This is a genomic window from Streptomyces sp. Wb2n-11, from assembly GCF_001049855.1.
Lineage (GTDB): Bacteria > Actinomycetota > Actinomycetes > Streptomycetales > Streptomycetaceae > Streptomyces > Streptomyces altiplanensis.
Map to the genome: position 1 here is coordinate 1,554,509 of NZ_CVPB01000001.1, position 228,133 is coordinate 1,782,641.

The window sequence follows — 228,133 nt, forward strand, 5'->3', positions numbered from 1 at the left end:
CCACCACCAGTTCCGCGTCGAGACTGATGTTGACCTTGGCCACAGCGCCCCCCTTTGCCGGATCTTCCGTCGGGCCGGAACTCTAGCCGCTCAAGGCCGGCGCGTACCCGCGCCTCCGGGAAGGCCGCCGACCCTCACGGCGCCGGCCCATGGCCGAGCGGGTCGTGAGGGAGGCGGACCACCCGGTACAGTCACCACGCTGCGCGGACCCGCGCCGGACCGGGCCCGCAGTTCCCGCCCCTCGTCTGCGCCGGCCAGGTGACACCATGACCAGCACACAGGACCCGCCGGAAACGACCCCCGGCACCGCCCTCCCGCAGGCCGCCCCCTCCTTCGAGGACCGCGCCGCGCGGATACGGCGACGTCTGGAGCGACTGATCGGCATCGCCGCCACCGAGGGCAACGGGCTGGTCCCGCTCCGTAACGGGGACGAGATCTTCGCGGCGATGCTGGCCGGGATCCGCTCCGCGGAGCACACCGTGGACATGATGACGTTCGTGTACTGGAAGGGCGACATAGCCCGTGAATTCGCCCAGGCACTGGCCGAGCGCGCCCGCCGGGGGATACGGGTGCGGCTGCTGCTGGACGGCTTCGGCAGCCGGCTGATCGAGAAGGACCAGCTGGAGGAGATGGAGCGGGCCGGGGTCCAGGTCGCGTGGTTCCGCAGACCCCTTTACCTCTCGCCGTTCAAGCAGAACCACCGCTGCCACCGCAAGGTCCTCGTCGTCGACGAGGAGACGGCCTTCACCGGGGGTGTGGGCATCGCCCAGGAATGGTGCGGCGACGCCCGCAACGAGAACGAGTGGCGCGACACCCACGTGCAGGTCCGGGGCCCGGCGGTGGACGGAATCGCCGCGGCCTTCGCCCAGAACTGGGCCGAATGTCACGACAACCTCTTCGACGACCGCGACCGGTTCGTCGAGCACCGCCCGCAGGGCGACGCGGTCGTTCAGGTGGTACGCGGATCGGCCAGTTTCGGCTGGCAGGACATGCAGACCCTGATCCGGGTCGGGCTGGAGTCCGCCGAGGAACGGTTCCGTCTGGCCACCGCCTACTTCTCCCCCGACGCGTACTTCATCGAGCTGCTCTGCGCCACCGCGCGGCGCGGGGTCGAGGTGGAGATCCTGCTGCCGGGCCCGTACACCGACAAGCGCGTCTGCCAGCTGGCCGGCCAGCACTACTACGAGGACCTCACCGCCTGCGGTGTGAAGATCTTCCAGTACCAGCCGACGATGATGCACACCAAGGCCATCACCGTCGATCACGTGCTCTCCCTGATCGGGTCCACCAACTTCAACCGGCGCTCTCTCGACCACGACGAGGAGGTCATGCTCGCCGTCCTGGACGAGGAGTTCACCGCCACCCTGGACCGCCACTTCGACGAGGACCTCGCTGTGAGCGAGCGCATCAGCGCGGCCCGGTGGAAGAAGCGTTCACTGGCTCAGCGCGTGCGGGAGACGGCCGTCATACCGATCCGCCGGTACCTGTGACCTCGCTCGTACTTCCCGCTCGTGCGGGCCGGTTCCGGCCCGCGTACGCGGGTACGGACCGCGAGGCCGGCGCCGTCGGCCCTTCTGCTCCTGGCTCTGCTCCTGACTCTGCTCCTGGTCCTGCCCGGGTGCGCCGGACAGCGATGCCGAGCAGTACCGGGAGGGCTACCGCTACGGCCGGGGAGCGCCCGCCGCCCATGTCGGGGCCTCCGTAGCCGGCGAGTCCACCGCCGGAGCGGAGGCCGAATGCGGTGAGCACGCGGAAACCGACGGGGTGGAGCCCTTCCCGCCCTCCCGGACGTGGATGGGGCGGGCTGTGTGGACGCGGCCGTGGGACGGCCGGCCGCGCCACCGGACGGTCAGCGGCGCTGACCGCGTCCCACCGGCGCCCCGGTCACCGGTCCTCGACCGCGGCGAGCGCCAGAGCGGTCGTCTGCTCGGGCGTGCCGTCGATGGAAACGGCCGCGCCGGGCTCGTCGGCCTCCAGCGGCTCCAGGGCGTCGATCTGGGACTGCAGGAGGCTCGTCGGCATGAAGTGGCCCTTGCGCTCCGCGAGCCGGCCGGCGATGAGCTCCGCCGAACCGTCGAGGTGGAGGAAGAAGACTTCGGGCGACACGGCGGCGAGCCGGTCGCGATAACGCCGCCTGAGGGCTGAGCAGGTGACCACGCCTCCCCGTCCGGCATGCTCGGCGAGCCATGCGGCGATCGCGTCGAGCCACGGGCGGCGGTCCTCGTCGTCCAAGGGGGCGCCGGCCCGCATCTTGGCCACGTTCCGCGGCGAATGGAAGTCGTCGGCTTCGGCATAGGGCACGGCGAGGCGCTGGGCGATCGCCCGGCCGACCGTTGTCTTTCCCGACCCCGAGACACCCATGACGACGATCAGGGGAGCAGCGTTGTGAGACATCGGTTCAGGCTAGTACAGCTCCGACGGCTCTTCCGGAGCGTTACCGCACCCGGTGGCCGCACCCGCCGGGCCCGGCGGGATCGCAGCACGGGTCCGCGCGGGACGGGACTACCCTGAGGACAGGGGTCCTTCGCCGCTGGAGGCGTCGATGCGCGACCACAGTCCCGAGCCGGACGAGCTGCGCCACGAGGACGGTGCGGGCCCTCCCCCGCCCCAGGGGCGGCACAGCGCCGGGGAGACGGTGGCCGCACGCCGTGCGTACAGGCTGAGGCACCTGCTCGCGAAGATCCACACGCCGCTGTTCCTGGTTCTCGCCGTGCTGTTCGGGGTGTGGGCCTCGCGCTCGCACGGGGGCAGTGCTCCGAATCCGTGGGCGCTGGGGGCCATCGCGGTACTCTTCGCCGTCCTGGCCCTGCTGGCGCTCGCGGACAGCTCCATGCTGCGGGAGCACCGTCGCCACCAGAGGACGCGCCGCTGACCGCGCGGCGGGCGGGCCGGGGGCGGGTTCCGGCCGTGCAGCGGCGCTCGCCCGGGCCCCGCGCCCGCGCTCCGGATCATCCGGCCCCCGGATCGAGGGCCACGACGACCTTGATGTCGTCGGGCTGGGCCGTGAAGGCCTCGTCCGCACGGTCCAGCGGAACCCTGCGGGTGATGAGCCTCTCCAGCCACGGGAGGTCCGCTCCGGCCAGCGCGTCCGCGGCCTGCCGGTAGTGGCGCAGGTTGGCGTTGACCGAGCCCACCACCACGTCGTTCTCCAGCACGATCTCCCGGTTGATGGTGCCGCCCTCCACGCTCAGACTGCGGCCGGTGGGCGACACACCGGTCAGGCAGACGATGCCGTAGGGCGCGGTGCCGGACATCGCTTCGAACACCACCTCGGCCGCTCCGGTGGCCTCGATGATGACGTCCGGGCGGAGGGCGGGGATCACCTTCTCGGCGCTCTCCGCGTGGTACGTCGCGCCCAGGGCTTCCACCAGCGCCGGCTTGGGCCCTTCGGTGACGCGGTCCAGCACGTGTACGTCCAGGCCGCGCCGTACGCCCAGCAGGGCGGCCAGTGCCCCGATCGGGCCGGCCCCCGTCACCAGCACGCGCTGCGGCTCGAACCAGGACCTGCCGCCGACCCGTTCCACCTGCTCCCACGCCTTGGCCACCACGGTCGTCGGCTCCAGCAGCGTCCCCACCCGTTCGAGGCGTGCGTCGAGTTTGACCGCGTACTCCGCCTCCACGCACCACACCTGCGAGCCGTAACCGTCGATCTGCTTGATGCCGCGCTCGGTGTACCGGCCGTTGCGGCACATGTCGAACTCACCGCGCGCGCAGGCGCCGCACGGCTCCGGATCGGGCCGGCGGACCACCCCGACGACCAGGTCGCCGGCCGAGAACCCGCTGCCCGGCGGTGCCTGGCGGACCCGTCCGAGCGACTCGTGCCCCAGCACCAGCCAGTCACGGCCCGGGGGCGCCCAGCCGTAACCGCCCTCGACGATCTCCTTGTCCGTCCCGCAGACCCCCACCGCGAGACCGTCGACCAGCAGCTGCCCCTCCTGGGGCACCGGCGCGGGCAGGTCGCGGACTTCCAGCGAATCCTTCGCATGCGGGCGGACGGTCAGTGCGCGCATCGGCTTCCCTTTTCCGTCGGTAGGAGCGGAGGATCACCAAAAACGGGTATCCCCCAGCAGCCGCCGGAAACTCCGGACGCGCCGGAGACCGGAGCGGAGGGCCGCCGTCGGGGTGCGCCGGCCCCGGCCCGGAGGCCGACGCCAAGGGCCGGGCTCAGGAACCGGTCCCGCGGCCGCCCTGGAGGCGCTCCAGGTCGGACGGGCGCACCTGGACGGCGAACAGCGCGATGACCGCGGCCACCACGGTGAACACCGCGGCGACGACGAAGGCGGCGGAGACCCCCGAGGTGAGCACCTCGTCGCCCCACGGCGGCGGGAGCTGCCCGGTCCGCCGGAATTCCGCGCGTTCGGCGGGGCCCGTCCGGGCGAGGAACCGCGGTATCTGGCGTTCGGCCTCGTTGCCACTGGCCGTACCGAACACCGTGACGAGGATGGACAGGCCCAGGGAGCCGCCCACCTGCTGTGTGACGTTGAGCAGGCCCGAGGCCGCGCCCGACTCGTGCGCGGGCACACCGGAGACCGCCATCAGCGTCAGCGAGACGAAGTTCATGCCCATGCCGAGGCTGAAGACGAGCATCGGTCCGAGGACGCTGCCCAGGTACGTCGAGTGGACGTCCGTCAGGGTCAGCCAGGCCAGCCCCGCCGCGGCCAGGATCGAGCCGGTCACCATGAAGGGCTTCGGGCCGTACCTGGGCAGGAGCTGGGAGGCCAGGCCCGCGCCCACCGCGATGACCACGCTGACCGGCAGGAAGGCCACACCGGCCCGGAGCGGGCCGAAGCCCAGCACGTTCTGGACGAACAGCGTGAGGAAGAAGAACATGCTGAACATCGCGGCGGCGAGGGTGAGCATGATGCCGTACGTGCCCGCCCGGTTGCGGTCGGCGAACATGCGCAGCGGCGTGATCGGCTGCTTCGAGCGCCGCTCCACCAGGACGAAAATCGCGAGGAGCACCACCGCGACGGCGAACGACGCCAGCGTGAGACCGTCGCTCCAGCCCTCCTGGGCCGCCCGGATGAAGCCGTAGACCAGACACACCATGCCGAGGGTGGAGGTCAGCGCCCCGGTGACGTCGAAGTGGCCGGGGCGGGGCGGGGACTCCCTGATGACGCGGGGCGTGGCGAGGGCGATGAGCAGCCCGATCGGTACGTTGACGAACAGCACCCAGCGCCAGTCGAGCCATTCGACGAGCATGCCGCCGGCCAGCAGGCCGATCGCGCCACCGCCGGCGGAGACCGCGGCGAAGACGCCGAACGCCCGGTTGCGGGCCGGTCCTTCGGTGAAGGTGGTGGCGATCAGCGCCAGCGACGTCGGCGAGGCGATGGCACCGCCGACGCCCTGGAGGGCGCGGGCGGCGAGGAGTTGACCGGAGTTCTGGGCGAGACCGCCGAGCAGGGAGGCGAGTACGAACAGCAGGACGCCGAAGACGAAGACCTTCCGGCGTCCGAGGATGTCACCGGCGCGGCCGCCGAGGAGCAGCAGCCCGCCGAAGGTCAGCGTGTACGCGTTGACCACCCACGAAAGGCTCGTGGTGGAGAATTCGAGATCACTCTGGATGTGCGGAAGAGCGATGTTCACGATGGTGATGTCGAGCACCACCATCAACTGGCACGAGGCGATGACCAGTAGGGCGAGGCCGTTCCTGTCGCCCTGGCCCGGAGTGGACGCCGCTTGTGCCGAGGGCGGTTTCGGCTGTGAGGTCGTCATGATGCGTGGCCCTCACGGGAGGGGGCGGTGGGCCGGCTTTGCCCACCGTTCGACCGTAAGCCCGGAGCCTGCGGGTCACCAGTCGATCAGCCCCCCTGCCGTCAGGGACACGTGAGGCGGCCGGTCAGCGCCTCGCGCGCGGCCGGCCACTCGTCGCACAGCATCGAGTAGACGACGGTGTCGCGCACGGTTCCGTCAGGCCTCGTCCGATGGCCGCGCAGTACACCCTCGCGCCGCGCGCCGAGGCGCTCGATGGCCCGCTGCGAGCGCTCGTTGCGGTGGTCGGTGTGCCAGGTGACGCGCCGCGCGCCGAGGTCGTCGAAGGCCCGGCCCAGCAGGAGCAGTTTGGCCTCGGTGTTGATGCCGGTGCGCTGGAAGCGGCTGCCGAGCCAGGTCGAGCCGATCGCGATGCCGCGGTGGGCGGGCTCTATCTCGTAGTACGAGGTGGAGCCCGCCACTTCGCCGGTCGCGACGTCGATCTGCGCGAGCGCGACGCTGTCGCCCTGCTCCTGCTTGTCCAGCAGCCCTTCGACGATCCTGTGCATCCCCGCGGCGTCGGCGGGCTGCTTCTTGGACAACCAGGTCCAGACGGCGGGGTCCTTGAGCGCCTCGAAGAGTCCCTCGGCGTGGCCGGTGGACAGCGGCTCAAGACGTACGTAACGACCCGTCAGGGCGGGGCGTTCGAACCAGGCACTGCTCATGGGTGTCCTCGTTTCCGTCCATGGACACGGCCGCGTGCGGAGGATGCGTACGGCCTCCTGTGCGCACAGCCTCCCATCCCGGGCGGGGCGGGGCGGGGTTCACCGTGTTCCGGCGACGGACGGGAAGGCCGGGGAACCGGAGCCGTACGGGGAGCTGCCGCCGTCAGGGCAGTACGGCCACCCCGTCCAGTTCGACCAGGCACTGCTCGTCCCAGAGGCGGACCGCGCCGATCACCGCCATGGCGGGGTAGTCACGGCCGGCCAGCCGGCTCCAGATGCGGCCCAGTTCGCGGGCGTGGGCGCGGTAGTCGGCGACATCGGTGGCGTAGACGGTGACGCGGGCCAGGTCGGCGGGGGTGCCCCCGGCGGCGCGCAGGGCGGCGAGGAGGTTGCCGAGGGCCTTCTCGAACTGGGCGGGGAGCGTGCCGCCGACGGGCTTGCCGTCCGTGCCGAGGGCCGTCTGGCCTGCCAGGAAGACCAGCCGGGAGCCGGTGGTGGTGACGGCGTGCGAGAAACCGGTGGGCGGGGGGAGTTCGGCCGGGTTGACGCGGCGCAGGTGGTGCGGGGGGTCCGAGGAGGGCGGGGTCATCGGTACAGCTCCTTCGCGATGATCGTGCGCTGGACCTCGGTCGCGCCTTCGTAGATACGGGGGGCGCGGACCTCGCGGTAGAGGTGTTCGAGGAGGTGGCCGCGCTGGAGGGCGCGGGCGCCGTGCAGCTGGACGGCCGCGTCGACGACGTACTGGGCGGTCTCGGTGGCGAACAGCTTGGCCATGGCGGCGCGGCGCGGGACGCCGGGTGCGCCCGCGTCGTAGGCCGAGGCGGCGGCGTACACGAGCAGGCGCGCGGCCTCCGTGCGGGTCGCCATCTCGGCGACCCGGTGGGCGACCGACTGGAGGTCCTTGAGGGGGCCGCCGAAGGCGGTACGGCTCGCGGTGTGCGCGAGAGCGGCGTCGAGGGCGGCCTGGGCCATGCCGACGGCGAAGGCGCCGACGCTGGGGCGGAAGAGGTTGAGGGTGTCCATGGCGACGCGGAAGCCCCGGTCCACCTCGCCGATCACATCGGCGCGGGTGACGGGGACACCGTCGAAGGCCAGGGCGCCGATGGGGTGCGGCGAGAGCATGTCCAGCGGGGTGCCGGTCAGTCCGGGCCGGTCGGCGGGGACCAGGAAGGCGGTGACGCCGCGGGCGCCCGCGTCCTCGGTGGTCAGGGCGAACACGGTGTAGAAGTCGGCCTCCGGCGCGTTGGAGATCCAGCACTTCTCACCGGACAGGCGCCATCCGTCCCCCTCCGGTACGGTCGTGAGCGAGAGCGCCGCGGCGTCCGATCCCGCGCCCGGCTCACTGAGCGCGAAGGCGGCGACCGCCCGCCCCGCGGTCACCTCGGGCAGCCAGCGCGCCCGTTGCCCGTCCGTGCCGGACCTGGCCACCGGGCTCGCTCCGAGCCCTTGCAGGGCGAGGGCGGTCTCGGCCTCGGTGCAGGCACGGGCGAGGGATTCGCGCATCAGACAGAGGTCGAGCGCGCCGGAGCCGAACAGGCGCCGCAGCAGGCCGTGTTCCCCGAGGGCGGCGATCAAAGGGCGGTTCACCCTGCCCGGTTCGCCTTTCTCCGCGAGAGGACGCAGATGGTCGGCGGCCAGCGTGCGCAGTCGCTCGCACCACTCCTGCTGCTGAGGTTCCAGCGCGAATCCCGGCATGTCCCCGCACCTCACTTTTATCGCGGACCGTTGACTGTCGTCACCCGAACGATACGCTCAGGAGGCGACAAGGGGGCGATCCCGTCATGGAGCTGAAGACCTCAGCGCACGTCGATACCTTTCCCCGCGACCGGCTGCCGCCGGCCCATCAGTGGCCGCGGCTGCTCCTCGACCGTCCTGAGCTGCGCTATCCCGACCGCCTCAACTGCGGGGCGGAGCTCTTGGACCGTACGGTCGAGCGCTTCGGCCCGGACCGGCCCGCCTTCCGCACCGGCACGGGCGAGGTCTGGACGTACGGCGAACTGCTCGGCCGCGTCGACCGGATCGCGCACGTCCTCACCACCGACCTGGGCGTCGTGCCCGGCAACCGTGTCCTGCTGCGCGGACCCACCACACCGTGGCTGGCGGCCTGCTGGCTCGCGGTGATGAAGGCGGGCGCGGTGGCGGTGACGGTGCTGGCGCAGCAGCGGGCGGCCGAGCTGGCGACCATGTGCGAGATCGCGCGGGTCAGCCACGCCCTGTGCGACGTACGGGCCGTCGACGACCTCGTGAAGGCCGAGGCGCCGGGGATGCGCGTCGTGGCGTACGGCGGCGACGCGCCCGACGACCTGCTGCGGGCGGCGGAGGGCAAGCCGCCCCGGTACGACGCCGTCCGGACGTCGGCCGACGATGTCGCGCTGATCGCCTTCACCTCGGGGACCACCGGTCGGCCCAAGGGCTGCATGCACTTCCACCGCGATGTGCTGGCCGTCGCCGACACCTTCTCCCGCCATGTGCTGAAGCCCGGGCCCGACGACGTCTTCACGGGCAGTCCGCCGCTCGGTTTCACGTTCGGGCTCGGCGGTCTGGTGATCTTCCCTATGCGGGCGGGCGCCTCGGCGCTGCTGCTCGAACAGGCGGGGCCCAGGCAGCTGCTGCCCGCCCTCGCCGAGCACCGGGTGTCGGTGCTGTTCACCGCGCCGACGGCGTACCGGGCGATGCTGGACGACGTGGGCGCGCACGACCTGCGCGCCCTGCGCCGCTGCGTCTCGGCCGGCGAGAACCTGCCCGCCGCCACCTGGCAGGCCTGGTACGAGCGCACCGGGCTGCGCATCATCAACGGCATCGGCGCGACCGAGCTGCTGCACATCTTCATCTCGGCGGCGGACGAGGCGGTCAGGCCGGGCACGACGGGCGTGCCCGTGCCGGGCTGGGAGGCGCGGGTGGTCGACGGGTCGGGCCGTCCCGTGCCCGACGGCGAACCGGGGCTGCTGGCGGTGCGCGGGCCCGTGGGCTGCCGCTACCTCGCGGACGACCGGCAGACGCAGTACGCGCGAGACGGCTGGAACCTCACCGGCGACACCTACGTCCGCGACGGCGACGGTTACTTCCGCTACGTCGCCCGCGCCGACGACATGATCATCTCGGCCGGGTACAACATCGCGGGACCGGAGGTCGAGGACGCGCTGCTGCGCCATCCCGATGTGGTGGAGGCGGCGGTGGTGGGACGGGCCGACGAACTGCGCGGCCAGGTGGTGGTGGCGTATGCCGTGCTGCGTGACGAGGCGGCGCGCGGGGAGGCGACGGCGGCGCTGCTGCGCGACTTCGTCAAGGCCGAGCTGGCGCCGTACAAGTGTCCGCGCGACATCGTCTTCCTGGACGCCCTCCCCCGCACGCCGACCGGCAAGCTCCAGCGCTTCCGGCTGCGGGCGGCCGCAGGGTGACGGCCGTAGAGTGATCACGTGGCCGAGCAGCACACCCCCCGTTCCCTGATCGTCTCCCTCTACGGCGCGTACGGACGCACTCCCGGCGTGGGCGCGGAGTCCGTGCCGGGGGATCCCATGCCGGTGGCCGAGCTGATCCGGCTGCTGGCCGCCGTCGGGGTCGACGCGCCGTCGGTGCGCTCGTCGGTCTCCCGGCTCAAGCGCCGCGGGCTGCTCGTGGCCGCCCGTACGCCGGAGGGCGCCGCCGGTTACGCGCTGTCCGGCGACGCCCACCAGCTCCTCGTCGACGGCGACCGCCGCATCTACGACCGTCCCGCGCCACGGCTGTCCGACGGCTGGGTGCTCGCCGTCTTCTCGGTCCCCGAGGCCGAGCGCGCCAAGCGGCACGTGCTGCGCTCCCGCCTCGCCCGCCTGGGCTTCGGGGCGGCGGCGCCGGGCGTGTGGATCGCGCCGGCGGGGCTGTACGAGGAGACCCGGCACACGCTGGAGCGCCTCCAGCTCGCCCCGTACGTCGATCTGTTCCGCGGGGAGCACCTCGGCTTCACCGCGACGGAGGAGGCGGTGGCGCGCTGGTGGGACCTGGCGGCGATCGCCAAGCAGCACGAGCAGTTCCTGGATCTGCACGAGCCGGTGCTGCGGTCGTGGGCGGCCCGGGGCGACGCGGCGCCGGATCCGCGGGAGGCCTACCGGGACTATCTCCTGGCCCTCGACTCCTGGCGCCGCCTTCCGTACGCCGACCCCGGCCTTCCGGCCGAGCTGCTGCCGGCGGACTGGCCGGGGGTGCGCTCGGCGGAGGTCTTCGCGGGGCTGCACGCGCGGCTGCGCGACGCGGGGGCGGAGTTCGTACGCGGCGGCGGCGCCTGACCGGGAGGCGGGGGACGAAAAGCGGGTGACGGACCCCGGTGCCGCCCGGCAGCATGGGGCATGACCTGGACCTTCAGCGAAGACCTCGACGAGTACCTGGCCGCCGCGGGCGCCGCCGTCGCCGCCCGGCCCGCGGAGAACACACTGCTGCTCACGGTCGCCGGGACGCTGAGGCGGCGCGGCAGCGACGCGTACGGCGAAGGCACCCCCCGGTACGGCTGGTGGCGCGGCGCGGACGGCCGGGTGGACGGTGCGCTGCTGTGGACGCCGCCGCACGCGATGCTGGTGGGGACCGTGCCGGCGGAGGCGGTGGCGCCGCTGGCCGGGGCGTGCGTGACGTTCGGCGGCCCGGCGGTCAGCGCGGAGCGGGGCACGGCCGAGGCACTGGCGGCCGAATGGCGCCGTACCGGCGTGGAGGTCACCACCCTGGTGGAGCAGCGGCTGTACCGGCTCGGGGAGCTGACCCCGCCGGACCCCGCGCCGCCGGGCCGCGCGCGGGTGGCGACCGCGGCCGACCGGAAGCTCCTGGTGGAGTGGGCCGATGCCTTCCACGAGGACATCGGCGCCGGCCGTACCGGCTCGGGGGCCGGGCGGGCGGTCGACGACCGCATCGCCTACGGCGGCCTGACCCTGTGGGAGCGCGACGGCGTCCCGGTGTCGATGGCGGGCGTCTCCCGTCCCGCCGCGGGCGCGGTGCGTGTCGCGCCGGTCTACACGCCGCCGGAGCGGCGCGGGCGCGGGTACGCGGCGGCGGTCACGGCCGCGGTGAGCGGGGCGGCGCGGGACGCGGGGGCGGACGAGGTGCTGCTCTTCACGGACCTCGCGAATCCGACGAGCAACGGGGTGTACCGGCGCATCGGCTACCGCGCGGTGGCGGACCGGGTGGAGATCGCGACGGCGGGGTAGGGCGCGGGCACACCGCCACCGGTACCGCGGCGATCGGGGCGGACGGGGCCGCCCGGGGGACACGCGCTCGTGGCGGAGCCGGGGCGGACGATCACCAGGACGGCGACGACCGCCCGGGGGACGTCGCAGATGCCGGTGAGCACGGTCGGACGGGCCGCCGTGGAACCGCTCGCGCTCGCCACCGCCGTCGCCCCGACCACGGGCCGGCCGCTGCTCGCGTTCGCCTCGCACGCCGCGGTGGCGGCTTCGGCCCGCGCCTGCCGCCACTGCGCCCGCCTGCCCACCGCGTGGCCCGCCGCCTCCCCGCCGCACGGCTGACGCCGTCATCCGGAGCGGGCAGGGATCCGGGGTCGTCCCGCGGCGGGTTTCCGGCCCATCCGGTTCAGATCCCGTTCAGCCTCGGCTTCGGCGCGTCCGTGCGCCCGGTCGGCGGGGTCCGGCTGCCCGCCCGGTACGGCAGGGGCCACGGCGCGCCCGGACCCGTGTAGCCCTGCTCGGCCGCCGCGTGGAGCGTCCAGTGCGGGTCGTAGAGGTGCGGGCGCGCCAGCGCGCACAGGTCCGCACGGCCCGCCAGCAGCAGTGAGTTGACGTCGTCCCAGGACGAGATCGCGCCGACCGCGACGACCGGCACGCCCAGGGTGTTGCGGATGAGGTCGGCGTACGGCGTCTGGTACGAACGGCCGTACTCGGGGGCTTCGTCGGACACGACCTGCCCGGTCGAGACGTCGATCGCGTCGGCGCCGTGCGCGGCGAAGGCACGGGCGATCTCCACCGCGTCCTCGCCCGTGGTGCCGCCGTCCGCCCAGTCGGTGGCGGAGATGCGGACCGTCATCGGCCGGTCGTCCGGCCAGACGGCCCGCACGGCGTCGAAGACCTCCAGGGGGAAGCGGAGGCGGCCGGCGGGGGAACCGCCGTACGCGTCGGTCCGCCGGTTGGTGAGAGGGGAGAGGAAACCGGAGAGCAAGTAGCCGTGTGCGCAGTGGAGTTCGAGCAGGTCGAAGCCGGCTTCGGCCGCCCGCAGCGCCGCCGACACGAACTGTTCGCGTATGACGGCGAGTCCGTCCGCGTCGAGTTCGCGCGGGACCTGGTTGACGCCCGCGCGGTACGGCAGCGGGGAGGCGGCGGACACGGGCCAGTTGCCGTCCTCCAGCGGCTGGTCGATGCCCTCCCACATCAGCCGCGTCGAGCCCTTGCGCCCCGAGTGGCCGAGCTGGACGCCGACGGCCGTGCCCGGTGACTGCCGGTGCACGAAGTCGGTGATCCGGCGCCAGGCGGCGGCCTGGCCGGGGGTGTAGAGGCCGGTGCAGCCCGGGGTGATGCGGCCCCCGGGGCTGACACACACCATCTCGGTCATCACCAGCCCCGCGCCCCCGAGCGCCCGCGCGCCCAGGTGGACGAGGTGGAAGTCGCCGGGGACGCCGTCGAGGGCCGAGTACATGTCCATGGGCGATACGACGACCCGGTTGCGCAGGGTCAGGCCGCGCAGCCGGAAGGGGGTGAACATCGGGGGTGTGCCGGGCGGGCAGCCGAAGCCGTCCTCGACGGTCTCCGTGAAGGCGGGGTCGCGCAGCCGCAGGTTGTCGTGGGTGACGCGGCGGCTGCGGGTGAGCAGGCCGAAGGCGAACTGCCGCGGCGGCTGGTCGAGATACGTGCCGAGTTCCTCGAACCAGCGCAGGCTGGCGGCGGCCGCGCGCTGCGTGGAGGCGACGACGGGGCGGCGCTCGCTCTCGTACGCCGCCAGGGCGGACGGCAGGTCGGGCTGCTCCTCGACGCACGCGGCCAGCGCCAGGGCGTCCTCGACGGCGAGCTTGGTGCCCGAGCCGATGGAGAAGTGGGCGGTGTGGGCGGCGTCGCCGAGCAGGACCGTGTTGCCGTGGCTCCAGCGGTCGTTGACGACGGTGCGGAAGGCGGCCCAGGAGGAGGAGTTGGAGCGCAGGGGGCGGCCGCCGAGCGCGCCGGCGAAGAACGCGGCGCAGCGCTCCGTGGATTCGGCCTCGCCGCAGCGGTCGAGACCGGCGGCCCGCCAGACCTCCTCGCGCATCTCGACGATGACGGTCGACGCGTTCTTCGTGTAGGGGTAACCGTGGAGCTGCATGACGCCGTGTTCGGTCTCGGCTGTCTCGAAGCGGAAGGCGTCGAAGGCGAAGTCGGCGGCGAGCCAGATGTAGCGGCAGCGGTGGGTGGTGACGCGGGGCGCGAAGACATCGGCGTACGCCGCACGGGTGAGGCTGTGCACACCGTCCGCGGCGACCACCAGGTCGTACGCCGCGGAGAGTTCGGCGGCGGGCGGCGCCTCCTCGCGGACGCGCAGGCCGACGCCGAGCGAGCGGCAGCGCTCGTGCAGGATCTCCAGGAGCCGGCGGCGGCCGAGGGCGGCGAAACCGTGGCCGCCGGAGGTCAGGGTCCGGCCGCGGTGGACGATGTCGATGCCGTCCCACCGTACGAACTCCTCCTGGAGCGCGCGGTGGACCACGGGGTCGGCGTGCTGGATGCCGCCGAGCGTCTCGTCGGAGAGGACGACGCCGAAGCCGAAGGTGTCGTCGGGGGCGCCGCGCTCCCAGACGGTGACCTCGCGCGCGGGGCCGAGCCGCTTGAGGAGGGCGGCGGCGTAGAGCCCGCCGGGACCGCCGCCCACCACGGCCACGCGCAGCGGCCGGCGCATCGTCAGCGCCCCCGCCACTTCGGGGGGCGCTTCTCGGTGAAGGCCGCGTGGAACTCGGCGTAGTCGTCGCCGTTCATCAGCAGTGCCTGGGTGGCCGCGTCCATCTCGACGGCGGCGGCGAGCGGCATGTCCAGCTCGGCGGTGAGCAGCGCCTTGGTCTGCGCGTACGCGAGGGCCGGGCCGTCGGCGAGGCGGCGGGCCAGCTCGGCGGCGCGGGTGTCCGCCTGCCCCTCGCCCGCCATCTCGCTGATCAGGCCGATCCGCTCCGCCTCGGGGGCGCGCACCGGCTCGCCGAGCATCAGCAGCCTGGTGGCGTGCCCGAGCCCGACGACCCGCGGCAGCAGGTACGCCGCGCCCATGTCACCGCCCGAGAGGCCGACCCGGGTGAAGAGGAAGGCGAACCGGGCGGAGGGGTCGGCGATCCGGAAGTCCGCGGCGAGGGCGAGGACGGCGCCTGCGCCCGCCGCCACCCCGTGCACGGCGGCGATCACCGGGAAGGGGCACTCGCGCAGCGCCCGTACGACCTGTCCGGTCATCCGGTTGAAGTCGAGGAGCTGCGCCGTGTCCATGGAGAGCGTGGCACCGATGATCTCGTCGACGTCGCCGCCCGAGCAGAAGCCGCGGCCCTCACCGCCGAGGACCAGGGCGCGCACGGCGCGCTCGCGGGACAGCTCGGCGAGGAGGTCGCGCAGATCGGCGTACGCGCCGAAGGTGAGCGCGTTGAGTTTCTCGGGCCGGGCGAGAGTGACGGTGGCCACGCCGTCCTCGACGGTCAGCCGCAGATGCTGCCACTGCTTGGTACGGGGAGCTGAGCTGGGAAAGGGGCTCACGGGGCGGGGCTCCTTCGGCCGGCGGCCTGCTGTCTGTGCCGTGCGCTCGCGCCTGTGCTGCTGTACCTGCCACTCGAAGGTATCACTTGTCCATGACCATCGTCACGAGAACGCAACATCCCTTGCGGGACCTCCGCCCCGGTCGGCCGGGGCGGAGGTCCCGCGCCCGGTGGTCGGGCAGCACTACGCACCACGTCATCGGAGTCCGTATGGTTTTCGGAGTCCGTATGGTTTAACGAACGACTGCTTGCACCCCGGAAGGGGCATTACGCCGTGCTGGAAACCGCACGACCCGCCACCTGGCGCGTCACACTGCCGCACACCACTGCCGCAGTGCCGATCGCGCGCGCCCTGATCCGTACCGCTCTCTCGGACACCTCGGCGCCAGAAGCCTCCGCGGACACCACCGACACGGCAGAGCTGCTCACCGCCGAACTCGTCGCCAACGCCGTGGAGCACACGAGCGGGGAGCAGCCCATAGAGCTGGTGGTGGAGCTGTCGCCGGCCGGCTGCCAGGTCGAGGTGCACGACCGCGACCCGGGGCCGCCGGGCCATCTGGAATCGGCGGCGGACATACGGCCGCCCGACCCCTGGCAGGAGCACGGCCGCGGGCTGCTGCTCATCCGCATGCTCAGCTCGGCCTGCGGACACCGCCGCACCGAGTACGGCAAGGCCGTCTGGTTCACACTTCCCGCGCTGCCTGCTCCCGCGTACTGACGAGACGGGAGTGACGGCGTCCGTAGAGGGCGTACACCAGCGCGCCGGCCGCCAGGAACACCGCGAACCGGACCCATGTCGTCCAGCCGGTCCCGTACATCAGGTAGAGGCAGAAGGCCACGCCCAGCACCGGGCTCACCGGGTAGAGGGGGACCCGGAAGGAGCGCCGCAGGTCCGGGTTGCGGCGGCGCAGCGCGACGACGGCGACGTTCACCACGGCCATGACCGCCAGGGTGCCGATGGTCGTCAGGTTGATCACGACGTCGAGCGGCACGACGGCGGCCGGTACCGCGAAGACCGCGGCGACGATCCAGGTGTTGGCGACGGGCGTCGAGGTCTTCGGCGAGACGTGCTCGAAGACGCGCGGGACGAGGCCGTCGCGGGACATCGACATCAGGACGCGGGTCTGCCCGTACATCACGGCGAGGACGACGGACGCGATGGCGACGACCGCGCCGAAGGCGATGACGCCGCCGCCGAGCGTCGAGTCCGTGACCCGGTTGACGATGAGCGAGAGCGCGGCGGGCTGCGACGCGACGTCGGCGGCGGACATCGCGCCGATGGCGGCGATCGCGACCAGGCAGTACAGCAGCGTGACGATGCCGAGGCACACCATGATCGCCAGCGGGACGTTCCTGCGCGGGTCCTTGACCTCTTCGCCGGCCGTGGTGATCGCGTCGAAGCCGATGTACGAGAAGAAGGCGAGCGAGGCTCCCGAGGTGATGCCCGCCAGGCCGTGCGGGGCGAACGGCGAGAGGTTGTCCGAGGTGAAGGCCGTGAACGCGATGGCGCAGAAGAGGATCAGTACGGCGATCTTCACGACGGCCATGACGGCGGTGGCGCGGGCGCTCTCCCGGACCCCGCGCACCAGCAGCAGCGCGGCGAGCAGTATCACGACGACGGCGGGGATGTTCACGACGCCGCCGTCGCCGGGCGGGCTGGAGAGCGCGGCGGGCAGCCGCCATCCGACGAGGCTGTGGAGGAGCTCGTTGAGGTACTGACCCCAGCCGACGGCGACGGCGGAGACGGACACGCCGTATTCGAGCAGCAGGCACCAGCCGGTGAGAAAGGCGACGCGCTCGCCGAGGGCGGCGTAGGCGAAGGAGTAGGAGCTGCCGGAGACCGGGATCGCGCCGCCGAGCTCGGCGAACGAGAAGGCGGTGAAGACGCAGGTGATCGCGGCGAGGACGAAGGAGACGACGACGACGGGGCCCGCTTCGGCGACGCTGTCGGAGAGGCCGACGAAGATGCCGGTGCCGACGATGGCGCCGACGCCGAAGCACACGAGCTGGAAGAGCCCCATGGTGCGCTTGAGACCGTGACCCTCGAGGTCCGCGCCCGATTCGGCGACGAGCTGGTCGGGGGACTTGATGCGCTGCATGAGGTGGTTCTCTTCTCTTGCGCTCACAACGAAATGGGGTCCGAGCGTGCGAGCTCGGACCCCACCAACCGGCGACATACTAGCCGCCACCGCACATGTCCACCCAAACGGTTGTATAGCTATTCCGCACCGGACATGGTGGCGACGAGCACGGCCTTGATCGTGTGCATACGGTTCTCGGCCTCGTCGAAGACGACCGAGTGCGCCGACTCGAAGACCTCGTCGGTGACCTCCAGCTCGGTCAGGCCGTACTGCTCGTGGATGTCGCGGCCGACCTTGGTGCCGAGGTTGTGGAAGGCCGGCAGGCAGTGCAGGAACTTCACGTCCGGGTTGCCGGTGGCGCGCAGTACGTCCGTGGTCACGGCGTACGGGGAGAGGGCCTCGATCCGCTCGCCCCAGACCTCCTTGGGCTCCCCCATCGACACCCAGACGTCGGTGGCGACGAAGTCGGCGCCCAGAACCCCCTCGGCGACGTCCTCGGTGAGGGTGACGCGGGCGCCGCTCAGCTCGGCGGCCTTGCGGGCCTGCGCGACGATGCCGTCGGCCGGCCAGTAGGCCCTGGGCGCGACGATGCGCACGTCCATGCCGAGCAGGGCGCCGGTGGCCAGGTAGGAGTTGCCCATGTTGAAGCGGGCGTCCCCCAGGTAGGCGAAGGCGATCCGCTCCAGGGGCTTGGCACAGTGCTCGGTCATGGTGAGTACGTCGGCGAGCATCTGGGTGGGGTGCCAGTCGTCGGTGAGCCCGTTGAAGACGGGGACGCCGGCGTACGCCGCCAGCTCCTCGACGGCGGCCTGGCTGTCCCCGCGGTACTCGATGCCGTCGAACATCCGGCCCAGCACGCGCGCCGTGTCCTTGACCGACTCCTTGTGCCCGATCTGGGAGCTGGAGGGGTCGAGGTACGTCGTCGACGCGCCCTGGTCGGCGGCGGCCACCTCGAAAGCGCAGCGGGTGCGGGTGGAGGTCTTCTCGAAGATCAGCGCGATGTTCCTGCCGCGCAGCCGCGGCACCTCGGTGCCCGCCTTCTTGGCCGCCTTGAGCTCGGCGGCGAGGTCGATCAGGCCGCGGAACTCCTCCGCGGTGAAGTCCAGCTCCTTGAGGAGGTGGCGGCCTGCGAGGTCTGTCGCCATGGTGGCTGCTCCTGAGTCGGTCGCCCATGCGGGGATTGGAAGCGTATGCGAATGAGCGCATCACTATACAGCGTCGCGTTCGACCGGGCAGCTCATGCACCGGGGACCGCCCCGCCCCCTGCCCAGCTCGTTCCCCTTGATCTCGATGACCTCGATGCCCTGCTTGCGCAGATGGGTGTTGGTGGTGACGTTGCGCTCGTACGCCACGACCACGCCCGGCTCGACCGCCAGCACGTTGCAGCCGTCGTCCCACTGCTCGCGCTCCGCCGCGTGGACGTCCTGGGTGGCGGTCAGCACCCGGACGGAGTCCAGGCCGAGGGCGGCCGCTATGGCGCGGTGCATGTGCTCGGGCGGATGGTCGGTGACCTTCAGCTCGCGCTCGCCGTCCCCCGGTTCGATGGTGTACGAGCGGAGCATGCCGAGCCCGGCGTACTGGGTGAAGGTGTCGCCGTCGACCATCGTCATCACCGTGTCGAGATGCATGAACGCCCGGCTCTTGGGCATGTCGAGCGCCACGATGGTGGTGGCGGAGCCCGCCTCGAAGAGCCCGCGGGCGAGCATCTCCACAGCCTGCGGGGTGGTGCGCTCGCTCATTCCGATCAGGACGGCGCCGTTGCCGAGGACCAGGACGTCGCCGCCCTCGATGGTGGAGGGGTAGTCGTGCTGCCCCTCCGACCAGTGGTGGAAGTCCCCCGCCTCCGGACTCCTGAAGAGCGGGTGGTGCTTGTAGATCGCCTCGAAGTGGACGGTCTCGCGCTGCCGGGCCGGCCAGCGCATGGCGTTGATGGAGACGCCGTCGTATATCCAGGCGGAGGTGTCCCGGGTGAAGAGATGGTTCGGCAGCGGCTGGATCAGGAAGTCGTCCAGGTCCATGACGTGGAAGCGGACCGAGGTCGGCTCGGGGTGGCGCGCCAGGAACTCCCGCTTCGTCATGCCGCCGACGAGCGCCTCGACCAGATCGGTCACGGGCAGGTCGTCGAACGCCTCGCGCAGGTGGCCGGTGGCGAGCGGACCGTACTCCTTCTCGTCGAAGACCCGGTCCAGGACGAGGTTCCTGGCCGCCGGGATCTCCAGCGACTCGCGCAGCAGATCACCGAAGAGGTGCACCACGACGCCCCGGTCGCGCAGGACGTCGGCGAATCCGTCGTGCTCCTGGCGCGCGCGGCGCACCCACAGCACGTCGTCGAAGAGCAGCGCGTCCTTGTTGCTGGGGGTGAGACGCTTCAGCTCCAGATCCGGTCGGTGGAGAATGACGCGGCGCAGCCGCCCGGCCTCGGAATCGACGTGGAATCCCATCCCCCCATCCTGGCCGAGCGCGGCCGGACGCGCGGCCCTACGGAGAAGTGCGGCCGGAGAAGTGCGGCCGTCCGGAGCGCCGTCACGGTGACGCCGCGCGGCCGCCGGAGGAGGGGACACCGGGTGCCTCGCGGGGACACGCCCGGGCGGCCGGGGCCGGCCGCCCCCTGCGCGACGGGGACCCGCATCGCGCAGGGGGCGCACTTCAGGTCACAGCCGCGGGTCGACCGGCTCCGACTCCAGTGCCAGGACCGCGAACACGGCCTCGTGCACCCGCCACACCGGCTCCCCCTCGGCCAGCCGGTCCAGGGCCTCCAGGCCCAGTGCGTACTCGCGCAGAGCGAGCGAGCGCTTGTGGCCCAGGAACCGGTTGCGCAGCTTGGCGAGCTGTTCCGGGCGGGTGTACTCGGGACCGTAGACGATCCGCAGGTACTCGCGGCCGCGCACCTTGATGCCCGGCTGCACGAGCCTGTTCTTCCCGTCCCGTGCGAGTGCCTCGACCGGCTTGACGACCATGCCCTCGCCGCCCCGGCCGGTCATCTCCAGCCACCAGTCGGTGCCCGACCGGACGGACTCCGGGTCGCCGGTGTCGACGATCAGCCTGCGGGTGGTCTGGAGCAGTGCGGTCGGGTCGTGCTCGACCAGCCGGTCCAGCCAGGCCAGCTGCTGGTCGTGCGGTACGCCCGCGAGCGAGCGGCCCTGGACGGCGAGCAGCTGGAACGGTGCGAGCCGCACGCCCTCCAGCCCTTCGGTGGGCCAGCAGTAGCGCCGGTACGCGTCGGTGAACGCGGCCGCGTCGGCGGCCCGTTCGCGCTGCGTCGCCAGCAGGCCGTTGACGTCGACCCCGCGGGCGGCCGCCCCTTCGAGCGCCGCCAGGGCGCCGGGGAAGACGGCGCGCGACGCGGCGCCCACGGCGGCGTACTGGTGGCGCAGCAGTCCTGACGCCTTGAGCGACCAGGGCATCAGCTCGGCGTCGAGCAGCAGCCAGTCGGTCCGGAGCTCGTCCCAGAGACCGGCCTCGGTGACGGCGGTGCGCAGCCGGTGGAGGATCAGCTCGGTGATGGTCTGCTCGTCGAAAAAGGGGCGGCCGGTGCGGGTGTGGACGACGCCGGTCGGGCCGTCCACACCGAACCGCTCGCGCGCCGTGCCCGCGTCCCGGCAGACCAGCACCACCGCCCGGGAGCCCATGTGCTTCTCCTCGCACACGACCCGCGCGACACCGTCCGCCCTGTAGCCGGCGAAGGCCTCGGCGGGGTGCTCCAGGTAGCCGTCCACCGCCGACGTGCCGGTCGGGGACATCGTCGGCGGCAGGTAGGCGAGCAGACGCGGGTCTACGGCGAAGCGGCTCATGACTTCGAGCGCGGCGGCCGCGTTCTCCTCGCGTACGGCGACGCGGCCCATGTGCCGCGTCTCGACGACCCGGCGGCCGTGCACGTCGGCGAGGTCCAGCGGACGGCCGCCCTCTGCCCCGTTCGATGCGGCTCCGCCGGGCGCCTCGGCGGTGAGCGGCTTGGCCGGCTCGTACCAGACCCGCTCGGCCGGTACGTCGACGATTTCGCGCTCCGGCCAGCGCAGCGCGGTCATCCTGCCGCCGAAGACCGCGCCGGTGTCCAGGCAGATGGTGTTGTTGATCCAGGAGGTGTCGGGCACGGGTGTGTGGCCGTAGACGACGGCGGCGCGGCCGCGGTAGTCCTCGGCCCACGGGTAGCGCACGGGCAGGCCGAACTCGTCGGTCTCGCCGGTCGTGTCGCCGTACAGCGCGTGCGAGCGGACCCGGCCGGAGGTGCGGCCGTGGTACTTCTCGGGCAGCCCGGCGTGGCACACGACGAGGTTGCCTCTGTCGAGGACGTAATGGCTGACGAGCCCGTCGATGAACTCCCGCACCTGCTCCTTGAAGCCCTCGTCCTCCTTCTCCAGCTGCTCGATGGTCTCGGCGAGTCCGTGCGTGTGCTGGACGTTCCTGCCCTTGAGGTAACGGCCGAGCTTGTTCTCGTGGTTCCCGGGCACGCACAGCGCGTCGCCGGAGGCGACCATGCCCATCACCCGGCGCAGCACGCCCGGGCTGTCGGGACCGCGGTCGACGAGGTCGCCGACGAAGACGGCCGTACGCCCTTCGGGGTGCGACCCGTCGACGTAACCGAGCTTGCTCAGCAGGGTTTCCAGCTCGGAGCGGCAGCCGTGGATGTCACCGATGATGTCGAAGGGGCCGGTGAGGTGGGTGAGGTCGTTGTAGCGGCGCTCCAGCACGACTTCGGCGGCGTCGACCTCCTCCACGCTGCGCAGGACGTGCACCTTGCGGAAGCCCTCGCGCTCCAGGCTCCGCAGCGAACGGCGCAGCTCGCGCCGGTGCCGCTGGATGACGTGGCGGGGCATGCCGGCCCGGTCGGGGCGTACGGCGTTGCGCCCGGCGCACACCTCCTCCGGCAGGTCGAGGACGATCGCGATCGGCAGTACGTCGTACTTCCTGGCCAGCTGGACGAGCTGCCTGCGGCTCTCCGGCTGCACGTTGGTCGCGTCGACGACGGTCAGCCGGCCGGCCTCGAGCCGCTTGCCCGCGATGTAGTGCAGGACGTCGAACGCGTCACGGCTCGCGCTCTGGTCGTTCTCGTCGTCGGCGACCAAGCCGCGGCAGAAGTCGGAGGAGATGACCTCGGTGGGCTTGAAGTGCCGGTGCGCGAACGTGGACTTGCCGGATCCGGTGGCGCCGACCAGGACCACGAGGGACAGGTCGGTGACGGGCAGCGTGCGGGTGGTGGTGCTCATGCGGCTTCCGCCTCCTTCTTGTCCTGTCCGGTCATGGTGAACACGGCCATCTGGGTGGGCGGTCCGACCTCGGGGTCCTCGGCCCCGACGGGGACGAACCCGACCCCGTACCCGTGCCGCTGGGCCACCTGCTCCGCCCAGGCGCGGAACTCCTCGCGCGTCCACTCGAAGCGGTGGTCGCCGTGGCGCGCGTGTCCGGCGGGCAGGGACTCCCAGCGCACGTTGTACTCGACGTTCGGCGTGGTCACGAGCACGGTCCGCGGACGCGCCGAGCCGAACACGGCGTACTCCAGGGCCGGCAGCCGCTCCAGGTCGAGGTGCTCGACGACCTCGCTGAGTACGGCGGCGTCGTACCCCTTGAGCCGCTTGTCGGTGTACGTGAGGGAGCCCTGCATCAGCTTCACGCGCCCGGCCTGCCGCTCACTCATGCGGTCCAGCCTCAGCCGGCGCGAGGCGACGGTCAGCGCGCGCACGGACACGTCCACCCCCACGATCTCGGTGAACTTCCCGTCCTCGAGCAGCGCCTGCACCAACTGGCCCTGCCCGCAGCCGAGGTCGAGCACCCGGCTCGCCCCGGCCGCGTCCAGCGCCCGGAGGATCGCGTCGCGCCGCTGCACGGCGAGCGGCACCGGCCTGTCCTCCGTGTCGGTCGTCTCGTCGACGGCGTTGTCGATCTCCTCGACCTCCAGGTCGTCGGCCTCGGCGAGACGCACGAGTTCGAGACGCTCCATGGCCTGACGGGTCAGCCCCCACCGGCGCGACAGGTACCGGCTGGTGATCAGCTTCTGTTCGGGGTGCTCGGCCAGCCAGCCCTCACCCGCCCGCAGCAGCTTGTCCACCTCGTCGGGCGCGACCCAGTAGTGCTTGGCGTCGTCCAGCACCGGCAGCAGGACGTACAGCTGGCGCAGGGCGTCGGCGAGCCGCAGCTCCCCTTCCAGCACGAGCTGTACGTACCGCGAGTCGCCCCACTGCGGGAACTGCTCGTCCAGCGCCACCGGCTCGGCCCGCACCGTCGTCCAGCCCAGCGGGGCGAACAGCTTCGTCACCAGCTCGGCGCCGCCCCGCGCGGGCAGCGCGGGCACCTCGATGCGCAGCGGCAGTGGGGCCGCCGCACGCTCGGGCCGGGCGTTGCACACGCCGTGCAGGGCGGTCTTGAAAACCGTGCTCAGCGCGACGGCCAGCAGCGACGACGCCGCGTACGGCCGGTCGTTGACGTACTGCGCGAGCGCGGAGTCGGGCGAGCCTCCGCGCCCCTTGCCCTTGCCGCGCCGCACCAGCGCCACCGGATCCACCTCCAGCAGGAGCGCGGCCGTGCACCGCTCGGCGGACGCCTCGGGATAGAGGACGTGCGCCGTGCCGTGGGAAGTGGAGAACGTCTGCGCCTTGTCGGGGTGCTTGTGCAGCAGAAAACCGAGGTCGGTCGCGGGACGCTCCTGGTTGCCGGTTGTGCTGATCGTCAGGAACACACATCCGAGTATCGTCGGCCGGGTCCGCCCCGACCACGGGTTTAAGCGTCCGGCCCGACCGCCCCGGCCAGCTCGGCGATCTCCGCGGGCCCGACCCGGCAACAGCCGCCGACCAGCCGGGCCCCGGACGCCCGCCACTCGCGCACCCGCGCCGGGTCGTACGTGCCCCCGCCGCGCCAGCGCCTGCCCCGCGCGTCCCACTGCTCGCCGCTGTTCGGGTAGACGACGACCGGCTTTCCGGTCACCGAGGCCGCGAGCTCCACGGCCGCGTCCGCGTCGCGCGGCTCGCAGCAGTTGACGCCCACGGCGATCACCTGGTCGTTGCCCGCCGCGAGGGAGAAGGCCGCGTCCAGCGGCTGGCCGGCCCGGGTCTGCCCGCCCGCGATGCTGTACGACAGCCAGACCGGCGCCCCGGACCCCTCGACGGCCCGCAGCAGCGCCTCGGCCTCGTCGGTGTCGGGCACCGTCTCCAGCGCCAGCACATCGGGGGCCGCCGCGAGGAGTGCTTCGACCCGTGGCCGGTGGAAGCGCTCCAGCTCCCGCACCGAGAGCCCGTACCGCCCCCGGTACTCGCTGCCGTCGGCGAGCATCGCCCCGTACGGGCCGACCGAGGCCGCCACCCAGACCTCCCGGTCCGCGGACTCCCCCGCCGCCCGCGCCAGTTCGACGCTGCGCGCCAGCAGCTCCGCGGCCCCGGCCGGACCGACGCCCCGCCGGGCGAAGCCCTCGAACGTCGCCTGGTAGCTGGCGGTGATCAGCACCTGTGCGCCCGCCCGCACATACGCCGCGTGCGCCGCCGTGATCTGCTGCGGCCCGTCGGCGAGCAGCCGCGCCGACCACAGCGCGTCGGACAGGTCGCAGCCCTGTGCCTCCAGCTGGTTGGACAGACCGCCGTCGAGGACGACGGCCCGCCGGCCGGCGGCCTCGAGCGCGGCGGCAAGCGGACGGACGGGTTTCACGGTGGGCTCCTGGATCGGTCGGCCGTACGGATCAGTTCAGCTGGGACAGCACCTGCGAGGAGGTCAGCTCCAGGTGTTCGAGGTCGTCCAGGTCCAGCATCTGGAGGTAGACCCGGGACGTTCCGATCGCGGCGTACTGCCCGATCTTGTCGACCACCTCGGCGGGTGAGCCCGCCAGCCCGTTCGCCTTGAGCTCGTCCACGTCCCGCCCGATGGCCGCCGCCCGGCGCGCCACCTCCGCGTCGTTCTTGCCGACGCACGCCACCAGCGCGTTGGAGTACACCAGGTCGTCCGCCCTGCGACCGGCCTTCTCGGCGGCCGCCCTGACCCGTCCGAACTGCCGCTCGCTGTCCTCCAGCGAGGCGAACGGGATGTTGAACTCGTCGGCGTACTGCGCGGCCAGCCGCGGCGTGCGGACCGCGCCGTGCCCGCCGACCAGCACCGGCACCTTCGCCTGCGCGGGCTTGGGCAGCGCGGGCGAGTCCGTCAGCTGGTAGTACGTCCCGTCGTAGCTGAACGTCTTGCCGGCCTCCGTCGCCCACAGCCCGGTGACGATGGCCAGCTGCTCCTCCAGGCGGCCGAACTTCTCCTTCGGGAACGGGATGCCGTACGCCCGGTGCTCCTCCTCGAACCACCCCGCTCCCAGCCCGAGTTCGACCCGTCCGCCCGACATCTGGTCGACCTGCGCGACCTGGATGGCCAGCACGCCCGGCAGCCGGAACGTACCCGCGGTCATCAGCGTGCCGAGCCGGATCCGCTTGGTCTCGCGGGCGAGCCCGGCCAGCGTGATCCAGGCGTCGGTCGGCCCGGGGAGGCCGTCGCCCGGCCCCATGCGCAAGTAGTGGTCTGAGCGGTAGAAGGCGTCGAAGCCGAGGTCCTCGGTGGCCTTGGCGACGGTGAGCAGGGTGTCGTAGCTCGCCCCTTGCTGGGGCTCGGTGAAGATTCGAAGATCCATGCCTCCATCCTGCACCGTCGGACTGCCGCCAACCCCACCTGCCGCACCCGGCCCGCACCTGCACCTGCACCTGCACCTGTGCCTGCACCACCGGGCGAGCTCCCGCCGGCCGGGCGGGGCCGGCCCGTCAGAACGGCTCCGCCGCCGAGCCGCGGGCCGCGCTGCGGAGCCTGTCCTCCTCCCGCACCGCGAGCCGGCGCAATATCCCGCGCACCCGGTCGCTCGACTCGTCGGCGGCGTCGATGGCTTCGATGCACTGCCAGTAGAGGGCCTCCTCGTCCGTGGCGCACGCGACCCCGACGAGCGCGATCCCCACCTCCCCGAGCAGCCCGCCGAGCCGGACCAACGCCGTCCGCGCGTCACCCACTTCGGAGAGCTGTGCGGCCCGCGGCCGCGCGTCCGGTGGCAGTCTGACGGCGTCGTCCGCCACTCCCGCGTACAGCGCGGGGAGGTCGAGGACTCCGCAGCCCCGCCCGCCCGTCTCGCCCAGCCCCCGCGCCTCGCCCCTCAGCTCCGCCGGGCCGGTCAGCGCCAGCCGGCCGCCGATCGCCTGCGTCAGCGCCTGTGCCTGCCAGGCCTCCGCCAGGATCTCCGGTGCCGACCGGCTCTGCGCGAGTGCGTACCGGCTCTGCCCGATGAGCCTCACCGCGTCCATGCGTCCGCCCCCCGTCCCTGCCATGGCCCGCATCTTTCGCGCACCACTTCCCTGTCCACTACCCAGAGTGAAGGCGTGGGGCCCGGAAAGCCAGAGCTGTGCCGAAATCTGTGGACACAAATGCGATTTTGGATAGGTGCGTCACTCCGGAGAGTGACAATCCGTGGTTTCCGGCGCCGGAAAGCGCAGTTCGTTCCGGTCGATCTTCGCCGCCAGCGCCGCCAGCACATCGATCCCGAGCACCTCACTGAACTGCAGCAGGTACGCGAGGACATCGGCGACCTCGTCCGTCACCCGGTGCGCGGACCGCGGATCCTCCATCACCCGCGCCGACTCCTCGGGCGTCAGCCACTGGAAGATTTCCAGCAGTTCGGACGCCTCCACGCTCAGCGCCACCGCCAGGTTCTTCGGCGTGTGGTACGGCCCCCACCCCCGAGCCGCCGCGAATTGGGCCAGCCGCCGCTGCAGTCCCGCTACATCGAGTTCAGTCACGGCCCCAGGTCTACCACCGTCACTCCGTCCACTTCACGCGCGCACGAGGCGTCCGTGACCGTCCCCATCAGCCTGAGGTGTCCCCCGGCGCAGACCGAGGCCGCCAGCGCCACCAGTTCCCTCATCTGCCGCCCGTCCATCGACCGGTCGAAGCCGTCCGCGAGAACCGTCAGCGCCTGCATCGCCGCGGGCACCTCGGCGACGGTGTCCACGGCCAGCACCCCCGGCCCGGTCAGCAGCACGAGCGCGAGCGCCAGGTACCTCAGCTCACCGTCCCCGAGCCGCCCCACGGGCGTGGCCCACGGACCGCCCCGGTCCACCAGCGCCCGCACCTTCCCGTCCGCGAGCTCCTCCACGACCAGCGCCTCCACCGGCCCCGGGCACCCCGACCGCACCGTCGCGGCCAGCCGCGCGTGACGCTTCGCGCACTGGCGGTGCGTGCGCCACAGCACCTCCGCGAGGTTGTCGCAGCCGCGGCGCAGCCGGGCGTCGCCCAGCGCCACCGGCTCCCGCATGCGCGCGGGCTGCGGGTCGCACGCGAACACCGACCGCAGCGCCAGAACCACCTGCTCCGCGGCGGCCAGCACCCGCAACTGCCCCGCCGTCTTGCCGGCCACCCGCAGCGGCAGCAGCGCCGTACCCAGCCGGTCGCCGGGCAGCGGCGCCCGGGTCACCGGCGCCGTGCCCGCCGTGTACCAGGCCGCCTGCACCGTGCTGCGCCCCGGATCGCGCAGCGCGGTGGTCAGCAGCGTCTGCCCGTCGCAGGTCAGCCGCTCGCCGACGACGCGCAGTTCGGGTTCGGCCTGTACGGCGAGATCGAGGCGTACGGGGCCCGCGGGCCCCTCCACGGTGCAGCCGATCCTGAAACCCCGCCGCCCCTGGGCGTCGGGCCCCGTCCGCTCCGGCACGCATCCCGCCGGATCCCGGAACACCTCGCCCAGCGCGGCGCCCCCGCCGAGGCGGGCCAGCGCGTCGTACACCTCCAGGACGCTCGACTTGCCGCTGCCGCTGACGCCCGCGAACAGGGTCACCGGGCCGAGCGGGAAGGTCGCGCCGCGGTGCGACCTGAAGGCCGAGAGCCGCAGTTCGGTGACCGTGGGGACGCCACGGTCGTCGGCCGGGGGTCCGGGGCGCTGCCCCGGGGAGAGCACAGTCATGGCCGCGACGGTACGCAGTCCCTTACCTGACGAACCGTTACCTCTGACGGACGTTCCTACGTTTGAGGGACTGCGGCCACCTCGGCCCCCTCGACCTCCATGCCGGCCGGTGACAGCAGGAAGACGTTCCGGTCGACCCGGTGCATGCCGCTGCCGAGCCCGAAGACCACACCGCTGCTGAAATCGAGAATGCGCTTGGCCACATCGGCGTCCGCCGCGGTCAGGTCCAGGAGCACCGGTACCTGCGCGATCAGGTACTCCGCGACCTCACGGGCGTCGGAGAACACCTGCACGCGCAGCACGATCATCCGCCGGTGCTCGGCGGCCTCCTGCTCCTGCGGCATCGTGCGGTGATCGACCCTGGAGGGCCACTCGTTCCTGCTGCGCAGCGGCACGACCTGAGCGAGCCCGGCCCACTGTTCATCGGTGACGTCGTACCTGCTCACCGGACCACTCCGCTCACGTGCTGTGTCTGCATCCGGCCATCTTCCCGCGACTCACCCGTTCGGCCCAACAACGACACGGCGCGGATGGCGGGACTCACACCGGCGTGACGGTCTCCCGTACGGAGGACAGCGCGTGGGCGGTGGCCGGAGCGGGCGGGCCGGGACGGTTCACTCCTGCCGGTCCCCCGCCTTCCTGGACGCGCGCAGGAGCAGCATCGATGCGACGGCCAGCACCACCAGGACGATACCGGCAGCCACGTCGAAGACCTGTGCGCCGTCGAAGACCACGGTGTTCTGCAGGCTCAGCAGCCAAGGCGACGCGATGAGCCAGGCCCCCGCCACCAGGACGACCAGATCGGACCACATTCCGAAGTGCCACTTGAACCGCATCAGGGCGACGAAGAACACGATCAGCCCCACGGCCAGCTCGCTGCGGTGGATGTCCTTGGCCGAGTCGGGATAGCCCACGACCCAGGGGGCGACGAACAGGGCGATGCTGGCCAGCACCATCAGCAGCCCGAGGAGCTGTTCACGCTGGTCCCGCCGGAGAGAGCTCTTGGTGCCGGACGGCACGGACGCGCGTGAAGGCGACGAAGGGTTCCCGACATTCATGGTCCACTCCTCATATCGGCCGGGCCGGCCGTCCGTGCCGCCCCGGCCGGCGGGACGGCACCGGGCGGGGCCTGCGGTCTCGTTCTCTCCTCGTCCATGCCGCCGTGGCGGACGCCGCGCCGTGGAGCGGCGCCGTCATCGCGACGGGGTCCGGTACGGCGGGCGGGGGACGGTAGCTGCGGATCCCGCCCGCACCGCTGCCACTACGGCGTCGTGCAGGTTCCGGCTGTCGGTCTCCGAAGGGCAGGGGGTGGGGCTGCCCGACATGGTGAACCAGTCGGACGCTCCGCTGTACTGGACAGCGACACGCGCTTCCCCGCCCGCCCACGTGGTGTGCACGGTGAGGTCACCCGTCAGGACGCCCGCCTCGTCGGTGAGCACCCCGCCGCGGCCCGACAGCACCCCGAGCGTTGTCCATGAAGCCCAGTCCATATCCTCCAGCTTCACACCGGCGACCCGTATCCGCGACTGACGGCGGTGGTACGCGTCCTGTGCGGCGTACCGCCGCCGGCTCCGCGTCCCCGGTCAGCCCGCTGTGATGCCGCGGTCCGTGCGGTGGCCGTTCCCCGGGCCCGCTTCCTCCAGGTCGCGGAGCCGTGCTTCCACGCGGCCGTCCACGACGCGCGTGTCGAAAGCGGGCTGGGGGGCGGTCGCCGGGCCGCCCACGTTCCAGCCGTCGGACAGCCGGAAGGTACTGCCGTGCCAGGGGCACCGGACGCATCCGTCGATGATCTCCCCTTCCGACAGGGGCCCGGCCATGTGGCTGCACTGGTCGGCCAGGACGTGTACGGCCCCGTCCGCCTCGCGGACGACCATGACCGGCACCTCGTCCATGTGGCGCCGCACCGGTCGGCCCACCGGGAGGCCGGCCACGTCGCCCAGACCGTGCCAGCCGGGTTTCACCAGGTAAGGGATCTGTTCGGCGTGGTTGGCACCGGAGGCCTGGCGGTAGGCCAGGTGACCGCCCAGCGCGCCGCCGACACCGATGAGGGTCAGCCCGGCGAACCCCAGGGCTTTCCCGCGTCCGTGACGGCCGCGGGAACGCGCGGCGAAGGAGCCGGCGTAGAGCGTGGCCGCGCTGATGTTGGCCATGGCGTGGACCAGGCCCACGCGCATCTGCGGACGGCGCAGTTCCGCCCAGTCGGTCCAGCCCGCCACCGCCGCGGGCAGCGCGGCCATCAGACCCACTCCCACCAGGGCGCGCGCGGCCCGGTGCTGCCCGGGCAACAGGTCCAGGACCGCTGCGGACATCCAGGTGCCGATGGGCACCTGCACCATCAGAGGGTGCACCGGGTGCCCCAGCCAGCGCCCGTGCAGGGCGTCCCGGCCGCGCCCGAGCGGCACCGCGCGCACAGCCCGCCGCACAGCGTCGATCAGTCCGTCGGCCTCGGGCCGGCGCTCCAGACGGTCCACGGCGGAAAGAATCCGGCCGGGGCCTTTCCTCGACGTATCCATGGAACCCATGTAACCCACGCGGAGCCGCTGGAAACGGACCGAGCGGGCGAGTGGGTTACGAGGATCCACGGGACACCTGGGGCGACGGGCGGGCGAACGCCCTCGGACGGCTCGCGCCGGGTGGCGGATCCCGGGGCCCCGGAAGGGGGGAGGAACCCGCGCCGGCGTCGAGCCGCCTGAGGACGGTGGACCGGCGAGGAGCGATTCAGCCGTCGCTGCCCATGGCCCTGCGGACGGCGTCCTTGGTGCGGTCCATCAGCGCGGCCACCGGACCGAGCGCCATGTTGGCCGCGCCGGACTCCACTCCGGGGTGGGGCCGGGTAGGGGCCATGGCTTCGGCGGCCTTGACGCCCTTGGCCATGGAGGCGAGCCTGGCCGCGTCGGTGCTGCGCCGGATGTGGGTGAACTCGTAGCGTTCCTCGGCGCGCGCGTGCTCCTGGACGTCGGCCCGCAGGGCGATCAGCCGGGGCAGGAACTTCGGGTCGTCGGTGTCCATGTCGTCGAGCGCCGCGAGGGTCTCCTTGGCCTCCCGCTCCTCCCTCAGCCGGTCCTCGACGACCTGCTCACCGCCCGGGAGATTGCGGCGGGCGAAGGGATGGACCACTTCCTCCTCGGCAGTCTCGTGCACGGCGAGGAGACGTACCAGACGGCGGAAGGCGTCCTTGCGTGCGTCACCCGTCGCCTGCTCGACTTCGTCGAAGAGATTGCGGATGTCTCCGTGCTGGCGCATGAGCAGCGCCACCACATCGGTGTCGGCCGCGTGATCGTCGCCGGCCTGCGGAGTGTGCGTCTCAGTCATGCCGAACCTTCCGTCAGCTGTTCTCTCGCATGGCGGGATCGGGGTGCTCGCCCTCGGTCTCCAGCCGGTACTCGCGGCCGAACATGGCGTCGTGCTGGGTGATCACCTGCTCGCTCGGGGGCTCTTCGCCGCCGTGGATCTGCTCCTGCATCTGCTCGAAGCGCTCGTGCGCGTCGCGGACGTAGCCGGCGCCCAGTGTCGTCAGGTCCATCTGGGTGCCGAGCAGCTCGCGCAGGTACGCCTTGTTCGGCTCGAAGGTCAGGACGTTGGGCAGCTGCGGCGCGAGGATCTCCGCGGGATCACGGCCGTCGTGGCGCCGCATGAGGTCGCAGGCGATGTGCAGGTGCTCGAGCTCCATGTTCAGGTGCAGCTCCCAGATCGCCTTCACCCTGGGGTCGCTCTCCTGCTCCATGAAGGAGTAGTAGAGGTAGCACTCGTTGTACTCGTGGTTGACGAGCTGCTCCCACCACGTCTCGCCCGGGTCGACGAGCGACTCGTAGTGGGTGACGTGCTCCTCCTCGATCAGCCCGATCTCCTGGTAGAGCTGACGGGCGATCGGCTCCATGTAGGTGGGGCCGGTGTTCATGTAGAAGTTCATCGTCTGCTGCTCCGCCGACAGGACCGTCAGCGCGTGCAGCTTGGACAGGGGGTCGGTCCGGGTCCGGTCGTACGGGTCGCGGACGTTGTCCACCGGGTTCCGGTGGTGGTACTTGGTCGGGCGGCCCGGAATGACCTCCGTGAGGCCGTCGACGATCGACTCCGCCTTGCGGTGCTCGATCATCTCGTACAGGTTCGCGTACCGGTACAGATGGTCGAAGTCCTCCAGCACGCCGAACTGATAGGCCTGCTTGAGGTACGGGTCCGGCTCCATCCGCGCGATCCACGCGGTGAGGTCGACCGCGACCTGCTCATAGGCGATCGTCGTCTCCAGCACCGAAGACACGCCGGGCAGAAGCCAGTTCACGGCTTTCTGCTGCTGCGCCTCGATGTAGCGGGTCCTCGCCAGCTGCCTCTTGATCTCCGGATCGACGGTGTGACGAGCGAGCTGGTGGCTGAACAGGATCGCCTCCACCTCGATCCCGTTCATCGTGATGATCCGGCACCGGGTGTACGGATCACAGTGATCGGGGTCGATCGGCTCGACATTCAGTTCCCGCCAGTTCCTGAGCTGACGGTCCAGCGGGATACCGCGTTGCTCCAAAGGATTGAACGTCATGTGCGCCTCCTTGACGGACCGGTTTCGAACTGCCGGAGTACCCCGAAGAACCTTGTCCACACGGAGTACGACAGAACGCTGGCCATGCTCCGGGCGCCATGGGGCGCACCTGCGGAACCGCGCGCCGGAGCCGGCGCACTCTCACTCGTCCGGGCCAGTCACGACGCGTGAACCCCTGCCCTCGGCGGGGGTTCGTCCCGGGTGCAATTTTCGAACCGTTCAAGGGCGTTGAGCTATTAGATGTCTATTGTGAAACCTGGTTCGGCAGCGCGCCGATGCGATGCGCAGTGCATAAAGTTTGGGATAGCGACGAGGGGGTACTTCGCCGCGCGACCTGCCCACGCATGAGCCCATAAGGATTCGTATGGCCACATCGACCGAGCCGGTCGCCCCTGTCCCCGTAGCAGGCCGCGGCGTGGGTCGCGTGGTGGTGAACTGGATGACCACCACGGATCACAAGAAGATCGGGCATCTTTATCTGATCACATCGTTCATGTTCTTTCTCTTCGGCGGGTTGCTCGCCCTGGCGATGCGGGCGGAGCTGGCCCGGCCGGGCATCCAGATGCTCTCGAACGAGCAGTACAACCAGGCATTCACCATGCACGGCACGGTGATGCTGCTGCTGTTCGCCACCCCGACCTTCGCCGGATTCGCCAACGCCATCATGCCGCTGCAGATCGGCTCGCCCGACGTGGCGTTCCCGCGGCTGAACATGCTGTCGTACTGGCTCTTCCTCTTCGGCGGGCTCATCGTGGTCACAGGCCTTCTGACCACGAACGGCACGGCCGACTTCGGCTGGACCGCCTACACCCCGCTCAGCCGCGCGGAACGCTCGCCCTCCATCGGCTCCGACATGTGGATCATGGGGCTGGCGCTCTCCGGATTCGGCACGATCCTCGGCGCGGTCAACTTCATCACCACGATCATCTGCATGCGCGCCCCGGGCATGACGATGTTCCGCATGCCGCTGTTCACGTGGAACGTGCTGCTCACCTCCGTCCTGGTCCTGCTCGCCTTCCCGGTCCTCGCGGCCGCGCTGCTGGTCCTGGAGTCGGACCGCCGCTTCGGCTCCCTCGTCTTCGCCCCCGAGAACGGCGGATCACTGCTGTGGCAGCATCTGTTCTGGTTCTTCGGGCATCCGGAGGTCTACGTCCTGGCGTTGCCGTTCTTCGGCGTGGTGACCGAAATCTTTCCGGTCTTCTCACGCAAACCGATCTTCGGCTATGTGGGGCTGGTCGGCGCCACCATCGCCATCACCGGGCTTTCGCTGACCGTATGGGCGCACCACATGTTCGCCACCGGCGCGGTCCTGCTGCCGTTCTTCTCCTTCATGACGTTCCTCATCGCCGTTCCGACCGGTGTCAAGTTCTTCAACTGGATCGGCACGATGTGGAAAGGGTCCATCTCCTTCGAGACCCCCATGCTGTGGGCCGTCGGCTTCCTCGTGACGTTCCTGTTCGGCGGGCTGACCGGCATCATCCTCGCCTCGCCGCCGATGGACTTCCACGTCACCGACTCGTACTTCGTCGTCGCCCATTTCCACTACGTGCTGTTCGGCACGATCGTTTTCGCGATGTTCGCCGGGTTCCATTTCTGGTGGCCGAAAATGACCGGCACCATGCTCGACGAGCGCCTGGGGAAGATCCATTTCTGGACGCTCTTCGTCGGATTCCACATGACGTTCCTCGTGCAGCACTGGCTGGGCGCGGAGGGCATGCCCCGCCGTTACGCCGACTACCTTGCCGCCGACGGGTTCACCGGGCTCAACACCCTGTCGTCGATCGGCGCTTTCCTTCTGGGCCTGTCGACGTTGCCGTTCCTCTACAACGTCTGGAAGACCGCGAAGTACGGAAAGCGGATCGAAGTCGACGACCCCTGGGGGTACGGGCGTTCCCTGGAATGGGCGACCTCCTGCCCGCCGCCCCGCCACAACTTCCTCACCCTGCCGAAGATCCGCTCCGAATCCCCCGCCTTCGATCTGCACCACCCCGCTGTGGCCGCCATTGACCGGGTGGAGAACGAGGGGCTCCGCGACGTGGCCGAACCCGGCGAAGGCACGGCCTCCCCGCTGTCCGACCGCAAGAACGGGAAGTGACGCCGGGAAAGTGACGCCCGCCAAAAAAGCGACGTCCGGGGGAGCCGCGTCTGCCCGGGAGCGTCAGACGGGGAGGAGGACTCCCCCGCCGGAAGGCTCCTCACCCAGCTGCTCGTGGGCGTCCGCACGAGCGGCGCCCACGTCCCGCGTGCCGGTGGAGACGCACAGCGTGTGGGTGACGTCCTCCATCCACCGGCGCACCTCGGGACTGCCGGCACCGGCGTGCAACGCCGCAAGCGCCTCGTACTGCTCGACCGGATCACGCCGAACCGGAGGGTGAGCCATCAGCACGACAGGTCTCCTCACACTCCCCCACACGCCGTCATTCGGTTGATCGAGCGCTTTCCCAGTGACTCGTCTCGCGTTCGTCGTCCGCTGCCCGTGCCGGTTTCGCACGAGCAGCGGACGGTGTACGGAGCGAAACCCCCGGCGCCTCATGCCCCTGCCCCCGACGCAGCCGCGCGGCAAGCCCGCCGGGAGGGACACGCCCTCCGGCCGGACTTCCTGGCGCCCAGGACGGCGTCCTCGTCCGGGAAGCGTCCAACCGCAGGTCATGTGTCCTTCTTGATCGGATCCGGGATCGTCACGCACTCCACCTGGTGCGCCATCGGAACTGTTCGCCGGTCCCGCGGGGTGGTCGTCGGCCGCGGCGAGCAGACGGTCAGCCGCAGCCCTCGCCGCCGGGGCGGCAGCCGCACACGTCCATCTCGACACCGGCAGCCGGAGCGGCGGCAGAAGCGGTGGGCGCGCAGCAGCCCTTGCCCTGCCAGGCGTCGTGTCCTTCCTTGACGGCGATGGCCGCGATGACGAGGGCGGCGATCGGGTCGGCCCAGGACCAGCCGAGGGTGGCGTTCAGGACCAGGCCGACGAGGAGCACGGCGGAGAGGTAGGTGCACAGCAGGGTCTGCTTGGAGTCGGCGACCGCGCTGGCGGAGCCGAGTTCACGTCCGGCCTTGCGCTGGGCGGCGGAGAGGAACGGCATGATCGCGAGGGAGAGCGCGGCGAGGACGATGCCGGGGATGGAGCGTTCGGCCTCGTTGGTGCCGGTCAGCGCGCGGACGGCGTCGACGGTGACGTAGGCGGCGAGGACGAAGAAGGAAACGGCGATGATCCGCAGGGTGCGCTGTTCGCGTGCTTCCCGGACGGCGTGGTCGCGGGCGGAGAACTGCCAGGCGACCGCGGCGGCCGAAGACACCTCGATGACCGAGTCGAGTCCGAAGCCGATCAGCGCGGTGGAGGAGGCGAGAGTCCCGGCGGTGATCGCGACGATCGCCTCGATGACGTTGTAGGTGATGGTCGCGGCGACCAGCAGGCGTATGCGTGCGGCGAGGGCTTCGCGGCGGGCCGGGGACGGGCCGAGGGCCAGGGATATCTCTGCGGTCATGGTCAGCAGCACCCCTTGTCGGCGGCGTCCGGGCACGTGCGGTCGGCCTCGACGGCCACCACGGCGGTCCGCAGGTCGTCGAGGGCGTGGCCGAGGCGTTCGTCGGCGAGTTCGTAGCGGGTGCGCCGGCCTTCCGGGAGGGCGACGACGAGGCCGCAGTCGCGCAGGCAGGCCAGCTGGTTGGACAGCCGGGTGCGCGAGATGCCGAGGTCGTCGGCCAGGTCGGAGGGGTGGGCGGGGGCCTCGCGCAGGGCGAGCAGGATGCGGCAGCGGATCGGGTCGGCCAACGCGCGGCCGAACCGGGTCAGGGCGTCGAGGTCGGTGGCGAGGGTCAGCATGACCGCAACAGTACATACATTCCTGAATTCAGGAAACAGTGAACTATCGTTGCGCGCTCGCGCCACGAAGGCACGCCCGCGCCCGTACACGCCGGTTCGCCACCGAGACGGCCACCGCCCGCCGGGAGTCGGGCCGGCGGACCGATGACGCGCAGCGCCTCCCGCACGCACCCCCGATCACGGAGCCGGGCGGCTTGGCCGCGGACCGCCGCCTGTCGGCGACGGCCTCGCGCTCCGGCCGGGGCGGCGTGCGCGGCTGGAACCCTGACGTTCCGATCCCTGCCCGTCGCCGCCTCACGGCCTTCCGTCGACACTCATCCGTGGATACCCCCCCAGGTATATCTGTTACGGTGGAAACAGATACCCCGGGGGGTAAATATGTGACGGGAGAGTGCCGTGTTCTTTGTCGACGTCCTCCAGACCGAGGGTCTGGGCAACCGCAGTTATCTGGCGGGGGGTGCCCGAGCGGCCGTGGTGGTGGATCCGCCGCGGGACATCGACCGGGTGATCGCGGCTGCCACCCGCCGGGAGGTGCGGATCGTGGCGGTCGCGGAGACGCACGTGCACAACGACTACGTGACCGGAGGTCCGGAACTGGCCCGGCTGACCGGTGCCCGCTATCTGGTGCCCGCCGGGGCGTCGGTGGCGTACGCGCGGATCGCGGTGGCCGACGGTGATGTCGAGGAGATCGAGGAGGGTGTGCTGCTGCGGGCCGTGGCCACCCCCGGGCACACGCCGCACCACACCTCCTACGTACTGGAGGAAGCAGGACGCGCGGTCGCCGCGTTCACCGGCGGATCGCTGCTGATCGGCAGCGTGGGCCGTCCGGACCTTGTGGAGCCACGGCTGACCGAGGGACTGGCGCGGGCGCAGCACGCTTCCGCGCACCGCCTCGCGGCAGAGCTGGACGACGAGGTCGCTGTGATGCCCACGCACGGGTTCGGCAGTTTCTGCTCCTCCGCGCAGGCCGGCGGCGAGCACAGCACGATCGGCGCGGAGAAGACGTCCAACCCGGTGCTGGCCCAGGACGTGGAGACGTTCGTCAAGGAGCTGCTGGCCGGGCTGGACGACGTCCCGGCCTACTACGCACACATGGGGCCGGCCAACGCCGCGGGCCCCGCGCCGGTGGACCTGACCGCGCCGGAACGAGCCGACGCCGGGGAGATCGCCCGCCGCCTGGCGGCCGGTGAGTGGGTGGTGGACCTGCGCAGCCGCGTGGCGTTCGCCGAGGGGCATGTGGCGGGCTCGTTCAACTTCGAGGCCGAAGGACAGCTTGCGACCTATCTGGCGTGGCTGATCCCGTGGGGCAGGCCGGTGACGCTGCTGGCCCGGAGCGCCGAGGAGGTCGCCCGCGCGCAGCGCGAGCTGGCCCGGGTGGGGATCGACCGCCCGGCCGCCGCGGCCGTCGGCTCTCCGACCGACTGGACCAGCGCCGAGGCGCCGCTCGCCTCGTTCCCGCGGGCGGCGTTCGCCGACCTGGCCGCCGCCCGCGAGCGGGGCGAGGACGTGGTGGTGCTGGACGTGCGCCGCGCCGGTGAGCGGGCCGGCGGCTGGATCGGGGGCAGCGTGCACGTTCCGGTCCACGAGGTGCACCAGCGCCTTCACGAAGTTCCCGCGGGGACGGTGTGGGTGCACTGCGCCGGCGGGATGCGTGCGGCGATCGCCGCTTCCGTCCTGGACGCCGCCGGACGCGATGTGGTGGCCGTCGACGACGGTTACCCGGCCGCCGCGGCCGCCGGCCTCCCGGTTGTCACGCGCGCCCAGCACTGACCGCACCACCCTGCTCCACCGGGCCACCGGGCCACCGGGCCACCGGCCGAGCAGGGGCTTCGTGAGGAAACACCATGTCCTTGTCACCACACGGCCCCGCCCGTGTCACACCTGCGCAGGCGCACCGCGCCTTCGGGGACGGTACGGCGGTACTGCTCGACGTCCGGGGGGTCGATGAGCTCGAAGCCGGCCACGCGCCCGGTGCGCTGCCGGTGCCGTCGGCACGGCTGACCGGCGGTGCGGAGGTGCCCGGCAGCGGGAGCGGGAGCACCGTGGTGCTGCTGTGCCGTTCCGGGCGCCGCTCCCAGCACACCGCGCGGCTGCCGGCCGAACGCGGGGCGGAGGCGGTCGACGTCACCGGCGGAATGGGCGCCTGGGCCGCCGAGGTCCTGCCCGTCCAGGACGTGCACGGGGCTGCGGACACCGTCATATGACCGCACTCGTTCTCGCCCTGCTCGCCGGAGCGCTGGTCGGTCTCGCCCTGGGCTCGCTCGGTGCGGGCGGCAGCATCCTGACCGTACCCGCCCTGATCTACCTGCTCGGCTTCAGTCCGGCCGAGGCCACCACCGCCGGCCTCGTCATCGTGATCGTCACCTCGTTCACCGCGCTGATGGGCCACGCCCGGGCGGGAGCGGTGCACTGGCGGGCCGGACTGCTGTTCGCCGCGGCCGGCCTGCCGCCCGCCGCGGCGGCGGGCCTGCTGTCCGCGCACCTCCCCGCCGCCGTACTGACGTCGGCCTTCGCCCTTCTCTCCGCGCTGGCCGGACTGCGCATGCTGCGCCGCCGGACACCACAGGAGAACGGAACGGTGTCGGCGCCCCGCGCGGCAGGGGCAGGGGCCGCCCTGGGCGCGGTGACCGGTTTCCTCGGGGTCGGTGGCGGCTTCCTCGCCGTCCCCGCGCTGGTGTCCGTGCTGGCGGTGCCGATGAGCGTGGCCGTCGGCACCAGCCTGCTGGTCATCATCGCCAACGCCCTGGTCGCTCTCGCGGCCCGTGCGGCCACCGAGGTCAGCCTGGACTGGGCCCTGATCATGCCGTTCATCGCGACGGCGGTCCTGGGCGCCTGGGACGGCAAGCGGCTGGCCACGAAGATCCGACCCGCCGTCCTGCAGCGGGCCTTCGGCGGTCTGCTGCTTGCCGTGGCCGCGGTGATGGCGACCGGCGCCCTGCGGTGATACAGCCGTGGGGCCTGCCGCGGACGCCCGTTGTCGGGGCGTCCGCGGCAGGCCCCACGGGATGCGCAGCTCTCAAGCCAGCGAAAGGAACAGCTTCTCCAGCCGGGCCCGCATCTGCGCGGAGTCCTGCATCTGCGGGTCCTCACTGGTCATGCACTGCTGCAGACCCGTGGCGATGATCGAGAACCCGGCCCGGTCCAGCGCCTTGGAGACCGCCGACAACTGCGTGACGACGTCCTCGCAGTCCCGGCCCTCCTCGATCATCCTGATCACTCCCGCGAGTTGCCCCTGCGCCCGCCGCAGCCGGTTCAACGCCGACTTCAGCTCCTCGGCACTCATGTCGAGCTGCACACCATCCTCCTCACATACCCCCACCCGTATCTTACCGTGGGGGACCGTCCAGAAAGGCACCAGCTCCATGGCCACCGCCACCGCACTGACCCCCGCCCAGGCCGTCGCCCGCCTCGGCGACTTCACCGTGATCGACGTGCGCACCCCCGGCGAGTACGCCGCCGGGCACCTGCCCGGCGCTCACAACATCCCGCTGGACCGCCTGGGAGAAGCTGCGGACGCCCTCCAGCAGGCCGCCCGGCGCACGCCGCTCCTCCTCGTCTGCGCCTCCGGAGCCCGATCCGCCAGGGGCTGCGAGCAACTGGCCGCCCAGGGCACCGACGCCGCCACACTGGACGGCGGCACCAGCGGCTGGGCCGCCGCGGGCCACGGCATCGAGCGCCCGGCGGGCGCACGCGCCACCTGGCCCATGGACCGCCAGGTCCGCCTCGCCGCCGGCACCCTGGTCCTCGCCGGCTTCCTGGCCGGTCTCGCCTGGGCTCCCGCCCATTGGCTGTCCGGGGCCATCGGCGCCGGACTCGTCTTCTCCGGCGTGACCAACACCTGCGGCATGGCCGCCGCCCTGGCCAGACTGCCCCACAACCGGCCCCCCAGGAACACTGTCTCCTTCGAGGAGACCCTGCTGCTCCTGACCGGCTGAGAGCCCCGCCCCGGTACGCTCGGGCAGCCGCCCGGCCGCGCCTTGCAGGATTCGTTCCGAGGTACGGGTGGGGGAACGTTCCGGAACAGGTGGTCCGCGCAAGTCCGCACGGCCGTGCGGGACGGGGCGGTAGGGCCGGGCGGTAGGGCCGGGCGGTGGGGCTCGACGTCGCCGGGCAGGGTGTCCGGGCGCAGGCCGGCCTCGGTGCCGGCCCTGCCCCGGCGGGGCAGGGCCGGGGAGTGGTCAGGCACCGTCCGGCAATGACGGAGGAATAGCGGTCGACACACCCGAGGACCTCGCCGGGGCGGGCGTGCTCCTTCGCTCCCGCCTGATCCGACATCACTCGAACTGGCGGGAAGCGCGCGCCGAGCAGCCGGGGGCTGACCGGTGTACCCGCGCCCGGGGGCAGCGGCTGGACGCAAGCATTTCGACGGGACGGCAACCGTTCCCGACTCTGCGGCAACTGTTGAGCAGCCCGTTCCTCACGGGCGCCCCCACATACCTACAGATCGGGAAAACACTCATGCGTGAGCGGCACGGTCACGGCAAGGCGCGGCACCGCAGAAGGAAGACGGCCCTGCTGGCAGGGGTCCCGCTGGCGCTGGCCGCCGCAGGGGCCATGGCCTACGGCACGGCTTTCGGGGTGTTCGGAGAGGAGGCGCAGCCGAAGGCCGCGGCGGCCGCCGCGCCGGACTGGGCCGACGACACCGCTGACGGTTTCGCGTCGGTCCACGCGCTCGGGCAGCAGGGGACGTACGGCGGCAGGGGTGGGAAGACGGTCACCGTGCGGACCCTCGCCGATCTGGAGAAGTACGCGACCGCCCGGGAGCCGTACGTCGTCGTGGTGGCCGCCACGATCTCGATGAACCCCAAGGGCAAGGAGATCAAGGTCGCCTCCGACAAGACGATCGTCGGCGCGGGCACCTCGGGGCAGATCGTGGGCGGTGGCTTCTTCCTCGGCCAGGGCGTACACAACGTGATCATCCGGAACCTCACGATCCGGGATTCGTACCAGGGGATCCGGAACGACAAGGAGCACGACTGGGACGCCATCCAGATGGACGGCGCACACCACGTCTGGATCGACCACAACAACTTGCGGCACATGGCCGACGGTCTGATCGACAGCCGCAAGGACACCACCTACGTGACGGTGTCCTGGAACAGGCTCAGCGACAACAACAAGACGTTCGGCATCGGCTGGACCGAGAACACGACCGCCGACCTGACGATCCACCACAACTGGTTCCGGGAGACCGAGCAGCGCAACCCCTCGACCGACAACGTCGCGCACGCCCACCTCTACAACAACTACCTCCAGGACGACCCCGGCACCGGCATCACGTCGTCCTACGGCAACTACGCGCGCGGCAGGACGAAGATGGTCCTGGAGAACAGCTACTTCCAGGGCGTGACCAACCCCGTCATCAAGGACGGCACGGCCGGCCTGGTCCAGCGCGGCAACGTCTTCACCCGCACCAGCGGCCGCAACGAGAGCGGCGGCACCGCGTTCGACCCGAAGGCGTACTACAACTACCGTCTCGACAGGGCGGCCGACGTCCCCGCGCTCCTCAAGTCCGGTGCCGGGCCCCGGAGTTCGATCGGTACGCCGGTGAGCGCCGGTGCGGCGGCCGCCGCCGCGCAGAGCATCCTGACCGTGGCCAGGGACGGCAGCGGCCGGTACAAGAGCGTGCAGAAGGCCGTCGACGCCGTCCCGGCGGGCAACACCTCGCGCGTCGTGATCCGGATCGCGCCCGGCACGTACCGCGAGACGGTGAAGGTCCCGGCGAACAAGCCGCACATCACCTTCGAGGGCACCGGCCGCAGCCGCAAGGACACCGTCATCGTCGAGGGCCACGCCTCGGGGATGGCCAGGCCGGACGGCTCGGGCACCTACGGCACCGGCGGCAGCGCGACCGTCGCCGTGGAGGCCGACGACTTCCGGGCCCGCAACCTCACCGTCTCCAACGACTTCGACGAGGCGAAGCACCAGCATCTGAACGGCCAGCAGGCGGTGGCGCTGCGCACCGCCGCCGACCGCATCCGCCTGGACGCCCTCATCATCAGCGGCGACCAGGACACCCTGCTCCTCGACACGGCGGGCAAGGACCGCACGGGCCGGGTGTACCTGACCAACTCCTACGTCATCGGCAACACCGACTTCGTCTTCGGCCGCGCCACCGCGGTCATCGACAAGTCCGTCCTCACCCTGAAGAAGCGCTGGAACGGCACCTCGGCCGGGTACGTCACCGCGCCCAGCACCCCCTCCGGCCGCAAGGGCTTCCTCATCACCCGCACCACCATCGACGGCGACGTGGCCGCCCGGAGCTTCTTCCTCGGCCGCCCCTGGCACGCCGGCGGTGACGCGAGCCTCGACCCGCAGACCACCATCCGCGACAGCATCCTCGGCGCGGCCGTCAAGGCCGCTCCCTGGACGGACATGGGCGGCTTCTCCTGGAAGAACGACCGTTTCGCCGAGTACGGCAACGAGGGCCCGGGCGCAGGCGCCGCCGGCGGTGACCGCCCGCACCTGACGGACGCCCAGGCCGCCGCCCAGGAGACGGCGGACTGGTTCGGCGGCTGGAAGCCCACCGGCGCATGATCCCCGGCCCCGGGAGGTAAGCCGGGGCGCCCGCCGGGCCGCCTGAGCGGCCTGCTCCTGGAAGACATCGCCCACCCCGCCCGTGGGCCGTGTACGGACAACGGCAGTCGCCCGGCCTGCGTCACGCCCTCGAAGAGGGTGGGGAAGGGCCGCACTTCTCCCTCCACCCCGAGCCGGGCGGAACTCCAACCGGGACCAACCGACACCGAGCCTCCGACCTGCCCGAGCAGCATCCCCGCAGGCCAGATCAGCAACCGGACCCCGTTCGGGACGAAGAGGCCGTGGGTTCACATCCCGCCACCCCGGCAGCCGGAGAAACAGGTCAGCGATCAGCCGCTGAAGGCAGTCGGCCCCTGTCTTCGCATGCGTGTCCAAGATGCCGTCCATGGCCACCGTGCCGACCCGATCGCACATCGATTCAGCCGATCGTCCATGACGGCTGCGGGGCGCCCCTGTCCGCCCGCGCCGGGGCCTCCGCGCGCCGACGGGGACCGGGAGTGCCGTCGGGCAACAGGCGATGCAGACCAAGCGGTTGCTCACTGCTACTCTTCCGGATCTCGTCCGGACATTCATATGTCGCACACACGGCACGCACAGGCGCCCGGTTCCGGGGGCCCGAGGTCACTGCGAGGAGACATCGCCCGTGGGCACAGTCGTCGACGACGCCGCCTCCGTGGAGTTCCATGCCTTCTTCGAGCGGCACTACACCGAACTGGCCCGGTTCGCACATCTGTTGACCGGCGAGGCGGATGCCGCCGACGACCTGGCCGCGGATGCGTTGCTCGCACTGTGGCACCGCTGGGACCGGGTGCGGGCGAGCGAGCACCCGGTGGCGTACGCCCGGGGCGTGGTCGCCAATCTGGCCCGGACGCGGATACGCAGCGCGGTGCGCGAGCGGCGGCGCATCGCGCTGTTCTGGGCGCAGCGGGAGGAGAAGGCCGAGAATCCGGACGTGGCCGGGGTGGTCGACGTACAGGGGGCGCTGCGCAGGCTGCCGTTCCGGAAGCGGGCGTGTGTCGTGCTGCGCCATGCGTTCGACCTGTCCGAGAAGGACACCGCGCTGGCCCTGGGCGTGTCGGTCGGTACGGTGAAGAGCCAGACGTCGAAGGGGATGGCCGAGCTGCAGCGGCTGCTCGGCGCGCAGGGCGCTCCGCGTAAGGTGCACGCGGCGATGGCGCGTACCGGGACTACCGGAGGAAGGGACCGATGACCATGCGGCGGGACGTGCACGACGAGCTGCGCGCCCGGCTGCACGAGGCGGCCGGGGCGCACCGGCCCGACCGCGCGCGGATCCTGGCACGGCTCGAACGCGGCATGGCGCAGGAGGACCTGCCCCGCTCCCGTGCGGCCCGTCCTCCCCGGTTCGGCTGGGTGCGCGCGGTGGGTGTCACCGCGGCGGTCTCGGGGATCCTCGCCGCCGGCGGCTACGGCGTGGCCTCCGTGGTGGACGACGGGCCTCCGCAACAGACGGTCGCGGTCCCGCCGACCCCCACCCCCACCTCCACGCCCGCCCCGTCGACGGACGCGACGCGCCGGGTGCCCTCGCCGGTGGACCCGACGCCCGTGGATCCGGCACCCGCGGACCCCACGCCGAACACCTCCCGCGAGCCCCGCCGGCCGAGCGCCTCCCCGTCGCGTACGCCCGATGCCGGCGCGCCCGCCGCCGGTGAGCAGGACGGGCCGCTGTGGTCGGACGGCTCCGTGGACCCGCACAGCAACGACTTCTGGGCGCAGAGCAACGTCACCCTCAAGACGCGCGAGGAACTGACTGCGCTGACCGTCGAGTTGTGGATCGCCCGGACCGGCGGGGTCACCTCCGCCGGTGCCTGGCGGTCGCTGCCCGAGGCCGACTTCACACTGACGATCGCCGAGAAGGACGGCTTCCTCGTCCACACCTGGGTGCTCAGGCAGGGCCGTACGGTCCCGGCCGGCCAGTGGGTGTTCGCCGGGCAGTACAACCACGCCCGCGGCGGCCGGGACGCCCGGGAGGACCGCTACGCGGCCACCGCCCGGACCGGGAGCGAACAGCTCGCCGTGTCGGGCGGCTTCGCCCGGCACGACGACTGATTCCAGAAACGCGGCAACCTTTTCCCCGCCCGCGGCGACCGGAAGGCGCAAGATCTTCCCTCACGCAAGGAATGGGCATGACTGCACGAGCTGAACAGCGCGTCCGCCACCGTCGCCGGGTCACCACGCGCCGGGCGGTGATCAGCGGAGCCGCCGCCCTCGGGCTGACCGGTGCGGCGATCGTCACCACGACCATGCTGTCCCCCGCCGGGGCCGCCGCGTCCTGGCCCTCGGACACCGGCAGCAAGCCGGTGCCGAAGACCATCCCGGTCTCCGGTGAGTACGACGGCGGGATGAAGAAGTTCTACGGCACCGGCGCCCTGGGCGGCAGCGGCCAGGACGAGGGCCAGTCCCCCCTCTTCGAACTGGCCGACGGCGCCGTCCTGAAGAACGTCATCATCGGCACGCCCGCCGCCGACGGCGTCCACTGCAAGGGCAGCTGCACGCTGCAGAACGTGTGGTGGCTGGACGTCGGCGAGGACGCCGCCACCTTCAAGGGCAAGTCGGCTTCCGCGACGTACAAGGTCATCGGCGGCGGGGCGAAGAAGGCCGACGACAAGGTCCTCCAGTTCAACGGGGCCGGCAAGCTCACCGTGACCGGCTTCCAGGTCGAGGGCTTCGGCAAGCTCGTCCGCTCGTGCGGCAACTGCAAGACGCAGCACAAGCGCGCGATCGTGCTGAGCGACATCGACGTGACCGCGCCGGGCAAGTCGATCGTCGGCGTCAACCAGAACTACGGCGACACCGCGGCGCTCTCGAAGGTCCGGATCCACGGTGACGCGAAGAAGAAGATCAAGACCTGCGTGCGCTTCAAGGGCAACAACACCGGCAAGGAGCCGACCCAGCTGGGCAGCGGCCCCGACGGCACCACGTGCCGCTTCTCGGCGTCGGACATCACGTACAACTGAGCCGTACGCATGAGCCGTACCACTGCTGACTGACGTACGTCGGCGCCGTCACCACCCCGCGGCGGCGCCGACGCCCGGACCGTCACCCGTCACCCGTCACCCGGACTCGCGCCCGGTCACCGCGCCGCGCGGGGCGGCGCGGAGAGCCACCGCACTCACCGGACGGACAGGGGCGGCCATGAGCCACCCGGCCGCCGCCGACGGCGGCCACTCCACCGGCGGTACGGAACCCGGTACGGAACACCACGCCTACGCCCACCACACCGCTCCACCGTGCTCCCCCGCCCCGGCACCGCGCCACAACGGCCGGACGTCGGCGGGGACGATGCTCGCCGGGATGCTGCTGCTGGTGGAAGGCGTGCCCGGGATGCCGCAGGGCATCGCGAACATCGCCGAGGACGACGGGTACCCGGGAGTCCGCCCCTCCCGATCAGGGGAGAGCGGGCTCCGACAACGCGCTCGTCCGGGGAAATCCGCTCACTCCTCCCCGCGTCACTTCTCAGGCCGACATGTGGGAGGACGTTCCTTCGGACCGGCCGGGGTCGGCCGCCTCACACCTCGGTGATCCGGGCCGGCTCGGTTCGGCGGAGTTCATACGCTTCGGCGAGGAGAAGGTAGCTGCTGGCGGTCCAGGTGTAGGCGCGGTCGCGCAGGCCGCTGCCGGTGAGGGCGTCGAAGTTCTCCGCGAAGCCGGAGGTCTCGCACAGCGCGCGGAAGCGGGCGCTGGTGTCGTCGGCGAGGCGGAGGTGTCCTGCGCGGCGCAGTCCGTCCTCGATGAGCACGGTGGAGGGGCCCAGATCGGTCCGCGCTCCTGGTCACGAAGCCCTTCGGCCGGACGGTCGCGGACCACAGTACGTAGGCGGGACGGCGAGGCCACCGTCTCCGTCGACCACCTGGGCGGCGGGCTGGCGAGCCTGGCCGTCAACGGCGAGAAGGCGGACACGCCAGCCGTGGGAGGCACGGGGAAGGGTGCGAACACGGTCAAGCTGTTCCTGTCCGGTGGCATCAACAAGATCACCCTGACCGGTACCTCGGGCACGCCGGTACCTCGGGCACGCCGGTCCTCGACCGTCTGCGGGTCGCGAAGTCGCAGGGCACGCTGAGACCCAGCGTCCACCAGGCCGAGAACGGTTCCGTGACCGACGCGGCCAAGGTGACCGGTACGCACACCTTCGCCGCCGGCGGCAAGGCCGTCACCGACATCGGCAGCGGGAAGGCCAACGCCCTCATCCTCGACGTGACGGCCGCCAGGGCCGGCCGCCACGCGTTGACCATCCGCTATTCCAACGCCGAGCAGGCACCCGCCACTTACTACAATCCCGACCCGGTCGCCCGGCACGCGGACCTGTCCGCCAACGGTGGGGGGAGCCGCCGTGTGCTGTTCCCGACCACCTTCCACTTCAACGACTTCTGGGAAGTGAGCGTCCCGGTCACGCTCGGGCAGGGCACGAACCGGCTGTCGTTCACCGCCGAGGAACTGCCCGACTTCGACGGGACACCCACAACCCGTACGACCAGCGGTCACCGTACGCACCGGTGATCGACCAGGTCGCCGTCACGCCGCTGTCCGCCCCGCAGTTCCACCCCGGAGCCGCTGAGGCGGGGCTGCCGACGTCCCACGGCGCCTCGTCTCGGCACCGGCCGTGTTGACACCGCAGGAGTGGGGCCAAGAAGACTGCCGAACTGTGCGCCATCGAAGGTGACCCGCCGGGTGGCCGACCCGGCCGTCATGTCGGCGGTGCGGGACGTGATGCCGGTGTTGTACTGATGCACCAAGCGCCCGGCATGAGCCGGGCCGTTTGATGCGCGATGGGCCGACAGGCGCATCCGTTCAGGGGCTCTGTGGTGCAATGACGTCTGCCCGGCACCGGCCCCTTGCGTACCCCGGGCCGGGGCCCTGAACACCAGCGAGCAGCGAGGAGTCACCGTGACCGTATGCGGTCCTGACGGGGACGGTGGGCCCACCGGTCGTATTCCCGAGAACGAGGGTGGCCGGAGCAGATCGATGACCTTGGCGGGGACACTGGCGGCGGCTGAGACCGCGGCGCCCGTGGAGTCGCTCGACGTCGTTGCGCGCATGCTCCAGGAGCAGCTCGGAGCCGCGTCCGTGTCGTTCCTCATCGCCGACTTCACCGGCGGCTCGGTCGTGCGGCTGGGGGCGGCGGGCAGCGTCGACACCGATGAACCCGCCCGGCGCATCAGGCTGCGGGGCACTCTGTACGACGACGTGATCCGCACCCAGCGGCCGGGCGTCGAGGATGAGGGCGAGGGCGCGCTGGTGAGGATCGTCGCCCCGGTGACCAACCGCGGGGACGCCATCGGGATCCTCGAGCTGTTCCTGCCGGCAGCGCCGGACGCGGAGGCGATGCGGGAGATCGGCGAGACCGCGCACGCCCTGGCGTACATCGTCATCGCGAACCGGTCCTTCACCGACGTGTACCAGTGGGGCCGCCGGACCAACCCGCTGAGCCTGGCCGCGGAGATCCAGCACCGGTTGCTCCCGGCGTCGCTGGCATGCGAGGCCGCCCAGTTCGCGGTGGCCGGGGCGCTGGAGCCGGCCGACCACGTCGGGGGTGACACCTTCGACTACGTCATCGACCGGAACACGGTCCAGCTCTCCGTCGCCGACGCCATGGGGCACGACGTCGACGCCGCCCTGCTGGCCACCCTCCTGGTGGGCGCCCTGCGCCGGGCACGGCGGGCCGGTGTCGACCTTGCCGAACAGGCCCGTCAGGCCGACCAGGCCATGCGCGAGCACGGCCGCCACGGCTACGTCACCGGCCAGCTCCTGCGCATCAGCCTGATCGACGGCAGGACGGAGTTCATCAACGCCGGGCACCCCTGGCCGCTGCGGATGCGGAACGGACAGGTGCGGGAGATCACTCCGAAGGTCGACATGCCGTTCGGCTTCCACACCCCTCACACCTACCGGGTCCAGTCGCTGGACCTGCGGCCGGGCGACCGGCTGGTGATGCTGACCGACGGCATGCTGGAGCGCAACGCCAACAGCCTCGATCTGTCCGACCTCATCGTGCGCACCCGAGCGCTGCATCCCCGCGAGGCCGCCCGCACCCTCATCACAGCGATCATCGACGCCAACGACGGCCACCTGCAGGACGACGCGACCGTCATGTGCCTGGACTGGCACGGCACCGGCCACTCCCGGCGGGACGCCGACACCGGAGCCGACCTCGCCGACGCCTCCGCCCCGTCGCAGACGGGGCAAACCACCCCCGGGCAATGACTCGAGGACCACTCCGGTAGCCCGCTTCAGCGGCGCTTGGGCGGGCAAGCGGAGTGCTTTGCGCCGGATGACCACGTCACCGAGGCAGGCGTCTGCGGCGACGGCCCAGGCGCAAGCCGAGGAGGACAAAGTCGGCGACCAGAACCACCACACCGATGACCAGCAGGTAGAACAGGCCCTTCGCCACCAATCCGATGACGCCGAGCACGATGGCCACAATGACCAGCAGGAGGAAGAGAGCCATCCGTGTCACCTCATGGTGGGGGGGGAATTGGTGGGGCATCAGCGGCGGGCGAGGCGACGTTCGCCGCCCGCACCCGTTCGGTAAGCGAGTTCGTAGTGCGCGAAGACCGTCTCCTCGTCCTCCGCAAGCAGTTCGCCGTCCGTGCCGATCGAGGGCGCTTCCTTGACCTGCTTCTTGCCGTAGGCGACCTTCAGATAGCCGGGACCTACCGTCGCGCCGCTCAGGGGGACGAACACCAGCCGGTGGCGGGTCGGCAGGCCGACCGTGACCGTCGCGAACGCGGGCTGGTCCGTGGCCGTGTCAACGTAGACCGCCTCCAGGACGCCGATCTTGTGCCGTTCGTGATCGATCACATTGTGACCGCGCCACTCCCTTACGTCTTCCGCCTCGAACATGGGGCCCCCTCTGTCACAAGTCTGCTGGAGACTGCTGTCTCGCCTTCCTCCCGCTCCTCCCTCCTTACCTGCCTACGGGACGTCACACCCCGGAGAGCAGCCAACTTGCAGGCGGAGGGACGGACGGCTTCCGTGCGTGGTGCGGTGCCTCGGCGGCCGCCCGACCCGTCGTGAATTGGCGCAACGGCTACGTGTGTGACGAGCGGTGCGCGCAGGAGCGCTGTCGCGATCAGTACGCGGCCAGCGAGATGGCGATGTAGTGCGCGGTGAAGGCTGCCACGGTCAGGGCGTGGAACACCTCGTGGAAGCCGAACCAGCGGGGCGAGGGGTCAGGACGCTGGAGAGCGTAGACGATCGCGCCCGCGCTGTAGAGGAGACCGCCGGCCACGATCAGGACGAGTACGGCAGCTCCGCCGGTGTGCAGGAAGTCGGGCAGGTAGTACACCGGTGCCCACCCCAGGGCCAGGTAGCACGGGGTGTACAGCCAGCGCGGAGCTCCGACCCACAGGACCCGGAACACGATGCCGGCCAACGCGCCCGCCCACACGATCCACAACAGCAGGGACCGCTGATCCGGCGGGAGGAGAAGCACGGCCAGGGGGGTGCAGGTGCCGGCGATGATCAGGAAGATGTTGGCATGGTCGAGGCGTCGCAGAAGAGCCTCGCCGAGCGGCCCCCAGGTGCCGCGGTGGTAGATGGCGCTCGTGACGAAGAGCAGCCAGGCGGTGACCGAGTACACGGCGCAGGCCAAGGCCGCCCGCGGGGTGCGGGCCAGGCAGATGAGCACGATGCCTGCGATCAGTGCGGCGGGGACCATTCCGGCGTGGAGCCAGCCACGCAACCTCGGCTTGATCGGTTCGGCCAGGTCGGCCGCCCGCTCCACCAGGGCGGCAACCGAGTGAGCCTTCCCCCCTGCGTCGCCACTCCGTGATCCGCAGGACGGGCCGTCTTCACGGCGTTCTCCACGCGCTGAGGCGACGTGACTGCATTCGACTTCAGCGGCGCGGCGGGACACAGCTTCCCGTCCTCCCTGGGACTCCTGGGCATCACTGGCAACCATGCGGTCATGCTAGGAGACCCACCCGGACAGCATGATCGGAGGTCGGTCCCGCCCCCACACCCGCGTCGCCGGGCTTGGGCCGATTCACCACCGTATGAGCTCCAAACCCGGTGACGCTACCGCCGATTGGGCCTGCCGAAGCCGAGTAGATCGGCTGGTCATGGGAACGATCAGGGCTCCCGAACGGGCATCTCCGCTCGCCTACGCGCAAGGATCGCCGATGCTTCCTGAGGTCCGCCCCCACGTATCCGCCCCCCTCGCACACCAGCTGGAACACCAGCTGGGCCTGGCTTCGCATCTCGAAGCCGGCCATCTCGATGTGGAGCGCCTCGCCGGCATCGCAGTCGTCGCAGCTGCCCACTCCGACGGCTATGCGGCCACCGGCCATCTCCTCGGCCTGCTGGCCGCGCTGCCTGCCCCCACCAAGGCAGGAGAGCGCTTCTGGTCGGAGCTGTGGAGGTCTTCGGGCACCGCGTACCTGCTGCCCGTCAACATCAAGGCCCTGGTGCTGCGCTCCCTGGCGGGAGAAGGAACTCCCCTGGCCCGGCAGATCCTCTCGGCCGTGGATGAGATGACCCCGCCCCAGCGCGTCGCGGCCGGGGAGGTGATCGGTCAAGCCCTCGCCGAGTCCGACCATTTTCCCGACCTCAAGACACAGGTCATCGGAGAACTGTGGCTCCGAGACCTCGAACTCACCGCCTGGCGCGTCCTGCACGCGGACCACAGGTCGGACGATGCCGCTGGACGGACGGCCTTCTCCGACGCCTGGACGAGCGTCTGAACGTCGGCTCCTCCGAGCTGCGCTCTGCGTTCCGGGCGGCGATGCGCAGCTGGTAGGCAGGCGCAGCGGCGGTGTCCGCCCTCGGAACGGAGCGGTGTGTTCGGGCCGGCTTCTCCGATGGCACGGAGGAAGCCCTGGGTGGTGCCGAGGATTTCGACGGTCTGGCCCACGCGTAGGCGGGGTAATCGTCGCCATCGAGCCGGCCGAACGAATCGTCTACCGTCGTTGCACTGTCCGTGAAACGCATGGAGGGGCCCTGGTGCCATATGGCACCAGGGCCCCGAAGGAACTGCTACACCATCTGCCGGCCCCGTTACTGCGCCGGCCTTCTGTGTCCGCAGACCCGACCGGGATGCTGTCGGGGGTGCGGGGACCGCGGTTGCTTGACCGGAGACCACCTCACTGTCGATGTCCTGCGGTACCCGGGCTCAAGCCTTCCGCCCGGGCGATCCTGATGGCGCTTCGGCTCCTCCGCCTTTCCCTCTGAACCAATCACTTACCAAACGGGTACTGCGCACTGCTTGTACTGCTGATACTGCGAACTGCTGGTGGCCTCGCGCAGCGCCACTCTTCGGCAGCCAGCCCCGTCGCCCGTCCTGCATCTGCTCCGGCTCAGAACCCCACTGCCGAACCACCCGGCACGCGCGCCCGCAGCCGACGCCTTCACCGAGGTACTGCTCACTGACTTCACTGCTGGGTACTACGAACCGCACTTGCGGGTACTGCCACTGTGTCAACTGCGGTACTGCTCACGGCGGCCCCTGATCACTGCGGGCCACCCGGTCCGGTGGTCAGTCCCGTCACCGTCCTGCAAAAACCCTGGCTTCGAAACTCCACCACCGCACCGCCCTGCGAACTGCAACTGCGGTACTGCTGCCCGGCAGTTCGTCTCTGCCAGGCCCTGCTGTCTCTCTCGGCTACGAGAGAAACCATAACCAGGCCACCGCTCAATGTCTACTCCGGCGGACATAGATTTCCGCGCGCCCGAAGACGAGGTAACCCGCCTCAACCGATCTATGGACAGTCGGAACGAAATCCAGGTCCGGCGCTAGTGACCCGCAGGCCGCGCAGCCCGCCGGGCTTCCCCTGACGCCGCCGGCTGCGCCGCGGCCACCGTCGGCGGGTACCGGCCACCACTGGGCACCTCATGTTTCCCGCCGTACCACCCCGACAGGCCGGCCGGTGACGGGCGTAGCACGAGGGCCTGCGCCGGCCTCGACGATCCCGGCCCGACGACCGAGCAGCGGTTCGTGGAAGTCGTACAGACCGGTGCCAGTGCCGCGATCCGCAGACTGGCGCTCCTGCGGCCGCGTCAACGCCTCGACGAGGACCTGCTTTCGTCGGCCCGCGGCGACTCTCCGCACCCTCGCCCGGCTGCCCGTGCTCACCCGACCGGTAGCGTCGCCTCGGACGGGCCGCCCACCGAACCGGCGCGGGCCCCGACTCGAGCAGGCCGTGGGCGGGCACCGTGACGCGGGCGCACAGCAGCGTGCCGCCACGCGCCGACTGTGGTCATCAGTTTCTCCGGCAAGCGCTGCGGCACTGCCGGGTTGGCGGATGGAGGGGCGGGGCACGGAGGTCGGGCAGGCAAAGGCCGGGCACGGGCAATCCAGAGACCAGGGTGACCCTGATGAACACAATGTCCGTCAACGCCACAACCGTCCGTTCCACGCCAACCATTACCGACACACGCGATACGGCGGGGCCTCCGCACTCTGGAACTGACTGCACACCCCGACCCCATCGAGGTGACCGTCCATGACCTCAGTCGGCGTGCGCCGCGCATGCGCACCCCTGACCTGAACGGCGGCACCGGGGCCTTCGGCCGGCCCATGGTCAACCGCCTCGCCCGCGCCGTCGCGGTCTGCCCCCGGACCTCCGGCGGCAGGACCGTGAGCGCCCGTCCTGTCCTGTAGCGCCGCCGCTCAAACAGCTGGATGGCCGGTAAATATAATCTGCCTCATGTCGAAACCTGACCAGCTGCTCGTTGACGTCGCCGCCCTGGTGGAATCCGGGCAGAGCAACCAGATGTCCCTGACCGTGGTCACCGGTGGTGCTGTCATCACCGGTCGGCTGGCTCCCGAAGCAGTGTGGAGGCAGAGGGTCTCGGAGGTACTGACGGATTCGGACCGCTTGGGAGAGTTCTCCGCGGTCTTCGACGCCCCCGCGAAGAAGGACGGGCCGCCTACGCATCTGCACTTCCATGTCGCCCGGATCCTGCAGGGCACGGTGGGGATCCCGGAGACGGGCGGGATGTACCGTGCTGCGATCGAGGACGTCAGCGCCTGGACCATGGGCGACTTCAGCTATTCCGACCGCTGAGCAATCACCGCGATGGGAACCCATTGCGAACAGTGTGGGACCGACCGGCGCGCGCCGGTCGGTCCCACACTGCTGTTCAGGTGCCGGCTCGGGCCTGTTTCCTCGGTCAGACGGATACGGGGGTGCCGAGCATCGCGGAAGCTCACTGGAGCGAACCGAGGACACGTACAGGCGCGGCCGCGGGAAGGGCGCGGCAGGTGAAGCCGGGCTGAGTCATGGCCCGGAGGACTTCGGCGGCGCTGAAGTCACGGCGGTCCTGGCGGGTGATGACCTGACCGGCTTGCTTGATGGGGTAGTGGCGGCGGCCGATGATCACGGACTCGCCGGTGCCCCGTTCGGGCCTGATGCCCTTCATCGGTTCCAGCACGCCGCTCGTGGTGAGTTCGAAGGGGAAGCGGGCGATGACGCAGCGCACGTGGCCTCACAGGGAGAAGGAGAGAACGGTCCGGTCAGGGTGAGGCGGCTCGGCGGGAGAGGGTGAGGACGCCCAGTGCGCTGCCTTGCCCGTCGACCACCGGCAGGACACCGAGTCGGCGGGAACGCATCGCGTGCTCGGCTTCGGCCATCGTGGTCACGGGTGAGGTGAAAGGTCCGTGATCACCGAGGATGTCGCGCAGACGGACGGTGTCCGTCAAAGCGGAGCAAGCTCAGTGCCTGCCGTGACCCTGCCGCGGCGACAAGAACACGGAGCTGCCCCCGCAGAATGAATCCCAGGGGGCGGGACTGGCACCGGGAGAAGGAATCGAACCTGCGCCTGACGGGCCGGCTCGTCATCTGACCAGCGGAAACCAAGTGATCGCCGCCGGAAGGGCAAGCTCTGCGCCAGGAAACTCAGCTGGGGTGGCCCAAAGGGCAGAAACCCGGCGCCCGATGGCCGGGAAACGCCCGCGGGTATGACCTTGGTTGACGAGCCCGGCCGCTGTTCCTGCACCAGCCCACAACCGCTGGTGCAGGAGTTCTGCACCTGCGCTGATGAGGCAATTCGGGTAGCGCTAACCCACCTGACACCCACTCAGAACGAGTGTCACGAGCGTCATTTCAGCGTCAAGATATCGCCCGTAACGCCCGCATCGCACATAATGCGCACGCACAAAACCACAGGTCAGGAGCCCTTTGCGGCCGGTTCAAGGATCGCCACGCACTCCACGTGGTGGGTCATCGAAAAGGTATCGGCCAGGCCGGACCTTGAAGAACGGCAGGTCAGGCGCATCTTCTCGGTTCACCAGCCCGCTTGCTGACGTCCAGAGCGTCAGACGAGCGTCACAAAGGACCGTTACACGCTCTGACGCGACGCACTCGCGCGTAGCCCCTCGTGGGAAGTGATCAGCGGCGCTCCACGCGACGGCCGTCGGCCTGTTCAGGGTGGGGCCCTCTTGTCGAGCAGTGGGACGCAGTGACGGCTGGGCACCGTGTGCCGGATGACCGAGGAGAGCCAAGTGGACTCGGAAGCGGCGCGGTGTACCAGCTCAGTCGTGGTGCCCGTTCGGGGTGCATGACGGGAGCATTCCCCTGCATTAAGTCGGCCAACGCTCCCCCCGGCTCGTCCGACTCCGTGGCCGGAAAGGGAACCGCCCTCGCCGCCCTGGCGGAGACTGTCGGGCGACGGTCAACAGGGTGACGGGGAGAGGAGAGCGTGCCGATGGAGGCGTTCACGTACAAGCCCGCCGCCGATCGGCTCTTCGGGGTGGTCCACATCGCGCTCGACCACGAGGGCGGGACGCTGACGGTGCGCGGCGACGGGCTGCCGCGCACCGAGATCCGGCGGAGTGCCGGTACCCCGCCGGAGAGCCATGTGCCGATCGGTACGCGCGAACAGGGGCAGCTCACCCTGAGCGTGGACGGCGCGGACGAGGCCCTGCGCCCTGCGAAGGGCTTCCTGACCCGGCGTTCGTACCGGGTGGAGGTCGAATCCGCGGCGCGGGGACACGGGTATCTGCTGGTGCCGGATTCCCTGGGCACCAGCCGTCTGCTGCGCGACGGCCGTCTCCTCGGCGTCTTCACGTCGACCGGGGACGGGACGGTCAGCGCCGAGTGGGAGGAGCCGAAGAGCGGCGAGCGCATCGAGCCCCACGACGCCGCCGTCGGGTACGCGCTCGCCGCCGCCTTCGGGACGGGGGCCGAGCCGATGTGGAAGCTGACGCTGAACGCCCTGCTGGAGATGTGGCCGTGAGCAGGGTCCGCCCTCATTCCTCAGCCTGCGGCAGCGGGTGGGAGCAGGTCGAGCGGGCGACGAAAGCGATGCCGTCGTAGTCCTTCGCCGGTACGAGCGGCGCGGTGTGGAAGCGGTAGGAGAACCGCGGCACGTTGGCTCCGAAGCTGCGCTGTGCCTGCGGCGCGTGCAGCCAGGGGGCGGTGCAGCGCACATCGATGTAGTAGTCGCCCTTCAGGGCGTCGGCGAGCCGTGCCTCGACGGACCGGATTCCGGTGCCGATGCGGTGCCGTACGGGAGGGGCCTGGAGGTCGTCGCCCCTGCGGGCGAGGAAGGAGCCCTTGCCGAAGAGCAGGGCCAGGGCGTAGTAGCGGTCACCGTAACGCTCACGGAGTCTGCTGCCGAGCGCGGTGACCCGGTCCCCGTACGTGCCCTTCGCGAGGTGGCCGTTGTGCGCCCAGACCATGACCCGGGCCGTCAGGTCGTCGTCCACGATGCGGGCCACGGCGTCGGCCATGGCACGGTCGCGGACGGCGAAGGCGCTCTCCTCACCCGCGGACTGGTCGAGCGAGCGGGTCACGAGGTCGGCGGCGCGGACCAGGATCCGGGCGTGCTCGACGACGTCGTCGTCGGCGTCGTCGTGGTCGGCGAGGTGGCGGGCGACCTCCTCGGCGCGGTGCCGGAGCGCCTGTCCGGGGTCGGGGCGCGAGCCGGGGCGGGCGTGCACCAGGACCTCCAGGGCGCGGGCGTCCTCCTCCCGTTCGGGCGCGCACGCGCGCAGGAAGGCCGTGACGGCCTCGACCGAGTCGGCGCCGCGCTGCGGGTCGATGCCGGCGAAGCGGACGTGGCGTTTTTCGGGGAGGTCGCGGTTGTGCGCGCGGAGCCACTCGACGAGGTCGACCATCTCCTGGGTCCGCCAGGTCCAGAAGCCGAGCCGGGCGACGAGCCGGGCGGGGTCGCCGACGCCGTGCCGGACGTATGCGTCCACGGCCCGGGCGGCGGATTCGCTGGCCTCCATGGCGAGGGTGGTGAACCCCTTCTCGCGTACCAGGAACTCCACGATCCGGTGCTTCAGCCGGAAGAACTCGGCGGTGCCGTGGGTGGATTCACCGAGACCGACGATACGGGCGCCGCCCAGCCTCGCCCCCAGCGGTTCCAGGTCGCCGGTGGGCGCACCCGGGGTCAGCGTGTCCAGGGGGCGGGCGTGCTCGGTCAGCCAGCGGGCGATGTCGTCGGGCACCGGGGTGCCTCTCCTCCCTGCGTGCGGCGGGGCGCGGCCCCTGCGGTCCGCCCGTGTCGCCACACCCGGTCGTGTGTCAGTTCTCCGCCTCGCGGCACGCCGTCAGGATGTCCCGGAGGTCTCGTACGGCGTCCTCTCGGCCATGGTCGGAATACACGCCCGCGACGTTGACGACAACTTCGTCCACCCCCGCACGGCCGTATTCGGCCAGTCCGGCTGCGATCTCCTGAGCTGCGCCGTGCAGGAAGACGCCGGCGTCGACGAGGGCGCGGGCGCCGAGGTTCGGGCGACTGTGGTGCACGCGCAGCCCGGCGCGCCGGAGCATGTCGCAGTAGTGGGGTCCGGCGAGGTGGGCGCGGGCCGCCGTGTAGGCGAGCCGGTACGGGTTGCGGTGCGGGCGGTCGACGGCGGCGTGCACGACGGTGACCACCCGGGGCACGGGGCGGCCCGCCTCGGCGGCGCCCTTGGCCATGGCGGGCAGCAGGGTGTCCCGGACGTAGCCGTGCGGGGTCATCCAGCTGATCGCGGCGTCCGCGGCCTGACCGGCGGCGCGCGCGAGCGCCGGGCGCAGCACGCCGAGCCCGGTCTCGACGCCGGGGTGCGGCAGCGCGGGCAACCGGACGGCGCCGTCGTCGTCCTCGGGTCCGAGGAGTCGGCGCACCTCCCGGAGGTAGGCGACACAGGTCTCCGTCACGATCCGTACCTCCCCTTCACGGAACTCGGCGCCGCAGATGTGCTTCCTGGATTCCCTGAACCCCCAACTATCCCTACGTCCTGTCGCCGCAGTGGAAAGAGAGGTGCAGGGCGAAAGCCACCCCCGGGCTGAGGGCAGACACACAAGCCGAATGGCCTTGACCGCCCCCATACACACCTGGCACCCCATCAGAACGAGCGTCAGACGAGCGTCGAGGCTGCCTCGGGCCGGCTCTGTGAAGACCAGAGGAGCAGCACTCACCACTCCCAAGCCACTGGCTGAAAGTGCAGGTCAAAGCGCTCGCCCGGCAAACGGCGCACTCCACGTCGTGCGCTCTGGAAAACAGGTCGAGTACACCCGCCTCCGCCTGAGCAATCCGGGAAAACTGCAGGTCAGAGCCTCTTTGCAGCGAGCTCAAGAATCGCCACGCATTCCACGTGCGAGGTCATCGGAAAGGTGTCGGCTTAGACGCAGACGTCAAAACAGCAGGTCAGCGATCCAGCGCACCTTCGGTGCGCGCCGGGGGCGTGGTAAATCCCGTGGCGCGCGCCGGAGGTGCTTCTGTCTGCCCTGACGCGGGCTGGTCTCGGTTCGGGATCGTGGTGGGGTTCGTTCCGGCCGAAACCGATGCCTCTGTGATGCCCCTGAGCTCGCAGGTCAGCGTGGTGCTGGGGGCCGTCCACGGGAACCGTGGAGTGTTGCTGCGAAGCACGTGCGTCAGAATTCCTGATTCACCCTGGCCCTCCCGGAACGGCATACGACGGGTCCGTCAGCCAGGGAGGGAGCAAGTGCCGTGGACGTGCTGCACGAACGCTGCGCCGGCCTCGACATCAGCAAGAAAGACGCCAAGGCTTGTGTCCGTACCCCGAGTACGAAGCGGCGGGGGTCTTTCACAACGGAGACCACGACGTGGGGATCGACGACCAACGCGGTCCTGGATCTGCGGGACCATCTGCTCGCCGCACGGGTGACGCTGGTGGTGATCGAGGCGACGTCGGACTACTGGAAGCCCTTCTACTACGTGCTGGCCGAGGGCTTGAACGTGATCCTGGTCAACGCCCGGCAGGTCAAGAACCTGCCCGGCCGCAAGACGGACGTCTCGGACGCGGCCTGGCTGGCCCAACTCGGCGCCCACGGCCTGGTCCGGCCCTCCTTCGTGCCGCCCGAACCGGTCCGTGAACTACGGGACCTCACTCGCGCCCGGACCACCGCCACCCGCGAACGGAGCCGTGTGGTCCAGCGGCTGGAGAAGCTGCTGGAAGACACCGGCATCAAACTCTCCGCGGTCGCCGCCGACATCATGGGCGTCTCCGGCCGGGCCATGCTCGAAGCCCTCATCCGCGGCGAAGCCGACCCGCACGTCCTCGCGGACCTGGCCAAACGCAAGCTCCGCAACAAGATCCCCGAACTCACCGAGGCCCTGACCGGACGCTTCCGCGAGCACCACGCGTTCCTGGCCCGCCTCCACCTGGACCAGTACGACCAGCTCACCGTCATGATCGACCAGCTCACCGGGCGCATCGAGGAGGCGATGGCACCCTTTCGTGGCGCCCTCGACCTGCTCGACACCGTCCCTGGCATCAATCAGCACGTCGCCGAGGTGATCATCGCGGAGACCGGCGGGGACATGACCCGGTTCGCGACGGCCAAGCACCTCGCTTCCTGGGCCGGAGTCTGCCCCGGCCACCACGAGTCCGCCGGCCGCACCAAGAACACCAAGGTCCGGCCCGGCAACCCCTACCTCAAAGGCGCCCTCGGCCTCGCCGCGTTCGGCGCGGTCAAGAACCAAGGACACCTACCTCGCCGCCCGCTACAAACGGCTCACCGCCCGCCGCGGCCCCCTGCGGGCCCTCGTCGCCGTCGAACACTCGATCATCACCGCGATCTGGCACATGCTCACCGACAACGTCGCCTATCAAGAGCTCGGCGGCGACTACTTCACCCGCCGCGACCCCGAACGCGCCACCCGCCGGGCCATCACCCAGCTCAACCAGCTCGGCTACACCGTCACTCTCAACCCAAGGGAGACCGCAGCCTGACCGGCAGACCCGGACACCCGCCAGCCCTCAACGGCCAGCGGGCACCCAGTCCTGCCCACACCCACCCTGACCTGCTGCTATTTACGCGTCAGAGCTGGTTCCGTTTAGTCGAGGACCGCCATCGGGCAGACGGAGCGTCAAATGAGCGTCACGGCCCTACTCGGGTCGGCAGCGGAACTCTGGCGCGTCATGCCTCCCCATAATGCGCAGCGCCTCCACCCGTACGAAGCCTCACGCCGGTGGAGCCGCGTCCATGCGCCCAGTGCGTACGAGAGGACCGCCGTCAAAGGGGCAGTGTGATCGGAATTTGCTGACGAGGCTTGCCGGGCCCCGCCGTCGGAGAAGGAAACGGGAAACAGCTTCGATCGCCTTGTCCGTCCGGGAGTTTGTACCGCACTCTTTCCGTGCAGTACCGCCTCAGCCTGGACGACCGGGTCTGGGAGGTTCCCGTGCCACATCCGTCCACCCCGTTCGGCGAGGAACTGAGGAGGCGGCGTCTGGAAGACGGACTGAGCCTTACGGACTTGTCCGGTCTCGTGCACTACAGCAAGGCGCAGCTCAGCAAGGTCGAGCGGGGCATCAAGGCACCCAGCCGTGATCTCGCGCGGCTGTGCGACGCCGCACTCGGTGCCGACGGGGCACTGATCGCCCTGAGCACCCCTACCGCTGTCGATTCACCTGCCGTATCGGCGCCAGGCCGGGTCGAGGAGGAGAACTGGATGATGCACTTGTCACCGGACGGCCCGAGCTCCTTCGGACCCGTGGGCCGGCGTGACGTGATGAATGCCGGTGTCGCCTCGCTGATGACCTGGAGGTCGGACGGATCGAGTCCGGTTCCCCCGGCCGCCGGCGCCGACATGCTGGAAGCCTCACGCTCACTGTTCACGCACTACCGCAGACTCGGTCAGGCCGTGGAACCCGGCCTGCTCTTGCCCGTTCTGATCACGCAGACACACACGCTGCGGGAGTTGTCGGCGCAGAGCGACAGCGGCACCAGGCGTCGCCTGCTGGCGCTCGGTTCCCGGTACGCCGAGTACGTGGGCTGGCTGGTGCAGGAGACTGGGGACGAGCGTGCGGCGCTGTGGTGGACGCAGCGTGCGGTCGATCTGGCCGCCGCCGGCGGTGATCAGGCACTGGCCGGTTATGCACTGGTCCGCAGGGCGTTGGTCACGCTGTACCGCGAGGACGCCGAGCAGACGATCGCGCTGGCCCGCCGGGCGCAGAGCGGCGTGCTGCCGTCACGGATCCGCGGTCTCGCCGCACAGCGCGAAGCGCAGGGTCATGCCCTCGCCGGTGATGTCGGCGCCTGTCTCCGTGCCCTGGACCGGGCTCGGACTCTGCTCGCCCGCCGGAACGACGGTGCCGACGGTCCGGTGATCGGCTCTATGCATCTTCCAGATTCGGTCGGCATGGTCACCGGCTGGTGCCTCGTCGATCTCGGGCGACCGCGCGAGGCGGGCGAGGAACTGGATCGGCAGCTCACTCAGGTCGGCCCCGACGCGGTGCGTACGCAGGTGCGGTACGGCGTACGCCGCGCGCTCGCTTATGCCTCCGCCGGCGAGATCGACCACGCCTGCGCGCTGACGGAGCCACTGCTCGACGGCGTGACGGCGGTCCGCTCGGCGACCGTCACGACCGATCTCCGACGGCTCGTCCGGGTGTTGGGCCGCTACCCGGACCACCCACCGGTACGCCGACTGGCACCGCGGCTCGGCACCTTGTCACGCCCGACCACCCCTCTTGAGGAGTCACCGTCATGAGCGACATCTTCATCAACTACCGCACCGGGGACGGGGAGAAGACCGCGGCCCTGCTCCGCCAAGGGCTGTCGCACCGCTTCGGCCCGGGACACGCGTTTCACGCGTCACAGTCCATCGTCCCCGGTGAAAGCTGGCCCGAACGGCTACTGGCCGCGGTACGGCACAGCTCCGTACTCCTGGCCGTCATCGGACCGGACTGGACGAACTTCCGTACCCGGCTGGAGGATCCCGAGGACTGGGTGCGCAAGGAGATCGAGGAGGCTTTCGAGTGTGAGGTCCCAGTGGTCCCAGTTCTGGACGGACGCAAAACCAGCCGGCTGAGCAAGGCCGATCTTCCGCCCGCGTTGCGACGGCTCGCCGATCTCCAGTCCATCGCGTTCGACTCCGGTGACACCGACGTGTGTGTCGCGCGCATCGGTGATCTGATGGCCGACATGATTCCCGGCCTCGACGACCGGTCCGGGACCGAGGCGGGGACGCCCGCGCCGGGCAGCGTGACCAATTCCATCAGGGCTGTGAATGGTACAGCCGTACAGAGCCGTGACTTCACCGGTGACGTCGGCACGGTCGTCAAGGGCGCCCACGGTCCTGTCCACACCGGGAACGGCAACATCTACTCGCATTCGCGTCATGTCTCGGGCGACCGTCACTTCTCGGGTGACGGGATGACGTACTTCGAGGGTGACCACCACGGCACCATCCAGCACCGGTTCGGTGAACGGGACGGTCACGAGGACAAGGACCGGTGAACCAGCACACCGGCACCTGGGTCCGGGACTCAGGCGTCACGGTCACGGGGCCTGGCGACGTCTACATCGGCACGCAGCTACAGGACTCGGACAAGCCGGCTTTCCGCCGAGTCGCCGACGACCAACTCCGCCGACTGCGCTACGTACTGGTCGCTCCGCCGTGCATGGGCGAGGCTCGTGCCGTACTCGCCGACTCCGGCACCGTCATCCTGGACGGTGTCCCGGGCAGCGGCCGGTCGGCTGTGGCCCGCGTACTGCTGCACGAACACCACCGGGACAGTGGTGTCTTCCACGAACTCCTGCCTGGTGAGGAGGACGAGCTCTCCCTCCAGGACCCCGCTCGGATCGGGACTGGTGATCAATTGTTGCTGGACCTGTCCGCTGCGGACGACCGCCGCTGGGCCGCAGCCCAGGCCGACCTCCCGGCGCTGCGCAAGGCCGTGCACGAGCAGCGGGCCCATCTAGTCGTGGTCATGCCGCACCGCGGCGTTCTCGACCCAGACCTGCAGTATTGCCGCGTGGTGCTCGAACGGCCACCCGGTATCGGCGTTCTCCGGCGGCATCTGCGCCTGCACGGTGTGCCGCCTGAGCAATATCTCCGGCCGGACGGCACCGTCACCGGGTTCCTGACGGCGAACAGGCCGATGCGGGAGATCGCGGAATTCGCCGACCTGGTGCGCCGGGCGCGCGAGGCCGGTCAGCCCGGGGACGGATTCGGCCAATGGTGCGAAGCGGCCGGGCGGGCGCGGAACGACGGCCGGCGGGAAGCCGCCGCGCTCGTCACCAAGCTGCGGGCGGCGCAGCAACGAGCCCTGCTGATCGCCGTGTCCATGCTGCATGGGGCACATGCCGATGTCGTTCACCGCGCAACCGAGCAACTGCTGAGCACCCTCGGGCCTCCATCGGAAGGCGACTCGCCGCTGCAGCACCGAGATCTCGCCGAGCGACTTCTCGAAATATCGGCCACTGCCGCCCCCAACGGACAGGTCCGATTCGAGAAGCTGGACTTCGACTCCGCCGTTCGTGCCCATTTCTGGGACCACATGCCCGATCTCCGCCCCCACCTCGGCACCTGGGTAGCGAGTGTGGTGGAGCTGAACGACCCGCACGTCGTCACCCTCGTACGCGACGTCCTGGTGGAACGAGTGGCCGGTGAATACCTGCGGACCGGACGTGCGGACGGACTGGGGGCCCTCGTCGAACGCTGGAGCACCGATGCGACGAGCCGACCTTGTCTGGAAGCGGCCGTTCATGCGCTCACCCGCGGGCTGGCGGACCCGGTACACGCCAGGGACTTCCGGGAGCAGATCTACCAGTGGTGCGCCAACCGGCGCCTCAAGGGCGAGCTCGCGCAGGTGCTGGTCCGCGTCTGTGCCGACGTCCTCGCGACCAGTCATCCCGATCAAGCCCTGGTCAGGCTCCACCACCTGGCTCGGCGTGAGCGCGGCACGACGCGTGCCCGGCAGGCGCTGTGCGATCTGGTGGCGCGCAGCCGCAGGCTGCACCGCGTGCTGCTTGACCGTCTCGCCCGTTCCGACTTCTCACCCGCCAATCTCGGGATCTTCCTCCAGGCCAGCGACCCCGAACTGTTGACGCTCCGCCTCCGGACTTCGCACGCGCTGGTCGACGAGCAGGGCGCGCAGCGCTCCCTGACAACCTGCTGGCACGCCGTACTGACCGAGCTGCCGCCTCCGCAGTGGCAGGCCGAAGCACGACGCTGGCTCCACTGGGCGGCCGCCGGCACCGGGCCGCACGGCGGGCTCCTGCTCGACCTCCTCGTCAGCGCGGCACAGCGCTGCACGGAGAAGCGGGGCAAGGTCTTCGCTCTGCTGTACGCGTGCGCCCGCGACGCCGAGCGCATCGGTCCGGGGGATGCGGCGCGGGCCGCGGAGACCACCGGTCTGCTGCTCCACAAGATCAGCGCGGCTCAAGGCATCGCTCCGGCCACACCGCCGACGACCTCACCCAGGGGGACTCGACCATGAGCACCGCACGGAAAACCACAACCGTCTTCCTCACCGTTCTGAGCGGTCTCCTGCTGAGCATCGTCGGTCTGACGCAGCGGTGGCCCGCATGGATTTGGCCACTGCTGGCAGTGCTGCTGCTCGTCGTCCCCGCGGCCGCCTTCCGGGTCGCCGCGATGCGCCGTGGCACGGTACCGGTGGCTTTCGAGGAGCAACTCACGGCCGCCCCCGTGGAACGCACGGAACACCGCGTCAGCCAGGTAGTGCTGCCCAGCAAGTGGGCCGACTACGACTTTGTCTTCTCCGCGACAGTGCGCTGGTACCTCGTCGACGCTCCCGCGAGTGCCCCCGTGCTCAACCCGGCGGGCCTCGCCGTCGACGCGATCCTGAAGCGGGCTCGCGCCATCACCGAGCAACGAGAACCGGTCCGGGCCTCACTCGTCGAGCAGGAACTGTCCGGCGCCCTCAGCCGGATGGTTCCCGAGTCCACCGGGCACCTCCAGGCGATGGCGGAGAGTATCCAGCTCGTCCTGGTGCAGCAGGACCAGGAACGCCTCGACAAGCTCGCCGACGTACGCAAGGACGAGGCGGTCTGGGTGCACCAGCGCAAGTACGAGCAGAGCAGGCGCCGGTACTTGGGCGAAGACGTCCTCAAGGACACCGGCAGCGCAGTGGTCTGGTGGCTCGCCAGGAACGACGAGCACGTGGAACGTACGGTGAAAGACCTAACCCTGCTCGCTCAGCTGACCTCGGCGGCCAATGACGCCGACATTCCCGAACGGCTTCAGGATCTGATCTCTCAGCAGGCCGGCGAGCCGACGACGTCGGACGTTCCCGAGACGAAGCCACCCTCAGCGCCGCAGGGACGGGAGACAGCCACGATGCGTCTCTCCGACTTCCTCGACAGTATCGGTTTCACCGACGGAGATGTACGCCGCCCGATGCTCGCGGCACAGATCGCCGGCCTCATCAAGGAGCAAAACCGCCACGAGACCGCCGAGGAGATCCAGCACCACTTCGATCCGCCGGCGTCCCTCGCTCCGGACGACGACGAGGCACGTGCCTCCGGCTCCCCCCTCGCCTAGGAGAAGACGCATGGACAGCGAACTGGCCGTACTCGTGGCGTCGGGCGCCACCACACTGGTCTCTCTCATGGTCACCGACTCCTGGACACACGCCCGGGAACTCGTCGGGCGGTACCTGGCCCGCACAGGCGCGGGCCCCGACACGTTCGACGACCTGCAGGACACTAGGACCCGGCTCCTCGCCGTCGACGCCACGGAACGTGAACGGACCGCCCGCGAGGTCAGCCGACGATACGGTGACCGTCTGCGCCGACTCGCGGAAGCCGACGACGGCAGCGGTGAGGCCCTGCGTGCTCTGCTGACCTCGTTACTACAACTCTCGGCGTCCGCGGCAGACAGCCGGCGCACGGTGGACAACCGCATCAGCGGGGGAGTCCAGCACGGCCCCGTCGTCCAGTCGGGCACCGTTACTGGGCTGACCTTCCACGTGGATCACGTCGATCGTACGGATCGCCAGTAGCGCCGGCGCAGCGAGGGCACCGCGCGTTCCTGGACTCGGTCAGCCTGTTCCTGCCCAGCTCGGATGATACTGGTGCCGTGGCAACGCGAGTTGGCCGCCCCGAGGCAGCCGTGTAGAGCTACGCGACGCCCGATGGTCACGGCACCCCGGAACCCATCCGGCGAGGTCGTCGTCATCGTCGGCATTGCGTCGAGCGACGGGGCGGGAACCGGCAGGAGGTGTGCGTCGCCCCAAGTATCCCTCGTCGCCCCGTTGGCCCAGGAGGCGTCGATCGCGACGGAGCCGGGTAAGTGACGCCGTGGCAGAGGACCCAGTGCGGGGCGTCGAAGCCCTTGGCACAGCCCGTTACTCCCGAACCAGCCAATGCGGCCATATGGGGGGTGGCGTTCGACAGCTCGTGGGCAGGGCATGCGCGTGTCCTGCCCTGCGTCGTCGAACGTCAGGAAACGGGGAACCAGGCCGCCAGGCGCTTGGCAATGACCGGTACATCGATGTTGTCCTGCGCGACGTCCTCGACGAACGGGCCGGCAATGGAGACGTGTGGCGGGACGGTACTCGCGCTGACGCCGTTGAACCGCAGGAAGACACGCATGGCGAGCCAGGCGGTGCGCTTGTTGCCGTCGATCAGCGCATGGTTGCGGGCAACGGAGTGCAGCAGCGCCGCAGCCTTCTCGTGCAACGTGGGATACAACTCGGCACCGAACACGTTCGTCCTGGGCCTCTCGATCGCTGACACCAGAAGACCCATGTCACGCACGCTGTGCTCGGTACCGTTGACCGTGCGAACGATGGCCAGGATCTCGTCGATCTGGAGGTAGCGCACGTTCGTCACTTCAGGTAGTCCAGAATCTCCGCATCGCTGTCCATCAGCTCGGCCAGAGCGTCATCGACCTTCAGCTCGGCCCGGTTCTGCGCGTCACGGATGGCCTCAATGGCAAGTTCCTGCTTGCTGCGGCCCTCCCGACGAGCCCGCTCGGTGAGCTTCGCGTCAAGGTCATCGGGGAGCCGGAGTGTCATCGCCATACAGCCATGATACCTGACCGGTATCATGGCTGGCGTTCGAGCCGCGTCCCCCTGAAAACGTGAGGCCCAAGGCACCTGATGAGGAGGTGCAGCAGAGACTTCCGCTGCGCGCGTCATCCGAGCGTCAAGGATCCCCGAACGACGCTCTCAAAGCGTCGCCGATGCAAGCACCTCGCTCACGAATCAGCAGGTCAGCGAGTTACAGAGATCGATCCGCCCGCTCGAACCGCTACCCGGAGGGAAACAGGTCGAGCGACCCCACCCGAACAACAAAAGCGCAGGTCAGGACCCCTTGCCAGCAGGCTCGAGAATCGCCACGCATTCCACGTGCGCGGTCATCGAAAAGACGTCACGTGTAGCGGGAGCCGGCATAGTCACAGGCCAGCGTAGGTATGCGGTCGCTCCGAGCACACTTTCGGGCACCTGGAGCGTCGAATGGGCGTCGCCCCGTTCGCAGCGGGCAGGGCGGGGTGTCCACGTCGACGCCCGCGCTCCACGGCACCGCCCGGCGTCCTGACCTTGGGCGGGACCGGGCGTCCGGTCCGCCCAAGGTCAGGACGTCGGCGTCAGGCGATGGTGCCGCCGCCGTCGACGTAGACCGTCGAGCCCGTGGTGTACGGATTGTCGGCGAGGAAGAGGACGGCGGCCGCGGCGTCGGCCGGGGTACCGACGCGGCCGACGGGGAGGCGGCCGGCCGCCGCCTCGTACATGGCGTCGCGCGCCTCGGCGGTGAGGCCGTCCCACAGAGGGGTGCGCAGCAGTCCAGGTGACACGGCGTTGACGCGGAGCGGGGCGTACTCCAGGGCCAGGCCGCGGACGAGGGCCTCCATGGCGGCGTTGACCGCGCTCTGCAGGGCGGAGGCCTTGCCGGGGCGCTGCGAGAAGTAGCCCGCGACCAGGGTCAAAGAGCCCTCGGGGTCGATCGTGACCGAGCGCGCGATGCGGTAGGCGCCCCAGAACTTGCTGTCCATGGCCGCGTACGCGTCGGCCAGCGGGAGCGCGTCGACGCGTCCCATGGGGGTTTCGGCGGCGGACACGACGACGTGGTCGAAGGCGCCGGCGGCCTCGGCGAACTCCTCGACCTCGGTGTCGGAACGGATGTCGAGGGCCTGAGCGGTGGACTTTCCCGCGAGTGGGGCGAGTTCGGCGAGGGCGGCCTGGAGCTTGTGGGGCGAGCGGGAGGCGATGACGGTCTCGGCGCCGCGCTCGGCGAACGCGCGGGCGGTGGCGAGGCCGACGCCGGAGGTGCCGCCGACGATCAGGGCGCGCCGGCCCTCGTAGCTGGTCATGGTTTCGTCTCCTGGTGGGGTGCAGGTCGGGTGGGGTCGAGTGGGTGGGGGACGTCAGGCGTGCTCTGAGCGGGCCCTGGCGTAGGAGGCGCGGTCCAGTTCGGTGACCTGGACGGAGACGTCGCAGCTGGTCTCGCTCATGGTTTGGGCGAAAGCCCGGGTGAGGACGGCGAGCGCTGCTTCGGCGAGGGCGGCCTTGGTCTCGGGGGACTTGCCGGCGAAGGTCCGTACGTCGAGGTTGGCGAAGGACTGCTCGCGGCTGCCGTCACCGACGGCGTAGGTGTCCAGGCGGACGGCCCGGCTCTTGAAGTCCTGGGGGCGGAAGCCCCCGGCGGTGGTGAGGGCGGTGTGGACTTCGGCGAGGACGGCGGTGGGGTCGAAGGAGTCGCGGACGTTGCCCGAGTACTCCAGGACGAGGTGCGGCACGGCGGGCCTTTCGGGTCGGGTGGCGGGGTCAGCGGCCGGCGGTGCCGGGGACAGCGGCCGGCGGTGGCGGAGTTCAGCGACCGGCGGTGGCCGCGGTCCGGGCGGCGGGCGCGGGGGCCTGGGCCCTGCGGATCCCGGTGGCGCTCAGCACGGCGGCGACGGCCAGCGCGACGACGGCGGAGAGGAGGGCGGCTCGCAGCCCGGTCAGGAAATGCCCGGAGGTGGCCTGGCCCACGAGGAGGCCCATGACGGCGACGCCGATGAGGCCGCCCAGCTGGCGGGAGGCATTGAGCACGCCGGAGGCGATGCCGGCGTTGGCCTGGTCCGCCGCGCCGAGCATCGCGTTGGTCATGGCGGGGACGACGAGGCCGATGCCGAATCCCGCGACGAGGAACTGGACGATCACTGCCGGGTACGAGCCGGATCCGACGGCCGGGACGACCGTCAGGTAGCCGACGGCGGCGAGGAGGTTGCCGGTGAGCAGCACGCCGCGTGCGCCGTACCGCTTGACCAGCGGGCCGCAGGCCAGGTTGGCCGCCATGATGGCGCCGGTCATGGGCAGGAACGCGAGTCCGGCGGTAAGGGGCGAGTAGTCCCACACCTGCTGAAAGAAGAGGCTGAAGACGAAGATGAGGCCGTAGAAGGCGAAGTTCAGCAGGACCCCGATGAGCGAGGTGGCGCTGAACGCCCGACGGCCGAAGAGGTGCAGGGGCAGCATCGGGTCGGCGCTGCGGCGTTCGACGGTAAGGAAGCCGGTCAGGGCGGCGGCGAACACGGCCAGGCAGGAGATGACGAGGGCAGAGCCCCAGCCCCGGGCGTTGGCCTCGACGATGGCGGCGGTCAGCGCGCCGAGGCCGGCGATGGCGAGCAGCTGGCCGGGCAGGTCGAGCGAGCGGCGGCGCGAGCGGTCGCGGGGCGGGGTGGCCTGGGCGTAGCGCTGGGTGAGCAGGATGCCGACGGCGGCGATGGGGATGTTGACGTAGAAGATCGAGCGCCAGCCGAGGGAGTCGACCAGGACTCCACCGACGACGGGTCCGAGGGCGAGTGCGAGGCCGCCGGCGGCGGCCCAGAGGCTGACGGCGCGGGTGCGCCGGGCGGGGTCGGGGTAGTTGGTGTTCACCAGGGAGAGCGAGGACGGCACGATCAGGGCGGCGCCGACTCCCTGGAGAATGCGGGCCGCGATCAGGGTGACGAGCGTGGGGGCGGCTCCGCAGGCCAGGGAGCTCACGGCGAAGAGCGCGAAACCCGCGACGAAGATGCGCCGGGGGTCGAAGCGGTCGCCGAGGGCGCCTGCGGTGAGGAGGAAGGCGGCGAAGGTGAGGGTGTAGCCGTTGATGACCCATTCCAGGCCGGAGAGGCTGCCGCCGAAGTCGGCGGTGAGGGCCTGGGTGGCGACGTTGACGACGCTGACGTCGAGGATGACGACCACGAAGCCCAGGCAGGCGGCGAAGAGGGTGGGGCCGGGCCGGGTTGCGGCGGGGATTTCATGGCGAGTCACGTGCTCGTCCTTCCGTGGGGGGCCAAGAGGAGGGATGGGGCGAGAAGGACGGGGCGCGCTGCGGACCCGCCGGACGGGCGGCGCGGGAACGGGCGACCCCGTAGAATGTTCGTTACGAGACGAACACTCGGGGAGTGTACGCACATCGTCGAACACTCTGCAATCGGTGACCGGCGCAATCCGGCCACCCCGACGGACGGAGAACCCGCCATGGCGGCAGCGGACGCACCCCCCGGGGCGGGGCCGGGCCACCGGCTCCCGCCGGTCCACACCGATCCGGCCGATGTGCCGCTGGGGGCGGCCCTGCTCGCGCTCGCCGACCCGGTCCGGCGAACGCTCGTACGGGAACTCGCTGGAGCCGGCGACTGGGAGCGTTCCTGCGGGAGCTTCGATGTGCCGGTGACCAAGGCCACCCTGAGCAGGCACTTCGCGGTGCTGCGAGACGCCGGGCTCTTGGAGCAGCGCGATGCCGGGCCCAGACGCCTCAATCGGCTGCGGCGGCCGGAGTTCGACGCGCGCTTCCCCGGCCTGCTGGAACTGGCTCTGCGGGCGGACTGACGCCGAGCGGGGCGCCCGGCCGCAGCAGGAGCGCGTGCAGGTCCCGGGCCACCGCCCGCGCCGTCGCGGAGCCCGTGGCCGGGGTCCCGTGGGCCAGGGCGAGGGAGAGTGCCCCGGCGAAGGTCGCGGCGTGCAGGACCAGTCCGTAGTTGGCGCCGGTCCGGTTGACGACCGTACGGAACCCGGTGACGCGGCCCGCGTGCACGCCGAAGGCCGGATCGGCGACACCGATGTTGGTGATGCAGATCCCGGGGGCCTCGGCGGCGTCCGCGGTCCGGGCTACGGCCCGGCGGATCTCGGCGTGCCCGCGCCGCGGCGGCCGCCACCGCGCGTCCGCGTCCCGCAGCTCCGCACCGTACCGCCGGGCGGTCTCGGCGGTGCCGTCGGCGTGCGGCGCCACCGGGACGCCGACCACGCTGATGAAGCAACCGACGTCCGGCAGCGGGCCCGGGTAGCGGCCCCTTAGGGAGATCGCGGTCAGCAGCCGGATGTCCGCGCGGCCCGCGATCCGGGTCCAGGACTCGGCGAAGGCGGCACCCAGGAACTGATTGACCGTCACCCCCTCGGCCCGGCACCAGGTCCTCAGCTCTGCGGTCTGCCGTGCGGACAGCTCCAACGCGGTGAAGTCGGCCGCGCGGTCGGCCCATGGGGCGGCCGCGTCGAACGGTACGGGCGCCGGGTCGGCCGCCTTCGGTGGGGCTGCGGGGGCGGGCGCGAACGGCGGCCGGTACTCCAGCCCGTCCACGTCGGGCGGAAGGCGGTGCACGTCCTCGAAGGGCCCGGCACCGGCGGGTGCCGGACACGGGTCCGAAGCACGGCCCCGGTCGGGGTCGGAATCGGGGTGGCCGGAGTCGGAGCCGGGGTGGTCGGGCAGGTGGTCGAGCAGCGCCCGCAGGACCGCTCCCGTCGAATGCCCGTCCGAGATGGCGTGGTTGCGGGTGAAGAACAGGTGGGTCTCCCCCGCCGCCCGGACGGCGCGCATCCGCCACAACGGCCCCCCGGTGGGCAGGATCTCGTTCAGCTCCGCCCGCAGGACGTCGTCGGGGGTCCGGGCCCCGGGGAGCGGCCCGCAGCGCAGCCGGCCCGCCTGCCCGCCAGGTGCCTCCCGGAACCACAGCCCGTCGGGCCGCTCCTCGATCCGCAGCCGGAGCAGGGGTACGTCCTGTTCCCAGCGGAGCACCGCCCGCTCCAGGGCGGCGTCCGGCACTGCCCCCCGCAGGGACAGTCGGGTGGTGACCTGCGTGGTGCCGGCCATCAGGGCGTGGCTGTACGCGAACGCCGCCTCGACGTCGCTGAGCCGGCGCGGCGCACCCGCCGTGCTCACCGCCCCCACCCCTCCTGCCCGCCGCGGCCGGCGGCGGGCCCGGCCCAGGCCAGCGGGTGCTCGAACCGGACCCCGTGGCTGGCCACGTCGATGGTGACCCGGTCGCCGTCGGCGGTGCGGAAACCGCCGTGGAAGCTGCTGCGGTCGGCGCCGATGTACACGTAGTGCACCCGGCCCGGCCGGTGCAGGGAGCGGTGGGCGAACAGGCCGTCCATCATGGCCGCCACGTCGTAGTGGATGGCGTCGCTGCCGGTGGTGAAGGATCCCTTCCACGCCGGGCTGCCGGCGCGCTCGATCACGACCTCGCCGGTCACCGTGCGCGGCGGGGGGCCCAGGTGGAGCCAGGGGGCGATGCCCGCGTCGCAGAGCTTGGCGTACGAGAGGTGACCTGCGTGTTGCTTGAAGCGGCCGATGTCGGTGAGGTCGTTGCCGAAGGTGTGGCCCGCGTAGCGCGGTACGCCCTGCGCGTCGCCCACGTACACGAGGACGACCTCGGCCTCCTCGCACACGGCGACGGCGTCGGGGGGGACCGAGAGCGGCTCCCCCGGCATCCGAAGGATGTCGCCGAGGCCCTTGACGAACCAGTTGGGCTGGCTCTGCGTGTCGGCGTCGATTTTGACGTTGTGGGTCATCATGAAGCCGCTGACCAGGGCGTCACCGATGTGGGCGGGCAGCAGGGGCGGACGGGTACGCAGCAGGTGGCGGGCCTCCGCGGCCACTTCGACGGCGGGCCGGTCGGCCAGGAGGGCGGTGAGCGCGGCGACCCGCTCCTCCTCGCCGGCGGCACCGGCGAGCAGTGCGGCGAGGTCGTCCTCCTCGCGCAGGCGGTGCAGGCGCAGCGGAGCGTCGGCGTCTGGGATGCCCAGCCCTATGTGGCGGGCCTGGTCATGGATGCATTCGAAGAGCACCGTCACGGTGCGAACTCCTTGGGGTGTCGGGGCGGTGAGAGGCAGGGTCGCGGGGGTACGGGAGACGTGGCCGGAGGGTCAGTCCATGAGGATCTCGACGAGGACCGGTCCCCGGTGGGCCTTCAGGTGCCGGACCGCCTCACCGACGGTGGGGGCGATGTCGCCGATCTTCTCGACGCGGGGCAGCGCGTGGATCCCGTACGACCGGGCCATGGTCACGAAGTCGACGGGGTTGTCGTAGAAGCTGGTGGCGATGTGCGCGCGGTCGATGTCGCGGTCGCGGTTGCCTGCGATGCGCTCGGCGTGCTGCGTGGAATTGAGGTAGAGGCGGTTGTTCATGACGACGACGAGCAACGGCGCCTGCTGCGCGGCCAGCGTCCACAGGGCGCTGGGCGTGTAGAGGAAGTCGCCGTCCGACTGGAGGTCGATGCACAGGGTGTCGGTGTCGCGGTGGGCGAGCGCGGCGCCGACGGAGGCGCCCAGGCCGTAGCCGAGGCCGCCGCCGCCGTTGAGGCCGAGGTAGCTACCGGGGCGCTCCAGGGGCCACAGCTTCTTGACCCAGCCGTCGATGGTCAGGCTGCCGGTGTTGGTGAGGACCCACTCCTCGTCCCGGACCGCCCGGTGGATCTCGTCGACAGCGCCGGCCACGTGGATGTGCTCGCGCTGCTTGGACTCCTCGGCCTGGCGCCTCCAGTCGGCGCGGGCCCGTGTGTGGGCGTCGGCGAGGGCCGCGGCGCGCCGGTCGCGGCGCTCGGTGAAGTCGGGGGCGGCGAAGGGGCCCGCCGGGTCCTCGGCTACGGCGCGCAGGGCGTCGAGGGAGGCCCTGGTGTCGGCGGCGACGGAGCGGGTGACCGGCACGAACTGCTGGTAGTCGGCGGCCCACTTGCTGGTGAGCAGGTCGTTGAAGCCGATGGTAACGACGTCGGCGCCGTTGGCGGGCAGTCCCTGGTCGGTCAGGAGGAGGAAGGAGCCGAGCGCTCCGACGAGGTCCTGCACTTCCAGGGCGATGACGAGGTCGGCGTCGGCGACCACGTCGGTGCCGGTGTTACTGATGTTGAGGGGGTGAGTGGAGGGGAAGTTGAGGCGGTTGCCGCGGTCGACGACGGCCAGGCCGAGCGCTTCGGCGAGCGCCACGAGGGGGGCCACGGTCCCGGGGTCGCGGCCGGAGAAGTCCACGACGAGGACCGGCGTGCGGGCCGCGAGCAGCCGCCCGGCGAGGTCTTCCGCCGTCTCCTGGTCGAGCGGGGGAAGCCGGGTCGGCTCGGTCGCGGTCGCGGGGTAGAGGCGTACACCTTCCTCCAGAGGCTGCTCCTGCGTGTCGAAGTCGAGGGCGACGAACACCGGGGCGTGCATGGGGGTGTTCATCAGTTTGAAGGCGCGGGTGAGGGACTCGACCGTGGCGCGCTGGCCGATGGGCTGGTCGCACCACTTCACGTAGTCCTTGACGACGGACTCGATGTTCTGGGAGGTGTGGATCCAGTCGATCCACGGCCGCCGCTTGCCCGCGTCGACGGGGCCGTTACCGCCCAGGACGAACAGCGGGACCCGGTCGCACCAGGCGTTGAAGACGGCCATCGAGGCGTGCAGCAGGCCGACGTTGGCGTGGACGAGGACGCCCATGTGGCGGCCGCTGGCCTTGTGGTAACCGTGGGCGATGGCCACCGCTATCTCCTCGTGGCAGGCCATCACGATCTGCGGGGCGATGGCCGCGTTGTCGGCGTGGACCAGCGAGTCGTGGACCCCGCGGAAGGAGGCGCCGGGGTTGAAGACGACCGTGTCGACGTCCTGCTGGTGCAGGAATTCCACGACCAGGTCGGAGAAGTAGGTGGGAGCGGGCGTCGTCATGTGTGGTCCTCGCTGCGTGGTGTACGGGTGGCGGCCGGGTCCACCGGGCGCCAGGCCGGGTCCCCCTCGGTGCGGCGTGTCTCGGCCCAGGGGGCGGCGCGGTGGTTGAGTTCGAGCCCGAAGCCGTGGCCGGGGACGCCCGGGACGGTGTTGGTGTCCCGGTCCACGGTCGGCCGCGGTGAGACGATCATGTCGGGGAAGAAGCGGTCGGACTGGCCGCCCTCGACGGTCAGGGCGTCGGGGTTACGGAAGGCCAGGGCCCGCCCCGCGGTGATGAGCGGGCCCACTTCGGCGACCTGCACGCCTATCTGGAAGCCGAGGCCGTGCTCGCGGGCGAACCCGGCGAGCCGGGCGGCGGCGACTGGGCCGCCGTTCTTGGCGACGCGGATGTTGAAGGCGTCGCAGGCGTCGTGGGCGACGGCCGCGCGGGCGTCGTCCGGGGTGCAGACCGATTCATCCAGCATGATCGGCAGCCCACCTTCCGCCCGGAGGCGGGCCAACTGCTCCCAGGCCCCCTTGGCGAGGGGCTCCTCGATGAGCGTGGCTCCTGCCTCCCGGAGCGCCCGGGCGTGGCCGACGGCTTCATCGGGGGTCCAGCTCATGTTGGCGTCCACCATGACCGAGACCCGTTCGCAGAGGCGTGCCCGGATCGCCGCGACCGTACGGACGTCGCGTGCGATGTCGTTCGAGGCCTTGATCTTGACGAAGTGGAACGGGCCGCGGGTGTCGAGGAACTCCTCCACGCCGAGGCTGAGGTCGAGCACCTGGGAGACCGGCAGGGCCGAGGCCGCCCCGGCGGCCGTGGCGTCCGGCCCGCCGGGGCCGGCGACCAGCCCCGTGCCCGGCAGGCCCAGCTGCTTGCCGAGGAGGTCGAGCAGCGCGGTCTCCACGAGACAGTGCAGGTTGTTGCCGCCCGGCAGGGCGTAGAGGGCCGCCGCGCCCTCGCGCAACAGCCGGGCCAGGAGCCCGGCCGGGTCGTCGCCGCGCACGCTCGCGGCGACGGCCTCCAAGGGAAGTGCGCGCAGGGCGTCGGCGACGAGGTCGCTGGTCTCCCCCGTGACGTACCACCGGGGAGCACACTCGCCGATGCCGGACAGACCGTCGACCTCCAGGCGCAGGACGAGGCTGTCGGAGGCGGAGCGTTTGCGGGCGGGATGGTCGAAGCCGACCGCCATGGGCAGCTCGACCCGGTACAGCTCGGCCGTGGCCGGTTCAGACATTGCGGTCCAGCCCTTGGAGCAGGGTGAAGGCGGACGCCCAGTCGACCAGGCGGGCCCGCACGTCCGTGTAGAAGAGGTAGTGCTTGTCGGTGGCGAACCGGATGAGGGCGCCGTCGCTGTCGGTCATCCGCAGGAAGGTCCGCTGCGCGTCGTCCAGGTCGACGATCGGGTCGGTGATTCCGGAGACGAACGCCGCGGGAACTGAGGGCGGAGTGTGCCGCGGCTGCATGTACATGCGTTCCAGCTCCAGCAGGACCGCGCGGGAGCGCCGGGTCAACTGGCGCACGGCCAGGTCGTCGTTGTCGATGAAGTGCCGGTGGCGCGCCTCGTCGGTGAAGTCCCGAGCCATCAGTCCCGCGTCCCAGGGCTCCTCGCTGGTGTCGGCGGCGAGCGCCCGCCGCTGCTCCTCGTCGAGGGTGGCGTGGAGCTTGCCGAGCCAGGCCGAGCAGAAGACGGTCGCGTCGTAGCGGGTGGTGAAGCCGGGATCGTGGAGCAGCGCGGCCATGAAGGATCCGCCCAGGCAGTGCCCGAACAGCGACAGCGGCGCCTCGTCGCCGATCATGCCGCGGACGTGCTCGACGGCCGTGGCGTAGTCGTCGAGGACGGTCCGGACGGAGGGCAGTTCGTGCCGGGGGCCGCCGCTGATGCCGCTGCCGCGCCGGTCCAGGACGAAGAAGGCGATGTCGTTGTCGGCGAACTGCGGCCCCACCTCCCACAGCCAGCCCGCGTGCGACTGCAGGCCGTGGAAGTAGAAGACCGCGCCCTTTACCTCGCCTCTGGGACGCCAGAGGTGCAGGGCGAGTTCGGTTCCCTCGACCGGCAGGCCGATGATCTCCCGGCGGATGTTCTGCGGAGGCCTCTTGGTCTCGATCATCTCTTCGCGCTCCCCTTCAGCGTCCGGTGACGGCGTCGACGAAGTCGACGTCCCGCTGGAACGGCTTGTACTTGTACTGAGTGGCGTTGCCGGCCTGTCTGCGGCTCTCGATGTACGTGGTGATGGCGTCGGGCGGCACGGGAATGACCTCGGTGGGCCCGAGTCGGCCGCTGTCGCGTTTGGACGCGTACTCGATGTTGATCTCGTGCAGGGCGCGATCCACGTCGGCCGAGAGCCTCCGGCCCAGCTCCTCGGAGGGCTCGGACACCTCGGCGACCACCACGTAACCGGGCAGCTCGCCCCAGCGCGGGCCGCACATGTAGAGGCCGGTGCGCAGCCCGGAGGCGGCGAGGCCGCGGGTGATGGCCTCGGTGACCTGGGACTCGGTGATCTTCTCCCCGGTGAAGGAGTGGAAGATGCCGTCGCGGTGGACGAAGTGGATCCAGGGGGTGCCGTCGGCGACCCGGTCCACGTGGTAGACGTCCCCGGTCCACAACCGATACAGGCCGTTGCCCTGGGTCATGATGAGGTGGTAGTCGCGGCCCTGTTCGACCTGGTGGACCAGCAGGGTGTCGATCGGGCTGCCGGCGTCGACGAGTTCGCCAAGCGGCACTTCGGCGGGGACGAACTCGAAGAACGCCTGGCCGACGGCGAGCGGCTGGCTGTGCAGGGAGTCGTCGACCGGGATGGTGGTGACGCCCTCGGTGCCGCAGCTCATGAAGGGGAGCTTGGCCACTCCCGGGAACACCGCGTCGAGCTTGGCCCCGTACAGCCCGGCCGAGGCCGACAGCCAGCAGGTGTAGAGGGTCAACGAGGGCCACAGGTCCTTGAGGGTGAAGTCCGGTGTGCACAGGACCTCTTCGAGGTGCGCCGCGGCCCGCTCGTCCGGTGCGCCGTACGGCCGTCCCTCCAGGGTGCCCGCGCGCAGGTCCCGCACCAGGGCCGGGCCGTGGACCTCCACCAGCTCTCGCAGGGAGATCAGTGTGCTGGGGTTGATGGAGGAGATGTAGTGCAGGTCCTTGCCGACGAGATGGCGCAGCCGGTGGTACATGCGGCCCTCGTGGCCGGTGGGCACGTCCGGACCGAACCATGGGGACTCGAACCACGGCGGGTTCCAGTCGCGGCTGTTGATCTGCGGGTGCCGGTTGCTGACGGCCTGGTGCCCGATGCCGTGCACGAAGTCGAAGACGTCCTCGCGGACCGTCTGCGTGTCGAGGGTGGCGTACGGGTGGGCGAGCAGCTCGGGATGGTGCTCCAGGTAGGTCCCCCACATCGCCTTCATGGCCGGGATGCGGTAGGTGAGCAGCCAGTGCAGGGTGTACGGGACCCGCTTGGGGGTGCCGGTGGTGCCGCTCGTCTTGAGCCAGCGCATCACGGGGCTGCAGGTCAGGATGCCGCCCTTGGTGCGGGTCTCGCGCTCGATCTCGGGGACGAAGTCCTCGTAGCGCATGACTGGCAGGACCGAGCGGAACCGGTCGTGGTCGGCCGCGACGACGTCGTAGCCGTGTTCGCGCCAGTGCACGGAGCCAGCGCTCATGTCAATGACATCGGCGAGCACGCGCCGCTGGGCGGTACGCGAGTCCTTCAGGTCGGCCAGCAGGTCCTGACGGGCCTGTCGGCACTCCTCGACGAAGGGCTTGCGCCGTTCCTGCCAGTGCTCCTGCCAATGCGGTATGTCCACAACTGCTCCCAGAAGGTGTGGGATCCGGGCGGAGCCCGGAGAGGTCTCGAACGTCATGTGACGGAGTGGATGGGAGAGCGGCCGCGCGTGGTCAGCGGTCGATGTAGGCCATCATCCGCTCGTTGTAGCGGGGCCCGGCGACCTGGTCGGGGCGGACGGCCGCGTCGATGGCGGCGAGCGTCGCGGCGTCGAGGCGGACGGCGGCCGCGGCCGTGTTCTCCTCCAGGTAGGTCCGTCGTTTGGTGCCGGGGATCGGCACGATGTCCTGGCCCTGGTGCAGCACCCAGGCGACGGCGAGCTGTGCGGGGGTGAGGCCCCGGGCCTCCGACAGTTCGCGGACGGTGGCGGCGACGGCGGTGTTCTGGTCGTAGTTGGCGCCCTGCAGGCGCGGGTCGTGGTGACGGAAGTCGTCCTCGGGGTAGTCCTCGGCGCGCAGCACCCCGCCGGTGAGGAAGCCGCGGCCCAGCGGGCAGAAACCGACGAGTCCGATGCCGAGTTCGCGCAGTACGGGAAGGACGTCGGCCTCGAGGTTGCGCTCCCAGACGGAGAACTCGCTCTGGACGACGGACAGCGGGTGGACGGCGTGGGCTCGCCGGACGGTCGCGGCACCGGCCTCGCACAGACCGAGGTAACGCACCTTGCCCTGCTCGACCAGGCCCGCCATGGCGCCGACGGTCTCCTCGATGGGGACCCGGGGGTCGACGCGGTGCTGGTAGAGGACATCGATGTGATCCGTGCCCAAGCGCTGCAGCGAGGCCTCGACGACCTCGACGACGTGCTCGGGGCGGCTGTCGGCCTCGGTGGTGGTGCCATCCTTGAGCTTCATGGGGAAGCCGAACTTGGTGGCGATGACGGCCTGTTCGCGCCGGCCCTTCAGGGCCTTGCCGAGGAGTTCCTCGTTGTCGTACGGGCCGTAGGCCTCGGCCGTGTCGAAGAGTGTGTAACCGAGTTCCAGGGCGCGGTGAATCGTGGCGGTCGACTCCTGGTCGTCGGTGGCGCCGTACCACTGGCTCATTCCCATGCAGCCGAGGCCGAGTTCGGAGACCTCCAGGCCCTGGCTGCCCAGCTTCCGGAATCCAAGCATGCGTCACTCCTGTCGCGCGGTTTCGGGATGGGGCGGAGGGCCGGTCCGGGGCGGGGGACACCGGACCGGCGGCTCACGAGAAGGACTCAAACACAAATATGTACTGGAGTTCAACCGTCCACCGCAGGCCAGATTTAAACTTGACCATTACGTGGGAAAACATCGGTCATCTTCGGACGGAAGCGCCCAAGACGGCACCAGACGGCAAGACATGAGGCGCAGCACGGTAGATCAAACAGGCTTAACACGATCTTCATGCAGATCGGAGAGCAAGTTTGACCTTGCGTGTATTTTTGGACTGCTCACCAATCAGGAAGGCGTGCAGTGGACACAGTTGACGCGATGGCGATCGTCGGTATCGGATGCCGGTTCCCCGGGGCAGCGGGCACCGCCGCGTTCTGGAAGCTGCTCGAAACGGGCGGCGAGGCGGTCACCTCCGTACCCCGCGACAGGTTCGACGCCGAGGCCCTCTACTCCGGCCCGACCCCGGCGCCGGGCCGAATCCGATCGCTGCGCGGCGGCTTCCTCGACGACGTCCACGCCTTCGACGCCGCCTTCTTCAGGATATCGCCGCGTGAGGCCCGCACCATGGACCCGCAGCAACGGCTGCTCCTCCACGTCGTGTGGGAGGCCTTGGAGGACGCGCACATCCCACCCTCCTCCCTGGCGGGCAGCACGGCCGGGGTCTTCGTCGGTCAGGCGACGGCGGAGTACGGCGAGGTGTTGGGCACGGCCGGCTCCGGCGACATCCGGGCCCTGGCCGGTAGCGGCCTGCGGGCCGTCACCTCGGGCCGGGTCAGCCACGCGCTGGACCTGCGCGGGCCGAGCCTCACCCTGGACACGGCCTGCTCCTCCTCGCTCGTCGCGGTGCACGCCGCCCGCCAAAGCCTGCTCACCGGCGAATGCGACCTGGCGGTGGCCGCCGGGGTCAACGTCATCCTCTCCCCACGCGACGCCATTGCCTACTCCCAGGGCGAAATGCTCTCGCCGGACGGCCGCTGCAAGTTCGCCGACGCCTCCGCGGACGGCTTCGTGCGCAGCGAGGGCGTAGGGGTGGTCCTGCTCAAGCGTCTGCCCGACGCCATCGTGGACGGCGACCCCGTCCACGCCCTCCTGCTGGGGAGCGCGGTCACCAACGACGGCCGGGGCAGCGGTCTCCTCCTCCAACCCGCCGTCTCCGGGCAGGTGGAGATGCTCACCTCGGCCTGGCGCAGCGCCGGGATCTCACCGGACCAGCTGGACTACATCGAGGCACACGGCACGGGCACCACGGTCGGTGACACCGTCGAACTGCGCGCCCTCGCCGAGGCGCTGGCGGGCCGGGACACGGCACGGCCGCTTCTGACGGGCTCGGTGAAGAGCAACATCGGGCACGCCGAGGCGGCAGCCGGCATCGCCGGACTCATCAAGACCGTGCTGATCGCCCGGCACCGCACGGTGCCCGCGTCGCTGCACGTGACGACCCCGCATCCGCTCATCGCCGACGCGGAGTTCCCGGTGGAACTGGTCCAGGACGCCAGGACGCTGGAGCCCCACGGCGAACGGGCCGTGCTGGGTGTCAGCTCCTTCGGGCTCTCCGGGACCAACGCCCACGTCGTGATCGGCGAGTACACGGGCGCCACTGCGCCCGAGCAGCCCGCCGGGGCGGAGTCCGGCGGGGCGGCGGCTCCCGGCGAAGCCGAACTGCTGGTGCTCAGCGCGCGTTCGTCCGCTTCGCTGCGGAAGCTCGCCGAGCGGTACGCCGCACACCTGGAGCCCGGCGGGGCGGGCCGGTCCCACTCCCTGCGCGAGCTGTGCCGGTCGGCCGCGACGGGCCGCGACGCCCACCCCTTCCGCCTGTGGGCGGTCGGCACCAGCCACGACGAACTGGCCCGCACCCTGCGCGAACTGGTGGCGGGCGAGCCCTCCGCCCAGGGAGGCGTGCACGAGGCCGGGTTCGGCGGCCCCCGCCGGGTGGCCTTCGTCTTCCCCGGCCAGGGATCACAGTGGCGCGGCATGGGCAGCGGACTGCTGGCCTCCTCACCCGCCTTCCGTACGGCCCTCGAGGAGTGCGACGCGGCCGTACGGGAGGAGCTCGACTGGTCGGTGACGGAGCTGCTGCGCGGCGGCGAGGAGATACCCGACTCGGTGGACGTGGTACAGCCCGCACTGTGGGCCGTAGAGGTGGCGCTCGCCGCACACTGGCGGTCCATGGGCGTGGACCCGGACCTGTGCTTGGGCCACAGCATGGGCGAGGCGGCCGCGGCCTGCGTGAGCGGGGCGCTGTCCGTACGGGACGCCGCCCGGGTCATCTGCCGCCGCAGCACCCTGATGCAGCGGCTGGCCGGGCGGGGCGCCATGCTCGCCACCGAGCTCGCGCCCGAGCGGGCCCGCGAACTGGTCACGGAGCACGGCGAGGACCGGGTGTGCGTCGCGGTGGAGAACTCCTCCCGAGCCACTGTCCTGGCCGGAGACGCCGACGCCCTCGCCGGGATCGCGGCGGAGCTTGAGCGACTCGGCGTCTTCAACCGCCCGGTCAAGGTGAACGTCGCGTCCCACTCCCCCGTGATGGACGAACTGCGCGCGGAGCTGCCGGCCCGGCTGCGCGGGCTCCGGCCGCGGACGCCGCAGATCGAGCTGTTCTCGACGGTGCGGTGCGAGACCGTGCGCGACGCCGCACTGGACGGCGCCTACTGGATGGACAACCTCCGCCTGCCGGTGCGGTTCGCGGAGTCCGTGCGCCAGATCGTCAAGGACGGCGAGACTGTGTTCGTCGAGGTCGCCCCGCACCCACTGCTGGCCCAGGCCCTGACGGACTGCCAGGAGGAGGCGGGCGTACCGGCGGCTGTCGTGAGCACCCTCGTCCGGCAGCAGGACGAGTCCCTGTCGATGCTGCGCGCGCTCGGCCGGGCCTTCGCTCTGGGGGCCGGGGTCGACTGGCGGCGTGTGTACGGGAACCGGTCGGCGGGCGGCGGGACGTGGGCCCCACTGCCCTCGTACGCCTGGCAGGCCGAGGATCTCCGCCTGCCGTCCCCACCCCCGGCGGCGGCCGTGACCCTCCCGGTTGTGTCCGGATCTGCGTTGGCCTCCGCGCCGGCGTTGACCGCCGGCGGGCACGAACGGCGTGTGCGGCTGTCCCGGCTCGGACCGGAGGGGTTCGGCGGAGGCGTGAAGGCGGCGGGGACGGCCCTGGTGCCTCCGGTGCTGTACCTGAGGGTGGTCGCGGAGGCCGTACGCGACCTCGAGGGCGACGGGCCGGTGACGCTGGAGGACGTCCAGCTGGAGGGCGCCCTCCCGCTGGCTGCGCCGGGCTCGCCCGAGGAGCGGCGGACCGTGCTGCGCGTCGCGCTGGAGCCGGCGGGCGAGGAGGACGCGTACCGGTTCACGGTCGACGCGATCGTGGACCCCGACGCCGCCGGTGCGGCCGTACGGTGCGTTTCGGGCACCATACGGCCCGGCGGTCGGCAGGACCCCGTGGACCTCGACGGCGTGCTGACGCGGTGTGAGGAGTACGTACCGGCCGCCGAGTTCTACCGGCGGGCCGAGAGCCGCGGCTACACCGTGGCACCGGCGCTGCGCCAGGTGCGGCAGCTGTGGCGCCGCGAGGGCGAAGCCGTGGCACGCCTGCACACGGACGGGGGCGGCGCGGCCCCGGTGGAGGCGGGGCTGCTGGCCATGCTGGCGTCCTGGCCCCAGTACGGAACGCCGGAGGAGCGCAGCCGCTCCTTCCTCCCGCTCTCCTTCGAGCGGGTGTACCTCGGGGAGGACCTGGACGGAGAGTTCTGGAGCACGGCGCGCTTCTCGCCGACGACGGACCCCGTCGGCGGCGGGGTGGCCCGCTGCGACGTGGTGCTCAGTGCCGAGGACGGATGTGTCCTCGCGGCGTTCGCGGGCATCGCACTGATGCCCCGGGGGGACGGACCGGCCGTGCCCGGGGCCGATGCCGCGGCCCCGGCGGCGGGCGTGACCTCCACCGTCCCGGCCCCGACGACCGCTCCCGCCTCACCGCCCGCTCCCACCGGCCAGGGCGTGCGCACCCGCATCGCGGCGGTGCTGGGGACCAGCGCCGAACGGCTCGACTACCGGCGGCCGTTGGCCGATCTTGGTCTGGACTCACTCATGGCCATGCAACTGCGCCGTATCCTCCGGACCGAGTTCGGAGCCGAGTTCACGCCGGGCCGACTGCTCGGCGGCGAGACCGCCGCGGGGATCGAGGCGGTTCTCGCCGACCCCGTTGAACTCTAATGCATCAATGAACTATGGTACAGAAATGAGCGGGTGCGGCATACAGCCCACCTGTCCGGGGGAGCTCGCCACCCGTCAACGGGATCACGCGACGAGCCCTTCAGGGCGCAGGAGGAGACAGCCTATGACCGTCGAGCACACGCGCGAGGTGCCACCGGCCGGCAGGCGCGAACGCAGCAGGCGGCGCATGCACGACAACTTGTACGCGGCCGCTCTGGAGCTGTTCGCGGAACAGGGTTACGAAGGCACCACGATCGACCACATCACCGAGCGGGCCGATGTGGCCCGGGGCACCTTCTTCAACCACTTCCAGAAGAAGGAGGATCTGGTCACCACGTGGGCCGAGCACCGACGCAAGAGCCTTGAGAGCGCGATGGAGAACGCCCTGGCGCTGGAGGACGACGTGACGGTGCAGCTGGAGCGGTGCATGACCACTCTTGCCGACTTCAACGAGGCCGAGCAGGACCTGACCCGGGTGATGCTCACTGCGTGGGTCAAGTCGGGCCAGCCGCTGCTGGAGCAGCCGCACTACGCCGGGTCCGTGTTCACTCAGGTGATCGCGGCCGGGCAGGCCCGCGGCGAAGTGGCCGCCGACGTCGACCCGTTGCTCGCCGGCAACCTGTTCCGGGACGCCTACCTGGGCCTCCTCTACCGATGGACCCAGGAGCCGGAGTCCCGGGCGCCGCTCCACGTCGAGCTGCGAGCCCTGCTGAGGATCGTGCTCACCGGCATCCTGTCGTACGCCCAGCGCGGCTGGACCCCTCGGGAAACCCCCGGCACCACCCCGGCCTAGACCGCTCCCACCGGCCGCAGCACGAGGGCCGCTTCTGGCTCCCGGTCACCCGGGAGCCAGAAGCGGCCCTCACGCACACCGGGGTGAGTCGCTGCCCGGCCTGCCGCTTCCGGCGGGCAGCTCCGCCAGCCGGCACGACCCGCCCTCCGGCCGAAGTCCTGAAGAACAGCAGAAACCGTAGGTCAGGCGTCCTTCTTGACCGGCTCCAAAATGGCCACGCACTCCACGTGGTGCGCTCTGGGAAACAGGTCGAGTACACCCGCCTCCGCCTGAGCAATCCGGGAAAACTGCAGGTCAGCGATCCAGCGCACCTTCGGTGCGCGCCGGGGGCGTGGTAAATCCCGTGGCGCGCGCCGGAGGTGCTTCTGTCTGCCCTGACGCGGGCTGGTCTCGGTTCGGGATCGTGGTGGGGTTCGTTCCGGCCGAAACCGATGCCTCTGTGATGCCCCTGAGCTCGCAGGTCAGCGTGGTGCTGGGGGCCGTCCACGGGAACCGTGGAGTGTTGCTGCGAAGCACGTGCGTCAGAATTCCTGATTCACCCTGGCCCTCCCGGAACGGCATACGACGGGTCCGTCAGCCAGGGAGGGAGCAAGTGCCGTGGACGTGCTGCACGAACGCTGCGCCGGCCTCGACATCAGCAAGAAAGACGCCAAGGCTTGTGTCCGTACCCCGAGTACGAAGCGGCGGGGGTCTTTCACAACGGAGACCACGACGTGGGGATCGACGACCAACGCGGTCCTGGATCTGCGGGACCATCTGCTCGCCGCACGGGTGACGCTGGTGGTGATCGAGGCGACGTCGGACTACTGGAAGCCCTTCTACTACGTGCTGGCCGAGGGCTTGAACGTGATCCTGGTCAACGCCCGGCAGGTCAAGAACCTGCCCGGCCGCAAGACGGACGTCTCGGACGCGGCCTGGCTGGCCCAACTCGGCGCCCACGGCCTGGTCCGGCCCTCCTTCGTGCCGCCCGAACCGGTCCGTGAACTACGGGACCTCACTCGCGCCCGGACCACCGCCACCCGCGAACGGAGCCGTGTGGTCCAGCGGCTGGAGAAGCTGCTGGAAGACACCGGCATCAAACTCTCCGCGGTCGCCGCCGACATCATGGGCGTCTCCGGCCGGGCCATGCTCGAAGCCCTCATCCGCGGCGAAGCCGACCCGCACGTCCTCGCGGACCTGGCCAAACGCAAGCTCCGCAACAAGATCCCCGAACTCACCGAGGCCCTGACCGGACGCTTCCGCGAGCACCACGCGTTCCTGGCCCGCCTCCACCTGGACCAGTACGACCAGCTCACCGTCATGATCGACCAGCTCACCGGGCGCATCGAGGAGGCGATGGCACCCTTTCGTGGCGCCCTCGACCTGCTCGACACCGTCCCTGGCATCAATCAGCACGTCGCCGAGGTGATCATCGCGGAGACCGGCGGGGACATGACCCGGTTCGCGACGGCCAAGCACCTCGCTTCCTGGGCCGGAGTCTGCCCCGGCCACCACGAGTCCGCCGGCCGCACCAAGAACACCAAGGTCCGGCCCGGCAACCCCTACCTCAAAGGCGCCCTCGGCCTCGCCGCGTTCGGCGCGGTCAAGAACCAAGGACACCTACCTCGCCGCCCGCTACAAACGGCTCACCGCCCGCCGCGGCCCCCTGCGGGCCCTCGTCGCCGTCGAACACTCGATCATCACCGCGATCTGGCACATGCTCACCGACAACGTCGCCTATCAAGAGCTCGGCGGCGACTACTTCACCCGCCGCGACCCCGAACGCGCCACCCGCCGGGCCATCACCCAGCTCAACCAGCTCGGCTACACCGTCACTCTCAACCCAAGGGAGACCGCAGCCTGACCGGCAGACCCGGACACCCGCCAGCCCTCAACGGCCAGCGGGCACCCAGTCCTGCCCACACCCACCCTGACCTGCTGCTATTTACGCGTCAGAGTCCCTTTGCAGCGAGCTCAAGAATCGCCACGCATTCCACGTGCGAGGTCATCGGGAACAGGTCGAACGCGCGCAGCGTGCGCGGCTTGTAGCCCGCCTCGCGGAAGTACGCCAGGTCCCGGGCCAGCGCCGCCGGGTCGCAGGCCACGTACGCGATGCGGCGGGCGCCCAGGGTGGCCAGGTGCTTGACCGTCTGCTTGCCGGCTCCCGCGCGGGGCGGGTCCAGGACGATCAGGTCGACGTTCGTGATTCCGGTGCGCGGCAGGACCTGTTCGACCTTGCCCTGCTCGATGCGGACCCGCTCGAAGCCCTGGAGGTTGTGGCGGGCGTCCTCCACCGCGCGCTTGCTCGTCTCGATGCCGAGCACCGCGCCCTGGTCGCCCACCCGGTCGGCGATCGCGCCCGCGAAGAGGCCGACCCCGCAGTAGAGGTCGAGGGCCGAGTCGCCCTTGCGGGGCAGCAGGCCCTGCATGACGGCGCGCATCAGGGTGTCCGCGGCCTGCGGGTGGACCTGCCAGAAGCCGCCCATGCCGACGCGGTACGTACGGCCGTCCGCCCGCTCGCGCACGAAGGCGCGGCCGTGCACCCGGTGCACTCCGCCGTCCTTCTCCTCCACGCGCAGGACCGAGACCGGCTTGTCCAGCTCGACGAGGGGGAGGCGGCCTTCCGGTCGCGGGGTGAGGACCACCTGGCGGTCGTTCGAGCCGGTGGCGGCGATCGCCTCGACCGACGCCATCTGGGGCCAGTCCTGCTTCTCGATGCCCAGCTCGCTGACGCCCGGTGCGGCGATCATGCAGTGGTCGATGGGCTGGACCTCGTGCGAGCGGTGCTTGCGCAGTCCGGCGCGGCCCTCGGCGTCGACGGCGTACTGCACGCGCGTGCGCCACGCGGGCACCTCGCCCTGGGGCAGCTTGTCGCCCTCCGCCGGCATGACGGTGCCGTCCCAGCCCGCCTCCTCCGGGGTGAGGCCCGCGAGCCGCATGAGCTGCTCGGCGACGACCTCGCCCTTGAGCCGCCGCTGCGCGCCCGGCTTGGCGTGCTGCCAGTCGCAGCCGCCGCACTTGCCGGGTCCGGCGTACGGGCAGGGGGCCTCGATGCGGTCCTTCGACGCCTCTATGACCTCGACCGCGTCGGCGCGCAGGTAGCGGGAGGTCTCCCCGCCGTCCGTCACGCGGGCGCGGACCTTCTCGCCGGGCAGCGCGTGCCGTACGAACAGCACCCGGCCCTCGTCGGTGCGGGCGATGCAGTGGCCGCCGTGGGCCACGGGGCCGACCTCGACCTCGTACTCGGTTCCGACCAGGGACTGGTCGGCCGTTTCCTTGGATTCTGACTGCATGACGGGGTGACTCCAGAGATCAAAGGGGTACGGCCGGACAACAGCCCACCAGTCTACGCGGGAGTCGTCCGGCCGTTCACCACAGCGAAGCCAGGAAGCGAAGTCAGGAAGCGGAGCCAGGAGCGGCGTCAACGCTTGCCGCTGGGCTCCTTCGGGCGGCGGTCGTCCACCGGGCCTCGCCGCACCGCGCCCGGCGGGTTCCACTCCTGGCGCTTCTTCGCCCGTTCCTTCGCGAGCTCGGAGGACCGCAGCTGGTACGGCACCGAGGTCACCATCACACCCGGCGTGAACAGCAGCCGGCCCTTGAGCCGCAGCGCGCTCTGGTTGTGCAGCAGGTGCTCGTACCAGTGCCCGACCACGTACTCCGGGATGTAGACGCTGATCGCGTCCCTCGGGCTCTCGCGCCGCAGGCTCTTCACGTACTCGATGATCGGCCGTGTGATCTCGCGGTAGGGCGAGTCGAGGATCTTCAGCGGCACGTTGATGCCGCGTCGCTCCCACTCCTCCTTCAGCGCCTTCGTCTCGGCCGGGTCGACGCTGATGCTCAGCGCCTCCAGCTTGTCCGAGCGCGTCAGCTTGGCGAAGGCCAGGGCCCGCAGCGTCGGCTTGTGGACCTTGGAGACCAGGACGATGGAGTGGACGCGGGACGGGCGGACGCTGTCGTCGGAGGGCCCCTCGTCGGCGGCGATCTCCTCGGCGACGCGGTCGTAGTGCTTACGGATCGCGGTCATCGTCCCGTAGAAGATCACCATGCCGAGCAGCGCGACCCACGCGCCGTGCGTGAATTTGGTGGCCAGCACGACCACGAGCACCAGGCCCGTGAAGAACGCTCCGAAGGCGTTGATCGCGCGGGAGCGGACCATGCGGCGGCGCGCGGCCGGGTTCTTCTCCGTGCTCAGGTGGCGGTTCCAGTGCCGCACCATGCCGATCTGGCTCAGCGTGAAGGAGACGAAGACGCCGACGATGTAGAGCTGGATGAGCCGGGTCGAGTCGGCCTCGTAGATCCAGACGAGCAGGATGGCCGCGCCCGCGAGCAGCACGATGCCGTTGGAGAAGGCGAGGCGGTCGCCGCGGGTGTGCAGCTGGCGCGGCAGGTAGCGGTCCTGCGCGAGGATCGAGCCGAGCAGCGGGAAGCCGTTGTACGCCGTGTTCGCGGCCAGGAAGAGGACGAGCGCGGTGGCCGCCGCGAGCAGTACGAAGAAGAACGTGCCGTCGCCGAAGACGGCGGCCGCGACCTGGGAGATCACCGGGTCCTGGACATAGTCCGGGCCGACGGCGACGCCGTCGTGGATGAGGTCCTTCGCCGGGAACTCCGCCATCTTCACGTCGGAGGCCATGGCGAGGCCGATGATCCCGCAGAACATGGTGACGGCCAGCGCGCCCATCAGGGCGAGCGTCGAGGCGGCGTTCTTGCTCTTGGGCTTGCGGAACGCGGGCACGCCGTTGCTGATCGCCTCGACGCCGGTGAGCGCCGCGCAGCCGGAGGAGAAGGCGCGCAGCAGCAGGAAGACGAGCGCGAAGCCGGCCAGGCCCTCGTGTTCGGGCTTGATCTCGAAGTCGGAGGTCGGGGCGTGCATGGTGTCGCCCATGACGACGGAGCGGTAGGTGCCCCAGGCAATCATGATGAAGACGCCCGCCACGAAGACGTACGTGGGGATGGCGAAGAGCTTGCCCGACTCCTTCACACCACGCAGGTTCATGAGCGTCAGCAGCACGATGATGCCGATGGCGCACGCCACCTTGTGCTCGACGACGAAGTGGATCGCGGAGCCGAGGTTCTCCACCCCGGACGAGATCGACACGGCGACGGTGAGGACGTAGTCGACGAGCAGGGCACTGGCGACGGTCAGTCCCGACTTGGGGCCGAGGTTGGTGTTGGCGACCTCGTAGTCGCCACCGCCACTCGGGTAGGCACGCACGTTCTGGCGGTACGAGGCCACCACCGTGAACATCAGCACCACGACCGCGACAGCGATCCACGGACTGAAGTGGTACGCCGACACGCCCGCGATGGAGAGTACGAGGAGCACTTCTCCCGGTGCGTACGCCACGGACGAGAGCGGGTCGGAGGCGAAGACGGGAAGTGCGATGCGTTTGGGGAGGAGCGTTTCCCCCAGCCTGTCGCTACGCAGCGCCCGGCCGATCAGGATCCGTTTGGGCACGTCGGTCAGTTTGGACACGCAGAGGATCGTAAGCGTTCGAAAAGGACACCGCCCAACCACCACCCCCACTTTTACGGAACCTGAACGGGCGGCTCATGCCGGACGTGATCGATGGCACGTTCGGGGTTGACGCTACGGTGGACGAAGACAGGGGCGAGGCAGTACCGGGCACTTTGCCCCGTGCCACCCCCGGTGAGCCGAGAAGGAAGATATGAGCAGGGTGTCTGTGCAGGTCAGCGGGGCGACCAGGAGTGCGGGGTAACGGGACGGTGCACGTCGTCATCATGGGCTGCGGGCGAGTGGGAGCCGCTCTCGCGCAGACCCTGGAGCAACAGGGGCACACGGTCGCGGTGATCGACCGGGACCCCACGGCCTTCCGCCGCCTGGGGTCCGGTTTCGGGGGCCGCAGGGTCACCGGGGTCGGCTTCGACCAGGACACCCTCCGCGAGGCGGGCATCGAGGAAGCCGGCGCCTTCGCCGCGGTGAGCAGCGGTGACAACTCCAACATCATCGCGGCCCGGGTGGCCCGCGAGATGTTCGCGATCGAAAACGTCGCGGCCCGTATCTACGACCCGCGCCGCGCCGAGGTCTACCAACGCCTGGGCATCCCCACCGTCGCCACGGTCCGCTGGACCGCCGACCAGATGATGCGGCGGCTGCTGCCCTCCGGGGCGGAGCCGCTGTGGCGCGACCCGAGCGGCGGTGTGCAGCTCGCCGAGGTGCACACCTCCCCCGCCTGGATCGGGCACAAGATCAGCCGGCTCCAGGAGGAGACGGGCGTGCGCGTCGCGTTCCTCACCCGGCTGGGCGAGGCCGTGCTGCCGACGTCCCAGACCGTGCTCCAGGAGGGCGACCTCGTCCACGTGATGATGCGTACGGAAGAGATCGCGAAGGTCGAGGCGGCCTGCTCGCAGGGTCCCGAGGAGGGCGGTCACGCATGAGGGTCGCTATTGCCGGTGCCGGCGCGGTGGGCCGTTCCATCGCGGGCGAGCTGCTGGAGAACGGTCACGAGATCCTCCTCATCGACAAGGCGCCGACCGCCATCTCGGTGGAGCGGGTGCCGCTCGCCGAGTGGCTGCTGGCCGACGCCTGCGAGATCACCTCGCTCGACGAGGCGGCGCTCCAGCGCTGCAACGTGGTGATCGCGGCGACCGGTGACGACAAGGTCAACCTGGTCGTCTCGCTGCTCGCGAAGACCGAGTACGGGGTGCCGCGCGTCGTCGCCCGCGTCAACAACCCCAAGAACGAGTGGCTGTTCACCGAGGCCTGGGGCGTCGACGTCGCGGTCTCCACGCCGCGCCTGATGTCGGCGCTGGTCGAGGAGGCGGTGAGCGTCGGCGATCTCGTGCGGCTGCTGCGCTTCAGCCACGGCGACGCCAACCTCGTCGAGCTGACGCTGCCGCCCGAGTCGGCGCTGGCCGGCACGCAGGTCGGGGACGTGGACTGGCCCGAGGACACCTCGCTGGTCACCATCATCCGCGGTACGCGCGTGCTCACGCCGAGCCAGGAGGAGACCCTGGAGGCGGGCGACGAGCTGCTGTTCGTGGCCGCTCAGGCGCGCGAGGAGCAGCTGGAGGACCTGCTGTCGGTCCGCAAGGCGGACCCGACGGGCTGACGGCCGTCCGTCCGCGAGTGGGGCCCGCGACCGTGACGGTCGCGGGCCCCACTCGCGTACGGACCAGGAGGATCAGGTCTCGTGCCGCGCCGCGGCGGCCGCGGCCGCCTTGCGCTCCTTCTCGGCCTTCTCCTGCGCCTCCATCTCGGCGAACACGTCGATGGGCGGCGGCGCCTTCGCCAGGAAGACCCAGGTCAGGTAGACCGCGAGCAGGAACGGCGGGATCTTCAGCGCGACCAGGACCCAGCCGAGCTGGGTGGTGTCCGCCCACCAGTACAGCGGGAAGAGGATCGCGCACTTGCCGAGCAGGATCAGGCCCCAGGCCCAGCTCGCCTTGGCGTACGCCTTCTTGCGCCCGGGGTTGCGCGTCCGCCAGGAGAGGTTCTCCTTGAAGATCGGGCCGAGGATCAGGCCGATCAGCGGGACGCCCGCGAGCGTGGTCACGATGTACGCGAGGGCGAGGCCCAGGGTGTAGATCATGCCCGGCAGGTAGAAGTCCTTGGCGTTGCCGGTCATCATCGCGAAGACGACGCCGAAGGCGACTCCGAAGACCCCGCTGAAGGCGTGCTTGACGGTGTCCCGGCGGATCAGCCGTACGGCGACGAGCAGCAAGGACACCGTGAGGGCGGCGATGGCCGAGACGTGCAGGTCCTTGTTGATCGTGAAGATGGTCACGAACAGCAGGCCGGGGAGCACGGTCTCCACCATGCCCCTGAGGCCGCCGAAGGCCTCGAAGAGGGCGGCCTCCGTGACGGCCTTCGCGTCCTGGGCGTCCTGAGCGGCTGCTGCGCTGTCGTGATCCGTCGCGGTCGGCTTGTCGAGAGACGTCACCGGCTACTCCTGTCCGAGCGGTCGGAGTTCGTATTTGGGATTGAAGAGCACCCGGCGGCCGTGACTCATGGAGATCCGGCCCGAGGCGATGAGCCTGCGGCCCGGTTCTATGCCCACGATGGAACGGCGGCCCAGCCACACCACGTCCAGCGGCGCGGTGCCGTCGAACAGCTCCGCCTCCAGGGCGGGTACACCCGCGCGAGGGCGCAGGGTGACCGTGCGCAGGGTACCGGTCACCTTCACCACCTGGCGGTCGTCGCAGTCGCAGATGCGCGAGCATCCCGCGGCCTCGGCGTCCTCCTGCAGCTCCGCGGAGTGCAGGTCCTCCTGCGAGGTGGACAGCCGGTCGAGCATCCGGCGGAACCTGCTGGCCGGCTTCTCCGAACGTGGTACGGCACTCATACACGAAGCGTACCGGGGAGCGGGCCCGCCCGGATCACACCGGACCGGCCCCGCCTCACCCCTCGAAGCGGTATCCCATGCCGGGTTCGGTGACGAAGTGCCTGGGGTGCGAGGGGTCCGCCTCCAGTTTGCGACGCAGCTGCGCCATGTAGACCCGCAGGTAATTGGTCTCGGTGCCGTACGAAGGGCCCCAGACCTCCTGGAGGAGCTGCTTCTGGCCGACCAGGCGGCCCGTGTTCCGTACGAGCACCTCCAGGAGGTGCCATTCGGTGGGCGTCAGCCGTACGTCCCTGCCGTCGCGGTGCACCTTCTTCGCGGCCAGGTCGACGGTGAAGTCGCCGCCCGCGTCGACGAGCGCGTCGTCATCGGTGGCACCGGCCGGCTCGGCCCTGCGGACCGCGGCGCGGAGCCTGGCGAGCAGCTCGTCCATGCCGAAGGGCTTGGTGACGTAGTCGTCGGCCCCGGCGTCCAGCGCCTCCACCTTCTCGTCGGAGGTGTGCCGGGCGGAGAGCACCAGGATCGGTACGCGCGTCCAGCCGCGCAGCCCCCTGATCACCTCCACGCCGTCCATGTCGGGCAGGCCGAGGTCCAGGACGACCACGTCGGGGTGGCGGGCGGCCGCGAGCCGGAGCGCGGTCGCTCCGTCGGGGGCCGCGTCGACTTCGTACGTGCGCGCCTTCAGGTTGATCACGAGGGCGCGCACGATCTGCGGCTCGTCGTCGACCACGAGCACCCGGGTCATGGAATGCCTGCCTTTCTGCGGGACATGCGGAACAGCGTGGGCGCCCGGGTCATGAGGCGGCCCGGGCGGGGAGGCCGGGGCGTGCCGGGGGATGTCCCGGGGCCGCCTTGAGGGTGAGGACCATCGTCATGCCGCCTCCGGGCGTGTCCTCGGCGGTCAGCGTGCCGCCCATGGACTCGACGAAGCCGCGGGCGACGGCGAGACCGAGGCCGACTCCGGCTCCGCGCGGGGCGTCGCCGTAGCGCTGGAACGGCTCGAAGATCCGCTCCTTGCCGTCGTCCGGCACGCCGGGTCCGCGGTCCGCGACGCGCAGCTCGACCCGGTCGCCGAGCGCGCTCGCGGCGACGGAGACGGGGGTGCCGCCGGGGCTGTACTTGACGGCGTTCTCGACGATGTTGGCGACGGCGCGTTCGAGGAGCCCCCGGTCTACGGCCACCATCGGCAGGGACTCCGGGATGTCGAGGCCGACACTCTCGGCCGGTACGCCGACGAGGGCCATCGGAACGACCTCGTCGAGGTCGGTCTCGCGGAGGAGCGGGGTGACGGTGCCGGTCTGGAGCCTGGACATGTCGAGGAGGTTGCCGACGAGGTGGTCGAGACGGTCCGCGCCCTCCTCGATGCTCGCGAGCAGTTCCGCCTCGTCGGCCTGCGACCAGGCCACGTCGTCGGAGCGCAGGGACGACACGGCGGCCTTGATGGCGGCCAGCGGTGTGCGCAGGTCGTGGCTGACTGCGGCGAGCAGGGCGGTGCGGATGCGGTTGCCCTCGGCGAGCTTGCGCGCCCCCTCGGCCTCCCCGACCAGGCGCTGCCGGTCGAGTACGACGGCGGCCTGGGCGGCGAAGGCGCCGAGCACCCGGCGGTCCTCGGCGGGCAGCACGCGACCGGAGAGCGCGAGCGCCATGTGGTCGCCGATGGGCATGTCCACGTCGGCGTCCTCGGGGCGGCCGAGCGGCCTGGGCCCGACGCCGGCGGCGCAGGTCCAGGGGTCGACGTCGCTCGCGCGTTCCAGCAGCGCCACGGACTCCATGGCGAAGGTCTCCCGTACCCGCTCCAGGAGGGCGTCCAGGGTCGTCTCGCCGCGCAGGACGCTGCCCGCGAGGAAGGAGAGGATCTCGGACTCGGCGCGCAGCCGGGCGGCCTGGTGGGTGCGGCGGGCGGCCAGGTCGACCACGGAGGCGACCGCGACGGCCACCGCGAAGAAGATCACTATGGCGACGATGTTCTTCGGGTTGCTGATCGTCAGGGTGTGGGTGGGCGGCGTGAAGTAGTAGTTCAGCAGGAGCGAGCCGACGGCGGCCGACGCGAGCGCGGGCAGCAGTCCGCCGAGCAGGGCGGCGACGACGGTGAGGAAGAGGAAGAGCAGGACGTCGTTGGCGAGCCCGGGGCCGTTCTCCATGCTGGTGAGCAGCAGCGAGAGCAGGACGGGCGCGGCGACGCCGACCAGTCGGCCGGAGACGATCCGGGCCCGGCCGAGGCGGGCGCCGCGGGCGACGGGCAGGCCCCGGCCCTTGGCGACGTGGTCGTGGGTGACGATGTGGACGTCCAGGTCGGGTCCGGACTCGCGGGCCACGGTGGCGCCGACGCCGGGGCCGAAGACGTACTGCCAGGTCTTGCGGCGGCTGGAGCCGAGCACGATCTGGGTGGCGTTGACGCCGCGGGCGAACTCCAGCAGCGAGGAAGGGACGTCGTCGCCTATGACGTGGTGGAAGGTGCCGCCGAGGTCCTCGACGAGGGTGCGCTGTACGGCGAGTTCCTTGGGCGAGGCCGAGGTCAGCCCGTCGCTGCGGGCGACGTAGACGGCGAGGATCTCGCCGCCGGAGCCCTTGGCCGCCATGCGCGAGGCGCGGCGGATGAGCGTACGGCCCTCGGGTCCGCCGGTGAGGCCCACGACGATGCGCTCGCGCGCCTGCCAGGTGGAGCGGATGTTGTGCTCGCCGCGGTACTGCTGGAGGTACTCGTCGACGCGGTCGGCGACCCACAGGAGCGCCAGTTCGCGCAGCGCGGTGAGGTTGCCGGGGCGGAAGTAGTGGGACAGGGCGGCGTCGAGCTTGTCCGGCTTGTATATGTTGCCGTGGGCCATGCGGCGACGCAGCGCCTGGGGCGACATGTCGACCAGCTCGATCTGGTCGGCGCGGCGGACGACCTCGTCGGGTACGGTCTCCCGCTGCCGTACGCCGGTTATCGACTCGACGACGTCGCCGAGGGACTCCAGGTGCTGGATGTTGACCGTGGAGATGACGTCGACGCCCGCCTGGAGCAGTTCCTCGACGTCCTGCCAGCGCTTGGCGTTGCGCGATCCGGGGACGTTGGTGTGGGCGAGTTCGTCGACGAGGGCGACGGCGGGACGGTGTTCGAGGACCGCGTCGACGTCCATCTCGGCGAAGACCGTGGAGCGGTACTCGATCGTGCGGCGCGGGATGTGCTCCAGGCCGTGCAGCATCACTTCGGTGCGCGGCCGGTCGTGGTGCTCGACGAAGGCGACGACGCAGTCGGTGCCGCGCTCGACCCGGCGGTGGGCCTCGGAGAGCATGGCGTACGTCTTGCCGACACCCGGCGCCGCGCCGAGGTATATCCGAAGCTTGCCGCGTCCCATGGCCTCATTGTCTTCCAGCGAGGTGCCGCGGCCCGATGGGCCGGCTCTGATGAAGCTACATCCCCGGAACGCGGCAAAACGGGCGGGGGGCGGGGATCAGGTACGTATTGACACGACTCTGACGCCCACCGGCGGCCCTCTCGGACTCAGACGTGCTCGACGAGGTGGCCGTCGCCGAGTTCGAGTACCCGGTCGGCGAGCCCCAGGAGCTGGGCGTCGTGCGTGGCGACCAGCGCGGTGACGCCCTCGCTCCGTACGACCGCCCTCAGCAGCTCCATCACGGCGAGGCCGGTGTCCGCGTCGAGCTGGCCGGTGGGCTCGTCCGCGATCAGCAGCGCCGGCTTGTTGGCGAGCGCGCGGGCGACGGCGACACGCTGCTGCTGACCGCCGGAGAGCTCGCCGGGGCGCTGCGCCGCGTGGTCGGCCAGGCCGACGAGGGCGAGCAGCAGCTCGACGCGCTCCTCGCGCACCTTGGGGTCGGTCCTGCGCAGCCGCATGGGTACGCCGACGTTCTCGGCGGCGGTGAGGATGGGGATCAGGCCGAAGGACTGGAAGATGAAGCCGATGCGGTCGCGGCGCAGTGCGAGCAGGCCGTCCTCGCCGAGGCCCGCCAGCTCCGTGCCGTCGACGACGATGCGGCCCCGGTCGGCGGCGTCGAGGCCGCCGACCAGGTTGAGCAGGGTCGTCTTGCCGGAACCCGACCGGCCCTTGAGCGCGACGAGCTCGCCGCGCGGCACGCGGAAGGAGACACCGCGCAGCGCGTGGACGGCCGCCGCCCCCGTGCCGTAGGAGCGGTGCAGGTCCGTCACCTCGACCATGGGCCCCGCGGCCGGGTCCGCGGCCACGACCGTGCCGGCGCTGCCCCTGGTGCTCTCGCTCATACGTGCTCCCCCGTGCGGTGGTCCGGCCGGGCGCCAGTATGGGCACGCCGGGTCCGGACCCGCAACGGTCAGCGCCCGGCCACGAGTTCCCTGAGCGCGATGTTGAGCCCGAGGACGTTCACCCGGGGCTCCCCCACGAAGCCGGGGGTCCGTCCTTCGGTGTGGTCCTCGACCAGCCTCTCCACCCGCCGGGGCTCCGGGCCGTTCCTCTCGGCGACGCGGGGCACCTGGAGGGCGGCGTACCGGGGAGAGATGTGCGGGTCCAGTCCCGAGCCGGACGAGGTGACGGCATCGGCCGGCACGTCCGCGGGCCCGACCCGGTGACCGGCCGTGGAGTTGTCCCTGATGACGGCGGCCCTGGCTTCCTTCACCCAGGCGATCAGCTCCTCGTTGTCTCCGGAGCGGTTGGTCGCGCCGGAGAGGAGGAGCTTGTACTGCGTGTTGACGGTATTGGTGCCCAGTCCGTTGGACGGGCGTGGCTGGAACCACTTCAGGTCGGGGGCAGGTGTCTCCTGGCCGGGCCCGAGGGGCGGGTCATAGCGCTGGCCGATGAGTTCGGAGCCGACGACCCTGCCTCCGGACCTGACTTCGGAGCCGTTGGCCCGGTGCGGGAAGAGGGCCTGCGCGGCGCCGGTGACGGCGAGCGGGTGGAGGGCGGTGAGGACGAGCAGGACCCGGAACGCGGCGCCGAGCGGCCGTGCGGAGTTTCCCGGTGAGTTGTTCATGACGTCACCCGATGCCGGGGATGGAGGAGACGGCCACGACCAGCCCGACGATGTCCTCGGCGGTCACAGCTTCGTCACCCCCTTGGCGACGCGTGCCACCAGCGCGAAGACCACGAGCGTGGTGACGACGAAGGCCAGGTCGGCCATCGGGTGCTCCTGGATGAGGTACGGATTCTCTGACCCCCCCCCGGGGAAATCCCCTCCCCCGCCGGACCGGGCCGTCCGTTGACACCTCCCACACGGTCGGGGGCACCGCGTTGACGAGATCCATACGGAACGCAGAGGCCGGTGGGCCGCACCCCCGGTTCGGGAGTACGGCCCACCGGCCTCTCTGCTGTGGTTCGGCTTCGCCGGACCAGGACGGTCAGCGCACCTCGGTGATCTCGGGACCGCGCTGCAGCTGCCCCATCCCGCCGGAGAAGCGCGAGCCCTCCTGCTCATCCTGCTGGACGCCCTCGGGCACCATCTGCGCGTCGTTCGGCAGCTTGAGGACGATCGGGTCACGCGGCGCCATCGGCCCCTCGCCCCGTACGACCACGGTGTCCTTGAAGACGTGCTCCAGCACGCCCGCGGCCTCCGGGTGCACCGCGCCCTGGCCGGAGATCACTCCGCGCAGGAACCAGCGCGGCCCGTCGACGCCGACGAAGCGCACCATCTGCACGCCACCCGTGCCGTCCGGCAGCTGTACGGGCACCTGGGCCCGCAGCTCCCAGCCCAGCGGGCCCTCGACCTCGTCGATGACGCCGCCCTGCTGGGTGATGCCCGACGCGATCTCCTCGCGGACCTCGCCCCAGATGCCTTCCTTCTTGGGTGCCGCGAAGGCCTGGAGCTGGACGGCGCTGTCGCGCAGCACGACCGTCGCCGCGACGATCGCGTCGCCCGCGACCTCGACCCGCAGTTCCATGCCCTCGACTCCGGGCACGAACATTCCGCCCAGGTCGACCCGGCCCTCGCCGGGCTCCATGACCTCGGACACGTCCCACGGACCGTCCGGGCGGGGAGCCGGCGGCAGGTTCACCCTGCGGGCCGACCCGTCGCCGTCGGCGGCCTCGTCAGGCTCGACGTCGTCGACGACCTGCTCGGCCTCGCCCGCCATGTCCTGGGCGGATTCGCTCTTCTTGCGACGTCCGAACACGTCACTGTCCTTCCCGGTCGGATACGACCGATGCGTATCGATTCCCACCCGTCCGGCCGTCCACGGCGGCATGACCGCCGGTGGAACCGAAGCCCCCCTCGGCCCGCGCCGATCCGGGAAGCTCCGCGACCTCGTGGAAGCGCACCTTCTCGACCTGCTGGACGACCAGTTGGGCAATCCGGTCGAAGCGCTCGAACCGCACACTTTCGCGCGGGTCGAGATTGACCACGATTACCTTGATTTCCCCACGGTACCCGGCATCCACCGTCCCCGGGGCATTCACGAGGGCGACTCCGCAGCGGGCGGCGAGACCGGACCGCGGGTGCACGAAGGCCGCGTACCCGTCAGGCAGCGCGACAGACACCCCGGTGGGGAGCACCGCGCGTTCGCCGGGAGCGAGTTCGGCGGCTTCCGTGGTGACCAGGTCGGCTCCCGCGTCGCCCGGATGTCCGTACGAGGGCAGCGGTACGTCGGGGTCGACCCGGCGGATCAGCACGTCGACAGGGTCACGGGTCACGGGTTCACCTCGAAGGCGCGGGCGCGCCGGGCCTGGTCGGGGTCGGCCATCGCCGCCCGGATCTCCTCCGGGCGGCCGTTCTCGATGAAGTGGTCGACCTTGACTTCGATGAAGAGGGCGTCGGCGCGGACGGCCACGGGCCCGTCGGGGCCGCCGATCCGTCCGGTCGCCGTGGAGTAGATCTTGCGACCGTGCACCGCGGTCACCTCGGCGTCGAGGTGCAGCACGGTGCCGACCGGCACGGGGCGTACGAAATCGGTCTCCAGCCGGCCGGTCACCGCGATCACCCGCAGCAGCCAGTTCAGCGAGCCGAGCGTCTCGTCGAGCGCCGTGGCCAGTACGCCGCCGTGCGCGAGCCCGGGAGCACCCTGGTGGGCGGCCTTGACCGTGAACTCGGCCGAGACCTGTACGCCTTCACCGGCGCGAGCCTGGAGGTGCAGCCCGTGGGGCTGGCCCCCGCCGCAGCCGAAGCAGTGCTCGTAGTGCGCGCCGAGGAGCTCTCCGGGCGGCGGTGCGTCGGGGTGCCTGACCGGGGCTATGGCGTCGGCCGGGGGGATCAGGGCCGCGGGCCCGGGGGCCGTCTCCCGGGGGTTCTCAGTACTCACAGGCGCAGACCTTACCCGCGCGGGTACGCGCAGGTCGCGCCGTGTCAAGCTTGGTTTCATGCAGCCTTCAGCCCCGCAGTACGCAGAACGTCTGACCGCACCCCGTTCCTGGTGGGTCATCGCCGGGCTCCTTGGCATCGCGGGCGGTCTGATGCTGCTGCCCCTGGGCGTGCTGCCGATGCTCGGCGGGCTGATCGGCGCCGGCGCGCTCGCCGCCGCGGGTGTGAGTGCGTACGGTTCCCAGCAGATCCGGGTCGTCGGGGACGCCCTGATCGCGGGCAACGCCCGCATCCCGGTCTCCGCGCTCGGCGAGGCCGAGGTGCTGGGCCCCGAGGAGGCCCGCGCCTGGCGGTCCCACAAGGCCGATACGCGCGCCCACATGCTGCTGCGCAGCTACATCCCGGGAGCGCTGCGCGTGGAGGTCACCGACCCGGCCGATCCGACGCCGTACCTGTACCTCTCGACCCGTGACCCCGAGGGCCTGGCCGCGGCTCTCACGGCCGTACGGGCGGGTTGAGCGGGGCGGCTAGCCTTCCAGCTCCCTGCGGCCCCGACCGGGCTCGACCGGGGGCTGCTCCAGGGGCGGCAGCTCGGGCAGCGAGTCCCAGGGGATCTGAGTGCGGCGCAGGTCCGCGCGGACCCGTTCGGCGAGCTTTCTGGTGTCGCGTCGGTTCATCACGGCGCCGACGGCGGCGCCGACCATGAACGGCATGAGGTTCGGCAGGTTGCGGACCATGCGCTTCATGATCTGCTGCCGCAGCTGGCGCTTCATCTGGCTGCCGAGCGCGGTGTTGTACGTGGCCGGTCTGGTCACGTCGATGCCCCGCTCCTGGGACCATGCGTTGAGGTAGGCGGTGGAGCGCTGGGCGAGATTTCCGGGCGGCCGCATGCCGTAGACCTCGTGCAGCTCCGCGATGAGCTTCAGCTCTATCGCGGCGACGCCGGTGATCTCGGTGGCCAGTTCGGCCGGCATGGCGAGGGGTACGGGCAGCATGGCCGCCGCACCGATGCCCGCCCCCACGGTGGAGGTGCCGTTGGCCGCACCCGCCACCAGTTTGTCGGCGATCTGTTCCGGACCGAGGCCCGGGAACTGCTTGCGCAGGGTCGGCAGGTCACGTACGGGAACGCGCGGCGCGCTCTCGATGATCCGGTCGGCGAGGAAGCCGATGCCGGCCTTCGCGCTCTCGCCGCCCCTCCGTACGCCCTGCCTGACAGCCGCCAGGCGCCGGGCCCCGGCCGGGGACCCCTTCGCCACTTCGAGCGAGGCCGTCAGGCCCCGCTCGTCGTCGCGTGCGCCGACGGCCGCGCTCACGTCTTGCTGCGCCTCCGGGGAATCCTTCCTCCGGAAACGCTTCTTCCTGGACGGTGTCGCGCCTGCCACGGCCGGCCCGACCTAGTCGCAGTCGCGGCAGATCGGCTGACCGTTCTTCTCCCTGGCCAGCTGGGAACGGTGGTGCACGAGGAAGCAGCTCATGCAGGTGAACTCATCGGCCTGCTTGGGCAGGACACGCACGGCGAGTTCTTCGTTGGAAAGGTCGGCGCCGGGCAGTTCAAGCCCTTCCGCCGCCTCGAATTCGTCCACGTCAACGGCCGATGCCGTCTTGTCGCTCCGACGCGCCTTGAGCTCTTCAAGACTGTCGGAATCGACGTCGTCATCGGTCTTGCGTGGGGTGTCGTAATCCGTTGCCACTGTCGCTCTCCCCCTCTGGGTAGTTGCGGTGTCTCAGCGCACGTAACGCGTGAGAGGCCGGACTTGTGCCCGACCTGAGGCGGAGATTTTGCCTCACATCAAGGTCTGTTACTCAATCGACACCCAACCGGTCCCCTGTGGGGTGGTCGGTTTGGATGGCGATCGGGACCGTACACGGTCCGAATGTCGCACTTCACGGGCGCCACCCCGTGTACTTCCCGTGATGCCACCCCCAGGAAACCCGGACTTTTCCCTGCTTTCCGGGGGAATTGGCGATCACGGAGTGTAGATGGCCGGAAATTCGAGCCTGTGATCGATCACACACAGGGCCCTCCGGGCCAGGTCTTGAAAATTCCGCTTAAAGCGAACGGATTGACGCCTGCGCGAAACGCCTCAGATCGGGAGGGTGACGCGCATCACCAGGCCGCCGCCCTCGCGGGGCTCCGCGATGATACGGCCTCCGTGGGCCCTCGCGACGCTCCGCGCGATGGACAGGCCCAGACCCACGCCCTTGTCGCTGCCGGTGCGCTCCGTGCGCAGGCGCCTGAACGGCTCGAAGAGGTTGTCGATCTCGTACGCGGGAACCATTGGTCCCGTGTTCGAGACCACCAGGAGCGCCTGGCCGGGCCGGCTCTCGGTGACGACCTCGACCCAGCCGTCCTCGGGGACGTTGTAGCGCACGGCGTTCTGCACCAGGTTGAGGGCGATCCGCTCCAGCAGTACGCCGTTGCCCTGCACGACGGCGGGCGCCCGCTCGCCGCGGATCTCCACGCCCTTGGCCACCGCCTCGCCGTGCACCTGGTCGATGGCGCGCGAGGCGACCTCGGCCAGGTCCACCGGCTTGCGCTCGATGATCTGGTTCTCGCTGCGGGCGAGCAGCAGCAGTCCCTCCACGAGCTGCTCGCTGCGCTCGTTGGTGGCCAGGAGCGTCTTGCCGAGCTGCTGGAGCTCGGGGGGCGCCCCGGGATCGGACAGGTGGACCTCCAGCAGCGTCCTGTTGATCGCGAGCGGCGTGCGCAGCTCGTGCGACGCGTTGCCCACGAACCGCTGCTGGGCGGTGAACGCCCGCTCCAGGCGGTCGAGCATCTCGTCGAAGGTGTCGGCGAGCTCCTTCAGCTCGTCGTCGGGGCCGTCCAGCTCGATCCGCCGGGTCAGGTCCGTACCGGCCACCCTGCGGGCCGTACGCGTGATCCTGCCGAGCGGGGACAGGACGCGTCCCGCCATCGCGTAACCGAAGGCGAAGGCGATGATGCTGAGCCCGAGCAGGGCGAGCAGCGAGCGGCTGAGCAGCTCGTCGAGCGCCTGCTGGCGCTGGTCGTTGACGCAGGCGTTCATGGCCGCGTTGAACTGCTCGGGCGAGGCGTTGTCGGGCAGGCCCAGGCCGCACACCGCGCTCTCGACCTTGCCGCTCACGATCTTGAAGGGGAGCTCACTGCCCACCGCGAGGGCCTGGGCCGCCAGCAGGTAGATGATCGAGAGCAGCAGGATGCCGGCGATCAGGAACATGCCGCCGTACAGCAGGGTGAGCCTTATCCGGATGGTGGGACGCAGCCAGGGGAAGGAGGGCTCGTGCCCCCTCGGGTCCCAGGTCGGTTTCGGCGGCGCCGCGGGCGGCGCCGGGGTCGATGCCATCACGTGTCAGATCCGGTAGCCGGAACCGGGCACCGTCACGATGACCGGCGGCTCGCCCAGCTTGCGGCGCAGCGTCATCACCGTGACGCGCACGACGTTGGTGAACGGGTCGGTGTTCTCGTCCCAGGCCTTCTCCAGCAGCTGCTCGGCCGACACGACGGCCCCCTCGCTGCGCATCAGCACCTCCAGCACCGCGAACTCCTTCGGCGCCAGCTGGATCTCCTGGCCGTCGCGGAAGACCTCGCGGCGGTTCGGGTCGAGCTTGATGCCGGAGCGCTCCAGGACGGGCGGCAGCGCGACCGTCGTACGGCGCCCGAGGGCCCGCACCCGCGCGGTCAGCTCGCTGAAGGCGAAGGGCTTGGGGAGGTAGTCGTCCGCGCCGATCTCCAGGCCCTCGACGCGGTCGCTGACGTCACCGGAAGCGGTGAGCATCAGCACCCGGGTGGGCATGCCGAGCTCGACGATCCTCCGGCAGACGTCGTCACCGTGGACCAGCGGGAGGTCACGGTCGAGCACGACGACGTCGTAGTCGTTGACCCCGATACGTTCCAGGGCGGCGGCGCCGTCGTACACGACGTCGACGGCCATGGCCTCCCGGCGCAGTCCGGTGGCCACCGCATCGGCGAGCAGCTGCTCGTCCTCGACGACGAGTACGCGCACGTCGCATTCCTTCCGCTGACTGCCCATGCGGGCAGGGGTGTGTCCCATTGGCTGTGTGCTGCCATCCTGCCCCTTTCGGCCATAAACCGGCGGTAAGGCGGTACGCCGGGGAAGGGCCCCGGGGGTCCGCACGAGCGAACCCGGCCGGGGATTTCCATGATTCCTGGGCCAGTTGAGGTTTTCCCTGGGCGGCCTGCGGGGAGGACGACTGCACACCCGCGATCACGCCCTGTATGTGGCACGCCACAACCTGCTCTGTCCTCCTGACGGAGAGTGATCAACCCACCCTCGGCACACCCCCGTGCCACCGACCCATGACGAGGGGGCGCACCCATGGACGCTTTCACCGCAGGCCTGCTGCAGCGCATAAAGGCCACGGAATCAGACCTCACGATGGCTCGCGAGACGGGCGACGACTTCCTGGCGGAGGTGGAGCAGGCGGAGCTCGAGGACCTGCACCGCCTCGCCGCGGAGCACGGCGTGCAGGTGGGCGCCGTGAGCGCCTGACCCGTCGGCCGACCGTACGGAGCACGCGAGGGGCCCCGGCGCCGGGAAAAGGCGCCGGGGCCCTTCCGTGTCCCGCCGGGGCTCCGCCGCCCCCTAGTCGTGCCAGGCGCCGAAGTCCTCCAGCAGAGCCTGGAGCGGCTCGAAGACGCCCGGCGAGGCCGCGATCGTCAGCTTCCCGGACGGGCGCTCACCGGGTCGCCCACCCGTCAGCGCGCCCGCCTCCCGGGCGATCAGGTCCCCCGCCGCCAGGTCCCACGGGCTGAGGCCGCGCTCGTAGTAGCCGTCCAGGCGTCCCGCCGCCACATCGCTCAGGTCGATCGCCGCCGATCCGCCGCGACGGATGTCCCGCAGTCTCGGGATCAGCTGCTGGGCGATGTCCGCCTGGTGGCTGCGGACCGTGGCGACGTAGTTGAAGCCCGTCGAGACCAGGGCCTGGTCGAGCGGCGGCGCGGGCCGCACGCGCAGCGCGGTGCCGTTGGCGTACGCGCCGCCGCCGAGCACCGCGTGGTACGTCTCGCGGCGCATCGGCGCCTCCACGACGCCCACCAGCGTCTCGCTGTCGCGTTCGGCTGCGATGGACACCGCCCAAGTAGGCAGCCCGTAGAGGTAGTTGACCGTGCCGTCGAGCGGGTCGATCACCCAGCGCACCCCGCTCGTGCCCTCGCTGCTCGCTCCCTCCTCGCCCAGGATCCCGTCGTCGGGGCGGTGTTCGGCGAGGAAGCCGGTGATCAGCTTCTCGGCGGCGATGTCCATCTCCGTGACGACGTCGATGGGGCTGGACTTGGTGGCGGCGACGCCCAGGTCCGCGGGCCGGCCGTCCCGCAGCAGTTCACCGGCGCGCCGGGCGGCCTCCAGGGCGAGTTCGAGCAGCTCGGACGTGAGGGGATCGGTCACGGCTCTCCTTTGTGCGCAGGGGTTCGGCAGGGGTTACGCGTACGGACTGTCGGCGCCCGCGGCTGCGGGCCTGGGGGACCTGGCCGGGCAGCAGCCGACCGGGCAGAGGTCGTGGCTCGGGCCCAGGGCTCCCAGCGCGCACCGCTCCACCGCGAGCCCCCGCTCGGCGGCCGCCCGCTCCAGCACCAGCTCGCGCACCGCGGCGGCGAAGCGCGGATCGGCGCCGACGGTCGCGGACCGCCGGACGGGCAGGCCGAGTTCGGCGGCCTTGGCGGTGGCCTCGGTGTCGAGGTCGTACAGGACCTCCATGTGGTCCGAGACGAAGCCGATCGGAACCATCACGACCGCGGGCACGCCCGCGCCGTGCCGCTCCTCCAGGTGGTCGCAGATGTCCGGCTCCAGCCACGGGATGTGCGGCGCCCCGCTGCGCGACTGGTAGACGAGCTGCCAGGGGTGCGCGACGCCGGTCTCCTCGCGCACCGCCTCGGCGATCACCCGGGCGACGTCCAGGTGCTCGGCGACGTACGCGCCGCCGTCGCCGTGCCCCTCCACCGGGCCCGACGTGTCCGCCGCGGCGGTCGGGATGGAGTGCGTCGTGAAGGCGAGGTGGGCCCCCGCCCGTACGTCGTCGTCCAGTTCCGCCAGGGATTCGAGGACCCCGTCGACCATGGGACGTACGAAACCCGGGTGGTTGAAGTAGTGGCGCAGTTTGTCGACGCGCGGCGGCTCGATCCCCTCGGCCTCCAGGGTGGCGAGCGCCTCGGCGAGGTTCTCGCGGTACTGGCGGCAGCCGGAGTACGAGGCGTACGCGCTCGTGGCGAGCACGGCGATGCGGCGGCGCCCGTCCGCGGCCATCTCGCGCAGGGTGTCGACGAGGTACGGCGCCCAGTTGCGGTTGCCCCAGTAGACCGGCAGGCCGTCCGGGCCGCCCACGCCCTGCTCGGCGAAGTCCTTGCGCAGGGCGTCGAGGAGGGAGCGGTTCTGCTCGTTGATCGGGCTGACGCCGCCGAACAGGAAGTAGTGCTGCCCCACCTCCTTGAGCCTCTCCTTGGGGATGCCCCGGCCGCGGGTGACGTTCTCCAGGAAGGGGACCACGTCGTCCGGGCCTTCGGGGCCGCCGAAGGAGAGGAGCAGCAGGGCGTCGTAAGGGGCGGGATCGCGCTGATCGGGCATGGGTCCGATCCTGCCACTCGTACGCGGCGACGGTGAAACCGCCGTGCGGCGCACCGTCCGGCGGACGTAAGCTGTGAATCCCATTTGTATGCCTTACCGGAGCATCCCTTGCCCAGTCCGTACCGCGCGATTTTCGCCGCCCCAGGCACCAAGGCGTTCTCCGCCGCCGGCTTCTTCGGCCGGATGCCGCTGTCCATGATGGGCATCGGCATCGTCACCATGATTTCCCAGCTCACCGGGGCGTACGGGCTCGCGGGCGCCCTCACCGCCACCCTCGCGACGGCAGCCGCCGTCCTGGGCCCGCAGATCTCCCGCCTCGTCGACCGGTACGGGCAGCGCCGCGTTCTGCGTCCTGCCACCCTGGTCGCGGTCGCGGCGGTCGCCGGGCTGCTGATCTGCGCCCAGCAGGGCGCCCCCGACTGGGCGCTGTTCGTGTTCGCGGCCGGCGCCGGCTGCGTGCCGAGCGTCGGCTCGATGGTCAGGGCGCGCTGGGCGGAGATCTACCGCGGCTCCCCGCGCGAACTCCACACGGCGTACTCCTGGGAGTCGATCGCCGACGAGGTCTGCTTCATCTTCGGCCCGATCATCTCCATCGGGCTCTCGACCGCGTGGTTCCCCGAGGCGGGCCCGCTGCTCGCCGCCGTCTTCCTGGTCGTCGGCGTCTTCTGGCTGACCGCCCAGCGCGCCACCGAGCCCGTCCCGCACCCGCGCGACGAGCACACCGGCGGCTCCGCGCTGCGCTCCCCCGGGCTCCAGGTCCTGGTGGCCACCTTCGTGGCGACCGGCGCGATCTTCGGGTCGGTCGACGTGGTGACGGTGGCGTTCGCGGAGGAGCAGGGGCACAAGGCCGCGGCCAGCCTCGTCCTCGCCGTGTACGCGCTCGGCTCCTGCCTCGCGGGAGCGGTCTTCGGGCTGCTGCACCTCAAGGGCGAGGCGTCCACCAGGTGGCTGGTGGGGGTCTGCGCGATGGCCGTGAGTATGATCCCCCTCCTACTGTCCGGGAACCTGCCGTTCCTGGCCGTGGCGCTCTTTGTTGCGGGCCTTGCCATCGCGCCGACGATGGTGACCACCATGGCCCTCATCGAGCAGCACGTACCGCGCGCCAAACTGACCGAGGGCATGACCTGGACGGGAACCGGGCTCGCCGTCGGCATCGCTTTCGGTTCCTCGGCCGCAGGCTGGGTGGTCGACGCGGCGGGGGCGGAGTCGGGGTACGCGGTGCCCGTCACGGCGGGAGCGCTCGCGGCCGTGGTGGCGTTCCTGGGGTTCCGCCGGCTCCGCAGGCCGGCACAGACGCGGGGAGGGTACGGGGCAGATGGCCACCACATCCAGGACGGCGAGCACGTGGCGTAACTGGGCCGGGAACGTCACCGTCCGTCCGGTACGGGAAGTGACCCCCGCCTCGGCCGGGGAACTCGCCGAAGCCGTGCGCAGAGCCGCCGAGGACGGCCTGAAGGTGAAGCCGGTCGGTACGGGCCACTCCTTCACGGCGGCCGCCGCGACCGACGGTGTGCTGATCCGTCCCGACCTGCTGACCGGCATCCGCGACATCGACCGCGCGGCCGGGACCGTGACCGTGGAGGCCGGCACCCCGCTCAAGCGCCTGAACGTGGCCCTGGCCAGGGAGGGTCTGTCGCTCACGAACATGGGCGACATCATGGAGCAGACGGTGGCCGGCGCGACCAGCACCGGCACGCACGGCACCGGCCGCGACTCGGCCTCGACGTCCGCGCAGATCCGCGCCCTGGAACTCGTCACGGCCGACGGCTCGCTACTGACGTGCTCCGCGGAGGAGAACGCCGACGTCTTCGCGGCCGCCAGGCTCGGGCTCGGCGCGCTGGGCGTCGTCACCGCGATCGCCTTCGCCGTGGAGCCCCTCTTCCTGCTGAGGGCCCGCGAGGAACCGATGACCTTCGACCGGGTCACCGCCGACTTCGAAGCGCTGCACGCGGAGAACGAGCACTTCGAGTTCTACTGGTTCCCGCACACCGGCAACTGCAACACCAAGCGCAACAACCGCAGCGCGGGCCCCGCGGCCCCGCCCGGCAGGATCAGCGGCTGGGTCGAGGACGAGCTCCTGTCCAACGGCGCCTTCCAGGTGGCCTGTTCGGTCGGCCGGGCCGTTCCCGTGGCCATACCCGCGATCGCCAGGCTCTCCAGCCGCGCGCTCTCCGCCCGCACGTACACGGACATCCCGTACAAGGTCTTCACCAGCCCGCGCCGCGTGCGCTTCATGGAGATGGAGTACGCCGTCCCGCGCGAGTCCGCGGTGGAGGCGCTGCGCGAGGTGAAGGCGCTGGTCGAGCGCTCGCCGCTGCGCGTGAGCTTCCCGGTGGAGGTACGGACGGCCCCGGCGGACGACATCACGCTGTCCACGGCGTCCGGCAGGGACACGGCGTACATCGCGGTGCACCTGTACCGGGGCACCCCGTACCAGGCCTACTTCACCGCGGTCGAGCGGATCATGACCGCGCACGGCGGCCGGCCGCACTGGGGCAAGGTGCACACGCGCGACGCCGCGTACCTGGCCGAGGCCTACCCGCGCTTCGCCGAGTTCACGGCGGTGCGCGACCGGCTGGACCCGCAGCGGCTCTTCACCAACGACTACCTGCGGCGGATCCTGGGCGACTAGGGCGGCCGGTCCCACGGGCCGTTCCCCTCCCGGCCCTACAGGGCGGGGGTACCGGCCTGCGCGCCGCTGTCCACCGCGCCGCCGCCGTCACTGTCGCCGCCCGCCGCCGGGTCCTCGTCGGCCCCGTCACTCGCGCCGCCGCCCTCGTCGCCGCCCCCACCACCGGTGGTTCCGGACGGCGTCGGGGTCGGAGTGGGCGTCGGGGTCGCTTCACCCGTCCCGCCCGTCGAACCGCCGTCCGTCGTCGTGGGTGGCGTCCTGCCGGGGTCGGTCGAGGCGCCGCCGCCGTCCGCGCCGGCACCGGTGCCGGTGCCGGTGCCGGTGCCGGGGTCGCCGCCGGAGTCCCGGCCGGGGCTCCGGCCGTCGCCGGTCCCGGTGCCGGGCGTCGCGGAGCCGCTGCCCGGGGTCTCCTCGGGGGCCTGCGACGACGGGGTCTCCTTCTGGCGCTGGTGCTGCTCGCCGCCGCCGCGGAAGACGGTGCCGACGGTACTGCCCCTGCCGCCGCCGAGGCCGTCGCCCGTGATCAGCTCGTACGCCGTGATGCCGCCCATCGCCACGACGAAGACGACGACGGCCGCCACGACGGAACGCTTCCAGCCACGCACCCGCGTGCCGTGCGTGGTGGCCTCGCTGAACTCCTCGTCCGGGAGACCGGCGTTCGAGAGGTCCGTCGGCACCGTGACGGTGCGCAGCACCCGCGTCCGCGTCGCGTCCCCGCCCTCCTGCCCGTACCCGCGCGGGTCATGCACCGGTACCTGACGGGCCTTCGGCTTCGCATGGACCGTGACCTCGCGGATCTGCTCCCCGGTGCGCCGGAAGAGGTGCTGGAAGACCGTGCCGCCGCTGGTCGCGACGACACTGACCACTCCCGCGCCGATGACCGTCCCGTACACACCGAGCTGGGAGGCCAGGACCGCCGCCACGACGGCGGCCACCGCGCTTCCCGCCACCTGAGCGACACTCAGGTCCAGTCGTGGATTTTTCGGTTCATCCATTCCGCTTTCCGGCCTACCGCCCATGCCCAGCCTCTGCTTACCCATCTCACCCATCTGGTCTACCTTGCAACATGAAGGGACATTTGGGCGAAGTGGATAGTTCCGTTTCAAGCGATTCTGTGAAACAGGCCACTACAGAGGCCCTGTGGCGACGGACCGGCGCCCTCAACTCCCGCACGCGTGGAGAACTTCGGTGGCGCGCCGGTCCACCCTCATGGTCCGAATGGAGTACTGTGGCGAGCCCTGGGTCCGGCCTCCATCACGGGCACCGAATGCTCACAGTGACGAATCGGTCACTATGAGTGGCGAAATGGTAACCGTGCCATAACGGCGATCCGGGGCTGATGCCCGACACGCCGGGCAACTGGGCAAGGTTGTGGCAGGCTGCACCCGGGCAGGCCACACTCGACTAGCGGAAGCAGCGACGCACGTGACGTCGGCAGGCACCACCCGGGAGGTTCCCATGCCCGAACTGCGTGTCGTGGCCGTCTCGAATGACGGCACACGACTGGTGCTGAAGGCTGCTGACAGCACGGAGTACACACTTCCGATCGACGAGCGGCTGCGTGCCGCGGTGCGCAACGACCGCGCCCGCCTCGGCCAGATCGAGATCGAGGTGGAGAGCCATCTCCGCCCTCGCGACATCCAGGCCCGGATACGTGCCGGTGCCTCCGCCGAGGAGGTCGCTCAGCACGCGGGCATCCCGGTGGACCGGGTCCGTCGTTTCGAAGGCCCCGTGCTGGCCGAACGCGCCTTCATGGCCGAGCGCGCCCGGAAGACCCCGGTGCGCCGTCCCGGTGAGAACACCGGGACCGGACCCCAGCTCGGCGAGGCGGTGCAGGAGCGGCTGCCGCTGCGCGGCGCCGACAAGGAAACCGTTCTGTGGGACTCCTGGCGGCGCGACGACGGCACGTGGGAAGTGCTCCTGGTCTACCGCGTCGCGGGCGAGCCCCACTCCGCGAGCTGGACGTACGACCCGCCCCGGCGACTCGTACAGGCCGTGGACGACGAGGCGCGCGCGCTGATCGGCGAGACGGACGACACCACCATGGTGGCCGCGCCGGAGCCGAGCTTCCCCTTCGTACCGCGGATCGCGCGACTGCCCCGGGACCGGCCGCTGGACCGTGCGCTCGACCGGCAGCTGGAGCGTCCCGCCGCGCCGTTGCCCGCATCCGACCCGCAGCAGGAGGGCGCCGGTGGTGAGCGGGATTCGCTGACCAGCCTGCTGGAGGCGGTGCCGAGCTTCCGCGGCGACATGGTGGTGCCCGAGCGACCCGCGCCGTCCGCGGAGCCGACGACCGAGCCCGACGCCGCGCAGGAGCCGGAGGCCGAGGAGACCGCCGCGTCCGCCGCCTCCGGAGCCGGGGCGGCGTACGCCGATGTCCTCATGCCGCGCGCCGTCGCCGGCCACCGGGACCGGCTCACCGGCACGACGGACCGTCAGGCCGAGGCCGACGGGGTCCGGCCCGGACGGCGCGCGGCCGTACCGAGCTGGGACGAGATCGTCTTCGGCACGCGGCGCAAGAAGCAGGAATAGACGCTGGACGCCTTGGGGCGAGGGGCCCGTACGGATCGCGTACGGGCCCCTCGGCCTGCGCGGTTACCGGGGGTCGGGTCCGGTGGCCACGGGGCGGGACGCGTCGGCGCACCACTCGGACCACGACCCCACATACAGCGCCGCCGGAATGCCCGCGACATCCAGGGCCAGCACCTGCTGGGCCGCGGAGACGCCCGAGCCGCAGTAGACGCCGACCGCCCGCGCTTCGCCGGCGCCCAGCGACGTGAAGCGGGCGGCCAGTTCGGGGGCGGGGAGAAGACGGCCGTCGGGTCCGACGTTCTCCATGGTCGGGGCGGAGACCGCGCCCGGGATGTGGCCGGCGACCGGGTCGATCGGCTCCACCTCGCCCCGGTAGCGCTCGGCCGCCCGCGCGTCGAGCAGCAGGCCCGTGCGGGCGAGTTCGGCGGCGGCGTCGGCGTCGAGGAGCGCCACGGCGCCGGGGGCCGGCCGGAAGTCACCGGCGGCCGGGGCCGGGGCCTCCGATTCGACCGGGCCCGTCCACGCCGCGAGACCGCCGTCCAGCACCCTGACGTCCTGGTGGCCCGCCCAGCGCAGCATCCACCAGGCGCGTGCCGCGGCCCAGCCCTGCCCGCCGTCGTACACCACGACCGGGGTGTCGTGACGGACGCCCGCGCGGCGCATGACCGCGCCGAAGTCCTCGACGTCCGGGAGCGGGTGGCGGCCGCCGGAACCGGGCGGGCCGGCGAGTTCCGCCTCGAGGTCGACGAAGACGGCTCCGGGGATGTGTCCCGCCTCGTACGCGGCGCGGCCGTGCGGCCCGCCCATCTGGTAACGGACGTCCAGGAGGACCGGCAGCCGCTCTCCCGTCGGCTGGCTCGCGAGTTCGGCTGCGGTGATGATGGCATTCATAGGTGCCATCCTCGCGCAGCCTCCGGTACGGCCGACACCGTACGACGGCGGCACCAAACCGGACGAAAGGCGCCGAATCAGGCATTCTCTTGCGGGAAGCCGCAGAAAGCGGCGCGGCCGGGACGCTTCGTACGCCAGGTGGTGCAAGCATCTGCACGGGCGCTTCCCTTCACCGCTTCACCGCTTCACAACGGGGCGCCCGTTCCCGCACGACCACCACGATGGTCCGAGGAGAGAGTGACGATGACGGAGGCAGCGACCCGGCGGCACACGCCCGGTGAGCCCTGCTGGGTGAGCCTGATGGTGCACGGCCTGGCCACCACCCGGGAATTCTACGGAACGCTGTTCGGCTGGGAGTTCCGGCCCGGACCGCGGCAGCTCGGCCCGTACGTACGGGCCGAGATCGACGGCAAGGAGATCGCGGGCGTCGGGCAGCTGCCGCCCGACCGGCATCTGCCCATCGCCTGGACGCCGTACCTCGCCACCAAAGACGCCGGTGTCACGGCCGAGTCCGTCAGGAGCCACGGCGGCACGGTCGGGGTCGGTCCGATCGACGCGGGCGACGCAGGCCGGATGGCGATCTGCTCCGACCCCGTCGGCGCGGTCTTCGGCCTCTGGCAGGCCGCGGCCCATCCGGGGACGGCCCTCGCCGGTACCCACGGCACTCCGGTCTGGAACGAGCTGGTGACGCGCGAGACGTCGGTGGTCGGCAAGTTCTACGCGGCGGTCTTCGGCCACGAGGTGGGGACGGACGCCTGTGCCGACCTCGACCTGCTGACGCTGCGCCTCGACGGCCGTCCGGTGGCGTCCGTGCGCGGCGTGGGCGCCGCCCTTCCCCGTGACAGGGGGCCGCACTGGATGACGTACTTCGAGGTCGAGGACACCGACGGGTCGGCCCGTCTGCTGGATGAGCTCGGCGGGCATGTGCTGCAACCGCCCCGGGACGACGCGCGAGGGAGGTCGGCGGTCGTCTCGGACCCGGAGGGCGCGGTGTTCACGATCGTGACGACGGCCGGCTGACGGAGTCGGCGAGGGACGGGTCGACGGGCAGCACGTCGGGCGACAGGGCCGCGGCGTGCGCGGCCGCGGCCGTCATCCGGCGCCTGTGGTGGCGGCGGCACAGCACCTCGTAACCGACCTCGTCCGGCGACTGGTTGACGTCGCCGACGACGACCTGGGCGCCCTCGACGACCATCTCGCCGCCGATCGTACGGGCGTTGTGCGTGGCCCTCGCGCCGCACCAGCACAGCGCCTCGACCTGGAGCACCTCCACCCGGTCGGCGAGTTCGACCAGGCGCTGCGAGCCGGGGAAGAGCTTGGAGCGGAAGTCGGTGGTGATCCCGAAGGCGAAGACGTCGAGCTCCAGGTCGTCGACGACGCGGGCCAGTTGGTCGATCTGCTCGCCTGCGAGGAACTGGGCCTCGTCCACGATCACGTAGTCGGCGCGGTTGCCCTGGGAGAGGTGGGCGACGAGGTACGCGTAGAAGTCGAAGCCCTCGGCGGCCTCGACGGCGTCGGTGACCAGGCCGAGGCGGGAGGAGAGCTTGCCCTCGCCCGCCCGGTCGTCACGCGTGAAGATCATGCCCTGGAGGCCGCGCGCGGACCGGTTGTGCTCGATCTGAAGAGCCAGGGTGCTCTTTCCGCAGTCCATCGTTCCGGAGAAGAACACCAGCTCGGGCATGAGGGGTTGAGGGCCTTTCAGGTCAGTGCGTGGGAGTGCGGGGGTTACGAGCGGACTTCGAGGAGCGGGACGAACTGCTCGGCGGGCGTCATGGAGCCGTGCATGCCCACCATCGCGGACTCGTGCGGCTCCCGGCGCGACGCGGTGACCACGACGTCGTCGTGGGCCGCGGCGACGACGTCGCCGATGCGTCCGTACACCCGCTCGTCGACCGCCGGGCCGAACCATCCGGCCGCGATCGCCTCGTCCCTGCTCGCCACCCAGAACTGTTCGCCGAGCACCTCGCGCCAGACGGTCAGCACATCGTTCTCGGCGCCCGGGACGGCGTACACATGACGGGCCCGGCCCTCGCCGCCCAGCAGGGCGACGCCGGCGCCCAGCTCCCAGTCCTCGTCGAAGTCGATGCGCGACTCCTCGTCGAAGGGGATGTCGATCATGCCGTGGTCGGCGGTGATGTACAGCGCCGCGCGGGGCGGCAGCTGTTCGGCGAGGCGCTGGGCGAGCCGGTCGACGTACATCAGCTGACCGCGCCAGGCGTCGGAGTCCATGCCGAAGCGGTGGCCCTTGCCGTCGACCTCGCTGTAGTACGTGTAGACCAGCGAACGGTCGCCCGCCGCCAGCTGCTCGGCGGCGAGATCCATGCGGTCCTCGCCGGTGAGCTTGCCGCGGAACGTGCCGCCGCTCAGCGCGATCTTGGTGAGCGGGGTGTGCTGGAAGTCCGGGGACGACACCTGCGCGGTGTGCACGCCCGCGGCGTCGGCGAGCTGGAAGACCGTGGGGTACGGCTGCCAGACGTGCGGGTCGGTCCACGGCTTCCAGCGCAGCTGGTTCATCAGCGCGCCGGTGTCGGGGTCGCGGACGGTGTAGCCGGGCAGGCCGTGCGCGCCGGGCGGCAGGCCGGTGCCGACGGAGGCGAGCGAGGTCGCGGTGGTGGCGGGGAAGCCGGCCGTGAGCGGGCGCCCGGTGCCGCCGCGCGAACTGCCGAGGAGGGAGTGGAGGTACGGGGCCTCGTCCGGGTGGGCCTTGATCTGCTCCCAGCCGAGACCGTCGACCAGGAACACGCAGTTCCGGTCGGCGGGCGTGAGTTCGGGGATCGTGGCGGTCGCCCCGGGTACGTCCATGCCCGCCGCGAGGGTCGGCAGGAGGTCGGCGAGCGAGCCGCTGCCGTACTCGGGGGCGGGCGCGGTGCCCAGGGCGAGCGGAACCGGGTCGGACCAGACGGGCTGCGCCATCAGCGGTCGGCCGCGGCGGTCGCTTCGGAGAGCGCCTGGGCGAACGCGAGCGTCTGGCGGACGGCGTCCGGTCCGTCGCCCGCCTCGCTGACGCGCAGGCTGAGGTCGTCGGCGGTGGTGCTGCCGGTGTAGCCGTGGTCCGCGTCACAGTTGGGGTCGCCGCAGGCGGCGGGCTCCAGGTCGATGCGGGAGACCGCGCCCCAGCCGATGGTCAGGACGACCTCGCGGGGCAGGGTGCCCGGAACGTACTTCTCCGGGTTGGCGACGACGCGGCTGACCACGACCGACGAGATCCGGTCGAGCTTGACCGACTCGGTGGAGGTGGTGGCGTACGGCGCCGGGGAGGTGGCGTCGGCGGCCTGCTCGTCGGTGTGGCTGACGATGAAGCGGTTGCCGGTCAGGACGAGCACCGTGACGTGGCGGCGGACCTCGTTGGAGTCGAAGGTCGTCTCCTGGTGCACCAGGTATGAGGAGACCGGCTCGCCGCCGACAGCGGCCTCCACCGCTTCGGCCACGAGGGCCGGGTAGTAGCCGCTGCGCTCGATGGCCGCGCGCAGCCCCTTGGTCGTCGTACCGGTCTTCGCCATGCCCTCCATCCTACGGGGCTCCGGGGGGCGCGATGCCGGGCCTGTGGACGGCGTCAGTAGCTCGGGAGGCGGCGGGGGCCGAGGTCGTCGCGGACGGGCGGGGACGCGAGGCGCACGGACGCGCCGAGCACGGACAGGCCGTGCGGGGCGACGACCACGGGTTCCAGGGAGACCCCGACCACCTCGGGGTGGTCGTCGACCAGGCGCGAGACGCGCAGCAGCAGCTCTTCGAGCGCGGCGGTGTCGACGGGGTCCGAGCCGCGCCAGCCGAAGAGGAGCGGGGCGGTGCGGATCGACCTGATGAGTTCGGCGGCGTCCCGGTCGGTGGCCGGAACCAGCCGGTGTCCGATGTCACCGAGCAGCTCGGAGGCGGCTCCGGCCAGCCCGAAGGAGAGCACGGCGCCGGCCGCGGCGTCGATGGAGGCCCGTACGACGGTGTCCACGCCGCGGGGGGCCATGGCCTGGACGACGGGCTGGAGCTCCTCGGGCTTGCCGAGCGCGTCGGTCAGCTCGCTGTAGGCCCGGCGCAGTTCCTGCTCGTCACCGAGGTCGAGGCGTACGCCGCCGAGGTCGGGGCGGTGGCGCAGGTGCGGGGCGGTGGTCTTGAGGGCGACGGGGTAGCCGAGCCGCCGGGCCGCCGCGACGGCGGCGTCGGGCCTCGGCGCGGGCAGGGCCGGCCGTACGTCGATGCCGTACCGCGCGAGGAGCTCCCGGGCCGCGTCGTCCCTGAGGGACATCCCTCCGGAGGCTGCGCCGCCCTCGCTCAGCAGCTCGGCGATCCGGCCGGCGGCTCCGGCCTCGTCGATGTCGTCGTACTCGGGCACCCGCCCGGGTTCGGCGGCCTGCCGCCGCCACTGCGCGTACTTGACGGCCTCCGCGAGTGCGCGCACGGCGCGTTCGGCGGCGGGGTAGGCGGGAATCCGCCGCCCGTCGCCCGCGCGGCCCGCCCCGAAGCGGCCTTCGGGCGTGGCCCCGGGCGCAGGCAGAGCCGGCCCGTCCGGCGTTCGGCGGCCGGGGTCCGGGGCGGCGCCCCGGTCCGGGGCGGGGCGGGCCGGGGAGGAGTTCCGCGCGGCGGCCCCCGCCCCCGGGCCGCCCGCAGGCATCGGTTCCGGCGCCGGACGGGCCGTGCTCGTCGCCGCGGCGAGCGCGTCCGCCAGGGCGCCCATCTCCACGTGCACGACCGCCACCGGCTTCGCCTCCCCCGTCGCCGCCGCCTCCCGCAGCGCCGTCGCCAGGACCTCCCCGTCGCCGGATTCCGTCGCACCGTTCTCACCGACCCACGGGATCGCCGTGACCACGACCGCGTCGCACATCCCGTCCGCCAGCGCCCGGGCCAGCGCCGCGCGGAAGTCCGCCGGGGTCGCGGCCGTCGTCAGGTCGAGCGGCCGCAGCGGCCGCAGCCCTTCGGCGAGGCAGGCGTCGTACGTCAGGAGGCCCAGGGACTCGGAATTGCCGAGGATGGCGACGCGCGGCCCGGCCGGCAGCGGCTGCCCGGCGAGCAGCAGCCCCGCGTCGACGAGTTCGGTGACGGTGTCGACGCGGACGACCCCCGCCTGCCGCAGCAGCGCGGAGACCGTCGCGTCGGGGATGCGCGTGGCGGGCACCGCGTGCCCCGGCGGCGTACTGCCGCTGTGGCGCGCGCCCTTGACCACGACGACCGGCTTCGCCGCCGCCGTGCGCCGGGCGAGGCGCGTGAACTTGCGCGGGTTGCCGATGGACTCCAGGTAGAGGAGGACGACGTCGGTGTCGGGGTCCTCGTAGCCGTACTGGAGGAAGTCGTTGCCGGACACGTCCGCCCGGTTGCCTGCGGAGATGAACGAGGACAGGCCGGCGCCCCGCCGGTAGAGCCCCGACAGCAGCGCGATGCCGATCGCTCCGGACTGTGTGAACAGGCCGATGCGGCCGCGCGCGGGCGGCTCCGGCGCGAGGGAGGCGTTGAGGCGCACCGCCTCGGAGGTGTTGATGATCCCGAAGGCGTTGGGCCCGATGATGCGCATGCCGTACGAACGGGCCTGGCGCACCAGTTCGCGCTGGCGCGCCCGGCCCGCGGCCCCGCTCTCGGCGTATCCGGCGGAGAGGACGACCAACCCCTGCACGCCGCTCTCGCCGCAGTCCGCGACCACCTCCGGCACCCGTTCGGCCGGTACGGCGACGACGGCGAGGTCGACGGCCTCCCCGATCCCGGCGACGGAGCGGTGCGCGGGGACGCCGTCCAGCTCGGTGAGGTCGTCGGGGAAGGCCCGGTTCACGGCGTACGTACGGCCCGTGTATCCGGCGGCGAGCAGGTTGCGCAAGGCCGTGCGCCCCACCCCGCCCGGCGCGCGCCCGGCCCCGACGACCGCGACGGAGCCGGGGGCGAGGAGGCGCTGCACGGAGCGGGACTCCGCGCGGTGCTCGCGGGCGCGCTGGACGGCGACGGAGCGGTCGGTCGGCTCCAGGCCGAATTCGAGGTGGACGACGCCGTCCTCGAAGCTGCGCTCCTGGGTGTAGCCGGCGTCCGTGAAGACCTTGATCATCTTGGAGTTGGCGGGGAGCACCTCCGCCACGAAGCGCCGGATTCCGCGCTCGCGCGCGACCGCGCCGATGTGTTCGAGGAGGGCGGAGGCGACCCCGCGCCCCTGGTGGGCGTCCTGGACCAGGAAGGCGACTTCGGCCAGGTCGGCGTCGGGACCGGACGAGGGGCGCCCCTGCGCGTTGATGCGGTCGTACCGGACCGTGGCGATGAACTCGCCGCCCACCGTCGCCGCGAGGCCTACCCTGTCCACGTAGTCGTGGTGGGTGAAGCGGTGGACGTCCTTGTCCGAGAGGCGCGGGTACGGCGCGAAGAAGCGGTAGTACTTCGACTCGTCCGACACCTGCTCGTAGAAGCTGACCAGGCGCTGCGCGTCGTCGGGGGTGATGGGGCGGATCCGTGCCGTACCCCCGTCGCGCAGCACCACGTCGGCTTCCCAGTGGGCCGGGTACGCGTGGTGCCCGTTGCGATCCGGCGGGTTCCGCTCCATCGGAGGCTGCATGACGAAAGCCTACGGGTCGCGGGCCCGCTCGGGGCGAGGCAGGCTGGGGCCGCCGCGCGCGGCCGGCGCAGGGCGGCGGGCACGGCTTTCTCGCACGACATGAGAGACTGGTCTAGACAACCGTTAGAACATGAAGGGCAACACCATGGTTGAGCGCCGTGTCACCGTCGGCTGGGCCGAAGGCCTGCACGCCCGGCCCGCCTCCATCTTCGTTCGCGCAGCGACCGCCTCGGGCGTCCCCGTGACGATCGCCAAGGCCGACGGCAAGCCGGTCAACGCGGCCTCCATGCTCGCGGTGCTCGGCCTGGGCGCGCAGGGCGGCGAAGAGATCGTGCTCGCTTCCGAGGCCGACGGCTCCGACGCCGCCCTCGACCGCCTGGCGAAGCTGGTCTCCGAGGGCCTGGACGAGCTTCCCGAGACCGTCTGACCACTCGGACGGATTCATTCTCACGAAGGAGCCGCGACGCCCCGAATTCGGGGCGTCGCGGCTCCTTCGCTTTTATGCGGAGACATACGTCAGGAATTCCGGGCAGCAGGAAAAGCCCCCGCCGATTCACTTTCTTTGTATACGGCACATCTGTTAATTGCGTCCGCCCCCGGTGTTTACGGCATGTTGCGAAGTCCTCACGCTCTCCTGCCGCGGCCCGGGGCGCCGCAACCGGTGCGCGGCCACCGCCCGTTCGGCGTGCAGGGCCGTAAGCGCCCGGGCCCGCCGCGCGTCGCCGCGTGCCACGGCGTCGACGATCGCACCGCGTTCGGCCCAGGACTCGACGGGGCGGGCGGGCTGCTCGACGACGTACATCCAGGTGATCTTGTGCCCGAGCTGGGTGAGCAGGGTCGTGAGGCCGGGGCTGCCGGACGCCTGGGCGAGCGTCTCGTGGAACCAGCCGCCCAGGGAGCTCAGGTCCTCGCCCTCGCCCCGGCGGGCCCGCTCCTGGCCGAGCCTGACCAGGCCGCGCAACACCTTGAGGTGCGCCTCGGTGCGCCTCTGGGCTGCGCGGGCCGCCCCCAGCGGCTCCAGCAGCATCCTGACCTCCAGGAGGTCCGCGGCCTCCTGCTCGGTGGGTTCGGCCACGCAGGCGCCCGCGTGCCGGCGGGTGGTGACGAACCCCTCGGACTCCAGCGTGCGCAGGGCCTCCCGCACCGGGACGCGTGAGACGCCGTAACGGCGCGCCAGCAGCTCTTCGGTGAGCCGGCTGCCCCGCTCGAAGACGCCGGAGACGATGTCGTCACGGATCGCCGTGCATACCGATTGCGCGGGAACGCGCATGAGCGGACCTCCGCCTCGTCTCCCGCGAAACGCGGTCGATTGACACCTGTTCGGCGACTCTATTGCAGCGGTGCGCAATTTCCGACGGGCGGCGGGAATTCATGGATATCTTTTGGCCAACGCCGAAGGCCCCGGCGGGAAGCCGGGGCCTTCCGGAAAACCGGGGTGCGTCAGACGTTCACGCCGTGCGCGCGCAGGTACGCGACCGGGTCCATGTCGGAGCCGTACTCGGGAGACGTACGGGCCTCGAAGTGCAGGTGCGGGCCCGTCGAGTTGCCGGTCGAACCCGAGAGGCCTATCTGCTGGCCCGGGGCGACGGCCTGGCCGACGGAGACGCCGATGGACGACAGGTGGCCGTACTGCGTGTAGGTGCCGTCGTTCATCCTGACGACGACGTTGTTGCCGTACGCCCCGCCCCAGCCGGCCTCGACGACGGTGCCCGCACCGACGGCCACGACGGAACTGCCGGACGCGGCGCGGAAGTCGATGCCGGAGTGGCTGCCGGAGGACCAGAGCGAGCCGCCGCTCCGGTAGCCGGTGGTCACGACGGAACCGGCGACCGGAAGGGTGTAGGCCGTGAGGCGCTCACGCTCCGCCGCACGGGCGGCGCGCTCCTCGGCCTCGCGTTCCTCGCGCTCCTTCTCGGCCCTGGCTTCCGCCTTGCGCCTGGCCTCCGCCTTGCGCTCCGCCTCCGCCTTGCGCTCCGCCTCGGCCCTGCGCTCGGCCTCCGCCTTGTCGGCGGCGTGCTGCTGCGCCTCGGCCTGGGCGGCGACCTGGGCGGCGAGGGAGTCGCCGATGACGAGGGCCTGGGTCAGGCCGGTCGTCCCGGCGGAGTGGGCCGCGTCGGCGCCGGCGCCGGCGGCGAGGGCCGGAGAGGCCAGGCTCCCGATGGCACCGGTCGTCGCGAGGGTGGCCACGCCCGCGAGGTTCGCGCTCCTGCGCGTCAGACGGCCCGGACGGCCCGGACGACGGTGCTTCCCGGTGGCACGGGTGAACGCCATGAAGTGGCTGGTCCTTTCCTTCCTTCTCGCCTACCGGGTTAGCTGACGGGTTCGGAGCAGGAAGGTCTCCTACGGACCCCTCTCCGTACGCACGGAAGGACGTCCGATTCACCCCAGGGACGGTTTGGGTCCCCGGCTCCCCAGGCTCGCGCCTGACGGGGACTCGGCGATGACTGTCCGGTGCCGCGGATGCGGCTCACTGCTGACGGACAGCCGGACCGACGCTAAACGGGAGATCTTTCAATCACCAAAAAGACATCGCACTTTGTAACGCACCCCACAGACCAGAAAGGCAACCTCCACAACAAAACGGACATACCCAAAGGACCCCGGCAGCTTGTCGGCCACCGGGGTCCCTCTACCTCCCGTTTTGAGGGAGTTGCGCCATCGGCTCGGACGGGCGGACCGTCAGCCGGCGACCACCGTCACGTCACCGATGCCGAGCGCCCTGACGGGCTCCTCGATCCGCGACGCGTCCCCGACGAGGACCGTGACCAGGCGGTCCTCGGGGAAGGCGCTGACGACCGCCGCGGTGGCCTCCACCGTGCCCGTCTCGGCGAGGCGGGCGTACAGCTGGGCCTGGAAGTCGTCCGGCAGGTGCTGCTCGACCTGGTCGGCGAGCGTGCCGGCGACGGCGGCCGCCGTCTCGTACTTGAGCGGTGCGACACCCACCAGGTTCTGCACGGCGACGTCGCGCTCGGTGTCGGTGAGGCCCTCGGCCGCGAGGGTGCGCAGCACCTTCCACAGGTCTTCGAGCGCCGGACCCGTGGACTCCGTGTCCACCGAACCACTGATCGCCAGCATCGACGCGCCCGACCCGTCCGGCGCGGAGCGCAGCACCTGGCCGAAGGCGCGCACGCCGTACGTGTAGCCCTTCTCCTCGCGCAGGACGCGGTCCAGGCGGGAGGTGAGCGTGCCGCCCAGGCAGTACGTGCCGAGGACCTGGGCCGGCCAGACGCGGTCGTGCCGGTCGGGGCCGATCCGGCCGATGAGCAGCTGCGTCTGGACCGCGCCGGGGCGGTCCACGATGACCACACGGCCCGTGTCGTCTGCCGTCACCGGCGGTACGGGGCGGGGCTCGGCGGTGTCGCCCTTCCACGCCCCCAGGGTGTCGGCCAGTACGGCGTCCAGGTCGGTGCCGTCGAGGTCGCCGACGATCACGGCGGTGGCGGTCGCGGGACGCACGTGCGCCGCGTAGAAGCCCTTCACCGCTGTGGCGTCGATGCGCTTCACCGTCTCCTCGGTGCCCTGGCGCGGCCGCGACATGCGCGAGGTGGCCGGGAACAGCTCCTTGGAGAGCTGCTTGGCGGCGCGGCGGGACGGGTTGGCCGTCTCGTGCGGGATCTCGTCGAGCCGGTTGGCCACCAGCCGCTCGATCTCGCCGTCCGCGAAGGCGGGCGCGCGCAGCGCGTCGGCGAGCAGGCCGAGCGCCTTGGGCAGCCGGGAGACCGGGACCTCCAGGGAGACCCGGACGCCCGGATGGTCGGCGTACGCGTCGAGCGTGGCGCCGCAGCGCTCCAGCTCGGCGGCGAACTCCTCGGCGGAGTGCTTGTCGGTGCCCTCGGAGAGGGCCCGCGACATGATCGTGGCCACGCCGTCGAGGCCCTCGGGCTCGGCCTCCAGGGGGGCCGCGAGGAAGACCTCGACCGCCATGACCTGCTGGCCGGGGCGGTGGCAGCGCAGGACGGTCAGGCCATTGGGCAGGGAGCCCCGCTCGGGGGCGGGGAACGCCCACGGCGTGGGGGTGCCCGCCTGCGGCCGGGGGTGGAATTCCATGCTCACGGCTGCGGTGTCGGTCACTTGTCCGCCCCTTCCTGCGTACCGGCCGCACCGGCGGCGTCTGCGGTGTCGTCGGCTGCGTCCGCCGCGTGTGTCGGCTCGTACACCAGGACCGCTCTGTTGTCCGGGCGCAGGCGGGCCCTGGCCGCCGCCCGGACCTCCTCCGCCGTGATCTCCAGGACGCGCTGGACGGCGGTCAGCGCGAGCTGGGGGTCGCCGAACAGGACGGCGTACCGGCAGAGTTCGTCGGCGCGGCCCGCGACCGTGCCGAGCCGGTCGAGCCACTCGCGCTCCAGCTGGGCCTGCGCGCGCTCCATCTCCTCGGGCGTGGGGCCCTCGGCGGCGAAGCGGGCCAGTTCCTCGTCGACGGCGCGCTCGATGTCGGGCACCTCGACGCCGGCCGACGTCTTGACGTCCAGCCAGCCGAGCGAGGGGGCGCCGGCGAGGCGCAGCAGCCCGAAACCGGCGGCGACGGCCGTCCGGTCGCGGCGGACCAGGCGGTTGTGCAGCCGGGAGGACTCGCCGCCGCCGAGGACGGTCAGGGCCAGGTCGGCGGCGTCGGCCTCGCGGGTGCCGTCGTGCGGCAGCCGGTAGGCCGCCATCAGCGCGCGGGCCGGGACCTCTTCGTGGATCTCCTCGCGGAGCTCCTCGCCGATGATGTCGGGCAGCGTCCCGTCGCGCGGCGGCTGCTTGCCGGCGTGGGACGGGATGGAGCCGAAGTACTTCTCGATCCAGGCGAGCGTCTGCTCCGGGTCGATGTCGCCGACGACCGAGAGCACCGCGTTGTTGGGCGCGTAGTACGTACGGAAGAAGGCGCGCGCGTCCTCGAGGGTCGCGGCGTCCAGGTCGGCCATCGACCCGATCGGCGTGTGGTGGTACGGGTGGCCCTCCGGGTAGGAGAGGGCGGTCAGCTTCTCGAACGCGGTGCCGTACGGAACGTTGTCGTACCGCTGGCGGCGCTCGTTCTTGACGACGTCGCGCTGGTTCTCCATGGACTCCTCGTCGAGCGCGGAGAGCAGCGAGCCCATCCGGTCGGCTTCCAGCCACAGAGCCAGCTCCACCTGGTGGGCGGGCATCGTCTCGAAGTAGTTGGTGCGCTCGAAGCTGGTCGTGCCGTTGAGCGAACCGCCCGCACCCTGCACCAGCTCGAAGTGGCCGTTGCCCTTGACCTGTGCCGAGCCCTGGAACATCAGGTGCTCGAAAAGGTGAGCAAGACCGGTACGGCCCTTGACCTCGTGGCGCGAGCCCACGTCGTACCAGAGGCAGACCGCGGCGACCGGGGTCAGGTGGTCCTCGGAGAGCACCACGCGCAGGCCATTGGCCAGCCGGTGCTCGGTCGCTGTCAGGCCGCCGGAACCGGCCTGCGCTGTGGCCGTGTGACCCATGGGCATGTACGTCCCTTCGATCGCGATATGGAGAAGTCCTGCCACTGTATGCAAGCGCACTGACGCCTGGCGAAGTTCCCGGCCGGTGTACGCCCTCAGGGAACGTCCGGGCAGGCGCTACGGACGGGTCGGGGTCGGCGTTGTCAGTGGACCGGTCCACAATGGTCGGCATCAGACCCAAGAAACCACCCCGACAGAACCGCGAAGGAGCCGCAGCCGCGATGGCCCGCCGCAGCACGAAGACCCCGCCGCCGGACGATGTGTTCGAGGAGAAGATCCTCGATGTCGACGTCGTCGACGAAATGCAGGGCTCCTTCCTCGAGTACGCGTACTCGGTGATCTACTCGCGAGCGCTGCCCGACGCCCGCGACGGCATGAAGCCGGTGCACCGACGCATCGTCTACCAGATGAACGAGATGGGGCTGCGGCCCGACCGCGGCTACGTGAAGTGCGCCCGCGTCGTCGGCGAGGTGATGGGAAAGCTGCACCCGCACGGCGACGCCTCGATCTACGACGCGCTCGTACGGATGGCCCAGCCCTTCTCCATGCGCCTGCCCCTGGTCGACGGGCACGGCAACTTCGGCTCCCTCGGCAACGACGACCCGCCGGCCGCCATGCGGTACACGGAATGCCGGATGGCCGACGCCACGTCGCTGATGACGGAGTCCATCGACGAGGACACGGTCGACTTCAACCCGAACTACGACGGGCAGGAGCGGGAGCCGGTCGCGCTTCCCGCGGCGTACCCGAACCTGCTGGTCAACGGCGCCTCCGGGATCGCCGTCGGCATGGCGACGAACATGCCCCCGCACAACCTGGGCGAGGTCGTCGCCGCCGCCCGGCACCTGATCAGGCACCCCGGCGCGGATCTTGAGACGCTGATGCGTTTCGTGCCCGGGCCCGACCTGCCGACCGGCGGCCGCATCGTCGGTCTCGGCGGCATCAAGGACGCGTACGAGAAGGGGCGCGGCACCTTCAAGATCCGCGCGACGGCCACCGTGGAGAACGTGACGGCGCGCCGCAAGGGCCTGGTCGTCACCGAACTGCCGTTCACGGTCGGTCCGGAGAAGGTGATCGCCAAGATCAAGGACCTGGTCTCGTCGAAGAAGCTCCAGGGCATCGCGGACGTCAAGGACCTCACGGACCGCATGCACGGTCTGCGTCTGGTCATCGAGATCAAGAACGGTTTCGTCCCCGAGGCCGTCCTGGAGCAGCTCTACAAGCTGACGCCGATGGAGGAGACCTTCGGCATCAACAACGTGGCGCTGGTGGACGGCCAGCCGCTGACGCTGGGGCTCAAGGAGCTGCTGGAGGTCTATCTCGACCACCGCTTCGAGGTCGTGCGCCGCCGCAGCGAGTTCCGCCGCACCAAGCGGCGCGACCGGCTGCACCTGGTCGAGGGCCTGCTCGTCGCGCTGCTCGACATCGACGAGGTCATCCGCCTCATCCGCTCCAGCGACAACTCGGGACAGGCGAAGGAGCGGCTGATCGAGCACTTCTCGCTGAGCGAGATCCAGACGCAGTACATCCTGGACACGCCGCTGCGCCGGCTCACCAAGTTCGACCGGATCGAGCTGGAGAGCGAGCGCGACCGGCTGACCGGCGAGATCGACGAGCTGACCGGGATCCTGGAGTCGGACGCCGAGCTGCGCAAGCTGGTCTCGGCGGAACTGGCGGCGGTGGCGAAGAAGTTCGGCACCGACCGGCGCACCGTGCTGCTGGAGTCCGGGAGTTCGCCGGTCGCCGCGGTGCCGCTGGAGGTCGCGGACGACCCCTGCCGCGTCCTCCTGTCGTCGACCGGGCTGCTGGCCCGTACGGCCAGTGGCGAGCCTCTCGCCCTGGACGACGCCCGGCGCGCCAAGCACGACGTGATCGTCTCCGCGGTGCCCGCGACGGCGCGCGGTGACGTGGGCGCGGTGACCTCGGCCGGGCGGCTGCTGCGGCTGTCGGTGATCGACCTGCCCCAGCTGCCGGACACGGCGTCCGCGCCGAACCTCTCGGGCGGGGCGCCGGTCGCGGAGTTCCTGTCCCTGGAGCCGGACGAGTCACTGATCTGCCTCACCACGCTCGACGAGTCCTCGCCGGGGCTCGCGCTCGGCACCGAGCAGGGCGTGGTGAAGCGGGTCGTCCCGGACTATCCCGCGAACAAGGACGAGCTGGAGGTCATCACTCTCAAGCAGGGTGACCGGATCGTCGGCGGGGCCGAGCTGCGCACCGGCGAGGAGGACCTGGTCTTCATCACGGACGACGCCCAGCTGCTGCGCTATCCGGCGGGGCAGGTGCGGCCGCAGGGCCGTGCGGCGGGCGGTATGGCGGGCATCAAGCTCGCGGACGGCGCCAAGGTGATCTCCTTCACCGCGGTCGACCCGGCGTCGGACGCCGTGGTCTTCACGGTGGCCGGCACGGCCGGCACGCTGCTCGGCGACTCCGAGACGTCGGCGAAGCTGACGCCGTTCGACCAGTACCCGCGCAAGGGCCGGGCCACGGGCGGCGTGCGCTGCCAGCGGTTCCTCAAGGGCGAGGACACGCTGGTCCTGGCCTGGGCGGGCGCGGCTCCGGCGCGCGCCGCCGCGAAGAACGGCACACCGGTGGAACTGCCCGAGCAGGACCCGCGCCGCGACGGCTCGGGTACGCCGCTGACGACGGCGGTGGCGGCCCTGGCAGGCCCGGTCTAGCCCCTGGGCCCCCGGCCCCCCGGCTTCCCCCGGTCAGCCCTCGCCCTGTACGTACCGCAGGACGCCCCACATGCTGTGCTCGTCGGCAGCGGCGGGGGCGTCCCGCGGGCCGTCCACCCGGCAGGACGCCAGTTCCTTGCCCAGCGCCCCGGCGTCCGTCCCGGATCCGATGAGCACGAGCTGGGTGAGTCTCGGCTCCTCGCCTCCCCAGGGCTCGGGGTAGAAGCGCAGGAAGCGGCCGACGGCGTGCACCGCGTACCGGTTGCGGGCGTCGGCCGCACCGAAGTCGACGTACCCCTTGATCCGGTAGAGCCCCTCCGGCCTGGTGTCGAGGAACTCCATGAGCCGGCGCGGGTCCATGGGCACTTCGGAGGTGAAGGAGACGCTCTCGTACGCGGCGTGCAGGTGATCGTCGTGGCCGTCCTCGGGGTCCTCGCTCCGCAGGTCGTCGAACGACAGCTGCCGCGCCTTCTCCTCGCCGTCCGGCCGTACCGCCGGGTCGAAGAGCAGCTGCGGATCGATCCGCCCGTACGACGCGCGGACCACGGCGGCACAGCCGCTGAGGGCCCCGACGGTGCCGAGGACGCCCGCGAGCCGCTCCTCTCCCACCCGGTCCGTCTTGTTCAGGACGACGAGGTCGGCGAGGGCAAGATGGCGGTCGATCTCGGGATGCCGCTCCCGGGTCGCGTCGAACTCGGCGGCGTCGACGACCTCGGCGAGCCCCCCGTACACGATCCGCTCGTTCTCGCTGGCCAGGATCATCCGGACGAGTTCCTGCGGCTCGGCGAGACCGCTCGCCTCGATGACGATCACATCGAGACGGGCGGCGGGGCGGGTCAGCCTCTCCAGGTACGCGTCGAGCTCACTGGCGTCGACGGCGCAGCACAGGCAGCCGTTGCCGAGCGAGACGGTGGAGTCCCCGAGCTGCCCGGCGACCGCCATGGCGTCGATCTCGATGGCCCCGAAGTCATTGACGATCGCACCGATCCTGGTGCCCCTGCTCCGCCTCAGCAGATGGTTGAGCAAGGTGGTCTTGCCGGATCCCAGGAAGCCCGTGAGGACGATGACCGGGATCTGCTTCTTGCTCACCAGGAGGCCTTTCTCGTAGCGCGGGGACCGGCCGCCCCAGGATATTGGCGCTCCGGCCGGCCCTGCGAGCCGCCCGGGGGCGGGCGCGCGGCCACGGGATTTCGGAAAGGCGAGCCCGGCGCTCTACCGTTCGTAGACATGAGCGCCGCACCGACCGCCCCCGCCGGACGTTTCCGTCTGGGCTGGCCCCAGCGCGTCTTCTCGCAGGTCCTCCTGATGCAGCTGGCCATCGCCGGCGGCGTCGCCGTGCTCGCCACCGGCCTCTTCCTCGCCCCGCTCAGCGATCAGCTCGACCACGAGGCGATGCGGCGCGCGCTCGCGATCGCGCAGACCACCGCGGCCCGGCCGCAGCTGGCCGACACGCTCGTCGGCTCCCGTCCCACCGCCGGAGGCCCCGTACAGGCCGGGGCCGACCGCATCAGGCGCTCCACCGGCGCCGAGTACGTCGTGGTCATGGACGAGCGCGGCGTCCGCTGGTCCCACCCCGACACCGGCCAGATCGGCAAGGTCGTCTCCACCGACCCCAGCGAAGCGCTCGCAGGCCACGAGGTCATGGAGATCGACGAGGGTACGCTCGGCCGCTCCGCCCGCGGCAAGGTCCCGCTGCGCGACGCCGGCGGTGAGATCGTCGGCGCGGTGTCGGTCGGCATCGAGTACGACAGCGTCCGCGCCCGGCTGCTGGGGGCGATCCCCGGGCTGCTGGCGTACGCGGGCGGGGCCCTGGCCGTCGGCGCGGTGGCGGCGTACCTCATCTCCCGCAGGCTCCAGCGGCAGACCCATGACCTCGCCTTCTCCGACATCTCCGCGCTGCTGGCCGAGCGTGAGGCGATGCTGCACGGCATTCGCGAAGGTGTCGTCGCCCTCGACGCCGAGGGCAGGATCCGGCTGATGAACGACGAGGCCCAGCGGCTGCTCGGGCTCGGCCCCGAGGTCACCGGGCGGCCGCTCGACGAGGCCCTGGGCGGGGGGCGTACCGCGGATGTGCTGGCGGGGCGGGTGACCGGCGAGGACCTGCTGACCGTGCGCGGTCAGCGCGTGCTGGTCACCAACCGGATGCCGACGGACGACGGGGGCGCCGTGGCGACCCTGCGCGACCGTACGGAGCTGGAGCGGCTCGGCCGCGAGCTGGATTCGACCCGCGGCCTGATCGACGCCCTGCGCGCCCAGGACCACGAGCACGCCAACCGGATGCATACGCTCCTGGGGCTGCTCGAGCTGGGCATGCACGAGGAGGCGGTGGAGTTCGTGACGGAGGTCGCGGCGGTGCACCGCGCCACCGCCGAACAGATCACCGAGAAGATCCACGATCCGCTGCTGGCGGCGCTGCTGGTCGGCAAGGCCACGGTCGCCGCGGAGCGCGGGGTCGCGCTCCGGCTCTCGGACGCGACGCTGCTGCCCGACCGTCTGGTGGACCCGCGCGGTCTGGTCACGGTGGTCGGCAACCTGGTGGACAACGCGCTGGACGCCTCGGCCGGTTCCCCGGACGCCCGCGTCGAGGTCGAGCTGAGGGTGCGGGGGCGTACGGCCGTACTGCGGGTGGCCGACAGCGGGCCGGGGGTCCCGGCCGGGCAGCGGGAGCTGGTCTTCACGGAGGGGTGGTCGACCAAGGAGCTGCCCGCACACGGCAAGCGCGGCCTCGGCCTCGCGATGGTGCGCCGGCTGGCGGAGCGGCAGGGCGGCAGCGCCCGGGCCGGCGAGGGGGCGGAGGGCGGCGCCGAATTCACCGTCGTACTGCCGGAAGCACTGACGGACGCCGGGCTGGCGGACGCCGGACCGGCCGGTGCTGGGCCGACCGGCGCGGAACCGGACAGCGCGGGGGTGGGCGCGACGGGGCTGACCGGCAGCGGGCCGGACACAGCTACGCCGGACACGGCAGGAGAGACGCGATGATCGACGTTCTGGTGGTGGACGACGACGTCCGGGTCGCGGAGATCAACGCCGCCTACGTGGCCAAGGTGGCGGGCTTCCGCGTCGTCGGCCGGGCGCACTCCGCCGCCGACGCACTGGCACAGCTGCGCGCGCACCACGTCGACCTGGTGCTCCTGGACCACTACCTGCCGGACGGTAACGGGCTCGCGCTCGTACGGGAGCTGCGCGGGCTCGGCCTCCAGACCGACGTGATCATGGTGACGGCGGCGCGCGACATCGGGACCGTACAGGCGGCGATGCGTCAGGGCGCCCTCCAGTACCTGGTGAAACCCTTCAACTTCGCCGGGCTGCGCACCAAGCTGGAGGCGTACGCCGGGCTGCGCCGGACCCTCGACGGGGGCGGCGAGGCGGAACAGGCCGAGGTCGACCGTATCTTCGGGGCACTGTCCGTGACCGGCTCCCCCGACCTTCCCAAGGGTCACTCGCCGACCACCGCGGAGCTGGTCCGCCAGGTGCTGCTGGCCGCCGGGGGCCCGCTGTCCGCCCAGGAGATCGCGGAGCGGGCGGGCATGAGCCGGCAGACCGCGCAGCGCTATCTGAAACTGCTGGAGCGGTCGGGGCGGGTGCGCCTCAGCCTCAAGTACGGCGAGACGGGCCGCCCGGAGCACCGGTACGCGTGGACGGCCGGCAGCCGCTGAGCAGGGGCGGGCCCCGCCGTCCTGCCGCCCACCGCCACCCTGCCGTCCGCCGTCCGCCTCCCGCTTCCCGTCGCCCGGTCAGGCCGCGCCCGCCCCCGTCAGTGAGCGCACCTCTGCCTCCGCGTGCCTGGCCTCGTCCGGTGGACCGGGCGACAGCGCCGTACCGGCCCAGCCCGCGAGGAAGCCCAGCGGGATCGAGACCAGGCCCGGATTCTGCAACGGGAAGATCTGGAAGTCGACGCCCGGGAAGAGCGCTTCGGGGCTGCCGGAGACGACCGGCGAGAGCAGCACGAGCAGCACGGCCGGGACCAGACCGCCGTACACCGACCAGACCGCGCCGCGGGTGGTGAACTTCCGCCAGAACAGCGAGTAGAGCAGCACCGGCAGATTGGCGGACGCGGCGACCGCGAAGGCCAGGCCGACGAGGAAGGCGACGTTCAGGTCGCGGGCGAGCAGGCCGAGGCCGATGGCCACGGCCCCGACACCGGCCGCCGCGACACGGGCCACCGCGACCTCGCCGTGCTGCCTGGCGTGGCGGCGCCTGAGCGAGGCGTACAGATCGTGGGCGACGGAGGCGGAGGACGCCAGCGTGATGCCGGCCACGACCGCGAGGATGGTGGCGAAGGCGACGGCCGCGACGACGGCGAAGAGAACCGTCCCTCCGGTGGAGCCGGCGCCGCCGCCCAGGTCGAGCGCCAGCAGGGGGACCGCCGTGTTCCCGGCGGCGTTCGACGCCCGGACCTCGTCGGATCCGACCACCGCCGCCGCGCCGAAGCCGAGCACGATCGTCATCAGGTAGAAGCTCCCGATGAGGCCGACGGACCAGACGACGGAGCGGCGGGCTGCGCGCGCGGTCGGCACGGTGTAGAAGCGGGAGAGGATGTGCGGCAGCCCGGCCGTACCGAGGACGAGCGCGAGGCCGAGACTGATGAAGTCGAAGCGGGCCGTCCAGTCGCCGCCGTACCGCAGACCGGGTGCCAGGAAGTCCGTGCCGTGGCCGCTGCGCTCAGCGGCGGAGAGCAGCAGCTGGTTGAAGTCGCCGTGGAAGCGCACCAGGACGAGCACGGTGAGCGCGACCGTACCCGCCATCAGCAGCACTGCCTTGACGATCTGGATCCAGGTGGTGGCCCGCATCCCTCCCAGCGACACGTAGATCACCATCAGCGCGCCCACGCCGATGACCGTCCAGGAACGCGCGGCCTCGCTGTCCCCGCCCAGCAGCAGCGCGACCAGGCTGCCCGCTCCCACCATCTGCGCCACCAGATAGAGAACGGACACGGTGACCGAGGAAGTTCCCGCCGCGATACGGACGGGGCGCTCGCTCATCCGCGCGGCGATGACATCGGCGAGGGTGAACCGGCCGCAGTTGCGGACGAGTTCGGCGACGAGCAGCAGGACGACGAGCCACGCGACGAGGAAGCCCACGGAGTAGAGCATGCCGTCGTAACCGTAGAGGGCGATCAGACCCGAGATGCCCAGGAAGGAGGCGGCGGACATGTAGTCGCCCGCGATGGCGAAACCATTCTCCATGGGGGAGAACAGCCGTCCCCCCGCGTAGAACTCCTCAGCGGAGCCGTGCCGGTTGCGGCCCGCCCAGGTCGTGATCGCCAGCGTCACCGCGACGAACGCGCAGAACAGCAGCAGCGCGAGCGTCTGGTGCTGCGTGGTCATGGCCGGGCCTGTCGTCGCTGAGCCCGTCACCGCCGTGTTCGTCATCGCTGTGCTCGTCACTGCTGTGCTCGTCACTGCTGTGCTCGTCACCGGTCGGCCCCCCGCGTCAGTTCCTGGGTGTCCCAGCGGAGGTCGAGCGCCGCTCGGTCCCGGCGCAGCCGCGCGTGACGTGCGTACGCCCAGGTCAGCAGGAAGGTGGTGAAGAACTGTCCGAGCCCGGCGACCATCGCGACGTTCACCGCGCCCACGACGGGGCGGGCCATCAGGTCGTGCGCGGTGGTCGCCGCGACGACGTAGGCGAGGTACCAGGTGAAGAACGCGAGGGACGCGGGAACGACGAACCGCCGGTAGCGGCTGCGTACTTCCTGGAAGGCGGCGCTGCGCTGCACCTCCAGGTAGATCTCGGCCGCGCTGTGGCCGGGCCCCGGGCCGCCGGGCGCGGGCGGCGCGACCGGCGCGGGGGCTCCCGTGCCGTCCAGCTCGCCCCACCCGGAGGCAAGCGCGTCGTACCAGGGATCGTCGAACCGCACCGCAGCGGTCTCGCGCCCTTCGTGCTTCTCCACCGAACAGTTCTCCTTGTCCGCGCACGGATTGTCCGCGTGCCAAGGATGGACAGAGTGGGAAGATCCAGGACTCTTCAATCCTTTCTCTTCACCCCTTCAGGTGACGGATGCCCCGGGCGGCTGTGCGAGTCCGTGCCGGTGGGCGTACCGCGCCGCCTGTGCCCGGTCGCGCCCTTCCCCCTTGGTGAAGAGGTTGTCGATGCGGGTCTTCACGGTGGCCGTGCCGATGTGCGGCACGCGGGCGGTCCCGGAGTCGGGGAGTCCCTCGGCGACGAGCGCCGGCACCTCGGCCTCGCGCCGGGTGAGACCGCCCGGCAGCTCGGCGGACACAGTGGGGGCGGTGATCTGCGCCAGGAGGCGCAGCTGGACGGCGGGCGCGAACCCCGCCCGCCCCGACATCACATCCGCGACGGCGCGTACGGTCTCCTCGCCACCGGCGTCCTTGGTGAGACAGCCGCGCGCCCCCGCGCGCAACCTCGCGAAGAGCGACTCGTCGTCCGCGTACGTCGTGAGCACCACGACCTGGGTGGCCGGATACGGGGCCCGGATACGGCGGGTCGCCTCCACCCGTCGCAGCGCGGCATCCGCATCGTCGGCAGGCCGCAGCCGGGGCCCGCGAGCTCGCCGGTCCGGCTGCGCCGGTGGTGGCCGGGGCGTCCGGGTCCCGTACCCCCGGAGTCACTTCGCCGCTCCCGTACGTGAACAGGATGCGGACCGCCGCCCCGGCGCGCTTGCGCACGTTCGTCAGCGCTTCCTGCGCCACCCGCCGGACCGTCCACGGGGCCTCGGCGGACAGCGCCCGGCGCTCCCCGGACGCGTCGACCGTCGCGTTCTCCTCGGGGCCGCCGAATCCCGCAGGAAGGCTTCCACCGGTACCACCTCCCCCACGCGGCACGGAGGGGCCGGTGGGCCTCCGCCAGCCCCTGCGGGCCTGCCGCGCACCGCCACGACCCGCTCCAGGATCCACGCGCGGTCCGCGCCCTGCTCGATCCGGATCCGGGCGGCCTCCAGGTGCACCATCGGTGCGGAGAGGCTGGGTGCCAGGACGTCATGGAGCTCCCGGGCGGTACGGGCCCGCTCGGCCGGGGCCCGTGGACCGGACCTCCGCCGCACGGGCGGCCCGCTCCTGCGCGAGCAGCCGGAAGCGGGCGCCGGGCCTGCCGCGCCGAGGCGCAGGGAGTACCCGACGAGCGCGATCCCCGGCCCGGCAGGGCGGGCTCCACGGTCCGGCCGCCGGGACGACGGCCGCGACGCCCCGGAAGACTCCCGGGCCGTACGCCGTACGCCGCCCAGAGGATCCAGGTGGTCGTCGCGACCCGGACCAGGACGTCGATGACCACGCGCACCCGTGGCGCACCCAGCCGTGACGGGGCCTCCGGGGACGGCCACGCGGTCCAGCCGCCACTCGTCCGCGACGCCGTGGAGCGGCCCTGCGGACCGGAGGCCCGCAGGGGATCGGAGCGAGCGTGGGTGGAGCTGTGCGCTCCACCCACGGGTGGTCTTCGTCCGGCGCCGGCTCAGGCGTCGATGCGCGAGCGGTCCAGGGTCGCCGCCGAGCTGGTGATGAACTCCTTGCGGGGCGCGACCTCGTTGCCCATCAGCAGGTCGAAGACCTGCTCGGAGGACTCCAGGTCACCGATGTTGATCCGGCGCAGCGTGCGGTGGCGCGGGTCCATCGTGGTCTCCGCCAGCTGGTCGGCGTCCATCTCGCCCAGGCCCTTGTAGCGCTGGATGGAGTCCTTGAAGCGCACGTTCTTGCGCTGGAACTCCAGCAGCTTCTGCCGCAGCTCGCTGTCCGAGTACGTGTAGATGTACTTGTCCTGGCCCTTCTTCGGCTGGACGAGCTCGATCCGGTGCAGCGGCGGCACGGCGGCGAAGACGCGCCCCGCCTCCACCATCGGCCGCATGTAGCGCTGGAAGAGCGTCAGCAGCAGGCAGCGGATGTGCGCGCCGTCGACATCGGCGTCCACGAGCAGCACGATCTTGCCGTAGCGCGCGGCGTCCAGGTCGAAGGTCCGCCCGGAGCCCGCTCCTATGACCTGGATGATGGCGCCGCACTCGGCGTTCTTGAGCATGTCCGAGACGGAGGACTTCTGGACGTTGAGGATCTTGCCCCGGATGGGCAGCAGCGCCTGGAACTCGGAGTTCCGGGCGAGCTTGGCCGTGCCGAGTGCGGAGTCCCCCTCGACGATGAAGAGCTCACTGCGCTCCACGTCGTCGCTGCGGCAGTCGGCGAGCTTGGCCGGCAGAGAGGAGGACTCCAGCGCGGTCTTGCGGCGCTGCGCCTCCTTGTGCTGGCGGGCCGCGATACGCGTCCGCGCGGCGGCGACGACCTTCTCCATGACCGAGCGCGCCTGCTGCTTGGCGTCCCGCTTGGTGGAGGTCAGGAACGTCTTGAGTTCCTTGGCGACGACATTGCCGACGATCCGCGCGGCCGCCGAGGTGCCGAGGATCTCCTTCGTCTGGCCCTCGAACTGCGGCTCCGCCAGCCGCACCGTGACGACCGCGGTGAGGCCCTCCATGACGTCGTCCTTGACGACGTCGTCCTCGGCGACGCGCAGCAGCTTGGCCGAGCGCAGCGCCTCGTTGACGGTCTTGGTGAGGGACCGCTCGAAGCCGGAGATGTGGGTGCCGCCCTTGGGGGTGGCGATGATGTTGACGAAGGACCTGACGGTGGTGTCGTACCCCGTGCCCCAGCGCAGCGCGATGTCCACGCCGAGCTCGCGGGTGACCTCGGTGGCCGTCATGTGCCCGCGGTCGTCGAGGACCGGCACGGTCTCCTTGAAGGTGCCCTGCCCGGACAGCCGCAGAACGTCGCAGATGGCCTTGTCCTGCGCGAGGTACTCGCAGAACTCGCTGATGCCGCCGTCGAAGCGGAAGATCTCCTCGGTCTTGCCCTCGCCCTCCAGGGCGCGCTCGTCGCGTACGACGATGGTCAGGCCGGGGACGAGGAAGGCCGTCTGGCGGGCGCGCTGGTACAGCGTCTCCAGGCCGAGCTTGGCGTCCTTGAGGAAGATCTGATGGTCGGCCCAGTAGCGTACGCGCGTGCCGGTGCGCGTCTTGGGGACCCGCTTGACCTTGCGCAGGCCGTTCGCCGGGTCGAAGGGGGAGTCGGGGCCCGGCCCGGTGAACATGCCGGGGACGCCTCGCCGGAAGCTGATGGCGTGCGTCGCGCTGTTGCGGTCGACCTCGACGTCCAGGCGGGCGGAGAGGGCGTTGACGACGGAGGCGCCGACGCCGTGCAGACCGCCGGAGGCCGCGTACGAGCCGCCGCCGAACTTGCCGCCGGCGTGCAGCTTGGTCATCACGACCTCGACGCCGGACAGACCCGTCTTGGGCTCCACGTCGACCGGGATGCCGCGGCCGTTGTCCTGGACCTCCACCGAGCCGTCCTCGTGCAGGACGACCTCGATGTGGTCGCAGTAACCGCCGAGGGCTTCGTCGACGGAGTTGTCGATGATCTCCCAGAGGCAGTGCATGAGGCCGCGGCTGTCGGTGGACCCGATGTACATGCCAGGGCGCTTACGGACGGCCTCGAGCCCCTCGAGTACGAGCAGGTGCCGCGCGGTGTAGTTGGAGCCGTCACGGTCTGCACCGGTCAGAAGCGCAGTGGACGGCACGGACGTCTCGGCGGTCACGCGGTTCGCTCCTCGCTGAATTTCAAATGTGTCCCGATGGGGTACGGGCCCGGCGTGGGTCGCCGGTCAGAGGGTACCGAGGCCTGGTAGAGCCCATGTAACGCCACCCTCAGGAAAACTCATGCTAGTCCAGAGTCGTATGCACGTTCGATCCCTCGAAGGGGTGACGTGGACATCACGTTCCCTTCTAGGCATGAACCATTTAGGCTCCGGGCACGTCCTCATGAACAACCGGCAAGCCAGCCGGGAGGGCAGACCACCAACTAACCGACGCGAAACCGTAGAGCGACGCAATACGGCTCCTTCGCCGCTAACCGGCAGCAGACAGCCACCTTCGGAAGAATTTTCAAGGAAAAGCCACGAGCGGGAACGTTTTCGGCCTGGTTGGATGTTGACCCTGGTACGACAGCTCGTCGAGCTAGAGAAGAGGCGACGTGACTACTGTTCTGACCCCCGCGACCCCCCTGACGGCCGCTGACCGATGCGACCGATGCGGCGCCCAGGCCTACCTGCGCGTTGTCCTGGCCAGCGGCGGCGAACTGCTCTTCTGCGCCCACCACGGTCGCAAGTTCGAGCCGGAACTCAAGAAGATCGCCGCGGAAATACAGGACGAGACAGACCGGCTGACCCCCATGCCGCCGTCCCCGGAAGACGAGGAACGCTGACACCTCGCCATTACGACGAGCCAAGGGCCGGTTACAGACCGGTCGACGGGCGGTCCCCCCGGAAACCCCGGGGAAGGCCGCCCGTTCTCGTACGCTGTAAGCGTAATCAGCCTCTGGTGGTCCATGTTCCGGGGGCCGCCGAGAGGCGTGAGTACACCCCGGGGCTCTGGGCCTGACCGCAGCCGCTCCCCCAGGAGACGAGCCCGATCAGCCGGCCGTCGGCCACCAGCGGCCCGCCGCTGTCCCCCTGGCACGCGTCGTGGCCCCCCTCCGGGTCCCCGGCGCACAGCATCGTGTCCGCGCTGTACGTCCCGTAGGTGCTTTTCGGGTAGGCGCTCTCACAGGTGCTGTCGGGCAGCACCTCCACCGGCGCGGCATGCAGCTCGGACGCGTAGGTTCCCGTGCCGGTCGTGTCCCCCCAGCCGTAGACGACCGCGCTCGTGCCCGGCGTGTACGCCGCGTCTCCCGGCCCCGCGACCTTGATGGCGTGATGCGCGGGAAGCGAGACCGACAGCGTGAGCATCGCGAAGTCTCCCGTGTTCGTCCCGGCGTCGTACTCCGGGTCGATCCGCGCGTCACTCACCGCGATCTCCTGGCCACCCGAACCCGCCAGTTCACTGCGGCCCGCTACGACCTTCAGGTCACGCACCTGGCCGAGCGGTACGCCGAGGACCTCCTTGCTCACGCAGTGCGCCGCCGTCATCACTCTGTCCGGCGCCACCAGCACCCCCCCGCAGAATTGTCCCGCCCGCGTACCTCCGAACCGGTCACGGCTGGCCAGTGCCACCACCCAGGGCGTCTTGGAGACCTGCACCGGTCGGCCCCCGATCACCACGCCGTCGGCGGCGGCGGTACCGCCCGAGACGTGCGGCGTTATGAGGGCCGTGGCTGCCAGGGCCACCGCCCCTGTCAGAGATCCGGTAGAAGAGCGACGCATTCGGCCTCCTGGTTCGGCGCTGCAATGACATCCCCAGCGTCGGCCGGACGGCGGTGCGCCGCACCCGTGAAAGCCGAGGGCCCGGAGTTTCGTACGCGAGACTCCGGGCCCTCGGTCCGGGCGGTGAACGACCAGGTACGGCCTAGTCGAGGTAGTCGCGCAGGACCTGCGAGCGCGACGGGTGGCGCAGCTTCGACATGGTCTTGGACTCGATCTGGCGGATCCGCTCACGCGTCACGCCGTAGACCTTGCCGATCTCGTCCAGCGTCTTGGGCTGGCCGTCGGTGAGACCGAAGCGCATGGACACGACGCCCGCCTCGCGCTCCGAGAGGGTGTCCAGGACCGAGTGCAGCTGCTCCTGCAGGAGCGTGAAGGAGACCGCGTCGGCCGGGACGACCGCCTCGGAGTCCTCGATGAGGTCACCGAACTCGCTGTCGCCGTCCTCGCCGAGCGGGGTGTGCAGCGAGATGGGCTCGCGGCCGTACTTCTGGACCTCGATGACCTTCTCGGGGGTCATGTCGAGTTCCTTGGCCAGCTCCTCCGGGGTGGGCTCGCGGCCCAGGTCCTGGAGCATCTGGCGCTGCACGCGGGCGAGCTTGTTGATGACCTCGACCATGTGCACCGGGATGCGGATGGTGCGGGCCTGGTCGGCCATCGCGCGGGTGATCGCCTGCCGGATCCACCAGGTGGCGTACGTCGAGAACTTGTAGCCCTTGGTGTAGTCGAACTTCTCCACCGCGCGGATCAGACCCAGGTTGCCCTCCTGGATCAGGTCCAGGAAGAGCATGCCTCGGCCTGTGTAGCGCTTGGCCAGCGAGACCACGAGGCGGAGGTTGGCCTCCAGCAGGTGGTTCTTGGCGCGGCGGCCGTCCTCGGCGATGATCTCCAGCTCGCGCTTGAGCTTCGGCGCGAGCTTGTCGCTGTTGGCCAGCTTGTCCTCGGCGAACAGGCCCGCCTCGATGCGCTTGGCGAGCTCCACCTCCTGCTCGGCGTTGAGGAGGGGGACTTTGCCGATCTGCTTGAGGTAGTCCTTGACGGGGTCGGCGGTGGCGCCGGCGACAGCGACCTGCTGCGCGGGCGCGTCGTCCTCGTCCTCGTCGGAGAGAACGAAGCCCTTCTCCCCGCCCTCTTCTTCTTCGTCGGCGCCCGCCTTGACCGGGATCTCCTCGGTGGAGTCCTCAGCGTCGGCGGCCTCGTCGGCGCCCTTCTTGGCGGAAGCCTTCTTGGTTGCCGTCTTCTTGGCCGCGGTCTTCTTCGCAGCGGTCCTCTTGGCCACGGCCTTCTTGGCGGCGGCCTTCTCCTCCGGCCCGGGCGTGGCGGCGGCCTCGGGTGCGACGACCTCGTCGGCCACCGCGTCCACGGTCCCGGACGCCGGAGCGGCGGTGGCGGCGACCGTCTTCGCGGGGGCCGCCTCGGCCGCGACGGATTTGGTGGCGGTGCGCTTGACCGGGCTCTTGGCCGCGACGCTCTTGCGGGGGCGCTTGGGCGGCTCCGCGGCAGTGACCATCAGCGTCACACCCTCTTCCTCGAGGATCTGGTTGAGGCTGCGCAGAACGTTCTTCCACTGGGCCGAGGGAATCCGGTCGGCCAAGAATGCCTGGCGCACGTCGTCGCCCGCGATCTGCCCATCAGCCTTTCCCCGCTCGATAAGCGCCATCACAGACTCGGACTCGGCGATCTCCGGCGGGAGCGTACGGGATGTGCTGGCCGACACGAACAACCTCTCGGAACGATGGAAACGGCTTCCGGCCTCGCCCTGAGTACGGGCCACGACCGACGACATCGGCTGGGGATGTACCGACGGCGCAGGTTGAACCTCGGACTGGTTACAGCGCCAGGTTCAGCGGCTGTATTCCCTCTTCGGCTGTCACCTCTTAGGTCATCGCACAGTTCCGAGGAGTGTTACGCCCAATCTGCGTGGCCCGAGTCACATGCCGTACGGAGCGCGGGAGAGCAGAAGGAACACCGGCTCACAAGCGTGTCGCCGGACCCGTGGGATCCGGCGACACGAGGTTCGTCAGCGCAGTCGGGCCGCAAGGCACACACCCCGGCCGTGGTCCGTGATCAGTGCTCGCGCGGCGCCGGCACCACACGCTCCACTTCCGGGTGTGCGGTGAGCAGTTGACGCATGGCGGTCTCGGCGGCCATGGCGTCGCCCGCGGCGAGCGCGTCCACGATGCGGGAGTGGTGGACGAGAGCGGCCTCGGTCGGGCGGTCACAGCCGATGAGGGACCCGCCGGACACCTGAAGGGCGGCGGAGACGATGCCGGAAAGGTGTTCGAGCATGCGGTTGCCCGCGAGCTGGATGATGAGCGAGTGGAATTCGGCGTCGGCCCGGGAGAACGTCAGGGAGTCACCCTGCGCAAGGGCGTGTCCCATGATCTCGACCATGTCGCCGAGGCGCTGCTGGAGGTCCTCGCGCCCATGGCCGACCGCGAGGCGGGCCGCGAGCGGCTCGATCATCCACCGCAGTTCGCCGAGTTCACGACGTTGATCGTCGCGCTGCGGGCCGAAGGCCCGCCACTCGATGATGTCGGGGTCCAGCAGGTTCCAGTCACTGACGGGACGGACCCGGGTGCCGACGTTGGGGCGGGCGCTGACCAGGCCTTTCGCTTCAAGTACGCGCAGGGATTCGCGCACGACGGTGCGGGAGACCTCGAAGCGCTGGCCGATCTCCTCGGGGACGAGCGGGCGGTCGGCGCCCAGGTCGCCGGAGACGATCATCTGGCCGAGCTGCTGGACGAGTTGGCCGTGGAGCCCGCGGCCCCGGCTGCCCGCAGAACGGCGGCCCACCCGGCCCAGGTCCGGGTCGCCCCCGTCCCAGGAGGGCATGCCGACGCGGTCGGCGCCCGGCGCCTCCGCGTAGGGATAGCGGTCGAGTTCACCCGGCCCGGCGAGGCCTGAATCGGCGGAGCGGGCGGCGGTCATCATGGTGTGCGCAAGGGTACTCACGGATCCTTTGTCGGCGTGACTTCCGTGCCCCTTGAGGTCTTTGGTGAAAAGCACACGAAAGGGTGATCGTCGCCCGCCCTGCAATTGACGACTTATCGGAAATACCCGGGCGTTCTCAGGGGAGTTATCAGTCGTTGACGGCCTTCACCGCACGAGCCGATCACCAATGAGTACTGCGGCGAAGGCCGACGAACAGATACGCGCAGAGAAGGGCACACAACGACAACCCCAGTGCGGCACCGACGGGTTGGGCCGCGACCCTCACCACGGCCACCAGCCACCGGTCGGCCTCGTACGGCCACTGCAGCCACGCCACCTCGCGCAGCCTGCCCGGGAGTCCGGCCACCGAACGCACGGACGGGCTCAGGATCACCCGCTGTGCGACCGGCGCCACGAGGACCGGTACGGCGAGTACCGCGGCCACTCCGGGGGCCGTCGCGCGAAAGACGCCGGCGCCCAATAGCCCGGCCCAGGCGCAGCCGACGGTCAGGCCGGACCAACTTGCCGCCATGGACAACCATTTCTCCGGTACGCGCAGCAAGTCCTCGCCGTACACCAGCCGCAGCGCCTCGGCGTCGGCCACCACGACGAGCGCTCCCAGGAGCAGCGCGGTGGCGGCGGAGACGATCAGCTTGGCCAGGAGCAGCCCGAGACGGCGTGGGACCGTACCGCGGGCGGCGGCGAGGGCGGGGTACCGGAACTCCTCGCCGAAGGCGATCGCACCGAGCAGCCCGGCGCCGAGCGCCGCGGGCGGCAGGGGCAGGATGTCCGGCCAGGCGGCGAGAAGGCCGGGCAGGGGGGCGCTGCCCCGGCGCGCGAGCAGCACGGAGATCACCACGGACGCGACGAGGACGGTGGCCGTGGTCAGAAGGGCGGTCCTCGTGCCGAGGAGGCGGTGCAGTTCGTAGCGCAGGGGGTGGAGCGGGCTGCGCGCCGGGCGCAGAGGCAGCGGTCGCGAGGACGGTTCCGGCGCCTCGACGGGCCCCTGCGCCTCGCTTTCACCACGTCCGGAGGCGACCGGGGAAGGAGACGCGGCCGGCTGCTCCGGAGCAGGGGCCGGGCCGGTGTCGCCGATCTCGTCGGCGAGCCGGTGGACCGGGATGCCGTGCCGGAAGGCGGTCTCGCCGATCTGCGCGCAGTCGCTGCCGTAGACGGAGAGGTGACTGCCCCCCTCGGTGACGACCTCGACGGAACGCCGGGCCGCGCGGGCTTCGCGGGCGACAAGGACGCCCAGGCGGGCGGCGTGCGGGGTCCTGACGGCGACGCGGGGGCGGAGCCTGGTCCTGGCGAACTCGGCCGCCTCCTGGTCCGCGACGAGACGGCCGTCGTCGATGGTGACGACCCGGTCGGCGGTACGGGCGGCCTCCTTGGCGTCGCGCGTGGTGTACAGCACGGTGCCGCCCCGGGCCGCATGGCCGCGCAGCAGTCCGTACACCCAGCTGTTCTCGCGCGGGGACAGGCCGTCGGCCGGCTCGTCGAGGAGGAGGGCGTGCGGGTCTCCCAGCAGGGCGGAGGCGAGGCCGAGCCGGCGGTCCATGCCCCGGGAGAGCGTGCTGAGGCGCTGGTCGCCGAGGTCGGCCAGGCCGACGAGGTCGAGCATGTCGTTCGCGCGGGCGGCGGGCACGCCGGCCGCGGCGCAGAGCATGCGGAGCTGGCCACGGGCGGTACGGGCGGGGTGGCCCGGCACGTCGCCGAGGAGCGCCCCGACCTCGCGGGCGGGGTGGGTGATCCGGTGGAGGGGGCGTCCGCGGAAGTACGTGACACCGCGGCCGGGTTCGAGGCCGAGCATCAGCCTGAGCGTCGTGGTCTTGCCGGATCCGGCGGCGCCGAGGAGGGCCGTGACCTGCCCCGGCCGCGCCTCGAAGGTCAGATCGTCCACGGCGGGCGGGAGTTCTCGGCGGGGGGCGCTGGTGAGTCCGATGGCCTGGAGCATCGCTTCTCTCGCGGAAGGGGAGACCGCTCGGCGGCAGGGCGGTACTGCAGCAAGATAACGCGATATATCCGACTTCTGTTGCAGCGAGGCAACTGCGGGTGTCAGACCGGGGGTGCCGGGCCCGAATGCCGGGCCTCGGGTGTCAGACCTCGGGGCGCAGCATCGGCGGGTTGAGCAGCGTCGCCCCGCCGGCCCGGAACAGTTGCGCGGGCCGGCCGCCCTGCCGGGTCGTGGTCCCGCCCGAGGGGACGAGGAAACCAGGGGTGCCGGTGACCTTGCGGTGGAAGTTCCGGGGATCGAGCGCGACGCCCCAGACGGCTTCGTACACCCGGCGCAGCTCGCCGACGGTGAACTCCGCGGGGCAGAAGGCCGTGGCGAGCGACGAGTATTCGATTTTGGAGCGGGCGCGCTCCACGCCGTCCGCAAGGATCTGGGCGTGGTCGAAGGCGAGCGGGGCCGGAGACTCGTCCTCGCGGCTGTGGTCATCCTCCTGGCCGAGCAGGGCCTCCACCGGTGCCCAGCGCACGCTGTGCGCGTCGCCGCCCGCCCGCGGAGCGGGAAGGTCCGGTGCGAGCACCAGATAAGCCACGCTCACCACCCGCATCCGGGGGTCCCGCCCGGGGTCCCCGTACGTGGCCAGCTGCTCCAGGTGCGCTCCGTTCCCGGGCGAGGGGGCACCGGGGTCGTGCGCGCACAGTCCGGTCTCCTCGGCGAGCTCGCGTGCCGCCGCCGCCCCGAGGCCCTCCTCCGCCCGGACAAAGCCGCCGGGCAATGCCCACCGGCCCTGATAGGGCTGCTCGCCCCGGCGTACGACCAGCGCGCAGAGTGCGTGACGGCGCACGGTGAGCACGACCAGATCCACGGTGACGGCGAAGGGAGGAAAGGCCGATGGGTCGTAGGGCGACATGCCGTGATCATAGTCGTCTGCCTGACGATAAACAGTCCTCCAGCCGGTGAAGCCGCGGTCCGCGCCGCCCTCTTCGCGCCGCTCCCCGGCATCCACTGTTCAGCCCCCCAACTGGAGTGTTCCGGCGGCTTCCTCGACCATGCCGAGGCCCAGCCTGCTGATCCGTACGGCGAAGGGCTCCCCCGCCACGCGCAGTCCGGACAGCTGCACGGCCCCGAGCGGCGCACTGCGCACCGGGAACAGCGCCACCGTGCCGGCCGGGGCGTCCGGGCGGATGCCCGCGAGCGCGGTGAGCAGGTGGACACCGGCCGCGGCCGCCACCGCCGCGGGGCGGCACGCGGCCGGGTGCGGCACGGGAAGGCCGCCCGCGGTGCGCTGCTCGCCCGCGTACATCTCGGGCAGCCGGTTGCCGAAGGCTCCCGCGGCGTCGAGGACGCCGCGCAGCAGGGCTGCCGCTTCCCTCTCGTATCCGGCCGCCGCGAGCCCCGCGACGGCGACGGCCGTTTCGTGGACGCGCACCGCGCCACCGCGGTGGCCGAAGGGGTTGTGACCGCTCTCCTTGGCACCGAGGCTGCGCAGCCCCCAGCCCGAGTCCATCGCGGGACCGCCCAGCAGCCTCGCCACCTGTTCGGTCTGCACCTTGTCCAGCAGGCCGGGCGCCTGCCGCCCGGCGCCGAGCAGGCCGGTGTCCAGGAGGTGCGCGGCAAAGCCGCCGAGGTGCGGGACGATCCGTCCCCCCGCGGTACGGGCCGCCGCCGGTCTGCCTCCCGCACGGTCCTCGATCCAGAAGTCCTCCTGGAACGTACGGCGGAGCCCGCCCGCCCACTCGCGCCATCCTTCGGCTCCCGGACGACCGCACTCGGCCAGCAGGTCGGCGCCGAGCACCGCCGCACGGTGGGCATGGGCCTGGGTCTCACTGCGCCGGGGCCCTCCGGGGCCCCGTTCCCCCAGACAGCCGTCGCCGTCCGCGGCTCTGCGCAACCAGAGCAGACAGCGTTCGGCCACGGGCAGCAGCTCCTCCAGATCCTGCTCCGCCAGCCCCCACCGTCTCGCCTCCGCGAGCACCACGGGGAAGGCCAGCGTCGCCTCCACACCCGTGCAGCTGGGCGGGAGGTGCGGGCCCGCGTCCCTGAGCGGGCCCGGAAGCCGGCCCTGGTCGGGCCCCGGGCCCGGCAGCTGGGTACGGGCGAGGGTGCGCAGCGTCGTCGCAGCGAGCCGGGTGCCGAGCGGCAGCGCCATGCGCGCCGCCCACAGCGCCTCGGCGGGCGCGAGTCCGCAGCGCCAGGGCACCCCCGCCGCCAGGTACACGTCCGCGGGATTGCGCGGGTCGCGCGTCAGCAGGGCCCGCAGATCGTCGAGGCTGCTCCGCAACAGCTCCCGCACCCGCGAATCGTCCCCCTCCGCCGCCGCCTCGGAGAACGGGTCCGCTCCGGTCTTCGCGAGTGGCCGGGCACCACCCTCCGCACGGATCCGCAGTTCGATGGTGCGCGAGGCGCCGGGCAGCAGTTCGATCTCCCAGCGCAGCAGGCCGACGGAAGCGATCGCGTCCTCGGGAGGCGGGTCGGCGGTGACCACGGCCTGGGCCCCCGCCACCGACCAGCGCATGCCCGAGGCGTGGACGCTCGCGGGCAGCTCGGGCCCCGAGCGGCCCGCGGCGACGGCGCCCAGGTCCGCGAGGTCGGTGCCGAGCCCGATCTCCACGCGGAGCCGCACGGCACGCCACGCCGAGCTGCGCAGGACGATCCGCTCCGTACCTCCGGCGTGCCGCAGCCGCTCCACGGCGATCTCGGGGTCCGGCCCCGCACCGGCCGGAGGACGCACCACACCCACGAACCGGGCGCGGGACGCGGAGACCAGCCGGCCCTGCACGGCGACCGGTTCCCGTCCCGCGACCCGCAAGTGGCAGCGGGAGAGCAGCCGTCGCCCCGCCCGGTAGAAGCCCTCCAGGCCGTGGCCGGTGAGCTGCCCGTGTTCCGCGGAGAGCGCGAGCCCGGGCAGGTCCGCGCAGACCAGCAGGGCATGGACCGAGGGCAGCTCACCGGTGGGCCGGGCACCCCCCGCAAGGTGTCTTCCCCCGGCGGCGGGGTACTGGGCGGTGAGGGTCATACGGTGCCTCCTCTGCGCTCGTGACAGCCGCGTGGGTCGAGACGGCGCGGGGCGTTCGCGGTACCGCCATACGTGTGAACGTCCGCATCGCCGCCGTGGTCACGGCCGTCATCGCCCGCTCCTCCCCCGCGGGCTGTCCCGTCGGCGCGCACGGCCTCGCGCGTCGGCTGCCGCCGGCCGCGCCCCGGCAGGCGGGGCACTCTGCTTGGCGGCCTGCGGCCGTACGGAACGCGTGGTGGCACGTGTGCGTACGACACGTGGGCGGAGCCGTTTGTGTTCCGCACGCTCCCGGCGCTCCTCGCGCAGACAGCGCCGCAGGCCTTCCGGGTCGATGCCCTCGTTGCACGCCTGGTGCAGAAGCCGGGCGAAGGTGTACTCGGGGTCGGCCCGCAGGGCGCGGTCGAGGGCCACCCTCGCCCCCGGCTCGTCCCCGGTCGACCAGGCGACCCATCCGGCGAGGGTGAGCGGGGCGGCGGCATGGGTGTCGTACGCTCCGGCGCACCGGCGGGCGAGCGCCCGCCAGAGCCGCAGTGCGGGCTCGGCGTCCGCCCCCTCCATCCACTCCGCGGCCCGGTCCCTGGTCTCCCGGTCCTGGAGCCCGAGAATGACGGCCGCGGCCTCGTCGTGGGCGATGAGGGCGTCGTCGCCGGCGTCCGCGTCGGGCCAGCCTGCCGCGGCCGGCCCGTTCTCGCCGAGGCGCTCCATCAGCCGGCGGGCCAGGCCGAGCGTCTCCGCCGTGACCCGCTCACGCTCGGTACCGCTGAGGATCCGGGGCACCAGCGCGAGCCCTGCCGCGTCCAGCGCCCGCACCTGCTCCTGCTCCTGACCGGCCGGCTGCCGCGGGGGCGCGAGCCTGGCCTCCATCTCCCGCAGGGATCCGCGTACCTGGATTCCGGCGTAGGCGGCGGCCGCGGCCATCACCGAAGTGCCCGGCATCGCCAGTACGTTCCCGTCGGGCGGGCAGCAGCGCTCGTCGGGGCAGCAGTAGGACCAGTACCTCCCGTCGGAGATGCACAGCGCTTCGGACACGGGCACGTCGAGCGCGCCGCACGCGGTGCGCAGGCGTTGCGCGAAGGGGCGCAGCCGCTCCATCACCTGCCTGCCCGACTCGCCCTCGGCCGGGTCCTGGCAGAGGAAGACGACGATGCCCTCGGGACGGGCTCCCCGGCGCTCGCTGCCGGTCACCAGGCAGTCGGCGAGCTGGTCGGAGACGAACGGCCATTCCTTCGGCGAGTTCGGGATACCGAGCCTGAGCCGCCCGCCGAACCGGCCCCTGCGCCCGTGCAGCGCGACCATCACCACACTGTCGGTCGGATGGAAGCCCATGAGGTACGGGAGGGCGTCGGCGAGTTCGGCGGGGCCCCGCAGGGTGATCTGGTCGCCGGCGGAGGGCCTTGTGGGTTCGTGGTGGTTGTTCATGGCTCGACGTTCCCGCAGAAGCCGTCCGCGCCGCCAACCCTGTGGATAACTTTGTCCACAGGCTGAAGGCCTCATTCGCGCAATGTCCGAGGCATCGGGTTGCATGGGGGCATGACCAACGCAGACCTCAGGTCCTCGGCCGATTCCGTACCCGCCCGCCTCGTCGGGGACACCACCGGCGCCGCCAGACCGCGCGAGGACCAGTGGCGGGCCATCAAGGCGCTGGTCGCCGGCAAGCGCCGGGCCGGTGGTGATCGTTTCGCCGCTCCTCGCCTTCATGCGCAACCAGGTGGAGGTAGCGGCGCGAGCCGGCATCCGCGCGGACGATCGACTCGTCCAACACGAGTGCTCCAGGGGGTGCCCGTGCGGGCCTCGTAGAGGGTTCCCGTCATCACCAGCCGGGGGCTGCCCCTCGGGACCTGTGGGTGATCACTGGCTCGGTCTTCGCCCGACCCTCGTCGGTCAGCAGCGGGACCAGTAGCGCACGGTGCCGCGCCGGGCGTGTCGGGCCGGGCGGCCCCGCCCGGTCCTGGTCCGCCCGGTCCGGGTCAGTCCAGCGGCTTGTTCTCGGGGGCAGGGGGCGGGCCCGGGCCGACCAGGACGTCGCTGTGGGGGGAGCGGGCCTTGGCCGGGGCGGGAACTGCCGGCCCCGAGGTGCCCGCGGAGTCCGGGTACAGCAGCACGTGGCGTCGGCGGGCCTCGGCCGCGGCGTCGGAGCGCGGCACCACGGCATGTTCGGTCCGGCCGTCCGCCCGCAGGGTGGTGACCAGGCACAGGCCGTCGAGGCGGCGCGCGGTCCGCAGGTGCCGGGGCGCGCCCCGCGCTCCGGCCGGCACCGTGAGACACGCCTCGCTAGCGGTGTCGAACTCGGTACCCCCCAAACCCTCGGCCCGCAGTCGTCCGGCCACCACCCGGCGTTCCCGGCCGGACCGGAAGCACCACACCTCGCTGTCCTTGTGCACGACGACCGCAGCCGCCTCCGGTCCCGTCCCCACGGCGGTCCCGCCCTCCGGGTCCTCGCTCCAGGGAAAGGGACGGCACAACAGCCGCACCCCTCCGCGCTCCGCCCAGTCCACGGCGCCCTCATGGACGACCTTGGCGCCGTGACGGGACATCCGGCGCACCCCCTCGTAACTGATTCGGGAAAGGGTGCGGGCCTCCGGCACCAGGTGGGGGTCAGCGGTGCAGACGCCGGGCACGTCGGAGAAGATCTCGCACGTGTCGGCGCCCAGCGTGGCGGCCGTCGCCGCCGCCGAGAGGTCCGAGCTGTTGCGGCCCAGCATGACGGTCCGCCCGGCCGCGTCGACCGCCTGGCCGCCGGGGACGACCGCGATCGGGCAGTCGGCCAAAACCTTGGACAGCGCCTCGGAACTGGCCGAGGTCAGTCCCGCCCGGTCGGCGGGCCCCTCGGCGAGGAGCCCGGTGCCCCCCGCCGGGAGCGGGCATGCGGGTACGCCCTCGGCATCGAGTGCGGCCGCGAGCAGAGCGACGCTCACCGTCTCGCCGGTGGTCAGGAGCATCGCGGCGGCGTGGGCGGGCGGGTCGGCGGACAAGGCGTCCAGGGTCTCCTGGAGTCTGCCCGTGGTGCCGGACATGGCGCTCACCACGACGACCAGCGGGCGCTGCTCCTCGGTGCTGCGGCGCACCGCGTACCGGGCCACCCGGTGGTAGCCGTCGAGGTCGGCGAAGGCGGAGCCACCGAACTTCAGCACCAGCGGGCGGCTATTGGGCGTGCGGCGGGCCGTCATCCGAGCCATCCGTTCTTCACGGCGAGTTCCACGATCTGCAACGCGTTCAGCGCGGCCCCCACCCACAGGTTGTCGGCGACCACCCAGAGCGCCACCGCCCTGTCGTCCTCCGGCTCGACGCGTATGCGGCCGACGTGGACCAGGGCCCGGTCCTCGGGCCGGGCGAAGACAGTACGGGGCATGGGGTAGGAGGGGCTCTCCGACCGGCGGTAGACCCGAAGACCGGGTGTCGCGGCCAGGGCCGCCTCGACGGACGCGACGGTGACCGGCGTACGCAGCCGGATGTGCGCGGCCTCGGAGTGGCAGTCGAAGACCGGCACCCGCACCGCGGTGGCGCTCACCCGAAGGTCGGGCAGGCCGAGGATCTTGCGTGGTTCGCGGACGAGTTTGCGTTCCTCGTGCGTGAGCCCGGTGTCGTCCTGCAGCCCTATTTCGGGGACGAGGTTGAAGGGCAGGGGCTGCCCGAAGCGCCCGCCGGTGGCTCCCTGCGCACGGGGGTCGTCCAGGATGGCCCTGGAGCCCTCCGCCAGTTCCCGCAAGCCGCGCACGCCGCCGCCGGACGCCGCCTGGTAGGTCGCCACCACGACGCTCTCCAGACCCGCCAGTTCGTGCAACGGGTTCAGGGCCCGCACCAGCTGGATGGTCGAGCAGTTGGGGTTGGCCACAAGGTTGGACCCCGGCCGGTCGTCGAGCGCACCGGGGTTGACCTGCGGCACCACGAGCGGGACGTCCGGTCGCATCCGGAAGGCGGAACTGTTGTCGACGACCAGCACCCCCGCCGAGGTCAGCCGCTCCGCCTCCCGGTCGCTCACCTCCGCGCCCGCGGAGAAAATGGCGACATCCAGACCTCGGGGGTCCAGGTCGTTGAGGGTGACCAGTTCCGCCATGGGCAGGGACAGTCCCAGTTCGGTGCCCAGGTCCCGGCCGACGCTGCGCGCCGACCCGACGGGCACCACCTGTTCCACGGGCACGATCCCACCGTCGAGCAGGGCCAGGCACTCCCGGCCCACTGATCCGGTGGCGCCCACTACCGCGATGCGCAGCATTCCCAGCCTCCTGTTGACCCCGCAAAGGGGTTCAGTGCGTGGTTGTGTCGGGTGACCGGCCCCGGAAGGCACGCCGGTACGCGTTGGGGGTGGTGTTGAGGAGGCGCACAAACTGGTGCCGCAGGGCGGCCGCGTTGGCGAATCCCGTACGCGCCGCCACCGCCTCCATCGTCTCGTCGGTGTTCTCCAGCAGCCGCTGGGCGCTCAGCACCCGTTGGGCCAGCAGCCAGCGGTAGGGGGTGGTCCCGGTCTCCATCCGGAAGCGGCGGGCGAAGGTGCGCGGCGACATGCAGGCCCGCGCCGACAACTGCTCGACGCTGATCTCCTGGTCCAGGTGCTGCTCGGCCCAGGCCAGCACCTCGCGCACGCCGTCCTCCCCGTAATGCGCCACCGGCCGTTCGATGTACTGGGCCTGGCCGCCCTCCCGGTGCGGGGGCACCACCATGCGCCGGGCGATGGCGTTGGCGACGTCGCTGCCCTGGAGCTTGCGCACCAGGTGGAGGCAGGCGTCGATCCCTGCGGAGGTGCCGGCCGAGGTGAGGATCGGGTCTTCGTCGACGTAGAGCACGCCCGGTTCGACCTGGGCCTTGGGGTAGCGCTCGGCCAGTGCGTCGGCGTACCGCCAGTGTGTGGTGCAGCGCCGTCCGTCGAGCAGCCCCGCGGCACCCAGGACGAAGGCGCCGACGCAGACGCTGACCACCCTGGCACCGCGGGCCACCGCCTGGCGCAGGGCCTCCAGAAGGGCGGGCGGGAAGTCCCGGGTGTGGAAGTCGTCCCCCACCGGGATGGCGATGAGATCGGCGGCCTCCAGCCGGTCGAGCCCGTGGGGCGTGCTGATGGTGAATCCGGGCACTGCCCGTACGGACAAGGACTCCGCGGCGACGAGCGCGAAGTCGTACGCGGGCAGCCCCTCTTCCTGGCGGTCGATCCCGAATACTTCGCATACGACACCCAGCTCGAACGGATGGACGTTGTCGAACAAGACCGCGGCTACATTCTTCAGCATGGGACCAATGTGGCAGAAATACGTGGTGTTCTGACAGTCCGCCCGCTGTCCCATGGCTGGATTGGCCCTCATACTCACGGCATGGGCCTTGAAGCGTATGGGAGTCACTCACTCGCACTCATGGACCCAGACGCGTCGTTGAAGGGCTCACCAATGGAGACGATTCCGCTGCGGATGCCCATTACAACGGCTTGTGTGCGATCGGATGCGCCGACCTTCATGAAGACTGCGGACAAATGGTTCTTCACCGTCTTCTCGGATATTCCGAGTGCCTTGGCCACGCGCCGATTCGAATTGCCCTGGGAGATGAGTACCAGAATCTGGCGTTCGCGGACCGTCAGCAGGGCGAGTGCTTCCCGGGCCGCGAGCGTTTCCTCGGAGGGGGACGGGTCGGCGGCCTGCCGCTGGCCGTCGGCGTCGGCCCGTAAGTCCTCGATCAACTGCTCTTGGACTTCGAGGGCGAGCTGCGCCTCGTCCAGCGCCCTGTGTACCTTGGCGACGACTTCGGCCAAGGCCGCCACGGGCTGCGTGGGCGCCCCACATGACTGGCAGCACCGTTGGCCTCTCAACTCCACGACCGACCCTCGCGCAACACGCGACATCAGGTGAACTCCCTCCAGCTATGTGAACTGAACGAACCGCTCTTCTCGTAAGGTCCGGGCTGTGCGAGTGAGTCGACGCAACGGGTCAGGAAGGAAGCTCCGCGTGGATCGCCACCGTCTTGCACCGCGTGTATTCGTGCAGCGCCACCAGCCCCTTCTCCACTCCTATCCCCGAGCGTCGGTAGCCGCCGAACGGCAGCTCGACTCCCCCGGCCGCGCTGTAGTTGTTCACGAACACTTGCCCCGCCCTCAGCCGCTGGGCGAGCCAGTGGGCGGTGGTCACGTCGGACGTCCAGATTCCGGCGGCCAGACCGTACGTCGTGTGTTCCGCGAGTTCGACCGCTTCGTCCAGCGAGTCGAAGCCCGTCACGCAGAGGACCGGACCGAATATCTCCTCGTTGAACACCCGGTGTTCCGGGGTCACCTGGTCGAGGATGGTGGGCTCCACGTAGAAACCCTCGGTGTACCTCTCCCCTTCGGGTACTCCACCGCCGACGCGGACCACGGCGTCCCGTCGGCCCTCGGCCAGGTAGCCGAGTACCCTGTCGCGCTGTTTCGCGGAGATGAGCGGACCCATGTCGGGATCGTCGATCCCCGGGCCGAGACGCAGGGAGCGAAACCTTTCAGCAAGCGCGTCCACCAACTCGTTGTGGACAGACCGGTGGACAAGCAGCCGGCTTCCGGCCGAGCAGTTCTGCCCCGCGTGCTCGGTGATCGACTCCACGATCTGCGGCACCGCCCGCGCGGCGTCGAAGTCGGGGAGCACGAGGTGCGGCGACTTCCCGCCGAGCTCCAGTGTGACCGGCACGATGTTCCGCGCCGCCGCGGTCATCACCGCCTCGCCGACCTCCCGCGAGCCGGTGAAGGCGAGGCGGTCCACGTCGGGATGCGCGGCGAGTGCGGCGCCCGCTTCCCTTCCGTAGCCCGGCACGACGTTCAGGGCTCCCGTCGGAAGTCCTGCTTCCTCAACGATGTCGGCCAACCGGAGCGAGGTCAACGGCGCGTCCTCGGCCGGTTTGAGGACACAGCAGTTTCCAGCCGCGAGGGCGGGTGCCACGGTCCTGGCGGCGATCTGCAGCGGGTAGTTCCACGGGATGATGTGACCGCACACGCCGTAGGGCTCGCGCAGGGTGAAAGCCAGTCGGCCCGGCTGCTGCTGGATCGTTTCACCACCGAGCGCCTCGACGGCGTTGGCGTAGAAGTCGAAATATCGGGCGGCGATGTCGGCGTCGACCAGCGACTGGCTGAGCGGCTTGCCGGTGTCGAGCGTCTCCAGTCTGGCCAGCTCCTCGCGCTCGGCTCGCAGGGTGTCGGCGATGCGGTGGCAGACCCGGGAGCGCTCCACCGGCGTCGTGAACCGCCAGACCGTCTCGTACGTGTGCCGGGCCGCCTCCACGGCCGCCTGGACCTCGGCCGGGCTACAGCGGGCGACGCGTGCGAGAGGACGGGCGTTCGACGGATCGAGGACGTCGATCCACCGCGTGGTGGGAACCTTCTTCCCCGCGATGACAGCCATGTACTCCGGTATCACTGCTTCACTCACGGGTGCATCCAGCTCCTTGGCGCGGTGGGGGAGAGGGGCCGCACTGCTTCGGTGTCAGCCGGCCATCGAACCGGCGATGATTCGCTGGAGGTCGCGTGAGGTGACGTCACGCGGGCAGCACACCAGCAGCCGCTGCTGCTTGAGCGCGCCCTCGACGAGTTCGGGGAGATCCTTCGTGGAATAGCCGAAGTCCCGCAGCCCGGCGGGCCCTCCGGTGTCCGCGACGATGCTCAGCAACGTGGCCGGAAGTATGTCCGAACCATTGGCCTCGGTCACGCCGTTGAGGTTCGCTCCGAGCAACTCGGCAGCGCGCAGGTGGCGTTCCGGAGACGTCGGGTACGTGAACTCGAAGGCCGCCGCCGCGGTGGAGACGACCGCGGCTCCGTGCGGCACCATGGCATGGTCGACTTCGTATCCGTCCGGTCGGTAGTCGCGAACCAGCCCGGCTACGGGGTAGGCGCAGGCGTGCGGAATGTGGGTTCCGGCATTGCCGAATCCCATCCCCGCGAAGCTCGCCGCCCGGCTCATTCCCGTACGGGCTTCCAGGTCGGCGGAGTTGAGCACGGCCCGCCTGAGGTAGCGGCCCACCAGTTCCAGCGCCTGCTCCGCCCACACGTCGCTGATCGGATTGGCGCCGATGTACAACGGCCGGTCCCCGGGCGTGGGGTACGGGGGGCGCCGGTCGTAGGCGCGCGCCGTGTACGACTCGCAGGCGTGCGTCAGGACGTCGTAGCCCGAAGAGGCGGTGACCGCCGGGGGCAGCGTCAGGGTGTTCACCGGGTCGACCAGCGCCAGGGAGGGCAGCAGCCGCAGGTCGCTGATCCCCGTCTTCACGTTCAGGTCCGTGACACCGAGGGCGACCATGGCGGTGCACTCGCTGCCGCTGCCGGCCGTGGTGGGCACCGCCACCAGCGGCTTGAGCGGGCCGGGAATCGGGGCCCCGGCGCCGATCGGCGCATTCAGGTAGTCACGTACCGGGCGGCCGGGGTAACTGAGCAGCAGGTTCAGCATCTTGGCGGTGTCGATCGAGCTGCCGCCGCCGAGACCGACGTAACCGTCCACCTGGAGGGATTCCAGTTCACGAGCCGCCTCGGCGCAGCTCTCGTCGGTGGGTTCCACCCGGGCCCGGTCGAACAACACGACCGAGATCCCCTCCTGCTCGATCCGCTTGGCGACACGGGCGGGCAGTCCGAGACCGGCCAGGACGGGGTCGGTCACCAACAGCACCGACGTGATACCGGCCTTGCGCAACTCGTGGCCGATTTCCCGGGTGGCGCCGACACCGAATTTCAGCGGTGGAGCCTGCCAACTGATTATTCGTTCCTGCTCCGACGCATTTTCATCCCACCCGAACGACTCCACAGACCGCTCCCGCCTTCATTCACTGAACTTGGAAACCCGACTGAGAAAAATATGGCGAACGGCGACACGTAGACAGATTGCTCGGCCAACTCGACGAAATGACGTCGCCGTTCACACAGAATTCGACCGGGTGAGGGCCACACTAACCAGTCGGTTTCGGTCCCGCCATAGGACTAGAGTCCTATGGCGGGATCGGCCCGGTGTCAGGTCGTCACGGTCACCCGTGTCTCGATCTCCCTGACCCGCGCGGTGTCCGCGTCGAGGGCGTCCTGGTCCGGCCCGGCAAGGATGACCCAGCCGAGGCTGGTGAACAGGTCCTCCGTGCGCGGGACCTGCTCTCCGTTGCGGTAGGGCAGGCCGAGTCGTTGGAATGTGGGCAGGTCATGGAGCGCGTCCAGCGCCTCCACGTCGGCCAGGGTCCCCGCGTGCGGGCTGGACAACCACAGCACCCGCGTCGGTTGCTCGATCCGGTACGACGGGGTGAACGTGCCCTCCAGGTGGTGGCGGACCGTGCGGTCGATCTGACTGTCCCCGGTGGCCAGCCGTGCGGAGTACTGCAGACTGCTTCCGGCCAGCCGGGCGGCGATCTCGATCAGCCGCGGGCCGTCGGCCGTGAGCATGATTTCGGTGTGCGTGCAGCCGGTGCGGATCCCGACCGCCTGCGCCACCTGCCGGGTGTACTCGCCGAGCATCGTCGCGATCGGGTCGTCCGGCTCCAGGTAGTCGACCGCGTCGTAGATCCCGATGCGGTCGTTCTTGGCGGACTTGCTGTAGCGACTGACCGAGACCAGGCCGAACTGTCCGTCCACCGAGTAGGTGTCGACAATGTACTCGGTGCCCGCCGCGAACTCCTGGACGAGCACAGTGTCGTTGACGATGTCGAATCGGTTGACGGAGCCGAGGAGACGGTCGAAAGTCGGCCTCCAGTCCTCCCCGACGTCCACTTTGTGCACGTCGTCCGTGCCACCGCTGCGGCGCGGCTTGAGCACCAGGGGCCGGTCCTCGAGGCCGTTGCCCGCGATCCAGGCGGCGACCTCTTCCGGGTCGGCGGTGGCGATCTGCCGCAGATGGGGGATGCCGGCCGCCGCGACGGTCTGGGCCATGGGCCATTTGTCCCGACGCGCCTCGGACAGTTCGATCACGTTGCCCGTGCCCGGCATGAGGACATCTACCAGCTCGTCCACCAGCATGACCGCGGACTCGTTGCCCGGCACGATGGCTACCGGCTCGTAGCCCTTCACCGTCCGTACGAGTTCGTCGAAGTCCCCGTCGTAGTGGTGCGTCCGGAAGAACTTCTCCGGCGTCCAGGTGCGCCGGTAGGAGTTCAGGGGGCCTGGTGTGCTCAGCACGGCCACCGGTTCGACGCCTCGCTCACGGAAGGCGTTCGCGTACTCGGCCGCGCCGGAGTAGGGGTCGACCAGAATCACGTAGCGGGACATTTTTTCCTCCTGAGATTGTGACAACTCCACGTGCTTCATTTGTCGGCGGCGGCCTCCGTGTCATCGAGGCGTCCCACGGGCCCGGCGCGGGTGTCCGGCTCCTCCTGCGGCGCTTCGCGGTCGGCGTCCACCGGGCGTACGCCCAGCCACGCGGCGCCCACCGCGAGCAGTCCGACGGCCCCGCACCCGAGCCACAAGCCGTTGCCGAACTCGCTCCAGACGGTGACGCCGACGAACGGGCCGACCGCGGTGCCCAGTCCGTACAGGGAGTTGGACGCGCCCAGGTAGCGCCCGCGCAGCTCGGGCGGTCCAGCCTGTGCCGGGTAGGCGAAGAAGAGCGTGGGATAGCCGATGATCTCGCCGAGCGACCACACGAGGGTCGCGATCACCAGCGCGGCGAGCCCCCAAGGCAAGGCGTACAGGCTCATGCCGATGCCGGTCAGGCCCACGCCGGCGATCACCGCGATCCGGGCCGGCCAGCGCTGCACGACCTTGGCGACCAGCAGCTCGCAGGCGATGACGAGCGCGCCGTTGAGCGCGACCATCGCCGCGTACACGGCGGTGCTCAGGCCGAGGTCATGGACCATCAGCGGGAGGGTCGAGACGTACTGGATGTAGATCATGGAGCTGGCGAACATCGCCAGCAGGAAGAGCAGATAGCGCCGGTCGACGAGCACCGTCAGATAGCTGGCCTTGCGCTCCTGCGACGTGCCGGTCCCCGCCGTGCTCCTGTCGTCGCTCCTGCCGTCGGCCGTGGACTGCCCGGCGCGGGGCAGGGTCGCCGCGGCCACCGCCGCGAACACGAGGACCGCCGCGGCCTCGCCCCAGAACAGGAAGTCCCACGACACCTGGACCATGGCCGCGCCCAGGAGCGGTGCCGCCGTGGTACCGAGGTTGATCGCCAGCCGGACCATGGCGAAGATCATGACCTGGCGTTCGGCGGGGATGAGCTGGCTGATCATGCTGGTGGAGGCGGGCCGGTAGGCCTGGCTGAGTGCTCCACCGACCGCGATCACCGCCAGGATCATCACGTAACTGTCCAGGTACAGGACGGCGGGCAGCAGGACCGCCGAGCTCACCAGGGTCCACATGATGGTCAGACGCGGACCGATCCGGTCGGACAGCCAGCCGCCGGTCAGGACTCCCAGCACGGTGCCCGCGCCGTAGACGCCGAGCGCGGCGCCCGCCTGGGAGGTGGAGAAGCCCCGCTGGGTCATGTACAGGACCATGAAGACCTGGATGAAGCCGCCGAGCCGGTTCACCATCGTGCCGACGAGCAGGGACTTCACTGCGGTCGGCGACTCCCGCCAGACCGTTTTGACTCCGGCGTGCGCCGGCTCCGTCTGGCCCTCTGCGGGCGTTGTATCGCTACTGACCATCTGATTACTCTGCGACACGGCAGGTGAGCGGCAACAGTGACCTTGCTGACGGACATCCACGAATTCCTGCCACGCGCCGGTAGCGGCCACCGGGCTCCGCGCGACTTCAGCGGGGCGCCGTCGGTCCGTGCGCCAACGTGACCCGGTGTCCGCGGGCTCGTCCGCGCCCGTCCGCGTGTGTTCGGCCCGTGTGTTCGGCCCAGCGCCCCGCGGCCGGTATGAGCGCGCCGGCCCCGGCGGGCGGGACGCCCACGAGCCACCACCCGGCCGGGCCCCGCTCGACGCACACCGCGATGAGCAGGGCGGGACCGATCGCCGCGCCCGGGCCGGACCCCATGCCGAGCAGGCCCTGGTACCGGCCGGTCGCGTGGCGCGGGGCGAGGGAGAAGGACGCCTCGAAGCCCTCTGCGGCATGCCGGAGTTCCCCGGCGGTACGGAGCACCGCCCCCGGCCACCAGGAGCAGATACGCGGTACAGGTGTCAGCCTGCCCCCCACCGGCCGCCAGCGCGCCAGTTGAGCCACGGTTTCGCCGGGGCGTGCCTGGTCCACAGCCGGGACGACAGGGTGGCCGCGTCGTTCGTCGCGCCGACGCCGAAGACGGTGGAACCGCCCACCAGCTACCTGATCGGACCGTCCGGGCGGCGACCGCCCGCCGACGCCCGCTGCCCGGCACCGCGGGAGACGCGGCAGCCGGGGGTGTCGTCGTTGACAACGTTGGAGACGTGGTTCGCGGGACGGAAGTACATCAGGTACGGCAGCCACCGGATGTCGCCGCGGCCGTCGGACTTCTCCGCGTACTCCAGCATGTGCGGGGTGAGGGCGGCTCTCCGGGACGTCACGCGGCCTCCCCCTGCTTGGTGTCGGCGAGGCCGACGACGGCCTGGTCGAAGACCTCACGCGCCCGCTGGAGGACCTGCTCGCGCCAACGCGCGTCGTCCGCGGGGCAGAAGGCGTCGCGGATCAGCCGCTTGAGGTCGGAGCGGACGGCGTCGTTCGGCGGATGGTGCCGGTGCAGCCAGGTGTCGGCGCACAGCGCCAGCAGCACCTCGGGGCCCGGCTGGGTACCGAACTCCAGGGTGATCGCGGTCAGTCGGCTGCCGGCGTCGAGGCCGTCCGCCACCGCGGTCGCCGTGTTGCCCACGATCGGCGTGGAGGAGGAGGTGCCGTGCTCCGAGACGGTGAGCGCGTCGCCGTACCACCGGCGGGCCCGATGGTGGGCGCCGGCGTCGCGGCCGCCGCGGAAGATGGGTTCGCCGACGCCGCGTTCGCCGAGACCGGTGTGCAGGTCGATGTAACCGATGTGGGCGGCGCCGGCGACCTGCTCGGCCACCACCGTCTCGAACACCCGCCGGGACCAGGTCGGCGCGTGTCCGCCGTAGAACAGGCCGTCGGGGTGACGGTACTGGCCCCTGGTCACGGCCTCCTGGAGACGCTGCGGGCCGAGCCGGTCGCGGAGCGCGGTGAGGTTCGCGACCAGCTCTCCGGGAGAGAACTCGGCGGCGTCCGTCGGCACCAGCGTGCGGTGCACGGTGTCGTAGGCGCCGTTGTGGGGCAGGGCGTCGTGGTAGACGAAGTTCCGGTTGAGGTCGACGTTGTCCTCGTTGACACGCCGCAGGTAGGCGAAGCCGTAGGGGTTGAGGGCGTGGACGAGCAGCACGCCGGTCGTGGTCCCGGCGGCGGCCTTCGCGACGCCTTCCCGCAGCAGGATCCCGGTCTGGCAGGCCGAGCCGCAAAAGCCCTCGATGCCGTGTGTCCCGGACACCGTCACCAGGAGCTTCGCCGGGTCGGACGGCCCCAGATAGGCGGTGTCGACGCAGAGTTCGCCGCCGTCGGGCCCGCTGTGCCCGGGCAGGGTGAAGGTCCTCAGGCGTGCGCCCGCCTCCTCTGCGGCGGCCAGGAAGTCCGCGCGTGCCCGGGAGTAGTCGAGGGGAAATGCGTCTGCCATGCTGCCTCGCCTTCCTGGAGTGCGTGGAGTGGTGGTGCGGGCGACGGGCCCGGAGCCTCGTAGGGGGCGCCGGACCCGGCTGGCCGGCAGGGCTCAGCTCTGCCCGGAGGACAACGGCAGCCCCAGGGCCGTGAGGATCGAGTGCGCCCCCGCCTGCGTGGGTACGTGCAGCAGGCACAGCACCCGGTCTCCCGGCTCCGCGTGCTCGGCGAAGTACCGGTTGGCCTCGGGCACATGGCTCAGCGGCCTCTCCCGGTACAGGTCGACCGGACGGCCGATGCCCGGGACGACTCCGCGCACCGGGTCGAAGGCCGCTCCGGGTGCGAGTGCCTCGCTCACCTCGGCCGCCAGGGCCGCCTGGCTGTCGTCCTTGCCCGCGAGGTCCGGGTACATGCTGACGTCCGGATGACCGCTGAACGCCGACATCGCGCAGTGCACCACGGGGTTGTACGTCTTGAGCGCGATCACCTCGGGGAACGGGCGGCCGTCGGCGAGCAGCCGGGCGAAGTGCCGCGCCCAGCTCTCCTTGAAGATCGCGCCGTTGCGGTACGCGTCGCCCACGAACTGGATCATGATGTGCAGACAGGGGCGCCCCGACGGGATCTCCGCCCATCGGGAGGTGAGCAGCGCGACAACCCGGTCGCGCTGCCGGTCCACCCCGATGACGACATGGTCGGCTTCCGTCAGCATGTCGCGGCGGAGCGTGAACAGCTGCCGGGTGTGCAGTCCCGGCATGGCGAGGACCAGACCGTCCACGATCCACTTCTCGGTCTCGGTCGGCAGCTCCCGGCCGGGCGGCAGAGTCAGTACCTCGACTCTCTGCCGCCCGTCGGGACGCGTGGCACGGTCGTCGTCAGCCACCGCCGCCCCGCTCAGACCTCGGCCGCGGTGGGCAGCGGAGCCCGGGAGTCGCTCTTGCCGAGCACGGTGAGCTGGTGCAGCTCCACGAAGTAGAGCTTCCACAGCCAGTAGATGTTGTCGAGGTGCTCGGCGACCTTCTGTTCGTCGGCCTCCGACGTGACCAGTGTGGACAGCACCCGCCACACGAAGTCGTCGTGGTCGTCGTCGAGGTCGGTGTTGACGTGGGCGCGGGCGCCCTTGACGTTGTCCTCGCCGAGGACGTCGCCCAGGTTGTCCAGCCAGTCGGGCTGGGTGCGCGTGGTGACGTACTCCACGAAGTACACGCTGGTGATCAGCGCCAGCGGGCTGTCCTCGAACTCCATGCCGTACTGCAGGTATCCGGTGAGCAGCTTGGTCGAGAGCAGCGGCTCCGTGGAGTAGATCTGGTCCTTGGTGACGCCGACCTTGGCGAGGTCGGCGGCGAACAGCCGGTCGTGCAGCATCTCGTCGTCGGTGTAGTGCGCCCACGCCTTGGCCTGTACCGGGTCCACCTTGGTGAAGTACTTGATGGCCAGCGCGTCCACGGTCCGCTTGCGGCGCAGCCGCAGGATCGTCTCGATGTTGTGGCGCCTGTAGTAGTCGAGGTTCAGCTCGGAGGAGTTCTTCTGGTGCTGGGCGTACGGGACCGTCTCGTAGAAGTCCTTGATGAAGGTGTCGAGGGTCGCGTCGACCTTCTTGCGCAGTTCGGGGTTGATCGTCATGGCGTGCTTCACTCCTTGGGGTCAGTGGCAGCCGCAGCTCGCGCTGGAGACGCGCTGCATCCGGCCGCGGCGTACCGCCTTGCGGGCGCCGAGGACGGCGGTTCCGTCCGATGTCACCAGCGAGCTGCGGGGGCAGAGGAAGGCCAGGGCGAAGCGCGTGGCCGGCGTGATTCCCAGTCCGAGGTTCACGACACCGCTGGTGGCGCCGTACGCCTCGTTCGGGCCGCAGTTCGCTGGAATGATCTCCGTGGTGGTGTTGATCCCGAAGCCGAGTTCCCAGATGACGCGGTAGCGCGGATCGTCGGTGAGGAGCTTCTCCAGCTCCACGGCGGCCGACGCCGCCCCCGGCGTCTGCGGGGTGACGCCCTCGATGCTTCCGGCGGCGATGTGCAGCGTCACGGCGTTGGAGACGAGTGGCGAGAGCGCTTCGAACAGCCGTTGCTGGTCGGCGCCGTCGGCCGGGTCCTCGTGACGGTGGACGACCGGCCACCCGCGCAGGGTCAGATCCCCGTTGAGGCCGAGCAGCCGGGCCTCCGGTTCGAAGGTGGTGATGTCCGCGGCGGTGACGCTCAGCTTGCCCGAAGGGAAGATCTGCTGGTCGCCCGCTTCCAGGACGCCCGCCTGCTGGTTCCAGACGCACTCGCCGACCGTGTGGTCGAACTCGGCCTCCGTTCCGGAGGCGTCGTCGACGATCGTCAGCCGGTCGCTGTCGCCCACCAGGTCGAAGAACTCCTCGGCCATACGGGCGTGTTGGGCGACATCGGTGCGGGCGGCGGTGCTCAGGAAGTAACGGACGTGCTCGTCGGTCAGCGGCGTGGACCCGGCCGGCAGCACGGCCAGCTTGCGCCCGCCCAGCTCCTGCGGGGTCGGCGAGTCGAGGAACAGCCCGGGGCAGACCGCCAGCACGTGCGCGTCCGGGGGGACGCTCCGCGTGATCAGCTCGCCCAGGCGCGTGCCGGGTGGCAGCGTCAGATGGAGTACGCGGGAATACCCATCACCGGGGAACAGGGAAATCGGCTCACCGTGCTGTTCACTCGTAACGAGACAGAATGTCTCGACCGGCTCGCCGAACTGATCGAAGTCGCTTGTCCTTAAATCCAGCGGTGACACGGGTGAACTCCCTAGAAAAAACGATGGGAACCCCGTGGCGGGGCATTGCGCATGCCCCGCCACGGGTCGGTACTCAGCCCAGGAGCGTGCCCAGGTAGTTGCGGTTCTTCTGCACCTTGATCTTCTTCATGGAAAGTCACCTCCTGTTTGATTTATTTTCTTGCATTCACCCCGACGGTCGGACGGTCGTGATCCGCTATGCGGCGGCCACGACCCTCTCCACCGCGGGGTGGTCCGGGTGGCCGATCACCGCGACTCCATTACTGGTCAGCACGCGGGTGTCGGGCGAAATGATGTCCAGGTGGTACTGGGTGTACGGAGTGAGTCCGAGGCCGAAGTGCAGGCAGCCTTCCGTACCGCCGTACACCTCGTTCATGGCATGGTTTCCGGGCAGGATGTCGTGCGAGGTGTTCAGGGCGTGGCCGATCTCCCACACGATCCGGTAGCGGGAGTCCACGGCGAACATCTGCTCCAGCATCGCCACGGCCGGCGCCGCTCCGGCGTCCAGCGCCTCCAAGCGCCTGATCCTGCCGTCCTCGACGGTGGCCTTGATCGCGTTGTCGTGCATCGCCCAGAGCTGGGAGTGGATACGGGCCTGGTCGATCCGGGAGAAGGAGGGGGTGCCGTTGTGCAGGATCGGGTAGCCGCGCAGCGTGATCTCGCCCTCCAGCGGCAGCTTCAGGGCCTCGTCGAACTCCCTGATCTCGACCGGCAGTACGCTGATCTCACCGGACGGGACGATCTGCTGGTCGCCCCAGTCCAGCGGTCCGGCCTGCTGGTTCCACACCAGGCCGTCGCGCAGGTGGTCGAGGGTGGCGCGGGTGCCGTGCACGGGGTCGACGTACACCAGGTGGTCCGCGTCCTCGGCGAGTTCGAAGAAGGTGTCGCAGAATGCCGCCTGGTCGGCTGCCGAGGTCCGTTCCATCACACCGAGGAAGTGCCGGATCTCCTCGAGGCCGGTGGGCGTCGAGTTGCACGCCATCCCCATGATCTTCCGCTGCCCCACCAGATCGGGATCCGGCGATTCGAAGAACCTGTGGGGAGAGATCACCAGCACGTGCGCGGGTTCCGGGATCTTCCTTTCGAGGATTTCCTCGAAGCGGTCTCCCACATCCAGCGTAATGGTGAGGAAGTCCCGGTACGGTGCCGTTTTGACGACTTCGATCCGATCGACCAGCTCGGAATTCGTAATCAGACAGAAGGTGCTTCCGGTGGCTTCTCCGAACTGGCTGAAGTGGCCCGGATCAATTGTTACCTGCGCGGACACGATCACTCCCATCATGGCCTCTGCCTATTTCCTCGCCGTGGTCATTACTTTGGCTTGCCGCAGAGCCTCTGCGCTATAGGACGATGGTCCCTGCCCTCTCTTTGGCCGCTAGTACTTCCGCCTGTGTCCGCACGTGACGAGGTGACCGCCCAGGCGGACTCGGCCAGTGCCGTGTACTTCTCCGCGCCGGGCGGGGCCGCCGCGTTCCTGCCAGACTCGCCGGGCCCGTGGAGCGTCAAGCCGCGCGACGCAACGGGAAGCGTGGGAGTGAGCCTGCCGACCCGCCCCGTCGAGCTGTCCGCCGCTCTGGACCTCCTTCCCGGTCAGGAGCCGTTCCTGGTCGAGGAGTTCGTGACGGAACCCGAGTTCGACGGCGAGGGCAGTCGAGGGTGTTTTCCTGAACGGCTCCCCCGAGATCCTCGCCGTCACGGCGAAGGAGAAGGTGCCGCCGCCGTACTTCGTCGAGGTGGGGCACGTTCTGCCCGCCGGACTCCCCCGCCCCGTACGCGCGAAGTCCGGTCATCAGGTCACCGCGGGCCCTGGGTCTGCAGACCGGGGCTTCCACGTGGAACTGTGGCTCACCGCGGGCGGGATGGTCTCGGGGAGGTCCACGGCCGCTGCGGCGGCGACTGGATCCACCGCGTGCTCGAGTACGCGATCCCGGGACTGAACCTCTTCGCGCGGTCTACGAGGACCTGCTGCCGGAACTCCCCGGCCCGGCCCGCCGGAGTCCGCGCCGGTACGGGTCGCGGCCGTGCGCTGTCTCGTACCCTCTCCCGGACGGCTGGTGTCTCTTGGGGACGGGGAGGACGTGCGTGCCCAGCCGGACGTCACGCACGCGAAACCGGCCGACCCGATACGGTCCGAGACGGCGTCGGAGTCTGCGGGGACGTGACGGGGGGGCAGACCGGGCGTTCTGCCCACTGGGGGTGGCGACAGTGATCACTGACCTGTGATCCCGAAGAGGGTGAGGGCCTTCTGGACCGGTGTGGATTGCGAAATCTGCACCGGCGACCACTGGACCGAGCGGCTTGCCCGGAAGGGGCGGGACTTGATGCCCGCCAGGGTGAAGGTGCGGGGCTTGGGCAGAGCCGGGTTCCACCGCGAAGCCACCCTCGCGCCTGCCGAGCGTCGAGTGGGAGGTGCCGAGGAATGAAAGCTCAGCCTCCCGCAGCGAGAACCAGCGGAAGAACCTGTTCGCTGCCTGCCTGGCGGAGCAGGCGGGCAGCGACCGCGAGGGTCCAGCCGGAGTCGGTGCAGTCGTCCACGAGCAGGACGGGGCCTGGAGAGCCGGCCAGGGCACCCGCCAGCTCCGCAGAGACGGCGAAGATCCCGGACAGCGCCCTGAGGCGTTGGGCGGAGTTGCTGCGGCGTGCGGCGTGCGCGCCGCTCGGCCCGGTGTACGTCAGCGCGCCCAGGAACGGGAGGCGGCCGATGGTCGCAATTCCCTCGGCGAGGGAACCGACCAGTTGCGGGCGGGTCAGGGACGGTACGGCGACGACTCCTACCGGCCGGGCCGAGGCATCCGGGACGTTCGGCGCCCAGCCGCCCGGAGAGCGCGCCCAGTCGGCGAGGACCGCCACCGCGGCCTGCAGGACATCGTCGGGGACCGGCCCGTCGGGCGCGTTCTCGGCCAGTAGCGGGCGCAGTCGGTTGCCCCAGCCGATGTCCGAGAGCCGGCCCAGGGCACGCCCGGTGGAGCACTGCTCCTTGGCCGGGATGCGCCCCTTGAGGTCGATGCCCAGGGCGGGCATCCCCGTCGGCCACATCCGGCGCGGCTCAATCTCCACCCCCGGGCGATCCAGTTCCTTCGCCGCCCCCGTCAACGTCTCCGTCGACACGGACGAATCGACCCAGGCTCCCGCGCAGTTGTCGCAACGACCGCACGGCATCGCCCCCTGGTCGTCCAGCTGCCGGCGCAGGAACTCCATCCGGCACCGGGACGTGCTCACGTAATCGCGCATGGCCTGCTGCTCGACCGCCCGCTGCCGCGCCACCCACGCATACCGCTCGGCGTCGTACACCCAGTCGGCTCCCGTGGCCGTCCAGCCGCCCTTCACCCGCTTGACCGCGCCATCGACGTCGAGCACCTTGAGCATGGTCTCAAGCCGGGTACGCCGAAGATCCACAGCCGCTTCCAGGGCCGGCACGGACAGTGGCCGCCCCGCGTCGGCGAGGGTCGAGAGGGTCTGGCGGACCTGCGTCTCGGGCGGGAAGGCGGTATCGGCGAAGTAGCGCCAGATGGCCTCGTCCTCCTTGCCCGGCAGCAGCAGCACATCGGCGTGGGCCACGCCGCGCCCCGCGCGCCCCACCTGCTGGTAGTAGGCGATCGGCGAGGACGGCGAGCCGAGATGGACCACGAAGCCCAAGTCCGGCTTGTCGTAGCCCATGCCCAGCGCAGACGTCGCGACCAGCGCCTTCACCCGGTTCTCCTGCAGGTCGACCTCGGCCTGCAGCCGGTCTGCGTTCTCCGTCTTCCCGGTGTAGGAGGTCACCTTGAAGCCGCGCTGCCGCAGGAAGGCGGTGGCCTCCTCGGCCGCCGCGACGGTGAGGGTGTAAATGATCCCCGAGCCCGGCAGCTCGTCCAGGTGCTCGGCGAGCCACGCCAGGCGGTGCGCGGCATCCGGCAGCTGCACCACGCCCAGCCGCAGACTTTCCCTCTCCAGCGGACCGCGCAGCACCAGGGCCTCACTGGCTCCGGTACCCAACTGCTCCGCCACGTCCGCCGTCACGCGCGCATTCGCCGTCGCGGTGGTGGCCAGTACCGGCACACCGGCGGGAAGCTCGGCCAGCATGGTCCGCAGCCGGCGGTAGTCGGGGCGGAAGTCGTGACCCCAGTCGGAGATGCAGTGCGCCTCATCGACCACGAGCAGACCGGTCGTGGCCGCGAGCTTGGGCAGCACTTGATCGCGAAAATCAACAGAATTGAGGCGTTCCGGACTTACGAGGAGAACGTCGGTCTCGCCGCGCTCGACCTCCCCGTAGATGGTGTCCCACTCCTCCGGGTTGGCCGAGTTGATGGTGCGCGCCTGGATACCGGCCCGCGCCGCCGACTCGACCTGGTTGCGCATCAATGCCAGCAGCGGCGAGATGATCACCGTGGGGCCGGAGCCACGCCGACGCAGCAGAGCGGTGGCAACGAAGTACACCGCCGACTTGCCCCACCCCGTCCGCTGCACCACCAGCGCCCGCCGGCGCTCCTCCACCAGAGCCGCCACCGCCTGCCACTGGTCCTCCCGCAACCGGGCCGAACCCCCCGGGGCACCGACGAGCTCGGCGAGGATGACGTCGGCTTCAGTGCGCAGCTCCAGGTTGTCCATACCCCCATGCAACCCGATGGCACTGACAATCGGCCAGCTCACCCATAGTTACGCCCTGACCACAAGCGGCCCACCGGCCACGCACCGATCAAGGACAGCCAGGCCGGAGCGCTCGGCCCACCCCTCCCCGGTCGGCATGTTTGCGCAGGCCGGAGCAGTTATTTCACCCGGAGTTCGAATGCCCTCTCAGTCCCGTGCGCCCCCAGCGGCTGAACAACCCCGCCTTCCGCGACGAGGTGCTGCCCGAACCGGCCGTCGCCACCGGCCTGCTGGTGGCGGGCGAGGCCCGTGCGTCGTACACCGGCAGGACGAGAACGCGGAGCGGATGCGGGCCGGGAAGGGTCTGCTCGCCAACCGGCTCAAGGCTCTCGTCGCCACCTCCGCGCTGGGCACGGGCCTCGGCAAACCGGATCTCGGTTCCGCCGTGCGCCTGGGCTCGCCCCCCTCCCCCATCGCCTGCTACCAGCAGGCGGGCCGCGCGGACCGTGGTGTGGCCCACGCCGAGGCACTGCTCCTGCCGGGTCGCGAGGACGAGGCGATCCGGCAGTACTGCGCCACTTCGCCTCCGTCGCCTCCCCGCCGGAGGAGCGGGTACGCCGCACTCTCGACGCGCCGGCCACGGCGGGGCGCCCGCTGTCGCTGCCCGCGCTGGAACCGACCTGCTCGTCGACGATCGCCAGGACACCGGCTGGACGCTCGCGGTGGCGGCCAGGCTGCTGCGCCGGGCCGGAGCGGAGGGGAGGGGGTGTTTCCACTGGTCCTCGCCGTTCAGACGTGAGCGGGAGGCATTGCCCGCGGCCGGCTTGGGCAGGGATATCCACGTCATACCCGAAGATTTCAGTCGGCCGCGTCAATTGCTCGTTGCCGCACGCCCCACGGGGCAGCGAGAATTGGACCGCTCCCCCGCACGGCCCGCCTGTGGACCGGAAGGGCTGTGCCGCGGTGCGCCCCAACCGACCCTGCCCATCCTCTGGGCGCGTATGCGAAGGGAGGACAGTGACCTTCGGATTCGCTCCGTCCGCCGCCTCGTTGAACCCCGCCGACACCGTCAGCCGTCTGGGCCGGACACTCGAACCGTCCGAGTGGGCGGCCGCAGGCATACCGCTGCTGCGCAATCCGCGTGAAGTCGTCAGCGGACTGCACGCGCGGCATCGCCCCACACCGGCCACAGCAGTCGTCGCCGTCCTCGACACCGAGGAACGGCTCACCGCAAGCGCCTCGTTCGTCCGGCGCTCCGTCCCCGCCGACGGCTGGGAGTTCCGCAACGTCCTGCTCGCGCACCTGCGCCGCGTCATCCCGCACGACCTGCGCCGCCGCACGCCCGTGCGGACCGCCGTGCTGCTCTACTGCCGCGACGGCGACGAGCGCTGGACCGAGGAGGACGGGGCGTGGATGTGGGGTCTGCGGGACGCCTGCACGCTGCACGGGCTGCGCTGCGGCGCGTACATCACGCTGACGCACAGCGGCTGGCAGGTGCTCGGCGAAGGCCGTGGCGGCCGTCGCCCGAGCACCGGATCACACCCGGTCGGCCTGGCGGAAGCCGAGGCCGAGGCCGAGCCGTCCCCGCCGCGCACGGGCGGCGGGGCGGCGGACGCGCTGCGGCGGGCGGTGGCCCGCTGAAGCGGTCCGCCGGCCTGCGCGCCTCTCGCCCGCCCCGCGGACCGCAGGGCCTGCGCGGGCGTACGCCTCAGACGCCCGCGCCGAGCACCGCGTTGACCCGCTGCGGGTCTCCGCACACGATCAGCAGCGTGCTCGCACGCGCCTTGGCGGACGGCAGCGCACGAGTCAGCACGTCGTCGCTTCCGCCGCCTTCGCCGTTGACCGCGACGATGACGACGGGCCTGGCGGCAGCCCGCTCCGCGGCGGCTGCGTCCGCGTAGAAGACGTCGTCACGGGCATCGTGCTGTGCCCAGTAGGCGGCTTCGCCGAAGGACAGCTCGTGAGCGGCCCAGGGGTGCTGCTCACCGGTGGTGAGCACCAGGACGTCGCCCGGCGCGCGGCCGGAGTCGAGCAGCACGTCGACCGCCTCGTCGGCGGCGTCGAGCGCGCCGTTCGCCGGAGCGGGGATCAGCTGGATCTGCGGCACGGAACGATTCTCCTGCCGCGGGGACGGGGACCGGCCACCGGGTGTGTGCGGCCGCTGCGCCGGAGGCGCGGGCCTGGCCGGGCCGGGCACGGGACGTCCGGGACGCGGCGTGGCCGCGGTACGCGGACCGGGTACGGGACGGGGGGTCGACGCGGGACGGCCGGTGGCCGGAGTGACGCGGGGACCCTGGGCGCTCTCGTGAATCTGAGGCTCCTCGGGGGAGAGAGGCATGAGTGGATGTCTATCAAATGCCGCCGCGAAACGCAGCAGCGGGTAGGCACATGCGTGCGGTCAGAAATCGAAGCCGAGTTGGCCCCCGTTTTCCAGAGCGGCGGCCTCCGCCGGGATCCGGGTCTTCTTGAGGTGCTGCCACCGGGGCAGCGCGTCGAGATAGGACCAGGAAAGCCGGTGGTACGGGGTGGGCCCCCGCTCCGCGAGCGCCGCCTTGTGCACGGGCGAGGGATATCCCGCGTTGGCCGAGAAGGCGAAGTCGGCGAACTCCCCGGACTCCGCCTCCAGTTCGGCCATCATCGCGTCCCGCCGCACCTTGGCGATCACCGAGGCGGCCGCGACCGCGATGCATGACTGGTCGCCCTTGATGACCGTACGGACCTTCCAGGGCAGCCCGAGGTAGTCGTGCTTCCCGTCGAGGATCACCGCGTCCGGCCGCACCGGCAGCGCCTCCAGGGCGCGTACGGCGGCGAGCCGCAGCGCGGCGGTCATCCCGAGTGCGTCGATCTCCTCGGGCGAGGAGTGTCCGAGGGCGTGCGACGTGACCCATCCCTCGAGGATCGCGGCAAGCTCGGCACGGCGCTTCGGGCTGATCAACTTGGAGTCGGTGAGCCCGTCGGGCGGGCGGCGCAGACCGGTGACGGCCGCGCACACGGTGACGGGTCCGGCCCATGCTCCGCGCCCGACTTCGTCGACACCAGCGATGATCTTGGCACCGGTGGTGGCGCGCAGTGAGCGCTCGACGGCGTGGGTGGGTGGTTCGTACGGCATGGCGCAAGACAGATTACGCCGCCGGAGTCCGCCGGGACACCCCGGGCGGAACCCGGGGCCCGCCAAGGACGAAAACGGGCCGGGGCGAGGGGCGGAACGAGGGCCGGGCAGCCGGTCACCGCTCGCAGGAGCGGCACCATGGCCCGGTCGATCGTCTCGGCAGTCCCCCCGTCCACCCCTTCGCTCCCGCACACCTTCGAGCGGTACGCCATCAGACCGGGGGCGCGTCGAAGACCAGGTCGCCGGCGGTGTCGGGCCAGGCATCGCCCCGCTCGATCCCACAGCGTACGACCTCACAGAAGAACCGGGTCGGAGGCTCGGTCAGCGGACACAGAATCACTGCGCGGAACCATTCCGCCACCGCACCGTCGCATTCGTGAAGCACCGGGCACAGCGCGAAGCCGATTGCGGAACACATCGCTCCGCGCACCCGCCGACAGAGCCGGTGAAGATCTTCGCGGATGCTGCCCGGTCCGGCGCCTCGTCGAGATCTCGCAGTCCGGATCGCGGGGCGTCCGCGACGCGGTCCTCCCCGGGGCCGACGGCGGCAGACGGCAGCCTTGAGGACCGTCCGTCCACCAACTCCCCTTTCCAGAACTCGTAGTGACTGCCTCTCGGCTACCTCCGTCGCACAAGCCGGACGCGGCCCGGCTGTGGCAGGTACTCACGGCGCGGGCGCTCCAGGGCATGAGCGGCGCGCTCACCTCGACCGTGGACACGGTGCCCCCGGCGTACGGATCCCTCCGCGCCGCCGGCGCCGGGGGGACTCCCCGGTGCCGGAACGGACTCCCGCCGCCTTGGGGCACCCTGTGCTCGCCGAAGGCATACCGGTGGCGTTCGGGGGACGTCGGCCCGAGCTGACTCGCCGTCGCCGACGCGCTGTTCGCCCTCCGGGTGCGCGGGAGCGGCCTGGAAGCACTCGGCGGAGCGGCCGCCGCCGCGGGGCCCGGGACGGCCTGAGGACGACGCGGCCGAAGAGAACCGGAACGGGCCGGGGGCGGAGCCGCAGTGCGGCTCCGCCCCCGGCCCGTTGACCTCCGACGGTCGGTCAGTACTCGCTGTAGGGCCCACGCCCGTCGCCGTACGTACCGAGCTTCCGGCACTCGGTCTCGTCGACGTCCAGGGGGCGCTCTTCGATGATCTCGCGCGCCCTCGCCACACCGAGGCTCGTCGCGTACCAGGGCTCGTTCTTGCCGTCGAGCCGTTCGGCGATGCCCACCAGCGCACAGGAGCGCTGCGGCTCCGGCAGCCTGTCCAGTGCCGGTACGGCGTCGGCCGACAGGTCCTGGAAGTAGTGCACGTCGAGCTTCTCGGGGGTGTCCTTGTAGCGCGCCGCGTTCTGCTCGGCGACCAGCCCGTCCGGCGAGACCAGGCCGAAGGCCAGTACGGCGGCCGCCGCGCTCGCGGCGACCGCGCGCGGCAGCCAGCGGGCCCCCAGGACCCCTGCCACCATGATCAGCACGATCACCAGACCCAGCCACAGCTCGACCGCTGCCACCGAGATGCGCAGCCGCGTCAGACCGTACGCGTCGACGTACAGGTCCATGCGGCGCAGCGCGGATGCGACGACGACCAGCGTGAGGACGCACAGGGTGCCGAGCACCGAGCGCACCAGGACTCGGTCGCGGTCCGTGCCGCGCGGGGCCCAGCGCAGTGCGACGGCGACGACCAGAAGGACCAGCAGGGTGACCCAGAGCAGCTGCCAGAAACCCTGGCGCGCGTACTGGGCGTACGTCAGGCCGGTCTCGCTGAGCACCTTGCGGTAGCCGCCGAACAGGACGGCGAGCTGGACGGCGATGAAGGCGGTGAAGAGGAGATTGAGCACGACCAGCGGAAGTGCCCATTCCGCGCGGCCGCGCGCACGCCCCGGCCGTATCTCCAGGCGGTCCCAGCGCAGCGGAGCGGCGGCGGTGCGGGCAGCGGCGAGGGCGCCCACCAGGCCGAGCGCGAAGAGGAAGATCCGCCAGGGGCTGTCCGCGACGGAGACGTCGGGCGTGAGGCCGCCGAGCAGACCGGCGAAGGCGGCGTCCGCGGAGGCGAAGAGCGCGCCGAAGACGACCAGCAGTACGGCGGCGACCAGGGCCGTACGCACCATGGGCGCCCAGCGGCCGCGCGACACCTCCGCCCGCTCGCGCATACCGCGCCAGGCCCAGGCCGGGCCGGAGGCCAGCGAACCGAAGATGCCCAGGGAACCGGCGAGGACACCGGCCCAGGTGCGGTTGCCGTGCAGGGCGAGCGAGCCCAGCGCCAGCGCGGACACGCAGGCCAGGAAGGTCGGCCAGCCCGCGTCGCGCAACGCCGGAACGGCCAGCAGGGCCAGGCCGCCGACTGCCCAGACGAACGTCCAGGGGCGGAGGCGGCGGCCTGCCGCCCGGGCGGCGAAGCCGGCGGCGAGCGCGGTCGGCACCGTCACGAAGAGCAGGTTCAGGCCCAGGCCCTCACCGAGCAGCAGGGCGCTCAGCAGGGCAGTGGCCAAAGCCGCCACGAGCGTGGCGGGGCGGATCCCGGCGGGCGGTCCGGGCCGTACTGCGATCAGCCACTTCGGCGGCCCGGGCGACGGCCGCGGTCCGGCCGGTGGCGGTGGCCAGGGCTGGTAGCGCTGGGGCTGCGTCGCCCTGCTGTGCTGTTCCCGGTACGACATCCTCGGCTGCGGCTGCGCGGCCGAGCTCTGCGGCGCGGCCTCCACGCCGCGCCCGGTGTCGGACGGTTCAGCCGGTGTGGGCGGTATGGACGGTGTGGACGGCGTATCGGACACGGGACCCCCTCCCGACCGGGCGGGGAGACGGCAGGGGTGCCGTGACCGGGGCCCGGTGTCTCGTAGACGCACGCCCCTCATGATCAACAGGGCGGCGTGGCCGTCAGACTAGCCCCGGTACACCGTCCCGACGCCGCCGGAGCCCGGCTGTGGCAGGACCGTGACAGTCACGGAACCACCGCGTCCGGCAGGCGGCCGGCATCAGACCGCGCGGGACGGGACCCATTCGGGCAGCTCTTCGGTCTGCTCCAGCCACCCGGCCGGCGGGGCTCCGGCCTCCCCCGCAGCGACGACTCCGCCGAAGATGGCGCAGGTCGTGTCGACGTCGCCGCCCACGTTCGCGGTGGTCCAGAAGCCCTGCTCGAAGTCGCCGAGCGCCCGGGCGGCCGACCAGAGGGCGAACGGCACGGTGTCGTGCGCACTCGTACGCCGTCCGCAGCCGAGCACCGCGGCCACGGTCCCGGGGTCGTCGTAGTCCAGCATGTCGCGGGCCCGGCGGAGCCCGGCGCCCACGGCGCTGCGCGGCACGAGCGCGATCACGCCGTCGAGCAGCCCGGCCGGTGTCGGCGGCCCCGCGGGATCGGCGGCGAAAGCGGCGGCGGCCGCCACGGCCATGGCGCCGACCACGGCCTCACGGTGCTGATGCGTGACGTACGACGAGATCTCGGCCTGGTGCGTGGCCTGCTCGGGATCGTCCGCGTACCAGGCACCGAGCGGCGCGATGCGCATGGCCGCGCCGTTGCCCCAGGAACCCTGGCCGTTGAAGAGCGCGGCGGCGAGCTCACGCCAGTCGCCGCCCTCCCTGATCAGCCGGAGCATCCGGTTGACGGCGGGGCCGTAGCCGCGGTCGAAGTCGTGGTGCTCGGCGAAGGAACGGGCGAGCGCGTCCTGGTCGATGCGGCCGTGTGCGGCGAGCACCGCCAGGACCGAGCAGGCCATCTCGGTGTCGTCGGTCCACTGCCAGGGCGCGGGCGGCAGCTCGCGCCTTTTGAGCAGCGGGTAGTTCGCGGGTACGAAGAACTGGGAGCCCAGGGCGTCTCCCAGGGACAGCCCACGCAGGCTGGCCAGGGCGCGTTCGAAGCGCCGGACGGTGGAGGAGTCAGCGGTCATCGCGCTGCCACTCTATCCGGTGCGGCCGTACGGCTCGGGAACCCGCCAGCGTTCGAACGGCTGGTCAAGGGTGTAGCGACCGTCCTCCCCCAGCAGCAGGGACCGCGTTTCGCCGTTGCGCGGATTGGTCAGGCACTCGAAATCGGCCACGGTCCAGTGGAACCAGCGCATGCAGAACAGCCGCATGGTCAGGCCGTGCGTGACCAGCAGCACGTTCGGCGGGTGGTCCGGCGCCTCGAAGCTCCGGTACAGGCTCTCCAGGAAGGCCCCGACCCGGTCGTACACGTCGGCCCCGGACTCGCCCTGGGCGAAGCGGTAGAAGAAGTGCCCGTACGCGTCCCGGTACGCCTTCTGAAGCCGTACGTCGTCCCTGTCCTGCCAGTTCCCCCAGTCCTGCTCGCGCAGCCGCGGCTCCTCCCTCACCCGCACCCGGGCCGGGTCCAGCCCGAACGCGGCGAAGGTCTCGTGCGTGCGGCGGTACGGCGAGACGTAGGCGCTGATCCGCTCCTCGCCGAAGAGCTCGCGCAGCCGCTCCCCGGTCTGCCGGGCCTGGCGCAGACCGGCTTCGGTGAGCCTGAGCGCATGGTCGGGCTCACGTTCGTACACCGAGTCGTCGGCATTGCCCTCCGACTCCCCGTGCCGGACGAGAACGATGCGCCGCGGTCGTGCCATGCCGAAACCCTAGAACTTGTGATCGAATGCGGCTCGGCCGGGCGGCTGCCCCGCCTCCCTCCAGCGTATCCGGACGAGGAGACACCGGCGCAGCGGTCGGCCCGGGCAGGCGCACCGGGCCACCGCGCGGGGCGGGACTCCTGCGCGCCCCGCCGCCCGGTGCGGTGCGTACAGGACCGCGCGTACGGCCCGGTCACACCGTCACACCGTCCAGGACGGCTCCAACTGAACGATGGCCCCCGCCAGTTCGGCCACATCGGCATCGGTCTGCGCACGCAGCGACAGGCGCTCCACCCGCTCGGCGCGGTACTTGCCGTGCTCGGCGGCGGACTGCCACATCGACAGCGCCAGGAACTCATTGCCCGGCGCCTCGCCGAACACCCCCCGCAGCATCCCCGGCGACCCGGCCATCGCCGGGTTCCAGATCTTCTCCTGCATCAGCGAGAAGTGCTCGACCCGGCCTTCGTGCACCTTGCAGTGCGCGACCCGCACCACGTCGGCGTCGGTGAACCGCGGTTCGAAACCCGTCTTGATGTCGAACCGGTACTCGAAGAGACCGACTTGGGGGTTCTTGTACGTACCCGACTGGGCAGCCGCGAGCCGGTCGTGGGAACGCGCCATGAACGAGTCGTAGAACGCGCGGCTCTCCCAGAAGGAAAAGACGTGCACCACCCCCGGCCGCTCACGGCTCCAGCCACCGCCCTGCCCCCGGAACCCCGGTTCTCCCAGCAGTCCCGCCCACTTCCGCTGCCCCCGCTCGAAACCTCGACGGTCGATCACCGTGCAGCGAATCCACTTGACCAGCACCGCGCCATCGTACGGCCATCCTCTTTCGCGGGTGAACAGTGCTGAGCGCCCCCCGAGTTGTCGGTGCCCGGGGCTAGCCTTGTCCCAGGTGCACATTCGCACAGCTCGCGCCGGTGACAGCCGGCCGGGTTCCGAGGGAGGGAAAACGGGTGGGCAGTCTCAGCAAAGGGGTCGGCAAGGTCGAGGTGACGCTCAGGTGGGATCCCAGTCCCATGGGGGAACCGCCCCATGACCTGGACATCATCGCCGCGACGTACGCCGCCGACGACCCGTACGGCAGCCCCGTGTACGTCGTGCACTTCGACAGCCGCTCGCCGGACGGCACCATCACCCTGAACAGGGACAGCCGGACCGGCCAGGGATTCGGCTTCGACGAGGTCATGACTCTCGAACTCGACCGGCTGGCACCTGCCTACGCCCGGGTGGTGGTCGGCATGGCCATCCAGCAGGGCGGAGGAAGGAAGACGTTCGGCGACATACCCAATACGGGCTTCCGCATCCGCGAGGGCTACACGGTGCTGGCGGAGAGCGACTTCGCCGACGTGTCCGCCTCCACCGCGGCCAGCGTCGCCGAGTTCACGAGAGACGCTTCGGGAAGCTGGGACTTCCGCCCCGCCGTCCGGGGCTTCGACGTCGACCCGGATTCCTTCGCCGGGGCGATGGGCGGCAGTCTCGCCTGAGAGCGACCTGCCCGGGAACGGCGGGCCCCCGGGCCCGCCGTTCGGAAACGCCGAAGGGCGGCGAGCCGTCGGGCCCGCCGCCCCTCATCTCATCTGTCGCCTACCGGCCGGTCAGCTGCAACCGCTGGTCGAGCCGCAGCCCTCGCAGATGTAGCAGCTGCCCGCGCGCTGCATCTTCGTACCGCACGAGAAGCACAGCGGCGCGTCGGCGCTGATGCCGAGCTGCATCTCGACGAGTTCCGCCGAGGTGTGCGCCTGCTTCTGCTCCGGCACGGCCTCCGCCTTCGGGGCGGCGACCGGCTTCGGCGTCTCCGTCTGTCGCGGGGCGGACTGGGCCAGGCCCTCGACGTCGTCGTCCTCCATCGACGGCTCGTACGAACCGGTCTCCAGGTGACGCTGGCGCTCGTCGGCGGAGTGGATGCCGAGCGCCGAACGGGTCTCGAAGGGCAGGAAGTCCAGCGCCAGGCGGCGGAAGATGTAGTCGACGATCGACTGCGCCATCCGCACGTCGGGGTCGTCCGTCATGCCGGCCGGCTCGAAGCGCATGTTGGTGAACTTCGAGACGTATGTCTCCAGCGGGACGCCGTACTGCAGACCGACCGAGACGGCGATCGAGAAGGCGTCCATCATGCCCGCGAGGGTCGAGCCCTGCTTGGACATCTTCAGGAAGACCTCACCGAGACCGTCGTCCGGGTAGGAATTGGCGGTCATGTAGCCCTCGGCACCACCCACCGTGAAGGAGGTGGTGATCCCCGGGCGGCCCTTCGGGAGACGCTTGCGCACCGGGCGGTACTCGACGACCTTCTCGACCGCGGCGCGGATCGTCTCCTCGGTCTTCTCCGTGACCTCGGCCTTGACGTCCTTCTTCTTGGCGGAGAGGGGCTGGCCGACCTTGCAGTTGTCGCGGTAGATCGCGAGCGCCTTGACGCCCATCTTCCACGCCTCGAAGTAGACCTCTTCGACGTCCTCGACGCTGGCCGTCTCCGGCAGGTTCACCGTCTTGGAGAGCGCGCCGGAGATCCACGGCTGGATGGCCGCCATCATGCGGACGTGGCCCATCGCGGAGATGGAACGCTCGCCCATCGCGCAGTCGAAGACCTCGTAGTGCTCGTGCTTGAGGCCGGGGGCGTCGATCACATTGCCGTGCTCGGCGATGTGGGCGACGATCGCCTCGATCTGCTCCTCCTGGTAGCCCAGGCGGCGCAGCGCCTGCGGCACCGTGCCGTTGACGATCTGCATCGAGCCGCCGCCGACCAGCTTCTTGAACTTGACCAGGGCGAGGTCGGGCTCGAGGCCGGTGGTGTCGCAGGACATCGCGAGACCGATGGTGCCGGTGGGCGCGATGACCGAGGCCTGCGCGTTGCGGAAGCCGTTCTTCTCGCCGAGGCGGAGCACGTCCTGCCAGGACTCCGTGGCGGCCGCCCAGATCGGCGAGTCCAGGTCGTCCACGCGCGGGGCCGTGGCGTTGGCGTCGGAGTGCTGCTTCATGACGCGCAGGTGGGGCTCGGCGTTGCGGGCGTAACCGTCGTACGGGCCGACGACCGCCGCCAGTTCGGCGGAGCGCCGGTACGACGTACCCGTCATCAGCGAGGTGATGGCGCCGGCGAGCGAGCGGCCGCCGACGCTGTCGTACGCGTGGCCGGTCGCCATGAGCAGGGCGCCGAGGTTCGCGTAACCGATGCCGAGCTGGCGGAAGGCGCGGGTGTTCTCACCGATCTTCTCGGTGGGGAAGTCCGCGAAGCAGATGGAGATGTCCATCGCGGTGATGACGAGCTCGACGACCTTGGCGAAGCGCTCGGACTCGAAGGACTGGTTGCCCTTGCCGTCGTCCTTGAGGAACTTCATCAGGTTCAGCGAGGCCAGGTTGCACGAGGTGTTGTCCAGGTGCATGTACTCGCTGCACGGGTTCGACGCGGTGATCCGGCCGGACTCGGGGCAGGTGTGCCAGTTGTTGATGGTGTCGTCGTACTGGATGCCGGGGTCGGCGCAGGCCCAGGCGGCCTCGGCCATCTTGCGGAAGAGCGACTTGGCGTCGACCTCCTCGATGACCTCACCCGTCATGCGGGCGCGGAGGCCGAACTTGCCGCCGGCCTCGACCGCGTGCATGAACTCGTCGTTCACGCGTACCGAGTTGTTGGCGTTCTGGTACTGGACGGACGTGATGTCGTCGCCGCCCAGGTCCATGTCGAAGCCCGCGTCACGCAGGGCGCGGATCTTCTCCTCCTCCTTCACCTTGGTCTCGATGAAGTCCTCGATGTCGGGGTGGTCGACGTCGAGCACGACCATCTTGGCCGCGCGGCGGGTGGCGCCGCCCGACTTGATCGTTCCTGCGGAGGCATCGGCGCCCCGCATGAAGGAGACCGGACCGGAGGCGTTGCCGCCGGAGGAGAGGAGCTCCTTGGAGGAGCGGATGCGGGAGAGGTTCAGGCCGGCGCCGGAGCCGCCCTTGAAGATCATGCCCTCTTCCTTGTACCAGTCGAGGATCGACTCCATGGAGTCGTCGACGGCCAGGATGAAGCAGGCGGAGACCTGCTGCGGCTGGGGCGTACCGACGTTGAACCAGACCGGCGAGTTGAAGCTGAAGATCTGGTGCAGGAGGGCGTAGGCCAGCTCGTGCTCGAAGATCTCGGCGTCAGCGGGAGAGGCGAAGTAGTTGTATTCCTCACCGGCCTTCCGGTACGTCTTCACGATCCGGTCGATCAGCTGGCGCAGACCGGTCTCGCGCTGCGGCGTACCCACGGCTCCGCGGAAATACTTGCTGGTGACGATGTTGACCGCGTTCACCGACCAGAAGTCGGGGAACTCGACGCCACGCTGCTCGAAATTGATCGAGCCGTCGCGCCAGTTGGTCATGACGACGTCACGACGCTCCCAGACCACCTCGTCGTACGGATGCACGCCGGGCGTGGTGTGGATGCGCTCGATGCGCAAGCCCTGTCGAGCCACAGCCGCCTTGGATCCCTTGGTGCGGGAACCTCGTGCCGGGCCGCTCGCCGTCTCTGTCATGCCGCCTCCCATATACGTACAAAAACGCTCTGACGCGCCCAGTTCTTCCCGGGGCACGTGGTGTGTCTGATGTTCCGGACGCCGCGAAGAGCGGCCGGAACAGGTGTGGATCTGTCCGCCGGCCGGTCAGTCGGCGGCAGCGGCGGGGACGGGGACCTCGGGGGTCGCGCCGGGCCCGCAGTCGCAATCACTTGCCGGCGGCCGCTCTTCGCGGAGCTCCGCGATGGCGGCCTCAAAGTCCTCGAGTGAATCGAACGCCCGGTACACGGACGCGAAGCGCAGGTACGCGACGAGATCGAGTTCCTGCAGTGGGCCGAGTATGGCCAGCCCCACGTCGTGGGTCGTCAGCTCGGCGCTGCCGGTGGCGCGCACCGCCTCCTCGACCCGCTGGCCGAGCTTGGCGAGGGCGTCCTCGGTGACCGGCCGCCCCTGGCAGGCCTTGCGCACGCCGGAAATGACCTTGGTGCGGCTGAAAGGCTCGGTGACTCCGCTGCGCTTGATCACCATCAGCGAGGCGGTCTCCACCGTCGTGAAACGGCGGGAGCAGTCGGGGCACTGGCGGCGCCTGCGGATCGAGGTTCCGTCGTCGGTGGTGCGACTGTCGACGACACGGCTGTCCGGGTGCCTGCAGAAGGGACAGTGCATGGAACCCAACCCTCCCTCGCAGTACGACTGAATAGCCTCGCCGGCCCCACGGAGGACCCTTCGAAGCAGCCACCAGCATAGGCGATGACCGAACTCCCGGCGGACCAGGGACCACAACTTGTGGGAGGCCGCGGCCATGCAACCACTAGATCTGGGGTCCGGGCGTGTTTTCACTCTCCGCGCGTGTCGTGCACCGCACGGGTGACGACCGGCGCACGACACGCTGAGAACCGCGCCCGGCCGCCCCCGCCCCGACCGCGAAGGCTACCGTGATGACCCGAATTGCCATTCGGTTCGAAATGGCCCCACATACACCCCGTCGCGCATTCCAGTAAAGCATTCTGCGCTTTTTCACTCGAACGTGTGTTTGGCGCAACCTTTCGAAAGCAACTACCGTTGTCCAGCCAGGGAGAGAACATCTCGAGAGGGGCCGACGTGACCACGACCGCTGACAGTGCAACTATCGCTGCCCAGGACCGCTCCCAGAGCCGACTCGAGCCGGTGCATGCCATGAATGAAGCAGCAGCCACACACCCCGAGGGCTCCAAGCCCTCACGCTCGCTGCCCGGCCGGCCTCCAGGAATCAGGGCGGACAGTTCCGGCCTCACCGATCGGCAACGACGGGTCATCGAGGTCATCAGGGACTCGGTGCAACGGCGAGGATACCCCCCGTCCATGCGCGAGATCGGTCAGGCGGTGGGCCTCTCCAGTACCTCTTCCGTGGCTCATCAGCTGATGGCTCTCGAACGCAAGGGGTTCCTGCGCCGTGACCCGCACCGCCCCCGGGCGTACGAGGTGCGGGGCTCGGACCAGCCCAGCGCCCAGCCCACCGACACGGCCGGCAAGCCCGCCGCGTCCTACGTTCCCCTCGTCGGCCGGATCGCGGCCGGCGGCCCGATCCTCGCCGAGGAGTCGGTGGAGGACGTCTTCCCACTCCCCCGGCAGCTCGTGGGGGACGGTGAGCTGTTCGTCCTCAAGGTCGTCGGCGACTCGATGATCGAAGCGGCGATCTGTGACGGCGACTGGGTGACGGTACGCCGCCAGCCGGTCGCAGAGAACGGCGACATCGTGGCCGCGATGCTGGACGGCGAGGCAACGGTGAAGCGGTTCAAGCGCGAGGACGGCCAGGTGTGGCTGCTCCCGCACAACGCCGCCTACCAGCCGATCCCCGGCGACGAAGCGACCATTCTCGGCAAGGTCGTGGCGGTACTGCGGCGGGTGTGACACCTCGCGGTCGAAGACCAGGCCCCTGGAACCCACTGCGCCGGTTCCGGGGGCCTGCCACTTTTACGGCCGAACCGCCGCCGCTACTTCCCTTCGGCCGCGGCGTTGATCGCGGCGAGTGAGCGGCGCACCTGGTTACGGTCCGTGGTGTACCAGAAGTCCGGCAGGGACGCCCGCAGGTAACTGCCGTAGCGCGCATTGGCCAGCCTCGGATCGAGTACGGCGACGACACCGCGATCCCCCGTGGCCCGTACGAGCCGTCCCGCGCCCTGGGCCATCAGCAGCGCCGCGTGGGTGGCTGCGACGGCCATGAAACCGTTGCCCCCGGCTTCCTCGACCGCCTTCTGCCGTGCACTCATCAGCGGGTCGTCGGGGCGGGGGAAGGGGATCCTGTCCATGACGACGAGCTGGCAGCTCGGTCCGGGCACGTCGACGCCCTGCCAGAGAGACAGCGTGCCGAAGAGGCAGGTCTCCGGATCGGCCGCGAAGGACTTGATCAGCTCACCGAGCGTTTCCTCACCCTGGAGCAGGATCGGCATGCCGAGCCGGCCGCGCAGCTCCTCGGCCGCCGCTTTGGCGGCCCGCATGGAGGAGAAAAGGCCCAGCGTGCGGCCTCCGGCGGCCTCGATCAGCTCGGCGAGTTCGTCCATCATGTCGCCCCGCGACCCCTCGCGGCCCGGGGTGGCCAGCTGCCGGGCCACGTACAGGATGCCCTGCTTCGGATAGTCGAAGGGCGAGCCGACGTCGAGCCCCTTCCAGACCGGGACGTCCTCCCCTCCACACCCTCCGGGGACAGGCCGAGCGAGGCGCCCACGCCGTTGAAGTCGCCGCCGAGCTTGAGGGTGGCGGAGGTCAGGACGACGGAGCGCTCGCTGAAGAGCTTCTCGCGCAGCAGCCCCGACACGGAGAGCGGGGCGACGCGCAGGGAGGCCCCGTAACGGTCGTGCCGCTCGAACCAGACGACGTCGTACTCGGAACCGTTGGCGATCCGCTCGGCGACACCGTGGATGCTCTCGACGGCCGCGAGCGCCTGCTTGCGGACGGCGTCCTCGTCCTGGACGGACTTGTCCCGGGTCGAGCCGATGGCCGAGATGACGTTACGGGCGGCGTCGCGCAGTGCCATGAGGGCGTACCCGAGGTCTTCCGGAACCTCTTCGAGGCGTCCGGGGAGCGCGAGCTCCATCAGCCGCTCGAAGGACTCCGCGGCCGTCTGGAGGGCGTCGGCGACCTTCTCGTCGACGAGCTTGGCCGCACGGCGGACGGCCCGGTTGACCTGCCCGGGGCTGAGCTCGCCGGTCGCGACGCCGGTCACCCGTGAGACCAGTTCGTGCGCCTCGTCGACGATCAGCACCTCGTGCTGCGGGAGCACGGGCGCGCCCTCGATGGCGTCGATGGCGAGGAGGGCGTGGTTGGTCACGACGACATCGGCGAGCTTGGCGCGCTCGCGGGCCGCCTCCGCGAAGCATTCCGCTCCGTACGCGCACTTCGACGCGCCGAGGCATTCGCGGGAGGAGACGGACACCTGGCCCCAGGCACGGTCGGAGACACCGGGGGTGAGGTCGTCGCGGTCGCCCGTCTCCGTCTCGTCCGCCCAGTCGCGCATGCGCAGCAGGTCCTGGCCGAGCTTGCTGGTGGGAGCGGCGGCTTCGAACTGGTCGAAGAGGCCGTCCTCCTCTTCCTGCGGCACGCCTTCGTGGAGCCGGTGCAGGCAGAGGTAGTTCGAGCGCCCCTTGAGCATGGCGAACTCGGGACGCCTGCGCAGCAGTGGATGCAGCGCCTCGACCGTACGCGGAAGATCACGCTCCACGAGCTGGCGCTGCAGGGCCAGGGTCGCCGTCGCCACCACGACGCGCTCGCCGTGTGCCAGGGCCGGGACCAGATAGCCAAGGGACTTTCCGGTGCCGGTGCCGGCCTGGACGAGCAGGTGGGCATTGTCGTCGATGGCTTCGGCCACGGCCTCGGTCATGGCGACCTGGCCTGGCCGCTCTGTGCCGCCGACGGCAGTGACGGCGGCGTGGAGGAGCTCGGGGAGTGAGGGCTTCGTCATAGCTCCACCAGCCTACGGGGCACCACTGACACCCCGGTTCCGCACCCGGATCACAACCGGCGAGCTCATCAGGACAGGTGGAGGGGGTTGGGTACGGTGCCGTGCACCGCCGCGTGCGGGCGGCCGGGGCGGTCGCGGTAGCCGTCGAGGTGCAGACGGTTGCGGTTGAGACAGAGGCGCTCGATCCGCGGGACGAGCAGGTCGAAGAGTTCGTAACGGTCCTTGAGCTCGGGGAAGCGTGCCTGGTGCCGCAGAATTTCGGCCCGTACGAGTGACCAGAACTCGTCCTCCGGAACACCCAGCTGTTCCTCGCAGAGGGGAGCCAGATAGCGGAACACACCGACGAACAGGCCGGAATGGATGAACTGCGTGAGGAAGGCCGGGGGCTCGGTGAGGAGGACCTCGCGCACGTCGTCGGGCATGGAGTCGTGCTCGGGCAGCCGCTGCGCGCTGACGTTCACGTCGTCGACGAAGTCCTTGATGGCGAGGCGCACCGGGATGTCGTGGTCGTCGAAGACGACGATGGCGTTCTCGCCGTGCGGGGAGAACACGGTGCCGTAGCGGTACAGGAAGCGCAGCAACGGGGGCAGCAGGACGGCGAAGAGCCGCTTGAGCCAGGCGGTGGACGCGAGACCCGAGCGGGCGACGAGTTCCGCGGTGAAGGCACGGCCTTCGGGGTCCGTGTAGAGCAGGGAGGCCAGCGTGCGGGCGCGCTCTTCCGGCGCGAGGTGGCCGGTGAGCGGCTCGCGCCAGATGGCGCCCAGCAGTTCCTTGTACTGGTACGGGACTTCGGTGAGGCCGTCGTACAGGGGGTGCGCGACGGCCACGGAGGCGACCTCTCCGAGGAGGATCACTCCGCACTCGTCGCGCAGGAAGGGGTCGGCGTCGCGCAGCCCGTGCACCCAGGCGGTGACGGCGGGCGCCGCCAGGGTCCGCTCGGTGGGCAGTCCCCGCCAGACAAGCGTGTTGAGGACGGCGAGCGGCAGTTTGACCGTGTGCCGGTCGGGGCGGCTCGTATTGAGGAAGGTGCGGATGGACTGCTGCGGCAGCCGTACATCACCGTCGGTGGGGAGCGGCACGATGGCGCCCTGTGCGACGGCGGGTGCGAAGAGCGGCAGGACCACTTCGTCCCACTGCCAGGGGTGTACGGGCAGATAGAGGTACCGCTGGGGATCCAGGCCGCGGGCACGGAGCGCGGCGGCGAACGACTCGCGGGTGGAGACGTCGAGTTCGCGTGCGTAGAGGCGCTCCGGCGTGGCGAGTAAGGGGACTCCGCGGTAGCCCGCGAGGTCGGTGCTGACCGCGATCCAGGGGAGCGCGGCCGGTGTACGGGCTTCGGGGGCCCAGTGGGCGGTGTCGCTGGCGGAGAAGCCGAGGCGGCCCTTGTTGAGTACGAGCCAGGGATGGCCGGTCTGGTGCCCTTCGAGTTCCGCGTATCCGAGGTCGGCGAGGAGCGCCGCGGGCAGGGCGGTGTGACCGAGGCGGGCGTCGGCGGCGAGGGTGGCGCTCAGCTCGCGGATGAGGTGGCCGAGGGTGGCGCCGTCGAGGGCGAGGAGGCGGCGGGCGAGGACGAGGAAGCGGAGGGGGTCGCCGAAGGGACGGCCTGTGGCGTCGGCGGCGTGGTCGCGGAGTTCGATCGTGTCGGGGTCGACCCGCCAGCTGCCGTAGGCGCCCCGGCCGGCCCGGAAGGAGAGGGTTCCTCCGTCGTCGAGCAGGAGGGTGTGGCGGTCGCCGGCTGGTTGCGGAAGCGGCTCGATGATCTCCTCGTACGCGAACTCTCCGAGCATCTTGGCGAGGAGGCGGCGGGCTGCCAGGTCCCAGGTGCCGGGGTTCAGTTCGGGCGGAGCGAGCAGCGGAAGCGGGTCCTCGAAATCATGGGCGGCGGCGGGTTTCGGCACGGGGACTCCTCGGAGTGGAACCTATTCGGGACGAGTGGTGTATGAGAAGCAGCGGGTTGTTCACAGCAGGTTTCGCAGGGTGCGTTCACGGACCATGAGTGCGGCTCGCTTGTCGGAGAGGTCGAGTTCGGCGGAGAAGCGGAAGCCTGCCCGGAGGAAGGCCGAGACGGAGGGGGTGTTGCGGAGGTCCGGTTCGGCGACGACACGCGCACAGGCGGGGCGGCTGTCGAGGACGAGGTCGGCGACGGCTCTGAGAAGGGTGGTGCCGAGGCCGCGGCCGCGGTCCGTGACGCCGCCGACGAGAAGGTGGATCCCGGTGTCGTGCGGGCGGGCCGGATAGTGGCGGGCCAGCGGGTCGAGGTCGGCGCGGTAGATCTCCCAGTAACTCATGGGGACGCCTGCCAGTACGCCGAGACAGGGTGCGCTGCGGCCGTCGCCGTCGAGCTGGGGGCGCAGGTGGGCGGCGGTCACGTCCTGCGGCCCTTCGAGTTCCCAGAAGGCGGCGACGGCCGGGTCGTTCATCCACCGGCTGATGAGCGGCAGGTCCCGTTCGATGCGTACGGGAACGAGCTGGAAGACGCCGGCTGGGGTGGTGACGGGGCCCCAGTCGGCGGGGGTGTCGAGGAGGTCGCCGCCGGTGGCCGGGGGGCCGGTCACCGGGCCGTCGTCACCGAACAGCGCGACGAGCTCGTCGGACAGCCGCAGGTCCAGGGTGTCCTCGGTGCCGAATCCGGCACGGGGAGCGGAGTTGGTTCCTGCGTCGGTGCTCGCATCGGGGGGAGGCACGGCGACGCTCCTCTCAGCAGTTCGGGCGGGCGTGTTCCTTCAGGTGCGAAGGGGGTTGGCGATGGTGACGTAGACGGACTGGGTGTCGACCGGACCTTCGAGTTCGTCGAGGCCGTGCAGCCGGGTGAGCAGGTTGGCCTTGCAGCGGAGGCTGGGGGTCTCCAGGAGTTGTGCGGGCAGCGGGGAGCCGAGGGCGGTGTTCTTCCCGAGGAACTGGCGGAACGCGGCAATCAGGACGCGTTCGTCGGCCAGCCGCTGGGCGCCGAACGCTCCGATCAGGCCGAAGACGTTGTTGATGCCGAGGTAGTAGGCGAAGCGTTCGTCGGTGACGGCGTCGGTGACGAAGGTGTCGCTGGTGGTACCGATGCCGGGGAGGCGGCGTTCGAGGCCGGCGCGGTGGGATTCGCGGAAGTAGTAGCCCTGGTTGTCGCGGTAGCGGCCGCCGACGGGCCAGCCGTCGGGGTTGAGGAGGACCAGGGTGTTCTGCTGATGGGCCTCCAGGGCGACTCCTGCCGTGCCGTCCAGCCAGAGCACCGGGCGCACGACATGGTCGAGGTAGCGCAGGAACCACTCGGCGGCGACGGCCGCGGCGGGCCGGCCGGTGCGGGCGGCGAGACGGGCGACGATGTCGGCAAGGCGGGAGTACATGCCGGCCCGGCCGGGCCAGGGCCTCGGAGCGGTGAGGCCCGCGATGCAGACGGCGTCGTCACCGGAGCCGAACGGATTGTGGCGCAGCAGGGCGTCGAAGCCCGGAACCGGTTCGCCGTCCACCGTGTCCACGGCGAGCCAGGCCGGGTCGCGGACGATGTCGAAGCCAGGGTGGACGGACTGCCATTCCTCGGCCAGTCCGCCGCGCAGCAGCCGGTGCACCTCGACACCGCGGCGGAGTTCCTTGCGGAGGTTCTCACGACGGGAGTTGGTGATGCGCACGCCGAGCGAGAGCTTGAGCATGGCGGGCGAACCGGGGCGGTGCACGGTGCGGACGGAGGAGGTGGGGTGCCACGGAGCGCCATGAGGGCCGAGGTCGTGGAGGAGACCTTGCTCAAGGAGCGCCGCGACGGCGGGCCGGTGCCTGAGCTCGCGGGCCTGCCAGGGGTGGAGGGGCAGGGGGACCGTGTGGTCGGGCAGTCGGAGGCCGTCGGCCAGCCGCACGGCGAGCTGCTCGACGGGGACGGTACGGCCACGCTCGGTCCAGGCGGAGTCCCCCGCGAGTACGGACCGGTCGACAGCCATCCAGTGCAGCGGAAAGGAGCCGTACAGCTCGGGTGAGTACAGGAGCGCTTCGGCGTCGGAGAGCCCTTCGCGGCTCTTGGGGGTGGGGTGCAGCGGATGCCCCAGGAGAAGGGACTGCTCCGCGCTGAGGAACAGGTCCGCCTCTTCGGCGGGGCCGGGGCTCCGGCGGCGGGCGGCGATGAACCCGGCGGTGCGCCGCACCGAGTCGGCGACCCGGCCCACCAGGTCCGCTCCTTCGCGCTGCCCCGCCTCGCGGCCCAGGAGGGCGGCGACCGTGACGGCGTCGACGGGCGGTGCGCCCTGCGGCCCGCCTTCCAGGACCGGCATGCCGAAGCGGTGCCATCCGGTGGCCGACCAGTAGCGGACGGGAACGAGCAGTGCGGTGCCGCTGGCGTCGAGCGGGATGCGCAGGACCGGTCCGAGGGGCTCGGTGATGTCGCTCTCCCGGACCCAGCAGCGCAGCAGGTTCTCGACGGCTGCCGCCTCCGCTGCCGCGTGCGGGTCGGGGTGGTCGAGGAGGTCCGCGTCCGCGGCCTGCGGGCGTGTGCCGGGCCCCGGCGTGCGCTGCTCCCCGTGGTCACCGCCCTTCTGCCGGGGCACCTTGGCCTCGTCGACGACGAGGCGGGCGCACGTACCGCCCTGTCCTCGGTCGTGGGTGGTGGAAGGTTCTTCGGCCTCGGACGCATCGGATGCGGGAGTGGGGTTCACGGGGGTCTTCCTTGTGACGAGGTCCGGGGTCAGTGCGACAGCCCGGTCTGTTGCCGGTGGTACGGGGAGCGCTCGGCGGCCGACAGGGCGTCGGCCAGACGGTCGAGGACGGCCGTGGCCTGTCCATCGGTGAGGGTGAGGGGAGGCAGCAGGCGTACGACGCCGGCGTGACGGCCGCCGAGTTCGACGATGAGTCCGCGTTTCAGACACTCCTGCTGGACTGCGGCGGCCAGGGCGGGCGCTGCCGGGGGGACGCCCGTGGACGTACGGTTTCCGGAGTCGGGGTCGACGAGTTCGACGCCGATCATCAGCCCCCGGCCGCGTACGTTCCCGATGCAGGGGTGGTCGGCGGCCAGTCCCTGCAACTGGCTCATCATGCGTGCGCCGAGCACGGCGGCGCGGTCGGCGAGCCGGTTCTCGCGTACGTACGCCAGGGTGGCGGCGCCCGCCGCCATGGCGAGCTGGTTGCCGCGGAACGTACCGGCGTGGGCACCCGGCTCCCAGGCGTCGAGGCCGGACCGGTAGACCACGACGGCCAGCGGAAGGCTGCCGCCGATGGCCTTGGACATGACCATCACATCGGGCACGACGCCACTGTGCTCGACCGCCCAGAAGGTGCCGGTCCTGCCGACTCCGGTCTGCACCTCGTCGGCGATCAGCGGGATGGAGCGGTCCGCCGTGATCGCGCGCATGCGCCGCATCCAGTCGTCCGGTGCGGGGATCACGCCGCCCTCCCCCTGTACCGGTTCGAGGATCATGCCGGCCGGGGACGGCACCCCGCCCTTCGGATCGTCGAGGAGGTTCTCGGTCCAGCGGGCGGAGAGTTCGGCACCGCGCTCACCGCCCACCCCGAAGGGGCACCGGTAGTCGTACGGATAGGGCAGGCGTGTCACCCGTACGTCCTGCGCACCGCCCGAGGCGTCGAGGGCGCCCGCCGTCATGCCGTGGTACGCCCCGGTGAAGGACAGCAGTCCGCTGCGGCCGGTGGCGGTGCGTACGAGCTTGAGCGCGGCCTCGACCGCGTCCGTACCCGCGGGACCGCAGAACTGGACCCGTGCGTCGTCGGCGAGTCCGCGCGGCAGGGTCGCGAACAGCTCGGTGATGAACGCGTCCTTGACGGGGGTCGCGAGGTCCAGCACATGGAGCGGGGCCCCCGAGTCGATGACCTTCTTGATCGCTTCCAGGACCACGGGGTGGTTGTGCCCGAGCGCCAGGGTCCCGGCGCCCGAGAGGCAGTCGAGGTACCGGCGCCCGTCCGCCCCCTCGATCGTCAGCCCGCGCGCCCGTACGGGAACGATGGGCAGGGACCGCGCGTAGGTGCGCGCCGCCGATTCACGCAGTGACTGGCGACGGAGGATCCCCTCGTGCGCGGCAGTCAGCACCGCAGTGGCAGGTTCGGTCACGGCCACGTCTGTCGGTCCTCCCGCGGTGAAGGTTCTGTCGCAGTTCTCCGCAGGTCCGTCGCCCGTCGGCGCTGAACACTGACCCTGCGTTCCCCGTACGTACCAACGACAGTGACGCCGGGGGATCACGGGCAATCGGAAGATCCTTACGTCGGGGGAACCACGGCCCTGCCGCGCGCCGTCTTCGACGGCACCGGCATAGTGGGGTCCGCACGCCGGCCCCGGAGCTCCGCCGTCGGGGTGAGCGGCATGTGCAGAGAGTTCGCCGAAGAAGATTTCGAAGTCCCAGGGGGATCACGACATGCGACCCATTCGCCCGACCTTCGCAGCACGTGGCGGGAGGAGCGCGCGTCGCCGAACCTCCCCTGCACTGGCCGCGGTCGGGCTTGCCGCTGCCCTCGCCCTGACCGTCACCTCCTGCGGGCCGGGCGAGGACAACGCGGGCGGCGAGCCGAGCGCCTCCGCCGGCCAGGCCGCCGACGGCAAGATCGTCATTCCCGACCACCTGAAGGACGAGCTCAAGAAGCACGGCGTCGACCTGGACAAGTGGAAGGGCGGCGCCTGGAAGGACTGGAGCAAGGACGACTGGCTCCGCGAGGCCGAGGACTACATCAACCCGATCATCGAGGACCTCTGGGACCCGGCCCGGATGCGGGACGCGGAGCAGCCGGACAGGCCGGTGGGCAATGACATCTCCGGCGACCAGGGGGTGACCGACCCGACGCCCGCGCCCGTCCAGGCACAGCCCCTGAAGACCCCGTACACCACGAGCGCCCCCGAGGCCGGGAAGCTCTTCTTCGACGGGCCCGAGGGCTCGATGGTCTGTTCCGCGACCGTCATCCAGGACTCGGCTCATCCCGGCAAGTCCAACATGGTGTGGACCGCCGGGCACTGCGTGCACGCGGGCAAGAAGGGCGGCTGGTACCGCAACATCGCCTTCGTCCCGTCGTACAACAACACCGACAGGCCGGCCGCCGAGATCGGTGACGCGCCCCGGGACGAGATCACCCCGCACGGCGTGTGGTGGGGCGACTGGGCGCAGACGTCCGACCAGTGGATCGCCCAGGGCGGCCCGACCGGCGGCGAAGGCGCCCCGTACGACTTCGCGGTACTGCACGTCACCCCGGAGAAGGGCGGCGGCAAGTCCCTGGAGGAGACGGTCGGTTCGGCCCTCCCGGTGGAGTTCGACGCACCGGCCGCGCCGGAGATCGCGAGCATGACGGCGACCGGCTACCCGGCCGCCCCGCCCTTCGACGGCCAGAAGCAGCTCGAGTGCGCCGACAAGCCGGGCCGTCTGTCCATCAGCACCGGCGACCCGACGATGTACCGCATCGGCTGCACCATGACCGGTGGCTCCTCCGGTGGCGGCTGGACGGCTCTCGGCCGGGACGGCAAGCCCGCGCTGGTCTCCAACACCTCGATCGGTCCGGTGACCGCCGGCTGGCTGGCCGGTCCTCGCCTGGGCGAGGAGGCCAAGGGGATCTACGACTCGGTGAGCGGGAAGTTCGCCAACCAGTAGGCCAGCAGGTCCTCCCCGGGCGTGGCCCCGGGCAAGCCGAAGGCCCGCCCCCTCGCGACGAGGGGGCGGGCCTTCGGGCTTGCTCCGGGCTCGGTTGCCGTACGGTCGCGCTACGGCCCGGACGCGGTCAGTGAGCCACCGGTACGTACGGCGCCAGGTCCGCCGCCAGCTCCTCGTGCACCCGCACCTTGATGAGCGTGCCCTCCCCGGTGTGCTCCTCGGAGATGACCTCGCCTTCGGCGTGTGCCCGCGAGATCAGACCGCCCTGCGTGTACGGCACGAGTGCCTCGATCTCGACCTCGGGCCGGGGCAGCTCGGAGTCGATGAGCGCCAGCAGCTCCGCCATGCCCGCGCCCGTACGGGCCGACACCGCGATCGCGTGACGCTCGATGCGCAGCAGCCGCTGCAGTACGACCGGGTCCGCCGCGTCCGCCTTGTTGATCACCACGATCTCGGGCACGTCCAGCGCACCGACGTCACGGATCACTTCGCGTACGGCCGCCAGCTGCTCCTCCGGCGCCGGGTGGGAACCGTCCACCACGTGCAGGATGAGGTCGGAGTCGCCGACCTCCTCCATGGTGGAGCGGAACGCCTCGACGAGGTGGTGCGGCAGATGCCGTACGAACCCGACGGTGTCGGCGAGCGTGTAGACCCGCCCGGTGGGTGTCTCCGCACGGCGCACGGTCGGGTCGAGGGTGGCGAACAGCGCGTTCTCCACCAGCACACCCGCGCCCGTCAGGCGGTTGAGCAGCGAGGACTTTCCGGCGTTCGTGTATCCGGCGATCGCGACCGAAGGCACCTTGTTGCGCTTGCGCTCCTGGCGCTTGATGTCGCGGCCGGTCTTCATCTCCGCGATCTCCCGGCGCATCTTCGCCATCTTCTCGCGGATCCGGCGCCGGTCGGTCTCGATCTTGGTCTCACCGGGACCGCGGGTGGCCATACCGCCGCCACCGCCGGCACCGGCGCCGCCCATCTGCCGGGACAGCGACTGACCCCAGCCGCGCAGTCGCGGCAGCATGTACTGCATCTGCGCGAGCGCGACCTGTGCCTTGCCCTCCCGGGACTTGGCGTGCTGGGCGAAGATGTCCAGGATCAGGGCGGTGCGGTCGACCACCTTCACCTTGACGACGTCTTCGAGGTGGATGAGCTGGCCGGGGCTGAGCTCACCGTCACAGACGACGGTGTCGGCTCCGGTCTCGAGCACGATGTCGCGCAGCTCGATCGCCTTGCCCGAGCCGATGTAGGTGGCCGGGTCCGGCTTGTCACGGCGCTGCACGACGCCGTCGAGCACCAGGGCGCCCGCGGTCTCCGCGAGAGCCGCCAGCTCGGCCAGCGAGTTCTCGGCGTCCTGCACGGTGCCGGAGGTCCAGACGCCGACCAGCACCACACGCTCCAGGCGCAGCTGCCGGTACTCGACCTCGGTGACGTCTTCGAGCTCGGTGGAGAGGCCGGCCACCCGTCGGAGCGCCGCGCGGTCCGAGCGCTCGTACTGGTCGCCGTCCCGCTCCCCGTCGACTTCGTGGCTCCAGGCGACGTCCTCTTCCATCAGGGCATCGGCCCGAAGGCTCTCGGTCAGGTTCTCCGTGAAGCTCTGTGCGTCCTTGGAAGCGGAAGAAGAGGAGGTCATTGGATCCTTACGTCGCTAGAAAAGTAGGTTGCACCGATCACAACGCGTCACGTGCCCGGAAGATTCCCGAAGTGTCAGGAGGTCTCCGTCCCGGCTGCGCCGCCGGCCCGTCGCGCCGGTCCGTCGATAGTGGCACGGGGCGCCCCGGGCCGTCACTCCGGTTTATGCCCGCTCCGCCAGTCGGGATGCCCGGGCATCGCCGGCGTCTTCTTCCCGTACAGCCACGCGTGGAAGAAACCGGACAGGTCCCGCCCCGCGATCCGCGATGCGAGGCTCGTGAAGTCACCGGTCGTCGCGGTGGCGTGCCGGTGGTCCCGCACCCACCGCCGCTCCAGCTGTCCGAAGGCGTCCTCACCGATCTCCTGGCGCAGCGCGTACAGCACCAGTGCGCTGCCGTCGTAGACGACCGGCCTGAAGAGGCTGACCTTCTGCCCCGGCACGGGGCTGCGGGGAGCGGCGGGCGGGCCGCCCTCTGCCCGCCACTCGTCCGACTGCGCGTACGCCTCGCGCATCCTCGCCTCCAGCGACTGCTCGGCGTGTTCCTCGGCGTACCGCGCCTCGTACCAGGAGGCGTGCCCTTCGTTCAGCCACAGGTCGGACCAGGAGCGCGGCGAGACGCTGTTGCCGAACCACTGGTGCGCCAGTTCGTGCACCATGATCGAGTCGACGTACCACTCGGGCAGCTCGGGACGGGTGAACAGCGAGCGCTCGAAGAGCGACAGCGTCTGGGTCTCCAGCTGGAATCCCGTCTCCGCGTCGGCGACGAGCACCCCGTACGTCTCGAAGGGGTAGCGGCCGACCTGCCGCTCCATCCACTTCAGGTGCGCCGGCGTCTTCTTCAGCCACGGTTCGAGCCGCGCGCGTTCCGCGGCGGGCACGACATCGCGTACGGGCAGCCCGTGCGGCCCGGTTCTGTGCACGACGGCCGACCGGCCGACGGAGACCTGGGCGAGTTCGGTCGCCATGGGGTGGCTGGTCCGGTATGCCCAGGTGGCGGCGCCGGCCGTGTTCCCGGAGTTCTCGGGGTTCCCGCGCTTTCCCGCCGGCAGTCCGTTGGTGACCGCCGTCATGCCCTTGGGCACGGTGACACGGAAGGTGAAGAGCGCCTTGTCGGCGGGGTGGTCGTTGCACGGGAAGACGCGGTGCGCCGCGTCGGCCTGGTTCGCCATCGCCAGGCCGTCACGGGTGCGCACCCAGCCGCTGTCCTCACGTCCCCCGGGGTCGGGGTCGCTGGTGTGCCGGACCACGATCCGCATCGGCCGTCCCCGGAGCACCGGCTCGGCGGGCGTGACGACCAGGTCCTCCTCCGCCGTCGCGAACGTGGCGCGTTCGCCGTTCACCTCGACCGATTCGACGGTGCCGTACGCGAAGTCGAGATTGATCCGGTCGAGCCGCTGTGTGGCCGTCGCGTCGATCTTCGTGACGGCGTCCAGTGGTTTCCTGTTGTTGCCGCGGTACGTGAAGGAGATGTCGTACGCGAGAACGTCGTACCCGGGGTTGCCCAGGCGGGGGAAGAGCGGATCGCCGATCCCGAGGGCCGGGGGTGGCGCGGGGGCGGGGAGCGTCGCGGCGACGAGGGTGGCCGAGGCGGCGGCCAGCAGGGCGGTACGCAGGCGCCGGGAGGTGAGCAGCATGATCTACCGCTACCAGCGCCCGCCGCGCGTGCCGTGTCCGCACGCGCCGCTCCACTCGAAAGAGCGGCCCGTTCGGTCAAGCGGTGGCGGGACGCTGGGCGCGGCTCACGTCGTACACACCGGGCACCTCGCGCATCGCGCGCATGAGCGCGGGAAGCCCCGCGGCATCGGGGAGCTGGAGGGTGTAGGTGTGCCGCACGCGCTGCTCGCTCGGCGGTTCCACGGTGGCCGAGACGACCGCCGCGCCCGCGGTGGCGATGGCTTCGGTGAGGTCGGCGAGGAGCCGGGGGCGCCCGAAGGACTCGGCGACCAGGGTGACCCGGCAGTCGCCCGTGGCCAGCCAGCGCACGCCCACCGGTTCCCGCCCGCGCGCCCGCATCCGGGCCGCCGCGGGGCACTCCTCGCGGTGCACGGTGACGACACCGCCGCGCACGGCGAAGCCGGTGACGGCGTCGGGCGGTACGGGCGTGCAGCAGCCGGCGAGCCGTACGGTCGCGTCCGGGAGGTCCACGACGGCGTTCTCGGCGCTCCTGGGCAGCAGGCTGTCGATGGCGGGCGCCAGGGGGGCAGCCTCCGGCCTGGGCTCCGGCGTCCGGCCTCCCGGAGCGGGCGGGTCGTCCTGCGGATGGGCGGAAAGCCAGTGGGTGATGGCGATCCGCGCGGCGGGCGTACGGGCGTGGTCGAGCCACTCGGGCGAGGGGCCGGAGCCGATGTCGTGGGCGAGGAGCAGCTGCACCGTGTCACCGTCGCTCAGCACCGTGCTGAGGGTCGCCAGCCGGCCGTTGACCCGGGCGCCGATGCAGCGGTGCGCCGCCTCGCCGTGCTGCGCGTACGCCGCGTCCACGCAGCTCGCGCCGGCCGGCAGCCCCAGCGCGGCGCCGTCCGAGCGGAACACGGTGATCTCCCGGTCCTGCGCGAGGTCCGCGCGCAGTGACGTCCAGAAGGTGTCGGGGTCGGGCGTGGACTCCTGCCATTCCAGCAGCCGGGAGAGCCAGCCGGGCCTGGTGGGGTCCGCGCGCTCGTCCTCGACGGCGGGCTCGGCGCCTTCGGTCGGCGCGTACGGGTTGCCCAGGGCGACGACGCCCGCCTCCGCCACCTTGTGCATCCGGTGCGTACGGATGAGGACTTCGGCCACCTCGCCGTCCGGGCTCGCGACGGCGGTGTGCAGCGACTGGTAGAGGTTGAACTTGGGCGCCGCGATGAAGTCCTTGAACTCGGAGATCACCGGTGTGAAGCAGGTGTGCAGCTCGCCCAGCACGCCGTAGCAGTCGGCGTCCTCCGTGACGAGCACCAGCAGCCGTCCGAAGTCCGTGCCGCGCAGTTCGCCGCGTTTGAGCCTGGTCCGGTGGACGGAGACGAAGTGGCGGGGCCTGACGAGGACCTCGGCGGCCAGACCGGCTTCCCGCAGCACCTTCCTGACCCCTTCCGCGATCGCCTCCAGCGGGTCTCCCGCGGCGGCGTCCGCCGCGATGAGGGCGCGCGTGTGCTCGTACTCCTCGGGGTGGAGGATCGCGAAGACCAGGTCCTCCAGTTCGGTCTTGAGGGCCTGTACGCCGAGCCGTTCGGCGAGCGGGATCAGGACGTCCCGGGTGACCCTGGCGATCCGGGTCTGCTTCTCGGGGCGCATCACGGTGAGGGTGCGCATGTTGTGCAGCCGGTCGGCGAGTTTGATCGACATGACCCGGACGTCGTTGCCGGTGGCGACGAGCATCTTGCGGAAGGTCTCGGGTTCGGCGGCGGCGCCGTAGTCGACCTTCTCCAGTTTCGTCACACCGTCGACGAGGAAGCAGACCTCCTCGCCGAACCCCGTGCGTACCTGGTCGAGCGTCACATCGGTGTCCTCGACGGTGTCGTGCAGGAGCGCCGCGGTCAACGTGGTGGTCTCGGCCCCGAGTTCGGCGAGGATCAGCGTCACGGCGAGCGGATGGGTGATGTACGGCTCGCCGCTCTTGCGCATCTGCCCGCGGTGCGACGACTCGGCGAGCACGTACGCCCTGTGCAGGATGGAGAGGTCGGCGTCCGGATGGTGGGCGCGGTGGGCGTCCGCGACGTGGCCGATCGCGTCGGGCAGCCGGTCCCGCGACGCGGGGCCGAGCAGGGCGACACGGCCGAGCCTGCGGAGGTCCAGTCTGGTGCGGCCACGCCTGCGGCTGGCGGCTCCTGGGTGGGCGGCCTCTGCACTCATGGGGCACCTCCGGCAGCGTCGACCGGCGGTGGACGGGTGGGCCCGCGTCCCGGCCGGTGCTTGATGCTACCGAGCCCACCACGCCCCGCTGTCCCGCTCTCGCTCAGCGTGAACCGGATCACCCATTCGAGCGAAGCTCGGGGCGGCGGCCGTTTCCTGCCGGTCCTAGGGGGCCGGAGTGATCCAGTCCGGGGCGATGGTGCCCTCGGCGACGATCACGGCGGGCCCCGTCATCTCGACGGCTCCGTCGGGCTGCTCGGTGATCACCAGACGCCCGCCGGGGAGGTCGACCGTGTACGTCACGGGCTCACCGGTGACGGCGGGGTCGGTGCCGTCCCTGCGGGCCGCGGCGACGGCCACGGCGCACGCGCCCGTACCGCAGGAGCGGGTCTCGCCCGAGCCGCGCTCGTGCACGCGCATCGCGACGTGGCGCGGGCCGCGGTCGACGACGAACTCGACGTTGACACCCTTGGGGTAGGCGGAGGCGGGGCTGAAGGACGGGGCGGTGAACAGGTCACCGGCGTGGTCCAGGTCGTCGACGAAGGCGACGGCGTGCGGGTTGCCCATGTTCACGTTGCGGGCGGGCCACTCCCGGGCCCCCGCGGAGACCGTGACGTCGCCCCCGGGCAGGAGGGCCCGGCCCATGGAGACGGTGATGTCGCCGCCGGCCTCCGTCTTGGCGATGTGCACCCGCTTGACACCGCCGCGGGTGGCGACGGCCAGGTCGCCCTCGCCGACGAGTCCCGCGCGCTGGAGGTAGTGGGCGAAGACGCGGACGCCGTTGCCGCACATCTCGGCGATCGAGCCGTCCGCGTTGCGGTAGTCCATGAACCACTCGGCCGTCCCGGCCGCCGCACGCGCCTCGGGATGCTCGGCGGACCGTACGACGTGCAGCAGGCCGTCACCGCCGATGCCGGCCCTGCGGTCGCACAGTTTCGCGACGAGGGAGGGGGGCAGGTCGATGCTGTTGTCCGGGTCGGGGACGATCACGAAGTCGTTCTCGGTCCCGTGGCCCTTGAGGAAGGCGATCGGCGAGTTGCTCACGGCGTCAATCGTACGGGGCGGGTACGACGGGCGGTCAGCGGAGGCGGGCCACGCGCCAGACGGCCAGCGCGACCAGGCCGGCGCCCACGACGACGTACAGCGCGATCATCCGCCAGTCGGGACGCTTGCCCGAGTCCTTGGACGGCAGGCCGGGCCAGGTGTGTCCCACGCGGCGGGCGGCCATCATGCCCCAGCCCGCGGCGCAGCAGCTGATCAGCAGCCCCAGCATGGCGACGACCGCTCCGCCGTCGCCGAACTCGAAGGCCAGGGGGAAGGCGAACATCAGGGAGCCCAGGGCGGCGAGTCCCACGATCGGCGCGAGCTGCCAGATCCGCAGGCGCCGCTGCGGGCGCAGCTCGACCTCGACCTCGGGCCCCGTCCCCGCCCCGGACGCCACGTCCTGGTCGTCGGGCCCGTCGGGGCTCAAACGGTCCGGATCTTCCTGTGCTGTGTCACGAGGGCCGGCTTCCATCGCCACGCGCCCTCCCAACTTGGACTCCACTGGTCGATCGAAGCTTGATGATGGCACGGGCCCGGGCACCGGAATGACGGGCGGAGCGTCCCGATGCCATCACGTGATCAGGCTGTAACCGCTCGTTCGACCAATGTCAGCGCCCGCTGCGGGAGTTCCGCGCGGTCCTCGGCCGCGCCGCTCAGCCAGTGCACCCTCGGATCCCGGCGGAACCACGAGTCCTGGCGGCGGGCGAAACGCTTGGTGGCGCGCACGGTCTCGGCGCGCGCCTCCTCCTCGGTGCACTCCCCCGCCAGCGCGGCCAGTACCTGCTGGTACCCCAGGGCGCGTGCGGCCGTACGCCCCTCCCGGAGCCCTTGCGCCTCCAGGGTGCGCACCTCGTCCACGAGCCCCGCCTCCCACATGCGGTCGACGCGTGCCGCGATGCGTTCGTCGAGCTCGGGGCGGCCGACGTCGACGCCGATCTGGACGGTGTCGTACACCGAGTCGGGGCCCGGGAGATTGGCCGTGAACGGCTTGCCGGTGATTTCGATCACTTCCAGCGCGCGGACGATGCGCCGGCCGTTGCTCGGCAGGATCGCGCGCCCCGCGTCGGGGTCTGCGGCGGCGAGACGCGCGTGCAGGGCGCCGGGTCCTCGCAGCTCCAGTTCCTCCTCCAGCCGGGTCCGTACCGCCGGGTCGGTGCCGGGGAACTCGAGTGCGTCGATGGCCCCCCGTACGTAGAGCCCCGAGCCTCCGACGAGGACGGGCGTACGGCCGTCGGCGAGGAGCCGGTCGATCTCCGCGCGGGCGAGCCTCTGGTACTCGGCGACGCTGGCAGCCTCGGTCACGTCCCAGATGTCGAGGAGGTGGTGCGGGACGCCGCCGCGCTCGCCGGGCGTCAGTTTGGCGGTGCCGATGTCCATCCCCCGGTAGAGCTGCATGGAGTCGGCGTTGACGACTTCCCCGCCGAAATGCTGGGCGAGGGCGACGCCCAGATCGGACTTTCCGGCTGCCGTGGGGCCGACAACGGCGATGACCCGCGGTGCGGGAGCTGCAGTTCTCACTGCCCCAGTCTCGCAAACCCCGCGGCACCTCCCCGAACGAGTTACGTGACGGCACGCGGCCGGGTTCGTTTCCTGTTGCGAGGTTCCGACCGCCGGTTTACGGACCGGTGCCCCTGGGCGACGCAATGAGACGCTCCGGACGGGCGCGGAATTTCGCCCACACGAGTAATATATGGAGCAGATATGGGCCTTTTTGCACGGTTTCGCCGCAAGTCCAAGGATGTCGTGGAGGCGTCGCCCGAAGAGGCACAGGCCGACGCTCTGACGGGCGGCTCCCCGGAAGAAGCCGCCGCGGAAGGCGCGGCCGAGAAGGGCGCCGGGACTTCTGGAGCCGCCGAGGGGGAGGGCGTCGAGATTCCCAAGCAGCAGTCCGCGGACGAGGCGGCCGACAACGAGGCCGGAGAGAACGCCCATAAGTAGCCCCCCGAAGAGCGAAGGTGATCCATGGGTTTCCTGGATTCGTTGAAGGCCAAGATCGCTCCTGCGAAGGACAAGGTCTCGGATCTCGCGCAGCAGCACGAGGGCAAGATCGAGCAGGGTCTGAGCAAGGCCGCCAAGGCGGTCGACAGCAAGACCAAGGGCAAGTACAGCAGTCGGATCGAGTCGGGAACGGGCAAGGCCAAGCAGGCCCTGGACCGCATCGCTCACAAGGACGACAGGACCGGCGGGACGAGCGGCACCGGCACTGCGCCGCCGCCTCCCCCTCCGGCCCCCTGACCCGCGGTGTCCTGACAAGCGGCAACGGCGGACGGCCGCGGAGCGCACGTCGCTCCGCGGCCGTCCGCCGTGCTTGGGTCTTTGACGTTCCCGACGGTTCCGTTCCCGACGGCTTCCCGGGGCTCAGGACCAGGCGGCGACGAAGTAGCCGACGCCGTAAGGGGCCTCCTCGTACAGCAGCCGGCCGTCGAGACCGGCGCCCTCGGCGGCGCCCGCGAGGACCTGCCAGGGGGCCCGGCCCGCCGCCTTGAGCTCGTACGCCACGTGCTCGTCCAGGGCCAGCAGGGCGGCCGTGTCGGCCGTGCCCAGCGCCCGCGCCGCTGCCGCGTCGAAGCCGTCGGCCCGTTCGTCCAGATAACCCGGTGCCTTGAGCGTCCGGCAGGCGCTGCCGTCGCCGAGCACGAGAAGGGCGACCCGCTCCGCCCGTGCGGCGAGTTTCCGGCCCTCGTCCGCGCACCTGCCGCTCGCAAGCCGCTCCCCGACTCCGAGGCCCTCCACGGGAGCGTCCGCCCACCGGGTACGGGAGAGCAGCCAGGCGCCCACGGCGAGGGACTCCGGGAGCTCGCGCCCCGCGGCGCTCGCCCGGTCGTCCTCCGCCGTCGCGCCGAGGCGCACACCGAGATCGACGCCGAAGCCCCGGAAGCCGCCGACGCTCCCCCGGGGGTACGTTCCGGTGCCGTCCTGTCCCGCGGGGCCGACCACGACCAGCAGGTCGGGGCGGGACGCCGCGAGCGCCCCGAGAGCGTCCGCGCAGGCGTCCCGTGCGGCGTCGAGTTCCCGGGCGGCCCCGGAGGCGACCTCGGGGACCAGGAGCGGCGGGCAGGGGCATACGGCGGCGGCGACGAGCATGCCCGGAAGCCTAGTACCCCTGCGGAACGCCGTTCCGAGGCTCCGGGGCCTCAGTGTCGTACGGCAGCTCCCGCGCACGGGACGCCCGCGTCCCCGGTCCTCCCCGGCGCACGGGCCGGCCGCCGACCGGCTTACTGGACGGAGCAGCCGCCCGTGGCCGCGGGCAGCGGCTCCGGTACGCCGATCTTCGGCAGCCCCAGGAGAACACCGGCGCCCTGCTCCGGCTCCGCGGTGCGCCGCTCCCAGGCGTCGCCCGCGCGGGTGCGGCGCACCGCCTTGGAGGGGCCCTCGGCCAGCAAGTGGTGCGGCGCGGCGTAGGTGATCTCGACCGTCACCACGTCACCGGGGCGTACGTCCTCGTCGGGCTTCGTGAAGTGGACGAGGCGGTTGTCGGGGGCGCGGCCGGAGAGGCGGTGCGTGGCGCCGTCCTTGCGGCCCTCGCCCTCGGCGACCATGACGTCCACCGTCCTGCCGACCTGCTTCTTGTTCTCCTCCCAGGAGATCTCCTCCTGGAGGGCGACCAGGCGCATGTAGCGCTTCTGGACGACCTCCTTGGGGATCTGGTCCTCCATGGTGGCGGCCGGCGTTCCGGGGCGCTTGGAGTACTGGAAGGTGAAGGCCTGTGCGAAGCGCGCTTCGCGGACCGTGTGCATGGTCTGCTCGAAGTCCTCCTCGGTCTCGCCGGGGAAGCCCACGATGATGTCGGTGGAGATGGCGGCGTGCGGCATCGCGGCGCGCACCTTCTCGATGATGCCGAGGAAGCGCTCCTGGCGGTACGAGCGGCGCATCGCCTTGAGCACCGTGTCCGAGCCGGACTGGAGCGGCATGTGCAGCTGCGGCATGACGTTCGGCGTCTCGGCCATCGCGGCGATCACGTCGTCGGTGAAGTCGCGCGGGTGCGGCGAGGTGAAGCGGACGCGCTCCAGGCCCTCGATCTTCCCGCAGGCGCGCAGGAGCTTGGAGAAGGCCTCGCGGTCGCCGATGTCGGAGCCGTAGGCGTTGACGTTCTGGCCGAGCAGGGTGATCTCGGAGACGCCCTCGGCGACCAGTGCCTCGATCTCGGCGAGGATGTCGCCGGTCCTGCGGTCCTTCTCCTTGCCGCGCAGCGCCGGGACGATGCAGAAGGTGCAGGTGTTGTTGCACCCGACGGAGATGGAGACCCAGGCGGCGTACGCGCTCTCGCGTCGCGTCGGAAGGGTGGACGGGAACGCTTCCAGCGACTCGGCGATCTCGACCTGCGCCTCTTCCTGGACGCGGGCGCGCTCCAGCAGCACGGGCAGTTTGCCGATGTTGTGCGTGCCGAAGACCACGTCGACCCAGGGGGCCCTCTTGACGATGGTGTCGCGGTCCTTCTGCGCGAGGCAGCCGCCGACGGCGATCTGCATGCCCGGCCGCTTCGTCTTCATCGGGGCGAGCCTGCCGAGGTTGCCGTACAGCTTGTTGTCGGCGTTCTCCCGCACCGCGCAGGTGTTGAAGACGACGACGTCGGCGTCACCGTCGGCGCCCTCCGGCGCCCGGACATATCCCGCGCCCTCCAGGAGGCCCGAGAGCCGCTCGGAGTCGTGGACGTTCATCTGGCACCCGTAAGTGCGCACCTCGTATGTCTTCTCGCTCATCTCGTACACCAGAGTACGGGGCCGGGCACCCCCTGGTTCCCGAGGGGAGTGAACTGGCAGGATCACGCGCATGCCCCAGGTCCTCCCCGGCATCAGCCGCCGCCGCGCCCTCCAGGGGGCCGTCGCCGCCTTCGTGGTGTCCGGACTGCTGCTGTGGTGGCTCCTGCCGATCGGGGAGACCTCGCCGCGCGGGAGGATCACGTTCAGTACGGGTGTGACGACCGGGGTCTACCAGCTCTACGGCGAACTCCTGGGCGAGTCCCTCGCCCGTGATCTCCCCGAGGTGGACATGCGGCTGCGGACCAGCGAGGGGTCGCAGCAGAACCTCGCACGGCTGGCGAGCGGGGAGGCCGATTTCACCATCGCCACCGCGGACGCCGTGGCGAAGTACCAGCGGGACCGCATGCCCGGTGCGGAGCGGCTGCGCAGTTGTGCGCGGTTGTACGACGACTATGTGCAGCTCGTCGTGGAGAAGGGCTCCGAGGTGCGGTCCGCGGCGGATCTGCGCGGCAGGCGGGTCGCGGTGGGACAGGACGGTTCGGGCGTACGGCTGGTGGCGAACCGGTTGCTGGAGGCCGCCGGGCTCGACCCCGAGCGGGACATCGTCCCGGTGTCCGCCGGCATCAACACCATGCCCCGGCTGCTGGAGGAGGGCGGGATCGACGCCTTCTTCTGGTCGGGCGGCCTGCCCACCAGCGCCGTGCGGAACCTGTCGGAGCGCATGGCGATCCGGCTCGTATCGCTGGGTGATCTCGTCGACGAGCTGCACGCGGCGGGTGGTGCCTCCCGCCACTACCGGTCCGCCGTGATGCCCGCCGACGCGTACTCCGAGGTGCGGGGCGGGGTGGCCGTGCCGACGGTGGCCGTGGCCAATCTGCTGGTGACCACGGACCGTACGGACGCCGGGCTGACGGAGGGGCTGACCCGCTCGGTGATAAGGAGCCGGGACCGCATCGGCAACGAGGTGCACGCGGCGCAGCTGGTGGATCTGCGGACCGCGATCTACACCGATCCGCTGCGGCTGCACGAGGGCGCGCAGCGCTACTACCGGTCGGTCAAGCCGTAGCCGCGAGGGCGGCCGGGCCGGTCAGGCGGTGGGGGGCGTGCGGGGGACCGTCACGGTCACCCGCAGCCCGTGGGGCGCGTTCCGGGCGTACGACATGGTGCCGCCGCCGGCGAGGAGCAGGGCCCGCGAGATGGACAGGCCGAGGCCCGATCCCTTGATGTTCTGGTGGCGGTTGCTGCGCCAGAAGCGGTCGCCGACGCGGGCGAGTTCGTCCTCGGTCAGGCCGGGGCCGCCGTCGGCGACGGTGATCGTGCAGGTCTCCCCGTCCGGCGCGACCGCGACCTCGACCTCCTCGCCCGGGGGTGTGAACTTCAGGGCGTTGTCGATCACCGCGTCGAGGGCGCTGGAGAGCGCGACGAGGTCGCCCCACGCGGTGACGGCCGCCGGGCCTTCGTACGCGAGGCGTACGCCCTTGTCGTCCGCGAGGGGGTGCCAGGCGGCGACGCGCTCGGTGACCAGTTCGCCGAGGTCAATCAGCCGGAGGTGGGCGGGGGCGTGTTCGGCCAGCGCCAGGTCCAGCAGGCTGTCCAGGACCTGTGCGAGGCGCTTTCCCTCCGTGCGGACGGAGGCGATCTCCTCGTTTCCGGGCAGGTCGAGGTGGAGGAGCTCGATCCGCAGGAGCAGGGCGGCCAGCGGGTTGCGCAGTTGGTGGGAGGCGTCGGAGACGAAGGCGCGCTGCTGCTCCAGCACGTCCTCGACGTTGTCCGCCATCTCGTTGAACGACCGGGCCAGGCGCCTGAGTTCCGGCGGCCCGCTCGCGGCCGCGACGCGCGAGTTCATCAGGCCGGTCGCTATGTCGTGGGTGGCCGCGTCCAGGACGCGTACGGGCCTGAGCACCCAGCCGGTCAGCCGGAACGCGGCGCCGACCGCGACCAGCATCGCCGCACCCTCGCCCGCCGCGATCAGCACCCAGCCGTACAGGGTCCGCGAACGCATCTGCCCGGTGGGCGAGTCGGTGACGACGACCGCGACCACGTCGCCGTCCCGGACCACCGGCGAGGCGACGAACAGCCGGCCGTCCTGCCAGGGCCAGACCTGCTGCGGGTCGTGACTGCGACGCTTGTAGAGCGCCTCCTGGAAGGCGTCACGGCCCTCGCCCCACGCGGGAACGGACCAGTTCGCGGGAGCGCTCGCCATGGATTCGCCGTCGCGGTAGAAGACCCCCGCCCGGATTCCGTACACCCCGTGGTAGCTGTCGAGTTCGGTCTCCAGGGTCCTGCGCCGCTCGTCCTCGGCGCTGTCCTTGCGCTCGGTGACGAACTGGGCGAGCGCCGCGAAGCGCGCCGTGTCGTCGATCCGGTCGACGACCACCCGCTGCTGCTGCGCGGCGGCCACGCTGACCGCGAGCGGGAGGCCCAGCGCGAGGAGGATGCCCGCGAGGAGGACGATGAGCAGCGGGAGGAGGCGGGCGCGCACGCGGGGTTACGGGCCCTGTACCGCGGCCGGGACGACGAGCCGGTAGCCGACACCGCGCACGGTCTGGATGAGCGCGGGCATCCGCAGTTTGGAGCGCAGGGAGGCCACGTGCACCTCCAGGGTGCGGCCGGTCCCCTCCCAGCTCGTACGCCAGACCTCACTGATGATCTGCTCCCGGCGGAAGACGACGCCGGGGCGCTGCGCGAGGAGGGCGAGCAGGTCGAACTCCTTGCGGGTCAGCTGGACCTCGGTGCCGTCGACGCTGACGCGGCGCGTGGGCAGTTCGATGCGTACGCCGCCGAGCCGCAGGGCGGTGCCGGCGGCCGTGGCGGACACCGGCGCGTCACCCGTCGCCTTGCGCCTGCTGACGGCGTGGATACGGGCGAGCAGCTCGCCGGTGTCGTACGGCTTGACGACGTAGTCGTCGGCGCCCAGGTTGAGGCCGTGGATGCGGGAGCGCACGTCGGCCCGCGCGGTCACCATGATCACTGGGGTGTCGCCGCGCTTGCGGATCTTGCCGCAGACTTCGTAACCGTCCTGGTCGGGCAGTCCGAGGTCGAGCAGCACGACACCGAAGGGCTCCTTCTCGGCCGGCAGGAGCGCCTGGATCGCCTCTTCGCCGCTGCGGGCGTGGACGACCTGGAACCCGTGCCGGACGAGGATGGCGGAGAGGGCCGCCGCTACGTGGTTGTCGTCCTCGACGAGCAGCAGTCTCATGGTCGGCCCCCTCTCCGGTGAAATCTTCATGAATTGGTCTCAGGGCATAAACGCCGATGCGTCACGTTCCAGTCAAGACCCTTCCCGTTACGGGCATGTTCCGTTATGGAGCCGGTATCCCCGCCCGGAGTCCCGTTCACGCGGTGTGTCCGGTTGCGGCCGGATCGTTATGCTCAATTTCAGCTCAGATGTAATGACGCTGCTCGCAGCGGCTGACTAGGGTCCTCCCAACCGAGGAGGACGGAGCAAGAAGCCGATGAGCGGAGTTTCAGTGACCAAGGCCGCCGATGACGCTGCGCCCGCAGCCGACGACCTGGTCGTGCTGAGCAACGTCAACAAGCACTTCGGCGCGCTGCATGTGCTCCAGGACATCGATCTGACCATCGCCCGTGGCGAGGTCGTGGTCGTCATCGGACCCTCCGGGTCCGGAAAGTCCACGCTGTGCCGCACCATCAACCGCCTGGAGACGATCGACTCCGGTGCGATCACGATCGACGGAAGGCCGCTGCCCCAGGAGGGCAAGGAGCTCGCCCGGCTGCGGGCCGACGTCGGCATGGTCTTCCAGTCGTTCAACCTCTTCGCACACAAGACGGTGCTGGAGAACGTGACGCTGGGCCAGATCAAGGTCCGCAAGGCGGACAAGAAGGCGGCGGAGGAGAAGGCGCGCACCCTGCTCGACCGGGTGGGTGTCGGCTCGCAGGCGGACAAGTACCCGGCGCAGCTCTCCGGCGGTCAGCAGCAACGCGTCGCGATCGCCCGGGCGTTGGCCATGGACCCCAAGGTCATGCTCTTCGACGAGCCCACTTCGGCGCTCGACCCCGAGATGATCAACGAGGTGCTGGAAGCCATGCAGCAGCTGGCACGCGACGGCATGACGATGGTGGTCGTCACCCACGAGATGGGCTTCGCGCGCTCGGCCGCCAACCGTGTCGTCTTCATGGCGGACGGCAAGATCGTCGAAGAGGCCACGCCCGACCAGTTCTTCAGCAATCCGCGCAGCGACCGGGCCAAGGACTTCCTGTCGAAGATCCTTCACCACTGACGACTCACGACCTACGACATAAGGGATGTTCACGATGAAGCTCCGCAAAACGGCTGCTGTCGCCATTGCCGTGCTCGCCCTGACCGCGACCGCCTGTGGCGGCGACACCGGTACCGCGGGTGACAAGCCGAAGGCCCCGACCGGCGGCAAGGAAGCCCCCAAGCTGCCGACGTACACGGTCGCCAAGGACGTCAAGATCGACTCGCCGACGCTGAAGAAGGCCCGGCAGGCCGGCAAGATCACCTTCGGCGCCAAGAACGACCAGCCGTACCTCGGCTTCGAGGACACCGACGGCAAGCGCTCGGGCTTCGACATCGAGATCGCCAAGATGGTCGCCGCCGACCTCGGCTTCTCGGCCGACCAGATCGTCTTCAAGACGGTCGACTCCGGCGTCCGCGAGACGACCATCTCCAAGGGCGACGTCGACCTCTACGTCGGTACGTACACGATCAACGACGAGCGCAAGAAGCAGATCGGCTTCGCCGGTCCGTACTTCATGGCGGGCGCCGACCTCCTGGTCCGCAAGGACGAGACGGCGATCACCGGACCCGACTCCGTCAAGGGCAAGAAGGTCTGCTCGATCGTCGGCTCCACTCCGCTCCAGGAGATCAAGAAGCCGAAGTACGGCGCGAAGGCCATCGAGCTCTCGAAGTACTCCGAGTGCGTGCAGCAGCTCATCAACAACGAGGTCGACGCGGTCACGACCGACGACGCGATCCTCAAGGGCTACGCCGCCCAGCGTCCGACGAAGCTGAAGGTGCTCGGCAAGCCGTTCACCAAGGAGCCGTACGGCATCGGCATGAGCAAGGCCGACAAGGCGCTGCGCGAGGCGGTCACCAAGTCGCTCGAGACGCACATCAAGAACGGCGACTACAAGAAGGCGTACGACGCGACGCTCGGCCTGTCCGGCTCGCCGTTCACCGAGCCGCCGGCGCTCGAGCGCTACTGATACCGCCGTCTTCGGTGGTGTCCTGCCGGGCCCCGTACGCGCTTGAGGGGAGCGTACGGGGCGCGGTGTCCCCTGCCCGTCCGCTGCTGCTGCCGCCCACGAGGACTTCCCCGTGAATGTATTGCTCGACCACTTGCCGGAGTTCCGTGACGGTTTCATAGGAACCGTGCTGCTGACCGCCGCCAGTGCGCTGCTCGCGATGGTGCTGGGCGTCGTGATGGCCGGTTTCCGGGTCTCTCCCGTACCGCCCCTGCGGTTCTTCGGCACCGCCTGGGTCACACTCTTCCGCAACACCCCGCTGACGCTGCTGTTCCTCGTCGCCTGGTTCGTGGTGCCCGCCGTCTTCGGCACCGGCATGAACCCGTGGACGAAGGCGCTGCTGGCGCTCGGCTTCTACACCTCCGCGTTCGTCTGCGAGGCCGTCAGGTCCGGTGTCAGCACGGTGCCGCTCGGTCAGGCCGAGGCCGCCCGTTCACTGGGCATGACCTTCTCCCAGACCCTGCGCATGATCGTCCTGCCCCAGGCCACCCGCACCGTGATCCCGCCGCTGAGCAGCATCTTCATCGCGCTCACCAAGAACTCGGCGATCGCGGGAGCATTCAGTGTCACCGAGCTCTTCGGGGTGCAGAAGCTGCTGAGCGACAAGGGCTTCGCCATCGCCCCGATCTTCCTCTGGGTGGCTCTCGCCTACCTGGTCATCACCTTCACCATCAGCGGTCTCTTCCGGCTGCTCGAGCGGCGCCTGGAGGTCGCACGATGAGTTCGAGCGTCCTGTACGACGCCCCGGGTCCCAACGCCCGGGTACGCAACCGCATCTACAGCGTGGTCGGTTCCCTGCTGGTCCTCGGTCTGATCGCCTTCGCGGTCTACCGGCTCGCGGACCGCGGCTACTTCGCGCCCGAGATGTGGAACATCTTCAACAACGCCGGTGTCCGGGCGAACATCCGCGACGGCGTCCTCTCCACCCTCCAGGTCTTCGTGGTGGCGGCAGTGCTGTCGCTGGCCCTGGGCGTGCTGCTGGCCGTGGCGCGGCTCTCCGACCACCGTGCCGTCAGCGCGGTGGCCGCCGGGTTCATCGAGCTGTTCCGGGCCGTCCCGCTGCTGATCACGATCTACGCGATGTGGGTCCTGTTCCTGACCTACAAGAACAACCTCGGGTTCATCGGCGAGAGTTCGGCCTACTGGGCGCTGGTCATCGGACTGACCGTCTACAACGCGTGCGTCCAGGCCGAGGTGCTCAGGGCGGGCGTCAACGCCGTGCCCAAGGGGCAGGTGGAGGCGGCGTACGCGCTGGGGCTGCGCAAGTCGCAGGTCATGACGATGCTGCTGCTCCCGCAGGCCGTCCGCTCCATGCTGCCGACGATCATCAGCCAGCTGGTCGTGACCCTCAAGGACACCTCGCTCGGCTACATCATCACGTACGCGGAGCTGCTGTACGCGGCCCGGACGATGGCCAACAACATCATCGTCAATGACGACAATCCGTATGTCCCCGTCGTCATCGTCGTGGGTGCCATCTACGTCGCGATGTGCCTGGCGCTGTCCTCGCTCGCCACCTGGGTCGAGAAGCGCGGCCGCCGGGCCAAGACCGGCATCGCGCCGGCCGCCGCCGCCGAACCGCTGGAGGCTCCCGGAGTGCTCGACGCCGGCGGCGGGCCGCTGGGACCGCGCGTGGAAGGCGGGGCCGGAGGTACCGAAGGGCCTGACGGCAAGAAGAACTGACGAAATGTGAGGCAGCGGCCCCCGCGCCGCTGCCTCTGTCACTTGACGCAAGCACCCGCAGTGGGTTGCATACGTTCTGTGATCGTGCACCGGGTTCCACCTGCCGCTTCCCGCATGTCCGTACGGACTGGAGGGGACGCTCCGTGGACCCGGTGATCGTCGTCGGGGCCGGTCCTGTCGGACTGGCCCTCTCCCTGGCTCTCGCCGGCCAGGGTGTGCCCTCCGTCGTGCTCGACGAGGGGGCGGGCAAGGACGAGCCCCGCACGGCCCGTACGGCCGTCCTGCGGCCGGACACCGCCGAGCTGCTCGAACGGCTCGGCTGCGCCACGGTCCGTGACGACGGGGCGCGCTGGACCGGATGGCGGTCCATGCGGCGCAATCAGGAGATCAGGCAGGTCGATTTCGGCGACGCCGACGGTCCGTCCTCCCCGGTGCACCTGCCCCAGCACGACCTGACGCGCGGGCTGCGGGACGCCGTCACGGCGCACGAGCTGGTGCGGACCGTGCCGCACGGACGTCTCGACACCATCGAGCAGGACGGCGGCGGCGTCACCGCGCACACGCGTGAGCCCGGGTCCACCTCGTGGCGCGGCAGCTTCCTGGTCGGCTGCGACGGGGCGAGGTCGACGGTGCGCAAGCTCCTCGACATCCGCTTCCCCGGGCGTACGTCGGTCGAGAGGCACGCCGTCGCCGCGCTGCGTACGGAACTGCCCCGGCCGGACGAGGCGTTGCTGCACCGCATGCCGCCGTGGCGGACCGGCGGGCAGGAAGTGACCGCCCGTCCGCTGCCCGGTGGTGTGTGGCGGCTCGACTGGCTGCTGCCGCCGCGCGGTGAGCTCGTCACTCCCGAGGCCCTGCTGGCGCGGATCCGGGACACGCTGGGCGGCTGGCGCGGCGAGACACCTCCGTACGAACTCATCGACACCGGCGTGTACACCGTCCACCACCGGCTGGCCCGCAGGTGGCGGGTGGGGCGGGCGTTCCTCGCCGGGGACTCCGCCCACCTGCTCGGCGCGCTCGGTACGCAGGGCCTCGACGAGGGGCTGCGGGACATCGACAACCTGGCCTGGAAACTGGCACAGGCCTGGCACCTGGGGGCCTCGGAGACGCTGCTCGACAGCTACCAGGCCGAGCGGCGCACCGCGGTCGCCGCGCGCCTGCGCGCCGCCGACCAGGCGCTGCCGGTACTGCGGGGCAGCGGGCTGCGGACGTACCTCTCCGGTACCGCGCGCGGGCACGACACCCTGCTCACGGACGGGCACCTGGGGCGCGGGGCGCTGGGAGCGCCGCCCGAGTACACGCACTCCCCGCTCACGCCCCTGCACACCGAGGCGCAGACGCTCGTCGGTACGCCCCTGGGCGGGCCGGTGGCGGACGTACGGGCGACCGCACCCGACGGCACCACGGTGCGGCTGCGGGACCGGCTGGGGCGCGGACGGCAGCTGGTGGTGCTGGTCGCGCCGGGGACGGGCGTGTGGGACCGGCGGCACTGGATGACCGCGGGGCTGATGCCCCGGCTGGCCGCGGCCGTGACGGCTCTGCCGGTACGCGCGGAACTGCTCGTCGCGGAAAGCTACCCGGGGGCGTCCGCGCACACCGTGCTGCTGGTACGGCCCGACGGGCATCTGGTCGCGGCGTTCCACGGAGTGCGGCCCGCGGAGCTGTACGCGGCTGCGGACGCGGCGCGCGGGGGCGCACCGGCGGCGACGCAGGCCGGGCCGGGGCCGCAGCGCTCCGAGAAGCCCGCACATGCCGGCCGGGCGGATCAGGCCGATCAGGCCGACATGGCCGGCCGGAGCGACCGGAGCGACCGGACCGCGGACATCAATTGACCGCCGCTGGTCTGGGTGGTCTACTCCGGAGCGTGACCGACACCGACGTGCGCCTGTGGCGGAGGGTCCATATGGACCTCGTCCGCTACGCGGGCTGCGTGTGTTCCGTGTCCTGCTGATTCGCCCTTCTCTCCTCGCGCCGTGCCGTGCTGTGGTTCCGGCCGCGCGTTCTCGCGAACTTCTTCAGGACGGTCCCCGTGTCTCTTTCCGTACGTTCCTCCGGCGCGCCCGAAAGCCTTCCCCGGAGCGCGACGTCTTCGCCCTCTTCCTCGGAGCTGCTCGCATTCGTGCGCCGCATCGCAGCCGACGCTTTCCTGGTGGCCTCCCTGCCGCTCGATCCCGGAGGCCGTACCTGGGTACGGCTCGACGGGCCCGGGGGCAGCGAGGCCTGGCTGATCGGCTGGCCGCCCGGCACCGGCACCGGCTGGCACGACCACGGCGGCTCGCACGGAGCCTTCGCCACCGCGGCGGGCACGCTGCGGGAGGAGTCGCTCGCGGCCCGCATCCCGACGGAGGGCTGGAAAACACTCGGACTCGCCGACGGGATCGACCGGGAGCGGCGGCTGACGGCAGGCCGCGGACGGGCCTTCGGCGCGCACCATGTGCACCAGGTACTGAACGAGTCGGTGGACGAGCACGCCGTCTCGGTGCACGCGTACTACCCGCCGCTGCCGATGATGCGGCGCTACAGCCGTACGGGAGCGGTGTTGCGTCTGGAGCAGGTCGAGCGTCCTGAGGAGTGGCAGTGAGCAGCGGACCCACCGGCATCGACGAACTGCTGGAGCGGGTACGCGAAGGGCTCGACCGGATCGGGCCGCAGGAGGCGTACGACGCCGCCGCGGCCGGTGCGCTGCTGGTGGACATCCGGTACGCCGCGCTGCGTGAGCGGGACGGACTGATTCCCGGGGCACTGGTCGTCGAGCGCAACGAGCTGGAGTGGCGGCTCGATCCGCAGGGCAGCCACCGGGCTCCGGAGGCCACCGGTCATGATCTGCGGGTGGTGGTGATCTGCAACGAGGGGTACGCGTCGAGCCTGGCGGCCGCTTCGCTGCGGCAGCTGGGGCTGCACCGGGCGACGGACCTCGTCGGCGGGTTCCAGGCGTGGCGAGCGGCGGGGCTGCCCGTCGCCCCGTGAGGAGAAGGCGGTAAGGCGCGTCTTCCTGGGAGGACGCCCTTTACCGCGCTGCTGTGTTCACCAGTCAGGCTGTGCTCACAGCCGAGCTTCACTGCTCGGCTGTCGCCACCTGCACCTCCACCGAGCCGCCCCTGAGTGCCACCCGGCCGGGAGAGCCGTCGCCACCAGGGCGAGGAATCCCGCCGCGTCGGCCACCGTCGCGTACACCAGCGGCTGCACGGCGAGGGAACGCCGGTCCCCGGCAACCGCCCGCCGGCAGCGTTCGCGGCGCGCGCTCTTGCCTCCGGTCTCCTCGTAGAAGCCGTACCTGGCGGGCTCACGGAGGTGGTGACTGGTGGCGCCGGTGTTCAGGCCGAGGATACGGGCGAGGATCGCCGCGGCGGCGGAACCGTGGAGGGAGAGGTGTTGGAGGATCTTCCGGCGGCGCGGCTGCGCCGACGCCTTGGGGGCGGTGAGACCCGCGATCCCGGTACCGCCGGGGTCCTGTGCCATGCCCGCGCTCTCTCCTGTGCGCAGTGTGCCCATAGGGGGTGCACAGGAGTGGACCTGCGTCTTCGACCGGGGGTTCCCCTCGCGCGGGGCCGCGGAACCGGTGCCCGGAGGCACCCGGTCCGGGCCGGCCCGTCACGGCGGGCGCCCGGTCTAGAGAGGGTCGTAGCCCAGGTCGTCGTCCGTGGCCTCGCCTTCTTCCTCCAGGGCACGTCTGACCACCCGCAGGGCCATGCCCTCGGGGTAGCCCTTGCGAGCCAGCATGCCGGCGAGGCGGCGCAGCCGGCGGTCGCGCTCCAGGCCCCGGGTCGAGCGGAGTTTGCGGGCCACGAGCTCGCGGGCCCTCTCCTCCTCCTGGTCGGAGTCGAGCCGGCCCACCGCGTCGTCGATCAGGGTGGGGTCCACGCCCTTGTTCCGCAGCTCCCGTGCGAGCGCCCGCCGGGCGAGGCCCCGGCCGTGGTGGCGGGACTCCACCCAGGCGTCCGCGAAGGCCGCGTCGTCGATGAGTCCGACCTCCTCGAAGCGGGACAGCACCTCGTCCGACACCTCGTCCGGGATGCCCCGCTTGTGGAGTGCGTCCGCGAGCTGTCTGCGGGTGCGCGCGGTCCCGGTGAGCAGGCGCAGGCAGATGGCCCGCGCCTGCTCACCGGGGTCCTGGGGCGGCAGCCCCTTGCCGGCCCTCGACGGGCCGGGGCTGCCGCTCCCCTCGGCGTCCATGCCTTCGCTTGCGCTTCCCGGCCAGTCCGTCCTCCGGGTCACGGTCTAGCTCTTGGCTGCCGCGGGCTTGGCCGTCTTGGCCTTGGTCGCCGGAGCCGGTACCGCCTTCACACCGTCGGCCGCGGCCGGGGTGCCGACCGCCGCGTCCGCGCCGGGCTCTGCCCCCGGAACCACCGGCTTGACGCCGACGCCCAGCTTTTCCTTGATCTTCTTCTCGATCTCGTCGGCGAGATCGGGGTTGTCCTTCAGGAAGTTACGGGCGTTCTCCTTGCCCTGGCCGAGCTGGTCGCCCTCGTACGTGTACCAGGCACCCGCCTTGCGGACGAAGCCGTGCTCGACGCCCATGTCGATCAGGCCGCCCTCGCGGCTGATGCCCTGCCCGTAGAGGATGTCGAACTCGGCCTGCTTGAACGGCGGCGCGACCTTGTTCTTGACGACCTTGACGCGGGTGCGGTTGCCGACCGCGTCCGTGCCGTCCTTGAGGGTCTCGATGCGGCGGATGTCGAGTCGTACCGAGGCGTAGAACTTCAGCGCCCGGCCACCGGTCGTGGTCTCCGGCGAGCCGAACATCACGCCGATCTTCTCGCGGAGCTGGTTGATGAAGATCGCCGTGGTCCCGGACTGGTGCAGCGCACCCGTGATCTTGCGCAGCGCCTGGCTCATCAGCCGGGCCTGGAGACCGACGTGCGAGTCGCCCATCTCACCCTCGATCTCCGCTCGCGGCACCAGGGCCGCGACGGAGTCGATGACGATGAGGTCGATGGCGCCCGAGCGGACCAGCATGTCCACGATTTCGAGCGCCTGCTCGCCGGTGTCCGGCTGGGAGAGGATCAGGTTGTCCGTGTCGACGCCGAGCGCCTTGGCGTATTCGGGGTCGAGCGCGTGCTCGGCGTCCACGAAGGCGACGGTGCCGCCGGCCTTCTGCGCGTTGGCCACGGCGTGCAGCGTCAGTGTCGTCTTACCGGAGGATTCCGGTCCGTACACCTCCACCACACGGCCGCGCGGCAGCCCGCCGACGCCGAGTGCGATGTCCAGCGCGGTCGAGCCGGTGGAGATCACTTCGATGGGGTCGTTCGGCCGGTCGCCGAGACGCATCACCGCGCCCTTGCCGAATTGCCGTTCAATCTGAGCGAGCGCGGCGTCGAGCGCCTTCTCGCGGTCGGTGCCTGCCATGGGTTCCACCCGATTTGCTTGTGTCGATCGCTTCACGTCAAAGACGCTATCTCCTGCCACTGACAACGCGTCCCGACGCCGTCCTGACCTGTGGATAACCGCGGGCAGCCCTTGCGGCTTCACGGCCGGAATCCCATGAGAATGGATGTTCGATTTCAGTGTCAAGCGCACCACGCCGACCGTCCCGGGGCCCTCTGCCCGCCTGCCCTCCGGGTCCCGGCCCTCCCCCGGCGCACCGTGACGCTCGGCGTCGCGACCGGTGCCGCCCTGGTCACGGTCGTCGTCACCCTGGTGCGCGACCCGGACGCGTTCGAGTCTCCCGGCCGGCTCCTGCACGCCTGGGCGCTCATCGCCGTCGGCTGCTCGGCCCTCCTGTGGCGCCGGCGGTGGCCGGCGCCCGTCGCGGTGGTCACCCTGCTGTGCTGCGCGGCGTACTTCCCGGTCAGCCCCGTCGGCCTGCCGCTGCTGCTCCTGGCCTTCGCGTACGCGCTCTACACCGTCGCCGCCCGGGGACACCTCGCCGCCGCCGTCGCCCTCGACACCGGCAGCGGCTTCCTCGTCGAGGCCCGCATCCCGGCCGGGGCGGTGCGTGATCCGCGTGATGCTGGCCGACGACCAGACGCTCGTACGGGCCGGGTCCCGCTCGACCCTCGACGACGGGGACGACATCGAGGTGGTCGGCGAGGCGGCCGACGGCAACCAGGCCCTGGCGCCCGCCCGCGAGCTGCGCCCCGATGTCGTCCTGGATGGGCCTGGTCGGCGCCGGACTGTCGAACGACGAGATCGCCCAGCGCCTGGTGCTCAGCCCGGCCACCGCCAAGACGCACGTCAGCCCGATCATGACCAAGCTGCGTGTGCGCGACCGGGCACAGCTGGTGATCCTCGCCGACGAGAGCGGCATGATCCCCCGGGGTGGCTGGGCTGACCGCGCCCCTTCCCCGCTCCCCGCACCTGTGACACAACTCCTGGGGTACGCCGATCTTCTGGTCGGCGGGTCCACCTCCGCGACCGAGGACTTCGCCGCGACGGTCCCGGACCGGATGCCGCTGTTCGTCGCGATCGTCGTGGGGGTCTCCGCGCTGCTGCTCGTCGTGTTCCGGTCGGTCCTGATCCCCGTCGAGGCCGCGCTGCTCAATCCGATCAGCATCGGGGCGGCGCTCGGCGTGATCACACTGGTCTTCCAGCACGGGTGGTTCGGCGTCGGGCCCGGTCCCATCGAGGCGTTCATTCCGGTCATGATCTTCGCGATCGTCTTCGGGCTCTCCATGGACTACGAGGTCTTCCTGCTCTCCCGCGTCCAGGAGAGTGGGAACGCACCGGGGACGCGGCGGAGGCGGTGCGTGAGGGGCTCGCGGCGACCGGCAAGGTGATCACGGCGGCCGCGGCCGTCATGACCGTGGTGTTCGCGGCGTTCGTGTCCAGCCCGGACCGGATGCCCCAGCAGTTCGGCCTCGGCCTGGCGGTCGCGATCCTGCTGGACGGCGTCGTCATCCGCTGCCTGATCGTGCCCGCGGTGATGCGGCCGCTCGGGCGTCGCGCGTGGTGGCTGCCGTCCTGGCTGCGCGGGGCGCTGCCGCGGGTGCGGCTGGAGCACCGCTGACACAGCGCCGGCGGCTCGTACGCGAACGGAACCGGGGCCGGGGCCCGGCCGGAACAGTCAGGCGTCGTCGTCCGAGGACGGGGGCGCCTGGCCGTCGCGGGGCTCTTCGCGGGACTCGTGGTGCAGCGTCCGCCGCAGGTGCACGAGAGCCGAGGTGCCCCGGCGCCACTGGTGCCCGCTGTGCACGCGCGGGTCGTCCGTCACGGCGTACCGCTTCACATATGCGCCCAGGAACGCCTGCAGTGTCGCGATCGCCGGAATCGCGATCAGCGCGCCGACGGCCCCCATCAGCGCCGTGCCCGCGACGACCGAACCGAAGGCGACCGCCGGGTGGATGGCGACGGTCTTCGCGGTCAGCTTGGGCTGCAGTACGTAGTTCTCGAACTGCTGGTAGATGAGGACGAATCCGAGCACCCACAGGGCGTACCAGGGGTTGACGGTGAAGGCGATCAGCATCGGCAGTGCGCCCGCCAGATACGTACCGATCGTCGGAATGAACTGTGACACCAGACCGACCCACACCGCGAGCGCGGGCGCGTACGGCACGTCGAAAACCCACAGCAGGACGTAGTGCGCGATTCCGGAGATGAGCGCCATCAGACCGCGCGAGTAGATGTAGCCGCCGGTCTTGTCGACGGCGATCTCCCAGGCGCGCAGCACCTCGGCCTGGCGGGCCGGCGGCAGTACGGAGCACAGGGCGCGGCGCAGCCGTGGTCCGTCTGCCGCGAAGTAGAAGGAGAACAGGAAGATCGTCAGGAACTGGAACAGTCCGCCGAGCACGGTCGCCGACACGTCCAGGACGCCGGTGGCGCTGTTCTGTACGTACCTCCGCAGCCAGTCGGAGTTCAGGAGGCTGTCCTGGACCTCGACCCGGGAGAGTTCCGTATGGAAGGTCTGGTTGGTCCAGTTGATCACCTGGTCGAGGTACTTGGGGAAGTCCTCGACCATCTCGATGATCTGGCCGGCCAGCATCGAGCCGAGCAGCACGACGAAGCCGATGCCGACGGCGAGCACTGCCATGAAGACCAGGAAGGTGGCGAGGCCGCGGCGCATGCCGTGGGCCGCCATCCGGCCGACGGCGGGCTCGATCGCGAGCGCCACGAAGAAGGCGATCAGGATGTTGATCAGCAGCCCGACGAGCTGGTGGAACGCCCAGTCGCCGAGCCGGAAGCAGGCGTAGAGGGCGAGCGCGAGCACCATGGCGCGCGGCAGCCACCGGGGCATGCGGACCGGACCGCTGTCCGCCCCGGGGGGTGCGGGCGCGGGCGGTGGTGCGGTCGGCGGGTCTTCGTGCCCGGCGGGCTCGTCAGTGGGTGCCACGGGCCCAGTCTGGCCCATGTCTGTGACACTCCGTCGCTCCCCTGCCCTCAGCGCTTGTCCATGGGAACGTCCATCGCGGCGCAGACACCGCGCCAGACGGTCTTCGCGTCCCATCCGGCCGCCAGCGCCTGGTGCACCGTACGGCCGCCGAGCTCCGCCATCACATGGTCGCGGGCGAACGAATCGGCGTACGCCTCGCCGAAGTGGTCCGCCATCCGCTCCCAGAAAATCGTCAACCGCATGACTCCAGTATCGCGCCCCTGAGAGTGCAGCCCTGTCCGGAGAGCTTGCCGGCAGCGCTTTCCGTCCTACGGTCGTCTCCATGGCTGGATCCGGAGCATCTCCCCTCGCGCGCGCCGAGCACTTCGTCTGGCTGACGGCCCGTGTGCTCGAACAGCGGCGGTTCGCCCACCACTTCCTGGACGGCGGTGCCGATGCGGTCGAAACGGCGCTCGCCCCCTATCAGGGCGAGGACGGCGGTTACGGCCATGCCCTGGAACCCGGTCTGCGCGGTCCCGTGAGCCAGCCGTCGCACACCGCTCACGCGCTGCGTGTCCTGGACTCCATCGGCCGGTGCGAGGGCCCCCGGGTGGAGCGGCTGTGCCGCTACCTGTCCGGTGTGTCGACGAAGGAGGGGGCGCTGCCCGCCGCGCACCCTTCGCTGCACGGCTGTCCGGCCGCGCCGTTCGTCCCGGTCGTCGACGATCCTCCGGGCGACCTGCTCGCGACGGGTCCCGTGGTGGGGCTGCTGCACCGCAACGAGGTGTGGCACGCGTGGCTCTTCAGGGCCACCGACTTCTGCTGGGCCGCGATCGAGGCGCTGGAGGAGTCCCACCCCTGTGAGGTCCAGGCCGCGGTCGCCTTCCTGGACGGCGTGCCCGACCGGACGCGGGCCGGGGCCGCCGCGGACCGGCTCGGCCGTCTCGTGCGCGATCAGCGGCTCGTGGTGCTGGATCCGGCACGGGCCGGGGAGCAGCCGGTCGCGGCGGGATACGCCCCGGGCGAGCACCACTTCCCGTACGACTACGCCCGTACGCCGGGATCGCTCGCCCGGGGCTGGTTCACCGACGAGGAGATGAGCCGCTCGCTGGACTTCCTCGCGGCCGAGCAGCGGGAGGACGGGGGCTGGCCGGTCCGCCGGCGGGAACGGGCACCGGGGGCCGTGCTGGAGTCGCGTCCGATCGTGACGATCGACGCGCTGCTGACGCTACGGGCGTACGGACGCGCCGTCGGCTGATCCCGGCGGGGCGGCTTCCCGCAGCAGCGGGCGGCGAGGGCGACGCCGCGCGGGGAGGCCGGGCCGATGCCGGTCCGCGCGCCGGTCTTCGCGAGCCGGCTGCCGACGGTGCCGGGGTGCGGGCCGGGCACGGCGCGGTGGCACGGCGCTCCTGCCGCCGCGCGAGGAACGTGCGGAGGGGTGCCGAGGAGTACCGGGCGGTCTTCGGCCGGGTCGATCAGTGCGGCGCTCTTGCGGCTGTTCCCGCCGGAGCGTGAGAGATGGAGTCCGGGCAGTACGCCGTCGGGCCTGCCGCCCGGGCGGCAGGCCGCACGCGCGCGTGACGCGCAGGATCCCGGTGGCGGTACGGGCCCCTTCCGGCACGCGCTCGGGTCCTGCGGCCGCGACAGCGGCATCCGCACCTCGGCGCCGCGCTCCTTGCCGACGAGGTGCGCGAGGTCCTCGGGCGGCTCGCAGTCGAGCGGTACGGCGGCGCAGCAGGAGACGCAGCGGCACGGCCTCTTCCGGGCGCTACGGAATGGGAGAATCCGTTCGATGTCGCGGCACATTGTCCACGGGCACCGAGGAGTGACGGGCACGGGCCTTCCAGGGCGTTGCCCAGGCCCGCGTCCGCACTCCTGGCGATGTGCCGCAGCGCCGGGTGTCAGCCGGCGATCGCCCGCACACCCGCCGTGACGACCACCGCGGCCCCGACCACGACGAGGAAGGGGGCGCGCAGGACGAGCGCGAGCGCTGCCGCCGCGAGACCGGCACCCCTCGCGTCCAGCACCAGCTGCTGACCGGTACCGAAGGTCTGCTGGGCGGTGAGCGCGGCGAGCAGGGCCACCGGCAGGAGAGCGGCCAGGCGCTTCACCAGCGGGCGTTCCAGGGCCCCGGCCGGCACCAGCAGGCCGAGCAGTTTGACGAGGTAGCAGCCGACGGCGGTGGCGCCGATCGCGATCCAGACGCTCATCGTCCCGCCTCCTTCGCGGTACGGCGTGCCCCGCGGCCCCGGACCCAAAGCACGGCGGGCGCGGCGAGCCCGGCCACGAGCACCGGCACCCCCGCCGGCAGCACCGGCAGGAACCCGAGGACCAGAAGCACCGCGAGCCCCGCGACGGCCCGCTCCGTGCCGCTGCGGAGCATGGGCGCCAGCAGGGCGAGGAAGACGGCGGGACCGGCGGCGTCCAGGCCCCACGCGTCGGTGTCGCCGATGGCCTCCGCGCCCAGTGCGCCGATCAGGGTGGTGAGGTTCCACAGGACGTACAGAGTCAGCCCTGTGACGGTGAAGCCGAGCCGGGCGCTGCGGCGGGAGGGCTGTGCGAGCGTCACGGCCGTCGTCTCGTCGATCACCCAGTGCGCGGCGAAGGGACGTACGGAACGCGGGAGCGCCAGCAGCTGGGACAGCCGCAGTCCGTAGAAGGCATTGCGCACGCCCAGGAAGAAGGCCCCCGCGGCGGCGGTGAACGGATTGCCGCCCACCGCGAGCGCCCCGACGAGCGCGAACTGCGAGGCCCCGGTGAAGACGAGGAGGCTGAGCGCGCACGTCTGGAGGAGGCTGAGACCCGCCCCCGCGGAGGTCACGCCGAAGGCGAAGCCGGAGAGTCCGACGGCGACGCCCACGCCGAGCGCGTCACGGACGACGGCGCTGTCCGGTTTGGCCGCGGGTGGTTCTGTACGTATCGCTGGGGATGCTGTGTGTTCTGCCACGTCCGGGACACTACGACGGGCGGGCGCGACCGGTCTTGTACGTTCTTGCGCGCTCCCGCTGGTAGGCACCGGGCGGCACCCCGACGATCCGGGTGAAGTGCCGGTTCAGATGCGGCTGGTCGCTGAACCCGACCGCGGCGGCGGCCTCCCCGGGCGCCGTCCCGGCCTCCAGGAGCCGCCGGGCGGTGCGCACGCGCGCGTTGGTGAGCCAGGTGTGCGGCGGCATGCCGTACGCCGACTTGAACGCGCGCAGGAGCGCGAACGGACCGGTCCCGAGCTCGTGCGCCAGCTGTTCCAGGGAAGGCGGCCCGGTCATGCGCTCCTCCAGGAGGCTCTTCGCGAGGGCCGCCGTGCGGGCGCCGGCCGCGCTCGGCGCGCGTGCGGGAAGACTCTGGCCGTGCCGGCGCAGCAGCCTGGCCACCGCGATACGGAGCACGCTGTCGGCGGCGAGCGCGTTGCCCTCCTCGGCCGCCCGGTGGACCGCGCGGATGAGCCGCGCGGTGTCGGCGTCCTCGACGATGGTCTCCGCGAAACCGGCCGTTCCCCGCAGGCTCGTCGTCTCGTCGGCGATGCCGGCGACCACCTGCGTCGAGGGGTACAAGGTGGCGTACGACCAGCCCTCGGGCACACCGGCGCGGGCGGAGTGCGGCACCTCCGGGTTGATCATGACGACGGTGCCGGGGCGCGCCTTGATCGTGCCCTGCGGCATGACCACGTCCTCGATCCCGCGAAAGACCGCGCCGAGGACGAATCCCTCATGGCTGTGGCGCGAGAAGGAGTGGCGCACGTAACGGGCCCGCAGCAGGTCGAGGCCGGGCACTCCCGGGTACTGCCAGTGCCGCGCCCACTCCTCCTCCCCGGCAGCTGTCTCCCGCGTCTGCCCCACCTCCTCCGTCTCACCCGACTCCCTGGCCTCCTTTACCTCTTGTGCCTCTTCGGCCTCACGAACCTTTCGCTCCTCCGTCGCCATAAAGCCATTCTGCGCCCGTCCCACACGCCGTTGACCTGCGCATCCACGGTCTGGACACCCGTTGTCAGTGGTCGGGTGCACGATGGTGGGCATGGCCAGGACTGCACTCGACTCCTTCTCCCCCGCGACCCGCGGTTGGTTCGCCGGGGCCTTCAGCGCGCCCACCGCGGCGCAGGAAGGCGCCTGGCAGGCCATCTCCGAGGGATCCGACGTCCTGGTCGTGGCCCCGACCGGCTCCGGGAAAACCCTGGCCGCCTTTCTCGCCGCCCTCGACGGCCTGGCGTCCGAGCCCCCGCCCGCGGATCCCAGGCAGCGCTGCCGGGTGCTGTACGTATCGCCGCTCAAGGCCCTCGCGGTCGACGTCGAGCGCAACCTCCGCAGCCCGCTCACCGGCATCCGGCAGGAGTCCGTACGCCTCGGGCTGCCCGAGCCGGACGTGCGCGTCGGTATCCGTTCCGGCGACACCCCCGCCGCCGAGCGGCGGTCGCTGGCGACCAAGCCGCCGGACATCCTCATCACCACGCCCGAGTCGCTGTTCCTGATGCTCACGTCTGCCGCGCGCGACGCCCTGACCGGTATCGAGACGGTGATCCTGGACGAGGTGCACGCCGTCGCGGGGACCAAGCGCGGCGCACATCTCGCCGTGTCCCTGGAGCGGCTGGACGAACTGCTGCCGCGGCCCGCCCGCCGTATCGGCCTGTCGGCGACGGTCCGGCCGGTGGACGAGGTCGCCCGCTTCCTCTCCCCGCGGCGCCGGGCCGCGATCGTGCAGCCGCCCTCGGGCAAGGAGTTCGACCTGTCGGTGGTCGTCCCCGTGGAGGATCTGGGCGAGCTCGGCGGCGCCCCCGCCAAGGAGGACGACGCGGGCGACAAGCCGTCGATCTGGCCCCATGTGGAGGAGCGCATCGTCGACCTCGTCCAGGCCCACCGCTCGACGATCGTCTTCGTGAACTCCCGCCGCCTCGCCGAGCGCCTGTGCAACCGGCTCAACGAGATCGCGTACGAACGGGCCACCGGCGAACCTCTGCCGGAGCACCACTCCCCCGCCGAGCTCATGGCCGAGTCCGGCGCCGCCAGGGGCGCTCCGCCCCTGCTCGCCCGTGCCCACCACGGCTCCGTCTCCAAGGAGCAGCGCGCCCAGGTCGAGGAGGACCTCAAGGCGGGCCGGCTGCCCGCGGTCGTCGCCACCTCCAGCCTGGAGCTCGGCATCGACATGGGCGCGGTGGATCTGGTCGTCCAGGTCGAGTCACCGCCTTCCGTCGCCTCGGGCCTCCAGCGCGTCGGCCGCGCGGGGCACCAGGTCGGCGCGGTCTCCACCGGCGTCGTCTTCCCGAAGTACCGGGGCGACCTGGTCCAGTCGGCCGTCGTCACCGAGCGCATGCGCAGCGGTGCCATCGAGGCCCTGCGCGTCCCCGCCAACCCGCTCGACGTCCTGGCGCAGCAGCTCGTCGCCATGGTCTCCCTCGACACCTGGCAGGCCGACGACCTGCTCACCGTCGTCCGCCGCGCGGCCCCTTTCGCCTCGCTCCCGGAGTCCGCCTTCACGGCGGTCCTCGACATGCTCGCGGGCCGCTATCCGTCCGACGCCTTCGCCGAACTCCGCCCCCGCGTCGTCTGGGACCGCATCGCCGGTACGGTCACGGGCCGCCCCGGTGCGCAGCGCCTCGCCGTCACCTCCGGCGGCACCATCCCCGACCGCGGTCTCTTCGGCGTCTTCCTGGCCGGAGCCGATCCCAAGAGGGGCGGCGGCCGCGTCGGCGAGCTCGACGAGGAGATGGTCTACGAATCCCGGGTGGGCGATGTCTTCACCCTCGGCACCACCTCGTGGCGCATCGAGGACATCACGCGCGACCGCGTGCTGGTCTCCCCCGCCCCCGGCGTCCCGGGCCGGCTTCCCTTCTGGAAGGGCGACCAGCTGGGCCGCCCCCTCGAACTGGGCCGCGCACTCGGCGCGTTCCTCCGCGAGGTCGGCTCGCTCACCCCCGAGGCAGCCCGGCTGCGCCTGACCGCCGCCGGACTCGACGACTGGGCCGCCGACAACGTCCTGTCCTACCTCGACGAGCAGCGCCGCGCCGCCGGTCATGTCCCGGACGACCGCACCATCGTCGTGGAGCGGTTCCGCGACGAGCTGGGCGACTGGCGCGTCGTCGTCCACTCCCCTTTCGGCGCCCAGGTGCACGCCCCCTGGGCCCTGGCGCTCGGCACCCGCCTGACCGAGCGGTACGGCATGGACGCCCAGGTCATGCACGCCGACGACGGCATCGTGCTGCGCCTGCCCGACGCGGACCTGATGGGCTTCGACCTCCTCGACGCCGAACCGTCCCGGCAGAGCACTGCGTTCGACAGCGACCAGGCCCCGCTGGGCGCCGCTGACGTCGTCTTCGACAAGGGCGAGGTCAACCAGGTCGTCACCGACCAGGTCGGCGGCTCCGCGCTCTTCGCCGCCCGCTTCCGCGAGTGCGCCGCCCGCGCCCTGCTGCTGCCGCGCCGCAGCCCCGGCAAGCGCACACCGTTGTGGCAGCAGCGCCAGCGCGCCTCCCAGCTGCTCCAGGTCGCCTCTGAGTTCGGCTCCTTCCCGATCGTCCTGGAAGCCGTGCGGGAGTGCCTCCAAGACGTCTTCGACGTGCCCGGCCTCACCGAGCTCATGGGCGACATCGAATCCCGCCGTGTCCGGCTCGTCGAAGTCACCACCCCCGAGCCGTCCCCCTTCGCCCGCTCCCTCCTCTTCGGTTACGTCGCCCAGTTCCTGTACGAGGGCGACTCCCCCCTCGCCGAGCGGCGCGCCGCCGCGCTCTCCCTGGACTCCCGGCTCCTGGCCGAGCTGCTCGGCCAGGCGGAGCTGCGCGAGCTCCTCGACGCAGACGTCCTGACCGAGCTGGAGCAGGAGCTCCAGTGGCTCGCCGCAGACCGCCGTGTCAAGGACATCGAGGGCGTCGCCGACGCGCTGCGGGTCCTGGGCCCGCTCACCGACTCGGAGCTGGTGGCGCGCGGCGCCGAACCGGGGCGGGCCGAAGACCTGTCGGCCGCCCGCCGGGCCATCCGCGTCCGTATCGCGGGGGCGGACCACTGGGCGGCCGTCGAAGACTCGGGCCGGCTGCGCGACGCGCTGGGCACCGCGCTCCCCGTCGGCGTACCGGAGGCGTTCACCGAGCCGGTCAAGGACCCGCTCGGAGATCTGCTGGCCCGTTTCGCCCGCACCCACGGTCCCTTCACCTCAGCCACGGCCGCCGCGCGCTTCGGACTGGGCGTGGCGGTGACGGACGGGGCCCTGCAACGCCTCGCCGCGGGCGGCCGGATCGTACAGGGGGAGTTCCATCCGGCCGGGATCGGCCAGGAGTGGTGCGACGCGACAGTGCTGCGCCGCCTGAGGCGCCGGTCCCTCGCCGCCCTGCGCCATGAGCTGGAGCCGGTTCCGCCCGCCGCGCTCGCCACGTTCCTCCCCCAGTGGCAGCACCTGGGCAGCAGCCTGCGCGGCATCGACGGACTGGTACGCGCCGTCGAGCAGTTGCAGGGCGCCTCCGTCCCCGCCTCCGCACTCGAAAAGCTCGTCCTGCCGTCCCGGGTGGCCGGCTACTCGCCCGCCATGCTCGACGAGCTCACCACCACCGGCGAGGTCCTGTGGGCCGGGTCGGGCGCCCTGCCCGGAAAGGACGGCTGGGTGTCCCTCTACCTCGCCGACGCGGCCCCCCTGCTCCTCCCCCAGCCGCACCCCCTCGACCTCACAGCGCTCCACGAGTCCGTCCTCACCGCCCTCTCCGGCGGGTACGGCCTGTTCTTCCGCCAGATCGCCGACCAGGTCCGCGCCACCACCCATCCCGACTGCACCGACCCCCAGCTGGCCGACGCCCTCTGGGACCTCGCCTGGTCCGGCCGCCTCACCAACGACACACTCGCCCCCCTGCGCGCCCTCCTCGGCTCGGGCCGTACGGCGGGCTCCACCGCCCACCGCGCCAAACGCACGGTCCCGCGCGGGCGTTACGGCACCCCCGGTGCGGCGGCCCGCCCCGCCTCCCGCACCGGCCCGCCCACGGTCTCCGGCCGCTGGTCCCTGCTCCCCGCCCACGAGCCGGATCCGACCCACCGCGCCCACGCGCTTGCCCGCACGCTGCTCGACCGGCACGGCGTGGTCACGCGCGGCGCGGTCGCCGCCGAGGGCGTCGAGGGCGGCTTCTCCGCGACGTACCGCATCCTGGCCGCGTTCGAGGACAGCGGCCAGGCGCGCCGCGGTTACGTCGTGGAGGGCCTCGGCGCCGCCCAGTTCGCGATGGACGGCGCGGTCGACCGGCTGCGCGCGGCGGCCACCGCGCGCGAACGCGCGGACACGGACTCCCCGAACCGGGCGGTGGTCCTGGCTGCCGCCGACCCGGCCAACGCGTACGGCGCGGCCCTGCCCTGGCCCGAACCGCCGTCCGACGCGGGCCACAAACCCGGTCGCAAAGCCGGGGCCCTGGTCGTCCTCGTCGACGGCGAGCTGACCCTCTACATGGAGCGCGGCGGCAAGACCCTGCTGGCCTGGCCCACCGATCCGAACGACCCGTCGGCCTCCGGCCCCCGCCTCACCGCGGCGGCCGAAGCCCTGGCGACGGCAGCCGGGCGGGGCGCCCTGGGCACGGTCACGGTGGAACGCACCAACGGCGCCCCCGCCCTGACCTCCCCCTGGGCCGGATCCTCGAAGCAGCAGGCTTCCATCCCACCCCCAGGGGCCTCCGCCTCCGCCCCTGACGCGCCCACCGCCACCCCGCTGCCCCCCACCCCGCATCATGGACCCATGCCCGAAGGAGACTCCGTCTGGCAGGCCGCCCAGCGCCTGCACACCGCCCTCGCCGGGCACATCCTCACCCGCGCCGACCTCCGCGTCCCCCGGTTCGCCACCGCCGACCTGACCGGCCGCACCGTCCTGGACGTCACCCCTCGCGGCAAGCACCTCCTCACCCGCGTCGAAGGCGGACTCACCCTCCACTCCCACCTCCGGATGGACGGCGCCTGGAAGATCTACACCCCCGGCGAACGATGGCGCGGCGGCCCCGCCCACGAGATCCGCGCCATCCTCGCCACCACCGGGCACACCGCCGTGGGCTACCGCCTTCCGGTGCTCGAACTGATCCGGACCCACGACGAAGCCGGCGTCGTCGGTCACCTCGGTCCCGACCTCCTGGGCCCGGACTGGGACGCCGGCGAAGCGCTCCGCCGCCTCCTGACGGATCCCGCCCGCCCCCTCGGCGAAGCTCTTCTCGACCAGCGCAACCTCGCCGGCATCGGCAACATCTACAAGTCGGAGCTGTGCTTCCTGGCCCGCGTGACCCCCTGGCTGCCCGTCGGCGCTCTCCCCGCCCCGGAACGCCTGGTCGCTGCCGCCAAGCGCGTCCTGGAGGCCAACCGGCACAACCCGGGGCGCCGCCGCACCACCCTGCCCGCCCTCCCCGCGCCCCTCTACGTGTACGGCCGCTCCGGCCGCCCCTGCCTGCGCTGCGGCACCCCGGTCCGCCAGGCCGACCAGGGCGACGGCAGTCGCCTCCGTCCCACCTACTGGTGTCCCCGCTGCCAGTCCGGCCCGGCTCCCGGCCGACCCGCCCTCTGACCGACGCGCCCCTGACCGACATGGCGTACTCACGTCGCCGCACTCGGATCCGCGCATCCGCACGAAGCCACGCATCCGGATCGCGCGCACGGTCCTCCACCCAGCCCCGGACGTCTCCGGCCTCAGGGCGGCGGGCCAGGCCCTCCGCCCGAACGGCGGCGTCGCGACACCCTGGTCACCATGAGCGACCACGCCCCGGCAGCCCTGCCCAGCCCCGGCACAAGCCCGTACCCCCGCGGACGCCCCGGCCCCCCGCCCGCCTCGGCCGCCGGCACCACATGGACCGGCAGCAGGCTCAGCCCCCAGCCGCCCGCCGCCACCACGCCCTCGACCACCCCCGCCTGCTCCGGCAGCAGCACAAGCCTCAGTACGGCCCACCACCACACCGCGCCGAACACGCACCCCAGCGGAAGAACAAGCAGAGCCCCGCGTCCCCGGAAGCCGCGCCATGCCATGGCTGCCTCCTCCGACCGACGCGTCAGGCGCCAGACGCTAGACGGGTCCCCTCACCCGGCGGGAGGGCGCACCGGAAGCACACCCGGCGCACCCTAGGCGCACTCACCCGCCCCAGACACCACCCGCACGCGCTACGCAGTCTCGGCCTGGAACATCCAGGCGTGCTTCTCGAGGTCCGCGGTCAGCCCGATGATGATGTCCTGGCTCACCGGATCCGGCTCACCGGTCGCCTCGAGCCGCTCCCGCATGCGCCTCACCACGACACCGAGCGCGTCCACCAGAATCCGCACGGCGTCGGCATCTTTGATCCACCCCGACGGCACCTCCGGGATCGCCGTCGCCCGCGCCACACTCGCGGACCGCCCGTCCGGATTGACGCCCAGCGCCGAGGCCCGCTCGGCGACCGAGTCGGAGTGCAGCCGCGCCGTGTCGACCACCTCGTCGAGCTGCAGATGTACGGACCGGAATCGCGGCCCCACCACGTTCCAGTGGACCTGCTTGGCCACCAGTGAGAGATCCACCAGGTCCACGAGCGCGCCCTGCAGGGCCTCACCCACCACCTTGAGATCCGCCTCGGGCAAGGTGCTCCTCACGACAGACATCCGCTTCCTCCTCAGGAACCGACGAACCGATCCTTCACAGCCTTCACCACCATGGCACATATAGAACAAAACGGTCACTCAGGGACAGAAAAGAGCCCCGGAGGTCCCTGAGGGCCCGCCGGGGCTCGTTCGCACATCTCAGCCGCACTCAGGCGGCGCAGCCAGGCACCACCGTCAGGCGGCGACCACATCCACCGCTTCCGCGGGTGCCGTGATCGTCACCCGTTCCTGTGGCACACCTGCCACTGACGTCACCGAAACGGAATTGAGCATCGGGCGTACCGGTG

At 71.2% G+C, this 228,133-nt stretch carries 196 protein-coding genes, 13 pseudogenes and 1 riboswitch (2 of these 210 cut by a window edge); of the genes and pseudogenes, 68 read left to right on the plus strand and 141 right to left on the minus strand.

What is annotated here, in order from left to right; all coding sequences use genetic code 11:
• Nucleotides 1-43 carry the start of a type II toxin-antitoxin system VapB family antitoxin gene (locus tag BN1555_RS06815; protein ID WP_093798537.1) on the minus strand. 158 nt of this gene lie to the left of the window's left edge, so only the first 43 of its 201 coding nucleotides appear in the window; the start codon lies at nt 41-43; its stop codon lies off the left edge, out of view.
• Between the two features lie 223 nt (nt 44-266).
• Here BN1555_RS06815 and BN1555_RS06820 point away from each other — a divergent pair, with 223 nt between their 5' ends.
• A complete protein-coding gene (locus BN1555_RS06820; protein ID WP_093798538.1) occupies nt 267-1,490 on the plus strand; it encodes a phospholipase D-like domain-containing protein in 1,224 nt (407 codons plus the stop codon).
• A 394-nt stretch (nt 1,491-1,884) separates the two neighbouring features.
• Here the strand turns inward: BN1555_RS06820 and BN1555_RS06825 are convergent, their stop codons facing one another.
• A complete protein-coding gene (locus BN1555_RS06825) occupies nt 1,885-2,394 on the minus strand; it encodes a gluconokinase (RefSeq protein ID WP_093798539.1) in 510 nt (169 codons plus the stop codon).
• A gap of 148 nt (nt 2,395-2,542) precedes the next feature.
• Between BN1555_RS06825 and BN1555_RS06830 the strand changes: the two genes are divergently transcribed.
• Complete coding sequence (locus tag BN1555_RS06830) at nt 2,543-2,872, plus strand: hypothetical protein (RefSeq protein WP_093798540.1); 330 nt, start codon at nt 2,543-2,545, stop codon at nt 2,870-2,872.
• A 76-nt stretch (nt 2,873-2,948) separates the two neighbouring features.
• Here the strand turns inward: BN1555_RS06830 and BN1555_RS06835 are convergent, their stop codons facing one another.
• From BN1555_RS06835 to BN1555_RS06855, 5 genes are all read right to left on the minus strand, one after another.
• The gene (locus BN1555_RS06835) at nt 2,949-4,010 is read right to left on the minus strand and encodes a glucose 1-dehydrogenase (protein WP_093798541.1); all 1,062 of its coding nucleotides are present in this window, start codon (nt 4,008-4,010) and stop codon (nt 2,949-2,951) included.
• Nucleotides 4,011-4,164: 154 nt separating this feature from the next.
• Nucleotides 4,165-5,715: an MFS transporter gene (locus BN1555_RS06840; protein ID WP_093798542.1), complete on the minus strand. Its 1,551-nt coding sequence runs from the start codon at nt 5,713-5,715 to the stop codon at nt 4,165-4,167.
• 101 nt (nt 5,716-5,816) lie between these two features.
• The gene (locus BN1555_RS06845) at nt 5,817-6,416 is read right to left on the minus strand and encodes a GNAT family N-acetyltransferase (RefSeq protein ID WP_093798543.1); all 600 of its coding nucleotides are present in this window, start codon (nt 6,414-6,416) and stop codon (nt 5,817-5,819) included.
• 163 nt (nt 6,417-6,579) lie between these two features.
• Nucleotides 6,580-7,005, minus strand: coding sequence for a RidA family protein (locus tag BN1555_RS06850; RefSeq protein ID WP_093798544.1), 426 nt, complete (start codon nt 7,003-7,005; stop codon nt 6,580-6,582).
• Nucleotides 7,002-8,111 carry an acyl-CoA dehydrogenase family protein gene (locus BN1555_RS06855; protein WP_093798545.1) on the minus strand — a complete coding sequence of 370 codons (1,110 nt, stop codon included), beginning with the start codon at nt 8,109-8,111 and terminating at the stop codon, nt 7,002-7,004. The genes BN1555_RS06850 and BN1555_RS06855 overlap by 4 nt, the downstream gene beginning before the upstream one ends.
• An 86-nt stretch (nt 8,112-8,197) precedes the next feature.
• On the opposite strand from BN1555_RS06855, the gene BN1555_RS06860 reads away from it, so the two are divergent.
• The 4 genes from BN1555_RS06860 to BN1555_RS06880 all read left to right on the plus strand — a co-directional run bounded on the left by BN1555_RS06860 (nt 8,198) and on the right by BN1555_RS06880 (nt 11,902).
• Nucleotides 8,198-9,814, plus strand: coding sequence for an AMP-binding protein (locus BN1555_RS06860; protein WP_093798546.1), 1,617 nt, complete (start codon nt 8,198-8,200; stop codon nt 9,812-9,814).
• Between the two features lie 18 nt (nt 9,815-9,832).
• On the plus strand, nt 9,833-10,678 hold the full coding sequence (locus tag BN1555_RS06865) for a PaaX family transcriptional regulator (RefSeq protein ID WP_093798547.1): 846 nt from the start codon (nt 9,833-9,835) through the stop codon (nt 10,676-10,678).
• Between the two features lie 60 nt (nt 10,679-10,738).
• The gene (locus BN1555_RS06870; protein ID WP_093798548.1) at nt 10,739-11,584 is read left to right on the plus strand and encodes a GNAT family N-acetyltransferase; all 846 of its coding nucleotides are present in this window, start codon (nt 10,739-10,741) and stop codon (nt 11,582-11,584) included.
• Between the two features lie 69 nt (nt 11,585-11,653).
• The gene (locus tag BN1555_RS06880; protein ID WP_141662817.1) at nt 11,654-11,902 is read left to right on the plus strand and encodes a hypothetical protein; all 249 of its coding nucleotides are present in this window, start codon (nt 11,654-11,656) and stop codon (nt 11,900-11,902) included.
• A gap of 64 nt (nt 11,903-11,966) precedes the next feature.
• On the opposite strand, the gene BN1555_RS06885 is transcribed toward BN1555_RS06880, so the two are convergent.
• Both BN1555_RS06885 and BN1555_RS06890 read right to left on the minus strand, forming a co-directional pair.
• A complete protein-coding gene (locus BN1555_RS06885; RefSeq protein ID WP_176710254.1) occupies nt 11,967-14,246 on the minus strand; it encodes a bifunctional salicylyl-CoA 5-hydroxylase/oxidoreductase in 2,280 nt (759 codons plus the stop codon).
• Nucleotides 14,247-14,248: 2 nt separating this feature from the next.
• A complete protein-coding gene (locus BN1555_RS06890; RefSeq protein WP_093798551.1) occupies nt 14,249-15,076 on the minus strand; it encodes an enoyl-CoA hydratase family protein in 828 nt (275 codons plus the stop codon).
• Nucleotides 15,077-15,349: 273 nt separating this feature from the next.
• Between BN1555_RS06890 and BN1555_RS06895 the strand changes: the two genes are divergently transcribed.
• Entirely contained in the window at nt 15,350-15,793 is a 444-nt protein-coding gene (locus tag BN1555_RS06895) for an ATP-binding protein (protein WP_093798552.1), read from the plus strand.
• Here the strand turns inward: BN1555_RS06895 and BN1555_RS06900 are convergent.
• The 16 genes from BN1555_RS06900 to BN1555_RS06975 all read right to left on the minus strand — a co-directional run bounded on the left by BN1555_RS06900 (nt 15,759) and on the right by BN1555_RS06975 (nt 32,572).
• A complete protein-coding gene (locus BN1555_RS06900) occupies nt 15,759-17,174 on the minus strand; it encodes an amino acid permease (protein ID WP_093798553.1) in 1,416 nt (471 codons plus the stop codon). The two genes, BN1555_RS06895 and BN1555_RS06900, sit on opposite strands and share 35 nt — an antisense overlap.
• Nucleotides 17,175-17,293: 119 nt before the next feature.
• The gene (argF, locus tag BN1555_RS06905) at nt 17,294-18,301 is read right to left on the minus strand and encodes an ornithine carbamoyltransferase (RefSeq protein WP_093798554.1); all 1,008 of its coding nucleotides are present in this window, start codon (nt 18,299-18,301) and stop codon (nt 17,294-17,296) included.
• Between the two features lie 63 nt (nt 18,302-18,364).
• Entirely contained in the window at nt 18,365-19,597 is a 1,233-nt protein-coding gene (locus tag BN1555_RS06910; RefSeq protein WP_093798555.1) for an arginine deiminase, read from the minus strand.
• A gap of 210 nt (nt 19,598-19,807) precedes the next feature.
• Nucleotides 19,808-22,360: a polynucleotide kinase-phosphatase gene (locus BN1555_RS06915; RefSeq protein WP_093798556.1), complete on the minus strand. Its 2,553-nt coding sequence runs from the start codon at nt 22,358-22,360 to the stop codon at nt 19,808-19,810.
• Nucleotides 22,357-23,826, minus strand: coding sequence for a 3' terminal RNA ribose 2'-O-methyltransferase Hen1 (locus BN1555_RS06920; protein ID WP_093798557.1), 1,470 nt, complete (start codon nt 23,824-23,826; stop codon nt 22,357-22,359). The genes BN1555_RS06915 and BN1555_RS06920 overlap by 4 nt, the downstream gene beginning before the upstream one ends.
• 41 nt (nt 23,827-23,867) lie before the next feature.
• Nucleotides 23,868-24,785, minus strand: coding sequence for a homocysteine S-methyltransferase (gene mmuM, locus BN1555_RS06925; protein WP_093798558.1), 918 nt, complete (start codon nt 24,783-24,785; stop codon nt 23,868-23,870).
• 31 nt (nt 24,786-24,816) lie between these two features.
• Nucleotides 24,817-25,740, minus strand: coding sequence for an LLM class F420-dependent oxidoreductase (locus BN1555_RS06930; protein ID WP_093798559.1), 924 nt, complete (start codon nt 25,738-25,740; stop codon nt 24,817-24,819).
• A gap of 127 nt (nt 25,741-25,867) precedes the next feature.
• Nucleotides 25,868-26,395: a DUF6099 family protein gene (locus BN1555_RS06935; RefSeq protein WP_093803241.1), complete on the minus strand. Its 528-nt coding sequence runs from the start codon at nt 26,393-26,395 to the stop codon at nt 25,868-25,870.
• A gap of 141 nt (nt 26,396-26,536) precedes the next feature.
• Nucleotides 26,537-26,887 (minus strand): nucleotide pyrophosphohydrolase, encoded by a 351-nt coding sequence (locus BN1555_RS06940; RefSeq protein WP_093798560.1) that lies wholly within the window; start codon nt 26,885-26,887, stop codon nt 26,537-26,539.
• Entirely contained in the window at nt 26,884-28,044 is a 1,161-nt protein-coding gene (locus BN1555_RS06945; protein WP_093798561.1) for an AAA family ATPase, read from the minus strand. The genes BN1555_RS06940 and BN1555_RS06945 overlap by 4 nt, the downstream gene beginning before the upstream one ends.
• 56 nt (nt 28,045-28,100) lie before the next feature.
• On the minus strand, nt 28,101-28,490 hold the full coding sequence (locus tag BN1555_RS06950; protein ID WP_093798562.1) for a cell division protein SepF: 390 nt from the start codon (nt 28,488-28,490) through the stop codon (nt 28,101-28,103).
• A gap of 168 nt (nt 28,491-28,658) precedes the next feature.
• Nucleotides 28,659-29,102 (minus strand): SPW repeat domain-containing protein, encoded by a 444-nt coding sequence (locus tag BN1555_RS06955; protein ID WP_107081066.1) that lies wholly within the window; start codon nt 29,100-29,102, stop codon nt 28,659-28,661.
• A 135-nt stretch (nt 29,103-29,237) separates the two neighbouring features.
• Nucleotides 29,238-29,534: a hypothetical protein gene (locus BN1555_RS06960; RefSeq protein ID WP_093803242.1), complete on the minus strand. Its 297-nt coding sequence runs from the start codon at nt 29,532-29,534 to the stop codon at nt 29,238-29,240.
• A gap of 93 nt (nt 29,535-29,627) precedes the next feature.
• Complete coding sequence (locus BN1555_RS06965) at nt 29,628-30,557, minus strand: Rieske (2Fe-2S) protein (protein WP_093803243.1); 930 nt, start codon at nt 30,555-30,557, stop codon at nt 29,628-29,630.
• Nucleotides 30,558-30,762: 205 nt separating this feature from the next.
• A complete protein-coding gene (locus tag BN1555_RS06970; RefSeq protein ID WP_093798564.1) occupies nt 30,763-31,356 on the minus strand; it encodes a hemerythrin domain-containing protein in 594 nt (197 codons plus the stop codon).
• Nucleotides 31,357-31,369: 13 nt separating this feature from the next.
• Nucleotides 31,370-32,572, minus strand: a complete 1,203-nt coding sequence (locus BN1555_RS06975; protein WP_093798565.1) for a hypothetical protein — start codon at nt 32,570-32,572, stop codon at nt 31,370-31,372.
• A 364-nt stretch (nt 32,573-32,936) separates the two neighbouring features.
• Between BN1555_RS06975 and ctaD the strand changes: the two genes are divergently transcribed.
• On the plus strand, nt 32,937-34,667 hold the full coding sequence (gene ctaD, locus BN1555_RS06980) for an aa3-type cytochrome oxidase subunit I (RefSeq protein WP_093798566.1): 1,731 nt from the start codon (nt 32,937-32,939) through the stop codon (nt 34,665-34,667).
• Between the two features lie 63 nt (nt 34,668-34,730).
• Here ctaD and BN1555_RS06985 read toward each other — a convergent pair whose 3' ends face one another.
• The 3 genes from BN1555_RS06985 to BN1555_RS06995 form a co-directional block, all read right to left on the minus strand.
• Nucleotides 34,731-34,958 (minus strand): DUF5133 domain-containing protein, encoded by a 228-nt coding sequence (locus BN1555_RS06985; RefSeq protein WP_093798567.1) that lies wholly within the window; start codon nt 34,956-34,958, stop codon nt 34,731-34,733.
• Nucleotides 34,959-35,328: 370 nt separating this feature from the next.
• Nucleotides 35,329-36,051, minus strand: a complete 723-nt coding sequence (locus tag BN1555_RS06990; protein ID WP_093803244.1) for a cation efflux transmembrane domain-containing protein — start codon at nt 36,049-36,051, stop codon at nt 35,329-35,331.
• Between the two features lie 2 nt (nt 36,052-36,053).
• The gene (locus BN1555_RS06995; RefSeq protein WP_093798568.1) at nt 36,054-36,389 is read right to left on the minus strand and encodes an ArsR/SmtB family transcription factor; all 336 of its coding nucleotides are present in this window, start codon (nt 36,387-36,389) and stop codon (nt 36,054-36,056) included.
• Nucleotides 36,390-36,785: 396 nt separating this feature from the next.
• Here BN1555_RS06995 and BN1555_RS07000 point away from each other — a divergent pair, with 396 nt between their 5' ends.
• The 3 genes from BN1555_RS07000 (at nt 36,786) to BN1555_RS07010 (ending at nt 39,333) form a co-directional block, all read left to right on the plus strand.
• Entirely contained in the window at nt 36,786-38,159 is a 1,374-nt protein-coding gene (locus BN1555_RS07000; RefSeq protein WP_093798569.1) for an MBL fold metallo-hydrolase, read from the plus strand.
• Between the two features lie 74 nt (nt 38,160-38,233).
• On the plus strand, nt 38,234-38,593 hold the full coding sequence (locus tag BN1555_RS07005; protein ID WP_093798570.1) for a rhodanese-like domain-containing protein: 360 nt from the start codon (nt 38,234-38,236) through the stop codon (nt 38,591-38,593).
• Complete coding sequence (locus BN1555_RS07010) at nt 38,590-39,333, plus strand: sulfite exporter TauE/SafE family protein (RefSeq protein WP_093798571.1); 744 nt, start codon at nt 38,590-38,592, stop codon at nt 39,331-39,333. Before BN1555_RS07005 ends, BN1555_RS07010 begins: the two co-directional genes overlap by 4 nt.
• A 72-nt stretch (nt 39,334-39,405) precedes the next feature.
• Here BN1555_RS07010 and BN1555_RS07015 read toward each other — a convergent pair whose 3' ends face one another.
• Nucleotides 39,406-39,684: a metal-sensitive transcriptional regulator gene (locus tag BN1555_RS07015; RefSeq protein WP_093803246.1), complete on the minus strand. Its 279-nt coding sequence runs from the start codon at nt 39,682-39,684 to the stop codon at nt 39,406-39,408.
• A 67-nt stretch (nt 39,685-39,751) separates the two neighbouring features.
• On the opposite strand from BN1555_RS07015, the gene BN1555_RS07020 reads away from it, so the two are divergent.
• The 6 genes from BN1555_RS07020 to BN1555_RS38420 all read left to right on the plus strand — a co-directional run bounded on the left by BN1555_RS07020 (nt 39,752) and on the right by BN1555_RS38420 (nt 46,466).
• Nucleotides 39,752-40,324 (plus strand): rhodanese-like domain-containing protein, encoded by a 573-nt coding sequence (locus tag BN1555_RS07020; protein WP_093798572.1) that lies wholly within the window; start codon nt 39,752-39,754, stop codon nt 40,322-40,324.
• Between the two features lie 523 nt (nt 40,325-40,847).
• The gene (locus tag BN1555_RS07025; protein WP_093798573.1) at nt 40,848-42,926 is read left to right on the plus strand and encodes a pectinesterase family protein; all 2,079 of its coding nucleotides are present in this window, start codon (nt 40,848-40,850) and stop codon (nt 42,924-42,926) included.
• A 643-nt stretch (nt 42,927-43,569) separates the two neighbouring features.
• Nucleotides 43,570-44,136, plus strand: a complete 567-nt coding sequence (locus tag BN1555_RS07030) for a SigE family RNA polymerase sigma factor (protein WP_093798574.1) — start codon at nt 43,570-43,572, stop codon at nt 44,134-44,136.
• Nucleotides 44,133-44,993: a hypothetical protein gene (locus tag BN1555_RS07035; protein ID WP_093798575.1), complete on the plus strand. Its 861-nt coding sequence runs from the start codon at nt 44,133-44,135 to the stop codon at nt 44,991-44,993. The genes BN1555_RS07030 and BN1555_RS07035 overlap by 4 nt, the downstream gene beginning before the upstream one ends.
• Before the next feature lie 77 nt (nt 44,994-45,070).
• On the plus strand, nt 45,071-45,901 hold the full coding sequence (locus BN1555_RS07040; RefSeq protein ID WP_093798576.1) for a pectate lyase: 831 nt from the start codon (nt 45,071-45,073) through the stop codon (nt 45,899-45,901).
• Nucleotides 45,902-46,079: 178 nt separating this feature from the next.
• Nucleotides 46,080-46,466, plus strand: coding sequence for a hypothetical protein (locus BN1555_RS38420; protein WP_141662818.1), 387 nt, complete (start codon nt 46,080-46,082; stop codon nt 46,464-46,466).
• Here the strand turns inward: BN1555_RS38420 and BN1555_RS07045 are convergent.
• Nucleotides 46,453-46,709, minus strand: a pseudogene (locus BN1555_RS07045) (glycogen debranching protein); the annotation flags it as partial. The gene BN1555_RS38420 and the pseudogene BN1555_RS07045 overlap by 14 nt on opposite strands.
• A gap of 327 nt (nt 46,710-47,036) precedes the next feature.
• On the opposite strand from BN1555_RS07045, the gene BN1555_RS38870 reads away from it, so the two are divergent.
• Complete coding sequence (locus BN1555_RS38870; protein WP_176709977.1) at nt 47,037-47,441, plus strand: carbohydrate-binding protein; 405 nt, start codon at nt 47,037-47,039, stop codon at nt 47,439-47,441.
• A gap of 465 nt (nt 47,442-47,906) precedes the next feature.
• Entirely contained in the window at nt 47,907-49,145 is a 1,239-nt protein-coding gene (locus tag BN1555_RS07055; protein WP_093798577.1) for a PP2C family protein-serine/threonine phosphatase, read from the plus strand.
• Nucleotides 49,146-49,221: 76 nt separating this feature from the next.
• Here the strand turns inward: BN1555_RS07055 and BN1555_RS38875 are convergent, their stop codons facing one another.
• From BN1555_RS38875 to BN1555_RS07065, 3 genes are all read right to left on the minus strand, one after another.
• On the minus strand, nt 49,222-49,389 hold the full coding sequence (locus BN1555_RS38875; RefSeq protein ID WP_176709978.1) for a hypothetical protein: 168 nt from the start codon (nt 49,387-49,389) through the stop codon (nt 49,222-49,224).
• Between the two features lie 38 nt (nt 49,390-49,427).
• The gene (locus BN1555_RS07060) at nt 49,428-49,784 is read right to left on the minus strand and encodes a PRC-barrel domain-containing protein (protein ID WP_093798578.1); all 357 of its coding nucleotides are present in this window, start codon (nt 49,782-49,784) and stop codon (nt 49,428-49,430) included.
• A gap of 229 nt (nt 49,785-50,013) precedes the next feature.
• The gene (locus BN1555_RS07065) at nt 50,014-50,799 is read right to left on the minus strand and encodes a PAQR family membrane homeostasis protein TrhA (RefSeq protein WP_255306375.1); all 786 of its coding nucleotides are present in this window, start codon (nt 50,797-50,799) and stop codon (nt 50,014-50,016) included.
• Between the two features lie 265 nt (nt 50,800-51,064).
• On the opposite strand from BN1555_RS07065, the gene BN1555_RS07070 reads away from it, so the two are divergent.
• Nucleotides 51,065-51,625 carry a hypothetical protein gene (locus BN1555_RS07070; protein WP_176709979.1) on the plus strand — a complete coding sequence of 187 codons (561 nt, stop codon included), beginning with the start codon at nt 51,065-51,067 and terminating at the stop codon, nt 51,623-51,625.
• Here the strand turns inward: BN1555_RS07070 and BN1555_RS40190 are convergent.
• Nucleotides 51,537-51,872, minus strand: a pseudogene (locus tag BN1555_RS40190) (hypothetical protein). The gene BN1555_RS07070 and the pseudogene BN1555_RS40190 overlap by 89 nt on opposite strands.
• Nucleotides 51,873-53,409: 1,537 nt before the next feature.
• On the opposite strand from BN1555_RS40190, the gene BN1555_RS40195 reads away from it, so the two are divergent.
• Nucleotides 53,410-53,541 carry a hypothetical protein gene (locus tag BN1555_RS40195; RefSeq protein ID WP_255305918.1) on the plus strand — a complete coding sequence of 44 codons (132 nt, stop codon included), beginning with the start codon at nt 53,410-53,412 and terminating at the stop codon, nt 53,539-53,541.
• A gap of 46 nt (nt 53,542-53,587) precedes the next feature.
• Nucleotides 53,588-53,947, plus strand: a complete 360-nt coding sequence (locus BN1555_RS07085) for a hypothetical protein (RefSeq protein ID WP_093798580.1) — start codon at nt 53,588-53,590, stop codon at nt 53,945-53,947.
• A gap of 142 nt (nt 53,948-54,089) precedes the next feature.
• On the opposite strand, the gene BN1555_RS07090 is transcribed toward BN1555_RS07085, so the two are convergent.
• Both BN1555_RS07090 and BN1555_RS07095 read right to left on the minus strand, forming a co-directional pair.
• Complete coding sequence (locus BN1555_RS07090; RefSeq protein WP_093798581.1) at nt 54,090-54,362, minus strand: SCO5918 family protein; 273 nt, start codon at nt 54,360-54,362, stop codon at nt 54,090-54,092.
• A gap of 34 nt (nt 54,363-54,396) precedes the next feature.
• A pseudogene (locus BN1555_RS07095) lies at nt 54,397-54,588 on the minus strand (CBS domain-containing protein); the annotation flags it as partial.
• Between the two features lie 998 nt (nt 54,589-55,586).
• Here BN1555_RS07095 and BN1555_RS07100 point away from each other — a divergent pair.
• Complete coding sequence (locus BN1555_RS07100) at nt 55,587-56,117, plus strand: hypothetical protein (RefSeq protein ID WP_093798582.1); 531 nt, start codon at nt 55,587-55,589, stop codon at nt 56,115-56,117.
• Between the two features lie 13 nt (nt 56,118-56,130).
• Here the strand turns inward: BN1555_RS07100 and BN1555_RS07105 are convergent, their stop codons facing one another.
• Complete coding sequence (locus tag BN1555_RS07105) at nt 56,131-57,336, minus strand: erythromycin esterase family protein (protein WP_093798583.1); 1,206 nt, start codon at nt 57,334-57,336, stop codon at nt 56,131-56,133.
• A gap of 76 nt (nt 57,337-57,412) precedes the next feature.
• Nucleotides 57,413-58,030 (minus strand): LLM class flavin-dependent oxidoreductase, encoded by a 618-nt coding sequence (locus BN1555_RS07110; RefSeq protein ID WP_255305920.1) that lies wholly within the window; start codon nt 58,028-58,030, stop codon nt 57,413-57,415.
• Nucleotides 58,031-58,823: 793 nt separating this feature from the next.
• On the opposite strand from BN1555_RS07110, the pseudogene BN1555_RS07115 reads away from it, so the two are divergent.
• The 6 genes and pseudogenes from BN1555_RS07115 to BN1555_RS07150 all read left to right on the plus strand — a co-directional run bounded on the left by BN1555_RS07115 (nt 58,824) and on the right by BN1555_RS07150 (nt 66,087).
• Nucleotides 58,824-60,069, plus strand: a pseudogene (locus tag BN1555_RS07115) (IS110 family transposase).
• A 449-nt stretch (nt 60,070-60,518) separates the two neighbouring features.
• Entirely contained in the window at nt 60,519-61,829 is a 1,311-nt protein-coding gene (locus BN1555_RS07120) for a helix-turn-helix domain-containing protein (RefSeq protein ID WP_093803251.1), read from the plus strand.
• Entirely contained in the window at nt 61,826-62,578 is a 753-nt protein-coding gene (locus BN1555_RS07125) for a toll/interleukin-1 receptor domain-containing protein (protein ID WP_093798584.1), read from the plus strand. Before BN1555_RS07120 ends, BN1555_RS07125 begins: the two co-directional genes overlap by 4 nt.
• Nucleotides 62,575-64,563: a hypothetical protein gene (locus BN1555_RS07135; protein ID WP_141662819.1), complete on the plus strand. Its 1,989-nt coding sequence runs from the start codon at nt 62,575-62,577 to the stop codon at nt 64,561-64,563. The genes BN1555_RS07125 and BN1555_RS07135 overlap by 4 nt, the downstream gene beginning before the upstream one ends.
• Complete coding sequence (locus BN1555_RS40200) at nt 64,560-65,627, plus strand: hypothetical protein (RefSeq protein WP_255305921.1); 1,068 nt, start codon at nt 64,560-64,562, stop codon at nt 65,625-65,627. The genes BN1555_RS07135 and BN1555_RS40200 overlap by 4 nt, the downstream gene beginning before the upstream one ends.
• A 10-nt stretch (nt 65,628-65,637) precedes the next feature.
• A complete protein-coding gene (locus tag BN1555_RS07150) occupies nt 65,638-66,087 on the plus strand; it encodes a hypothetical protein (protein ID WP_093798587.1) in 450 nt (149 codons plus the stop codon).
• Between the two features lie 131 nt (nt 66,088-66,218).
• On the opposite strand, the pseudogene BN1555_RS40205 reads toward BN1555_RS07150, so the two are convergent.
• The 6 genes and pseudogenes from BN1555_RS40205 to BN1555_RS07180 form a co-directional block, all read right to left on the minus strand.
• A pseudogene (locus BN1555_RS40205) lies at nt 66,219-66,421 on the minus strand (peptidase C39 family protein); the annotation flags it as partial.
• 105 nt (nt 66,422-66,526) lie between these two features.
• Nucleotides 66,527-66,919 (minus strand): type II toxin-antitoxin system death-on-curing family toxin, encoded by a 393-nt coding sequence (locus BN1555_RS07160; RefSeq protein ID WP_093798588.1) that lies wholly within the window; start codon nt 66,917-66,919, stop codon nt 66,527-66,529.
• The gene (locus BN1555_RS07165) at nt 66,916-67,110 is read right to left on the minus strand and encodes a ribbon-helix-helix protein, CopG family (RefSeq protein ID WP_093798589.1); all 195 of its coding nucleotides are present in this window, start codon (nt 67,108-67,110) and stop codon (nt 66,916-66,918) included. The genes BN1555_RS07160 and BN1555_RS07165 overlap by 4 nt, the downstream gene beginning before the upstream one ends.
• 566 nt (nt 67,111-67,676) lie before the next feature.
• Nucleotides 67,677-68,399: an SDR family oxidoreductase gene (locus BN1555_RS07170; protein ID WP_093798590.1), complete on the minus strand. Its 723-nt coding sequence runs from the start codon at nt 68,397-68,399 to the stop codon at nt 67,677-67,679.
• Nucleotides 68,400-68,453: 54 nt separating this feature from the next.
• On the minus strand, nt 68,454-68,825 hold the full coding sequence (locus BN1555_RS07175; protein WP_176709980.1) for a 5-carboxymethyl-2-hydroxymuconate Delta-isomerase: 372 nt from the start codon (nt 68,823-68,825) through the stop codon (nt 68,454-68,456).
• A gap of 73 nt (nt 68,826-68,898) precedes the next feature.
• On the minus strand, nt 68,899-70,323 hold the full coding sequence (locus tag BN1555_RS07180) for an MFS transporter (RefSeq protein ID WP_218058180.1): 1,425 nt from the start codon (nt 70,321-70,323) through the stop codon (nt 68,899-68,901).
• Nucleotides 70,324-70,533: 210 nt separating this feature from the next.
• On the opposite strand from BN1555_RS07180, the gene BN1555_RS07185 reads away from it, so the two are divergent.
• Nucleotides 70,534-70,881 carry an ArsR/SmtB family transcription factor gene (locus BN1555_RS07185; RefSeq protein WP_093798592.1) on the plus strand — a complete coding sequence of 116 codons (348 nt, stop codon included), beginning with the start codon at nt 70,534-70,536 and terminating at the stop codon, nt 70,879-70,881.
• Here BN1555_RS07185 and BN1555_RS07190 read toward each other — a convergent pair.
• From BN1555_RS07190 to BN1555_RS07220, 7 genes are all read right to left on the minus strand, one after another.
• Nucleotides 70,808-72,205, minus strand: a complete 1,398-nt coding sequence (locus tag BN1555_RS07190) for a phthiocerol/phthiodiolone dimycocerosyl transferase family protein (RefSeq protein WP_141662820.1) — start codon at nt 72,203-72,205, stop codon at nt 70,808-70,810. The two genes, BN1555_RS07185 and BN1555_RS07190, sit on opposite strands and share 74 nt — an antisense overlap.
• Nucleotides 72,202-73,119: an FAH family protein gene (locus BN1555_RS07195; RefSeq protein WP_093798594.1), complete on the minus strand. Its 918-nt coding sequence runs from the start codon at nt 73,117-73,119 to the stop codon at nt 72,202-72,204. Before BN1555_RS07195 ends, BN1555_RS07190 begins: the two co-directional genes overlap by 4 nt.
• Nucleotides 73,120-73,191: 72 nt before the next feature.
• Nucleotides 73,192-74,958: a thiamine pyrophosphate-binding protein gene (locus tag BN1555_RS07200; protein WP_093798595.1), complete on the minus strand. Its 1,767-nt coding sequence runs from the start codon at nt 74,956-74,958 to the stop codon at nt 73,192-73,194.
• On the minus strand, nt 74,955-76,178 hold the full coding sequence (locus tag BN1555_RS07205) for an enolase C-terminal domain-like protein (RefSeq protein WP_093798596.1): 1,224 nt from the start codon (nt 76,176-76,178) through the stop codon (nt 74,955-74,957). Before BN1555_RS07205 ends, BN1555_RS07200 begins: the two co-directional genes overlap by 4 nt.
• Nucleotides 76,171-77,052: an alpha/beta fold hydrolase gene (locus BN1555_RS07210; RefSeq protein WP_093798597.1), complete on the minus strand. Its 882-nt coding sequence runs from the start codon at nt 77,050-77,052 to the stop codon at nt 76,171-76,173. Before BN1555_RS07210 ends, BN1555_RS07205 begins: the two co-directional genes overlap by 8 nt.
• 16 nt (nt 77,053-77,068) lie before the next feature.
• Nucleotides 77,069-78,733, minus strand: a complete 1,665-nt coding sequence (locus BN1555_RS07215) for a GH3 family acyl-acid amido synthetase (RefSeq protein ID WP_255305922.1) — start codon at nt 78,731-78,733, stop codon at nt 77,069-77,071.
• A gap of 91 nt (nt 78,734-78,824) precedes the next feature.
• Nucleotides 78,825-79,817: an aldo/keto reductase gene (locus BN1555_RS07220; protein WP_093798599.1), complete on the minus strand. Its 993-nt coding sequence runs from the start codon at nt 79,815-79,817 to the stop codon at nt 78,825-78,827.
• A gap of 324 nt (nt 79,818-80,141) precedes the next feature.
• On the opposite strand from BN1555_RS07220, the gene BN1555_RS07225 reads away from it, so the two are divergent.
• From BN1555_RS07225 to BN1555_RS07235, 3 genes and pseudogenes are all read left to right on the plus strand, one after another.
• Nucleotides 80,142-84,041 carry a type I polyketide synthase gene (locus BN1555_RS07225; protein WP_141662821.1) on the plus strand — a complete coding sequence of 1,300 codons (3,900 nt, stop codon included), beginning with the start codon at nt 80,142-80,144 and terminating at the stop codon, nt 84,039-84,041.
• A gap of 124 nt (nt 84,042-84,165) precedes the next feature.
• A complete protein-coding gene (locus BN1555_RS07230) occupies nt 84,166-84,834 on the plus strand; it encodes a TetR/AcrR family transcriptional regulator (RefSeq protein WP_255305924.1) in 669 nt (222 codons plus the stop codon).
• 597 nt (nt 84,835-85,431) lie between these two features.
• Nucleotides 85,432-86,677: pseudogene (locus BN1555_RS07235) on the plus strand (IS110 family transposase).
• Between the two features lie 88 nt (nt 86,678-86,765).
• On the opposite strand, the gene BN1555_RS07240 reads toward BN1555_RS07235, so the two are convergent.
• Together BN1555_RS07240 and BN1555_RS07245 are read right to left on the minus strand one after the other, a co-directional pair.
• Nucleotides 86,766-88,106, minus strand: coding sequence for a class I SAM-dependent RNA methyltransferase (locus tag BN1555_RS07240; protein ID WP_093798601.1), 1,341 nt, complete (start codon nt 88,104-88,106; stop codon nt 86,766-86,768).
• Nucleotides 88,107-88,234: 128 nt separating this feature from the next.
• Nucleotides 88,235-90,286 (minus strand): APC family permease, encoded by a 2,052-nt coding sequence (locus BN1555_RS07245; RefSeq protein WP_093798602.1) that lies wholly within the window; start codon nt 90,284-90,286, stop codon nt 88,235-88,237.
• Nucleotides 90,287-90,537: 251 nt separating this feature from the next.
• On the opposite strand from BN1555_RS07245, the gene BN1555_RS07250 reads away from it, so the two are divergent.
• Together BN1555_RS07250 and BN1555_RS07255 are read left to right on the plus strand one after the other, a co-directional pair.
• Nucleotides 90,538-91,209 (plus strand): potassium channel family protein, encoded by a 672-nt coding sequence (locus tag BN1555_RS07250; RefSeq protein WP_093798603.1) that lies wholly within the window; start codon nt 90,538-90,540, stop codon nt 91,207-91,209.
• Nucleotides 91,206-91,883 (plus strand): potassium channel family protein, encoded by a 678-nt coding sequence (locus BN1555_RS07255; protein ID WP_093798604.1) that lies wholly within the window; start codon nt 91,206-91,208, stop codon nt 91,881-91,883. Before BN1555_RS07250 ends, BN1555_RS07255 begins: the two co-directional genes overlap by 4 nt.
• 72 nt (nt 91,884-91,955) lie before the next feature.
• Here BN1555_RS07255 and BN1555_RS07260 read toward each other — a convergent pair whose 3' ends face one another.
• The 9 genes from BN1555_RS07260 to BN1555_RS07300 form a co-directional block, all read right to left on the minus strand.
• Nucleotides 91,956-92,714 carry a DUF3159 domain-containing protein gene (locus tag BN1555_RS07260; protein WP_093798605.1) on the minus strand — a complete coding sequence of 253 codons (759 nt, stop codon included), beginning with the start codon at nt 92,712-92,714 and terminating at the stop codon, nt 91,956-91,958.
• A gap of 3 nt (nt 92,715-92,717) precedes the next feature.
• Nucleotides 92,718-93,116 carry an OB-fold nucleic acid binding domain-containing protein gene (locus tag BN1555_RS07265; RefSeq protein WP_093798606.1) on the minus strand — a complete coding sequence of 133 codons (399 nt, stop codon included), beginning with the start codon at nt 93,114-93,116 and terminating at the stop codon, nt 92,718-92,720.
• A 55-nt stretch (nt 93,117-93,171) separates the two neighbouring features.
• Nucleotides 93,172-93,858, minus strand: coding sequence for a response regulator (locus tag BN1555_RS07270; protein ID WP_093798607.1), 687 nt, complete (start codon nt 93,856-93,858; stop codon nt 93,172-93,174).
• Nucleotides 93,859-93,907: 49 nt separating this feature from the next.
• Nucleotides 93,908-96,451 carry a sensor histidine kinase gene (locus BN1555_RS07275; RefSeq protein WP_093798608.1) on the minus strand — a complete coding sequence of 848 codons (2,544 nt, stop codon included), beginning with the start codon at nt 96,449-96,451 and terminating at the stop codon, nt 93,908-93,910.
• Between the two features lie 146 nt (nt 96,452-96,597).
• The gene (locus BN1555_RS07280; RefSeq protein ID WP_093798609.1) at nt 96,598-97,332 is read right to left on the minus strand and encodes an ABC transporter ATP-binding protein; all 735 of its coding nucleotides are present in this window, start codon (nt 97,330-97,332) and stop codon (nt 96,598-96,600) included.
• 68 nt (nt 97,333-97,400) lie between these two features.
• The gene (locus tag BN1555_RS07285; protein WP_093798610.1) at nt 97,401-98,057 is read right to left on the minus strand and encodes a potassium-transporting ATPase subunit C; all 657 of its coding nucleotides are present in this window, start codon (nt 98,055-98,057) and stop codon (nt 97,401-97,403) included.
• A gap of 364 nt (nt 98,058-98,421) precedes the next feature.
• The gene (locus tag BN1555_RS07290) at nt 98,422-99,192 is read right to left on the minus strand and encodes a DUF3710 domain-containing protein (RefSeq protein WP_093798611.1); all 771 of its coding nucleotides are present in this window, start codon (nt 99,190-99,192) and stop codon (nt 98,422-98,424) included.
• Nucleotide 99,193: 1 nt separating this feature from the next.
• A complete protein-coding gene (gene dut, locus BN1555_RS07295) occupies nt 99,194-99,709 on the minus strand; it encodes a dUTP diphosphatase (protein ID WP_093798612.1) in 516 nt (171 codons plus the stop codon).
• Nucleotides 99,706-100,248, minus strand: coding sequence for a PaaI family thioesterase (locus BN1555_RS07300; RefSeq protein WP_093803255.1), 543 nt, complete (start codon nt 100,246-100,248; stop codon nt 99,706-99,708). The genes dut and BN1555_RS07300 overlap by 4 nt, the downstream gene beginning before the upstream one ends.
• Nucleotides 100,249-100,372: 124 nt before the next feature.
• Here BN1555_RS07300 and BN1555_RS07305 point away from each other — a divergent pair, with 124 nt between their 5' ends.
• Nucleotides 100,373-100,831: a DUF3093 domain-containing protein gene (locus BN1555_RS07305; RefSeq protein ID WP_093798613.1), complete on the plus strand. Its 459-nt coding sequence runs from the start codon at nt 100,373-100,375 to the stop codon at nt 100,829-100,831.
• Between the two features lie 9 nt (nt 100,832-100,840).
• Here the strand turns inward: BN1555_RS07305 and BN1555_RS07310 are convergent, their stop codons facing one another.
• The 4 genes from BN1555_RS07310 to BN1555_RS07325 form a co-directional block, all read right to left on the minus strand.
• On the minus strand, nt 100,841-101,695 hold the full coding sequence (locus BN1555_RS07310) for a hypothetical protein (RefSeq protein WP_093798614.1): 855 nt from the start codon (nt 101,693-101,695) through the stop codon (nt 100,841-100,843).
• Between the two features lie 12 nt (nt 101,696-101,707).
• Nucleotides 101,708-102,004 (minus strand): DUF4193 domain-containing protein, encoded by a 297-nt coding sequence (locus BN1555_RS07315; protein ID WP_028814145.1) that lies wholly within the window; start codon nt 102,002-102,004, stop codon nt 101,708-101,710.
• Between the two features lie 393 nt (nt 102,005-102,397).
• Nucleotides 102,398-103,636: a sensor histidine kinase gene (locus tag BN1555_RS07320; RefSeq protein ID WP_093798615.1), complete on the minus strand. Its 1,239-nt coding sequence runs from the start codon at nt 103,634-103,636 to the stop codon at nt 102,398-102,400.
• A 6-nt stretch (nt 103,637-103,642) separates the two neighbouring features.
• Nucleotides 103,643-104,296, minus strand: coding sequence for a response regulator transcription factor (locus BN1555_RS07325; RefSeq protein ID WP_093798616.1), 654 nt, complete (start codon nt 104,294-104,296; stop codon nt 103,643-103,645).
• A gap of 333 nt (nt 104,297-104,629) precedes the next feature.
• Between BN1555_RS07325 and BN1555_RS38880 the strand changes: the two genes are divergently transcribed.
• Nucleotides 104,630-104,803 (plus strand): hypothetical protein, encoded by a 174-nt coding sequence (locus BN1555_RS38880; RefSeq protein ID WP_176709981.1) that lies wholly within the window; start codon nt 104,630-104,632, stop codon nt 104,801-104,803.
• A gap of 93 nt (nt 104,804-104,896) precedes the next feature.
• Here BN1555_RS38880 and BN1555_RS07330 read toward each other — a convergent pair whose 3' ends face one another.
• Both BN1555_RS07330 and BN1555_RS07335 read right to left on the minus strand, forming a co-directional pair.
• Nucleotides 104,897-105,697: an inositol monophosphatase family protein gene (locus BN1555_RS07330; RefSeq protein ID WP_093798617.1), complete on the minus strand. Its 801-nt coding sequence runs from the start codon at nt 105,695-105,697 to the stop codon at nt 104,897-104,899.
• A 33-nt stretch (nt 105,698-105,730) separates the two neighbouring features.
• Entirely contained in the window at nt 105,731-106,870 is a 1,140-nt protein-coding gene (locus BN1555_RS07335; RefSeq protein ID WP_093798618.1) for a ferrochelatase, read from the minus strand.
• A 108-nt stretch (nt 106,871-106,978) separates the two neighbouring features.
• Here BN1555_RS07335 and BN1555_RS07340 point away from each other — a divergent pair, with 108 nt between their 5' ends.
• Complete coding sequence (locus BN1555_RS07340) at nt 106,979-108,223, plus strand: MFS transporter (protein WP_093798619.1); 1,245 nt, start codon at nt 106,979-106,981, stop codon at nt 108,221-108,223.
• Nucleotides 108,186-109,502: a D-arabinono-1,4-lactone oxidase gene (locus tag BN1555_RS07345; RefSeq protein ID WP_093798620.1), complete on the plus strand. Its 1,317-nt coding sequence runs from the start codon at nt 108,186-108,188 to the stop codon at nt 109,500-109,502. The genes BN1555_RS07340 and BN1555_RS07345 overlap by 38 nt, the downstream gene beginning before the upstream one ends.
• A gap of 35 nt (nt 109,503-109,537) precedes the next feature.
• On the opposite strand, the gene BN1555_RS07350 is transcribed toward BN1555_RS07345, so the two are convergent.
• Nucleotides 109,538-110,497 (minus strand): hypothetical protein, encoded by a 960-nt coding sequence (locus BN1555_RS07350; RefSeq protein ID WP_176709982.1) that lies wholly within the window; start codon nt 110,495-110,497, stop codon nt 109,538-109,540.
• A gap of 463 nt (nt 110,498-110,960) precedes the next feature.
• Here BN1555_RS07350 and sepH point away from each other — a divergent pair, with 463 nt between their 5' ends.
• Nucleotides 110,961-112,034 carry a septation protein SepH gene (gene sepH, locus BN1555_RS07355; RefSeq protein WP_093798621.1) on the plus strand — a complete coding sequence of 358 codons (1,074 nt, stop codon included), beginning with the start codon at nt 110,961-110,963 and terminating at the stop codon, nt 112,032-112,034.
• A gap of 63 nt (nt 112,035-112,097) precedes the next feature.
• Here the strand turns inward: sepH and BN1555_RS07360 are convergent, their stop codons facing one another.
• Nucleotides 112,098-112,925 (minus strand): sulfurtransferase, encoded by an 828-nt coding sequence (locus tag BN1555_RS07360; protein ID WP_093798622.1) that lies wholly within the window; start codon nt 112,923-112,925, stop codon nt 112,098-112,100.
• 243 nt (nt 112,926-113,168) lie between these two features.
• Here BN1555_RS07360 and BN1555_RS07365 point away from each other — a divergent pair, with 243 nt between their 5' ends.
• Nucleotides 113,169-113,945 (plus strand): VOC family protein, encoded by a 777-nt coding sequence (locus BN1555_RS07365; RefSeq protein ID WP_093798623.1) that lies wholly within the window; start codon nt 113,169-113,171, stop codon nt 113,943-113,945.
• Here BN1555_RS07365 and BN1555_RS07370 read toward each other — a convergent pair.
• Genes BN1555_RS07370 through BN1555_RS07385 form a run of 4 tightly spaced genes read right to left on the minus strand, consistent with a single transcriptional unit; the run spans nt 113,920 to nt 119,439 of the window.
• Nucleotides 113,920-114,606 carry a thymidine kinase gene (locus BN1555_RS07370; RefSeq protein WP_093798624.1) on the minus strand — a complete coding sequence of 229 codons (687 nt, stop codon included), beginning with the start codon at nt 114,604-114,606 and terminating at the stop codon, nt 113,920-113,922. The genes BN1555_RS07365 and BN1555_RS07370 overlap by 26 nt on opposite strands.
• 44 nt (nt 114,607-114,650) lie before the next feature.
• Complete coding sequence (locus tag BN1555_RS07375; RefSeq protein ID WP_093798625.1) at nt 114,651-115,838, minus strand: alkaline phosphatase family protein; 1,188 nt, start codon at nt 115,836-115,838, stop codon at nt 114,651-114,653.
• On the minus strand, nt 115,838-116,425 hold the full coding sequence (locus BN1555_RS07380; protein WP_093803257.1) for a DUF5998 family protein: 588 nt from the start codon (nt 116,423-116,425) through the stop codon (nt 115,838-115,840). The genes BN1555_RS07375 and BN1555_RS07380 overlap by 1 nt, the downstream gene beginning before the upstream one ends.
• A 53-nt stretch (nt 116,426-116,478) precedes the next feature.
• Nucleotides 116,479-119,439, minus strand: coding sequence for a bifunctional acetate--CoA ligase family protein/GNAT family N-acetyltransferase (locus BN1555_RS07385; protein ID WP_093798626.1), 2,961 nt, complete (start codon nt 119,437-119,439; stop codon nt 116,479-116,481).
• 145 nt (nt 119,440-119,584) lie between these two features.
• Here BN1555_RS07385 and BN1555_RS07390 point away from each other — a divergent pair, with 145 nt between their 5' ends.
• Nucleotides 119,585-119,866 (plus strand): HPr family phosphocarrier protein, encoded by a 282-nt coding sequence (locus BN1555_RS07390; protein WP_093803258.1) that lies wholly within the window; start codon nt 119,585-119,587, stop codon nt 119,864-119,866.
• 153 nt (nt 119,867-120,019) lie between these two features.
• Here BN1555_RS07390 and BN1555_RS07395 read toward each other — a convergent pair whose 3' ends face one another.
• The 4 genes from BN1555_RS07395 to BN1555_RS07410 form a co-directional block, all read right to left on the minus strand.
• Nucleotides 120,020-120,709 (minus strand): GntR family transcriptional regulator, encoded by a 690-nt coding sequence (locus BN1555_RS07395; protein WP_093798627.1) that lies wholly within the window; start codon nt 120,707-120,709, stop codon nt 120,020-120,022.
• A 170-nt stretch (nt 120,710-120,879) separates the two neighbouring features.
• Nucleotides 120,880-121,710: a M23 family metallopeptidase gene (locus tag BN1555_RS07400; RefSeq protein ID WP_093798628.1), complete on the minus strand. Its 831-nt coding sequence runs from the start codon at nt 121,708-121,710 to the stop codon at nt 120,880-120,882.
• A gap of 12 nt (nt 121,711-121,722) precedes the next feature.
• Nucleotides 121,723-121,889: riboswitch (cyclic di-AMP (ydaO/yuaA leader) on the minus strand.
• Between the two features lie 229 nt (nt 121,890-122,118).
• Entirely contained in the window at nt 122,119-123,486 is a 1,368-nt protein-coding gene (locus BN1555_RS07405) for a M16 family metallopeptidase (protein WP_093803259.1), read from the minus strand.
• Nucleotides 123,487-123,506: 20 nt separating this feature from the next.
• Nucleotides 123,507-124,880 (minus strand): M16 family metallopeptidase, encoded by a 1,374-nt coding sequence (locus BN1555_RS07410; protein ID WP_093798629.1) that lies wholly within the window; start codon nt 124,878-124,880, stop codon nt 123,507-123,509.
• Between the two features lie 215 nt (nt 124,881-125,095).
• Here BN1555_RS07410 and BN1555_RS07415 point away from each other — a divergent pair, with 215 nt between their 5' ends.
• A complete protein-coding gene (locus BN1555_RS07415) occupies nt 125,096-127,549 on the plus strand; it encodes a DNA gyrase/topoisomerase IV subunit A (protein ID WP_093798630.1) in 2,454 nt (817 codons plus the stop codon).
• Nucleotides 127,550-127,582: 33 nt separating this feature from the next.
• On the opposite strand, the gene BN1555_RS07420 is transcribed toward BN1555_RS07415, so the two are convergent.
• The gene (locus BN1555_RS07420; RefSeq protein ID WP_093798631.1) at nt 127,583-128,641 is read right to left on the minus strand and encodes a CobW family GTP-binding protein; all 1,059 of its coding nucleotides are present in this window, start codon (nt 128,639-128,641) and stop codon (nt 127,583-127,585) included.
• Between the two features lie 135 nt (nt 128,642-128,776).
• On the opposite strand from BN1555_RS07420, the gene BN1555_RS07425 reads away from it, so the two are divergent.
• Nucleotides 128,777-130,528, plus strand: a complete 1,752-nt coding sequence (locus BN1555_RS07425; RefSeq protein ID WP_093798632.1) for an ATP-binding protein — start codon at nt 128,777-128,779, stop codon at nt 130,526-130,528.
• On the plus strand, nt 130,525-131,205 hold the full coding sequence (locus tag BN1555_RS07430; RefSeq protein WP_093798633.1) for a response regulator: 681 nt from the start codon (nt 130,525-130,527) through the stop codon (nt 131,203-131,205). Before BN1555_RS07425 ends, BN1555_RS07430 begins: the two co-directional genes overlap by 4 nt.
• A gap of 78 nt (nt 131,206-131,283) precedes the next feature.
• Here BN1555_RS07430 and BN1555_RS07435 read toward each other — a convergent pair whose 3' ends face one another.
• The 5 genes from BN1555_RS07435 to BN1555_RS07455 form a co-directional block, all read right to left on the minus strand.
• A complete protein-coding gene (locus BN1555_RS07435) occupies nt 131,284-132,876 on the minus strand; it encodes a solute symporter family protein (protein WP_218058181.1) in 1,593 nt (530 codons plus the stop codon).
• 86 nt (nt 132,877-132,962) lie between these two features.
• Entirely contained in the window at nt 132,963-133,439 is a 477-nt protein-coding gene (locus BN1555_RS07440; RefSeq protein WP_093798635.1) for a DUF485 domain-containing protein, read from the minus strand.
• A 96-nt stretch (nt 133,440-133,535) separates the two neighbouring features.
• Entirely contained in the window at nt 133,536-134,006 is a 471-nt protein-coding gene (locus tag BN1555_RS07445) for a LuxR C-terminal-related transcriptional regulator (RefSeq protein WP_369688953.1), read from the minus strand.
• 177 nt (nt 134,007-134,183) lie between these two features.
• Nucleotides 134,184-134,828, minus strand: coding sequence for a histidine kinase dimerization/phosphoacceptor domain-containing protein (locus BN1555_RS41570; protein ID WP_369688954.1), 645 nt, complete (start codon nt 134,826-134,828; stop codon nt 134,184-134,186).
• 128 nt (nt 134,829-134,956) lie between these two features.
• Nucleotides 134,957-137,077, minus strand: a complete 2,121-nt coding sequence (locus BN1555_RS07455) for a DNA gyrase/topoisomerase IV subunit B (protein WP_093798636.1) — start codon at nt 137,075-137,077, stop codon at nt 134,957-134,959.
• A 434-nt stretch (nt 137,078-137,511) separates the two neighbouring features.
• Here BN1555_RS07455 and BN1555_RS07460 point away from each other — a divergent pair, with 434 nt between their 5' ends.
• Nucleotides 137,512-137,742 carry a DUF7455 domain-containing protein gene (locus tag BN1555_RS07460; protein ID WP_093798637.1) on the plus strand — a complete coding sequence of 77 codons (231 nt, stop codon included), beginning with the start codon at nt 137,512-137,514 and terminating at the stop codon, nt 137,740-137,742.
• Nucleotides 137,743-137,848: 106 nt separating this feature from the next.
• Here the strand turns inward: BN1555_RS07460 and BN1555_RS07465 are convergent, their stop codons facing one another.
• The 7 genes from BN1555_RS07465 to BN1555_RS07495 form a co-directional block, all read right to left on the minus strand.
• Nucleotides 137,849-138,679: a S1 family peptidase gene (locus BN1555_RS07465; protein ID WP_093798638.1), complete on the minus strand. Its 831-nt coding sequence runs from the start codon at nt 138,677-138,679 to the stop codon at nt 137,849-137,851.
• A 142-nt stretch (nt 138,680-138,821) separates the two neighbouring features.
• Nucleotides 138,822-140,393: an RNA polymerase sigma factor gene (locus BN1555_RS07470; RefSeq protein WP_093803260.1), complete on the minus strand. Its 1,572-nt coding sequence runs from the start codon at nt 140,391-140,393 to the stop codon at nt 138,822-138,824.
• A gap of 350 nt (nt 140,394-140,743) precedes the next feature.
• Entirely contained in the window at nt 140,744-141,631 is an 888-nt protein-coding gene (locus tag BN1555_RS07475) for a FadR/GntR family transcriptional regulator (protein WP_176709984.1), read from the minus strand.
• A 160-nt stretch (nt 141,632-141,791) separates the two neighbouring features.
• Nucleotides 141,792-143,564 carry an ATP-binding cassette domain-containing protein gene (locus BN1555_RS07480; protein ID WP_093798640.1) on the minus strand — a complete coding sequence of 591 codons (1,773 nt, stop codon included), beginning with the start codon at nt 143,562-143,564 and terminating at the stop codon, nt 141,792-141,794.
• A gap of 142 nt (nt 143,565-143,706) precedes the next feature.
• Complete coding sequence (locus BN1555_RS07485; RefSeq protein WP_093798641.1) at nt 143,707-144,471, minus strand: NUDIX hydrolase; 765 nt, start codon at nt 144,469-144,471, stop codon at nt 143,707-143,709.
• 99 nt (nt 144,472-144,570) lie between these two features.
• Nucleotides 144,571-146,577 carry a glycogen debranching N-terminal domain-containing protein gene (locus tag BN1555_RS07490; RefSeq protein WP_093798642.1) on the minus strand — a complete coding sequence of 669 codons (2,007 nt, stop codon included), beginning with the start codon at nt 146,575-146,577 and terminating at the stop codon, nt 144,571-144,573.
• A 108-nt stretch (nt 146,578-146,685) separates the two neighbouring features.
• The gene (locus tag BN1555_RS07495; protein WP_093798643.1) at nt 146,686-147,996 is read right to left on the minus strand and encodes a DUF4192 domain-containing protein; all 1,311 of its coding nucleotides are present in this window, start codon (nt 147,994-147,996) and stop codon (nt 146,686-146,688) included.
• Nucleotides 147,997-148,107: 111 nt separating this feature from the next.
• Between BN1555_RS07495 and BN1555_RS39625 the strand changes: the two are divergent.
• Nucleotides 148,108-148,340, plus strand: a pseudogene (locus tag BN1555_RS39625) (recombinase RecQ); the annotation flags it as partial.
• A gap of 204 nt (nt 148,341-148,544) precedes the next feature.
• Here BN1555_RS39625 and BN1555_RS07505 read toward each other — a convergent pair.
• The 16 genes from BN1555_RS07505 to BN1555_RS07580 form a co-directional block, all read right to left on the minus strand.
• Nucleotides 148,545-149,744 (minus strand): amino acid kinase family protein, encoded by a 1,200-nt coding sequence (locus BN1555_RS07505; RefSeq protein ID WP_176709985.1) that lies wholly within the window; start codon nt 149,742-149,744, stop codon nt 148,545-148,547.
• Nucleotides 149,741-150,790, minus strand: a complete 1,050-nt coding sequence (locus BN1555_RS07510) for an aspartate-semialdehyde dehydrogenase (RefSeq protein ID WP_093798645.1) — start codon at nt 150,788-150,790, stop codon at nt 149,741-149,743. Before BN1555_RS07510 ends, BN1555_RS07505 begins: the two co-directional genes overlap by 4 nt.
• A 31-nt stretch (nt 150,791-150,821) precedes the next feature.
• The gene (locus BN1555_RS07515; RefSeq protein ID WP_093798646.1) at nt 150,822-151,796 is read right to left on the minus strand and encodes a GlxA family transcriptional regulator; all 975 of its coding nucleotides are present in this window, start codon (nt 151,794-151,796) and stop codon (nt 150,822-150,824) included.
• Between the two features lie 104 nt (nt 151,797-151,900).
• Nucleotides 151,901-152,308 (minus strand): response regulator transcription factor, encoded by a 408-nt coding sequence (locus BN1555_RS07520; RefSeq protein ID WP_176709986.1) that lies wholly within the window; start codon nt 152,306-152,308, stop codon nt 151,901-151,903.
• A gap of 175 nt (nt 152,309-152,483) precedes the next feature.
• A complete protein-coding gene (locus tag BN1555_RS07525) occupies nt 152,484-153,941 on the minus strand; it encodes an aldehyde dehydrogenase family protein (RefSeq protein WP_255305928.1) in 1,458 nt (485 codons plus the stop codon).
• A gap of 54 nt (nt 153,942-153,995) precedes the next feature.
• Complete coding sequence (locus BN1555_RS07530) at nt 153,996-155,303, minus strand: hydroxyacid-oxoacid transhydrogenase (protein ID WP_093798648.1); 1,308 nt, start codon at nt 155,301-155,303, stop codon at nt 153,996-153,998.
• A 203-nt stretch (nt 155,304-155,506) separates the two neighbouring features.
• Complete coding sequence (locus BN1555_RS07535; protein ID WP_176709987.1) at nt 155,507-156,742, minus strand: ATP-grasp domain-containing protein; 1,236 nt, start codon at nt 156,740-156,742, stop codon at nt 155,507-155,509.
• Nucleotides 156,743-156,777: 35 nt separating this feature from the next.
• Nucleotides 156,778-158,121, minus strand: a complete 1,344-nt coding sequence (locus tag BN1555_RS07540; RefSeq protein WP_093798650.1) for an MFS transporter — start codon at nt 158,119-158,121, stop codon at nt 156,778-156,780.
• Nucleotides 158,122-158,227: 106 nt separating this feature from the next.
• Nucleotides 158,228-158,671, minus strand: a complete 444-nt coding sequence (locus BN1555_RS07545) for an MFS transporter (protein ID WP_141662823.1) — start codon at nt 158,669-158,671, stop codon at nt 158,228-158,230.
• 68 nt (nt 158,672-158,739) lie between these two features.
• Nucleotides 158,740-158,961 carry a hypothetical protein gene (locus BN1555_RS07550; RefSeq protein WP_093798652.1) on the minus strand — a complete coding sequence of 74 codons (222 nt, stop codon included), beginning with the start codon at nt 158,959-158,961 and terminating at the stop codon, nt 158,740-158,742.
• Complete coding sequence (locus BN1555_RS07555; RefSeq protein WP_093798653.1) at nt 158,958-160,067, minus strand: M14 family metallopeptidase; 1,110 nt, start codon at nt 160,065-160,067, stop codon at nt 158,958-158,960. Before BN1555_RS07555 ends, BN1555_RS07550 begins: the two co-directional genes overlap by 4 nt.
• A gap of 93 nt (nt 160,068-160,160) precedes the next feature.
• Nucleotides 160,161-160,928, minus strand: coding sequence for a hypothetical protein (locus tag BN1555_RS07560; protein WP_093798654.1), 768 nt, complete (start codon nt 160,926-160,928; stop codon nt 160,161-160,163).
• Nucleotides 160,929-160,939: 11 nt separating this feature from the next.
• On the minus strand, nt 160,940-161,668 hold the full coding sequence (locus BN1555_RS07565; protein WP_093798655.1) for a hypothetical protein: 729 nt from the start codon (nt 161,666-161,668) through the stop codon (nt 160,940-160,942).
• Nucleotides 161,669-161,689: 21 nt separating this feature from the next.
• On the minus strand, nt 161,690-162,778 hold the full coding sequence (locus tag BN1555_RS07570) for a hypothetical protein (RefSeq protein WP_141662824.1): 1,089 nt from the start codon (nt 162,776-162,778) through the stop codon (nt 161,690-161,692).
• A 196-nt stretch (nt 162,779-162,974) separates the two neighbouring features.
• Complete coding sequence (locus BN1555_RS07575; protein WP_093798657.1) at nt 162,975-164,060, minus strand: hypothetical protein; 1,086 nt, start codon at nt 164,058-164,060, stop codon at nt 162,975-162,977.
• 1,145 nt (nt 164,061-165,205) lie between these two features.
• Nucleotides 165,206-167,365 (minus strand): RecQ family ATP-dependent DNA helicase, encoded by a 2,160-nt coding sequence (locus BN1555_RS07580; RefSeq protein WP_093798658.1) that lies wholly within the window; start codon nt 167,363-167,365, stop codon nt 165,206-165,208.
• Between the two features lie 290 nt (nt 167,366-167,655).
• Between BN1555_RS07580 and BN1555_RS07585 the strand changes: the two are divergent.
• Both BN1555_RS07585 and BN1555_RS07590 read left to right on the plus strand, forming a co-directional pair.
• Nucleotides 167,656-168,022 (plus strand): annotated as a pseudogene (locus tag BN1555_RS07585) (helicase-related protein); the annotation flags it as partial.
• A gap of 339 nt (nt 168,023-168,361) precedes the next feature.
• Nucleotides 168,362-168,985, plus strand: coding sequence for a hypothetical protein (locus BN1555_RS07590; protein ID WP_093803262.1), 624 nt, complete (start codon nt 168,362-168,364; stop codon nt 168,983-168,985).
• A gap of 67 nt (nt 168,986-169,052) precedes the next feature.
• Here the strand turns inward: BN1555_RS07590 and BN1555_RS07595 are convergent, their stop codons facing one another.
• The 6 genes from BN1555_RS07595 to BN1555_RS07625 all read right to left on the minus strand — a co-directional run bounded on the left by BN1555_RS07595 (nt 169,053) and on the right by BN1555_RS07625 (nt 175,797).
• Nucleotides 169,053-169,682, minus strand: coding sequence for a hypothetical protein (locus tag BN1555_RS07595; RefSeq protein ID WP_093798659.1), 630 nt, complete (start codon nt 169,680-169,682; stop codon nt 169,053-169,055).
• A gap of 60 nt (nt 169,683-169,742) precedes the next feature.
• Complete coding sequence (locus BN1555_RS07600; RefSeq protein WP_093798660.1) at nt 169,743-170,453, minus strand: ribonuclease HII; 711 nt, start codon at nt 170,451-170,453, stop codon at nt 169,743-169,745.
• A 1,048-nt stretch (nt 170,454-171,501) separates the two neighbouring features.
• Complete coding sequence (locus BN1555_RS07610; protein WP_255305929.1) at nt 171,502-173,208, minus strand: DUF4153 domain-containing protein; 1,707 nt, start codon at nt 173,206-173,208, stop codon at nt 171,502-171,504.
• 201 nt (nt 173,209-173,409) lie between these two features.
• Nucleotides 173,410-174,318: an ADP-ribosylglycohydrolase family protein gene (locus BN1555_RS07615; protein ID WP_093798662.1), complete on the minus strand. Its 909-nt coding sequence runs from the start codon at nt 174,316-174,318 to the stop codon at nt 173,410-173,412.
• Nucleotides 174,319-174,330: 12 nt separating this feature from the next.
• Nucleotides 174,331-174,990, minus strand: a complete 660-nt coding sequence (locus BN1555_RS07620) for a histidine phosphatase family protein (protein ID WP_093798663.1) — start codon at nt 174,988-174,990, stop codon at nt 174,331-174,333.
• A 201-nt stretch (nt 174,991-175,191) separates the two neighbouring features.
• On the minus strand, nt 175,192-175,797 hold the full coding sequence (locus tag BN1555_RS07625) for a YdbC family protein (RefSeq protein WP_093798664.1): 606 nt from the start codon (nt 175,795-175,797) through the stop codon (nt 175,192-175,194).
• 149 nt (nt 175,798-175,946) lie between these two features.
• Between BN1555_RS07625 and BN1555_RS07630 the strand changes: the two genes are divergently transcribed.
• The gene (locus tag BN1555_RS07630; RefSeq protein ID WP_093798665.1) at nt 175,947-176,477 is read left to right on the plus strand and encodes a TerD family protein; all 531 of its coding nucleotides are present in this window, start codon (nt 175,947-175,949) and stop codon (nt 176,475-176,477) included.
• A gap of 111 nt (nt 176,478-176,588) precedes the next feature.
• Here the strand turns inward: BN1555_RS07630 and BN1555_RS07635 are convergent, their stop codons facing one another.
• Together BN1555_RS07635 and nrdR are read right to left on the minus strand one after the other, a co-directional pair.
• Complete coding sequence (locus BN1555_RS07635) at nt 176,589-179,483, minus strand: vitamin B12-dependent ribonucleotide reductase (RefSeq protein ID WP_093803266.1); 2,895 nt, start codon at nt 179,481-179,483, stop codon at nt 176,589-176,591.
• 126 nt (nt 179,484-179,609) lie between these two features.
• The gene (gene nrdR, locus BN1555_RS07640) at nt 179,610-180,128 is read right to left on the minus strand and encodes a transcriptional regulator NrdR (protein WP_093798666.1); all 519 of its coding nucleotides are present in this window, start codon (nt 180,126-180,128) and stop codon (nt 179,610-179,612) included.
• Between the two features lie 435 nt (nt 180,129-180,563).
• On the opposite strand from nrdR, the gene lexA reads away from it, so the two are divergent.
• Nucleotides 180,564-181,352 carry a transcriptional repressor LexA gene (gene lexA / locus BN1555_RS07645; protein ID WP_093798667.1) on the plus strand — a complete coding sequence of 263 codons (789 nt, stop codon included), beginning with the start codon at nt 180,564-180,566 and terminating at the stop codon, nt 181,350-181,352.
• 83 nt (nt 181,353-181,435) lie between these two features.
• Here lexA and BN1555_RS07650 read toward each other — a convergent pair.
• From BN1555_RS07650 to BN1555_RS07670, 5 genes and pseudogenes are all read right to left on the minus strand, one after another.
• Nucleotides 181,436-183,399 (minus strand): annotated as a pseudogene (locus BN1555_RS07650) (ATP-dependent DNA helicase).
• A gap of 68 nt (nt 183,400-183,467) precedes the next feature.
• A complete protein-coding gene (locus BN1555_RS07655) occupies nt 183,468-185,297 on the minus strand; it encodes an IucA/IucC family protein (protein ID WP_093798668.1) in 1,830 nt (609 codons plus the stop codon).
• A gap of 60 nt (nt 185,298-185,357) precedes the next feature.
• Nucleotides 185,358-186,083, minus strand: a complete 726-nt coding sequence (locus tag BN1555_RS07660) for a GNAT family N-acetyltransferase (RefSeq protein WP_093798669.1) — start codon at nt 186,081-186,083, stop codon at nt 185,358-185,360.
• A 39-nt stretch (nt 186,084-186,122) separates the two neighbouring features.
• Complete coding sequence (locus tag BN1555_RS07665; protein ID WP_093798670.1) at nt 186,123-188,024, minus strand: IucA/IucC family protein; 1,902 nt, start codon at nt 188,022-188,024, stop codon at nt 186,123-186,125.
• A gap of 29 nt (nt 188,025-188,053) precedes the next feature.
• A complete protein-coding gene (locus BN1555_RS07670) occupies nt 188,054-189,433 on the minus strand; it encodes a diaminobutyrate--2-oxoglutarate transaminase family protein (protein WP_093798671.1) in 1,380 nt (459 codons plus the stop codon).
• 295 nt (nt 189,434-189,728) lie between these two features.
• On the opposite strand from BN1555_RS07670, the gene BN1555_RS07675 reads away from it, so the two are divergent.
• The gene (locus BN1555_RS07675; RefSeq protein ID WP_093798672.1) at nt 189,729-190,946 is read left to right on the plus strand and encodes a trypsin-like serine peptidase; all 1,218 of its coding nucleotides are present in this window, start codon (nt 189,729-189,731) and stop codon (nt 190,944-190,946) included.
• 127 nt (nt 190,947-191,073) lie between these two features.
• Here the strand turns inward: BN1555_RS07675 and hflX are convergent, their stop codons facing one another.
• The 6 genes from hflX to miaA all read right to left on the minus strand — a co-directional run bounded on the left by hflX (nt 191,074) and on the right by miaA (nt 198,954).
• Complete coding sequence (gene hflX, locus BN1555_RS07680) at nt 191,074-192,573, minus strand: GTPase HflX (protein WP_093798673.1); 1,500 nt, start codon at nt 192,571-192,573, stop codon at nt 191,074-191,076.
• Nucleotides 192,574-192,725: 152 nt separating this feature from the next.
• Nucleotides 192,726-194,207, minus strand: coding sequence for a M1 family metallopeptidase (locus BN1555_RS07685; protein WP_093798674.1), 1,482 nt, complete (start codon nt 194,205-194,207; stop codon nt 192,726-192,728).
• A gap of 76 nt (nt 194,208-194,283) precedes the next feature.
• Nucleotides 194,284-196,392 carry a RelA/SpoT family protein gene (locus BN1555_RS07690; RefSeq protein ID WP_093798675.1) on the minus strand — a complete coding sequence of 703 codons (2,109 nt, stop codon included), beginning with the start codon at nt 196,390-196,392 and terminating at the stop codon, nt 194,284-194,286.
• 165 nt (nt 196,393-196,557) lie between these two features.
• Nucleotides 196,558-197,436 carry a diaminopimelate epimerase gene (gene dapF, locus BN1555_RS07695; RefSeq protein ID WP_093798676.1) on the minus strand — a complete coding sequence of 293 codons (879 nt, stop codon included), beginning with the start codon at nt 197,434-197,436 and terminating at the stop codon, nt 196,558-196,560.
• 34 nt (nt 197,437-197,470) lie between these two features.
• A complete protein-coding gene (locus BN1555_RS07700; RefSeq protein WP_093798677.1) occupies nt 197,471-197,908 on the minus strand; it encodes a hypothetical protein in 438 nt (145 codons plus the stop codon).
• A 107-nt stretch (nt 197,909-198,015) separates the two neighbouring features.
• Complete coding sequence (gene miaA / locus BN1555_RS07705) at nt 198,016-198,954, minus strand: tRNA (adenosine(37)-N6)-dimethylallyltransferase MiaA (RefSeq protein ID WP_093798678.1); 939 nt, start codon at nt 198,952-198,954, stop codon at nt 198,016-198,018.
• A gap of 183 nt (nt 198,955-199,137) precedes the next feature.
• On the opposite strand from miaA, the gene BN1555_RS07710 reads away from it, so the two are divergent.
• Nucleotides 199,138-199,374: a hypothetical protein gene (locus BN1555_RS07710; RefSeq protein ID WP_093798679.1), complete on the plus strand. Its 237-nt coding sequence runs from the start codon at nt 199,138-199,140 to the stop codon at nt 199,372-199,374.
• A gap of 24 nt (nt 199,375-199,398) precedes the next feature.
• Nucleotides 199,399-199,671, plus strand: coding sequence for an antitoxin (locus BN1555_RS07715; protein ID WP_093798680.1), 273 nt, complete (start codon nt 199,399-199,401; stop codon nt 199,669-199,671).
• A 123-nt stretch (nt 199,672-199,794) separates the two neighbouring features.
• Here BN1555_RS07715 and BN1555_RS07720 read toward each other — a convergent pair whose 3' ends face one another.
• Complete coding sequence (locus BN1555_RS07720) at nt 199,795-200,520, minus strand: class III extradiol dioxygenase subunit B-like domain-containing protein (RefSeq protein WP_093798681.1); 726 nt, start codon at nt 200,518-200,520, stop codon at nt 199,795-199,797.
• Nucleotides 200,521-200,651: 131 nt separating this feature from the next.
• Nucleotides 200,652-202,136, minus strand: a complete 1,485-nt coding sequence (gene miaB, locus BN1555_RS07725; RefSeq protein WP_176709989.1) for a tRNA (N6-isopentenyl adenosine(37)-C2)-methylthiotransferase MiaB — start codon at nt 202,134-202,136, stop codon at nt 200,652-200,654.
• A gap of 70 nt (nt 202,137-202,206) precedes the next feature.
• Here miaB and BN1555_RS07730 point away from each other — a divergent pair, with 70 nt between their 5' ends.
• On the plus strand, nt 202,207-203,202 hold the full coding sequence (locus BN1555_RS07730; protein WP_093798683.1) for a TAXI family TRAP transporter solute-binding subunit: 996 nt from the start codon (nt 202,207-202,209) through the stop codon (nt 203,200-203,202).
• A 21-nt stretch (nt 203,203-203,223) separates the two neighbouring features.
• On the opposite strand, the gene BN1555_RS07735 is transcribed toward BN1555_RS07730, so the two are convergent.
• Together BN1555_RS07735 and BN1555_RS07740 are read right to left on the minus strand one after the other, a co-directional pair.
• The gene (locus BN1555_RS07735; RefSeq protein WP_093798684.1) at nt 203,224-204,618 is read right to left on the minus strand and encodes a sensor histidine kinase; all 1,395 of its coding nucleotides are present in this window, start codon (nt 204,616-204,618) and stop codon (nt 203,224-203,226) included.
• Between the two features lie 6 nt (nt 204,619-204,624).
• Nucleotides 204,625-205,335, minus strand: a complete 711-nt coding sequence (locus BN1555_RS07740; RefSeq protein ID WP_093798685.1) for a response regulator transcription factor — start codon at nt 205,333-205,335, stop codon at nt 204,625-204,627.
• A 256-nt stretch (nt 205,336-205,591) separates the two neighbouring features.
• Between BN1555_RS07740 and BN1555_RS07745 the strand changes: the two genes are divergently transcribed.
• The 8 genes from BN1555_RS07745 (at nt 205,592) to BN1555_RS07775 (ending at nt 212,015) form a co-directional block, all read left to right on the plus strand.
• Nucleotides 205,592-206,377, plus strand: coding sequence for an amino acid ABC transporter ATP-binding protein (locus BN1555_RS07745; RefSeq protein ID WP_093798686.1), 786 nt, complete (start codon nt 205,592-205,594; stop codon nt 206,375-206,377).
• A 34-nt stretch (nt 206,378-206,411) separates the two neighbouring features.
• A complete protein-coding gene (locus BN1555_RS07750) occupies nt 206,412-207,326 on the plus strand; it encodes a glutamate ABC transporter substrate-binding protein (protein ID WP_093803267.1) in 915 nt (304 codons plus the stop codon).
• A 112-nt stretch (nt 207,327-207,438) separates the two neighbouring features.
• Nucleotides 207,439-208,086, plus strand: a complete 648-nt coding sequence (locus tag BN1555_RS07755) for an amino acid ABC transporter permease (RefSeq protein ID WP_093798687.1) — start codon at nt 207,439-207,441, stop codon at nt 208,084-208,086.
• Nucleotides 208,083-209,048: an amino acid ABC transporter permease gene (locus tag BN1555_RS07760; RefSeq protein WP_093798688.1), complete on the plus strand. Its 966-nt coding sequence runs from the start codon at nt 208,083-208,085 to the stop codon at nt 209,046-209,048. Before BN1555_RS07755 ends, BN1555_RS07760 begins: the two co-directional genes overlap by 4 nt.
• 143 nt (nt 209,049-209,191) lie before the next feature.
• Nucleotides 209,192-210,880 carry an FAD-dependent monooxygenase gene (locus tag BN1555_RS07765; protein ID WP_093798689.1) on the plus strand — a complete coding sequence of 563 codons (1,689 nt, stop codon included), beginning with the start codon at nt 209,192-209,194 and terminating at the stop codon, nt 210,878-210,880.
• Between the two features lie 47 nt (nt 210,881-210,927).
• A complete protein-coding gene (locus BN1555_RS41575; protein WP_369689027.1) occupies nt 210,928-210,999 on the plus strand; it encodes a putative leader peptide in 72 nt (23 codons plus the stop codon).
• Between the two features lie 78 nt (nt 211,000-211,077).
• On the plus strand, nt 211,078-211,629 hold the full coding sequence (locus tag BN1555_RS07770; RefSeq protein ID WP_093803268.1) for a cupin domain-containing protein: 552 nt from the start codon (nt 211,078-211,080) through the stop codon (nt 211,627-211,629).
• Nucleotides 211,626-212,015 (plus strand): rhodanese-like domain-containing protein, encoded by a 390-nt coding sequence (locus tag BN1555_RS07775; protein WP_255305930.1) that lies wholly within the window; start codon nt 211,626-211,628, stop codon nt 212,013-212,015. The genes BN1555_RS07770 and BN1555_RS07775 overlap by 4 nt, the downstream gene beginning before the upstream one ends.
• Before the next feature lie 75 nt (nt 212,016-212,090).
• Here BN1555_RS07775 and BN1555_RS07780 read toward each other — a convergent pair whose 3' ends face one another.
• From BN1555_RS07780 to recA, 3 genes are all read right to left on the minus strand, one after another.
• Nucleotides 212,091-212,507, minus strand: a complete 417-nt coding sequence (locus BN1555_RS07780; protein ID WP_093798691.1) for an ArsR family transcriptional regulator — start codon at nt 212,505-212,507, stop codon at nt 212,091-212,093.
• A gap of 150 nt (nt 212,508-212,657) precedes the next feature.
• Complete coding sequence (gene recX / locus BN1555_RS07785) at nt 212,658-213,221, minus strand: recombination regulator RecX (RefSeq protein WP_093798692.1); 564 nt, start codon at nt 213,219-213,221, stop codon at nt 212,658-212,660.
• Nucleotides 213,222-213,266: 45 nt separating this feature from the next.
• The gene (recA, locus tag BN1555_RS07790) at nt 213,267-214,394 is read right to left on the minus strand and encodes a recombinase RecA (RefSeq protein ID WP_176709990.1); all 1,128 of its coding nucleotides are present in this window, start codon (nt 214,392-214,394) and stop codon (nt 213,267-213,269) included.
• A 589-nt stretch (nt 214,395-214,983) separates the two neighbouring features.
• Between recA and BN1555_RS41580 the strand changes: the two are divergent.
• Both BN1555_RS41580 and BN1555_RS40220 read left to right on the plus strand, forming a co-directional pair.
• Nucleotides 214,984-215,319 (plus strand): annotated as a pseudogene (locus tag BN1555_RS41580) (response regulator transcription factor).
• 58 nt (nt 215,320-215,377) lie between these two features.
• A pseudogene (locus BN1555_RS40220) lies at nt 215,378-215,994 on the plus strand (MMPL family transporter); the annotation flags it as partial.
• 57 nt (nt 215,995-216,051) lie between these two features.
• On the opposite strand, the gene BN1555_RS07800 reads toward BN1555_RS40220, so the two are convergent.
• Together BN1555_RS07800 and BN1555_RS07805 are read right to left on the minus strand one after the other, a co-directional pair.
• Entirely contained in the window at nt 216,052-217,218 is a 1,167-nt protein-coding gene (locus tag BN1555_RS07800) for an AI-2E family transporter (RefSeq protein ID WP_255306377.1), read from the minus strand.
• A 143-nt stretch (nt 217,219-217,361) separates the two neighbouring features.
• Nucleotides 217,362-217,556: a DUF3046 domain-containing protein gene (locus BN1555_RS07805; protein WP_093798695.1), complete on the minus strand. Its 195-nt coding sequence runs from the start codon at nt 217,554-217,556 to the stop codon at nt 217,362-217,364.
• A gap of 80 nt (nt 217,557-217,636) precedes the next feature.
• On the opposite strand from BN1555_RS07805, the gene BN1555_RS07810 reads away from it, so the two are divergent.
• Entirely contained in the window at nt 217,637-218,551 is a 915-nt protein-coding gene (locus tag BN1555_RS07810) for a hypothetical protein (RefSeq protein ID WP_093798696.1), read from the plus strand.
• Between the two features lie 643 nt (nt 218,552-219,194).
• Here the strand turns inward: BN1555_RS07810 and BN1555_RS07815 are convergent.
• From BN1555_RS07815 to BN1555_RS07825, 3 genes are read right to left on the minus strand one after another with little or no spacing between them, the layout of a single operon-like run.
• A complete protein-coding gene (locus tag BN1555_RS07815) occupies nt 219,195-219,503 on the minus strand; it encodes an AzlD domain-containing protein (RefSeq protein ID WP_093798697.1) in 309 nt (102 codons plus the stop codon).
• Nucleotides 219,500-220,240, minus strand: a complete 741-nt coding sequence (locus BN1555_RS07820; protein ID WP_093798698.1) for an AzlC family ABC transporter permease — start codon at nt 220,238-220,240, stop codon at nt 219,500-219,502. The genes BN1555_RS07815 and BN1555_RS07820 overlap by 4 nt, the downstream gene beginning before the upstream one ends.
• Before the next feature lie 10 nt (nt 220,241-220,250).
• The gene (locus BN1555_RS07825) at nt 220,251-221,210 is read right to left on the minus strand and encodes an AraC family transcriptional regulator (RefSeq protein ID WP_093798699.1); all 960 of its coding nucleotides are present in this window, start codon (nt 221,208-221,210) and stop codon (nt 220,251-220,253) included.
• 91 nt (nt 221,211-221,301) lie between these two features.
• Between BN1555_RS07825 and BN1555_RS07830 the strand changes: the two are divergent.
• Nucleotides 221,302-225,932: pseudogene (locus BN1555_RS07830) on the plus strand (ATP-dependent helicase).
• Nucleotides 225,933-225,990: 58 nt separating this feature from the next.
• Nucleotides 225,991-226,788 (plus strand): annotated as a pseudogene (locus tag BN1555_RS07835) (Fpg/Nei family DNA glycosylase); the annotation flags it as partial.
• A gap of 122 nt (nt 226,789-226,910) precedes the next feature.
• Here the strand turns inward: BN1555_RS07835 and BN1555_RS07840 are convergent.
• The 3 genes from BN1555_RS07840 to BN1555_RS07850 all read right to left on the minus strand — a co-directional run.
• Nucleotides 226,911-227,243 carry a hypothetical protein gene (locus tag BN1555_RS07840; protein WP_176709991.1) on the minus strand — a complete coding sequence of 111 codons (333 nt, stop codon included), beginning with the start codon at nt 227,241-227,243 and terminating at the stop codon, nt 226,911-226,913.
• Nucleotides 227,244-227,375: 132 nt separating this feature from the next.
• A complete protein-coding gene (locus BN1555_RS07845; protein WP_093798701.1) occupies nt 227,376-227,846 on the minus strand; it encodes a Dps family protein in 471 nt (156 codons plus the stop codon).
• A gap of 174 nt (nt 227,847-228,020) precedes the next feature.
• A protein-coding gene (locus BN1555_RS07850) for a helix-turn-helix domain-containing protein (RefSeq protein WP_093798702.1) crosses the window boundary here: on the minus strand, nt 228,021-228,133 show its 3' end. 268 nt of this gene lie beyond the right edge of the window; 113 of the gene's 381 nt are visible here — the last part of the coding sequence; its start codon lies off the right edge, out of view; its stop codon occupies nt 228,021-228,023.

What these genes read in the sequence shown, in the direction of transcription:
- BN1555_RS07085 (WP_093798580.1), top strand. Translation starts at nt 53,588, where the DNA reads ATGTCGAAACCTGACCAGCTGCTCGTTGACGTCGCCGCCCTGGTGGAA.
- BN1555_RS07720 (WP_093798681.1), bottom strand. Translation starts at nt 200,520, where the DNA reads ATGCTCGTCGCCGCCGCCGTATGCCCCTGCCCGCCGCTCCTGGTCCCC.
- argF (WP_093798554.1), bottom strand. Translation starts at nt 18,301, where the DNA reads ATGGCGACAGACCTCGCAGGCCGCCACCTCCTCAAGGAGCTGGACTTC.
- BN1555_RS07845 (WP_093798701.1), bottom strand. Translation starts at nt 227,846, where the DNA reads ATGTCTGTCGTGAGGAGCACCTTGCCCGAGGCGGATCTCAAGGTGGTG.
- BN1555_RS06825 (WP_093798539.1), bottom strand. Translation starts at nt 2,394, where the DNA reads ATGTCTCACAACGCTGCTCCCCTGATCGTCGTCATGGGTGTCTCGGGG.
- BN1555_RS06945 (WP_093798561.1), bottom strand. Translation starts at nt 28,044, where the DNA reads ATGACTGTGCTCTCCCCGGGGCAGCGCCCCGGACCCCCGGCCGACGAC.
- BN1555_RS07465 (WP_093798638.1), bottom strand. Translation starts at nt 138,679, where the DNA reads ATGCGTCGCTCTTCTACCGGATCTCTGACAGGGGCGGTGGCCCTGGCA.
- BN1555_RS07600 (WP_093798660.1), bottom strand. Translation starts at nt 170,453, where the DNA reads ATGCCGTACGAACCACCCACCCACGCCGTCGAGCGCTCACTGCGCGCC.
- BN1555_RS06850 (WP_093798544.1), bottom strand. Translation starts at nt 7,005, where the DNA reads ATGACCCCGCCCTCCTCGGACCCCCCGCACCACCTGCGCCGCGTCAAC.
- BN1555_RS06995 (WP_093798568.1), bottom strand. Translation starts at nt 36,389, where the DNA reads ATGCTGACCCTCGCCACCGACCTCGACGCCCTGACCCGGTTCGGCCGC.
- BN1555_RS07825 (WP_093798699.1), bottom strand. Translation starts at nt 221,210, where the DNA reads ATGGCGACGGAGGAGCGAAAGGTTCGTGAGGCCGAAGAGGCACAAGAG.
- BN1555_RS07750 (WP_093803267.1), top strand. Translation starts at nt 206,412, where the DNA reads ATGAAGCTCCGCAAAACGGCTGCTGTCGCCATTGCCGTGCTCGCCCTG.
- BN1555_RS07620 (WP_093798663.1), bottom strand. Translation starts at nt 174,990, where the DNA reads ATGGCACGACCGCGGCGCATCGTTCTCGTCCGGCACGGGGAGTCGGAG.
- BN1555_RS06855 (WP_093798545.1), bottom strand. Translation starts at nt 8,111, where the DNA reads ATGCCGGGATTCGCGCTGGAACCTCAGCAGCAGGAGTGGTGCGAGCGA.
- BN1555_RS06870 (WP_093798548.1), top strand. Translation starts at nt 10,739, where the DNA reads ATGACCTGGACCTTCAGCGAAGACCTCGACGAGTACCTGGCCGCCGCG.
- BN1555_RS07285 (WP_093798610.1), bottom strand. Translation starts at nt 98,057, where the DNA reads ATGAACAACTCACCGGGAAACTCCGCACGGCCGCTCGGCGCCGCGTTC.
- sepH (WP_093798621.1), top strand. Translation starts at nt 110,961, where the DNA reads ATGCCCGAACTGCGTGTCGTGGCCGTCTCGAATGACGGCACACGACTG.
- BN1555_RS07565 (WP_093798655.1), bottom strand. Translation starts at nt 161,668, where the DNA reads ATGACGATCAACCCCGAACTGCGCAAGAAGGTCGACGCGACCCTCGAC.
- nrdR (WP_093798666.1), bottom strand. Translation starts at nt 180,128, where the DNA reads ATGCACTGTCCCTTCTGCAGGCACCCGGACAGCCGTGTCGTCGACAGT.
- BN1555_RS06835 (WP_093798541.1), bottom strand. Translation starts at nt 4,010, where the DNA reads ATGCGCGCACTGACCGTCCGCCCGCATGCGAAGGATTCGCTGGAAGTC.
- BN1555_RS07280 (WP_093798609.1), bottom strand. Translation starts at nt 97,332, where the DNA reads ATGAGCGAGAGCACCAGGGGCAGCGCCGGCACGGTCGTGGCCGCGGAC.
- BN1555_RS07150 (WP_093798587.1), top strand. Translation starts at nt 65,638, where the DNA reads ATGGACAGCGAACTGGCCGTACTCGTGGCGTCGGGCGCCACCACACTG.
- BN1555_RS07070 (WP_176709979.1), top strand. Translation starts at nt 51,065, where the DNA reads ATGCTTCCTGAGGTCCGCCCCCACGTATCCGCCCCCCTCGCACACCAG.
- BN1555_RS07430 (WP_093798633.1), top strand. Translation starts at nt 130,525, where the DNA reads ATGATCGACGTTCTGGTGGTGGACGACGACGTCCGGGTCGCGGAGATC.
- BN1555_RS06970 (WP_093798564.1), bottom strand. Translation starts at nt 31,356, where the DNA reads ATGACTGAGACGCACACTCCGCAGGCCGGCGACGATCACGCGGCCGAC.
- BN1555_RS38875 (WP_176709978.1), bottom strand. Translation starts at nt 49,389, where the DNA reads ATGGCTCTCTTCCTCCTGCTGGTCATTGTGGCCATCGTGCTCGGCGTC.
- BN1555_RS07800 (WP_255306377.1), bottom strand. Translation starts at nt 217,218, where the DNA reads ATGCCCCGGTGGCTGCCGCGCGCCATGGTGCTCGCGCTCGCCCTCTAC.
- BN1555_RS06845 (WP_093798543.1), bottom strand. Translation starts at nt 6,416, where the DNA reads ATGAGCAGTGCCTGGTTCGAACGCCCCGCCCTGACGGGTCGTTACGTA.
- BN1555_RS07410 (WP_093798629.1), bottom strand. Translation starts at nt 124,880, where the DNA reads ATGCCCATGGGTCACACGGCCACAGCGCAGGCCGGTTCCGGCGGCCTG.
- BN1555_RS07385 (WP_093798626.1), bottom strand. Translation starts at nt 119,439, where the DNA reads ATGCAGCCTCCGATGGAGCGGAACCCGCCGGATCGCAACGGGCACCAC.
- BN1555_RS06960 (WP_093803242.1), bottom strand. Translation starts at nt 29,534, where the DNA reads ATGGACTGGGCTTCATGGACAACGCTCGGGGTGCTGTCGGGCCGCGGC.
- BN1555_RS07715 (WP_093798680.1), top strand. Translation starts at nt 199,399, where the DNA reads ATGGGTTTCCTGGATTCGTTGAAGGCCAAGATCGCTCCTGCGAAGGAC.
- BN1555_RS07205 (WP_093798596.1), bottom strand. Translation starts at nt 76,178, where the DNA reads ATGTCTGAACCGGCCACGGCCGAGCTGTACCGGGTCGAGCTGCCCATG.
- BN1555_RS07255 (WP_093798604.1), top strand. Translation starts at nt 91,206, where the DNA reads ATGAGGGTCGCTATTGCCGGTGCCGGCGCGGTGGGCCGTTCCATCGCG.
- BN1555_RS07815 (WP_093798697.1), bottom strand. Translation starts at nt 219,503, where the DNA reads ATGAGCGTCTGGATCGCGATCGGCGCCACCGCCGTCGGCTGCTACCTC.
- BN1555_RS07380 (WP_093803257.1), bottom strand. Translation starts at nt 116,425, where the DNA reads ATGGCGAAGACCGGTACGACGACCAAGGGGCTGCGCGCGGCCATCGAG.
- BN1555_RS07495 (WP_093798643.1), bottom strand. Translation starts at nt 147,996, where the DNA reads ATGAACAACCACCACGAACCCACAAGGCCCTCCGCCGGCGACCAGATC.
- hflX (WP_093798673.1), bottom strand. Translation starts at nt 192,573, where the DNA reads ATGACCTCCTCTTCTTCCGCTTCCAAGGACGCACAGAGCTTCACGGAG.
- BN1555_RS07675 (WP_093798672.1), top strand. Translation starts at nt 189,729, where the DNA reads ATGCGACCCATTCGCCCGACCTTCGCAGCACGTGGCGGGAGGAGCGCG.
- BN1555_RS07840 (WP_176709991.1), bottom strand. Translation starts at nt 227,243, where the DNA reads ATGGCATGGCGCGGCTTCCGGGGACGCGGGGCTCTGCTTGTTCTTCCG.
- BN1555_RS06915 (WP_093798556.1), bottom strand. Translation starts at nt 22,360, where the DNA reads ATGAGCACCACCACCCGCACGCTGCCCGTCACCGACCTGTCCCTCGTG.
- BN1555_RS07700 (WP_093798677.1), bottom strand. Translation starts at nt 197,908, where the DNA reads ATGGAAGCCGGCCCTCGTGACACAGCACAGGAAGATCCGGACCGTTTG.
- BN1555_RS07165 (WP_093798589.1), bottom strand. Translation starts at nt 67,110, where the DNA reads ATGGCGATGACACTCCGGCTCCCCGATGACCTTGACGCGAAGCTCACC.
- BN1555_RS07515 (WP_093798646.1), bottom strand. Translation starts at nt 151,796, where the DNA reads ATGCTGAAGAATGTAGCCGCGGTCTTGTTCGACAACGTCCATCCGTTC.
- BN1555_RS07170 (WP_093798590.1), bottom strand. Translation starts at nt 68,399, where the DNA reads ATGACCAGCTACGAGGGCCGGCGCGCCCTGATCGTCGGCGGCACCTCC.
- BN1555_RS07185 (WP_093798592.1), top strand. Translation starts at nt 70,534, where the DNA reads ATGGCGGCAGCGGACGCACCCCCCGGGGCGGGGCCGGGCCACCGGCTC.
- BN1555_RS07275 (WP_093798608.1), bottom strand. Translation starts at nt 96,451, where the DNA reads ATGGGACGCGGCAAGCTTCGGATATACCTCGGCGCGGCGCCGGGTGTC.
- BN1555_RS07060 (WP_093798578.1), bottom strand. Translation starts at nt 49,784, where the DNA reads ATGTTCGAGGCGGAAGACGTAAGGGAGTGGCGCGGTCACAATGTGATC.
- BN1555_RS07055 (WP_093798577.1), top strand. Translation starts at nt 47,907, where the DNA reads ATGACCTTGGCGGGGACACTGGCGGCGGCTGAGACCGCGGCGCCCGTG.
- BN1555_RS07805 (WP_093798695.1), bottom strand. Translation starts at nt 217,556, where the DNA reads ATGCGGTTGACGATTTTCTGGGAGCGGATGGCGGACCACTTCGGCGAG.
- BN1555_RS07685 (WP_093798674.1), bottom strand. Translation starts at nt 194,207, where the DNA reads ATGCTGCTCACCTCCCGGCGCCTGCGTACCGCCCTGCTGGCCGCCGCC.
- BN1555_RS06975 (WP_093798565.1), bottom strand. Translation starts at nt 32,572, where the DNA reads ATGACGTTCAATCCTTTGGAGCAACGCGGTATCCCGCTGGACCGTCAG.
- BN1555_RS06830 (WP_093798540.1), top strand. Translation starts at nt 2,543, where the DNA reads ATGCGCGACCACAGTCCCGAGCCGGACGAGCTGCGCCACGAGGACGGT.
- BN1555_RS07780 (WP_093798691.1), bottom strand. Translation starts at nt 212,507, where the DNA reads ATGGCACAGGACCCCGGCGGTACCGGGATCGCGGGTCTCACCGCCCCC.
- BN1555_RS06935 (WP_093803241.1), bottom strand. Translation starts at nt 26,395, where the DNA reads ATGGACGCGGTGAGGCTCATCGGGCAGAGCCGGTACGCACTCGCGCAG.
- BN1555_RS07375 (WP_093798625.1), bottom strand. Translation starts at nt 115,838, where the DNA reads ATGGCGCAGCCCGTCTGGTCCGACCCGGTTCCGCTCGCCCTGGGCACC.
- BN1555_RS38420 (WP_141662818.1), top strand. Translation starts at nt 46,080, where the DNA reads ATGAGCCACCCGGCCGCCGCCGACGGCGGCCACTCCACCGGCGGTACG.
- BN1555_RS07035 (WP_093798575.1), top strand. Translation starts at nt 44,133, where the DNA reads ATGACCATGCGGCGGGACGTGCACGACGAGCTGCGCGCCCGGCTGCAC.
- BN1555_RS06860 (WP_093798546.1), top strand. Translation starts at nt 8,198, where the DNA reads ATGGAGCTGAAGACCTCAGCGCACGTCGATACCTTTCCCCGCGACCGG.
- BN1555_RS07320 (WP_093798615.1), bottom strand. Translation starts at nt 103,636, where the DNA reads ATGGCATCGACCCCGGCGCCGCCCGCGGCGCCGCCGAAACCGACCTGG.
- BN1555_RS07390 (WP_093803258.1), top strand. Translation starts at nt 119,585, where the DNA reads ATGGTTGAGCGCCGTGTCACCGTCGGCTGGGCCGAAGGCCTGCACGCC.
- BN1555_RS07210 (WP_093798597.1), bottom strand. Translation starts at nt 77,052, where the DNA reads ATGATCGAGACCAAGAGGCCTCCGCAGAACATCCGCCGGGAGATCATC.
- BN1555_RS07490 (WP_093798642.1), bottom strand. Translation starts at nt 146,577, where the DNA reads ATGACCCTCACCGCCCAGTACCCCGCCGCCGGGGGAAGACACCTTGCG.
- BN1555_RS06990 (WP_093803244.1), bottom strand. Translation starts at nt 36,051, where the DNA reads ATGACCGCAGAGATATCCCTGGCCCTCGGCCCGTCCCCGGCCCGCCGC.
- BN1555_RS07730 (WP_093798683.1), top strand. Translation starts at nt 202,207, where the DNA reads ATGCCCCAGGTCCTCCCCGGCATCAGCCGCCGCCGCGCCCTCCAGGGG.
- BN1555_RS06840 (WP_093798542.1), bottom strand. Translation starts at nt 5,715, where the DNA reads ATGACGACCTCACAGCCGAAACCGCCCTCGGCACAAGCGGCGTCCACT.
- BN1555_RS07025 (WP_093798573.1), top strand. Translation starts at nt 40,848, where the DNA reads ATGCGTGAGCGGCACGGTCACGGCAAGGCGCGGCACCGCAGAAGGAAG.
- BN1555_RS07575 (WP_093798657.1), bottom strand. Translation starts at nt 164,060, where the DNA reads ATGATGGGAGTGATCGTGTCCGCGCAGGTAACAATTGATCCGGGCCAC.
- BN1555_RS07220 (WP_093798599.1), bottom strand. Translation starts at nt 79,817, where the DNA reads ATGCTTGGATTCCGGAAGCTGGGCAGCCAGGGCCTGGAGGTCTCCGAA.
- BN1555_RS07125 (WP_093798584.1), top strand. Translation starts at nt 61,826, where the DNA reads ATGAGCGACATCTTCATCAACTACCGCACCGGGGACGGGGAGAAGACC.
- BN1555_RS07485 (WP_093798641.1), bottom strand. Translation starts at nt 144,471, where the DNA reads ATGTCGCCCTACGACCCATCGGCCTTTCCTCCCTTCGCCGTCACCGTG.
- BN1555_RS07010 (WP_093798571.1), top strand. Translation starts at nt 38,590, where the DNA reads ATGACCGCACTCGTTCTCGCCCTGCTCGCCGGAGCGCTGGTCGGTCTC.
- BN1555_RS07635 (WP_093803266.1), bottom strand. Translation starts at nt 179,483, where the DNA reads ATGACAGAGACGGCGAGCGGCCCGGCACGAGGTTCCCGCACCAAGGGA.
- BN1555_RS07810 (WP_093798696.1), top strand. Translation starts at nt 217,637, where the DNA reads ATGGCTGGATCCGGAGCATCTCCCCTCGCGCGCGCCGAGCACTTCGTC.
- BN1555_RS06910 (WP_093798555.1), bottom strand. Translation starts at nt 19,597, where the DNA reads ATGGGATTCCACGTCGATTCCGAGGCCGGGCGGCTGCGCCGCGTCATT.
- BN1555_RS07425 (WP_093798632.1), top strand. Translation starts at nt 128,777, where the DNA reads ATGAGCGCCGCACCGACCGCCCCCGCCGGACGTTTCCGTCTGGGCTGG.
- BN1555_RS07345 (WP_093798620.1), top strand. Translation starts at nt 108,186, where the DNA reads ATGGCCACCACATCCAGGACGGCGAGCACGTGGCGTAACTGGGCCGGG.
- BN1555_RS07240 (WP_093798601.1), bottom strand. Translation starts at nt 88,106, where the DNA reads ATGCAGTCAGAATCCAAGGAAACGGCCGACCAGTCCCTGGTCGGAACC.
- BN1555_RS07400 (WP_093798628.1), bottom strand. Translation starts at nt 121,710, where the DNA reads ATGGCGTTCACCCGTGCCACCGGGAAGCACCGTCGTCCGGGCCGTCCG.
- BN1555_RS07415 (WP_093798630.1), top strand. Translation starts at nt 125,096, where the DNA reads ATGGCCCGCCGCAGCACGAAGACCCCGCCGCCGGACGATGTGTTCGAG.
- BN1555_RS06965 (WP_093803243.1), bottom strand. Translation starts at nt 30,557, where the DNA reads ATGGATACGTCGAGGAAAGGCCCCGGCCGGATTCTTTCCGCCGTGGAC.
- BN1555_RS07740 (WP_093798685.1), bottom strand. Translation starts at nt 205,335, where the DNA reads ATGAGACTGCTGCTCGTCGAGGACGACAACCACGTAGCGGCGGCCCTC.
- BN1555_RS07435 (WP_218058181.1), bottom strand. Translation starts at nt 132,876, where the DNA reads ATGACCACGCAGCACCAGACGCTCGCGCTGCTGCTGTTCTGCGCGTTC.
- BN1555_RS07335 (WP_093798618.1), bottom strand. Translation starts at nt 106,870, where the DNA reads ATGCCCGATCAGCGCGATCCCGCCCCTTACGACGCCCTGCTGCTCCTC.
- BN1555_RS07615 (WP_093798662.1), bottom strand. Translation starts at nt 174,318, where the DNA reads ATGACCGCTGACTCCTCCACCGTCCGGCGCTTCGAACGCGCCCTGGCC.
- BN1555_RS07535 (WP_176709987.1), bottom strand. Translation starts at nt 156,742, where the DNA reads ATGTCCCGCTACGTGATTCTGGTCGACCCCTACTCCGGCGCGGCCGAG.
- ctaD (WP_093798566.1), top strand. Translation starts at nt 32,937, where the DNA reads ATGGCCACATCGACCGAGCCGGTCGCCCCTGTCCCCGTAGCAGGCCGC.
- BN1555_RS07405 (WP_093803259.1), bottom strand. Translation starts at nt 123,486, where the DNA reads ATGGAATTCCACCCCCGGCCGCAGGCGGGCACCCCCACGCCGTGGGCG.
- recA (WP_176709990.1), bottom strand. Translation starts at nt 214,394, where the DNA reads ATGGCAGGCACCGACCGCGAGAAGGCGCTCGACGCCGCGCTCGCTCAG.
- miaB (WP_176709989.1), bottom strand. Translation starts at nt 202,136, where the DNA reads ATGAGCGAGAAGACATACGAGGTGCGCACTTACGGGTGCCAGATGAAC.
- BN1555_RS07690 (WP_093798675.1), bottom strand. Translation starts at nt 196,392, where the DNA reads ATGAGTGCAGAGGCCGCCCACCCAGGAGCCGCCAGCCGCAGGCGTGGC.
- BN1555_RS07595 (WP_093798659.1), bottom strand. Translation starts at nt 169,682, where the DNA reads ATGCCTCTCTCCCCCGAGGAGCCTCAGATTCACGAGAGCGCCCAGGGT.
- BN1555_RS40200 (WP_255305921.1), top strand. Translation starts at nt 64,560, where the DNA reads ATGAGCACCGCACGGAAAACCACAACCGTCTTCCTCACCGTTCTGAGC.
- BN1555_RS07505 (WP_176709985.1), bottom strand. Translation starts at nt 149,744, where the DNA reads ATGACGGCCCGCCGCACGCCCAATAGCCGCCCGCTGGTGCTGAAGTTC.
- BN1555_RS07200 (WP_093798595.1), bottom strand. Translation starts at nt 74,958, where the DNA reads ATGACGACGCCCGCTCCCACCTACTTCTCCGACCTGGTCGTGGAATTC.
- BN1555_RS07230 (WP_255305924.1), top strand. Translation starts at nt 84,166, where the DNA reads ATGACCGTCGAGCACACGCGCGAGGTGCCACCGGCCGGCAGGCGCGAA.
- BN1555_RS06900 (WP_093798553.1), bottom strand. Translation starts at nt 17,174, where the DNA reads ATGCAGCGCATCAAGTCCCCCGACCAGCTCGTCGCCGAATCGGGCGCG.
- BN1555_RS07100 (WP_093798582.1), top strand. Translation starts at nt 55,587, where the DNA reads ATGGAGGCGTTCACGTACAAGCCCGCCGCCGATCGGCTCTTCGGGGTG.
- BN1555_RS06820 (WP_093798538.1), top strand. Translation starts at nt 267, where the DNA reads ATGACCAGCACACAGGACCCGCCGGAAACGACCCCCGGCACCGCCCTC.
- recX (WP_093798692.1), bottom strand. Translation starts at nt 213,221, where the DNA reads ATGGACGCCGAGGGGAGCGGCAGCCCCGGCCCGTCGAGGGCCGGCAAG.
- BN1555_RS06885 (WP_176710254.1), bottom strand. Translation starts at nt 14,246, where the DNA reads ATGCGCCGGCCGCTGCGCGTGGCCGTGGTGGGCGGCGGTCCCGGCGGG.
- BN1555_RS40195 (WP_255305918.1), top strand. Translation starts at nt 53,410, where the DNA reads ATGCGCACCCCTGACCTGAACGGCGGCACCGGGGCCTTCGGCCGGCCC.
- BN1555_RS07360 (WP_093798622.1), bottom strand. Translation starts at nt 112,925, where the DNA reads ATGAATGCCATCATCACCGCAGCCGAACTCGCGAGCCAGCCGACGGGA.
- BN1555_RS38880 (WP_176709981.1), top strand. Translation starts at nt 104,630, where the DNA reads ATGGACGCTTTCACCGCAGGCCTGCTGCAGCGCATAAAGGCCACGGAA.
- BN1555_RS07745 (WP_093798686.1), top strand. Translation starts at nt 205,592, where the DNA reads ATGAGCGGAGTTTCAGTGACCAAGGCCGCCGATGACGCTGCGCCCGCA.
- BN1555_RS07365 (WP_093798623.1), top strand. Translation starts at nt 113,169, where the DNA reads ATGACGGAGGCAGCGACCCGGCGGCACACGCCCGGTGAGCCCTGCTGG.
- BN1555_RS07020 (WP_093798572.1), top strand. Translation starts at nt 39,752, where the DNA reads ATGGCCACCGCCACCGCACTGACCCCCGCCCAGGCCGTCGCCCGCCTC.
- BN1555_RS07480 (WP_093798640.1), bottom strand. Translation starts at nt 143,564, where the DNA reads ATGCTCCAGGCCATCGGACTCACCAGCGCCCCCCGCCGAGAACTCCCG.
- BN1555_RS07555 (WP_093798653.1), bottom strand. Translation starts at nt 160,067, where the DNA reads ATGGCAGACGCATTTCCCCTCGACTACTCCCGGGCACGCGCGGACTTC.
- BN1555_RS07265 (WP_093798606.1), bottom strand. Translation starts at nt 93,116, where the DNA reads ATGAGTGCCGTACCACGTTCGGAGAAGCCGGCCAGCAGGTTCCGCCGG.
- BN1555_RS07040 (WP_093798576.1), top strand. Translation starts at nt 45,071, where the DNA reads ATGACTGCACGAGCTGAACAGCGCGTCCGCCACCGTCGCCGGGTCACC.
- BN1555_RS07760 (WP_093798688.1), top strand. Translation starts at nt 208,083, where the DNA reads ATGAGTTCGAGCGTCCTGTACGACGCCCCGGGTCCCAACGCCCGGGTA.
- BN1555_RS07510 (WP_093798645.1), bottom strand. Translation starts at nt 150,790, where the DNA reads ATGCTGCGCATCGCGGTAGTGGGCGCCACCGGATCAGTGGGCCGGGAG.
- BN1555_RS07370 (WP_093798624.1), bottom strand. Translation starts at nt 114,606, where the DNA reads ATGCCCGAGCTGGTGTTCTTCTCCGGAACGATGGACTGCGGAAAGAGC.
- BN1555_RS07580 (WP_093798658.1), bottom strand. Translation starts at nt 167,365, where the DNA reads ATGGACAACCTGGAGCTGCGCACTGAAGCCGACGTCATCCTCGCCGAG.
- BN1555_RS07270 (WP_093798607.1), bottom strand. Translation starts at nt 93,858, where the DNA reads ATGACCCGGGTGCTCGTGGTCGACGACGAGCCGCAGATCGTGCGCGCC.
- BN1555_RS07305 (WP_093798613.1), top strand. Translation starts at nt 100,373, where the DNA reads ATGCAGCCTTCAGCCCCGCAGTACGCAGAACGTCTGACCGCACCCCGT.
- BN1555_RS07350 (WP_176709982.1), bottom strand. Translation starts at nt 110,497, where the DNA reads ATGGATGAACCGAAAAATCCACGACTGGACCTGAGTGTCGCTCAGGTG.
- BN1555_RS07540 (WP_093798650.1), bottom strand. Translation starts at nt 158,121, where the DNA reads ATGGTCAGTAGCGATACAACGCCCGCAGAGGGCCAGACGGAGCCGGCG.
- BN1555_RS07710 (WP_093798679.1), top strand. Translation starts at nt 199,138, where the DNA reads ATGGGCCTTTTTGCACGGTTTCGCCGCAAGTCCAAGGATGTCGTGGAG.
- BN1555_RS07395 (WP_093798627.1), bottom strand. Translation starts at nt 120,709, where the DNA reads ATGCGCGTTCCCGCGCAATCGGTATGCACGGCGATCCGTGACGACATC.
- BN1555_RS06930 (WP_093798559.1), bottom strand. Translation starts at nt 25,740, where the DNA reads ATGGATCTTCGAATCTTCACCGAGCCCCAGCAAGGGGCGAGCTACGAC.
- BN1555_RS06955 (WP_107081066.1), bottom strand. Translation starts at nt 29,102, where the DNA reads ATGAATGTCGGGAACCCTTCGTCGCCTTCACGCGCGTCCGTGCCGTCC.
- BN1555_RS07005 (WP_093798570.1), top strand. Translation starts at nt 38,234, where the DNA reads ATGTCCTTGTCACCACACGGCCCCGCCCGTGTCACACCTGCGCAGGCG.